Source organism: Pseudobdellovibrionaceae bacterium, assembly GCA_023954155.1.
Lineage (GTDB): Bacteria > Bdellovibrionota > Bdellovibrionia > Bdellovibrionales > UBA1609 > JAMLIO01.
In genome coordinates this window covers 57,672-288,357 of sequence record JAMLIO010000003.1, presented here as the reverse complement: position 1 = coordinate 288,357, position 230,686 = coordinate 57,672, and the positions used below count along the sequence as shown (strand labels likewise).

Below are 230,686 nucleotides of genomic sequence, written 5' to 3'. Positions count from 1 at the left end.
TAAAAGTTTTTCGTCGTGATGATAGTTTACACCTTGATAATCTAAAAGGTTTAAGAAAGTACTGGAATGTCCTATTTTTCTAAAGGTGAAGTCATAAGCAGGGAGTTCTTCAGAGAGCATAGCGCGAGCATCAACATTTGGGTTAAATCGTCCTTGCTGACATGTGTTTTTTAAGGACCCTAATGCCATATTGATCAATTTTACGCTCGACTGTCTTTGTCTTTCGTGTTCTGAAACAATCCAAGCCATATCTATCTGTTTTGTATAAAATGATAAGTACTTATCTAAGGTGTCTTCAATAGATTTTCGAGTAGTGACATATTCTACTTGGGGTTCAAGTAAAAATTTGTCGTACTGTGCTTCCATTTCTATAGATTTAGTAATGAAAGACTCTAAAGCATAGCCATATTGTGATGTTTTTATGGATTCTTCTGCTGCGAACTGAATAGCGTTAATCACATCAACTAATATTAGATTATCCACAATCAAATGGGCGCGGTCTTCAAGTGCTTGAACGGTTTTTTTTGCGCCTCCCATATAAGTTTCAGCAAATAAAGGTGTGGGTAGGATCAAGCAAAAACATAAAAATATTTTTAAAGATTTGGTTATAATATGGATCATTTCTTTGCTCCCAAACATACCAGAAGCTGTTCCCTAGTTTGTTTAAGTTCTTCACTATTAAAAAAGTTCTTTCTAAATAATTCAAATTCAGTTTCAAAAGGTTTTTCAAATAGAGAAATATAGTTCACTCCTAAAGTGATGATCATCTCATTCATTTTATTCAATCCAGAGGAAGAGATAGAGAAAATCTCTCCGCTAGAGTCAATGGCATCGATAGCCTTACTAATTTGCATTTCTAAATTTTGGATTTTCTCCGCCAATGCTGTAAGGTTTATTTGTTCATTGTTATTAGATTGAAACAGTCGTATTTCAGAAACTAATTCTTTTATTAAGCCTACTTCTAATATAGAAATCTGTTCTAATGTATTTAAGATTTGTTGGGTTTGGCTCATTTTTATAGCTTGAGGGTCAAAATTTTCAAATAGATATAAGATCTCCTCATAAGACTGTTTGAGTGGCGAAGACCTTAGGTCCATGGTACTAGAAATGATATTATAGGCTTGCAGAATTTTCTCATATTCTACTAGATCATTCCTAATTTGAGCGTATGTGAGTCCTAAATTTTGGTATTCATATAATATAGAAACCAAATTGGATAGTGCAGAAACATTATAGTTCTTAATTCTATGTGCTGCTTTATTTACTAGGTAGTGTGTTGTTGCCAACCAATTTAAATCTAAATCTATATTTTTGTAAGGAAGCTTGAGTTTGGAAGGTTCGCAATAAGGTAACAGACCTGAAATATAGGTTTGAGCGATCCTGTAAGATAAAATAGTAGATGCAATACGTAGATGAGATTGATCGGGCGAAAAATTAACATGGTCACGTCCTTGTGTTAGAGATTCCATGATATTTTCCAAATCATATATGGATATTGTGGAAACCATATCTTGTAATAAGGATTCATTATTGATCAAAGATATATGATCCAGAATAAATTTATAAAATTTTAAGTTTTCTCCCAATGAATTATGGGTATTTGAGGTTGAGGCGTTATCTTTAAGTGCAGATTGATAATCTGCAAACCAAACCTTTGCCTGTGCGAGATTTGTAATTGAGTCACTAACCACGGGTCTGATGTTTATTGAAAACTCACCACGAATAGGAAGATGATGGTTGGCATAAGTTTCTGAATAAATAAAATCCTGTGTAATGGTAGATCCTGGTTTGACCCACAAATACACAATATCCTCAGTTGAGGCGAGGTCAATAAAAGGATTTAAGCTCCCTTTGAAGCTACGATGTCCTTCAGAGGCATCAATATTTGAAAATTCAAATAAACCAGTGGCTCTAGTTCTTTCAATGGTCAAAAGCCATACGTTTTGAGGAACAGTATAGGAAACTTGAATTTTTCCTCTAACAAGTGGCTTTGATATTGCGGATTTCCAACGCCTAAATCGGCATTTACTTTTCCCATTAACACTAATAATTCCACTGTCTTTATCAAAATGGCGTACATCTTTAAGATCAATATACAAACTTACTGGGTCGTATTCATTTCCTTTGTTAATTTGAATATCAGCGTAAACAGTGCGTATTTTTTTGACTAACTTATCTTTTGAGAGCTTCTGTTCGCCGCTACTGATATTTACAAATAAGTCGCTAAATAAATTCTGAGAAGCTTCAATATTTCCAGAAAGTACAGATTTGGGCTTGAAAGGCCCTTGTGAAAAGGGACCTTTGGTTGACCCAACCACTCTGCCACAAATAGCCCTAGGTCGCTTTGTGTACGAGTAGAGTGTTTCAACATCCATTTCTGCAGTAAGATCAAGGTTGATATTTATTTTTGCGAAACTGAATGTAACTAAAACTAAGCTACCACAAAGTAATCCTGTAATTCTAAAAAAGAGATTCACAAGAACCTCCTCTATATATCTGGTTATCCATAAAATTATCTGTAAAAAATAAATCGGGTAAATCTGATTCCAAAAGATCAAGACGAGTAATAGGTTCGTTGTAAGAATATGTATTTAACTTCCAATCGTTGTATGGAATTTGTAAGATTTGAACTAGCTTTTCAGAAAGGTCTTTTTCCCATAGTGGATTCATGTCTAATGTGGTTTTGGGCATCAAATTGTTACGAGATTCTTTTAAAGCTTTTTCCTTGTAAAGTTGTTCACACTTTCCTGCAATATATCTTAAATTTGTAGAGTATTGCGGGGTAACAGAGTTAAATTCTACGATATCTGAAGGTAATAAGACGTTTGTACTACTTAGGTAGGTATTAAAACCTTTGCCAAACCCATGTAGAAGCTTTGGAAACAGAGTGGTCTCAAGAAAGGTGGCCAAACTCACTATTTGGTCGGATTCAAGATCATATTGCACAGATGTGATGAGACCAGTTGTGGCCATACTGGCTAATATGTCCATAGAACTATTGGTGATATTCATATTACCATCTGTTAGTGGACACAGAGCTTTAAAATTTTGTACCAAGTAGCTTTGTGTGCATCGGCTTGTCTGTAAGTGATGTTGAGCGGCTTTAACGGATTTGTACCTTTGGACATCAAAATTTTCTTGAAGTTCTAGTTTTATAGCATTGTCGGAAAGTTGTTTTAAATTTTGGTAAAAAAGACGTTCATATTCAGTAAAATCTTCGTTACTTATTTGCCAATTTTTTATTACAATAATTTTAGGGCTTACTTCTTGTAACTGTGTTTTAAAGTCAAAATCTGCGGGAAACTTTCTGTTTGCAAAAATTTTTCGGTCTTTATACTGAACCAACGTGAAATCTTCAAATTCACATTGTGTAAGACCTGTGCAAGATCCAAAGCTAGTTACAGATAAATGGTGTTGACCAATTTTCAAGTCCCATTGACTGTATTTTTCAGTCTTTCTTATGGGTTGAATACCTTCATCATTTTTTAAATCTTCAGGTTGAGTGTTAGTCGGTTTATTAAGTGTGGGTTTATTATTGTCTTCTTTGCAAGATGCCGCAAATATTAACAAAAGTATAAACACTGTTTTTTTAAACATCAGTGCATCTCCTCTATGAGGTCATTATATTTTTTTTCAAAATAAGAAAGCGTTTCTGTGGCTTCGGTTTCAACAGATAAAAAATAATTTTTGGAATCAGAGTTCAAAGTAATACGAGTAGGTATTAAGTGCCCTTCATGTTGAAGGCGATCACATAATTTGGAGATTCTTAGAATTTCTGAAATATAGTAAGTTTTCTTTGTTTCTTGATAAAATTCATTGTTGCTAGTTTCGATACTGGCAACGTTTATAATTTCTGAAATCAAATCACTATCTGGTATTACAAAGACTTCTCCGTTGGCAAATTCATCTAGAAGAGCTTTGGTGATTAAAAGCTCAGTTTGAGTTTTTAAATTTATGGCTGTGAAAATCTCAAAAGCGTTTTGTGGCGCAAGAGGTGATTTGATTGCAAAGGCTTCGTATATGGTCTTTGCTCTATGTTGATATTTTTTTGCGATCTGACAACTTTGGTATAAGAACTCTTGAATGTTGGATTCGCAGGTTGGGTCTTCACCACATATCAAATATGATTCAGATATAAGCCAAGTTTGTTTGAATAATGAGTCAGTCTCAAGTTGAGTGCGCAAAAGCGCTAGCCCAAGATTGCGTTTTGGATTTTCAATCGTTAATAAAATATGAGCTGGTTTGGCTGTATCAATCCACAAGAGTGCGGAAAGTTTTTTACGTAAAAATCCCCACTTAATAATTTTCTCGACTATACTTTTCGCTTGAGCATAATCGTGCGAAGGAAAGTTGATCGAGTAACTCCACATGATAGATTGCAGGTAAAAGTCATCCCAGTTTTTTATAAGATAGATATCTGGTAGCGCCAAAAGATTTTGTGGATTGTGGCTTAGTAATGCTTGATTTGTGAGCCATTCTCCAATGGCATTCATTTCATGATAGGCTTCTACAAATTTACAAGAATTGGGGAGAGAAGAGCTAGGTCCATGGCTTATGCTCTTGTGTATATCGCAGGATCTTTGATGTAAGGAATTGGCTTTTTGAAGGTCTAGCTCTAAAGGTTTTTGAACATTAAATTGTGAGTAGGGAAAGGGGACTGTCTGGGCAGCGTAAAGGGTAGTACTTATGGAAAATCCCATAGAAATCACAAAGATAAGTGAAATTGCTTGCTTCCAAATACTCATTTTAATGTCCCACAACAAAGGTTGAGACGCAGTGTATCTAAAGCCCTAGTAAAACCAATATTTTTTTACTTAGTTATAATTTTTTTAACTTCATAATGGGCCTAGCTTGAAGGTGTGTATATTAGGTATGAAAGAACTACATTACTCTTGCATAAAAATTGGCTAAATTTATTTTTCTAGCGTTTTGTAGGTTTATTACATTCGTCTTGATCTTGTACCGTCCTGACAAGAAAGTGGAAGGTTTTGTTTAAAGTGTCCTTATTGTTAAGTACATTTTGCGCCCAGAGGGCCAAAGGGTGGCTTTTGGTATGTGCAATTTTTTGAACTTTATCTATCATTTCAGAGGAAGGCTCTCGAAGATTTGCATAGAATAATAATCCTAACATATTTGAATATTCAGATTCATTCTCTAGGAGAAGATGTTGTGTAAGTTCATTTTTTCTCGCGTCATCAGATTCATTAAAAATTTTAGATGATATCCAGCGATGATCTTGAATACAAGAATTGCACTCTATTACGGTCATATCCAGTCTTTTTTGCGGGGGGCAAAACTGCTCTAGAAGTATAAAGGACTGAGCAAATTCATGAGGTTTTAAAGAATTCTGTTTCGTCCAGATGAACCACGTTTTTAAATCATGAACTTGGTCTTGGGAGGTGACCTTTATGGCTCTTAGTTTCTGATTTTCCCAAAGCCGTTGTCCTGCTGTAGAAAAAATATAATTCTTATTCCCTTTATAGAGTTCATAAGAAGTGAAGAAAAGCAAAACTATACTAGAAATCGTTATCGTAAAAATAAAAAATTTAATTCTATAAGATTTATTTAAAAAAGTTTTTGTAAAGAGATTATTAATTATTAAAGACAACAGGAAAAAAGTGATTAAAAGACAGCCAACGGAGAAGCTAATCATAATAATAAATACCAATAGCCCCCCTAATGAGCCTGTTGCAATAGAGTAAAAAAGAGCTTTAATGCCTATGTTTTCGGCAGAAGATAAGGTGCCCTTTATGTGGGCAGATGTCATGATTGTGAGATTGAGAAATAATAAATAAATCATGAAAAAAATTGGAAAAATATAACTAAAACCAAGCGACAAAAAACTTTCTTTAAAGAATATAGGTATGAAATATAAGGCACCTAAGATTGAGGTAATCAGAAAAATTACCCAAAATATAAAAATATTTCTCAGAAGATCATAAATAAAATCTTTTGTGCTTACCCTGTGAAAATATAAAGAAGTTACGGAGGATGTAAGAGGAATGGAGGAGTGAAAGGCAAAAATTAATGGGAAAATTAACATACCAGCAAAGTAAGGTGGGTCAATATCTCCAGAAAAAAAATGGATTAAAAAAAATCCCAACATATATAGAAATGCTGTTGCATACAAATACTTTGAGATCATTGAAAACAACAGAACATTTCGATAATTTAAATTTTTGAACACTTTAAATATTCTCCCCAGATGTATAATAAGTCATAACATCAACAATGCTTACGGTTCTTTTGTCTTCTTCAAATGTTCCAGATGTATTTTTCAGATCTTCGATTTTAATAATAAAGGAGTTAGAATTATTGCCATTAAAGTGTAAAAACTTGCCACCAAGTTTTATGATCTCACTCTCTTCTGCTGCGTTATGAACAAGAACTTTTTTAAAGGTATTAGACAAATCTGAATCTTCACAGTCTAACCATAGCTGTCCTTCTTTAAGTAGATATATATGCGTATTAGATGAAGGAAGTTCGGTGGCAATATTACTAGACATGATCACAGTGCAATTTCTGTCTTTGATTTCACGTTCTAAAAATCGAATAATATTGAGTCTTGAGCCAATATCTAAAACAGCTGTGATTTCATCGAGAAGGTAAACTTCGGGTTGTCTGGCTGCGCCTAACGCAAAATGTGCTTTGGCTTTTTGTCCACGTGAGAGGCTCATAAGAGTTTTGGAGGGGTCTATATTTAGCATTTTACAAAGATCATCAAATATCTTTACATTATAATTAGCATAAGTGTTACTATAAACCTGAGCCCACTCTTCGGAACTGCGGTTTAAAGTAAAGGGTGAGCTTTCATCCAGATAAAAACTGTCTGCACCAATTCTATTGTCTAAGTGTTCGATAGACTGCCCTTTATATAACACATCGCCACTGGTGATGGATTCGTTTTGAAAAAGTATGCGCATCAACGTGGACTTTCCTACTCCATTTTCACCCAAAAGAGCATAAAACTTACCCTTTTTAAAGTGCAGGTTCAGGTCATTTAACACGGGTGGATTTTTGCCAAAGCTTTTACTTAAGTTTTTAACTTCTATTATGTTTTCTGTCATAAGTGTATTTCAAAGTGTGTGAATGTAAAAAGCAAATTGTTTATGTAAAAATAGACTTTTAAAGAGTCTTTGATTAGTATCGTGTACTGCGAAGAGGTTTTATGACAATATTTTTATTATCAGTGATACTGGGTTTGATTGTTCTGGTGTGGAGTGCAGATAAGTTTGTGGATGGAGCTTCAGATGTTGCTCGTCACTATGGTGTTTCTCCTTTAATCATAGGTATGGTGATCATCGGTTTTGGGACTTCGGCTCCAGAGATGGTAGTGTCAGCGCTATCTGCCCTTCAGGGTAATCCAGGAATTGCCTTGGGGAATGCTTACGGCTCAAATATTACTAACATCGCCCTCATCTTGGGGTTAACGGCACTACTGATGCCTATAACTGTTCATTCACAGATACTGACTAAGGAGTTGCCTATTTTGGTTGGTGTCACCCTTCTGACTATCGCTTTAATTTTTGATCTTAATGTTTCAAGACTAGATGCCATAATCTTTCTTAGCGTTTTTGCTGGCTTGATGGTGTGGACACTGATGGAAAGTGTAAAAAATAAAAAGGACTCTTTGGCTGTAGAAGTGAACAATGAGTTGGCAGGAAAGGACATTGTCCTTAAAAGATCATTATTATTTTTAATTGTAGGACTTGTTTTATTGATCATCAGTTCAAGGTTTTTGGTTTTTGGCGCTGTTGGAATTGCAAAGAGCTTAGGGGTTTCCGATATTGTTGTGGGCTTAACCGTGGTGGCAATTGGAACTTCGCTCCCTGAATTAGCGTCTTCGATCATCGCGGCCCGCAAAGGAGAGCCAGATATTGCTTTGGGAAATATTTTGGGATCGAACTTATTTAATACATTAGCTGTTGTCGGTATAGCGGGTATGATTTGTCCGTTGACTTTTGAAGTGGAAATTTTAAATCGCGATATCACTGCCATGACTCTTCTGACAGTGTCGCTTTTTATTTTTGGTTGGGGATTTAAAGGTAAGTTGGGGAAAATCAATCGCCTAGAAGGAGGTGTTCTTCTAGCTTCATTTGTGGCTTACACAACTTATTTGGTCACAACAGCAATTTAGCGTGTTGAAACAAAACTACTTCACGTAAACAAATTCGACCATAGGATCATAAACGCGGTACCATTCGGTCTGTACAAGGCCAAATACTCCAGAGTTTTCGTACATCACGTCTCCGCTTCGATCTACAGACAGTTCAGTCAAACGGTTTTGTGAGAACCAAAACTTATCTGCTTTTTGATTGTAGTTTAGGAATCTTTCTGTGGGTGCACCTTCTCGACATACTACAACAGACAGTTCGATACCGCCTTCAGTCTGGCTACGAACGCAGTTGTAAACGCGAGGCTGTTTGGTCTTGGCGTCCATCACGATGGAACGATATTTTTTGTTTTGCTTATGGTCCTGGGTGAGCCATTGGCCAAAGATGGGGTGACGTCTAGGAACCTCAGCTTTTGCAGCAACAGAAGTCAAAAAACAAAGTATAAAAATTGAAAATAATGGTTTCAAGGTACACTCCTTATAAACTAAAGATTTTTGAATCGTACTTAAGTAGCTAAAATGGTGCCAAAAAAAGAAGACTGGGAGGTTCTAAAGCCCAGCTTTTGTGACTAAATTTGATGCCAGAGCCAAAAAGTGTCATCAACAGATAGTGGTAGTTGCTGGTGCTTACTCTGGCAGGGTTTCAGTGGGGGTGGCTTTGTGTTCGTGCATCCTTGGGGCATCGTTTTGTTGGTGTCTAGGGTGGTCTAAAGTTCTAAAGTAGACGTATGGAATTCCCGACCAAAGTTCGTCGAACATCAAGTCGATAAAACCGAAAAGCTCTTATGAGCATTCAATATAAATTCAGCGGCGTTTTGGTGTGTTTATTCTTCTTGGCAGGTTGTGCGAATTCAAATATTTCGGCAGGGCAATCCAACAATGATGCGGGAACAGATGTAGAAGAGCCTACAACTCCCGACAATCCCTCCCCACCTGAACCTCCCCAAAACCATGTATGGAAGGTCGCTGTCATTTCAGATATGAATGGCTCTTATGGAAGCACAACATACTCTTCGGCTGTGAAATCTGCCATTAACTATATTGCTCAAGATGCAGAGGTCTCTTTGGTGCTATCAACGGGCGATATGGTGGCGGGGCAAAAGACAGGTCTTGATTACGCTAAGATGTGGTCGGCATTTCGTGGTGCAGTCACAAGCCCTTTGAGTGCGGTAGGTTTACCCTTGTTACCATCACCAGGAAACCATGATGCTTCAGTGGGGAGTTCATTTAAAAAAGAGCGCGACATGTATGTGAAAGAATGGAATGGTTTTCCTATTGCGCGTTTTAACTCAAGCAGGCCCTCTCACGAACAAGTTCATTTTTTACCCCACGTCGAGCAAAACTATCCCTTAAATTTTGCGGTCACAATGGGTGAGGCTCTATTTGTAAGTCTTGATGCCACAGCCGTAGGCCCGCTGGTGAATGATCAGTTAGGGTGGCTAGAAGAGGTGCTTGAGGCGGGCAAGAATTATAAAATCAAAGTGGTGTTTGGTCATGTCCCTCTTTATCCTGTGGCCTTTGGTAAAGCCTCTGAATACATCGCTTTAGGAACAGCAAAAAATGGTTACAGTAAAAGAATGGAAGACATTCTTGAGGCCTATGGTGTGACTTATTATTTAAGTGGACATAGCCATGTGTTTTACCCAGGCCATAGAAATGGTTCGGTCAAATACATTTCGGTTCCTTTATTGGGATCTGGAGCACGCAAGGTCCTCACTAAAGATCGTACGGGTTCAACTTCTAAGACGGGCTTTTTGTATCTGACTTTTAACAGCCAAGGTGAGCATCACCTAGAAGCTGTGGAAAGTCCTTCGTTTAAGGCTATCCCTTTTTCTTCGGTCCCTTCGGCTGTCTCTGTCCCTAGTGCTACGGCTTCAGACTGTCAGGGGTGTGGGACCTTCCCAAGTGAGTTTTTTTTAAGCAAAAGTTTAAGAACGCTTTTTTTAAGATTAACTCAGTAGCATAAGGAATCTGTTAGACTCATAGAGTCATAAAAAAATCACGAAATCTAAATACATTAAGCCTTGACGCATGTCCTCTGCGTCGTGGTATGTGCTTTTTTATAAGGCATTTTATTAGTGCGTATAAAACAGAATCAAACCATTAAAATTTAAGTATTTTAAAGAACTAAAGGGGGCAGAATGAAGTCATTGGTAATTTTAATTTCAACACTATTTATAGGGGTGGCAGCAAATGCCCAGACGGTGACCTACGTCTCTCCAAATGGAATCACAGAGGTGTGCCGAGCCTTACCAAAGCTTCCTAATGCGAAGTACTCCAAAGGTGACATTGAAGATGAAACTGCCTTATGTGCTATTGATTTTTACAATGACCCTACAGTAGCTCTTTGTCCTAAAACTTGGAGCACAAGCCCAGCCACAATGCTTTATGACATTTCAAAATCAGGCTTAACGCAAGAAAAGTATGAAGCTCAAAGATCTTGTGGTGGTTCTAAAGCAGGACATGACAAGATCACAAAGTATAAACAAACTTTAAATATGAAAGGCACAAGTGGAACCTATGCGCCTTCCTCATTTGTTTACTACCATTTGTCTCGATACTTTGACACATCTGTTAAGGTGCCCGTTGCAGTATATCGTTCGATGGATCGTAAGGCCCACTTAGACCGAGTGACAAAAAAAGCTTATCAAAAAAGAATGGGTAAAGGTGATAAGATTCGTGAAGGTTGGAAGTGGCTTTATGATTTTGAAACTCGTCCTGCGCAAAACTTATCCAAACGCGCGGACTTCTTTGCTGATGAACGTGCCGACCTTATCTATGGAATGTTAGGTGATGGAGGCGGTGAACGTTATGGTGAACAGATCAATGGAATACGCACATCATGGGGTGATAAACAAAATTATGAGTTCCAAGAAACACCTGCATTTGTAGCTTTAAAAAGTGAAAAACCATTGTTAGAAGCTATCGCAGACGGTTTGGCCTCAGCGCAAAAAAATGCTGTGATAAAAAAAGCAATGGGTGGCGGAGCTTCTGATTTCCAAATGGCATTATGGATGAAAGAACTTACAGAAATTGTAATTTTAGATCATATTCTGAACCAACAAGATCGTATTGGTAACATTGACTTCCGTTGGTACTACTATTGGGTGGATGCAGAAGGTAAAGTGCAATCGCAAAAACTTGAAGATGCAAACGGTGATAATGTGGATACACTTCGATCTTTAATGAGTAAGATCGTTTACCCACAAGAAGTTGATGGAGCAAAGACCGTTCTTGTGCAAAGAACACGTATCAATGATAACGATGCGGGTGTGTACCGTGGATATACGAACTTCACAAAAAGAACAAAAATGTTACAGAACATTCGTCATATCGACCAAGACACTTACGACCGTCTATTAGCTTTGAACGAAGACTTTCAAAACCAAGGTCCTATCTATCAGCTCTTAAAAACAGAATTTCATATTACAGATCAAGATCTAGCCCTAATGGTAACAAACACTTTAGAGGCTACTGAGATTTTAAAATCTACAAACGCTGCAGGAAAGCTTCTTTTCGATTTAAGTTCAGCTAAAAAACTATTTCAACAGCTAGTAAATTAGTCCCATAATTGACCCTAAAATGGCCTAGAATTAAAATAAAGTTCTAGGCCCACAAAGCCTAAAAAGCATTTTTTTTCATCTTTACAAGATAAGCTTTTAAATTTTTTGACCTCTATAAAGGCACAAAAGTGTTTTAAGGGTTAGGGTTTTATGTACTCAGAGCAAAGGGTTCTTCAGTTTTCAATTGTGATGACATTTTTGATGTCATGTTTTGGAATTTTCTTTGGTCTACTGGCGGGTTCATCTGCGATTGTGTTTGATGGTATTTATGAACTGACAGATGCAATGATGACCATCTTAGCTCTTTTGGTTGCCAATCTGATTAGAATTTCCACTTTAGGAAGTGTGAGCCATATTAAATTAGTTGAAAGGTTCACGATGGGCTTCTGGCATCTTGAGCCCATGGTGTTGGGGCTAAATGGGATCATGCTGATTGGTGCTGCGACCTATGCGTTTATCAATGCCGTAGACAGTTTTTTGTCAGGCGGGAGAGAAATTGAATTTGGTTATGCTGTGACGTATGCCTCCATCTCTTTGGTGCTTGAGATCGGCATGGCGGGATTTACTTTAAGGGCTAACCATAAGATACGCTCTGACTTTTTGGCATTAGATGCTAAAGCATGGGTCATCGCGGCCGCCCTATCTTTGGCGTGGCTTGCGGCCTTTGTAATGGGGTTGATGATTCAAGACACGCATTGGGCATGGGTCACTCCCTATATTGATCCTTTAGTTTTAGCTTTAGTGTGTATAGCGGTGATTCCTATGCCTATTGGAACTGTTAAAAAAGCCTTGCAAGACATTTTACTGGTCACACCTGTGGATCTTAAAGAGCAAGTGGACAAAGTGGCGCGTGAAGCAGTGAAAACATACGGCTTTGCTTCTTATCGTGCGTATGTCGCACGAGTCGGAAGAGGGCGTCAGGTGGAATTGTACTTTATTGTGCCAGCGGACTGGCCTGCGAAGCGCTTAGAAGAATGGGATCACATTCGCAACGAAATAGAAAAGATGTTAGGGGCAGAGGGTCCTAACTATTGGCTTACCATCGTGTTTACGGCTGATCCTGAGTGGGCAGACTAAAAAAGAAATATTGTATCTTCAATTTTGATCTTTTCTAAAAATACGGTGTCGTGAGAGATGATGAGGAGTGCCCCTTTATATTCTTGTAAGCAAGATTCAAGAATTTCCAAACTGGCAAGGTCTAAGTTATTGGTAGGTTCATCTAAAATTAAAAATTCAGGACTTGGGGTGGCAAAAAATATTTTGGCCAGACTGACTTTTAACTTTTCGCCACCACTTAAAGACTCAATGCTTTGAAATACTTTGTCGTCTTCAAATTGTAAAAGGGCAAGTTTATTACGAACCATATCGGGGTCCATAGTTGTGCTGGTTAAAATGTTTTGCAAAACATCAAGTCTGGGATCAAGTAGCGAGTAGGTTTGATCCAATAGCGCTGTATTTACCGAACCCATGGTCCATTGTCCTAAGAGTTGGGTTTGTAATTCTTGAGTTGCTCCTTTGGCCTTAACCGCCCCCAAGATGTTTTGCTCTAAAATCTCTTCATGAGATTTTTTTTGCAGCCTTTCATGCCGCTTTATTGATGATAGTTCTTGCGCTATTCCTAGTCCTAGTTTTTGGGTGAGAAGGGCTCTCACCAGCGTGCTTTTTCCTATCCCATTGCTTCCTTGGATTGCAATACGACAAGGACCAGTGGCGATGTGGTTGAGATTATTTTTCCACAAAGGTTTCTTTCCAGAAAAAATAATATTGCCATTTTGAATTTCAAAAATCTTTTTGCACTTAGGAATGGAAATATTTGGGATATCAATGCGCATAGCTTGATCTAATTTAAGTTTATCTAGAGCATTTTCCACAGTCTGCTGTGATTTTTGAAGCCGTACATTTTCTTGTCGTTGAATTTTGCTCAGCGTATTTTCTGCATTTCGTTTTTTTAATCCCGCTGATAGGCGTGAAAGTCCCATATTGGAAATGTTCTTTTTGGCATTTCGCATACGCTTTTCCTGTTTTGTATTTTTTTGAATCCAATCTTGTTCTACTTTCTTTTTTTGATGTTTTAAAAACTCCAGCTCTCTTTTTTGATTTTGTCGTTCTTTAAGTTTTTCCTCTTGATAGAAATCAAAGGGACCACCAAAGACAGATATACCTTGGTTTGTGAGTTCTAAAGTTGTATCCACTAAATTCAAAAGCTCTCTGTCGTGACTGATGATCAATAAAGGTGAGTCCTTATAAGATCGCACAAAAGCAAAAATTTTCGCTTTGCCTTCGGCATCCAGATTATTTGTCGGTTCATCTAAAATAAGAAGCGAACACGTTAAAGACAGAGTTTTGGCTAAACGTAACCGCATCCATTGGCCACCACTTAAATATTTTAGTGGTAAAGCTAAATCTATGCCTTCAATGAGAGAGGACCACATTTCAGGATCTGCGGTGGGACTGTCCCATAAGTCTGCTAAATACATATCACCCGTGATCTCATACTGAGATGGGGATATGTCTGAGTGTGAGTTCAAGTTGTTGAGTGGGGAGATATTCAAATGTGATTTCAAGCTATTGTGTTGGGATGGATACGTGGGATTATCAGTGGGACTGTATTTGACGGCCTTCACCTGCCAAGGTGTGAGGTTTTGCTCTAGGAGGACCACTTGTGAGGCAAAGTGAGGGTCGCTACTGAGGATTTGGCCTGAAGTGGGTGGCAGTAAGCCCGCGAGTAGGCGTGCTAAGGTGCTCTTGCCAATTCCGTTGTCGCCCACAAGCCCATAGCGTGTGGGTCCCAGCATAAAATTGAGATTCTCAAAAATCACAACGCCAGATGGAAGTTCGTAAGATAAGGACTGTGCCTTTATATAAAATAAACTTGTTTTCATAAACTAACCCTAAAAGGAATGAAATCATATTCAAATCAAAACCTGTCCACCGAATCGGGACAATTCCAACCTGTTGAAATGAAGTTGGAATTCAACGCGCCATAAAATCTAAGCTAAAATGAAAAAGGTCTTTTAAAAATGATTTGCAAAATTACAGAAACAAACACGCAGCTTAAGCAGCATGAAGTTTTGATCACAAAAAGAATAGAGTTAAGGTTAGTTTCTCATAAGACATCAAGCTTTAGGAGCCTGACAAAAAAAGTATAACAGAGGCTGCTTGCCACTTCAACTTTACGTCTAGGTTTGAGACACAAGAACAAATCTAAAAGAGGCAAGCCAAAAAATAAAAATATAAATTTTATAGAAAGGGCTTTATCTGCAAATAAAGAGGGTTTCGCAGGAATTGACTCGCTGTGTTTCTGCGAAAATCACTAGAGAAACAGCCAGACTTTTTTTATATCTGTGGTTCCTACCCTTGAGATGTGAATTGGGCATAAAGCAGTAATTCTCGATGTAGAACCACCTAAGACGTGGTGAGCCTCAAAGTGTAGAATTTCAAAATGAGGGGTTTTTATGACAAAAATTTGGATGGTTATTTTAAGTCAGGCATTTGCAGTCAATGTGTTTGCTGCGGTTTTAAATTCAGGTGCTATCCCTGTACAGTCTGAAATTGTGTATTACGAATTTGAAGTAAAAGCCAAATGCCAAGGCCCTAAATTTGAAGATGATGCTCATAGAGTTTATTTTGATTCCCAAAGTTACACTGAAATTCAATCCTATATGGATAAAGGGTACACTATGGTGCTCTTAGATCGTTCTTGCGGTTATCGAGGTAAAGGCGCGGCTTTGTCTGAAGATTCTTATGAAACAGTAAGAATCTTAATGTACAACGCTCATGATGCCAGTAAAGCCATTGATATGAATGTGAAAGCTTTATTGCAAGCCTACGGTGTGATTGAGCCTTAGCTTAAAATCTACCTTGTTTTAAGTGTAAATCTACGGAAATGTATTCCGTGTATTCCGTGTATTCCGTGTATTCCGTGTATTCCGTGTATTCCGTGTATTCCGTGTATTCCGTGTATTCCGTGTATTCCGTGTATTCCGTAAAAGAATAGATTGAAAATACAAATTGCTTTTTAAAATGAGACTTCTAAACTACTAGCTTATGCTACAGAAAATTTTAAAAGCACTCGATAAAGTCTTAAGAAGGTACACGCCTGATCCTTTTGTCATTGCCATTGGCTTAACGCTTTTGGTGATCTTGCTGTCTTCTTTATTTACGGCGTCGACACCTTTAGACAACGTACGCTATTGGGGAGATGGGTTTTGGTCTTTGATCACCTTTACTTTACAAATGGTGATGATCCTTTTTACGGGTTATATTGTAGCTGCATCCCCGCCAGTTAAGAGACTATTACAGTTTTTGGCGAAGTTAGCAAAAACTCCAGGACAGGCCATAGTGTTAGTTTCTTTGGTCTCTGCGTTTGGAGCTTATATCAACTGGGGTTTAGGCTTGGTGGTCGGGGCCTTCTTTGCTCTCGAGACAGCAAGAGTCCATAAGAACATAAACTTTAGAGTGCTAGTCGCCTCTGCTTACAGTGGATTTTTATTTTGGCATGGAGGACTTTCGGGTTCCATTCCTCTGGTGGTCAACACCCCAGGAAATTTTTCGCAAGAGTGGGTGGGCGGGATCCTTCCTGTTGGGCAGACTTTATTTTCTGGGTTTAACCTTACAACTTTATTTGTATTGGCCGTCACCATTCCTGCTTTGAATTGGTACATGCACAAGCTCAATGCGCATGAGGGCCATTGGACACCAGCATTACAGCCTAAGGGGAGAGAGGCAACAGGAGAACCTTCTGAATACTCTGAGGTGGTTGATCGCACCCTGTTAGGTGCAAAATCCACAGAGAGTGTGCCGTCATCTCGAGCCTTTTCGGAATGGTTAGAAAATCATCGTGGTGTATCTTTGATCTTATTTGTTTTGGGATTGATCTATGTGGTGCAGATCTTGTGGAGTCAGAAATTCACACTAGACTTGAACTCTATCAATTTTATATTTTTATTCTTAGGTCTGATCTTACATAAAACTCCAAGGTCCTTTTTAAAGGCGGTTGAAGAGGCAGCGGGCAAGTTAGGTCCCTTATTGGTGCAATACCCGCTATACGCAGGCATTATGGGGATTATGGTGCATTCGGGTTTGGCCGAGGTGCTCTCTGTATTTTTTGTCGAAATTTCTAATAAAGCGACTCTTCCTTTGATGACCTTTTGGAGTGCGGGGCTTGTGAATCTATTTATCCCGTCAGGGGGAGGACAGTGGGCGGTGCAGGCTCCTGTGATGCTTCCAGCGGCTCAAGAGTTGGGTGCGGACATTCCTCTCACGGTTATGGCTGTAGCATGGGGTGATGCCTGGACAAATATGCTTCAACCCTTTTGGGCTTTGCCCTTACTGGCTATTGCTAATATTCAAGTGAAAGAGATTTTAGGCTTTTGTTTTATGGTTCTCGTTGCATCGGGTGTAGTTATTTCAGGGCTACTCTTGGCCTTTGCTTGGGGCTGAAAAAGCCCTTGCATTTATAGCCCAACTTTCATAGAACACGACCATCAATGACAAATAAAAAAAGGTGGTCTCGTGTTTAAAACTTTAATTCTTTTTACCGTTTTTGGCCTGTCTTTAGGCGCTAACGCCAGTGTTGGAAATTTACAAAGATTTTATGAAGTGATGCCAGGTGCGCTTTACCGTGGTGGTACAACAGAAGGCGTGGGCAGAGCTGCTATGAAAGAAAGTTCACTCAAAGCATTATGTGAGAGTGGATTTAACCAAGCTTATTTTCTATATGGTAAACCTTCCAAGCCCACGGTGAGATGTAATGCGGGTGAAATTCGTTATTCGCAAAAAAACTGGAAGAAACCCCAACCTATTCTTGAAGACATTTATAACAATATCCAAAGAAACTCAGGTCCAGTATATGTGCACTGCTGGTATGGCGTTCATGCTTCAGGATATGTTTCTGCAGTCGCATTAAGACAGTTTTGTGATTATTCAGGCGAGCGAGCTGTAGAGTATTGGAAATCCTACATCGCACCTTCTCTTCAATATAAAGACGTTCAGACCTTGATCAGAAACTTTAAGCCAGACTCAAGACTGTCTTTGTCTGAATCCCAAAAGAGCAAATACTGTCCTTAAGTGCAGTACATCAGATCTTTGTTGTAAACTACATGCAATCAAAAAGCCCATCGTTGATGGGCTTTTTAGTTTGTAAAACTTCTGTCTAGTATTCCTTTTATCCAGTTAGGATTTTTGTCTAGAGACATGTTAAATATTTATTTATATTTTCTTGTCTAAAGGCAAGAAAAGCCTTGAAGCGCCCCCTCTCATTGACATTGCTGGGTGTGAATCCAAAATAATATATGAGATAGAGGGAATTGCTATGCGTATATTATTATGGGTGGGGGTTTTGCTTTGTGCGTGCGTTGCCAAAGCAGAAACGGTGGATATTACTTTGCGTACACAGTTTGTATTTGGCAAAGCTGAGGTGACAAAACGAAGTCAGCAAGTTTTGGATCAGCTCTATCAGGTGATGGTAGATTTTCCGACAGCACAAGCATTGATTACAGGACATTCCGACAATATTGGTAAAGACTATAGCAATAAATTTTTATCACAAAAACGTGCCTTATTTATTTCTGACTATTTGATCAAGCGAGGAATTGCTCCAGAGCGTCTGATCAGTAAAGGGGTGGGCTCTGTAATGCCCATTGCCAGTAATACTACTGAAGCAGGTAGGGAAAAAAATCGCAGAGTTGATATAGAGTTCTCCAATCTTACTCCTAACATGGCGAGTGCTTTAAAAGAAACAGTGAGCGTGCTGCCCACAATGGCAAAATTAAAAAAACCTAGCCTTCATAGTAATACGTGGCAGGCCGAGAGCAAAGTGCATTATCGTCAACCCACAAACACGCCTTCTCCAGCAACTGCGCCAAAGACAAATAATGTAGACGCCCCTCAAGATCAGTCGTTTAATAACAAGTATCTGCCGAAAAGTCTGACTCTGGAAATGCAATCACAATTGGAAGTGGACCCTTTGCAGAATATAGGTGTGGCCTCCAATACAACACTACCAGATAGAGAAGTTTCAGCGCCAGTAGTGCAAGCGCAAACAGAAGTTGCTTCATCTCCAGCGCGTGTGTCTTCTGACGAAGATCGCCCCTTTGCAAAGGCAGGAAATTTTATCCGTTACAAATTAGGGATTGGTGGATACTACAACTCGCTTCATGTAGAAAATCAAGTGGGACCAGGCACTGCGGATTGGATTTCAAAGATCAACTACAATGCAGAAGCCGCCATCCAATGGAGTTTAACCAGCTCTCAAAGCACTTGGATGGGAATACGTGTTTCTGGTCACAAGCAAGACTATGAACATAACAATGCGCCATCTTTATACTCTTGGGATGGAGAAGCTCCAGATCTATTTAGAGCCGCTTTGATGTTTGATTTTGAAAGCACTAGGTTTGGTTTTGGTTTGGACTTTGAAGTCAACGAAGAGGCGTTTCTTTATGAAAACGCATTCCTAGTCACCATTGAAAAGAACAAAGTTTTTGGCTTAGCTACAAGGCTTAAATATAAAATTCTTGCTGAAGATTCTCATTCAGCACGCTTAGGCTTGGATGTGAGCTATGCGGTTGGTGGGGTTGAAGATGCCGTGAAAGACATCATCAAAGAGACCAAGGCCAAAGATCGTCTCAGCTACGTTGGATATTTGGATTTTAGAACCAAAGATATTTTTAAAGAACATGAGTTAGGTGTGAAGTTCTATTATGGACTGCGGTCTTTTGCCAATGAACATAATCTGCAAGAAGAAGAGATTGTGGGACTTTTATTCACATTGTATTCACCAGCGTGGCTGTAAGGTAGGGAGAGTAAAATGAAAAAGATCAATTTAGTTTTAGCATGCCTTATCAGTGTCTTAGTTTTAAGCGGATGTAAAAATCCTCTTTCTGAAAGTAACCATTCACGTATAAATGATGATTTTGATAATGACGAAACCTTTCCTGTATCTACTTTTGGAGTCATCCTGCCTTTGGACAATGTGAATCTGGCAAATGCTAGTGGTTACACTATTGGTGGCGTTTGCAATCCTCATGCTGGGAATGTAGTGGTCAGTGTAGGAACACCTACTGTAGTGGCCAGTTTTCCGTGTTATCAGCACGGTCAAAATAATGGATATTTTTCTGGAACTCTTAATCTTTTGGGAATCACTTCAAGCACGTTGGACATAAGTATCTCTCAAGGTTCGATGGTGGCCGTAGTACTGCCTGCTGACTCTCCGTCTGTTGATCTTACACCAATCGCTTCAGCGCCCACTTTAGCAGATCAAAGTTTTGTTGCAGGGACAGTATGGGACGCCCACATCACTTGTAGTGAAGTAGGTGAGATTGTAGTTTTTAATGGGACGGGTTTAGTTGCAGGAATTCAAACACACACTTGTCATTCTGCGGGTGTTTCAGAGCCTGTAACGCTTCGGTTTTCACCTGGAACAAGCACTTCTGATCCTAATCCCATTGTGATCAGCAGTGTAGATGCCAATGGTAACCCTTCTTTGGCAACAACAAGTTTTAGTTTACCCATAGATAACGTAGCGCCTCTGATTTCCATCACTAATGGGGGGACGGTTTACGAAAGCGAAGCGGCGACATTTACCATTTCTATTTTAGAGGATCACTTTACGGGGTCTTACGAGGTCACATCCACCAGTGGCGTGATCAATGTGGTCAATGGAGGTACAGGGACGACATGCAATGCTAAAATCTGTGATGTAGAAGTCACTTCTCCAGATGTGGGTCTGCTGATTTTAAGTGTCGAGGCGGGGGAAGTTGAAGACTTGGCGGGAAACACGAATACAGGTCGAGTGAACAGTAGACTTAATATTTTAGATGACTTAGATCCTGTGGCCTTATCCTTGAGTTTAAGTTCCACAGATGGAGATTCTGACGGTTGGTACGAAGTGGGTGATACGGTGTCATTGTCCTTGCTGTTTGACGAACCTGTGTTTGTCAACACTGCGGGAGGAACGCCCTATCTGCCGTTGGCTCTGAATTCAGGGACTAAGCAGGCCAGTTACGTTTCGGGTTCGGGCACAGACACTTTAGTTTTTGAGTTTACAATAGTTGCTTCAGACACAGACTGTGACGGCGCGATTACGGTGGCCTCTATCATTCATAATGGGGGAATGATCGTGGACAGTTATAATCAAAGCCCTGATTATTCTATCTTACCTACCACAGTATTCTCTGTGTATGTGGACACCGTGGCGCCACAAGCTCCTACGGTATTGACTTTATCGGGCACGGCTATGAATGGCCGTACGCCTAACCTCAGTTGGACTCCTGCACATGACTCTTGTGGTATTGCTCAAGTGATGTGGGCTGTGGGAACAACTTTTGGAGATGATGACGTTCAGGCCTTTATGGGAATAGGTAACGTGAACTCCTATCAAGGACATGATGGTGTGGGGGGAGCAAGCTTTAATCTTCAGCCCGCAACAGATTACTATATTTCCTTAAAGGTTGTGGACTTTGCAGGTCATGAATCTATTGTCGCCACAAGTTCGGCGTGGAATTTTTCTTGTATCAGTCCCATGACAAGCCTTAGTCGTTTGATGGATTTGGACAGTTCGGATGAGTCTACGATTGTAGATGAAAATGGTATTTCTGCGGACAATGTGGGATTTACGGGTGCTGTGCGAATATGGCTGGATGATACTGTAAATATGTATGACATGTTAGCCCTAGATACAAACTTGATCTATAGCCCAGATACTCATGCGGGAGCTTTTGTGACGAAAGACTCTTATGTTTATGGCGATGGCACTGGAGCGATGGGCGTAGATATTGTTCCTTACAGTGGGGACTTTGTTTTTGCTTTTGTGGCTCAAGCTACAGACGCTGGTGCGCCAGAGTACAGCTCTTTATTTAGTTCTTCTGATAATGAAAATACGGTAGGGTCTTGGCAATTAGATAAAGGTGGGCCTATTTCGGGTTGTGAGGATCGTTTTAGAATTTATGCGAACGATCAGAATGTGCAACACGTGCTGTGTGGACCATTATTCAATACGGCTCCTCATCTGTTTATAGTGAAATACAGTGCTGCCAATAAGACTATGAGCTTTATTGTGGACAATGTGGAATATGAATCCAAACTTTGGGTGGATGCGCCTACCTTTGAAAGCCTGCGTCTGTTAGAAAATAGGACTAGCAATGGTCGTCAGCCTGCGAGAGTGCACCAAGCGGCCTTGTTAGATGAATATTTAAATCCTTCACAAGAAGAAAGTTTATCCGAATTTTTATCTTGTAAATGGAATTTAGGCTTATAGTTGAGATTCAAGGGAGATTTTCATGCGTACCGATCCGATTTGCCCACAGTGCAATTCACAGCATGTGTATATGGATGGCACATTATGGGTGTGTCCAGAATGTGCTTTTGAGTGGAGCCAACTCGATGCAGGTGAAGCAGACGTGGCTCCTTCCGCAGAGGACTCACTTGTAAGGGATGCCCATGGACAGACCTTAAATGAAGGTGACACGGTCATTGTATTAAAAGACCTCAAAATCAAAGGGGCCTCCTCTAGTGTAAAAGGGGGAACCAAAGTAAAGGGCATTCGCATCACAGATGGTGGGGATGGTCATAATATCAGTGCAAAGATTCCTGGGCTGGGAACGATAAATTTAAAATCAGAATTTGTGAAAAAAGCTTAATTCAGACTCAAAGTAATATATAATACCAGACTATGTATGAACTTCGCCCATACCAGCGTGAAGCGGTAGAAAATACGATCAATTATTTCAAAAAAAAACGCGATCCTGCGGTGATCGTGCTGCCCACAGGTGCGGGGAAAAGTCTGGTGATTGCAGAACTAGCAAGAATTGCCAGAGGCCGAGTGTTGGTTTTGGCCCATGTCAAAGAACTCGTTGAGCAAAATCACTTGAAATACGAAAGTTATGGTTTAGAAGCTGGCGTTTATTCAGCTGGTTTACATAAAAAAGATAAGGATCAAAAAGTCATTTTTGGTAGCATCCAGTCGGTAGCTAACGCACAGGATGGTTTTTTTGAAAACTTCACTCTTCTGGTCATTGATGAATGTCATCGTGTGGGTTTGGAGTCAGAATCACAATACTCCCAAGTGATTAAAAAATTACGTGAACGCAACAGAGGCCTTTGTGTTTTAGGATTAACTGCCACGCCTTATCGTTTGGGCACGGGGTGGATTTACAATTACAGTCACAAGGGTGTGATGAACACGGCGGAGCCTAGGTTTTTTAAACAGTGTGTGTTTGAGTTACCGTTGAAATATATGATTCAAAATAAATACCTCACACAACCCGTTAAAGTAGATATACCTGTGACGAGTTATGATTTTTCTGAGTTATTTGAAAGCGAGAAAGCTTATACTCAGGCGGATATAGAAGAAGTCTTAAGAAAACAACGACGACTCACGCCTTTAATTGTGAAGAACATTGTGGATATCACAGAGAGCTATCATAGACAGGGAGTGATGATCTTTAGTAGCACAGTGAAACATGCACAAGAAATTTTAGAGAGTCTTCCCAAAGGACAAGCTAGAATTGTAATCGGCGAGACGGAAAGCTCTGAACGTGATCAGATCATTGAGGATTTTAAAAATAAAAAATTTAAATATTTAGTGAATGTATCAGTTTTAACGACAGGGTTTGATGCCCCTCATGTCGATGTGATCGCAATCTTACGACCCACAGAATCCATAAGTTTGTATCAACAGATTATTGGACGGGGACTGCGTTTAGATCAATCTAAAAAAGACTGCTTTATTTTAGACTACACAGGCATGCAAATGGACATCTTTGCACCAGAGATCAATGACAAAAAGACCACAAAAGATTCTGTACCCGTGCAAGTGATGTGTCCTCAATGTGGCTTTGCAAACGACTTTTGGGGGAAAACAGACAATCAAGGACAGGTGTTAGAACATTATGGACGCAAATGTCGTGGGGGAGTTTTTGATCAGGACACCTACGAATTTAAACCCTGCGGGTATCGGTTTCGCTCAAAGATCTGCTACAACTGCGGAGAAGAGAACGACATCACGGCCCGTGCCTGTCATAAATGTAAGGCCGAGTTGGTGGACGCTGAAGCCAAATTAAAACAAGCTAGGCTTTCCAAATATGCTCATATTTTACAACCTGATTCTGTTGAGATGCTCGAAAGAACGGATAAAAATGGAAACCCCTATCTGGAAGTGCGTTACTATGATTTTGATGCCAAATATTTATCAGAAGTTCATTTTATTCATGGGCAAAATAATCTAAAAAAATTTAATATCAATTTTTTGCGTTCTCATATGAAACGCCCAGAACTGCGCCTTGACATACATTCTGTGGATGAGGTGATTGCAGCACAAAAGCACTTTAGGATGCCAGTGTATGTGATCGCTAGAAAGCAAGATAAATTTTGGAAGATCACTGAAAAGATTTTTGCTGAAGAGTTAAAGACTTAATGATGGGTCCAGTGGCTTTAAATTTAAAATATGATATAACTTCAATAGAGTAATGCACGCATTTTCATGTGTGGTCATCGTGAGGAACTAGATGTTGTTGGTGAGTCGAGTTTGGAGTTCTTGGGCCACTCCGCTTATTAGTGGTTTTACGGCTTTTGTGACCTACGCCTTTGCAATACAATTGGGACTTGCTTATCCTCTATGGGCTCCGATGACGGTTCTAATTATCTTACAACCGACCAAAGGAGCCTCTTATCATTTAGCTCTGCAAAGGCTTGCGGGAACCTTAGTGGGAGGAGTCTTTGCTGCGGCATTGACCAATTTAGGTATAGACGATTCTCCTGAAATCATCATTGTGCTGTTTACCACTATTATGGCTTTTTTCACTTTGTTTGCATGTATTGGGCGTGTGATCAATGGATATGCCTTTCAAGTGGCAGGGTTCACCACCATTGTCATTTATATGATCAGTTATAGGTACGACTTTGCAGAGGCTTCATCTGTTTCCACGATGAGAGTCCTAGAGACATTTATTGGTGTCTGTATTGGTTTGCTGAGTTTATTTTTAGTCAAAAGCCAAAGTGAACGCAAAACTTTACAAGAAGAATCGCAAAAGGCCATTGAAAGCGTTAGAGTTTGGGTGCGTAAAGTTTTACAAGAGGGAATATCCTTAGAGTCACGACGTCTAAATGCAGAAGCCATTTCCCAATTGAACTCGCTGAATGATTTAAGTTCTTATGCTTCATCTGAAAGATTTTTTATTGGTCGTATTCGCAAAAAGACACTGTATTTAATGGGGAATCTTTATACGATATTGTCTTTAACCCGTGCTTTGATCAATAAAGGAGATCTTACTTTTCCTGCACCCGATAGAACAGAAGAAGATTTTCCTGAATTAAAAAATATATTTCAAAAATTAGATCAACCCGCGCCGCATTTTGCTCTGAGTGAATCGCCCAATTGGAAAGGGGGAGGAATTGCCTTTCTGCGTGTGATCATCGCGGGTTTTCTAGCGGGTGTGATGTGGCAGCTTTCAGGTGTAGAGGCTGGGGCTACTTTCTTTTTGATTGCTTTAATCCATGTGGGAATGTTAGCCACTTCTCACCAGCCTATTGCGACTTATCGAGATGTGATTGCAGCTGAAATTTTATCTTTTTTTATTGTAGCTCCATTTATGTATTTTTATGGTGCACATGTCACTGTAGAGATTTGGGCTTTTTTCTTGCTGATCCTTCCAGGAATGTTATTCGTTTTTGTTCCTAAATTTGGGTATTTAAATATCAGGATTATGATTTACTCCATTGTGATGTATGCCATCTGTTCTAGACAAACAGGTTTTACAATGGAAGTGATCTTTTATGAATATTTTGCTTTCTTATTGGCACTTGTATTTGCTGTCATAATCACCATGATTTTTATGCCTCAAATGGCAAAAGAGCGTTATTCATTAGCGCGTAGGTATTTATTTTATGAACTGAGAAAAGTGACCTTGATTCAAACACCTTTAGATCCCAAATGGATGATGACCATGTACACTGATATTGAACGCATGTTGTTTTATGCTCAAGAGATAGGTAAGGACATTCCTACAATTTTAAATGAAGGACTTACCGTCATTGATATCAGTGTGGAAATATTGGAGTTAAGAAGTTTAGTCTCAAGGCTTCCTGTAGAAATGCGTAAACCCATTGCTATGGCTTTATCACAAGTGACAGACTTATCTTTAAGTATGGAAATACGAACAGAAGGCTTATTAAGTCTCATTCAAAAATATGATTCTGAATTTGATGCAAGGATAGCCAAGACTCTTCACAGTATTGTGAAAAAAATAAACGAGAACAGATCCTTTTTCACACAATCCTAAAAAACCCTATATATAATTTCTTTGTGATCATATATTTTGAAATCGCCTTTATTGTGAAGGTTATAGTCTATAAAATCCGACTTCCACTCTCTTTAATTTTGTGCAGGCTGCTTAAAAATAACGAGATGAATACTCCTGGCACTTTGTGTCTGCGTACGGAATTTGCACTAAATAATTTTAATGAAATCTGACATGAACATTGGCCGTTTGCAGTTCGTGCGGGTCACCTTCGACATCATTTCGAGCAAGACATACACTGGCGTTGATATAAGTGTTGTGAGCACTTGATGGAAAGACAAAGTACATTTTATAAATGTTATTCACAATAGGTTGAGGAGTCCCCCCAACAGTATTGACCACGGTAATGATACGATAATTTCCTAGATCGGCAAGAGAGCAAGGTAAGGATTCTGGTGGTTCGCCCACTTCATATCCAAAGGCATCAAAGGTTCCAGATTCCAGAGTTAAAGTGGCATTTGTAATAAATAGACGGGCCACGCCTGGAGGATTCCATTCTCCCCACCTCAATTGCCAGGACTCTCCAAAACCAATATCGGTGGTTCCCGTAATGCTTTTAACTCTTACGTCCTCTCCGATGGAATCTCCATCATTACTCGCTGTCATCTTTGAACAACCTGTGCAAAGTAAAAAGAAAGAAAGTAGGGTAGTATAAACTATAATCTTCATATCACTTATTTCTTCATCGAAGTTAATCGATCCAATTCATTTAACAGACCTAGAGCTCTTCCTGTATTGGCATAATCTTCTTTGCAGATAATCGCTTTAGCTGTGGTATTTTTTAAAGTGACATAGGTTGTACATTTGGCAATGGAGCTGGGTTTTCTGAATTGCCCGTCCCAAGCAATAGAGTTGACATAACTCTGTAGGCTTTTAGCCTGCATGGCGCTGAGTTTATTAAAGTGAGTCTTCTTGTTTTGTACAGATTTTAAAATATAGTGTTGTTTTGCAGGATTAAAAAGTAAATCGTATTTATGGTTGATATTTTTTTGATTAAACCTAACCTCAAATAAAGATGTGTTTTTAGCCCAGCAAGGAAGGCTCAGGCTTAAGGTAACAAGAGTCAGAATGATTTTAATCAATATGCACCTCCTGCATCGTCAGTTGTTTCTGTTCTAGGTGTTGGCGTTTCTGAAGGTGTCGTTGCTGAGTCTCCAGAAAGACTTAAATCTTTGATACCACATTGTTTGAAGTTAGTTTGGGAAGTACCACATCCCATGACCTGTGCGATCTTAGGATTACTGGCAAGGATACCGTTTACTCTGAACACCCCTTCAGGATGCTCTGCTTTGCAGTCTATGCCTTGGTGTGGTTCGTCACAGAAGGTACTGGCCATAGCCATCACAGCGGATCGTTGTTGGGCTTTTGGTAATTTTGAAATTTGGTGAGCCATAACTTCACTTGAAACAAAGTCTGCAATCACTTCATCCTCTTGATTTTTTTGCATACGGATGGAATCACGTCCTTTGTAACAGGCCAGAAGCTCACTAAATTCAGGTTTCATATCGTGGGCGTTGATTTGACTGATTTCGGGACCGATCTTGTGTCCAAGTTCATGGGCAAGAATTCCACTAAAAGCATAAGGATTACTATCCAGCAAACTTAAAAAGCCTGGAAAGATATTAACCTGTTCTGGCGAGCTTTTAGCACCTTGAGTGGATGAAGGATTATAGTAAGCATTTTTATGGGTGAAAAAACTTAAAGAAGGATCAGAAAAAAGTGAGGACGCATCGCTAGGGTCGGGTTCTCCTCCTCTGTGCGCCGTTGGGCTTAAAGAGTCTACCCCTTGTGCATTTCTACTATAAGCACTGGCGTTCGGGTTTTTAAGCCAGAAGAGTTCTAATTTATTGTACTGTTCAATGATTTTCGATTGTTTGGCTCTGTCATTGGTCAGTTGAGGAACGAGAGACTGAATATCAGCACGCAATAGGTTGAGAGACTCGTCAGCCACTTTTTTTCTGCGTTCACTGTACACAGAAGAAATTGTGGATTCAACATGGGTTCGTGTTCTTTGAACGTCACTGGCATAATTGGTGGCTATCTTTTTGGCTGAAGTAGCAATTGCTGTGTTGTAACTTTGACATTGCATTGTGAGAGTGAGTTCTTGTGATATGGTTTCTAAGCCTAGTGAACCGCCGCTGGACGTAGCTTCCTCATCTGTTGGGAGGTGGGTATAGAAAGGAGTTGTTGGGAAGTTTTTGGTGACAAAGGCTAAGGCTTTTTCTTCGTATCCTGGTGTGCCCTCGGTTCTGTAAAGCATAATGGCTTCTCGACGAATTCTTGTAAAATCGTTACATATTTTTGTCCACTCAGGATTCTTATTTGATTCCGTAGCAGAACGCATGCTGAGCATTGCACATCTGGAGGACAGTTCGTTTTCTAGAAAGTCAGGAATATTATTTTTGTAATATTGAATTAAAGTCTTTCGTTTTTGAGCATAGTCAGTTCGCACTTGTTGTCTGAGACGATTCAGCCGAGCACGAGAAGCAGGAGAATCGGGCGGGTTGGGATTGCATTCTGTGGAATCGGCAAATAAAGATCCTGCCATTTCTGCAAGCTGGGAGCCTTGTTGCCTCTCGTCGCTTACGCTACCACTAGGACTGAGAAGTAGATTTCGAGCTTCGGCCCACGCTTCTGGATCGATATTGGGATTTATTTTAATTCCAGCCTCTTGTAAACGTTTTTTAAGTCCATCATCAAAATTTTTATACCCTAATGTCTGTGCTGCTTTGTCTCGGTTTTGGTTTATGGTTTCCGAGGATTGGTCTTCTTGCTTTTCAGCTGCCTTGAGGTAAGGGTTATCTGGGGTACAGATAGAGCCATATAGGTCAGTACAAGCTTTTTGATTATTAGCATCTGAGAATTTGGCAGGTGGAAACTGACATAAAAAACAATAATTACCGCTGCTAGCAATGTCCCTTATGGGTTTTAAAGAGGTAGAGGTGGTTTCAGATGAATTGGTGTTTGAAAGCGAAGGCCAATAGGGTTTGCTCAAGTATAAACTTATCCCGCAAATACATAAAATGAGGGTGCTTAAAATAAAGTGTTTCATAATGATTTATTATCGGCTTAAATATTTGCAATATTAAGCCTTTACGGCAAAAAAACGAGATGAAAGTCGGGGGCTCAAACCCTCTCAAACTTAGATAGGGGATTATTTTTAATCCGTTGGCGGGTTCCATCGTTTGTTGTTACACCAGGTGCAAATCCATTTATCGAGCCCAGAGACTCGTCCTGCCCATGTGATGTCTGTATAAGGCCATGGACAGTTTGGCTTTTGGGGGTTACCTGGTAGTGCCACAGCAGGTGTGGTGTACACTTGCGGCCCTGGCCAACATAAATCGTTAGCTGGGTGGCACCTTAGTTCGGGCCAAGTGTTCATAAATGCGCTGGCATCATAAGCACCACCGCGAACTTCGCAGGCTTCAGCAACACTTTCAAGGCCATGGCAGGTGAAAATACGAAAGTTTGAATCTATATTTACAATCAATTCAATCCAGTGTTCAGGGTGAGAATTGCTCATGGTATTTAAGTAAAAAGAACTGAGTGTATTACGAAGTCTGGCGTTAAACTGAATGCGTACTTTATAAGTCCAGAAGTCACTGGAATATAGGAATGTACTTCCTGTAGGGCCATGGCTCACAGAGTGCTGGCGATCATATTGCAAAATTCTTAAAGGATGATCTACAGTGCTTCCGTCGTGACGTATGATATCGTTTTGGTATACAGAAAGCACAACCTCGGTGAGTTCAAAAAGATTGGAAACCTTTGTGCTTCCTGCTCGAACTTCTTCTCTTCCAGGCATAAGTTCTGGCACGCCCAAACCTATAACGAAGTTACGGTTTTGACTGTTGCGATTTACGCCACCAGTAGTGGAGATTCTTTGACCTCTTAATAAGGTTTCGCAGGTTTGAGCATCGTTAAGAAGTGCTCGCATACTGGTGACGAAGTCGATATAGGCCACCTTAGCCGCAGCCTTTCTTTGGTTGGCTAGGGCATGGCTAAAGAGGTCCATATACACAAAGACCATAATGCCCATGAGGGCCATGAAGATAAGCACAAAAATAATGGCCGAGCCGCGTGCATTTAAAGACATTAAGCTGGCCTCTAATTACACTGCATACACATGAAGTACTCAATAGTATTAGTCACTGTGTAAGAACACTTTTTACCACAACTAATATTGAAGGTCTGAGAATACATTCCTGTAGAGGTTCGTGTAGACTTTGCAGGACAGGTCGTGCTGCCTGTGATGGGGTTGACAGAACTAGGCATACATCCTGCGTAAGCGGGGCTACATTTTGAAATAAAGAATGAACCTTTCACAAAGCACTGCTCTTGCGGTAGACATCTTGATGTATTGTTAGGATCAATGCCCGCTCCGATTGTATTACACACATCCATACGAGTCATATTGATTTGGCAAGTTTGAATGACGTTAGAACGAACATATACAGGAACCTCTAAGGTACGTGGAGCTTCTGCGCGGTAGGCTGCGGTCTTTTGTCCAGTCTTTTGATCTCCAGGGGCTCGAACTTCTGTGGATAAAGTGACCACAGCGATCCGACGGTCGTACTCAATTCCGTTGGCCACGATCTTTGTGGTTTGGACGTCGGGTTTTGCATGAATGGTTAAGCCTTGAATTCTCACTTTGGCCGTGTCCGCACTTTCACCTGAAACAATGGCGCCTTTTTTAAGATCAACAGTCTTTGAACCTAGACCACTAAAGTTAGCCATTGTGAATTCAGTGGGTGATGCGTTTAATCGGGTTCCTTGCAGTAACGCTGTACAGGTCTGTTGGTCACCCAATAAAGATCCTGTAAGTGCACTGACAAAAGAAAAGGAGGCATTCTTGTCTTCAAAGGTCACTTGTGACTTTTGAAGTTGTACCACCGAGGTTGCGAAAAGCCCTGCAACAACAGACATGATGCCCATTGCGACAATGATTTCAATTAAACTAAAACCAGTGGATTGTTTTAAGACTTTAAACACATTTTTTTGTAGGAAAACGTACTTCTTTGACATGTGAATTTGACCTCATTTATATATCAATATACCATTATAGAATGAAAATTGATAAAGTAAAACTAATTGCAATCATTTTTGGTGCAATAATTATTTTTTTGCTGGTTAGCCGGAATAAGGCTTATCAATTTGATACTTCCAGCCCTACAAATGTCTCAAATCAAGAAACCAAAAACAAACAAAAAAATGTTAGTGATGAGGTTGTAGACGTAGTTCTAAATGATGATGTCAAACACTTGGTGCTTCATGGAAATCCGTCAAAAAACCCTATTACTGAGTCCGCACTTGATCGGCTTCAAGAGGCTAGTTACAAGTCTTTAAAAAAGTTTGAAAGCACTTCAAGGCTTTCGGTCTCTTTTGAAGACACACGTTTTTATTTTACAGACCTAGACCTAGAAGAGGATCGAATGATAGGGACATTCGGATTAAGTGGCCCTAGCGGTGAAAGTTTAGCTATGCTGGCTACGGACATGAATGTAAATGAACGTATGGTGAAAGAGTACATTAAAGACTATGCTGATGAATTTCCCAGCCTACGTAGAAAATCTGTGCAATGGGATGCCAAACCACAAACTTTTGGTGCCATTAAGGATTCTGGTTTAGCGGATGCCACCGTTTGGCGGGGATCGTCTCCCGATGGTCTAGTTCATGTGGCTGTTTGGATTCCTAGAGAGGATAAAAAAGGTCACTATGCTTTTATTTATTCGACTCCTAATGTGCAAGATCTGGAGAACGACGGGTTTTTTGATAATTTATATGCAAAGCTCAAGGCTTTGCCAGAACAATAGAAAGCATTTTCCATGACAACCATTTTATGCATCATGACCTTGCTCTTGGCATTTTTAGGAATGATGTATGAATACATTTTGGCTCACTATATTTCTAGTATAGTTGGAGGAGCCTACGTCATCCTGTTTGTTACGTTTTGTCTTTTTGCTTCGGCACTTGGTTTGGGTTCAGTGATTTATAATTTTATTTCTGACAGATTTAAAAATTTAAAATCTTTGGGTTACATTCAAGTGTTGATCACTTTGGTGGTGGTGTGTGTACCGCTATACTTTCGTGGCCTGAATTTTCTTTTTTTAGAACAAGGGTGGTCATATTTCTGGATTCTAGGTGGGGCATCTGTGCCCGTATTGATCCTGGGTTTGATTTCTGGGTTTGAGTTGCCACTGATGTTTCGTTTGGCCTCTGTCAATATCTCTCGATTGTTAGTTTGGGACTATGTAGGGATGTTTTTGGGTGTAATTCTGTTTCCTGCGATATTTGTATTAGGTTTGCATGTGCAAACAGTCTGTTACATTTTGGCATTTTTATCGTCTGCGATAGCTCTGACATGTTTTATATTTGATACAAAAGCTCAAAAATCAGAAAACAAAGTTTTCCCATTACACACAAGTTCATTCCATCAGATGCAGGTATCACAGACAGAACCTAGTGGTTCACATTTTTATTTAGGCCTCTTTTTTGTTTTTATCATGTCATTCTGTTCGTTTGCTTATCAAGGCTTATTAGGCAAAGTGGTGATTTCTATTATTGGTGACAGCTTTGCCTCCAGATCTTACGCCATAGGTTTTTTTATTTTAGGTATGGCTCTAGGGGCGTGGCGGGTAGAAAGGAAAGAGCGTCAGTCCCAAGAGGCTTTAAAGACAATTCTTAAAGTAGAAACGGCACTATGCGGACTTGCGGCATTGTTGCCAGTTTTACTTTACTTCATTGCGGGAAGCTGGTTTTTGGCCTTCGGTTTGAGTTCTGTATCTGAAAGCCAGTTGGTTTTTTATGGATCTTTATTCTTATCTTTGTTCCCTATGCTGGTAGGATTTTTTTCTGGAATGGAATTACCTTTAGTATTTCAGTGGTTGGGTTTAAATAATGAGCAACGTGAATCTTATTATTTGATTGCCGCTAATTACGTGGCGGCAATATTTTCAGGAGTGATAGTAGGATTTATTTTACCTAATTTTATTGGCTATAGTTTTAGTTTTTTGCTTGTGATTATGGTCAATCTTTTCGTTATCTTTGGAGTGCTGTTTCGCTTTCCAAATCTTAAGCGTCAAAGTTACAAAGTGTTAGTGGCTATCTTGGTATTTTGTGCTTTAAACGTCAAATTGGTATATCCTACACGTCAATTTTTTATTGAAACCTTTTACGCCAAAATGCACTTACAAAGTTTCTCTTTAGATAGCCTTAATACCACATTAAAAGCCATCAAACTAGCGGGAGAAGTCTTTCGTATCGAATCTTTTTTTCAAGACATTGATATGGTGGATGCCCAACAAAACTCTATAGAAGGGCGGGAGAAAATATTTTATTTATATTTAAATAAGCAGCCCCAATTCAATTCAGATACTATTACAAATTATCACCAAAGCATGTTATGGGCGAGCGCTTCTTTTCTTGAGCATAAGCCACAAAGCATACTGATTTTAGGTGGTGGAGATGGTCTGTTGGCGGCTGAAATACTGAAGTATTATCCTGATACGCCAGTTACTCTTGTAGAATTAGATGCGGCTATGGTTTCTGTGGCTCGACAAAATCCCAAAATCAATATTATGAATGAGGACGCTTTGTCTTCAGAGCAAGTAACTGTTTTACTGCAGGATGCTTACCAATACGTAAGAAGAACTGATCAAAGGTATGATTTAGTTTTTATAGATTTTCCTTATCCAGTAAGTATTGATATTTCTCGCTTGTACTCTCATGAGTTTTATACAGGTGTGAGAAGGGTGCTTACAGAAGAAGGTGTGTTGATTTTGGATGCTCCCATCATTACTCGCTACTATGGGCTTAACGAAAGTCAACTCGACCCTAATACGATTAAAATTTTAAATACCATTAAGGCTTCGGGTTTTAAAAATCCTTTTGTGTTTGGTCCCTACGATCCTTTCGTGGCTGTTAGTAAGAACAATCGCGAACTTATGTTTAAGGATGTCATTCGAGATCAGGTGCCAAATTCTGTATTTGTGAACTTGCATTCCCTAGAACACAATTTAACTGATCTGACATTTGATTCTAAAGGCGTGAACTATGTGCTTAAACCCACAATTTGGGGGATGGAATGAGAATAGGGTTGGGAATAATAGCCTTACTCGTGGTGATTTACGTTTTGCCTGCGCAAGCTATGAGTGTTTATAGTGTTTATGGTGAAAAGGACAACGCGTTTATTGTATCTTACAATCAGAGACTGCTAAAAGATTTTTTAAGTTACAACGAAGACTTTAGAAAGTGCCTACCAGTCTCTTTGGAAGAAAAAATCATAAAGGACATTTTGCCAAAACATACAGGCTGGGGTTTGATTTTAGCAGAAGGTTTGGCGTTCATTCCACATTTTGAAGTTTTTTATCGTTCAGTTTCTAAAGAAGCTAATCTTGAAAAAGGGATTAGAGTCGAAATCCCTCAAGGGTATGAGATCAAAATAGGGACACATCATGTGAAGGCCGCAAGCCAAGCTTTTGGGTTTGAAATTTATCTTAACCACAAAGGTCAATGTGTGGAAAATAAAATTCAAAAATTTATGGGGCATCTTCTTTTTGGGAATAATGAGCGCTTGGATATTCAAGCCAAAGTGTTTCCTGATGTTGATAAGTATCCTTTTTATGAATTTATAAAAGCAGAAATAGGTCACAAAAAGGATGGGAGTGTTGTTTTTCTTAGATCTTTTAATTTTTTATACTTAAACAGCAAAGTTCACTCTTACGTGGATCACCATCAAAAAGAATTTCAGCAATTTCTTTTGCGTTTGACTTGGAAAAGCCCTGACGAATTTACCGTGTATTTTCCGCAATAAAGCAATGACGTTTCAGTTAAGTCAATGTCTCTAGTTATTGAATCAAGAGTAAATGTCTTGTTTCTGCAGCACATTTAAATTGGTAGGATTTAATCTCTTCACCTGGTTTAGTGTTAGCCTGTATGATCGTGACTACTAATTTTTGCGGATTAAAGTAGGCAAGATAAGCAGAGCTGTTATTTTCAGTGAAATCGACAGATTTAAATTCGTAAACATGGTCTTCTTCAAGGCGGGAATAGGTTTGATATTCTAGCGTCTGTCGGTCTCGATAAAGTTCGTAGGAGTACATCACCCCAGAGGCGAAGTCGATTTCTAGGTGCCATTTGGAGTGCTTTTCATAAACACAAATGAATTTATTTGTTTCTTGTTCCATAGAATAAGAAACGGCATAGGCTTTTTGAACCGAAGAGTATAGCAAAACAATAAGGAATCCTAAGATCACTTGCAGGTGCATATTTAAATCTCCTCCGTAAAATTAAAAGCGCAACCCCATAGCGTGCTCACGTGAAGCCTTGTGATGGTGAAGCATTACAAGGTGTGTTATGGCTTAGAAGTGAGTTGATGACAATAATTCGCCTCCCTAAAAGCCAAGTCATGAAAATAATTCATGGTTTATAGGGCAGGAAGCTCTTTATTTACTTCTGGTGTGGCATTTTTTTTGGCTTGTTTGCGAGGAGTCTTCTCGGTGACGGGGAAGACTTGAAACTGCACTTGATACACACGATCCCCATGGTCTTTCTCTCTTAAAATCAAAAGGTCTTTGAGAAGGTTCTTGCGAAATTTTCGGATTTCAAATTTTACCATTTCAAACTCTTTCTGTGTCAGTGCGATAGAAAAGCTACCCAGATCGCGTTGGCTCGGATCATCAATAAATAGAGATTCTAAACCTAAGAATAACAAATCAGATTGAATCTGTTTAATGATCTCTAACGGGATATCATTAGAGAGTGGATTTTGTCCTTCGGTCTTTTGATAAAGATGGGTTTCAGGTGAGCTGCTATGGATGATCTGTAGAGTTTTTTCTTCGACCATTTCATCCAAACAATTTTGTAAATCTTGGATCTTACAACGATTCTTTAATAACTTTTGTAGGTCATTAAGTGAGTAAGCTCCACCCATGCCATCACAAATGGAATATACAATAACCTTAAGCCAGTGCGGAGATTTGAGCTCTTGCACATGTTCAGATCTATGCAGAGAAAGTTTTTGTAAAAAGTGATAACGCTCTTTGGGGGCTGTGGCTTGGTTGTATTTGACTAAACAGGAAAAATGCTCGGAATCTTTTTTAGAAAACCCAAGAGCTTTAGAGAATTTTTCGATCCCATCGTCAGAAAGGTTACGTTTATTTTCAATGACAAGCTTTAAATACTGTGGACTTTTCAAATTGGCGGCGGCGGCAAAGTCGGAATAGCTGTATTTTCTAAGTCCGATCTTTTGCGAACGTTTGTAGTTTAGAAAATCGGCTAAAAAGTCGCGGTAGTTGACGTAATTTGCAAGATGCGGAAAAGCAAGAGGAGTTGGATTTGTGGTCATAATTGATCTTCCTTGATGGGTGAAAGGGTTAAAGTCCTTATTGCATTGGAATCGACTAAAATTGGATTTTCGAGATACAGTTCTGACTCTGCGGCCAAGAAGTCGGCGTCGTACTGCTGGTGACGTAAGCTTTTCCGACAAAGGTCATATTGAGGACAAAACCTTTCCACCAGACTCCAAAATCGCGCGCTGTGGTCCTGGTGTTTCAAATGGGCTAACTCATGAATGATGATATAGTCCATCAGCTCAGGCGCATAGGCAATCAGTCGCCAATTGAAACTGATCTTTCCCTCACTAGAACAGCTTCCCCACCGTGTTTTCTGGTTTCTAAATGATAAATGTTTGGGAAAGAGGTTCATGGCCTCGGACCATTTTCTGGTGCGAGCATGAATTTCTAAAACAGCTTTCTCTTTGTAAAATTTTAAAAGGGCCTGTCGCAAGAGCATGGACTTCTCTTGCAGGGGTTTAGTGTCCCAAGTTTCAGGATAAAAATAGTGCAGCTGATCTAAGTCAAATTGGATCAAAGGGCGGTGCCCTGTAAAGGGCTCCAACTTTAAAAAGTAAGATTCGCCTAGGTAGGGAAAGGCCTGTCCAGTTTGCCATCTTAAGGCAGGTGCTCTTTGTCTGATCTTTTCGTATTCGTGATGTTTTTTTAAAACCCAGTCTTTATACTCTGAAACCTCTTGTTCAATCATGGTCAAAGGGCGATTTTTAGGTGCTGTGATGTGGAGTACGCCATTAGGTTTAAGACAAAAACGTAAATATCGTAAATAAGGTTTACGTTCGATGATCGTGGTAAAGCCAAGTATGAGTGGGGCATCTGCTGCTTGCTCAGTTTGGTTTTGGAATGCAGTTGATGAGGTGTCTGCATCTTGTCCTACGCTGTTTGGGTTTCTCTTTGTTGGTAGTATGTGCCCGTGTTCGTTTACATGGTGGGAAGAGGATGGTGAAGGCATAGGGAGAGGTGGCGGTGAAGGTTTTAAATACTTCAAAGGCCCTTCAAGGTTCTTACCTTTAAACTTCGCTAGGGGATCACGTTTTAAAAACTCGAACAGACTGAGCTGTATGTCTTTAAAGAATTCGCCTTGAGATGATTTTTTTTTAAGTGCGGCAGAGCGAGGCATAAGAACATTTTAGTCTGCTCTGAAGAAGGGTGCAAAACCAAAGGCAGGATAATGCGCTCGGTTTAAAAATTTATGTTGAATAAATAATCAGAGATTTCATGGAGATAATGCGTAGCAAAAAACGAATTTGGTCATTCTGCCTCAGCCTTGTTCTTTCGCCTTGTATCGTCTAGATTGCTCTTGCCAGGTCCCACGCAATAAAGTCTTGGCTAACCCCGTCAGGTCCGGAAGGAAGCAGCGGTCGCCTTGAATTTATGTGACGTGGGGTGCCTGGTATTTTTTTGTGCAAATATCGGGATTTATCTTTAGTGATGCGGCTTAATATCGTGCGCACAACAGACTTTTTAGGTATAACTTTACGTCTATGTCATATCAGGTGATCGCCCTTAAATGGAGGCCGCAAAACTTCCAAAATATGATAGGGCAAAAGCATATCAGCCAGACCCTACAAAATGCTCTGAAGTCAGGGCGTTTACCGCAGGCTATTCTTTTTACGGGACCTCGCGGAACGGGCAAAACCTCGACAGCTAGGATTTTGGCGAAGTCTTTGCGATGTTCTCACCTCAAGGATTTTGTTCCTTGTGGCACGTGCAGTGACTGTGTGGACATTTCTGCGGGTCGAAGTTTGGATGTGATCGAAATTGACGGAGCCAGTAACAATGGTGTGGATTCCATTCGTGAACTGCGTGACTCAGTCAGCTTTCGCCCCTCTTCTGGGGATAAAAAAGTTTACATCATCGACGAAGTGCACATGCTGTCTATCAGTGCCTTTAATGCCTTACTTAAAACTTTAGAAGAGCCACCAGATCATGTGGTTTTTATCTTAGCGACAACAGAGGTTCACAAAATCCCAAAGACCATTCTGTCGCGCTGTCATCGTTTTGATTTTCGTAAGATCTCCATTCAAGACATGGCAGAATATTTAGAAAGAATTTGCACCGAAGAGGGAGTGAGTTTTGAAAAAGAAGCTCTTTGGTCGATTGCTCGTCAAGGACAGGGGTCTGTGCGTGACAGTCTGAGCTTTTTAGATCAGGTCATCACTTACTCCAATAAGAATCTCACCTATGACAATGTCAGAGAGTCTTTGGGGCTTACGGACCGACGTTTGTTGACTCAGATTTTAGAGAGTGTAGTGGGTGGCTCGACAGACACAGTGATGGGCGCTTTGGAGAGCATTTTCAGTTCAGGTACGGATATCAATATCGTAGCCGAAGATGTATTAGAAGAATTTAAAAACTTATTGATTGTGAAGACATCAAAGGCTGCAAAAAATTATGTGGACCTGCCCGAAGCGGAAATAGAAATTCTGACTAAGTTGGCTCAAAACATTTCAGAGGCGCACATTCATTTGTTGTTTGATATGATGTTAAAGCTGACTCAAGACTTGTACCGTACTCAAGACCAAAAGACGGTCTTAGAGGTGGGTGTACTGAAACTGTGTTTATATAGACAAGTCGTTGATGTAGATAAAATGTTTTCAAGTCCCACGGGGCAGGCTTTAGGTGCGCCATCGGTATCAGGTGTGTCGTCACCTATGTCGACAGCGGTAGCCTCTGTCACTGAGGGTGGAACAGCATCAGGCAAGGTGACTTACCGTCAAGAGGCAGCGTTGAAGCTTAAAGTTGAGACTAAAAGAATCGCTTTAGCCTCTCAACCGCAGTCATCTGCACCCTCAGGATCTCCTCACGCTTCAAAAAAGCCCGCAAGGCCCAAAACGACATCTGTATCAAGAGTATTTGCAAATACTGAAATGACGGAGATGCCCAGACAGCACGAGGCTTACGCTCCAAAAGGACACATAGGTTCGGCTGTGGAAGTGACTAAAGGTGTGCAAACCATCATGCCTCAGGCGACAGAAGAGCAGAAGAAATGGAATGGCTTTGTTGAAAAGATTCAAAGATTGAATGTCAAAGTGGGGGAAGTTCTTAAGAACTGTCACTACCTTTTGTCTGAAGATTCCATCGAAATTTCTGCACCAGAAAAATTAACATTTATTCAAGAGGATATTGCAAAGGCTGAATTTCAAAAACTAGTCAGCAATTATGTGCGCACCTTCTTGGGTCCAAGTTATCAGTTTAAAATCATCGCCGACAGTGAATTGATAGCAAAGCAACAAGGACAGGTTGTGCCAACCCAACCGAAAGAGTCATCTGTTACGGTGAGTACATTGGCTAAAGAGACCGCTGAGTTAAAGCGCAAACAGGAAGAGGCCATTCGACGTCAAGTGGAAGAGAGTGAAGTGGTCCAAAATCTAAAAAAGACATTTAAGAATGTAGAAATCATATCAGTGAAGGAGTATGAATCATGAAAGGTTTCGGTGGAATGCAGCAGCTTATGAAACAGGCTAATCAACTGCAAAATCGCATGAAGAAGCTACAAGAGGAATTTGCGACTAAAGAATTTTCGGCCACGTCAGGCGGCGGAGCTGTTGAAGTGATTGTCAGTGGCAATAGTCTGGTCAAAGAAGTTAAGATCAACAAAGATGTTTTTGAAGCAGGTGATGCAGAGATGCTTCAAGACATGATTGTCAGCGCCACGAATGAAGCCTTAAAAACCGCTAAAGATGAATATCAAAAGGCATCTGATAAACTGACTGGTGGCTTAAGCATTCCAGGAATGTAGTTCATGTCTTTAAAAGTTCCATCTTTGCAGAAACTCATTCAAGAATTGGCAAAACTTCCTGGTGTAGGCCCTAAATCTGCACAAAGGATGGCTATTAGTTTTTTAAAGTTTAACGATGAAGAGATTGGGTCTTTACGTGAGGCCTTAAAGGACATCAAAGAAAAGATCCATCTTTGCTCTCATTGTTACGCTTATACGGAAGAGGACCTGTGCTACTATTGCCAGCAGCCTGACCGCCAGAAAAATTTAATATGTGTCGTAGAAAGTCCTATGGACATTGATCGTATCGAGTCCAGTGGTGTTTTTAATGGCTCTTACCATGTTTTGCATGGAGTGATTGCTCCACTGGAAGGCATTGGACCTGAGCAAATTAAAATTGCGGAATTATTATTCAAAGTTTCTGATTTGATGGATCAGGGAGAAAAAGACCTTGAGGTGATCTTGGCTTTAGACGCCGACCTTGAGGGAGACACAACGTCTTTGTATTTATCTAAAGAGTTGGTTAAAAGAGGAGCTAAGGTTTCACGTTTAGCACAAGGGGTACCCATCGGTGGTGACTTAGACTTTGTCGACCATCGAACTTTAGGACGAGCTTTGCAAAACCGTATTCGCTACTAAGTGGAACATTAGAAAAGGGTAAAATACAACGATGTCATTTGTAAACTTGAACACAAAAGAGATTCACTGCAAGATCGTGTACTACGGTCCGTCTCTTTCTGGCAAAACCACAAATATGCAGTGGATCTATCAGGAGATTCAAGGCAAAAATAAATCGGAACTTTTTACGCTTCCTACATCCACAGAACGGACTTTGTTTTTTGACTTTCTTCCTATAGAGATCGGAACCATTCGTGGTTATAAGTTGCGCCTGCATCTTTATACGGTCCCAGGACAGGTGGTTTATGAGGCCAGTCGTCGTTTGATCCTTAAGGGCCTAGATGGAGTCATTTTTGTGGCAGACTCTCAGGCTGAGCGTATGGAAGAAAATATGGCTTCCATGCAAAGCTTACAGAAGAATTTGGCTCAACAAGGGGTGGACATTCGTAAAGTTCCCATGGTCATCCAATACAATAAGCGTGACCTTCCCACGGCAGAAGATTTACGAGAACTTAAATTGAAGTTAAATAAATATGGTTGCCCTGATTTCGAAGCACAAGCCCATATTGGGGTTGGGGTTTTTGAATCTTTAAAAACAGTTTCAAAATCTATTATCGCTTCTTTAAAAAGTGGACGGATATAGGGATGGCACTTAAAACCGAACTCGTTGCAGAAATAAATGAACTTCGGGAAAAACATAATGCGGCCATTTTATGCCACTACTATGAAGAGGGCGACATTCAAGACATTGCTGATCATATTGGGGACAGCCTTTTTCTGGCACAGATAGGAAAAAAAATAGACAATCCTGTTGTAGTTATGGCGGGTGTGACCTTTATGGCAGAAAGCGTGAAGCTGCTGTCTCCAGAAAAGGCTGTACTCGTGCCAGATATGAATGCGGGATGCTCTCTTGTAGACTCCTCCCCTTATAAAGACTATCAAAAGTGGCGTGAAGATCATCCTGAAGCCATTTGTGTGTCTTATGTGAATTGCAGTGCTGAGGTGAAAGCCCTAAGTGATGTAGTGTGCACTTCAAGTAATGCAGAAAAAATCATTGCGGCTATTCCCAAAGACCGCCAAATTTTATTTGGCCCTGACCGTAACTTAGGTGGCTACTTACAAAGAAAAACAGGGCGAGACATGGTTTTGTGGCCTGGGACTTGTCAGGTGCATGTGCTTTTTTCAGCGCAAAAACTTTTTGAACTTAAAGCTGAACATCCCGACGCTCTTGTGCTGGCACATCCAGAGTGTGATGAGCAAGTGCTGTTGCATGCAGATGTGATTGGTTCTACATCACGCATTTTACAAGAGGTAAAAAATAATCCCAACGGGAAGTTCATTATTGCCACTGAGGTGGGAATCTTTCACGAGATGCAAAAGCAAAGCCCACAGGCAGAACTGATCCAAGCCCCTTTTCAAGGCCATTGCGCGTGCAATGAATGTCCTTATATGAAACTCAACACTTTAGAAAAAATTAGAAATTGCCTGCGCGATTTAAAGCCGCAGATTGCAATCAAACCTGAACTCTACGAGTTGGCTTTGCTTTCTTTAGATCGGATGATGAAGATCACAGATGGAAAACCCGTGACCTGGCCAGAGAGATTTATATCTCCAAATTTAAGGTAAGATCATGGAAGTGTCAGAAGTCACAGAGATGTTTTGCAAATGGATCACAGAGACCCAAGACCCCAGTTTGTCCTTAAAAATTGAAAGGAAATGGAGTTCTATTTATACAGATAATCGTTTGTTATTGCGAAAAGACTTATATAAACGTTTTCAGCATCCTGCTTTATTGAACCTTGATGAAGTGCCTAAAAATTTAGGTCAAAATGTGTCCATCAGTCATTGCCCTGTGTATGGGGGCTATGTGGTGAGTGATCGCCCAATTGGGTTTGATCTCGAGCAGTGGAAACGTGTCAGTCATCCTCTAGTCAAACGCACCTGCGATGAAACAGAGCTGGCATTACTGGAAGACTATATCGAAGATCGTGCGATCTTTTGGAGTACCAAAGAGTCTGCGTACAAGGCTCTAAGAAAGACTGAAGGACAAATCACCGAAATTAAACTTAAAACCATAGAGAAGATCACGTCCTTAGAAATTTCAAATCAAGAGGTGCATCTCAGCGAAGGGGTATTTTACTATAAGGTTTTAAGCCACTATAAAAAACAGGCCATTAAAACTTTTGCCTTTATGGATCAGCAGCATGATTTAGTAGGCGCGATCAGCTACCCCACAACACTCTAAGGCCTGAGTTTCTAGCACCAGAATAAATATCTGAATAATATCCCGAGTGTAATCGAGAAGATGGAGAATACTGGTCAGAAATTTCTGAATTAGTATTGCCAATGCAAAATATGGAATATCTGAGGGAAGATGTTTAGGATTTAAGTAAGCGATGCTTAATCAAAAGTTCGTCGATGATTCCATGATTTAAACTGATTTTGGGAACGATCACTTCGCTAGCGGGCCAGTAGTGCATAAGCCGTTGGATGATCAAAAGAGCAGGAATCACCAAAGAAGAGTGTTCGTGTTTAATTTTTAAAACCTTGGCATAAGAATGAAGATGAATATCCATAAGCATGCCAATAAGCACTGGGACCTCTTCTCTTTTGATTGCGGCCTCATTGGGTTTATCTAGGAGTACGGATTTCACTCTTTGGATGCGTCTAAAATTTCCTCCAGTACCTAAAATAATACAATTGCCTTTTGGGCGAGGGGAATCAATAAAGATCTCATCAATCAAATCTAACTGTTTGAAATAATCTCGAGTTAACTGTCCAGATAGGATATCGTTAATAAACCTTAAGGTTCCTACGTTAACGCTTTTAGAAAAAGTCAGCTTACCTTCAGAGAGAATAGAAATTTCTAAACTTCCTCCGCCAATGTCCATAAGCAAAGTGGATTTGTTATTAGGGATCAGGTTTCTTCTTAAGAGACTTTGGCAGATGATGCGAGCTTCTTCGGAACCATCAATAATATCGACCTTAAGTCCAAATTCTCGTTTGATTTCTTGTGCAATGGCTTTTCCATTTTTAGCATCTCGAAAGGCGCTGGTCGCATTTATTTTGTAATCAGAGACTTTGTACTGGTAAAAGTAGTTTTTTATCTCCTTAAATACTAAAAATAGCTGCTGTTTTTTTTCGTCGCTGATGTATCCAGTTTGAAAAACATCTGTGCCCAGACGAAGGGAAAACCGTTTTTTGATGATAAGGTTCTGTTTGTCATTTGAGTCGAGCATCTTGTCTTTGACTAGAACGGCTCTAATGGCATTAGAACCTATATCAATGGCAGCTAAAATCATGCGTCTCCTTGGTTGCCGTAAAGTTCAGAGTATAAACGTTTAAGTTCCAATTGAAAATTAACAGCGCGTTTTTTGTCGCGACGAATACGAGAGTATTGTCCGTTGGGTTTCATCTCCCAGCTTTGCGTGTTGTCGGCAAAGGTCAGTTCTAAAACTTGATGGCAGATTTTTTTAAGTTCTAGAGGTTCGATGGGCGTGAGCACTTCGACTCGGCGATCAAAGTTTCGGGTCATCCAATCGGCAGAGCCAATATAATACAGTCCCTCAATGTCATGCTTTTGGCCATTACGAAAGTGGTAGATTCGAGAATGTTCCAAGAATTGGTCCACGACAGAAATAATACGAATATTTTTTTTCACGCGTTCATCTTCGGGTTTTAAAACACAGATGCTTCTTACGGCCAGGTTGATCTTCACACCTTGTGAGGCGGCAAAGTATAGAGCCTCAGAGATCTTTTTATCTTCTAGATTATTCAGTTTTACAGTGATCCCTGCGGGCAGACCTTTTTTATGGTTCGCAATTTCGTTTTGAATGAGAGCTAGAATTTGTGTACGAAGATTAAATGGAGCCACTAAAAGTTTATTAAATTTTTGTGGCTCTGTTTTACCCGTAAGATAATTAAAAACCTGAACAACATCATCTGTAATGGCAGGCCGTGAAGTCATCAGACCGATATCAGTATAAAAGGCAGAGGTGACGGCGTTGTAATTCCCACTGCCAATATGGGCGTAACATTTTAATCCTTGTGGCACTTTTCGGGTGACCAGTGCAATTTTACAATGGGTTTTAAGTCCCACCATACCATAAATGATATGAGCTCCAGCATCTTCAAGTTTATTGGCCCAACTGATGTTATTGGCCTCATCAAAACGAGCTTTAAGTTCAATCACGCACACGACTTCTTTACCGTTTTCAGTGGCATTGATCAGAGCTTTGACCAGACGACTGTCTTTGTTGGTTCGATATAAAGAAAGTTTAATTCCAATAACATCAGGGTCTTGAGCGGCTTCAATAATAAAACGCTCCACCGTATGGGTGTAGTTTTCGTAAGGGTGGTGGAGTAAAATGTCCCCTTCATCAATCAATTTAAACAGGCCACCAGAAAAACTGGGTTGATTTTTAAATTGCTGAGGTATGAGTGGAGTCCATGGAGGAAACTTCAGGTTGGCTTTTCCTTCTTCATAAATATGGTCCAGCTCTTGAAAGTTGATCAAAGGGGATTGCATATAATAAATGTCCAAATCGTTCACTTCCAATTCGGATTTCAAAACATTTAAAATCCATGGATCAGGGTGAGGTTCACATTCTAATTTGACTGTGTGTCCAAAGCGTCTTTCTTTAAGCTCTTCAGAGATCATTTCTAAAATGTCAGTGGCCTCTTCCTCTTCGCGTTCAAACTCTATATTTCGAGTGACTCGAAAAAATAATGTCGATTCAATTTTTGACATGGGAAAGAGTGCTGAGATCAACTCTCTTATGATTTCATTTACATGAATCCAATGCTGTCCATTTTTTCTAGGTACAGGAAAAAAATCTGGCAGCATGGTGGGCACCTTCACACGAGCAAAGGTATGGGTGTTGGTGCTGGGGTGATAAAGTTTAAAGGCCATAGATGTTGTAAGGCTTGAGATATGAGGGAAGGGGTGCCCTGGATCTACAGCAAGTGGAGTGAGTGCGGGTAAAATGTGAGTTTCAAAGTAACGGGTAAATCCTTCGCGTTCAGTTTGGTTGAGGTCTGACCATTTCAAAAACTCGACGCGCTCTTTTTTTAGCTCTGGAACAAGGTCTTTGGTAAAGCATGTGCTGGCTCGGTCAAAGAGTTTTTGGACCATGCTATGAATGTCTTGGTAAAGGTTGGTTTTGTCTTTATCTTTATGGTACATGGCCTCGGCTCTGGGGATAGAGATGCGTTTCATAAAGAATTCGTCGAGATTGGAATGAAAGATTCCTAAAAAGCGAAGACGCTCAAGCAGAGGAATTTTAGAGTCCTCGGCCTGTTGCAGCACGCGGTCGTTGAAGTAGAGCCAAGCCAGTTCACGATTTAAAAAAGATGGGGAGTCAAAGTTTTCCATGTTCTTATAAAGAGTTATCTTAGAGGGCATGGAAGAGCAAAGAAAAACTGAGTCCTTATAAAAAATCCAACAATATCATGACTTTACCTATAGGCTAGGGCGGGCTGGCGGCTTGTTCTTTGCCAGATTCTATGATTAAAAAGAAGGATCAAAAAGGGGTGAAGTATGCATCATTATTTCCAAGGGCGACCTACAAAACAGGCCCATAAAGCCATTCCAGAAGGGCATTTTGAAGAAGAGCAAGGATTGAAAGGTTTTTTTGGTTTGGTTTCACATTTGATTCGCAAAAAACCAAGCACGAGATGGGTCAACATCAATGGCCCCTTAAAACCGAGAATGTTTGACACTTGTGAACTCAAAGCCGCAAACAAGTGGCATCGCATGTTTTATAACCAAGCTATGACCATTTACTTCACCAAACTGGAGCCAGGATTTTTTGAAAGTGCATTTAGAAATGCCGATGGAGACACTATTTATTTTTGCCATGAAGGTGAAGGCGAAGTCTGGACTGAGTATGGTTTATTAAATTATGAAAAGGGGACTTACATTGTTGTTCCTAAATGTCTGACCCACTACTTTGTTCCTCAAAGGGCCACCCAGTTTTTAATCATTGAAAGTCGTAACAGCCACTACGAGGAGCCTGCGCGTGGGATCACAGGCCGAAATGCTCTTTATGATTCACAAGCGATCATTAAACCTGATCTAGATAAGTTGCATCACTCGTTAGAGTCTTCAAAAAGAGATGTTTTGAAAATCCAAGTGAAACACAGTGATGAACTCACGGAGTTTGAATACACCGAAGGTATTTTTGATATTGTAGGTTGGAAAGGAGATTTATTCCCTTATACCTTAAGCATGAATGACATTATGCCCTTGATGAGCCATCGTGCGCATTTGCCACCCAGTGCTCACTCTACATTTGTAGCGCGTGATTTTATTGTATGCTCTTTCTTGCCTCGTCCACTTGAGACAGATCAAGATGCTCTAAAGGTTCCTTTTTATCATCAGAACATCGACTATGATGAAATTTTATTTTATCACGATGGTGATTTTTTCAGTCGTGATAATCTACATGCAGGAATGTTAAGCTTTCACCCCGCAGGTTTTCCTCACGGACCTCATCCTAAAGCCCGTAAAAATATTGATGGCAAAACAGAGACCAATGAATATGCGGTGATGATTGATTCACGTTGGCCCCTTAAACGTGACGATCAGATGAGCGGCATTGAGGTGACGAACTACTGGAAGTCTTGGATAGAATAGGAAAGGCCTTAAAATTTGAATGCACAGGATTTGATAAAGCACCTGCAAGAGGCTGTGGACCTTTCCAAAAAAGGTTTGGGGTATGTTTCACCGAACCCTTGTGTGGGATGTGTGATCCTTGATGCTCAAGGTAAAAAGATTGCCGAAGGCTTTCACGAAAAATATGGTGAGGCCCATGCCGAGGTGAACGCCCTTAAGCAACTGCAAGACCCGATGAAGCAGTTGCAAGGGGCGTATGTGATTGTCACTCTCGAGCCGTGTGCCCATGAAGGGAAAACCCCTTCGTGTGCGAAGACATTAGCTCAGTACCCCATTGAAGCTGTTATAGCCTTAGTGAAAGATCCCAACCCCTTAGTGTGTGGACAAGGGTTTGAGATTTTACAACAGGCAGGTCAAAAGACCATTTTTATAGAAGACATTTTATCCTCTTCCCCATCGAGAGTGGGCAAGGAATGGAATCCTGAATGGGAAAAGATATTTTTAGAATGGCAAACCCACCCTCAATCACAAAAACGTGTTCAAGCTATCGTGAATGAAAGCCAAAATTTGAATAAAGAATTCTTTTTTGCCATTCAACATCAAAGACCCTTTATCACTCTTAAATGGGCCCAAAGTTTAAATGGTGTAATAGGTAGTCCTTATAAACGCCTTTTGATTTCTGGAAAAAAAGCACAAGAGCACACTCATCATCTGCGTGCCACCCATGATGTGACTTTAGTGGGATACAAAACCATCTTACAAGATAATCCATCGTTAAATGTGCGCTTGGGGCAGATCCAAAAAGACAACAAGGTGGCGATTGTGGATTCCCGTTTAAGAGTCTTGGAGCAAAGGGCGAAACATAATATTTTTAGCGTCCATTCTCCGCAGAATTTATTTTTAATCACCGACCAGGAACTCAAAGACCAGGAGAAGTGTAAGGGTTTCTCTGGAAATTTAATATTTGTAGGCCGTGACTCAAAAGGACAGCTCAACCTTGCTGAAGCCATGAAACAGTTGCGTGTAGGTCATAACATCCACTCTGTCTTTGTTGAAGGTGGAGCGGATATTTTAAAAGATATGTACGAACAAAACTTGTGGAATGAAATCTACATCTATATCGCACCCAAATTTTTAAAAGGAATAAAGATTAAACTTTCTGTGTTTAAGATTGTATTTAAGTTTTTTAAAACAGTGAAATTATTTATATTGTACCCTGATATAGGTGTACGTATTCGCCAGAGGTAAAAAATGAAGGGTTCGTGTTTATGTGGGCAGATCAAATTTGAAGTGATGGGTGAATTTGAAAGTTTCTATCTGTGCCATTGCCACTTTTGCCAAAAGGACACGGGATCGGCTCATGCCGCAAACTTATTTTCAACCGCCGCCAAATTGAAGTGGGTTCAGGGCGAAGAGCAGGTGCGCAACTATAATCTGTCTGGGACAAGACACGCTAAAGCTTTCTGTCAAAACTGCGGGTCAGCAATGCCCAGCGTACAAATGCAAGGAAATCTCTTGGTAGTTCCTGCTGGCAGCCTAGACTCAGAGGTGACTCTCAAACCGAAGTCGCACATCTTTTATTCCAGCAGAGCCAGTTGGGATAATGAACTTGAGAAAATAGAGAAAGCTGACACTACTCCGTAGATTGACAGCCGCGCACTTCCTAATGTTAAAGACCAAAATCATACCCTATTGGGTATAATTTAATTAAAAAGTCTAGTTATTATACCCGATAGGGTACGAAAAATTCCTAAAACAAAAAATTATACCTGATCAGGTATAATTTTGTTAAAAAAGTTCAATCTATACAAAGCTTCCTTACTGCGGCGATTCTCTCACAAAACTGTACACAGCAAATCTTTAGAGATGTCATAGCTAGAGAGCTTTTAGCTGCCCTGATCCTTCCAGTGCTCCATTTCTTGTGCCACCAATTTCGCAAAGGGTTTAATGTCACCATCAGAAGATGCAGCATCTAAGGCAGCCATGTACTTATTCCTGCTTTCCGTGCGAATAATGGTCCAGTCGTAGCCACCTGAGGTCAGCATAAGGTTCATTAAAAATCTTGCAATACGTCCGTTACCATCCATGTAAGGATGAATATAAACAAAAATAAAATGACCTAGAATAGCTTTAACACCTTCGTGCTCTTCGTCTTTAATAAGAGAAAACAGGGCTTCCATGGCATCGGTTACAGCTTCAGATCTGGGTGGCACATGTCGGGCATTTTTAATATATACGGGAGCGTTTCTGTAACCTGCCAGGTCTGCTGCTTTAATAATACCTGCTTGCACACTTGGGGAAAATAAGGCGCGATACCAATCTTGCAAATCTTCATAAAAAACTTCACTGGCAGACTTATCTTTTCTTAAGATTTTTTTAATGCTATCAAGAACTTGAATGAAGGATTCGTAGTAACCTTTGGCGGCCATAGCATTTTTATGATTCAAATCACTAGCGTTGGAGTCAGGGCTCCAATTTCCTGATTGAATCTTTTCAATCAGCTCTTCACTAACTTCATACCCTTCAATGGATAAAGAGTGATATGCATCTTGTATGTATCGTTCTTCAATGATGTGGACAAAGTTTTTGTTTTCACGTGGCACCAACCCAGGCGGCGGAGGTAAGATATCTATTATATCAAGACGCATTTTTTTCCAAAGCGCTTGAATTCTTCCAACATAAGGTGAGCGTATTCTGGTAGAGTTAGTAAACAAAGAAGTGTATCTTTCAAAAGGATTTTGGCTTTCGACGGCATAACCAGCGGCGTCCATGTCATCAATAATTTGTTTTGCGGCTTTTTGATCTCCCAAAGCTTCAAATGCTCCAGCTAACCGTGATGCACTTGTGACAAGGCCATTATCAAGAAAAATTCGTGACACTTCAGAAACTGAGCTTAAGCTTCGTAAGGCGATCTCAACGTTTAAAGGTTTTGTCTGAAAGTACGCGGGTGATAGCCTGCATAGTGCTAGTGGCAGGGGCATAACGCTTAATCCGCTAAGATCTTGAATGCTTTGTGGAAAGTTTTTTGTATCGGTATAAAGAAGAAGTGATGTTCCGAAAGGTAGATCTATAGTTTGATTAGTATTCTTTTTTGTGATCACTGTAATTTGTTTATGGATGTGCTCTTCGGCTGTATGAAGAGAGACAGAAGCCTCAGCAGACAGGCAGTAACCGTCTTTACCTAGGCGATCCTCTAAATAAGCCTTAAGAAAGGACCAAAAGCCCACATACCAAACTGTAGAAGTGCCAGTGTCTTCAGGTTTGTTAAGTAAGTACCAGCCTTTAATAATGGGGGTAAGCCATCCACCTTTTTTTAGAACTTGTATATACTTACTTTCAAGATCGGAGTGCTTGAGCACCCCTTTTTCTCCAGAGACTTGTTTTGCATGCGTCAGAGCTTCAGCTAAAATTTCATGAGGCTTTTGCTTTGGCACTTTTGTGGCTCCCTTTTCTAGAACTTATCGAGAAAATTTACTAGAACTTAACATAAAAATATACTAGAAGATAGAGTTTATTTTTTCTAGAACTTATTTGGTAAATTTACTAGATGTTGTGATTAAATTAAGTACCTAAATCAATATAAAGCATTATAAGGTTATAAATGGCCTATTTTAATAGAAGTTGGGCTCATTTTAAAGATAGTATTATAGGTTATATGTTCAATGAATTAGGTCTTAAATATAGACTTTTACTAGACTTTGATCTGGATATTTGCTGCCTATTTTATAGATTTGAGGCTGATTTTATCAACCATCAAGTATTTTTACGCTTTGCCTTTTGTATTACTTGATCTAGCTTTGACAAAAACTGCGAACGGTCAGCTTTAGTCATGGGGCTTGGGCCAGTACCTGACTGACCTAAGTTTCTTTGGTGTTCAGCTAGCTCACGACCACTTATGGCTTCACCAATATTATCTTGGGTGAATTCGTGTCCTTTGGGGTTGAGAACAAAGACCTCTTTTTCTAAACATCGCTGAGCTAAAAGAATATCTGAGGTGATCAAAACATCGCCACGCTCAATCTTTTCCACAATCCAATCATCAGCAGCATCAAATGACCCTTCCACGCATTCCATACGAATGCGAGTGCTCATAGGAACGTTAAGGTATTGGTTGGCTACAACGTAAACGACGAGTTGGTACCTTTCGGCCACTTTGTAGGTTTCGTCTTTTACGGGGCAGGCGTCGGTGACCTGCCCCCGAAGTATGAGCCAAATACTAAGAGACTATCTGCATAGCTGATCTATCCCCATCGACAAAGCCAGTATCTTTCTGAGTGACAACGCATTAACAAGCGGTCTGTTTATTCATTCTTCTCCTAGCAAATTCTCTTGGTGTCAAGTTGCCTATTGATGAATGAGGTCTCCAATTGTTATATTCTATACGCCATCTTTCCGCCTTTCTTTGGAAGTCCTCAAGGCTTGAAAAGAGATTTGCATTTAAAAACTCATCCCTAAGTCTACCGTTAAACGATTCTATGTGCCCATTTTCTGTAGGCTTTCCAGGTCTAATAAAATGTAACTTTACTTCATTTATATAAGCCCACTGATCAAGTTTTTTTGATGTAAATTCACTCCCATTGTCTACACATATAACCTCTGGAATTCCTCTGAAAATTTTTAAACGCTCTAGTGTTTCTATAACCTGTTCTGATTTAAGGCCATACCCAGAATCAATTGCTAGGCTTTCTCGACTCAACTTATCAACTATGGTTAACATCCGTATCTTACGGCCATCAATCAACTGGTCATGCACAAAATCCATTGTCCAAACTTGATTAAGATTGGTCGGGGTAGGAGGTGTAACTCTTAGCTCAGTTGTAAATTTTCTGCGACGAACTTTCTTGGTGCGTACCCATAACTGCTCTTCCTTATAAATCCTATGAACCCTTTTGTGATTAACCTTCCAGCCTTCACGCCTAAGTAAGACATGTATGCGTGGACAGCCATAACGTGGCCTTGATTGCGCTATGCTGATGATCTTTTCCCGAACTGCACGATCATCTCTAGGGTGGTTCTTATAGTCATATGTTGACCGAGCCAGACGCAATAACCTGCAAACTCTACGATGGCTCACGCGAAAATTCTTGACCAACCACTGACCAAGATCGCGTCTCTTAGCAGGTTTTAGAGCTTTTTTTGAACCACCTCTTGGAGCATTTGTTTATCCAGCATGAGGTCTGCTACTAGGTTCTTTAAACGACGAATCTCGTCTTCTTGCTGTTTTAGCTTGCGTAGCTCACTTATCCCTAACCCTGCATACTTCTTCTTCCATGTATAAAAAGTTTGCTCGGTTATTCCTAGGCTACGACAAACTTCCTTGGCTCGTTCGCCAGACTCGGCTCTGCGAAGGGCGTGCACGATCTGTTCTTCTGTGTATCTTGTTTTTTTCATTTATCCTCCTTAGGGCTTTAAGGACCACTTGTCACGACGCTTCTAAAGATACCCATGGCCTTCTTTTTGGGGAGGAGGTCATTTCTTAGCTTGATCGATTTCAAGGCCACCGTATTCTTTGCGCCATCTATAATAACTTTGTGGTGATATTTCTAACTGTTTGCAGACTAGCTCTAGCGCTGTACCTTTTGCTAACATCACTTCTGCTTGGCGAAGTTTTGATACGATTTCTTCTGCCCTTATCCTTTTTCCTCGTGGCATCTTCTTTCTCCCATTTTTAAGCCCTAGTTTATCATACTTTTTGGCTCAACTTTTGGGGAGCAGGTCAAACTGGCAATAATTAATACTGACAAAATATTATTATAAAATTGGTCGTGCGCAAAAATGCTTTGTGTCTTATATAGGATGTATTTAAATCTTAATAAATGGTTTAAGTAAACTTTTATTACAAACTGTAGTTTTGATTACAATGCTAAGATCAAGAATGCATCAGTTATAAATTATTCCACTTTTTAATTTCTGAAATTAAATTGGTCATTCTTTTGTCTAAATCCATTACGTTGCGCCATGTATCTATATCAAAGTTTTCAATAAGGGAGGTTGCAAGCTTAGTTTTTTGCCGACTGAGCTTGTCTCCCAGTTTATCTTGAGCTGTATTGAGCTTAGCAAAAAAGGGTTCAAAGTTATGGTAGTCTTGGATATCATTTAGGCAGAGTTTTCTTAACACAACCTCTTTAGGGTAGTAGTTTTCGATTTCTTTACCTTTTGTTATCCAAGTGAAGCCTTGAAAAGAGTTAAACTCATCAATGATTCTTTGCTTGGTGGAGTTGAGTGTGTCAGATTCAATTTTTTTATCACTATCAATCAAAATTGCTGCGTTTGAATTAATTCTCAGCATTTTAATTAAATCATCATTTTCTTCTGAATCTTCAGCTGATAAATGGCTAAGTAATCTTCCTCCGTAGAAAACAATTTGATAGTGCGTTCCTTCATTAAAGTTATAATCTTTCCCCCATTCGGAAATCCATTTATTAAGTAAAATCCTGTCACTTGGTCCTTCGACCCAAATAATACCGTTAGCTTGTAATAAATCAGAGGGTTTGATGTCCAAATCAATTAAAACGTTTTTGCTGTCAAAAAAAGTTTGAACTTTATTAACACAATATGCCCCCTCTTTGTTTTGTACATGAAGTATTTGCGAAACCTCTTTTGTGCTAAAAAAATCAATAGTTACATTTGAGTGAGTTGTAAGAATCACAGAAAAAGACAGTTCGTTTGCTTTTGTGTAAATATAATTCAAAACGCGTCTTAATAGTTGAGGGTGCAGGTTGTTTTCGAGCTCCTCAAATACGTACACATAATCGTTTGGATTAGAGCATTCTAAAATAGGGGTTAAATTTAATATAGATAAAACCAATAATACAGTTTTAATTCCTGTGCCAAAATTGCTCAAAGAAATTAGCTTTCCATTTTCTTCAAGAAAGATCTCGTATTTATTAGATTCGTGTTTTGTAGTAATTCTTGTAAAATGATAGTCTGGGTTGAATATTGCATTAAGACCTGAAAGGATGTATTTGCTGACTGTTTTTTCATCATAGTTTCTGTGATTCAAAAAGATTTCAATGGCATTTGTTAAACCATTGCCAGTTCCGTAAATGATAGGAGGCTCTGTTTTTTCTTCAGATATAATTTGTCTTTCAGGTATTATCCAATGAAATTTTTTGTGTCTTAATGGTGATAATAAACTACGTTCCATTGCAAGTTTATAACTGTTCCAAGTTCTTAGATCAGGCATAAAGGGTTGTGCTTGGGACTCTTGTTTTTGGATTTCTAAAAGATTACCTTTCTCATTCGATATTAGCTTATATTTATACTCACTCCCGACATATGTATCAGCATATTTGCCATGATTCATGCCAATGTCTCCGCCTGAGACGCTTGGAGGAAAGGCTTGGCTTAATGTTGGTTTGTCAAATTTTCGACTAATAAAGAATTCTGGTTCGGCTACGTTTCCATTTGAGTTTTTGTGGTGCTTTTCTGCAATCAAACGAGTGTAGTTTTTGTTTTCTACCAGTTGTTGAATTATTTCAATAATAGAAGATTTTCCAGAGTTATTCTTTCCAATTAGTACAGTGATAGGTTTCCACTCAATCCAATTAATTTGCTCTCCAAAGCATTTATAGTTTTTAAATCCAAATGAAAAATCCATCAAACACCTCTTTGTTGCGGAGTGAATACATTTCTTATTATAAAATACAATATATTTTCTGATAGATGTAGAGTTAAAATGATTATGTTTTTGTAGAAGATATAAAGACTTTGTTAATATTAGGCAGAGGTAAAGACATTAAGCAAAGCTGTCTTAAAATTAAGATCGATACTGCATGATTATGATTTTGTTAAAGAAGATTTAAAAAAAGGGAAATTAAAAGGAATGGAATATATATTTAGCTCACAAAGAACTAAAAAAATAGAACCAAGGCGTAGAGGCCATTGGCACAACTAGGCAGACTTTGCACAGAATGCTTTCGCTATTAAAATTTTTTTTAATGCTATTGAATGCATTCACGATGATGCTTTGGAAGCGTAGGTTTTGTGGCGGTTTTTCAAGCCTGTCAACGCTAGATTCTAGAGAGCGTCTGTCTTGTACTTTAATTCGATTTGGCGGATTTAACTAACATAAACTTGAGCTCTTATTACTTAATTAGAGCTCTAGAAATATGGATAAACCCCAATGTTATGATCATATATAAATGATCATAACAGATATAATAAATAATCTAAATATGATCAAATATTTGATTAATGATAATATATAAATTATTATATAAGTATGAAAACGAATAAAAAAGACTTAGAGCTAAATAGAAGCATTTTAGACCAAAGACTTAAAGCTGTGGAGCTTAAACAATTAAAAGCTCCTCCATCAGGCTGGGTGAGAGCCATTAGAAATGCGCTTGGAATGAGTTCCAGACAGCTTGCTCAGTTACTGGGGGTAAGCATGTCATCTATCATCCAGCTTGAAAAGCGAGAACCTAAAAAGAATGTGACTTTAGAAATGCTGGAACGGGTTGCGGACAAAATGGAATGTAAGTTGGTTTACGCTTTTGTACCCAAGGATGGTTATGCAAATTTGGAAGACATCATTGACCGTAAAGCGGAAGAAGTAGCTCGTGAGATACTAAATAATGTTGAGCACTCTATGCGATTAGAATTGCAAGGTACCAAAAACTCACAGAAAGAGCTTGAAAAGCTTAAGCAAGAGTTGAAACAAAAAATGGACCCAAGAATTTGGGGACTGGTAAACAATAAATAGAAAAAGAGTGATTTTGAGTAATTTTCAAATTGATGATCCAGAAGGGGCAACTCCTTTAGATCCAGATGAAGTAGATGGTTTAAAGTTAGACTTTATTGATACCCAAGCTGAGTTAAATATTTTTGAGAAGAAAAATATTGTTGCAGCCACAAAATGGGTTTTGAGCCGACGAGATCGAGACTGTTTAAATGTTTCTTTCTGTATGGGTTTGCATAAAAGAATGTTTGGTGAGGTTTGGACGTGGGCAGGACAACAAAGACAAACTAATAAAAACATTGGAGTAGATTCATCGCAAATTGCAATGCAGCTTCAAAATTTATTTCAAAATACCACCTATTGGATTGAGCATAAAACTTATAATATGGATGAAATTTGTGTCAGGTTTCATCACAAGTTAGTTTTTATTCATGCTTTTCCAAATGGTAATGGTCGACATGCACGTCTTATGACGGAAGTTTTGCAGAATAAGTATAATCAAAAGCCTTTCACATGGGGAAGTAAAGAGGGCTCTTACAAGTCAGATCAAGAGATTCGTAGCGCGTATATTGTAGCCCTTAGGGCCGCAGATGATGGAGACTGTAAGCTTTTACTAGAATTCTGTAGAAAATAGTTTTCAAAGATTATCACCATCTTTAGATGTGTATCTAAGTAAAGACTTAACTATCTTTGATAAAACCGATCTAACTGCTCTTCAGCCAAGTACTTTTTGATCTGTTCGCGAGGGATGTCTTTGATTTTGACGGTGATGAATCCGTCAAGGGTATTTCCAAAGTCAGGGTCTACAGAAAAGCATAAGTACTTAGCGCCCAGTTCTGCATACCTATAAACCAGAACAGGGATGTGTTTGTGGTCCTCTTCGATATCAGAAATGATTTTGGACAACTCGGAAACGTCTTGGATGTTATTTAAGATTAAACGGATTTCTTCATCAGTAAGGCTAGACTCGTAATCAAAAGGTATGGCAGGGTGAGCCAGTTCTTTAAGACCTTCATCATCGACAGTCTTATCATAAAAGTACCGCGCCATTAAAACCCTTGATCTCTCGCTGTACTCATCACTGATGCTTACAGAGCCAAATAGATATTTGTAGTTTGGATTATCTAAAAGAAACTTTGCAATGCCTTTCCATAAGAAGAATAAAATCCATTGGCTTTGCTCTTCTTTGCGGACAAAAGAGCGCCCAAGCTCAACAGCGTCCCCCAGTTTATTAAAAAAACTCTCTTGTAAGTTAAAGAACGGGTGACAGTAAAATCCCCGCACGCCACGTTTAGGTAAGACGTAAGGGGTCAGTCCAATTCTATACGACCCAGATATCCATTGTTTTTGATCGTTCCACACAATCAGATGATGATAGATGCTGTCATGCTCATCCAGATCACAACGTTTACCTGATCCCTCACCTGCTGCGCGAAAGGTGACTTCGCGCAGTCGTCCAATCTCCATCAGAAAACTTTCGCTGGTCTTAGATCCATCTAACAAGAAGACTTTGTATTTTTTAGAATCAATAAGTAAAGCGTCAGGATTTTCTTCTACGTACTGGGTTAAAAACTTATTTAATTTGGGAGTAGGTATGGGTTCAATGATGTCATGAACCTTTGTGCTTTTGCGCAATTTATAAGGGATGGTGCTTTTAAACTTTGCCATGGCTTTTTGTGAAGGGCCACGGGGTTGTGTTTCGTGTTTTAATAAATGAACTCGAGCACGCAAAAATTTTAAAGTCTCGTGCAGAGAAAAATTTTCGATATTACTAAAAGGAATCTTGCTTCCGATGCGTACAGAAATTTCTTTATTCTTTTTGTTTAAAAGCTCTTTGGCTAATAACAGTGTGCGAGCAGATTTAAATCTGGAAAAAAAGATACCTACACTTTGAAAGAACACACTGTTTTGTCCCTCAAAAAATACGGGAATCACGGGGGCCTTACTTTCTTGAATGATTTTTGCGGCTCCTGTTTTCCAGGGCAAGTCTTCGGCTTCACCAAAAGGGGTATGAGCCTGTGCAGGAGTACCCGCAGGGAAAATGACTAAAGCCCCTCCGTTTTTGACATAGTCAATGGCCGCACTCACTGCTTGCTGGTTTCTAGCTTTATGTTGATGACTGTCACCATAAAGTTCCACATCTAAAAAGTAGGGTTTGGCTGCTGGCAACTGTTCGGAAAGCATATTGGTGACAAATACTTTTAAATCTTTGCGACGTTGTTCCACAAGGTAGGACAACACAATTCCATCTGCCCCCCCAAAAGGATGATTGGATACGATCACCAAAGGGCCTTCGGCGGGAATATGGTTTAGCTGATCAGGATGAACGTTAATAGAAAGATTAAGCAGACGAATGCCCGTGGTCCATGGCCCATTTTCAGCAATCTCTTGCTCGTTGTCTTTATACATACGTAAAAGTTCTGAAACTCCTAAAAGCTTCATCCCCATTTTCATTCCTAGACCCTTTGTGCTCACTCTGTCTTACTCCCAACTATGGTAGTATCGTCAATGCTTCTGGTTTTAAGATCAAGACAGTTTTTTATCGTTAAAGAGAAAAGTTCAAGCTCTTTGTGAGTGGGTGTGGCTCGAAGAATCATTCGGCGTAGAATCTCATAACTGTTGCTCAAAGTTTGATCATGGGTGTGGGGAAGGACCATCTTCAGATACTCTTTAAAGGCTTGATCGGGAAATAAGGGGCTACCTTGGCTGGTGAGCTGTTCAAACTGCGGGAGTGTTCCAAGTGAGTATCCGTCTTTTTTAAAGATGAGCTGCTCTAAGTTCTGCTGGGTCACGTAATGGGCCAGCAGTACGGCCTGCGCGAGGTTGAGGGACTTAAAACTTCCGTAAGTAGGTAAAAAGCAGGTCATGTGGCAGTGATCCAGATCGTCTGTGCTTAGGCCATCCTCTTCGGGTCCAAAAACTAAATAGATATGAGCCGAGTGATGCTCGGGCACACTGAGGGCGCGATGTAGAGAGTCGGGAAGCGAGAGCGGCTTGCGCTGTTTACCACTACGGCGCGACAGCCCTAAACGAATTCCTGAGGCATGAGTGTTTAAAAAGTCTTCCCAACTTTCATAAGCCTCGTGCTGATCCAAAATGTCTTGTGCGCCTGCCGCCATCTTACGGGACTGACTGTTAAGGCTTGTTCGGGCACCGATCAGGATCAGCTTGCCATCTGTGGAGAGATTGGCTGTAGCACGTGCCGCAGAACCAATGTTAGCCGCATTTTTTGTGCGTACTAAAACACTATGGACTATGGGCTTTTTGGGGGGCACTAACAAAGAGCCTCTTTGCGAAACAGTTCAAATCCAAGTTCAATGCAGGTCTTTTCATCTTCTGATATCAGAGTTTGAGATTTAAGATTTTGGGTTAAGCGAACAATAGGGTCTTGGGATGACGGTGAATAGCGCAATAACACCTCAAGCAGTCCAAGTCCCAAGAGCCATTCTTTAGAAAGTTCGGAGTTATAGACATCATAAAGACGATGGAAAGCTTCGTCCTTCCACTGGTTTTGACTTCCTTGTTGTCGTAAGTCTCGCAAGTCTTTGTAAGAGGCAAATTTTTTCAAATCGTAGTCGCTGCGTTTTTTTGTGGGCACTCGTGATGCCACAAAGTCATCTATCATAGGAAAGTTTTTAAAGTCTCTAGGGCCACCATGCACAGAAGGCACAGGAATAGGATCATTAAATGTAACTTCATAGTAAGGAGTTTCGATCAGTTCAATAAACCCCTCATCGTTAGCGATTTGTACGGGGCCCTTAAAGCCCAGATAGCTAGCTCCTTTATCATCACCTTGATACTTTTCTAAAATCCCAGAATAGCTAAGCCCTCCCTCTAAGATCACAGTGCACACGGTGTTGGCTTGTAAAGCTTTATCTAAAGCCTTTTTGCCGCCAACCTTATAGGCCAGAGTTTCTGACATTTCATCTAGGACAGTGATGAGATTATCAAAATCAGGAGTCACAAAAAGTTGCGGTTGTTGCTCGGTGATATCATAGCTGTAGTTTAAACAGCCGACTGTCAGAGGAAGTTTTTTGGGTTTAGTTAAAGCATTACGAGATTCACCGATGGAGGATAAAAGTCCTGCGCCAAATATTTTGGGCTGATCAAGGGGACCAATAAGACCATACTCCGCGGTCCACCAATTCATACGTCCCAAAAGCTGGGCTTCAGACACAAAGCTCATCGACTGGATGACATGATTCAAATGATCATTGTGTTTTTTAATGTCTTCGTCTGTGCTGCCAGGTGCCTCTTTGATGTCACTTAAGTTTCTAATGGCCTCATAAAGGGCCAAGTCCTCGGAGCTCAAGAGTGATTTACTGGCCACTTCCGCGTAACTTTTTAAATATCTCGAAAAATCAGGATCGATAAGAATCGGAGCATGTCCCGCAGCTTCGTGAACAATATCAGGAGCGGGAGTGTAAAGAATGTGCTCCACTGTTCTCATATCACTAGCTATGGGTAGGATGCTTAGGGATTGAAACTCCATAAATGCGGCAGGGGGGATGAATCCGCTGACGGGAACGGCGCGCCAGCCAAACTTTTTAAGTTTGCTATCCATGTCCGTAATTTTAGGAATTTCTTCGGTGCTGATTCCTGTTTTACTTAGCCCTTCGACGTAAGCAGGATGGGCGTGCACAGAAAGATAAGACTTCAATTGCTGCATGATAAAGCGCCACACTTCTTGGTCTTCCCATGTGTAACGTTCATAGTTTTGTTCGACGATGTACTTATGCAAATGTAATGGAATGTCTTTAATGTGTTCGCCCATGAGCAAAAACTATCTTGTTGGTGTCGTGGGTTCAAGTCATGTTTGGTCGATCTTGTTTCAGTCCTGGCGAGAGTAAAAAACGGGTGCCATAGTGCAGTAAAAAGTCTAAGAGAATGGCTAATGACGCCGCAGGTAAGGCCCCTAAGAGGATCAGGCGGTTATTTAATGAAGTGATGCCTTGAAAGATAGGGTCACCCAACCCACCCGCACCAATAAAAGAAGCAATGGTAGCAGTACCCACAATGATGACAAGGCTGGTTCTTAAACCTGCGGAAATGGTCACTAAAGACATGGGCAGTAGAACCTTAAAAAGAATTTGACGTTTATTCATGCCAAGAATCTCACAGGTCTCTAGGATGGAAGGTTCGACTTCACACAAGCCTGTGTAGGTGTTTCTGACAATAGGTAAAAGAGAGTATAAAACTAGTGCCACTAAGCTGGGTTTAACCCCAATGCCTAAAATAGGAATCAACATTCCAAACAGCGCTAAACTGGGTATGGTTTGGCTTAAGTTGACGAAGAGGAACGCCACCTTCTGTACGGTTTCATTATAGTAAGAGACAATACCAAGGGTCACCCCAAGCAAAGTGACAATAAGAAAAGCTAAAAATGTTAGAAATAAATGCTCTTGGATTTTTTTAAATAAAAAATTCTTTTTGCTTTTTACAAACTCCCAAAAGGACTGCTGCTCAGGATCGACAACGCCGTCGGGGTTGATCCAATGCTTTTGTGCCGCAAATTCTTTAGCTACAGCTACAGAGTCCAATTTGTTGAAGTCCACCTTTGCATTTAAGATTTGCATGGTTTGATCATCAATCTCGTCATAAAGTTTATGCAGAGCTTTGCGAATCCATGGGTGCTTTTCTAAAGTCTTTTGATTCACAAGAACAGATGCCGAGTAATCTGGAAAAAAACCTAAATCATCTTGAAGAATCTTAAGGCCTGCCGTAGGGATACGGCCATCGGTGGAATATCCAATGATGGCATCCACTCGATTGTTGTTGAGTGACTGATAAAGTAACCCTGTGTTCATCATCATGTGCGATTTAAAACGAATGTCATAATGATTTAAAAATTCATTGTAGCCGTCAGGACGAGTAGAGATTTCAGGATCAGTGCCTATCATTAAGTTCTGAGCAATCGGTCGAAGATCAGAAATGGTCTTTAACTCTGAGTGGTCGGGACTGTCTTTGATCAAAAGGGCGTAGGTGTTATTAAAGCCCAGAGCGGGACTCCAAAACAATCCTTCTTCGGCAAAACGTTTTTCTAAATATCCGTGGATTTGTCTTTTAGATTTCTGAAGAGTTTGTTTATAGATGGAGTAGTAGGCCGTACCTGAGTACTCCACATACATATCCACATTTCCATTTTTGACGGATTCGTAGGTGACGGAAGTGCCGCCAAGGCTTTTCTTCTTATGGATGATAATATTGGGGCGTTCTTCTTTGAGAAGCACAGCTAGAAGGTCCACCAAAATGTCCTGTTCAGTAAAATTTTTCCCAGCAATGGTAAGAGACGCATCTGACTTTTGCGCCAGAGCTAGAGAGGTAGAAAACGTACAACACAATAAAAAGAGCAGCCCTAATTTAATCTTCATCATCAACCCGCCAGCTTTGGGATTCAATAAAGTTTTTTACATATTTTGAACTTGGGTTTTGTCGTATCTCAGCAAAAGGACCTTCTTGCGCAATTTTAGATTTGTGTAGGATCACCACCTTATCTGACATCAGCTCGGCTTCATGAAAGTCATGAGTGACGAGTAGAGTGGTTTTGTTGATATGAGCTTTGATCTGTAGGAACTGGTCGTACACTTCGTTTTTGGTGATAGAGTCTAAAGCCGAGAAAGGCTCGTCCATGATCAAAAGATCAGGGTCGTTAATCAAAGCGCGTGCAATCACCACTCGCTGCTTCTGACCCCCGCTGAGCTGAAAGGGGTATTTGTTTAAAATGTCTTTAGGGTCCATTTGCAGCATGTCCATAAGGGCAAGGGTGCGTTCCTTAAGGGCTTTTGTGTTTTTATGAATGTGAGCAGGAAGTTCAATGTTTTTTTTGACAGTCAAATGAGGGAGTAAAGTGGCGCGTTGAGTGACATAGCCAAAGTGTCTTTTAAACTCTGACATTTGTCCAAAGATGGATTTACTTTTGAAGAAGACTTCACCTTGATCGGCCTCTATCAGACCGCAGAGAATTTTCAGCAGAGTAGTTTTTCCTGAGCCACTTTCACCGATGATGGCTACTGAGCTGCCTGTTTCTATCCCAAAGCTCACATCAGAGAGAACATTAAGGCTTCCATAAGATTTCCAGATCGAATCAAATTCGATGAGGTTGGGTTTTTTCAACATTAAAACAATGTCCTAGTTTAGGGTTAGATCTGTGAGATTCAAGCACAGATTTCACTTGTCACTAATTCACATGTATTTTTGCGAAACTTTTCACTAAATCATCAATAGCTTTAACTTGATCTAAAAATTCACCAAGCAAGTTTAAGGGCAATGCCGATGGCCCGTCGCATTTTGCGTTATCGGGGTCTGGATGTGCCTCTACAAAAATCGCAGAAAGGCCAACGGCCATGCCTGCGCGTGCGAGTTCAAAAAGATGCTCTCTGCGACCACCAGTGGAGTTTTGCAATCCCCCAGGAAGTTGCAAAGAGTGGGTCACATCAAAAGTCACAGGAACATTAAATTTTTTCATTTCACTTAAACTGAGCATATCTACAATAAGCCCGCCGTAACCAAAGCTGGTCCCACGTTCACAGAGCATGATCTTGTCGTTGCCCACTTCAGCACATTTTTTAATAATGTGGCGCATTTGATTGGGGGCTAGGAACTGGGCCTTCTTAACGTGAATGGGTTTAAGAGTTTCAGCCATAGCAATCACTAGGTCGGTCTGACGCGATAAGAACGCAGGAAGTTGTAGAATATCAATCACTTCCGCACAGGGCTTGGCCTGATGAGGTTCGTGTATGTCTGTGATCACAGGAATGTTGAATTCTTTTTTAAGCTCTTCAAAAATTTTTAAGCCTTCATCCATTCCTGGGCCTCTGTAGGAATGTACAGAAGATCTATTGGCTTTATCAAAAGACGCCTTGAACACATAAGGAATATTCCTTTTACTGGTTTCTTTAAGAAAAGTTTCGGCAGCTTTAAAGGCAAGGTCGCGGGACTCTAAAACATTAAGTCCACCAATAAGGACAAAGTTTTTGTCGTTATCAAATGTAACCTGATCGTTAATTTTAAGCATATTGTGCTCCTGTACCAAAAGGACTTAAACATATTTTTTAAGCAAAAACAACTGGCGCAAAGCCCCCGCCTGATGTTTGAAAGTTAGTGATTTGTCCTTGATAGACTCGGGCAAGATAAAACTGCACCAAACCGTCATAAGTGTAAAAACGCAAATCATACTTCCATTCTTGTTGGTCTGAAGTTGTGAATTTTCCAGCGGGAAAGCTTTGTTGGAAAAGAAAATTCTCATCCCAGATGCTTTGCAAATATTTATTAGAGACACTCGCGCCTTTATAAATAGATTTGCCACCAAAGGAGGAAGGAGGTTTGAAAAACAAAGATTTTTTTTCTTGAATCAGCTCATCGTAATTTTGAAAGCGATCGCGCACAAGGCCTGATTGCAAGAAGTAGGACCTAAACTTTTCATCAGACTCAATCCAGCTTTGTAAAATATCTAAATTGGTTTTTTTGGCCAGTAGATCATAATCCAATGGATGCGGGTTAAGGGTGAGGAGGTTTTGCCTGTAAAGCTCTTGCATCTGTGGTAAGCGTTCTAAATAAAAGTCAGTATCACGGTTATAAATAGCAATCTCACTGGCATGGACTTCTTTTCCAAGAAACTTGTGTTCGAGTTCTTGGGAATCCATGATGGAAACTGTTTGGATGTGTTTCTGTAAGAACTCCTGATAAAGCATAAACTCTAAATACATTTTTTGCTGCTTGGGATTTTCATCCATAATGTAGAGATGGTTCTTACTGAGTAAATCTGAATTTTTAAAAGAGCGCAGCAGTTCGTCCCGATAGGGAATCGAAGACACGTCCCAACCTTCAAAAGCCAGACACCCAACAAGGTACCCCGAAGCGTTGGTGTTGACCTCAATCAGCTTTAAAGTTTTGGATTCAGAATCATAATGAAAGTCAAAACAGCAGAGCACAGAGGGTTTATAAGGGTGATCTAAAACATTTGCCAGTGGGGTTGAAATCACTTGCTGCTGGTATGCCGAAGTCTTGGTGATGTCGTAAAATTGCCGTACAAACTCTTGTACGCCCTGCAGAAGGGACACTGGGAATTCTAACTTAAAAGTGGAAAATAAATTTTGAGAGGCCTCAAGATCAAAACGCTCAGAGGTTGTGGGATAAAAATAAGAAAAACTCTCCTGAGTTCGTTTAAAGCAATCTGAATTTTCGTGAACGTGAAGCATGTTGAACTTAAGGGTTTAAAGTTTTAGAGCCCTTAGTCCAACCCGCTCCGCAGAGTTCCCCAGTTTGAAGGGCGTCAAGGACTCGGAGTATCTCTTCGGCGTCACGGCCTACATTAAGATTGTTTTGACTGGCGTATTGGATGCGTCCTTCGGGGTCGATGATGTATGTCGCACGCGTGGCCACACCGTCTGTTTCTAAGTAACAGTCGTAGTCTCTAGAGATGGTCTTTTTAAGGTCTGACACGAGGTAAAAGCCCAAATCTCCTAAATCGTCATCAATCCATTTTTTATGGGCATAAACAGAGTCCACGCTGCATCCGACCACTATGGCTTTTCTGTCTGCGAAGGCATTTTTAAGTTCACGAAATTGAGTGATTTCAGTGGGGCACACAAAAGTGAAATCCAGAGGGTAGAAAAACAAAACCACCCATTGGCCTTTGCAGTTATCAAAGCGGAATTCTCCGATCTGATTATCAGGTGTTACGGCTGGGGCTTTGAATGGTGGGGCCATAGTTCCGATTAGACTCATTTTTCCTCCAAAATGACGCGGATGTTCTTCACACTGGTTGTTAGATAACTATAGTTCTTTGCTATGTCAAAGTCACTGAAGATCATATCTTGGAACGTCAACGGAATCAGAGCTCTCCACAAAAAAGGACTGCGTAATTTTTTAGAGCGTCAGCAGCCCGATGTCTTTTGTGTGCAAGAGACCAAAAGCAAACTCAACCAACTGGATGAAGAGCGCTATCAGGATCTGTATCCTCATGGGTATTGGTCTGAGGCGGTGAAGGCAGGCTATTCAGGCACATGCACGCTCAGTAAGGAAGAGCCTCAGTGGGTGCAGCATGGAATTGAAATAGAGAAATACGATTCTGAAGGCCGTTTTGTGGTGACCAAATTCCCAGAATTTTTGCTTTACAATGTCTATTTTCCCAATGGGGGAATGGGGGATGAGAGGCAAAGTTTTAAGATGGACTTCTTAGAAGACTTTACGGATCATCTGGCAGGCATGATCGCTGCGGGCGAGCAGATCATTCTTGTTGGGGACTATAACGTGGCTCACAAAGAAGTCGATGTTTATGACCCCGTTCGTTTATCCAAAGTCAGTGGGTTCTTGCCTGAAGAAAGAGAGTGGTTTGATTCCTTTTTAGAAGTGGGCTTTGTAGATGCGTTCAGACATTTTAATCCTCAAGCAAGAGACAAGTACACGTGGTGGTCTTACCGTGAACGCGCTCGTGACAACAACAGAGGGTGGAGAATTGATTATATGTGTGTCACCCCAGGGCTTTTGCCTTTTATAAAGTCCTTTAAGCACTTAGATCATCAAGTGGGTTCAGATCATTGCCCTTTAGAAATGGTTTTAAAATTTTAAGGTGTACACATGACATTGATATTATTTTTATTGTTACCTGTCTTAGAGATTTATCTTTTTGTAAAAGCCTTTCAGGCTTATGGCTTTTGGGTTCTGCTGATAGAAGTGCTTTTCACGGCGTGGTTAGGGTTCACCATCTTGCGTTTTCGCTCTTTGATCATGATCGGAGCCTTAAATAAAACGTTAAAAGAAAAGTCGAGCCCTGAAAAAGAAATGCTCAAAGGACTGTTGATCTTCTTAGGGGCACTTCTTTTGATTGTTCCAGGCTTGCTCACAGATGTGCTTGGACTGCTCTGTTTATTTGGTCCTACGCGTGGCTTGATCGGTTTACTGATGAGTAGAAATTTAAAACGTATGGCCAAAGATGGCCGCTTTCGTATGGTGTATAACAGTACCCCCTTTGGCCGAGACCCTTCCTCAAACATATATGATTTTGATGACATCGGGGGAGAAATCAGAGATGTGGGGCCAGGCACAGAGGTCGAGGTAGTGACTGAAACTGTGTTTCTAGAAAGCGAACGAAGACCCTCTCCAACAGACCGCGAAGAGTAAAAGAGTGTCTTGTAAGTCACATTCTGTGATGTGCAAAGCTGCGGCCGCATCGGCATGGTTTATATATTTGGCCGCATGAAATGAGTTTTGAAAGGTAGAAAAAGGTCTAAGAATCAACTCGACCTCGGTCTAGTATTGAGACGGTAATGAAAATATGACGGTGCAAAAGTGAATGAAATTTCAAAAAATGCCTTCTATTTCAGCTATTTGGGCCCATAAGAATTTGTTATTGTTAAGATATAAATAATTTTCGCAAAATGTTGTTTTTTAGCTTGCGTTTGATAACGGTTAGCATGTAAATTTTCTCCAGTTCCAATTCGGCACCAATTTGGAGGGGGCTGACGAACAAACAGGGGGAAAAAATGGAGTTAATCTCTAAAGAACTCATTAACGAATGTAAAGAAAAACTAATCGCAGCGAAGAGCGACCTGCTTAACCGCGTAAAGGACACTCGTCAAAATCTGTATTCAGAAGAAAAGGGTGGCGATGAAGGTGACCAAACTGTGAGAGCACTTGCTGAGAGAGAAATGCTTCATATGGCTGATCGTATTCGCAGACAGTTGCTAGAAATTGAATCTGCATTAGCAAGAATCGAAAATGGTACATTTGGAATCTGCGAAGAGACCGACGAAGCCATTGAGCCACAAAGACTCAGAGCTATCCCTTGGACTCGCTTAAGCATCGAAGGTGCTGAAATGCGCGAGAGCATAGGCAAGCGTTACGCTAGATAGTGATCTGTCCTCGATACGCTAAATAAAATCATAGGATATTCTTTAAGGATATCAGAATAAAAGTCCTGCTCTTAAAGGCAGGATTTTTTTATTTTGATGTTAGACCCAAAGAGTGAAGTTCCACGCGCCCCATACTGTGTTGTAATAGGGTCGAGTGTGCGAAAGCGGGTGGCTTTCGCATCAAGATTTTCAGATTTTAATTTTATGTCGTTATTTTCAGATTTTAATTTTATTTCGTTGTGGAAAGTGTGGCGAGGCACAATTCAAACAAGAGCCGAGCGCCCACGTTGCAGTTCCAGTCTTCGGGGTCTTGCTCTGGCGAGGCCACTTCGACCAGATCAAAGCCAACGATATTGGTGCGCTTAGCCAGTGTTTCGATCAAGCGACAGGCGTTGCCATAAGTTAAGCCTCCAGGCACTGGAGTTCCTGTTCCTGGGCATAGATTAGGGTCTAAGCCATCAATATCAAAACTGACATACACATTCTTATTTAAGGGCTGCAAAATTTGATCAATGATTTGATCCCAGCTTTGATTTTCAAATTCTAAAGTTTTTAAACGTCGATCTGTCCATATCTTATGCCCATTACTTTGTGCATAAGTGTATTCGCTTTGTGAAAAATCTCGAACTCCCACATGCACTAAATTTTTCGGAGCATTGGGTAACTTTGAAGCGTTATACATGATGGACGCGTGGGAATGATTAAATCCTTGGTAGGCTACGCGCAAGTCTAAGTGGGCATCAATATGTAGGATAGACCACTCGTCGTACTTTTCACTTAATGCTTTTAAGACTCCAAATGGAGTGGAATGATCACCACCAAATAGCGCAGGGGTTTTGTTTTGTTCAAGGACACCTTTAGCTTGAGTGTAAATGATGTGATTGAACTGATCACTGAGTCCATTCATCTCGGCCTGCTCTTTACTGACATCAGCGTCTACATTTTCAGCCAGAGTACTTTGAACATAGTCGCAGAGTTTCAGGGCTCGCTCATGGAGGGGCTCAATTTTAGGGTCCACGTCTTGATAGAAGATCCCTTTAGCATAAGGTTCATAACCATAGACTTCGTGGAAGTAGTCCATTTGATGACTGGCCACGCGAATCAGCCCAGGCGAAGCCGAAGTTCCACCCTTAAAAGATGTGGTGGGCTCCCAAGGAGCGGGGATGATGACCAGTTCACTTTCGGCTTGGGAGCGTTCCCAACCAAAAAGAGGACTGTCAGCTGCCAAAGTGTCTTCAGATAGATTTAATTTTTCTAAAATTGAGGTCTTATTTTTTTCCATAATCTCTTTTCAGAGATTTAGATTAAAAAGTAAAGGGCAGTTAATAAAATAATCAGTGCAGAAACGGCCCAGACCACTTTATCAAAATGAGCTTCAATCCAAACTTTGATGGTTTCCCCAAAGAAATAGAACAAAATACCTATTAAACCAAATCTTAGACTTCGACCTACTAAAGCCCCGAGTACAAAAGGGATGAACGATCCACCCAGTAGACCAGCGGCAATAGTAAATACTTTAAATGGGATGGGGGTGAAGGCTCCGATGATGGTAAAGGCAAAGCTTCCCGCCGCAAAGAATCCTACCAGTTTGTCCCAATCTTTAGGGGTGATGAAGTATTTGAGTAAAAGCTCGCGTGCAAAGTCTGAGAAGTAATGGCCGATAAAAAACCCAACACATCCACCAAGGACACTAAAAATAATGGCCCATGCCGCGGCTTTTAACGAACGCTTAGGGCGCGCCGCACAAACTGCAATGAGAATAGGATCGGTGGGAATAGGAAAAAAGATGGATTCAATAAAAGAGAAGGCTCCCAAAATGGGAAGAGCGCTGGGTTTTTGCGCTAATTCTGTGCATTTTTCGTAAAACTGTCTTAACCACTTCACGGGATGTCCTTATTTTAATTTCTGAAAATTCACTGCTACGAGTTAGATTCTACCTTAAGCCTGATTAAGATCATAGCGTCTATGACATGATTGTATAACTTGATTCTTAGCGCAAAAAAGTTAAATATCATGTCTCAACAGATTTGGAGGTTTCTTCTATGAATGGATGGACACGAGCTATAATTGTATCTGCTACGTTAACTGTGATGACTGTTCTTTCTGTGGGCTGCAATAAACAAAGCTCGAATCATTCTTCTGGAAACACCTATTACTTTTCCTTTAAATCTGAACCGACGACTTTAAATCCTATTAACAGCTCGGATTATTATGCCACTAAGGTTCAAGACTATGTGGTGGACCGTTTATTAAATAAGGATCCTGACACCAACGAGTACCTTCCTGGTATTGCTGAAAGTTGGGAAGTGTCCGCTGACGGTAAGAAGTACACTTTTAAGATTAGAAAAGATGCGAAGTTCACCAATGGAGAGCCCGTTACAGTAGAAGATGTGAAGTTCAGTTTTGATGCCATCAAAGACCCTAAATATGAGGCTGCCCATAAGTTGGCTTATGTTCAAGGAATTGGCACACCAGAGATCCTTTCCGAAGACACGATCATGTTTCCTGTGGAAAGAAAGTACTTTGGAAACTTAGACACCTTAGCTCGTTTGATCAAAGTCGTGCCCAAATCTATTTATGAAAAGCAAAGTAAAGATAATAAACTGTCTAAAACTCTTGTGGGTTCAGGCCCGTACATGATTGATAAGTACAACAAAGCTAAAAGTATTGTACTTAAGAAAAATACAGACTGGTGGGGTTACAAAAGCCCATCGGAAGCGATCAGCAAGTCTCATCAGTTTGATAGAATTGTGATTCGTTTTATTAAAGAGGACGCGATTTCTTTAGAGATGCTTAAAAAAGGCCAGCTGTCTTACCGCGCTCTATCTGGTGAAGATTTTGAAAAAAAGATTGATACCACAAAGCCAGAATGGTCTCACATTACTAAACTGGATTTAGAAAATAGCACTTATAAGTCTTACAGCTTTGTGGCTTGGAATCTGAATAATCCAATCTTTGCTGGCAAAGACACGAGAAGAGCTCTAACCCATCTTATGAATCGCCAATTGATCATTGAGCGTTTCATGTACGGGAAAGGTTACTTAGCCAATGGCCCTTGGTATCGTCAAAGTCAGTATGCAGACCCCAATGTCAAAGACCTTAACTATGATCCTGATGCGGCAAAAGCTTTACTCGCTAAAGATGGATGGAAAGACAGCGATGGGGATGGAATCTTAGATAAAACGGTGGCTGGAAAAAAAGTGGACTTTAGATTTACACTGCTTAATCCTAACCGCGATGTCGAGAAGTACTTCACTCTTTACAAAGAGGACCTTAAAAAAGCAGGGATCGACTTAGATATTCGTAATGCGGATTGGAATAGCTTTATCAAAGCTTTAGATGAGAGAAAGTTTGATGCCGTGACCTTAGCGTGGTCTGGTGATGAAGACGACATCGAGATTGATCCAAAACAAATTTGGCATAGCCAAAGTGCCGACGCCAACGGCTCTAACTTTATCAATTACAAAAACAAGAGAGTGGATGAGTTGATTGATAAAGCGCAAGCTGAGTTAGATGCTAAAAAGCGTATCCCTTTACTCAGAGAAGTTTATAAAATCATTGCGGACGATGCGCCTTATTTGTTTTTATTTATTCCCAAATCTATGCACGGAGTAGATAAAAAAGTGCAAAGACCAAAAGACACATATAAGTACACTGTGGGTATAAAATATTGGTCTATGCCGTCTGCTAACGGCGGCGCAGAAATATAGCGCAGGTTTTACGACGTGTTTAAGTATATACTCAAAAGAATTTTACTGATGATCCCCACTTTGTTTGGGATCAGTCTATTTTGCTTTGTCATTATCAATATGGCTCCAGGTGGACCTATTGAACGTATCATCCAACAGATGAAGTTTGCAGGCGCTGCAGGTGGTGGTGGCGGCGGAGGCTCACAAGTGGGAGTCTCTGAAGAGGTGATCGAAGCTCTTAAGAAACAGTACGGTTTTGATAAACCTATCCTTGTTCGTTATGGCATTTGGGTGAAGAACATGGTCACTCTGGATTTCGGAGACAGCTTCACCTATCAGGAACCAGTAGTAGATGTGATCATGCAGAGGTTTCCAGTCTCTTTGCAGTTTGGCTTGATCTCGCTGCTCTTAGTGTATTTGATATGTATACCCTTGGGGATATTTAAAGCCGTCAGAGATGGCAGCCCGTTTGATAATGCCACCAGTATGGTCCTCTTTGTCATGTACTCTATTCCCACGGTGATGATGGCGATCTTGTTGATTGTGTTCTTTGCGGGTTCCAGCTTTTTGGATTGGTTTCCTATTGGGGAACTTTATTCTGATGGATATGAGTATAAAAGTTTTTTTGGAAAAGTGGTGGATCGTGCTCATCATTTTATTTTGCCTTTGATCTGCTACATGCTGCATAGTTTTTCAGCCCTTACATTTTTAATGAAGAACTCTTTTTTAGATCAAGTGAAGTTGGATTATGTCAGAACCGCGAGAGCCAAGGGTCTAGATGAGCACACGGTATTGTATAAGCATACCCTTCGTAACGCTTTGATCCCTATTGTGACAGGTTTAAATTCCTTTTTGTTGGTGATGTTTAATGGTTCGATCATCATCGAGCAGATTTTTCAATTGGATGGAATTGGACTTTTAACTTTTAGAGCGGTGTTAGATGGGGATTACAACGTGCTTATGGCACTGATCTTTATCCCTGCGGTGTTATTACTTATTGGTCGTTTATTAACAGATATTGCCTACACATTTGTAGATCCAAGAATTGATTTTAAATAGGAATTGAGATGTTCGATAAATTATTTAAAGACGATAATGCAAAAAAAAGATGGGCAAGATTTAAAAATCGCCGAGGCGCACTGTCATCGGTGTATGTGTTCTTGTTCTTAGTGCTTATCAGTCTGACTGCAGAACTGTGGGCCAACAATAAACCTATTTTTATGCTTTATAACGGCAAGCTACATGTTCCAGTGTACTTTGATTATCATCCAACTGAGTTTGGTCGCACTGATATCATGCAAATGGATTATCGCAGTTTAAAAGAAGATCCTAAAAATAAATTCGATATATGGCCCCTGATTGAGTGGAGTCCCTTTGAATTTAACAATGATCTGTCTTCCTATCCTAGTGCACCTTCCAAGCAAAATCTTATGGGAACGGATGATCGTGGAAGGGATGTTTTAACTCGTTTGATCTATGGATTCCGCTATAGTATTGGGTTTGCGGTTCTAGCTTGGATCATCTCTTATGCAATTGGTGTGGTGATTGGAGCCTTTATGGGCTTTTCTGGTGGCATTGTGGATCTGATAGGAATGCGAGTGCAAGAGGTATGGGAGTCCTTGCCTACGCTGACCGTGCTGATCACCTTGATTGCAATGCTATCACCGAGTTTCACTCTGTTGGTTTTATTCCAGGCTCTCTTTGCGTGGACCTTAATTAGTATTTATATTCGTGCAGAGTTCTTGAAACTTCGTCAAAGAGAATTTGTCGAAGCTGCCCGAGCCGTAGGTGTGTCTCGTCCCATCATCATGTTTAAACACATTTTACCCAATGCACTGGCACCTATTGTGACATTTTCGCCTTTTGCTATTGCGGGAGGGATCACGGCCTTAACTGCTTTAGACTATTTGGGATTTGGTTTAAAACCTCCAACACCCAGTTGGGGTGAGCTGTTACAGCAAGCCAAAAACTATTTTACTATTGCGTGGTGGCTAGCGGTGTTTCCATCTATTGCCATTTTTATTACTGTATTTTCATTAAATATGATTGGTGAAGGCGTTAGGGACGCTTTTGATCCCCGCAAAGAAGCTAAATAAAAAATAATTTACCCGTAACTTCTTTCTGGGAGAGTCCCTTGAGTAAAGGTAACTGTGGATGGAAAGGGCCTTCCGATTAAATCATTTAAGTTACAAGCAGAGACCGATAACTTCAGAAGTATTACTGCAAATCTAACTCTTGAATCAAAACGTAAGGTTGGGCGATAAAAAGTAAAAAGGGTTTGCTGACATTATTGTTCCACTCTTCGAGCTGTTCAGGTGTGGGTTTTCCAATCAGTTGGGATTCAATCCAACTGTTGACGGTTTCTGTGTTGTTCTCAACAACTGCTTTGGCTGCCACTTCAAGTGAAAGTTGATTAGACACAAGAATGACGCCATCGCGTAGGGAATGCTCCTTGATGTCTGACCAAGGAGATTTAAAAATTTGTTTTTGATAAGTTTCATTCATGTTTACATCCAAGTTTTGAAATTTAATTTAAGCTTTTAGAGCCAAAGATGATCAATAGATTTTGGTCGGAGTAACGACCCACAATACTGTAAGTCATCATGGTGCTATCATTAGGCGAATAGGAGTTATCTGTAGAACCAGAAGGGTTAGATTCTGGCTGAGTTGTTGTTAAAGGAGTATTGGCCACCATATCCACGTTTTGATTTAATGTGGGAATAAGAATGATAAGATCATGGGGCAAAGTGTTCTGAATCATAAACGGAAACCATGTGCGTCCAGATGGGTAACTAATCAGAGTTTTTGAAACATTCAACTCATAGGTTTTAAACATATTTTTAAGATCATTCAAATTATCTTGAGCCACCATCACTTGCATAGAGACTCCAAGCTGCTTGGCAATAACTTCTGCGTTTTTTGCCGCTTGAACCAGTGGAATGGTCATAGATTTAAAAGGAGCAAAAACAAGGTTAATGCGTCGAGAGCCACTTAAAGAATAAGCAAGTTTAGAAATGATAAGGTTAGCCCCTCCGTCTGTGACTAGGGCATCAATAACAGAGCCAAACTGTGCTCCTTTTTCGCTGGGGCGAGCATCCCAACTCATCACAACTTTTGAGGCTCCTACCTCTTTACGAATTTTAATAAGGGCTTGAGCAGGTTCGCTGTCGACACGATGAATGGCTTCTGTGGGGCAATTTGCAGCACTGAGGTCATGCAGGGCTTTGTTTAACAATTTTTTTCCAGCCGCCATATTGTCATTTAAGTTTTCGTTATCGGCAGTGATATGAGTGGGGTAGATGGCGGCTTTAGTTTTAGGGTTGCGTAAGAGTAAAGACAGTTCAAGTAGCGCAGGTATATTTTGCTCTGGTGCTACAGGGATGATTATAGAGTCATTACTGGTTTCAGCAGAGTGATCCTCTGATTTTTTTGTGGAGGAGCTGGCAAATGCCGTGGCATACTTGTCGACCACATAAGGACCTAAAATACAGGTGACAAGAATAGTGATGATGGCGGCATTCACTACGGCATCGTCAAACATTCCAATTCTGTGACCGACCATCACAGTGGCTAGGGTGGCAGCTGCTTGCACCACACTTAAACCAAACATGATTTGAGTCTCTTCATTTTTGTATCTGAAAATAAAACCAGAAACTTTGGCCGCCGCCCATTTGGTACCGATTACAATCAGAGTGATGACAATTGAAAGCCACCAAATGCGAAAACTCTTAAAGAGAACGGTCACATCCAGAATCATTCCCACGGACAATAAGAAGAAAGGAATAAAGATGGCATCCCCTGTAAAATTAAGGCGATTCATCAAGGTGCTATTGTGGGGGATCAATTTGTTTAAGGCTAAGCCAGATAAAAAGGCGCCGACAATGGGTTCCAGTCCTGCAAAGTGAGCCAGTGCCGCGCACATAAAAACAGAAGACAGCACAAACACAAATTGGGCACTGTCGTCATTGGGAAATTTTTTAAAAAACCAACGTCCTAAATGAGGAACCAAAAAGAACACACCTGCCACAAAGGTAGAGATAAAAAACCCAAGTCGCCACCATAGCGCTTCGCCACCATCGCCTTGAGCATAAGATGCCACCACAGCCAAAACCAAAAGAGCGAGCGTGTCGGTGATGATGGTTCCGCCTACGGTAGCGGTTACCGCGCGATTTGTAGAAAGACCGTGTTTACTTGCAATAGGATAAGCAAGCAGAGTATGTGAGGCCAACATACTTGCAAGTAAGATAGCAGGTAAAAGATCAAAGCCTAAAATGTAATAGGCTATTAAGGTTCCTAAGCCTTGAGGAAAGGCAAAGGTCAACATTCCAAAAACAAAACCACTCACTCCGTATTTTTTAAAGACAGTAAGATCAATCTCTAAGGCTGCGGTGAACATGATGTAGGTGAGTCCCACAGCACCCAGTAAGATAAAGGAAGAGTCACGCGCTAAAATACCTAAAGCGTGAGGACCTAAGATGGCTCCCGCAAGAAGAAGTCCAATCATCCCAGGTAAGTTAAAGCGTTTCATCACCATGGGTGCGGTTAAAAAAAGCACCAACACAATGGCAAAGATTAAAACAGGATCATTTAATGGAAATACCGAGGGGAAAAACTTAGCAAACATACCCATAAGAATACCATCAGTATCAGAGCCTCATCAAGCTGAGGAATTCAACTTCAAAAGGTCCTAGGCTAAAAGCTCTAGGAACAGTATTACTTGTTGATGATAGAAAACAGGACTAGGAACCTAAATAGGTCGAGCTGAACAATGAAGTTTTAAATCGTTTCATAAGTAAAGCCGCCTGGTCTTCCGTAAGTGTCCCTTTGGAAATTCCATTCATACAGTCTTCGTTAAGGCTGACCACAAACTCTTCAGGATTATATTCCACATATGACAAGACATCGCTCATGCTGTCACCTTGCACAATATGGTCAATGGTATAGCCCCCATTTTCAGAAATATGAATGTGTACGGCGTTGGTGTCACCAAATAGGTTGTGCAAGTCTCCAAGAATCTCTTGGTAAGCCCCAGCTAAAAAAGCACCAATGTAATAAGGCTCATTAGGTTTAAGGCTGTGAACTTCTAATGTGCTTTTGACTTCGTAGGTTTCACTATCGATAAAACGATTGACCTTGCCATCAGAATCACAAGTGAGGTCCACAATGATGGCTCTGCGATCGGGATGCTCTTTGTGGCGCATGATAGGCAGAATAGGGAATATCTGATCTACGGCCCATGAGTCGGGAAGAGATTGAAAGACAGAGAAGTTACAAAAATAAGAGTCACATAAAAATGAATCGAGTTCATATAAAATGTCTGCAAAGTCTTCTTCGTTTCGAATCAGTTTACGCATACGACTGCTGATATTAAAGATCAGACGTTCTGCAATGGCCCGTTGCTCAAGATTTAAAACCCCATAGGTGAAAAGTTGAAGTATGTCTGCGCGAATCTGTTTTAAATCGTTATAGCCTTCGTTTAACGTTTTTAAACTTAAACCTTCAGAAATATCGTAAAGGTCACGTAAAATTTGGTGATCGGTAGGTTGAGGTTTGAAATCGTGCGACTCTACGCTATCAAAGTTATTACAACCTAAAACATCAAAGACCAGAACCGAACTGTGAGCCACTAAGGACCGACCAGACTCGGTGATGATGTCAGGATGAGGAACCTTCTTTTCGTCACAGATAGATTTAATGGTGTACACTACATCGTTGGCGTACTCTTGCTCTGAATAGTTTGTAGAGCTTTCAGTACTTCCCGAGCCATCATAGTCCACACCTAGTCCGCCGCCAACATCAATATACTTAGGAGTTACACCTAAGTTGTAAAGCTCAGTAAAAAAACGAGTACCTTCTTTTAAAGAGGCTTTAATGGAAAGAATTGATGGAATTTGAGATCCTAGGTGAAAGTGAATCAGCTGAAGGCTATCTTGCATGTCTTCGGCTTTTAAACGTTCCACGCATTCTACCATTTCAAAAGGAGTAAGACCAAATTTGGATTTGTGTCCTGTGCTTTCCACCCAGCGACCTGCGCTTCGTGTGCTCAACTTGGCTCGTAAGCCAATAGTGGGTTTAATCTCAAGCTCTTTAGCTACCTGAAGGATGATGTCGAGTTCTGATTTTCTATCCACGACAATGATCACATCACGTCCTAGTTTCGTCGCAAGGAGTGCCGTTTCAATATAGTCCCTATCTTTAAAGCCATTACATAAGATGAGCCCATCTGTGTACTTCATTTTTGTAATAGCAATGATCAACTCAGGTTTGCTTCCACACTCTAAACCCAAACCTGTTTGTTCGCCAAATTTCACAAGGTCTTCGACAAGATGCTTTTGTTGGTTCACTTTAACAGGAAAAACACCGCGGTACTTTCCTGTGTATCCATAATCTGTCATGGCTCTTTGAAAACAGCGATTTAATAATTTAATTCTTGAAGATAAAATATCTGGAAAGCGCATTAACACAGGGGTTTGAATGCCATTGGCCTTAAGATCATCAATGATCTCTTTAAGATCAACAGGGTTTCCTTTTTCAGGAACATCAACGGTCACGTTACCCTTAGAGTTGATGTTAAAATAGGGAGCGCCCCAATTAGAAATTCCATAAAGCGTTTTACTGTCTTCAACTGTCCAATCCGTCATCTTAAGCCCCCTATGATATTAAAAATTATTTAGCGATAATATTTAATATGCGACCTGGTTTATAAATCACTTTTACTATGTTTTTTCCTTCAAGTTGAGCCTGAACAGTTTTAAGGTTGTGCGCCAACTTTAAGGCTTCATCTTCAGACGTATTTGCTTCAACATCAATAGTGCCGCGAGTCTTACCGTTGACCTGCACAGCGGTGACCAAAAGGTTATCGACGCACAAATTTTCATCATATTGTGGCCAAGGCGTCACACAAACAAAACCAGTTTGACCTAGGCGCTGCCAAAGCTCTTCGCAAAAGTGAGGGGCAAAGGGAGCTAGGATTTGGATCAAAGGCAAAACCATCTCTTTGCTGACTTTGGGCAGTTTATAAAGCTCGTTGGTGTAGATCATCATTGCACTGACAGCCGTATTGAAATTAAGGCTCTCGATATCCTGAGCCACTTTCTTAATGGTTTTATGCAGGACTTTTTGCGCGTCTTCAGGAAACTCGGCTCCATCTTGCAATTGCACGTTTTGGTCTTCGTCTAAACATAAACGCCAAATACGATCTAAAAAGCGTCGAACTCCATAGATGCCATCAGTGCTCCACGGTTTGTCTCGGTCATAGGGGCCCATAAAGCAGATGTAGACACGGATGGCATCGGCTCCGAAATCTGCTTTGACGTCATCGGGGTTGATCACGTTGCCTCGGGATTTAGACATCTTTTCCCCATCAGGTCCCAAAATCATCCCTTGGTGAGCCAGCTTGGCATAAGGTTCTGGGGTGGTTGCGTGTCCCTGCTCGTATAAGAATCTTTGCCAAAAGCGTGAGTACAGTAAATGTCCTACGGTGTGCTCAGGGCCGCCTAAATAAAGATCGACAGGCATCCAATACTTTTGAGCCTCTGGGCTTGCAAGTTCGTTTTCGTTATGAGGGTCGGTGTATCTTAGAAAATACCATGACGATCCCGCAGAACCAGGCATGGTGTCGACTTCACGAGTGTAATCTTCAGAGTAGTTCACCCACGCTGTGTTTCTGGCTAGTGGGGCTTCACCTGACTCAGAGGGTTCATAGTTGGCCACCTCAGGAAGTTCTACGGGAAGTTCCGCAAGGCTCAAGGGTTTGATCGAGCCGTCTTTTATATTTTTAACCACAGGGATAGGTTCACCCCAATATCTTTGACGAGAAAACAGCCAGTCGCGCAATTTGTACTGAACTTGGCCGTGCCCAAGGTTTTGGTTTTCTAGATGGGAGACCATCTTTTTGATGGCGTCTTCTTTGCTTAAGCCATTTAAGAAATCAGAGTTGACCATTTGACCATCGCCACTGTAAGGCAGCTCATCACCGCCTTCTACTACACGTACAATTTCAAGACCGTACTTTTGGGCAAATTCAAAATCTCTTTCGTCGTGCCCAGGGACGGCCATGATGGCCCCTGAGCCATAGTCGATCAGAACATAATCGGCGATCCAGATGGGCAGCTCTTTTTTTGTGATAGGGTGGATGGCAAAGGCTCCTGTAAAACAGCCCGATTTTTCTTTAGCCGCTTTGCGATCCACTTCGCTTTTTCTAGAGGTGGAGTCTATATAGGCCTTCACCTCTGGTAATTTTTCTGTGGGAGTGATTTCTAAAACAGCAGGGTGTTCTGGAGCCAGCACCATAAACGTGGCCCCGAACAAAGTGTCAGGACGAGTGGTGAACACCGTCAGAGTTTCAGTCTTTTCGCCTTTAATGGCAAAACGAATTTCTGCTCCTAAGCTTTTGCCAATCCAATTTTTTTGCCCTTCTTTGGTTCTGTCGGGGAAATCCACTGTATCTAGACCCTGCAAGAGTGGCTCGGAATAATCTGTGATTTTTAGCATCCACTGCTTCATGGGCATACGAATGACGGGATGGCCACCGCGTTCACTCTTTCCGTCCACAACCTCTTCGTTGGCTAAGACGGTTTTAAGTGCAGGGCACCAGTTCACAGGAACTTCTTTTTGATAGGCGAGGCCTTTTTTATAAAGCTCTGTGAAAATAAATTGGGTCCATTTGTAAAACTTAGGGTCAGCCGTTGAGAGAGAACGATCCCAGTCAAAGCTGAACCCAAAGGCATCCATCTGTCTGCGAAAGTTATTGATGGCCTCTTCGGTGGTTAGGGCAGGATGTGTGCCTGTTTGAATGGCGAATTGTTCTGCAGGTAACCCGAAGGCATCAAATCCCATGGGATGAAGCACGTTAAAGCCTTGGGCTCTTTTATATCTAGAAACCACGTCAGTAGGAGTGTAAGAGGCCAAGTGACCTACGTGCAGACCTTTGGCGGAAGGGTAGGGAAACATATCCAGGGCATAGTATTTGGGTTTAGTGGAAGGAAATTCAGCTTTATAGATTTGGTTTTTGGTCCATAAATCCTGCCATTTCGAGTCAATTTCTTGATGAGAATACGCCATGTTTTACTCCTTCTGGCTTCTTGTACTGAACAAGACCCCAACTTACAAGCTTGGAGGGGATTCTAGCCCGTTTTTATGCGAATGTAAAAAGGTCTAGAAAGTAAAAAAGAGTATAAAAGTTCTGCATTTTCTTGGAAAAAGGGCCGAAGAGAGGGCATGAGTTTTAAACACATTGTAGGTTCTAATAAAGACAAGAAAGTTTTGATCGTAGATGATGATCAAGATTTACAGGCGTTTGTAAGTATCACTTTGAAGGCCAGTGGTTATGAGGTCAAGAGCGCGTACTCTGGTGAAGAAGCTTTAAGCCTCATTCATAAATGGCATCCTGATCTTGTGATCTTAGATATGAACATGCCTGGCATTAACGGTCTTGAAACCTTAAAGGTGTTAAAAAAACAAAAACAATATGTGGCGGTGATCTTTTTAACAGCCGACTCAAGTACGGAACAGGTGATTCAAGGGCTAGACGCTGGGGCGGATGATTATATGCCTAAGCCTTTTAGTCCCAGCGAACTTATGGCCAGAGTCCGTGCCCAACTTCGTATTAAAGATCTTACAGATCGTTTAAGTGTAGCCAATAAAAAGTTACAAGCCCTTGTGGATATTGATGACCTTACGGGTTTATACAATATGCGCAACCTTTACGAGAAATTGGAATTTGAAATGAAGCGTGCCCGTCGTTACAAACGTCAAGTGGGCGTTGTGATGATGGACATGGACAAATTTAAAAGTGTGAATGACAGTAACGACCACTTATTTGGAAGTTTTGTTTTAAAGCATGTGGGAGCCATTATTAAAACCAATGTGCGTGATACAGATATCGCAGCCAGATATGGTGGTGATGAGTTCATCATGATCTTAACGGAAACCAATATTGATGGGGCTACGATCTTTGCAGAACGACTGCGCGAATCTATTGAAGCCTTTAATTTTGACAATGGTGAGTTTGCTATGCGACTGACATGCAGTATTGGACTAGCACTGTCAGATCCTCATGATATGGAACTATCAGGGCGTCAACTTGTGAAGTGGGCAGATAAAGCGCTTTATGACTCTAAGAGATCAGGCCGTAACCGTGTCACAATTTATAATTTAGAAGACATGGCTAAGGAAGTCGCACGTAAAGGTGCATAATGCTTGCCGAACATTTAATTCCATTTCATCTTGAGAACTACAAAATCCACACTTTAGTGATAGACAGTAAGGCCTTAAGTGGAAATATCTTGGGCGATCCTACTCTCAGATATATTCCTGTTCTGGTTCCCAAAGCAGAAGGGGAATTTCCTTTAGTGTTGTTTCTATCGGGCTACGCAGGAGATGGGGTTAAGAATTTCGCCTTTAAGGGATTTGAAAATAATCTAGTGCAAGATATAGATGTGTGGACCTCACAGGGTGAGGCACCTAAAGCCATTTATGCTTTTGCTAATGCGTGGACAGCATGGGGCGGCTCGCAGTTCATCAACTCAAAGGGTTGTGGGCAGTACGAAGATTATCTGGTCTCTGAGGTGTGTGCTCAGCTCAAACGAAACTTACCGATTTCATCAGATCCTTCAGACTGGTGTGTTCATGGTGGGTCCAGTGGGGGTTACGGGGTTTTAAGTTTGATGTCCCGACATGGAGATGTTTTTAAAAAGGGAGTGGCCATTGCTCCTGATAGTTTCTTTGAAGCCAGTCTGTTGCCAGAAATTTATAAAGTGGTGCCTGTTATTGAAGAACTTGGGGGCACACAAAAAATATTAAGCAGTTATCGCTCTGGGGATCTTAAGCTTTCGGGTGGTTTATTCTTTCAAGTGTTTAATGTGATTGCGATGGCCCATTGTTATGCCTCCATGAATGAAACCTCAGAGCCTGTATTTCCTATTGATCATCAGGGGAAGTTACTCGCAGAAGTATGGCAACACTGGAAGTCCCATGATCCCATCGAGTTTTTACCTAAGTCCAAATCCAATTTGCAATCCATCGAAGCTTTGTATTTAAGCGTAGGAACCAAAGACGAGTATGGCTTGCAGTATGGCGCAAGACAGATCAAAGACCTTTGCCAAGATCAAATTAAAAACTTTTATTACAAAGAGTTTCAAGGAACCCACCGTGATCTATCTAAAGACAGATTGGACTCCTTGAAGTGGCTTAAAGGTCTTCTTGTTTAAAATTAATAACCACCTACAGCACCTTCGCCACGGAAGTCAGAGTACGCTTCTAAAAATCCTTTTTTATTGATTCTCACGGCAGACACCTTGGCCACTCCACGTGTGGCTTTTAGTGTATGCTTGCGCATCTTTAAAAGGCGAAGAGTTTCAGGGGTGAAGTTCTGTTGTTCATAAAAAAGAATATTAGGTTCAAACTGATGATGCAGTCTTGGGGTCATGATGGCCTTTTCTACATCTAATTCGTTCACTAAGACGCGATACAAGGTTTGAAATACACCATTGATAATACGTGGGCCACCAGGTGCACCCAAAGCCATAACAGTGCTGTTGTCTTTTAAAACTAGAGTCGGAGACATGGAACTTAAAGGGCGTTTGCCCGCATGCACGTAGTTGGTTTTGCTATGAAGAAGGCCATAAATATTAGCCTGCCCAGGAATGGCTTGAAAGTCATCCATTTCGTTATTCAGGGCGATCCCATATTTATTACTCGATACACCTGAACCGTAATTTCCATTGAGAGTGATCGTCATAGAGACGGCTTCACCTTTTTTATTCATCACTACAAAGTGTGTGGTTTCAGTGCTCTCTGGACCTAAAAAGGACTCATCCAGAGGTTTCATTTTTTTTGAATATTTAGGTTTAATATTTTTAGCAAGTTCGTTGATGTAGTCTTCGGATAAAAGTTTATCTAAAGGCAGTGGTGTATAATCGGGATCGCCCAGTAAGGCTCTTCCTCTAAAAGATTTGGACATCACTTCAGCTAACATGTGATATTCATCGGCACTCATGTAGCCGTATTTTTTTAAATCCAATTTTTCAACCAAGGCCAAAGCGGTTTTGATCACCACGCCGCCACTAGATGGGGGAGGCATAAGATAAATGTCATGGCCTTGAAATTTGGTTTGCATGGGTTCACGCCATTTGACCTTATAATTTTTAAGGTCTTCCACAGAAAGAACGCCACCTTCTTTTTGCACAGTTTGAGCAATGTCTGCGGCCACGGCACCAGAATAAAAACCTTCTAGCTTTTTATCACGAAATAATTTTAAGGCGTGATAAAGATCAGGTTGTTTGATGGTCTCACCAGGCACATAGGGTGTTCCATTCTTTTTAAGAAAGACCTGTTTGCCTTTAGCATTAAAGCGATCTTTTTGTGAAAGAGTGTAATTGTACCACTCGCCAGAAACAGGAAAACCTTGAATGGCTTGTTGCAGTGGACGAGTGAAAAGTTGCTCCCACTTTAATTTTCCATAAGTTTTATGGATTTCAAAAAGTCCTGCAGGAATTCCAGGTACACCGACCGCAGCACCACCGTTCCAAGAGCTGCCTTCGGCAAGTGAAGAGTAATAGTTTTCATGGGTTTTTGCGGGTGCAGTCTCTCTAAAGTCTAAAGCTTTAACGGCTTCGCCCTCTTTTTTAACTAGAGCAAAACCGCCACCGCCTAAAGAAGCAAAGTAGGGCGAGGTGACAGATAGGCTTAGGGCTACAGCCACGGCCACATCAAAGACGTTTCCACCGAGTTTATGAATCTCTTTTCCCGTTTCTACGGCAATGGGGGAGGGGGCCGCGATCAACATGTCTTGACCTTCAAAAGGCATCGACCATGAGGTGGAGGGGGCAATAAGGGTACACAATACAAAGCTCAGCCAAAGATTTTTTAAGGATAGGGGCTTTAAAACTTTTGTAAAAAATAGGGTATGGGTATTGTATTTCATAAAAACTCCTTAGAGTGAAGTCATATACCAAATGCCCTGTTTTTTAAACTGTAAAAAAAGTTCTAATGTGTTGTACCTTAAGGGCTTTTTTGATACTTGAGCTGGTATGAATGGATGTCAGGCCACACTTGTTCCCTCTAGAGACCTCAATACTGGAAACAACCCTTACGTGAAGTTGTTACTAGAGGACTACTCTCATCGTGCCTTCGATGAAGTTAAGGTTTTGGATTATAAAGGAAAATGGTCGCAGGCGATACCTGATAGAACCTTTGAAAAGATAGATTTGGAAATAGGAACAGGCAACGGCTATCATTTTGCTCATCGTGCCAGCGAAAATCAAGATCGGCTGTTAGTAGGTATTGAAGTGCGCTTTAAACCTTTGATTCAAGCGATCCGCCGCGCCCTCAAGGCGGGGGCTACAGATAATGCCATCATGGTGAGATACAATGCTTATAAGCTTGAGGATTTGTTTTCGTCCCAAGAATTAAATGATGTTTACATTCATCATCCTGATCCGTGGCCAAAAGAACGACATTGGAAGCACCGTCTGATTCAGTCTGAATTTATGGATAAGCTTTATGAAATGCAAAAACCCGATAGTATTTTGGAGTTTAAAACTGACTCTCGTGATTATTTTTTATGGTCTGTAGAGATATTTAAAAACAGCAAATATAAAATGATCGCTTACACTGAAGATTTACATCAATCTGAATACGCTTCTACCAACTTTGTCACTCACTTTGAAAAGATTTTTCTTAAACAAGGTCTCCCCATTCATTATTGCAAGCTTGTAAGAGCCTAACTTTAATCCCTGCGCATAATAAACGAAGATAAAAAATTGATCCTGTATTCGTACGGGTCTACAATATAAGCAGAAGGTCTTTGTTGTGCAAAGACCTTGGCAAGTTATCAAACCGAGCTGACATTTTACACCGAAGAGTATTGGACACTTATGCTTACACATTATGAAATGATCTTACGTATTATTCTGGCCGCAGTTCTTGGCGGATTTATCGGTCTAGAAAGAGACATGCACGGACGCCCTGTTGGACTAAGAACCCATCTGCTTGTGGCCATGGCAGCGGGCACATTTATGATTCTTTCATCTCATTTTTTTTATTTTCAAAATTACGATGACAAAATCATGATGGGCACAGACCCTTCACGAATTGCGTCCACTGTGGTTTCGGGCATTGGCTTCTTGGCTGGAGGTGCCATTTTAAAAACAGGCTTTAGCATTCAGGGTTTAACCACTGCGGCGGGTTTGTGGTTGGTGACCGCCATTGGTATGTGCGCGGGCGCAGGGATGTATATAGAAAGTGTTGCAGTCACTGTAATGGGACTGATTGCGTTGACTGTTTTTCGTCGCTTCGAAGACAAAAATGATAAACTTTTACATAGAAAAGTATTTTTAGAATTTGCAGAAACTGAAAATACTGTGGATCTCCTTATGAAAGCCATTTCTGAAATCGGTGCTACGGTGGAACATTTTGATTACAAAAAAAAGATGAACGAACAGGTTCTGGTGATCCAATTTGACGCCTTTTACCCTAAAGAAGTGGGCCACCAAAACTTCATCCTAGCCCTTGAAAACCAAAAAGGCCTCAAAAGCATCCACGTCGGAAGCGTGCAAAGCGTCTAATAGATATTAGTAGTAGGTGTGGCTCGACTATTCTATCTTTTCTATAACTAAGAGTCGCTTGCTCGATGAGCAAACGACTCCGTTTCAAATACATATCAGTTGGATACAGAAGAATCAGACGGGTAAGTCCGACAGAATTTACTGTGAGAAAATGATGGAAATAAAAAAGAGTAGTATTGGTTCATGCTGCCTAGGTATTCATTTTTAATAATACCTCTATGTACTTTTCTTCTGTAGACGGTATCGTGATCTTCTGCATCTTTAAAAGATGTAGAGTTCAATCTAGGTAACAATAAACTATCAAAGACATATTTTGAGCTTTGAATCATATTCAAAGAGGATGGCACCATAGCTTCACTAATATAGTAAGGCATAGGAAACTTTTCAAGTTTATTATTTATTACGACATAAACCTCAATTTTGTCTTCTTCTGAATATGGAGTAATGGCTTTGAGTAATAGGCCCATTTCTTCTTTGTTATAAATAGAGCAGGAAAAGTTTTTTTCGAGTTGTAAAAATACAGTTGAAGTTTCTTCCCCAGATAGGCTGATAAGGCCTTTGCTGTCTTGGTGCTCGGGAACAAATTTTAATTTGGTAGAAAGTGTTCCTTTCAAAATGGCATCAGGAAGGCTTTCTTTTATAATCCCATTGGTTTTTGGCAACATATTCCTGTTAAGCGTATAAGGGTTAATACGACCGTCAAATACTACAGCAACTTGGGCATCAATAGGATTTCTAAGCTTAATTAATGCAGAGATAAAACTATTGTTTCTCAAAGTTAATTTGGCAAAATTAAAAGAATAACTTTGATTGTTGTCGGCAAAGTAATCGTTAGTCGTATTGATAAACTCTGCAGTTATGGAAAGCTCAGGTTTATTCACAATAACATCAAAGTAAGGGCTCCAAAGTCTTTCGTAATCGTTTTCTAAGATAGACTCGTTAAAAATATCCACAAGTTGTGTAGTCGAGCTAATAACACGACATTTTTTATAAAAGTAACGACTATTGATTTTAGGTCTATGAAAAAACTCGTTAATTGAAAACTTTCTAATGCTAATGTGTTCTTGATCTTCTTTTATGAAGATATTGTTTTCACAGATTACGTTGGTATTATAAAAACTCCTAGCGTCATCCATGAGGATGGCTGTAGTGTGTTTATCGTTAGTCTCAGTAGTGTCAATAAATCCATTTTTAATGTAGATGCCGCGTGAGGCGTCTGCCGCGTCACTCAAAGATTTTCCAATCAATATTCCATTGGGCTGTATTGTATTGAAAGTCAAATCAGGTAAATCGTATTTGATTTTAGAATTGATAGAATTTTTTGCAATAATATGAATATCACATTTGAACTCTTGGTTTTCTGTATTTCTATCTGTTGCTATTGTTTGAAGTGGAATAAAATTATAGAAAAATAATTTTTGATAAATCTTTTGTTGAGTGTAGTTAGAGGTGAAAGTTTTATTATTTAACAAACATTTTGTGCTGATATCAAAGGTCACATCTTTGTTGATGTCAGAAAAGCTTAAGTGGGAACCATAATTGAGCGTGGTGTTCTTTAAATGCAATGATTTTGGATTATGAAAAATTTGTGAGAGACCTGTCTCATCAACAACCACCAACGATGGATCTCTCATCTTCCAATAGTCATCAGTGCTGTTGCTACACCCAGCCCATGCTAAGATGGTGGAAAGTAAAATAAAATATAAAATTTTTTGATTCTTCATAAAACCCTCATTGTAATAAAACCTTTGATGGATGAAGCAAAACTTATGAAGACGTAAATAAGGGTTTTATTGCAAAGAGGGCAGTTTAGTCCGAATCTAGGATACTTTAAATCTTGTAGGCACTTTTTGAAAAAAATATAGAATCCCTTAGTAATCTGTAAAGACCAGAGCGTTTAGGCTAGGGTCCACTATTCTGTTGACGCCTGATCAAGCTTGGCCTATCCCATTGAAATCACTAAGGAGTTTGGTCTTGAAATGGATGGTGTTTGGTTCTCATAAAGGCTTGGGCGCCGCAATAGTAAAGGGGCTTTTGGAAGACCCCCATCAAGACTCCTTGGCCCTGAGTGTGGTGGGTGTCTCTCGTAAAGATGAGGGGCTGTGGAATGAAGACCCTCGTTATACTTTTCTTAGCTACGACTTTGCCGATGAGGGCTTTTATGAAGGGCTTCTGACTCAAATTCAAATATTTGCGCCCGATCATATCATCTATTGTGCTGGAGGCGGACCCTTTGGGCCTTATGGGGGGCAAAAGTGGAATGCTCACCAGTGGACTTATAAGGTGAACTTCATGTGGCCAGCCCAGTTGTGTTGGTATTTGGCCCACAACTTCACCAAAACTAAGTTCACCTTTATTGGGTCTTCCATTGCTGAAGCTCAGGTGGGTGATCCCGCAGGCGCGTCTTACGCTGCGTCCAAATGGGCAATGAGAGGGCTGATCAGTTCTTTGCAGGAGCATTATCCACAAAGATTTTATTTGTACAGTCCAGGCTATATGGACACTGACATGCTGCCGCCTAAATCCTATCCTCGTGTGAATGGGGACAGGATTTTAAATCCTGCAGAGGTGGCGGAGGACCTTGTGCAATGGCTGACTGACTCTAGCAAAAATGATTTTCATAAAACTGTGTGACTTGAACATCTTCTAAATATCAGTACATTCATTTCTGAGTCTGCTCATTGTCAAAGGGGATGAAACAACCCAAAATATTGAAAAGAGCAAAAAACTGCAAACGCAGACCAGACAGAACAACGGACCAAAAAATAGAGAGGCAACCATGGAATTTAAATCCCACGAAAAAGTCATTATTATTGGATCAGGCCCTGCAGGATTAACCGCAGCCATCTATTCGGCACGCGCTAATTTAAATCCCCTGATGATTCAAGGTGAAGAAGTGGGTGGACAATTGATGACAACCACTGATGTTGAAAACTATCCAGGTTTCCCAGAAGGTGTGCAAGGGCCAGAGCTGATGGAGCTATTAAAAAAACAAGCTGAGCGTTTCGGCACAAGAATGGTTGCCAGAAATGTTACAGAGGTAGAGATCTCACAAAAACCTTATAAGGTGACAGTAGGAAAAGAGTATTGGACTGCGGATGCGCTGATCATCAGCACAGGAGCCAGTGCCAAATACTTAGGACTTGAAGACGAAAAAACATATTTGGGTAGAGGTGTTTCTGCTTGTGCTACATGTGATGGGGCATTTTTTAGAGATGTGCCTGTGGCCATTGTGGGTGGTGGAGACACGGCGATGGAAGAGGCTCTGTTTTTGACTCGTTTTGCAAGCAAAGTGTATGTGATTCACCGACGGGATTCTTTCCGTGCTTCCAAAATTATGGCTGATCGTGTACTTGCTCATCCCAAGATCGAAGTGCTGTGGAACTCTGAAGTGAAATCCATCAATGGCACAGGTAAAGCCGTGGACAGTGTTACGATTTTCAATACACAAACTAAAGAAGATCAAAAGATTGAGCTAGAAGGAGTTTTCATCGCTATTGGACATAAGCCCAATACTGACATCTTTAAAGGCAAACTTGAGATGGACACTAATGGGTATCTGATCACCAAACCAGACTCTACATATACATCTGTAGATGGCGTTTTTGCTTGTGGTGATGTTCAGGACCATATCTACAGACAGGCGATCACTGCTGCAGGTACAGGCTGTATGGCTGCCATTGATACTGAAAGATGGTTGGAAAACCAAGGTTTGTAATCTGGACTCTGAGGTCAGTCTAGAACAAGACCTGTAAGCGGTGACCAATAGGATCTTGGCTTGTAATCTTTAGGTAATGAAAAAAAAGATAAATGTTGAAAGCCTTGTAGACCAAATTGAAAAAATCACGCGTGAAAAGATCGCTAAAGAGTCCGTGGTTTCTTTAGAAGAATATCGAAAGCTTAAACGCAAATCTAATGACATGTACTCGGTACTTGTGATTGAGGATGATCCTACCATGCGTGCTGCTCTTGTCAGATTGATGGAAGACGAGGGTTATTTGGTAGCCAGTGCCGCAGATGGCACACAGTTAGAAAAAGTTTTTGATAAAAACAGTTTTGATCTTATTTTGTTAGATGTGGGTTTGCCTTGGGTGAATGGATTTGAACTTACAGAGGTGATAAAGTCTCATGAAGATCTCAAACACATTCCTATTATTCTCATCTCAGGAATGGGCAATGAAGAGGACTTCCAAAAGGGGTTAGCCTTAGGTGCTGAATCCTATATTAAAAAGCCCTTCGATATAGACGCCTTAAAAAATATGGTCAGTCACTTAATCAAAAAATAAATCAACGCCCAAATTTCATTTAAAATATTACAATGTCATCTGTGAGCCAGTTGATCAGTGATAGCCGAGGTTTGTATTCAAAAAATAAAATTAGAACTAGGGCTTAAATCAAAGTTTTATTCAAAAATTTTGTCTAAAGTCATCATCAGTGCAAAGCCGATCATTAAACCCCAGCTGGCGTGCTTTTCAAAACCACGACGATGAGATTCGGGGATCACTTCATGGCTGACCACATAAATCATGGCTCCCGCTGAAAAAGCTAAGAAGAAAGGAACATAAAGTCCAATACCATGAGTGGCAGCAAGACCAATAATTCCTCCTGCAAATTCGATAAGACCTGTCAGAGCGGCAACGCCAAAGGAAAAAAGCCTTGAGTACCCCACAGCGACAAGTGCAATAGCGGCGACAAGTCCTTCGGGGAAATTTTGTAGGGCAATCCCTGTGGTGATGGCGTAAGCATTTTCTACGTTAGCTCCGCCAAAACTTACACCCACAGCAAGCCCTTCGGGAAAGTTGTGAATGGCAATGGCGATCACAAATAGCCAAGAGCGTTTGATAGAAATAGCAGAAGGACCCTCTTTACCTTTATAAAAGTGTTCGTGAGGTAAAAGTGCTTCTGCAATGTAAATGAAAAGCGCACCCACAAAGAGCCCCGCACTGATGACAGCCCCTTTTTCAATCCAATTTCCACTCATCATATCGTACGCAGGAATGATCAAAGAAAAAGAACTTGCGGCGAGCATAACGCCTGCGCCAAAGCCCATAGAAGAGGAGACGATGGCGTCATTGAGTTTGATTTTGATCAATACGGTCAGTGCGCCAAGTGCTGTGGAAAGACCTGCAATTGTTGAGGCAATAATTCCAATAATCCAAATATTTGTAGTATCCATAAACACTATTATATAAGGAGTTTAATGAGTCACAATCATTATTTTAACGTAATTTTTGTGACTCTTCGATGAGTTCATTGAGCACACCAGGGTCGGCTAAGGTGCTCGTGTCGCCCAATTCAGTGGTGATACCTTCTGCAATCTTACGCAAAATTCTTCGCATAATTTTACCAGAACGTGTTTTGGGTAAATTGGGTGCCCACTGAATGACATCGGGTTTGGCAATAGGCCCCACTTTTTCCACTAGGGTGGCGACAATAGCTTGTTTGATCTCATCACTAGGTGGGGTCTTTTCATCTAGGGTGATGTAAGCATAGATGCCTTGTCCCTTAATGTCATGGGGAAAGCCCACAACAGCAGCCTCTGAAACGCAATCTGTGGCAACAATAGCAGATTCTAATTCCGCAGTCCCCATTCTATGTCCTGATACGTTGATCACATCATCAACCCGCCCTGTGATCCAATAATAACCGTCTTCATCTCGACGGCATCCATCACCAGAAAAATAGTAGTTGGGGTAGGCTGCAAAATAAGTTTCGTTAAACCGTTTGCTATCATTATAAATGTCACGGGCTTGTCCTGGCCATGAATCTTTAATGGCCAGCATGCCTTCTCCCACGCCCTCAATCACTTGGCCTTCTGCAGTAAGAAGTTCAAGCTCAATGCCAGGAAGAGGCAATGTGGCAGATCCTGGCTTAAGAGGTGTTTTTCCTGGGATTGGAGAGATAATAATGCCTCCAGTTTCTGTTTGCCACCAAGTGTCTACAATGTCGCATCGGCTGTCGCCCACCACTCGGTGGTACCACTTCCAGACTTCAGGGTTAATGGGTTCGCCAACACTGCCAAGAAGTCTTAATGAACTTCTGTCAGTCTTAGTCACCCATTCTTCGCCTGCTCTCATCAACGAGCGAATAGCCGTAGGTGCAGTGTAAAATATAGATGCTTTATATTTATCAATAACATTCCAAAATCGTGAATTATCAGGGTAAGAGGGAATGCCTTCAAAGATGACTGAAGTGGCACAGTTACTTAAAGGGCCATAGACCACATAACTGTGCCCAGTCACCCAACCGATATCGGCTGTGCACCAGAAAATATCTTCGGGTTTATAATCAAAAACAGTTTTAAATGTATAGGCTGTATAGACTAAGTATCCGCCTGATGTATGCAAAATGCCTTTAGGTTTATTGGTCGAACCTGAGGTGTAAAGAATAAAAAGAGGGTCTTCAGCATTTACAGGTACAGGAGGACAGTGGGTGTCAACGTGTGTGCGCTCTTCGGTATAGATAAAATCATTTTTGCTTCTTAACTTAATGTCAGCACCTGTGTGTTGAATGATAAGAACTTTAATTTCAGGAAATGCTTCAATGGCTTTATCTACGTTTACTTTTAGAGGAACTCTTTTCCCACCTCTAAGGCCTTCGTCTGCAGTGATTACAAAATGAGACTGGCAGTCTTCGATTCGGTTCTTTAATGACTCTGGAGAAAATCCTCCAAAAACAGCTGTGTGTACGGCCCCGATTCTTGCACATGCCAGCATAGCAAATGCAGTTTGTGGAATCATAGGCATATAGATGGTGACGCGATCTCCTTTTTGTACGCCTAATTTTTTCAGGACGTTGGCCATGCGGCAGACCTCATCAAAGACCTCTTGGTAAGTGAAGGTCTGTGTGGGAGCATTAGGATCATCAGGTTCAAAATAATATGCGATACGATTTGCGTTTTGAGGGAGATGTCGATCAAGGCAATTGTAAGTGACATTCAGCTCACCATCTTCAAACCATTTGATAGACACAGGCTGTTGGAATGAGGTGTTTTTCACTTGAGTGAAAGGTGTGCTCCATGTGATGGTCTTGGCTTCCTCTGCCCAAAATGCTTCGGTGTTCATAGTGTTCCCTCCAGTACTTAAGAAGACCTCAATGCGGTGTGGTCTCTGTCATTGCATCATTTATCAGCGTTTTTTAACGACTCAGTAAACAATGCAGATCATGGGGGTCATTATATTCCGAGAAAAGCAGTAGAAACAAGAAATGTCGAGCCAAAGCTTCTACGAGTGAAGCTTTGGCCCTCAGTTTTGAAACTAAAGATCAACTTTGACACCCGCAAGTCCTGTGAGTGTTTCGTAATCTGTGTTTTTGGCCTTATCAAATGGGCTAGAATATCTGGCTTCGATAAAGATTCCTGTTTTATCGCTGACAGCAAAATTAAATGTTGCAGCAATATCGTAACCAAATTCGACAGAGTCATCAGCTTTTGTTTCTACAGAACCGATGGGTGTACTTCCAAACTCTAAGCTGTCTTTAACGTTACCAACTTTAATAGAGGCAAAAGGTCCTGCGCCCACAGAGAAATAGTCGCCTAGCCAAACTCTGGCTAAAATAGGGATGTGTAAACGATTAACTTCTTGAACTAATCTAAAGCCTGCAGCTTCATAGTCGTATTGTCTTTTGATAAAGATGGCTCCAGTTTCAATGCCAAGTACGCCATTGATATTGGCTTCCACAAGCGCACCTACGCCAAAGTGGTATTGGTCATCTTCGCTGCCGCTTCCATTGTCTTCAACACCACGGTTGATCACACCAAATCCAGAAAAGATCAATGATCCCGCATCTCGTTCTTTAAAAACGCCAGCCCAAGTGGGTGCCACAAAACCAGTTCCAAAAATAGCTATCACAGTAAGTGTTTTGAGTATTAAATTTTTCATTTTATTGTCCTTTAATATATTGCAGAATTTTTATTTCATCTTTTTAATCAGTAACCCGCTCTTGTGTCTGGTTTCGCCTGAAGCAGAGCACAAGTGAGTGGGCAGCACTGATGTGCTGGTATAATGGATTATGACTAAGGTTTAATGCTTTGTAACATTCTGTTGATGGAGTCGGTCACTTCTTCTTTTTGTAGGCCGTACTTTTCTTGGATCATACCTACAGTCTTATCGTAGTCACCTTCTGCCTTTTTGATTTCGTCATCGGTGAGATCACCCCACATCTTTTTGATTTCGCCTTTAACCTGTTTCCATTGTCCTTTAAATGTATCTTTATTCATTTGTCTCTCCTTTTGTACGGTATTGATTTTATTTTTAATGTTGGAAAAGATAAAATCCAACATGCTGTCGTGTTTATAAATATAAAATACATCGACGCATTTAGATTCCTGTTGCTGTAGCTTTCTTAAGAAGAAATCTACACATTAAGTTTGCAAGATGTGAAGAAAGCTGCACAAAAAATAAAAGTGTGCGGAAGGTAATATCTTCAATCAAGTAATATGATTTAACGTATAGACAGCCTTTTGGATTTAAAAACCAAATGCAAACTAAAAACAAACAGGGAGATTTACAAATGATGAGTAGAATAATTGCGTCAGCAGCTCTAATTTTAACAGTTACTGCTTGTGGAACATCAAGTAAACAAGAGTATTGCAGCACTACAGATTGGCAAGAAGAAGGAAAGAAGATCGGTCTTCGTGGTGATGCAGAAGATTCAGTGATGAAAGAACAAAAACTCTGTGCAGAACTTGGTATTCAGCTTCCTTTAACTGAATATAAAATAGGATGGGATGAAGGGATTCAGCAATACTGTTCCGAAGAGAACGCTTTTACTTTAGGACAGAAATCTGAAAAGCATAAAGCTGAAAACTGTCCTATAGTCTATCGTCCGCAATTTTTGACATCTTACGAAAAAGGTAAAAAAGTTCAAAACGTAAATCAAAAAATTGAAAAAGTAGAAAAGAAAATAGACAGCACAGATGCTGAAAAAGAAAAGTTACAAGCTGAAATTTCTAAGAAAAGAAAACAGATTGAGAAGCTTGAGGGCAAAGAAAGCTCCTTAAGAAGTCAAAAAGAAGATTTGATCGAAACCAAAACCCAAAACTAACACAAAGGAGCTCACATGTTACGATGGTCCATTACATTTTTTATTATCGCAATAATTGCGGCACTATTCGGATTTAGTGAGATTGCGGGGACGGCAACGGGGATAGCAAAAGTTTTATTTTTTGTATTTCTGTTACTCTTTGTTTTTTCACTCTTGTTCTCTGGTATCAAAAAACCAAGGGAATGAGGTTTGAACTTTAAAGAGGATTTTCCTTTGGGTTGAACTTAAGACATAGGTACTCTTGAAAGTCGCCCAGAGGAGAAGCTCTTATAGAAGTTGAGAATAATTGAAAAATTATAAACCAAACGGTTGCATTAACCATTAAATAGGAGGTCAAAATGGCAACATCTACAAAAGAAGAAATCAAAAGCACAATGAACGGAGCCCATAGAAAGGCAGAAGAAGTGTATGATAAAGCAGAAGAAAAATTTTCTGCTGTGGCAGAGAACTTAAATCAGATTTCGGATAAAGTAAAAAGAGCTTCTTCAGATTTAGCTGATAAGTCTATTGAAATGGCTCAAAAATATCCTGTTCATACAGCTCTTGGTGCCGTTGCAGTGGGTTTTGTGTTGGGTGCTTTTATAGCTCGTAGACGCTAGATCTATAAAAATGTGAAGTAAAAGGTAAGAACGATAAGTTCTGCGTAAGCAAAGAAGGCGCTTGACACCGTAAGGGTGTGTAAGGACTAGCGCAGTAAGAATGATATGTTCAGTGTAAGCCAAGAAAAAGAAGGAAAGTAAAATCTGATGAAAACGCCAATTTATAAGTTTGATTCAAAATATGATGAGATCATAGATCGGTTAAAGGTCTTTGCCCTTGATACTTTGACCTATGATCTCAGAAGGTTTGTGTATAGATTAACCTTTAAAGAGGTATTCCGTTACATCGTAGCTGGAATGTTCTTGGTTTTGATACCAACCTTAGTTGTTTTGGCCATCTTATCCTCTGTTTACACGGGCTATTTGTTTATGAACGCTACTGGGGATTATGTGTTGTGGTTGAGCCTGTCAGTGACGGGTTTTTTAACTGCTTATTTATTTTACTATTTCTCGGGTCGGTTTCTATTTAATAGATCGTCAAGACTGACTAAACTGCCCGATGTGACGAATCCCGCAGAAGTGTTCATCTCAAGAGTGCTGGCACAGCTCAGGGAAGAACAAAGGCAAATGGTTGAGGAGTATCATCGTCACTAAAACTTTTGGTTGAGAACTACCATCGTCACTCAAACTTTTACTCACAAGCAACGGATGAACGCTCAGCCCTAAAGGGGTTGGGCGTTGTTTTTAATAAGCTCAAGAATTTCGTTACTGATAAACTGGCCATGAGAGTACATGACAGTTCCTTCCTTTTCATCTTTGTCATCACAGGTTTTAAGGTCTGGGGTGCATTTATTGGGACGCGAGCACTGATCTTTTTCTGAATAGATATAGTCTAAAGAAGGAAACGCTCTCACAATGACACCAATGGCTTCGTTCTTTGAATTTAAAATAGGACTACCACTATTTCCTCCAAAGACATCTAAGTTCATGGTGAAATAGTACGGATGAGTGGTTGTATCTAATACGCGACCATTAAGAGTGGCTTTTTGTGGTAAGCCTGTGGGATGTCCAACAGTCGCAATAGTTTCATTTTGCTTCACTAAAGTTTGAACCTTGAGTGCTGGGCGATGAATATGACGATCCAGTCGGATCAGCGCAATGTCTTCGCCATGAATGGTTTTAGATGAATCACTAGGATCATTCATTTCGTACATAAAGTTGGCATAGATGACCTCTTTACAGTTTGCGATGTTTTCTGTTGAGATCAATGCCGATAAAGGTTTTGCTGCATTTTCATATTTATAATCAAAGGCCCATTTGAAATCAGAACACTGAGGAGTCATGCCATTGGTGATGGTGGTGTTATAGTGGGTCATACAATGACCTGCTGTGATCAATAGGTCACTAGCCACTAAAAAACCTGTGCAGCTGACACTTGCAGTGGGCTGGCCATAAAAACGCTCGCCTTTACACAAAGCCACTTCACTACTGTCTGAAATTTTGGGGAAGTCCATTAAGAATCCTAAGGGATCAGATATTAGAAAAACAGGTGAAACCAAAAGAGCAATAGCGGGTGAAACTTCTCGATTCAGTGTGGGGCTATTGTAGATTTCTGTGCGGTCATCCATTCCAAAAACCACGGCATGAGCTGTGGGGACATGAAAGCTTGTAAGAGCCACTATTGCACTTAGAATGAGCAATAGTGCAAAGCCACGTTTACGGTCTGTGGAGGGCCAGAAAAGTCGGCTTAAAAGGTGAAACGTGTGTGGTGCCTTGAAGCGAAAACTCGAGCAAATTGTATCTTTTCCAAAAAAACCCATAAAACCCCCGCCAAAATGCTACTTCGAGGGGCATAAATTGCAAAATGTTTAATGGATTATGGAAAGGCACGTTAAAGACTATAACGGAACCTTGATACAAAAAGGCTCAAAGATGAAAACTAAGAGACAAAGCAGGTGGCTATTTTATCGTTTTTTGCCACGGAAACGCTTAGATCCCTTGTTTGAAGGACGTTTTGTGGATTTAGACTTCTTGCCTTTAAAGCCAGATTTACCTGCTGATGCAGCCGATTTAGCGTTACGCTGAGAAGACTTTTTCTTGCTCCGTGAGCCTGATGTTTTACCTTCAGATCGGCCCTCTTGTTGTCCTCGGCGGTCGGCTCTTCTTTCTGATGAGTCACCTTGTCTCTTGGCGTGTGTGCGTACACTTTTTCTATTTCTAGAGGGGCGAGAATTTCTAGAGCGAGAATCATATCCTGAAGATTGGTCTTCCTGGCTTTGTGCAAAATGCTCTTCAGTTTCGACTTCGCTCAGTTTATATCTTTTAGCGATCTTTCTCCACTGAGACACTTCAGCTGGAGTCACAAAGCTCAGAGCATCTCCGCTGGCTCCATTCCTGCCAGTTCTTCCTACTCTATGAACGAAGTCTTCGTCCATCATGGGGAGGTCAAAGTTAATGACGTGTCGGACTTGTGGAATATCTAAGCCTCTGGCCACCACATCGGTAGCGCAAAGAATGCGTGATTTATTATTTTTAAAGTTTTCAATGGCGCGATTTCTCTGGCCTTGAGTTCGGTCTCCATGAATTTTAAGGGCGTTAAATCCATATTCATTGAGTTGATCTGCAAGTTTGTCAGTTTTAACTTTAGTTTTAGAAAAGATAATGACAGAACCTTCGCGACGATTCAGCTCGTCCATAAGTAAGGACTCTTTATTTTGTTTTTTTGCAAAGATCACTTTTTGTTTAATCTGAGAAACAGGCTGAGAGCGTGGCCCAATGATGATCTCTTTGGGTTGGTACAAATAATCTTTGATTAAAGCTTTAACCTTACTTGGCAAAGTGGCTGTGAACAGCATGGTGTATCTTTTTTCTGGTAGATATTTAAAGATCTCTTCAAGTTGAGGTGCAAATCCCATGTCTAACATGCGGTCACCTTCGTCTAAGATCAGATATTCAAAGTTTTTAAGGTTTACAGTCCTGCGGCGCAAATGATCATTAAGACGTCCAGGTGTAGCGACAATGATGTGTGGGTTGCGTTTTAAAGAACGAACTTGTCTGATCATGTCTGTGCCACCGACAATGACAGACATTTTTAAATTTCTGGTGTTTTCGACAAAAGGTCGAATGACGCCAGCAATCTGTTGGGCAAGTTCTCTGCTTGGGGCAAGGATCAACCCGCCTTTTTCTGGGGATTCAAAAAGTTTAGTCAATAAGGGAAGACTGTAAGCTAAGGTTTTTCCTGAGCCTGTTTGAGCGCAAGCGACTAAGTCTTGTTCACCAAAGGCGTAGGGAAGTGCTTCGTTTTGAATTTCGGTTGTTGTAGTAAAGTTTAATTTTTGTAATGTCTGTTGAACAGGCATAGGGAATTGAAAATCAGAAAAAGATTTCATGACAAAAGATCCTCGTTTAAGTTGTTTATAATCAACGTTAAAGAGGGTTTTGTAAGGGACAAAGCTCTTGCGGCGCTAATTAGTGGTGATTTACTGTTGAAAACCACCAGAAGTCAAATTATACCTTTTATAACGGTATAATTTATAAATCATTCACAGGAACCTGTATTTTATGGCACGAAAATCTCGCAAAGAAAAAGCTATTGAGGCCATCAATAGACAAGGGATCTTATTGGTTTTTCCTGTAAAAAATCAAATTGAACCCCTTTCTTTGTGGAGTGAACTTTTTCCTAAAAAAGAAATGCGATGGGAATGGACTGATGATGGGGATAACAGTGTGTTCATGCTCTGGGCGCTGATGAAAGAGTTATCTGCAGAGGGTGAAGTGGTGTATTCTAAGTGGTATCAAAACCGTGCCACATTTTTTTCCCGTGAGCTGTTTAAGAACTTACTTGTATGGGGGAGATATAACCTCAACCCCACTCTATCCCAATCAGCGCAACAGATTTTAGATGAATTGGAATCGAATTCTCCGTTATCGACTAAGGAGATCAAAGACATCACAGGTCTGAAAGGTAAGCTTTTAGAGCCTGAGTATTCACGTGCCATCAAAGACCTGTTTCAAAGGTTTTTAATTGTGGGTTTTGGTGAGGTCGAGGATGGAGCATTCCCTTCGGCGGCACTGGGTGCCACAAGGTTGATTTTTGAGGACTTATGGTTAGAGTCTCAGGATATAAGCCAAAAAAATGCAGAAGCGTATGTGCAAAAGGTTTTAGGTAAGCACAAAAAGTGTCATGATTTTTTGATACGGAATCAGAAGAAGATGAAAATTTAGAAGTGGTAGCAGGTAAAAGTGAGTATGGAAAAAACAGACAAATCGCAATTTAAAACCTTGATGGAGCTTTACTCTTATGCGGGTGAGTATAAATTGACGGTCATCTGGGCTGTCATCTTTTCAATTTTAAATAAAATTTTCGATTTGTTCCCTCCTGTACTGATTGGTCTAGCAGTGGATACTGTGGTCAAAGAAGAGCAATCTTTTATGGGCCAACTTATGGGCTACACGCAATTTGAGCAGTTGATGGCACTTGCGGTTTTAACGGTTGTGATTTGGGTGTTTGAATCTTTGTTTGAATATTTGTTTTCAGTCAAATGGAAGTATCTGGCACAAGTCATTCAACATAAAGTGCGCATGGAAAGTTATGCTCACGTCTTAAAGATGGATCAAAGATTTTTTGAAAAGCAACAGTCAGGAAATATCATTTCGATCATTAACGATGATGTGAACCAACTGGAAAGATTTTTGGATGTGGGGATCAATGATCTTATTCAAATCACAGTGACAGTACTTGCTATTGGAACACTTTACTTTGTAAAGAGCCCTTATATGGCCTTGCTCAGTTTTATCACTATGCCGTTGATTGTGTATGGTGGGATTTGGTTTCAAAGATTCCTTACCCCGCTTTATAGAACAGTCAGGGACCGCGTAGGGCTTTTAACCAGTGAGTTGAATAACAATTTGCAAGGGATGAGTACGATTAAAAGTTTTGCCAAAGAAAATGAAAGTTATGAGAAACTTAACGCACTTTCTATGGAATACTACAAGGCTAATGAAAAAGCGATTTATATCAGTTCTTTATTTACTCCATTGATCCGCATGTTAGTGATGGTGGGATTTTTAATGACTTTGCTGGTGGGTGGACACTTAGCCTTGCAGGGAAAAATAGATGTGGGAACCTATTCGGTGATGATCTTTATGATTCAAAGACTTCTTTGGCCACTGACTCGTTTAGGTCAAACTTTAGATTTGTTCCAAAGAGCGATGGCTAGTGTCAGTCGAATTTTTGAACTGTTGTCCCAGCCCATTGATATGAAAAACGGGTTTTATATGGCCCACGGTTCAAATGTAAAAGGTGAAATCGAGTTTAAAAACGTAAATTTTGCGTATAACGCCAGCGAACCTATCCTTTCCGATTTTAATCTTAAGATTCACCATGGAGAGTCTATAGGTATTGTGGGGGCAACGGGTTCTGGCAAAAGCTCGTTGGTTAAACTTTTACAAAGATTCTATGACCCAGATTTAGGAGAGATCACCTTAGATAAAAAACCACTCAGAGATTATGACTTACAATCGTTAAGGTCAGTGATTTCAGTGGTGGGACAAGATGTTTATTTGTTTCATGGTTCTATTTTAGAAAACTTAATGTTTGTTAAACCCTCAGCAACCCCTGATGAAGTGTACGAAGTATGTAAGACGGCGTGCATTCATGATTTTATTCTTACTCTTTCTGAGGGTTATAATACAATTGTAGGTGAAAGAGGGCAGCGGCTTTCTGGGGGGCAGAAGCAAAGACTATCTATTGCGCGTGCGTTGTTAGCAGATAGCCCCATTTTAGTTTTAGATGAAGCCACCAGTGCTGTGGACAATGTGACAGAGGCCAATTTGCAATTGAATCTCCAAGGGATATTAAAAAATAAAACCACACTGATCATTGCCCATCGTTTATCTACTGTGATCAATTGTGATAGAATTTTGGTCTTAGAAGAAGGTCAGATTTTGGAAGAGGGTGGGCATACCAAGCTTTTAAAAGCCGAAGGAATCTATCATTCTTTGTGGAATGTACAAACTGGTGCGAAACTTTAACTGATTGTACCCGTTCTTAAAAATTGAATGATCTTGGTGATCACCCAAGTATTTTTTAAAATTTTATAGTGGCCTAAATTTTCTGTAATTAAAAATTGTATAGAAGGTTTGAGGCTCATAAATCGTTCTATCCCTTTAAAATCTACATCCTCGTCATTTTTATCATGAATAAGTAACCACTTGGCTTTCACCTGAGGGTAAAAATGAATGGGACTGAGTTCTAATGGAGTAATGCCAAAGGTGTTCTCGACCCTATCTATAAAGTGCTTTTGAGCTTGGAGTGGGAGCTGGATTCTTTTCCAAAAATTAAAAATCACTTTTCTGATGTCAGGCACACCACCAATGGTGATCAGTTTGGTGACCTGATCATGTCTTGAAGCCACATAAGCGCATGCTCCTGCGCCAAAGGAATGTCCAATAAGAGTCACTTCAGGCTTTCCCACAATAGAGAGGTCTTTTTGTAGCAATGTGGCGACTTGCAACATATTGGTGGTGCGTTGTGGGTTTCTGCCATGCGCGGGAGCATCCCATGCGATCACGTAATAGTTTTGAATGACTAAGGCTTCGATGATATTGCGCAAAACAGAGCTGCGTGAACCCCAACCATGCACCACCCACACTTCGGGGTCTTGAGGACTACCAAAGCTTCTAGCATCAAGACCACTGGGGAGTGGCACTCGATCAGCACTATCCCAAAAGTGCGTTTCTGTGGGGCCGCGCTGGGTTTTAGGTGGAGTCATAAAACGTCGAAGAGCCTGTTGAGCCGCCACTTCGGGTAATATTTGGCCTGCAATGGTAAAGTAATAAACATTGAGTTTTGCCAGAAGTTGTTGTGCGAAGTCACTTTTTAGAATCGACATTAAGCCATTTTAGCACTTTTATAAGAGTGGGGCACCCATTTTATATATAGAATATGAGTTTACTCTTGCTCATCTTAAAAAGGACATAGATACTTGAAATGAAGAATTTAATAATCACAAGATGTGAGGAGAAAAGAGCATGAGTGTGAAGTCTTATTTTAAAGTGAAGTCTTACCATACGGCACCGTCTGCAGTGCTTTTGATTTTAAGAGTGGTGGCAGGATTAGCTATGATGTTGCATGGATGGGGTAAAATTCAATCTCCCTTTAATTGGATGGGAGCGGATTCAAGTATTCCTGGTGTCTTTCAATTTTTAGCTGCATTTTCAGAATTTGGCGGAGGTTTAGCTTGGATTTTAGGGTTACTCTTTCCTTTGGCTTCGTTAGGAATTTTAGCCACTATGATCGTGGCTGCGGGATTTCACATTTTGGTCAATGGTGATCCCTTCGTAGGTGCGGGATCTTCTTATGAATTAGCCGCTCTTTACTTTTGTTTATCTTTAGTCTTCTTGGCATTTGGCCCAGGAAACTACTCTGCCGATAAAAAAATATTCTAAAAAATTTTGGTCTAAAGATAGGGGAGGAACTCTTTAAGAGTTTTGCTCCCCAACACAAATCTGGCGTTCCGTTTATGAACGAACAGATCCTTAAACAGAGCTATTGGATAAATTTTAATCTCGAAACACCAGCACAAAAGAGTGCTGGTGTCTTTTAACAAAAGGACTGCGGCAATAAAAAGCCTGTTAAGAAGAAGCCGCTTAGGCCTCTTGAACCGATAAGCTGTGATCTTGAGTGTAGCTTTTGATTTCGTACTTTTTAGCTACAAAGACATAGCGAATGGCTACAACGGTGATCATGCCAGCAAAAAATAAATAATAAGATGGACCTGATAAGATCACACTTCCATCAGGACGTTGGATAAAGTAATTGATGGCAGCCGTAATCAGATTTCCTAACGAGATGGAAAGCATAAACACACCCATAATTAAAGACTTCATACTGTTTGGAGCTTGGGTGTAAGAAAACTCTAATGCGGTCAGATATAGAATCACTTCTGCAGAAGTCAGGATGATGTAAGCAAAAACCTGCCAAAGAACACTAGGAGTTTGCCCAGCCACAATCAAAGACTCCGCATAGGCCACAATTACAAAAGAGACCGCAGCAATAAAAAATCCTGTTCCAATTTTACGGAGAGGATTGAGGTCAATTCGTTTTTGTACGAAGGGATAAATGATATTTGTGAATAAAGGAATAAAGAGCATCACTAAGATAGGATTGATAGCTTGCATTTGAGCGGGGTCCATCTCAAAAGGTTCTATAAACTTTAAATCCACCCAGCGGTTCATCTTTTTAGCTTGATCCACCCAAGTAGAACCTGTCTGTTCATAGAGGGCCCAAAAGAAGGCGATGAAAAGATAAAGGCGACTGAGTTTTAAAATGGCTTTAATGCCTTCAGGACTTAAAACATCTTGTTTATATTTCTTCCAACCCACAGCAGGCATGGCCACAAACTCTTTGCGTCCTAAGTAAAAGACGTAGGTTGCAAGGAACATTAAGGCTCCAGGCAAACCAAAAGCTACAGCAGGACCAACGTGCTTTAAAAGTACAGGAGTCAAAAGCGTAGAGAAAAAAGCTCCAAAGTTAATGGCAAAGTAAAAATATCCAAAGACTTTGTTAAAGAGACTGGCTTGTGAAGCATTAAACTGATCTCCCACATGGGCGGAAACGCAGGGCTTAATCCCGCCAGAGCCTATAGCAATTAAACCTAAACCCAAAGCCAACCAAGTACGAGGCTCAAAAATTTGAGTCATAAAATGGATGTCCATAAAAGCTAAGCAGAGGTGGCCCAGACAGTAAACCAAAGAGAGATTTAAAATAGTTTTGTATTTCCCCCAAAAGGCATCCGCAACGATGGCCCCTAAGAAAGGGAAAAAGTAATTGGAAAGCATAAAAACATGGTACCAAGTTGTGGCTTGTTCTTTGGACATGGCATCTGACATGCCTGAACTATTAAGCAAATAGTCGGTCATAAAGATGAATAGGATGGTGCGCATTCCGTAATAGCTAAAACGTTCAGCCGCTTCGTTCCCTATAATATAGGCAATGCCTTTAGGCATTTTGGGCTGGTTTTCTGTGGTGACAGACATAAAATTCCCCCGATTTTAGTTGCTTAAGTAGAGGACACAGTAGTAGTGATGAACTCCAGAATCAAGATTTAGTTCTCACAACGCTGCTCCGTAATAGGGCCAAATAGGCAGGGGCAGGGTGTTGGAGGCTGTGGGTTAAAGTGAGCTATAAACGTTTTAAGAAAGTTTATTTAGAGATCAGCAACATCTGCAATCTTAAGTGTTCGTTTTGCCCAGCCGTAGAGCGTGGTGAACAGCAAGTGGCTGAGGACACCTTTAAGGCGCGGCTTTTAGAAGTGAGCCCTTGGGCAGAAAGAGTGTGTCTGCATGTGATGGGCGAGCCCTTGGCTCATCCTTTACTTCCCAGATTTATTGAAATCGCTGGGGACCATCAAGTGGATTTAGAAATCACTACGAATGGAACTCTATTGTCTGCTTCAGTGCAAGCGTCTTTACTTCACAAAACAGTCAAGCAAGTGAACTTTTCTTTGCAGAGTTTCACGGACAATTTTCCTACAGCTAACCCTCTGACGTATTTAAATAAAATATTTGGGTTTATTGATCAGGCCTTTATTGAGCGTCCAGATTTATATATAAATCTCAGGCTGTGGAATATTGGCGATCACAAAGCGGGGCAAGACACAGAGTTTTTTTTAAAGCAAATTGAAAGTAAATTTGATGTTCAAATCAACAGAAGTGTGGACGTGGGTTTTAAAAAATCTAAAAATGTAAAATCCAGACTCTACATTCATTTTGATTCACGTTTTATTTGGCCCGATTTAAAGCATAATAAAATTTCAGATGCAGGTTCGTGTTACGGTACAAGATCGCAAGTGGCTGTCTTAGCTGATGGAGTAGTGGTTCCCTGCTGCTTAGACAAAGAAGCGGCCATCAATTTAGGTGTGATGGGACAGACCAGCTTTGCAGACATTGTGGATGGCACAAAGGCAACGCGAATAAGACAGGGCTTTGAGCAGGGGCGTATGTTAGAAGATCTGTGTCAAAGATGTGATTATGCACAAAGGTTTAAGAAAAAAGCGCAGACAGTATCTGCGCTTTAAGATTCGGTAAAGATAGATTTAGGTTTTATAGATATTTCACCGAGCAGCCGTAAGGTTTTGTAGAGGCGTTTGTAATCGGCTTATTGTCTAAAACACTTGTAACGGCTTCCACGACATAGTTTTGTGCGCCCGCTAAACTGCTGACGTTCGCAGAAGGTTTGTTATCCATTCCGCCCATGTATTTTAAAATACCTTTTTGGTCTATCACATACATGTGTGGAGTGGTTTTGGCCTCATAGGCTTTTCCTACTGTTCCCTCGGGATCAAATAAAAAGGCTGTCATGTTGCCCTGAAGTTTAGATTTCAAAGCGGTGGCTTCTTCAGCCGTGATGTGACCTTGTTTACCTGGAGCAGAAGAAATGATGCTCAACCAGATCAGCTCCTGACCTTGGGCAGAGACAAGTTTCATCATATTGGACTGGGTGTTTTGCATATTTTTTGCTTTTTGATCGTAGTGCTTTACGACGTAAGGACACTCATGGTTGAACCACTCAAGGACTACAATTTTTCCTTTGAGGTCGCTCAGTTTGTAGGTCTTGCCATCGTGTCCTGGAAGTTCAAAGTCTGGTGCCATTTGATCTAGGGTGGCAGTCGTGGGTCTGTCTGACGCATTGATGGTTGGACTGTCTTGGGTTGAAGCTTTTTCTGCGGCATGATTTTGTTTCGTGCAGCCTTGAAGCATAAAGCTTAAAATTAAAATAGATAAAACATATTTCATAACTCTCTCCTTAAGTGTGTTTTTAAATGTTGAATCAGTATTTGTGGTGTTAAAACTTCTGGTAAAAGAACAGGCTCAGAGGACTCGGGTGTAAAGAACAAATACATGGGAACTCCAGCCCGTCCATAAGATTGTAATATTTTGGCTATTTCGGGACTTTTTTGCGTCCAGTCCGCTTTAAACATTTTGATTTTATGATCTTCGATAAATTTTTGTACTTCAGCATCTTGAAAGGCGACTTTTTCGTTCACCTTACAACTGATGCACCAAGCGGCTGTGAAGTTGACAAAAACAGGCTGAGACTTTCTTTGCTCAGCGACGCGTTCTTTAGAATAAGGAGTCCAAAATCCATCCTCTTGAGCGCTCTGAGGTAACAACTGTTGCATTAAAACCCAAGCCAGCCAAAGTGCTGTGAGTAAAAGGGGTATGGCCATGGCTTTTTTAAAGTAAATCATCCAAGTGCCTGGGCGGGGCAACCATGATAGAGAGTGGGGGAATAAAGATAAAAGTAAAAACGGCAATCCCAAACCAAGCCCAAGACTTGTAAAAATTGCGAGCACCTCGAATGTGGATCGAGACAGCGCATATCCCATTGCCGCTCCCATAAAGGGGGCCGTGCAAGGAGAGGCCACGATCACTGCCAGCACCCCAGTAAAAAAGGCACTAACATTATCCTGTCTTTACTTAAGTCTTGCCCTATATTTAAAAAACGAAATTGGGGCAGTGAAAAGAAGTCCAGAAAGTAAAAGGCCATCAGTACAAAAAGCAAAATTAAAAAACCAGTGAAGATAGGAGACTGCAATTGAAATCCCCAGCCAACAAAGTGTCCCGCAGATTGTAAGATTAAAATAGTAATAGATAAAACCCAAAAAGATACAAGAATACCTAGAACATAAAACAGTAGGGATGTGCGAATGTTCTTTTCTTGGTGAGACTGTACGACCTGAAACACTTTAAGCATCAGAATAGGAAACACACAGGGCATAAGGTTAAGAATCAGGCCTCCAAGTAGACCAAACAGCATCATCAGTAAAATGGCAGAACCTCCGCCCGATGATTTTGCCTTTGAGGATAAAATGTAAGACTTAAGAATGCCGTCTTGATCTTTGAAGCTGGCAAGAAACTGCCACGACGCATTTTCTATAGAGTGGTTTTCGTTTTTAAATTGATATCTCGTCTGTTGAGGTGATTCAGAATCCAGTGGTTCTGGAGGTGTGCTACTTATGTTCAGGCCAGGGTATGGAAAGATGTCGACAAGATGGGGGAAGGTGGGGAAAGTTAAAGTGGTATGAGTATCAGTGCGGTCGACAGTGGCGGTTAATGTTTTGATGGGCCAAGACTTACGTGTGGTTTCAAATAGAGTTCTATACTCTTCGTTGAGCGTGCTGTCTTTGATGTGCTGCTTTTCTGTTTCACTGTAAATGTCCATAGGAGGAGGAGCAGGGAGGGTGAGTTTAAAATCATAAATTCCTGGGATACATTCTTCCTGACAGACCAACCATTCTGCCGAAAGTTCAAACGTCAGTTGTCTTTGTGAAAGTTTGGGTGAAATTTCGATGGGAAACTGGATTAAAACTCGGTCCTCATATCCAAACGAATAAAGAGGCCCCACCTGATATCGTTGAGGTGTGGGATAGAGAGGTTCACCAATATGGACACCTTTGATAGGTTTAAAATTAAAAATCGAAGCGGATGCCGAGTCCCCAGGGTTGATCCAATAGGTGTGCCATTTTGGGTCCAGCTTTATGTCTAGTCCAAGATAATATTTTTCTCCAGCGTACATCACTTGATGTTCAGAAACAAATTTGACTGTAGAGTGGGCCTGTTCAGTAAAGTCGCTTTGGGCAAAAGCGACAACAGCATTAAGGCCAATACAACAGAAGCAAGTCGCTCGTATTATGAGCTTGAAAAGACTCATCATATTCATGAAAGAGATTATACATATTTTGCCACACGAAGTGAAATAGTTTATATTCTATATTTAGATTGAATTGCGATAGAGGTGAACAGGTGTCTTCAAGTTACAAACAAAGGCCTAAACACGGAAAGTTCGTTGCCATAATGGCACTAGTGACATGGATTCAAATTATTTTTTTGCACGTTTCAATGGCCCATGTGCACGGACAAGGAAACTTAAATTTGGTCATTGAGGACAATAAGTTGGTGCTCTCTGTGACCTTACCCGCAGAAGATGTGATTGGTTTTGAGAGAGCGCCCAAGTCAAAAGAAGAAAAGTTGGTTGTGGACAGGGCCATCGCGAGACTCAAAGATGTTCACAGTATGTTTGAGTTTCAGAAAGAAGCACGCTGTAAACTTTTAGATCAAGCTTTTGTTTCAGCTGAAGCCATTTTAAATTCAGAAAGTAAAACACCAAAACAAAAGCGTCATAAACATAAAGGAAAGTCCAAAAAAAATTCAAAGTCTGCCCACCAAGAAAGTGCGCATGTGCACAAGCCTTCTTCATCAGGTCATTCAGACATTCAAGTCAGTTATATGTTGGAGTGCTCGAGTGTATCAGATCTTAAACAGATTAAAGTTTTACTGTTTGAACTATTTCCTAATATACAAAAATTAAAAACACAACTTGTGAGTGAAGAGGTGCAGAGTGCCTCGGTTGTGAATGCTAAAAAACCATTTTTTATTTTAGGAAAATGATGGCAGACATTCAGCTATTAGAGTTGCACAATTTGAAATTTTCATGGAACCCCAAGGGCCCTTATCTTATTGATGTGGACTCTTTTGTTGTAAACCAAGGAGAGAAAGTCTTTATCTATGGACCCAGCGGAGTAGGGAAGTCTACCTTTTTAAATTTATTGAGTGGTGTTTTGTCTCCTCAAGCAGGTCAGATTAAAGTTTTGGGGCAAAATTTGGTTTCTATGCCTGAAAGTCAAAAAGACGGGTGGCGTGGTGATCATATGGGCTTTATCTTTCAAATGTTCAACCTGCTTCCGTATTTATCGGCTTATGAGAATATCATCTTGCCCCTAAGTTTTTCTGAACATAAAAGACAAAGACTTTTAAAGAATAGAAATATCAATGACGAGGTCGATAGGTTGATCTCAGCCCTCGATTTGACCTCTGACATTTTAAATCAAAAAGTGAATCATTTAAGCGTAGGACAGCAACAAAGAGTGGCTGCGTGCAGAGCCTTGGTAGGAAGTCCTGAGTTGATCATTGCTGACGAACCTACATCGGCTCTAGATGCAAACGCACGTCAAGGATTTCTTGATTTGTTATTTTCTGAATGCTCTCGGAATAATTTAGGACTCATCTTTGTAAGCCATGATATGGCTTTAGGAGAAAAATTTGACAGAGTCATAGCACTTGCAGATATCAATAAGGCGCAAACTCGTGCAGGAGATCAATAAATGTTTGTAAAGACGTTATTTTCAATTGCACTGCAAAGTTTGTGGAACAGAAAAATACCAGCATTGCTGTCTATTCTATCTATATCACTGAGTGTGGTGCTTCTATTGGGGATTGAGCGCATTCGTCAAAGTGCACGTTCAAGCTTTGAATCTACGGTGTCTGGAGTGGATTTAATTGTGGGCGCCAGAAGTGGTTCGGTGAATCTTTTATTGTATTCGGTTTTTAGAATTGGAAATGCCACTAACAATATTTCTAATAGAACGTACAACGATCTTATAGAAAATGAACATGTAGAGTGGATGATTCCGATCTCTCTGGGAGACTCACATAAAGGTTATAAAGTTATTGGAACCAGCAACGGCTACATCCAGCATTATAGGTATGCTGGGGATAAAACTTTAACTCTAGAATCTGATGGGACATGGATAAAAGATTTATACGATGTAGTCCTAGGTGCTAAGGTGGCCCAAACTTTATCTTACAAGGTGGGTGATCAGATTATTTTATCTCACGGAGCCGATGCCGTGTCTTTTCAAGACCACGAAGATCATCCTTTTACTGTGAAAGGAATTTTAAAACCTACAGGAACGCCAGTAGACAGTTCGCTGCATATCTCACTCAAAGCTATGACAGCTTTGCATAAAGATTGGCAAGAAGGTGCGCCAAGCGCAGAAGATCACATGCACGCACTCACTGATGCAGATGTGGAAGAAGCAGATATTACGGCTGCTTTTGTAAAATTGACTTCAAAAATGCAAATCTTTAACTTTCAAAGACACATCAACGATTATAAGGCCGAACCTTTAATGGCGATTCTTCCAGGAGTGAGCCTTAGTGAACTTTGGCAAACCTTAGGCTGGGCAGAGCAGGTGTTGATCTTTATAAGTTTTTTAGTTTTGCTTGTCAGTCTGTTGTCGATGCTGATTGCTCTTTTATCTACGTTAAATGAACGACGACGAGAAATGGCCATTCTACGAGCTTCGGGGGCCAGCAAAAAGTTTATTTTTACATTGCTAGTGGCTGAAAGCATTCTTTTGGTTATATTGGGTAGTGTATTGGGGATAGGTTTTCTTTATGCAGGATTGGGGATAAGCAAGGGAATTCTAGAATCACAATTAGGATTATCTTTAAATTTATTTAAGCCCACTGTGATTGAAGGATGGTATCTTCTGGCTATTTTTGGATGTGCTCTTGTTGCAAGTTTATTTCCTGCATGGCGTGCGTATAGGAATTCTTTGGCAGACGGCCTAACGATTAAGGTTTAACTCATGACAAAAAAACGAAGAGTTCTGAGTCTTACGGGTGTCCTACTGCTTATAGCCGTAGGTTTTTTTGCAATGAACCTGTGGAATGAGGGTGCAAGCGATAAACCTGTAGAGATAGATTGGTATCTGTTAAGTAAATTGGATTATAAAACAGGAGATGCTCCGAGAGAGTTAAAGCGTTTACATAATAAAATGGTCAAAATGCCAGGGTTTGTGGTGCCACTGACTGATAATTACAGCGTGCTCAATGAATTTTTATTAGTGCCTAACGCTCAAGCCTGCATACATGTCCCGCCACCGCCACCGAACTTGATTGTGCATGTGCATCTTAAAAGTACTTTGCCAATGCGACAGGTGCATAATCCTTCATGGGTGACAGGCATCTTAAAGATTGAAACTTCAACCAGCATCCACGGTCAGTCCTCTTTTAAAATGGTGGATGCTGAGATGGAAAAGTATGTGCCTCCAAGACGAAGGCGTTAGTTTTACTTTACACTTAAAATTTTGAAATTTTTGATATTCCCATTGGGCATAGGCCACTTGTATTCCTGCCCCACGGCCAGTCCAATCACAGCCATACCCATAGGAGTCAGAATGGACACCATGCCTTCATCTGCATTGGCATCTTTGGGAAGAACCAACTGAAATGAGCTTTTGGTGTCTTTATCTAAATCTAAAATTTCTACAGTTGTATTTAACCCGACGCGATTTTCGGGCGAAGCATCGCCTTCGATGACTTGTGCGTCACTGATCTCTTCTTCTAAAAGCTCCATAGCTTCTGTGGCATTGACAGACATAAGGGACATGATCTGATCAAAGTCCTTTTGGCATAAGACGAGTTTTGGTTTTTCTGTTTTCATTTGAACCTCTCTGTTAGGGGGTTGGGTGTGCTTTGTGTTGTCGGTGAAATTTTGTAGTGAGATTTTGTAAACTTTGGCTTATCGCGAGTGCAATGGACTCGTTAAGGCGTTGCGGATAGAGATGCTCTTAGGAGTCTCTGCAACATATTTAAAAAGGGCCAGATCAATCTTATACATAAACGCAGTATAAGGCCTGCGAAAAAAATAAACAACCCCATACACGTTGTGATATGGGGGTTGAGTGCTCTTTTGGTCTGTGAAGTGTAAAGCACCCCACATTTTTTGTGTTCAAAAAGCTAGGTAAGGGTTTGACAGATTATTTACAAGTCGCTGTGACAACGTACCAGTCATTTTTTTTGACTGTGGTTTCTATACATCTGCGGTCAGCATCGTAACAGTCAAATTCTGTATAAGCTTGGCCATCTTCATCACGTGTTTTGATCGCGTCACCCTCACACCAAGACACGTAGTCAATTTTGATTCCAGGAGGAACCTCGTCATCAATAGCAAAAGCGGCTGGAGTAAAAACTCCTGCTGAAAAAACAGACAAAATTAAAGTTAACAATAAAGACTTCATGGATACCCCCGTACTTTCTGCCTAGCAGTTACCATAAAGCAGCATCTTCGAGCAATATCATTTAGATATTATGGTTACAGATACAACACTGTGCATTGTTTGTGAGCGTGAGCCTCTGGCTATTCGTAATTCTTGAGCGTATTATCTCTTCGTTTGCAATATTGATAGCCTTTAGCATTATTACTTAAGACTTAATGATTTTGAGGTTCTTTAGTACAAATGCCAAGGTCAGTGATTTTATAAATTATTTCAGGTGGTCAAGCATGAAATTTAAAATTCGTAAGGGTTTGGATTTACCTATCATGGGTGGGTTAAGCTCTCAGAAGATCGAAGGAACCAAGACAACAAAGCAAGTAGCCATAGTGGGCTTGGACTATATTGGGATGAAGCCGACTATGCTGGTCAAAGAAGGCGACACTGTAAAGATAGGCCAACCTCTTTTTGAATGTAAAAAGAATGTGGGCGTGGTTTACACTTCGCCTGCCGCAGGTGTCGTCAAAGAGATTCGTAGAGGCGAGAGGCGTGCTTTTCAAGCCATCATTGTGGATGTTGCTGCCACTGAAGAACAAGTTCAATTTAAAAACTATTTGGGAAAATCAGTTGCAGAACTCACAGCAGAGCAAATCAGAGCCTTGCTAGTAGAGTCAGGGGAATGGACAGCCTTAAGACAACGCCCTTATGAAAAGATTCCCGCGATAGATTCAACTCCTCGTTCTATTTTTATCACAGCTATTGATACGAACCCCTTGGCATTAGATCCAACGGATATTGTGAATGCACGCAAAGAAGACTTTGAAGCAGGAGCGTTGGCTCTAAGCAAACTGACTTCAGGAAAAGTGTATCTATGTGTGAAGGACCAATCTCAAATTGCGGTTCCTTCTGTGAAGTCTCTTGAGAAGGTAGAGTTTGCGGGTCCACACCCTGCAGGAAATCCAGGGACTCATATTCACTTTGTCGATCCAGTAAATCCTAACAAAGCCGTGTGGCACATCAACTATCAGGATGTGATCTCTATTGGAGCTTTATTTAAAACAGGAAAGCTAGATTTAGAAAAAGTGATTTCGCTTGCGGGTCCCATGGTTCAATCTCCAAAGGTTGTTAAAATCAGACGAGGCTCTCATCTTGATGACATTATCAGTGGAGAACTAAAAGAAGGACCAGTGCGTGTGATTGCGGGTTCTGTATTTAATGGCAGAAAATCTACACCAGAAGTGTGCTATATGGGCAGGTACTACAACCAAGTGTCTGCGATTGCAGAAGATGCCACCCGCGAACTTTTAGGATGGCAATCTCCTGGTTTTAATAAGTTTTCTGTGAAAAGAATCTATGTTTCTAAATTATTGCCACTTAAGAAATTTGCGTTCACTTCAAATCAAAACGGTTCACACCGTGCCATCGTTCCCATTGGTTCTTACGAGCGTGTGATGCCTTTAAATATTCTTGCCACACAGCTAGTGCGTTCATTGGTGTCTAAAGATACAGATATGTCACAAGACTTGGGTTGCCTAGAGCTGGCAGAAGAAGACTTGGCACTATTAACATTTGTGGATGTGGGCAAGACAGATTTTGGACCCGTATTAAGAGAAAATTTGAATATCATTGAGAAGGATGGCTAGATGAAATTTGTAAGAAACTTTCTTGATAATCAGCACAAGCACTTCGTAAAGGGAGGAAAACTAGAAAAGTTTTACCCCATGTACGAAATGATAGATACTTTTTTGTACACTCCACCAGATGTGAGTTCTGGTGAAGTTCATGTTCGCGATGGCATTGATCTAAAAAGGACAATGATCACTGTGGCGATGGCCTTAACACCCATCATGTTTTGGGCCATGTACAATACAGGGTACCAATCTCAGTTGGCCTTAGAAGGTATGAGTAAAGATACAATTTTAGGGTGGAGAGGAGATATCTTTCACGCCCTTGGATTTATGGTCAGCTCATCTTCTGTTTTAGGTTCCATAGTTTTGGGTGCCCTTTACTTCCTGCCCGTCTTTCTGGTAACCAACTTAGTTGGGGGTTTTTGGGAAGCTATATTTGCCACTGTACGTAAGCATGAAATCAATGAAGGATTTTTAGTGACGGGGATGTTATTTCCGCTGATTCTACCACCTACGATTCCTCTTTGGCAGGTCGCTATTGGTATCAGCTTTGGAGTGGTTTTGGGAAAAGAAGTTTTTGGTGGAACAGGAAAGAACTTCTTAAACCCTGCTTTAACGGCTCGTGCGTTTTTATTCTTTGCTTACCCTGCACAAATCTCTGGGGATTTGGTTTGGACAGCTGCTGACGGATTTTCTGGGGCAACACCCTTAGGTGCAATTGCGTTAGAGGGAATGTCAGCGGTGACTTACTCTTGGACTGAAGCCTTTATGGGTTTGATGCCTGGGTCTATGGGCGAGACTTCGACATTGCTGTGTTTATTTGGAGCCTTAGTGTTGATTGCAACAGGCATTGGTTCTTGGAGAATCATGCTCAGTATGACTTTAATGGCAGCGGCGACAGTACTCTTATTCAACTTCATCGGTAGCGATACGAACCCGCTCTTTGCGGTGCCTCCAGTATGGCATTTTGTTTTGGGTGGTTTTGCTTTTGGGTGTGTCTTTATGGCTACCGATCCAGTGAGTGCGTCTATGACTCAGGTAGGGCAGTATTTCTATGGTGCACTGATTGGGTTTGTGGCGATCATCATTCGTGTGGTGAATCCTGCTTTCCCTGAGGGTGTGATGCTTGCCATTCTGTTTGGTAACGTGTTTGCCCCATTGATTGATTATTTTGTTATAAATGCCAACATTAGAAGACGGAAGTTAAAGTATGGACAATGAAGCAATAAAAACCTTAGTAGTCGCAACGATACTATGTGTAGTGTGTTCGGTTTTGGTGTCAGGTGCTGCGGTACTTTTAAAACCTATGCAAGATATCAATAAAGAACTAGATGTGAAGAAGAATTTGCTTTTGGCATCAGGTTTAATTCATGAACCCGTTACTAAGGCAGAGATTGAAGAGGCTTACACGCAAATCAAAGCTGAAGTGATAGACTTAGCTACGGGTGAGGTGACGGACATCAACCCAGAGACCTTTGATCAGGCTAAAGCCACCAAAGATCCTGAAATGGGTATGTTCATCCCTGCAGAGAAAGATGTATCTGGGATTAAGACACGTTCTAAGTTTGCTCCAGTCTATAAATATATCAAAGACGATCAAGTAGAAATGGTTGTGCTTCCTGTATATGGAAAAGGTTTGTGGTCAACGATGTATGGTTTCTTGGCTTTATCTTCGGATGCACAAACAATTAAAGGCTTGGGCTTTTATTCTCATGGAGAAACGCCTGGGTTGGGTGGTGAAATCGACAATCCAAAATGGAAAGAGTTATGGATTGGAAAAAAAGTCTTTGATAACAACTTCAATGTGGAAGTGAAGGTTGTTAAAGGAGCAGTGTCAGAGTCCACTCCTCAAGCGGATTACAAGGTAGATGGCCTGTCTGGCGCGACGATCACCAGTAATGGGGTAACCAATATGCTTCGTTATTGGTTGGGACCAGATGGCTTTGGTCCATTTCTTAAGAAATTATCTACGGGTGCGGATCATTCAGAGCATAAAGAAGAGTCAGCAAGCATGGAGGAAGGTGCATAATGGAAAAAATTAAAAAGGTTTTATTTGAACCTCTATTTGCAAATAACCCAATTGCATTACAAATCTTAGGAATCTGTTCGGCACTTGCTGTGACCACAAAAATGGATAAGGCACTGGTCATGAGTGTTGCTGTGACCTTAGTGACAGCCTTTTCTAGTTTTTTTGTGAGTTTAATCAGAAATTATATTCCTTCTAGTATTCGTATTATTGTTCAGATGGCCATCATTGCCTCTTTAGTGATTGTGACAGATCAAATTTTAAAAGCCTATGCTTACAGTTTAGCAAAAGAGATGTCAGTCTTTGTCGGCTTGATCATCACAAACTGTATTGTGATGGGAAGAGCAGAAGGGTATGCAATGAAGAATCCGCCTATCATGAGCTTTCTAGATGGGTTTGGAAACGGGCTGGGATACAGCTTGATCCTTATCATTGTGGCTTTTTTCCGTGAAATTTTTGGTAGTGGAAAATTATTAGGATACACAGTGCTTAAGCTTGCTAAAGATGGTGGTTGGTATGAGCCCAATGGTATGTTGCTGCTTGCTCCAAGTGCGTTTTTTATCATTGGACTTTTGATTTGGGCTTTAAGAACTTGGAAGACCGATCAAATTGAAGAGGCATAGAGGTAAGACATGTTAGAGCATTATTTATCATTATTTATAAAATCAGTTTTTATCGAGAACATGGCATTAGCCTTCTTTTTGGGAATGTGTACTTTTCTTGCTGTTTCTAAAAAAGTTAAAACGGCTATGGGGCTAGGTATCGCTGTTATTGTAGTTCAAGCTTTAACGGTGCCGTTGAACAATCTTATGTATAATTATCTTTTACGTGAGGATGCTTTGAAGTGGGCTGGCGTTGAAGGAGTTGATTTAAGCTTTCTGGGATTCATATGTTATATTGGGTTGATTGCAGCTGTGGTACAAATCCTAGAGATGACTTTAGATAAATACTTTCCTGCTCTCTATAATGCCTTAGGCATCTTCTTGCCTTTAATTACAGTGAACTGTGCTATTATGGGGGGCTCTCTTTTCATGGTGGAAAGAGATTACACTTTTGCTGAATCTGTAGTGTATGGTGTAGGATCGGGCTTTGGCTGGGCGCTTGCTATTGTGGCTTTGGCCGGTATTCGTGAAAAATTAAAATACTCGGATATCCCTCCTGGTTTAAGAGGTTTGGGAATTACGTTTATTATTGTGGGTTTGATGGCACTTGGATTTTTATCATTCTCAGGAATTCAACTTTAATTTGAGACGAGCATTTAAGGATAAAACATGGAATTGATCATTTTAGGTGTAGCAATGTTTACGGTCGTGATTCTCGCTTTGGTGGGGATCATTCTAGCTGCCAAATCAAGATTGGTGGCCTCAGGTCCCGTCACGATTAACGTTAATGGAGAAAAAGATCTGGTTGTAAAATCAGGATCAAAGCTTCTAAATACATTGGCGGATAACAAGCTGTACGTTTCAAGTGCGTGTGGTGGTGGTGGAACTTGCGCTCAATGTAAAGTTAAAGTTTTTGAAGGTGGCGGTGACATCTTAGAAACTGAAACGTCACACATCAATAAGCGTGAAGCTCGTGAAGGCACTCGTCTTTCCTGCCAAGTGACAGTAAAACAAAATATGAAAATCGAAGTTCCTGAAGAGGTCTTTGGTGTGAAAAAGTGGAACTGTAAAGTTCGCTCTAACCACAACGTGGCCACTTTTATTAAAGAACTTGTGCTTGATCTGCCTGCTGGTGAATCTGTACCTTTCCGTGCAGGCGGATTTATTCAAATCGAAAGACCTGCAGGATTAAACATCGACTTTAAGAGTTTTGATGTGGAAGAGGAATACCGTGGTGACTGGGACAGATTTAATTTATGGCAGTATAAATCAAATGTGTCTGAAGAAACAGTAAGAGCCTATTCTATGGCCAACTATCCAGAAGAAAAAGGCATTATCATGCTTAACGTGCGTATTGCCACTCCTCCACCAAATAAACCCAATGTTCCTCCTGGAATTATGTCGTCTTATATTTTTGATTTAAAGCCAGGTGATGATGTGATCATTTCTGGGCCATTTGGTGAGTTCTTTGCTCGTGATACGGATAAAGAGATGGTCTTTATCGGTGGTGGCGCGGGTATGGCTCCTATGCGTTCTCATATTTTTGATCAGTTCCGTCGTATTAAAACTAAACGTAAAGCGACATTCTGGTATGGGGCTCGTTCAAAAAGAGAAATGTTTTATGTGGAAGATTTTGATGCCATTCAAGCAGAGAACGAAAACTTCAAATGGTATGTGGCACTGTCTGATGCTCAGCCTGAAGACAACTGGACGGGCTACAAAGGGTTTATTCATAATGTGCTCTTCGAGCAATATTTGAAAAATCATCCTAACCCAGAAGATTGTGAGTACTACTTGTGTGGTCCCCCAATCATGAACCAAAGTGTGATCAATATGTTATTAGACCTAGGAGTTGAACGCGAAGACATCATGCTAGACGATTTCGGTGGCTAATGAAAAAGTCAGTAAGTGCTTTTTTGAATTACAGGGACCTCTTAACCAGAGTCCCTGTTTTTGTTTTGATCTTGTTAGTACTGCAAGCTTGTAAAGATAAGCCTATCCATTTGGAAGGCCCAACAATGGGCACACATTACTCTATTAAGGCTGAACCTGATATCAAAGTAGACCATGCTTTATTACAACAAGAAGTGGATGATTTGCTCAAAGAGATCAACAGACAGATGTCGACCTACCTTTCAAGTTCTGAAATTGGCCGAGTCAATCACACTTATGAAGATAAACCGATGTATATCAGTTCATGGTTTGCGCAAGTCTTAAATTATTCTTTAGAACTAGCTCAAGACACTCAAGGTTTTTTTGATCCAACAGTAGGACCACTGGTGAACTTGTGGGGTTTTGGACCTGGAGTCAGAAAAGCAAAAGCCCCCAGCCAAAGTGAAATCAATGCGGTTTTGAAGTATGTAGGGTATGGCCGAGTTCGTCTAAAGCCTGCTGACAATGAGAAGTGGTTGCTGGAAAAGACAGACAGAAGAGTTCGCTTGGATCTTTCAGCAACTGCGAAGGGTTTTGCTGTAGATAAAGTTTCGGAACTTTTAACTTTAAAAGGTTTAGTGAATCACTTGGTAGAAATTGGTGGTGAGATTAAAGTTCGAGGAGCTAAAGCCAGTGGCGAACCTTGGGTGGTGGCCATTGAAAAACCTGTGCAGGGTCAAAGAGGGGGAATACAGTTGAAGTTTCCCCTTAAAGACTATTCGATTGCAACATCAGGCTCTTACCGCAACTTTTTTGAAGAGGGTGATAAATTTTATTCACACACTATCAATACCAGAACGGGACGTCCTGTTCCCCATGGTTTGCTTTCGGTGACGGTTTTAGATTCGTCTTGTATGAAAGCAGATGGATTAGCTACGGCACTTATGGCGATGGGGCCTAAACTTGGTCTACAATATGCCGAAAAGAGTAATATAGCTGCCTACTTCATCATTGCTCCACCCGCAGCGAAGAAGCCTACCACAAAAGATGATGCAGGCGAGGAAGCAGAGGTTGCGGCTGATGTGAAGTTGCTTACAAAAGCCACAAAACGCTTTACAGAACTGAGTGGTGGTGTTTTAAATAAGGCAGATCAAAACCCATAAAGGGAGGTAACAATGCTTACATATTTTCTAGTCACTTTATTAGTGTTTTCTTTAGGAGTGTTTGCCTTGGCTTTAGGAGTGATCTTTAGCAATAAACCTATAAAAGGTTCTTGTGGCGGTTTAAATACAGTTATGGGTGAGAAGGCTAAGCCTTGTGCTTGCGGTGCCCCTGTGTCTTGTCAAGATATCAGCGCTTTAGAGAAGAAACAAAAAGTATAAAAAAAGGGACTTGCGCCGAGCAAATCCCTGATCAAATCAATAATTAAATTTTAGCCTTTGGCTTCAGCATCGTATTGAGCGACTTGTTTCCAGTTCACTACTTTCCAAAAGTTTTTCAAATAGTCTGCGCGTTTGTTTTGATATTTGAGATAGTAAGCGTGCTCCCAAACGTCTACGCCTAAAATAGGTGTGCCTTTCACTGCGGCGACATCCATTAGAGGATTATCTTGGTTAGGAGTAGAAGTGACTTCTAGTTTTCCGCTGCTATTACGAATCAACCAAGCCCAGCCTGATCCAAATTGTGTGGCTCCTGCTTTTTCAAAAGCCTCTTGGAATTTTTCAAAAGAACCAAAAGTACTTTCAATTTCTTTTTTTAAATCTGCTGGAATCTGCTTGTTGTCGTCTTTGTTGGTCATCACAGTCCAAAAGAAGCTATGATTCCAGTGACCACCGCCATTGTTTCTTACTGCATTACCACGTGAAGAGATGTTCTTTAGCAGGCTCATCATATCAATGTCTTCATTGTCGATAGCGGCGTTAAGGTTATTCACATAAGCTTGGTGGTGTAAACTATGGTGAATTTTCATTGTGGCTTCGTCTACACATGCTTCAAGAGCGTTTGTGGCATAAGGCAGCTCAGGTAATTTAAAGGGAGAACGCATAGTATTTAATTTTTCTAAAGTTTCAGACATCTTTGACCTCCTGTTACGAATGATTAACGGTATCCCCAAGTGGGATAAGGGCGCTTGTTTCAATAAAGAAGCTGCACGGGCATCATACCAGACTTTCCATAAAGGTGGTAACGCTGGAGGTTGCTTTTGGATTTCTGCTTCTATAGAATGGCCCCCATGCCAAGTGAAGTCTTGTTTCCTCTTGTTGATTATTGGTGGGCCTATATTGGCTTTATTATCTTTGTCTGTCTCATGTTAGCTTTAGATTTGGGAGTGTTTCACCGTAAAGCTCACGCTGTGAGTATTAAAGAAGCGGCGGTATGGACTGTCGTGTGGATATCTTTAGCCTTAGTCTTTAATGTGTTATTTTATCTCTACAGTCTGAATAAATTCTCTGCGGATCCAAATTTTTTAAGCACGTGGGGAATGCCAGCTGCTGACAAAGCCAAACAGGTGGCTCTTGAGTTTTTGACAGGGCTTGTGATCGAGAAGAGTTTGGCTATGGACAATATCTTTGTCTTTGTGTTGATCTTTTCTTATTTTGATATCTCTTTAAAATATCAACACCGAGTGTTATTTTTTGGGATACTAGGGGCTCTTGTGTTCCGCGCTATTTTTATCGCCTTAGGCTCTATTCTGATGCAGTTTCATTGGGTGTTGTGGGTGTTCGGTGGCTTCTTGATCTTTACGGGTTTGAAATTGGTCTTTGGGGGAGAGAGTAAAGTCGATCCTGAGAAGAACTTTCTCATCAAATGGATACGTAAGATTTATCCTGTGACCTCAGAACTACATGGACAGAGTTTCTTTGTGGTGCTGAATGGGGTGAAGCATGTCACTCCTTTATTTTTAGCACTCGTATTCTTAGAACTTTCAGATGTCATTTTTGCAATTGACTCTGTACCTGCCATCTTTGCTGTGACCAAAGAGCCTTTTATTGTGTTCACGTCTAATATTTTTGCCATTTTGGGCTTGCGAGCGATGTATTTCTTTTTAGCTGGGATTGTGGATCGTTTTGAGTACCTTAAATATGGCTTGTCTCTGGTGCTCATTTTTGTGGGTTTAAAAATGACGATCCTCAATGAGCTATTTGGTGGGAAGTTTCCAGTGGTGTGGTCCTTGGCCATTATCCTTACACTCATCTTGGGTTCAGGTTTGTTTTCTTGGATCAAAACCAAAAATTCTGGCACTCACTGATGTGTTGATAAAATAAGCAGATGTGAGCCAAACGCCTGCGTCATAGCTCTATCCTCTTGGCCCTTAAGTAATGATTTGTTAATTCTAAATAGCTCAAAAATTTTACTCGGGGGTCGAGATGAAGCGTGCCTTACTGCTGGTTATGATGTGTTCCATGGCATTAACAATGGGATGTACTCGCCGTGAACGTGGCGAAATTGGATCGGCAACTAATCCCATCAAATTATTTTTCGTCCCTTCAGTAGATGTGAAGGTCATCGAAGACACCTCTTCAGTTTTAGAAAAGTACTTAGAAGAGCACACGCCTTACAAATTTAAAGTCAGTATCCCTACAAGTTTTATTGCCGTGGTGGAAGCTTTCGGCACCAAGCGGGCGGATGTGGCTTCGATCAATACTTTTGGGTATCTCTTAGCTCATGAAAAGTATGGAGCCCAAGCCAGACTGACAGTCATTCGTTATGGTGAGAGTTCTTACAAAGCGCAATTCTTGGCAAGAGCCGATGGCCCGATCAAAAAATTAGAAGACTTAAATAACAAAACCATTGCCTATGTAGATCCATCCTCTACCAGTGGATACTTAATGCCCCTCAAGGTTCTTAAAGACAGACAGATTAAACCTAAAGATAATATGTTTGCTATGAGGCACGACAATGTGGTGTCGATGATTTATCAGGGGCAGGTGGATGCGGGGGCCACGTTTTATTCTCCAAAGGCTGATGGGGAAATCCAAGATGCCAGACGCTTAGTGAAAACTCAGTACCCTGATGTGGAAGAGAAGGTCAAAATTTTAGAGCTTACAGAGTCTATTCCCAATGACCCCGTTGTCTTCCGTAAAGATCTTCCAGAAGAAGTAAAAAATAATATTGTAAAAGCCCTAGAGGACTTTGTGCAAACAGAAGAAGGCAGAGATACCTTTCTAAAGCTGTCTTCAGTTACAGGCTTTATTCGTGCTACGGATGAGGACTATGCTCCTGTGGTGAAAATGTTAAAAGATCTAGGTAAGTCAGCAACAGAAATGGTGAATCAATGAGTAGTGAGCAAAATGCAAAGCCGATTTTATCGGTCAAAAATCTGACTAAGACCTATGATAATGGCGTGCAAGCTTTAAAGGGTGTGAGCTTTGATGTGTACCCAGGTGAGTTTTTGGTCATCATTGGGCTGAGTGGTTCAGGAAAGTCCACTCTACTTAGATGTCTGAATCGTTTGCATGACCCTACATCGGGTGAGATCAGCTTCAATAATCAAAGAATTGATAATATTAAGGGGCGTGAGATTTTAAATCTTCGTCGTCGCATTGCTATGATCTTCCAGCACTTTAACCTGATTCCCAGACATTCTGTGATGAGCAATGTTCTTATGGGACGCTTAGGTGGTATGGGTACGTTTAAAAGTGTCTTTAAAATGTTTTCTAAGCAAGATCGTGAAAAGGCTTTAGAATATCTAAAACTTGTGGGTATTGAGAACAAAGCTCGCGTTCGTGCGGACCAATTATCAGGAGGACAACAGCAACGCGTGGCTATTGCTAGAGCTTTGACACAAGTTCCTGAAGTTCTGTTGGCTGATGAACCCGTTGCCAGCTTAGACCCAGCGACATGTCATGTGGTGATGGACTATCTTAGAAAGGTAAATCAAGAATTGGGAATCACCATGATCTGTAATTTGCACTTTTTATCTTTAGTCAGACAGTACGCCACACGTGTGATCGCTCTTAAGGGTGGGGAAATCGTATTTGAAGGTAGTCCAAGCCATATTGATGAAGCATGGTTTGCAAAGATTTATGGTGAAGGCGCTAAGGAGGTCCATGTCAACTAGTAGTAACAGCATAGGAGCGGTTTACTCTCCTAAGAAGATTTTTTTTGACGCCTTATTTTTCAGTTATTCGGTTTTAGTGTTTTTCTTTTTAGGGATTCAGATCATCTCTTTATTCAGTGATAGCTTTTTGTATATGGACCAAAAATGGGCTGTAGCTAACATGTCGATGATGGCTAGTGTTTATGCCGTGTTGCTTGTGGTCTGCGCGGGTGTGGCCGTGCTTTTTTATAAGTTGGGATTTTCAACTTTAGGAGATTATTTATTTTCTAATGCCAATCGTAAGCAAGACATTATCGAGCAAGGTTTTTTCACAAGCGTTTATGGTGTGCATTTAACGCTTACATTTCTGGCGACTTTAATTTTAAGTATTTCAGTAACAGAAGCCAGTTGGTATGAGCTGACAGACCCTGATGGTTTTGAAGGAGCGACCAAGTTATTTCAAGGACTATTGAATGCCAATCTGGGTCTATTGCCGATGGCTATTGTGGAGGTGGTTGAAACCATCTTTATCGCTTTCTTGGCTACAGTGATCGCGGTACCTATAGCTTTTGTGCTTTCGTTTTTGTGTTCTAAAAACATTATGGTGCATCCTGTGGCTTTTGCTTTTTATGCCCTGTTAAGAACTTTATTAAACATCACTCGCTCAGTGGAACCTTTAATTTGGGCTATTATTTTTACGGTCTGGGTAGGTATTGGTCCTTTTGCAGGGATGCTTGCTTTATTGATTCACTCGGTGGCCTCTTTAGCTAAGCAGTATTCAGAAATCGTAGAAGGCGTTAGTGATGGACCTATAGAAGGTATTAAATCTACTGGGGCCAACGCCGTTCAGACAGTGTGGTTTGCGATTGTGCCGCAAGTGGTTCTGCCTTACATCGCGTTTACTATTTATCGTTGGGACATCAACGTGAGAATGGCCACCATCATTGGTCTTGTCGGTGGGGGCGGTATTGGTACAATGTTGATCAAATATCAAGGTCAAGCTATGTGGCCCGAAGTGGGTTGTATTATTTTAGTGATTGCAGTTGTCGTGTGGGTGATGGATGCAGCATCGGCGTACATACGTGAAGCATTGAAGTAGCTATGAAAACTTTGATAAGAAATTTATTTTTTGTAAGTCTTGTGCTCAGTAGCACCAGTGCTTTTGCTTTTCCTATTTTCTTTTGGCAGCAGCTAGGCTTTACAAAAAATCGCCCAGAAAAAGTAACAGAGGCTCAAGAGCAGGCCACCAGAATGGCTGTGACAAAGGCTTATGAAGGAATCATCACTGAATCTGACATTTGGGGTTTAGAACATTACGAAAATAACACAGCCAACTGTGCCCATATTATTCGAGGGTATGTGCAGATCACTCATACAAATGACTCTAACACCTATTGGTTTTTGGTGTGCTTGGAAGGGACTTCAGAAAAATTTCAAGGCACACTCATCTATAACGGTATTGTTATGGATTCAGAGTCTTCTTGGTGGCGGTAAAGTTCAAGTGACAAAAGTTTTGATTATAGGTGGCGGCTTTGCAGGTTTAAATGCCGCCAAATATTTCGAAAACAAAAAAAACATTCAAGTGACATTATTAGATCGAAAGAATCACCACCTTTTCCAACCTTTGTTGTATCAAGTGGCCACAGCGGGTCTTAATCCTGCGGATATTGCAGCTCCAATACGTGCGCAATTTGTGAAAGCTCCAAACATTAAAGTAGTATGGGGAACAGCAAAAGAAATTTGTTTGCAAGAAAAAAAGGTCGTTGTTCGTGAACGTCATGGTCACGGGCTAGGGTATTCAGATTCCGTCATTGAATATGACTATCTGATTGTAGCTTGTGGAGCTAACCATAGTTACTTTGGCAAGCCCGAGTGGGAAGAGTTTGCTCCAGGTTTAAAATCCGTAGAACAGGCAACAGAGATACGCCGTCGTATTTTAGCGGCATTTGAACGGGCCGAAAATGAAGACTCAGCTGAAATTCAGCAAGCGCTTTTGACCTTTGTGGTTGTGGGCGGAGGGCCCACAGGTGTGGAAATGGCGGGAGCTATTGCCGATATCAGCAGAACTGTTTTGGTGAAAGACTTTCGCAGAATAGATCCCAGTAGTGCGCGTGTGATTTTGGTAGAGGCAGGATCAAGAGTGCTTGCTGCTTTTGACGAAAGTCTTTCTGTCAAAGCGCAAAAGGCTTTAGAAAAGTTAGGCGTTGAAGTTTACACGCAAATTCGAGTCACTGAGATCAATCATAATGGTGTGCAAATGTGCACAGATCAATTTATTCCTGCAAGAACTGTTATATGGGCAGCTGGAGTGGAAGCGGTTAGACTCAAATGGACTCCAGAAGTTGAGACTGATCGGGCAGGACGAGTCATGGTAGGACCAGATTTGGCTGTATCACAGTTTTCAAATGTATTTGTTATTGGTGATATGGCTCATATCATCAGTGAAGGAATACAAGTTCCTGGTTTAGCTCCCGCAGCGATCCAAGCAGGCAAGTATGCGGCAAAGACAATCTTAAGTGAAGTCTCAGGCCAGGCTCAACGTAAGCCCTTTAAATATATAAACAAAGGGATCATGGCCACTATCGGGAAAAAAAGTGCCATTGTTCAATCGGGCAAGCTTAAATTTTCAGGATTGTGGGCATGGTACACATGGCTGTTCATTCATATTTTTTATCTGATCGGGTTTAAGAATAGAATTTCAGTTATGGCTCAGTGGGCATGGAGCTACATTTTTTCTAAACGTGGTTCACGATTGATCACAGATAAAAATTGGCGTTTAGGCAAACGCACCGATCACACATAGGGAAATATCAATAAATTTTTATTTACAACACGGAACTTCAGGGTTGTAGTTTTTGTTAGGAACTAAAATCACCTGACCATTGATCACTTGTGATTCTTTGTTGTGGTTCAAAAAAAACTTAAAAGCAATGTTGGCATCAGGGCGACCTGCAAGTCTGCCTTTGCCACATTTATCGAGCTGATTAAAAAAAGATTTTTGCTGTGGAGCAGGGGATGTGGCAAAGCGTTTGTAATCCTCTTTGGTCAGAATCAGGTAAGAGGCATCTGTTTTTTTGTTTTTGCCAGCCCCCACATCGGAAAGAACTTCGTGCTGAACCTTAAGCCACTTGTCTTTGGATTTCACTTTGACCTTTTTGTAGACCTTATTTTTCACGAGTCGGTACACTTTTTTATCTTGGTACACCAGATACAAGGATTTATCTGTGCTGTTTTGCAATTTTACTAGCTCACCGTCGTTTTCAATAGTGATAAACTGAGCAAGATCTTCGGGAGCATCAAGCACCACTTCGGGTTTCCACCACTTTGACTGTGTGCAATCTAAGAAACTAGCTTGAGCACTTGTAACAAGACATAGAGCAAGACTTGTGATCCAAAGCTTTAGCGCCATAGTATTTGATCCCCTTTTGTGTGAGTGGATAAAAACAGTCTATCTTAGTAAACAACTAACTGCCTAAGAGTTTTTTGTTTTCATGGCGATCTCTCAACAAAAGTCCTTGCTTAAAAAATAAGCAATACGGTGAGGGCTTTTTGCTCAGCACGTAAATTTCACTTTATTCGCTTTGTCATTTTTTTGATCTGTGCTAGTTCATTATAGTTAAACCTTTATTCAAATTATCTTTTTAGGAGATTAAGCATGATCGAGAATTATCTAATGGCTCCAGCTTTGGCGGGTGGTTTAGGTCTAGTCTTTGCTCTGGTTTTATACTTCAGAGTGAAGTCCCAAGAAACAGGCAATGAGGACATGAATCGAATTTCACAATATGTTCGTGAAGGGGCGATGGCCTTTTTATCTCGCGAGTATAAGGTTCTTGCTATTTATGCCCTAGTGGTTTCAGTTGCTTTAGGTGTGTCACCTTTAGGTTGGTTGGCGTCAGCCTGTTTTGCTTTAGGTGCGTTCTTAAGTTTGCTTGCTGGTTTTTTTGGAATGAAAGCTGCGACCTATGCCAACGTTCGTACGGCTCAAGCCGCAAGAACGGGTTCAAAGTCAAAGGCACTTCTTGTTGCCCTAGACGGTGGTGCAGTCATGGGTCTATGTGTGGCGGGCTTAGGACTGTTAGGAATTGGTGTGCTGTCTCAAATGTATTGGGGCACGGATTCTTTAGGAACTGTGATTCACTCTTTTGCTGTGGGAGCTTCATCTATTGCTCTGTTTGCTAGAATTGGTGGCGGTATTTATACCAAAGCCGCAGACGTGGGTGCAGACATCGCAGGTAAAGTCATTGAAGGCATTCCCGAAGATGATCCAAGAAATCCTGGAGTGATTGCAGATAACGTTGGTGACAATGTGGGTGACGTTGCAGGTATGGGTGCAGATATTTATGAATCTATGATTGCGGCCATCGTTGCCGCAATGGCGATTGCACTGACCGTAAACACAGACGCACTTTCAAATTTAGTGACAGGAGATGCAGACATTAGAACAACAGCTTTGTTCTTACCGTTACTGCTTTCAGCATTAGGGATTGGAATTTCCATGCTCACGATTTTTGTGACACGACTTCTTTCTAATTCTTCACCAGCCATGGTTTTACGTTTGGCTTTATTGATTCCACCTATTCTTTTAACTATCGCCTCTGCGATCTTGATGCCCATTTGGGGAATCAGCCAGGCCGTGACTCAAGCTCTTGCGGCAGGTGCCATTGGTGGAGCTTTGATTGGTCTGATCACAGACTATTACACCAGTGCTCGTCCCATTAAGTTAGTGGCGGAAGCCTCTATCACTGGACCAGCGACCAACTTAATTCGTGGTTTAGCTGTAGGTATGGAATCTGTAGCTGTGTCATTAGCTGTGGTGATTGCTTCGGCGTATGTGGCAGACATTGCTTTGGGCTTATACGGAATAGCTATTGCTGCCGTAGGTATGCTTGCAGGTACTGCTGTAGTGATGACTGTGGACGCTTATGGTCCTATCGCTGACAACGCGGGTGGAATTTCTGAAATGTCTGGTTTGGGACCAGAAACAAGAGCAATCACTGATGAACTAGATTCTGTGGGTAACACCACTGCGGCCATCGGGAAAGGTTTTGCGATTGGTTCTGCTGTACTTACTGTGGTGGCATTATTTAGTGCTTTCAATATGGAAGTCAACCATGTGCGTGTGCTTAACAACTTAGATGAGATTGCTCTGAACCTGACTTCTTCTGGTGTTTTGATTGGGCTTTTAATTGGTTCAGTTTTGCCATTCTTAGTGGCGGCAACAACTATGACCGCAGTGGGTAGAGCGGCCCAAAGTATTGTGGTTGAAATTGGAAGACAATTTAAAGAAATCACAGGTCTTCTTGAGGGCAAAGCTGATCCTGACTCAGCAAAGATTGTAGACATCACAACTAAAGCGGCTCTGTTTGAAATGATTGTTCCTGGTTTGATTGCTGTACTTGCTCCAGTTGCAGTGGGTTTTGTGTTAGGTCCTATTGCGTTAGCGGGGATGCTTGCTGGTGCTTTAGCTGTTGGAGCCACCATGGCTTTATTTATGGCTAACGCAGGCGGAGCTTGGGACAATGCGAAGAAGTACATTGAAAAAGGAAACTTAGCGGGTCACGCTAAAGGTTCTGAGGCTCATAAAGGAGCTGTTGTGGGAGACACAGTGGGTGATCCGTTCAAAGACACTTCTGGTCCAGGTGTGGCCATTCTGATTAAGGTGATGAGCGTGGTCTCTTTAGCCATTGCTCCTTTGATTGCAACAATTGGTGGTTAGGAACACTTAAAATTTAAAACTTTTTAAGAAAAGTGCCTATGGCTCTACTTAAAAAGAAACGAATATAAGAGCCTTGGTCGTGATGACTAGGGCTTTTTTTGTATCTGGACCTTTTTATGAGGATTTCATTGAGCGGGACGATAAAGATAGATTGTTCATCACTTTCTGTTATTCTTGTAGCAGTTCATTAAGGGGGAGGTAACAACCATGAAACCCAATTATAAATTATCTAATCTAGATATATTGCCCACTTTATTTTTAACTCTGACACCTGTTACTGCTGTGGTTTTGACCGTTTGGTATATCATGAGCGGAAATTTCAGCTGGTGGTCTATAGTTCTGTTTGGTGTTTTTTATACAATCACAGCCATGTCGATCACGGGCGGATACCACAGACTGTTTTCGCACAAGTCTTACGAGGCCAGCACATTTGTGCGCTTGATGTATGCTTTGTTTGGTGCGGCAGCATTTCAAAACTCAATTTTAAAGTGGGCCACTGACCATAGAATTCATCATAGATTTGTGGATTCTGACAAGGACCCCTACTCTATTAAAAAAGGTTTTTTGTATGCCCATATAGGCTGGATGCTTTTTAAAGAAGAGCAACACCCTCACTACAAGGCTTATCAAAGAGACCTAGTGAATGACAAGATCGTGATGTGGCAGGATAAGTACTACGTGCCCATTGCTATTTTTATGGGATTGATTTTGCCAGGACTGTTAGGGTTGTGGATATTTAATTCCTTCTTAGGTGGTTTGGCCTTGGGTGGATTTATGAGACTGGTGTGCGTGCACCATGGCACATTCTTGATCAATTCGTTAAGTCACTGGTGGGGAAAGCAGACCTATACAGATCAAAATTCTGCTAAAGATAATCTATTTGCTGCTTTTTTAACTTTTGGTGAGGGTTATCATAACTTCCATCATTTATTTGCTAACGACTACAGAAATGGAATCAGATGGTATCACTGGGATCCCACAAAATGGTTGATCAAGTTCAAAGCAAAGTTAGGTTTGGTTTATAGCTTAAGAAAGGCTCCTGAAGAAGAGATCTTAAAAGCCAAATTGTTAATGGATGAAAAGCGTTTAGCGCAAAAGACTTCGGTAGATCATTATGCTCATTGGCAGATTCATCTTGAGGATTTAAAAGCTAGGTTGCTTGAGGCGCAAACCAAAATCAACGCTTTAAAGAAAGAGTATGTGAAGCTTAAAGCCGAAAAGACACAAGACTATAAGCGAAGAATGGATGAGATTAAACGTCAGTGGCAAAAAGAAAAGTCTGAGTGGTTGATCAGTTATAAAATCTGGCGACTGACTTTAAAGCGCGCCATGCTGTCCTTTGCATAAAAAGGCACTGCATATTTAGGGTCACTCGGAAAGTCATTTGGTGAGCCCTAATAAATATAAGACATACATGTAGAACATAAGATATAAAATATGCGTATATGAATACAAAAAAAAGCCTAGGTAAACCCTAGGCTTTTTTTGTGAACTTCACTCTCTCTTATGTAAGGAGAGGCTGGGGCAGGCGATAAAGACCTCTAGTTGGTTTTTCTTACTGGGTCGTTGGCTTTATCTTTTGCACTGTCATAAGTATTTTGTATCTTATGTTTTGCTTTTTTGGCTTTGCATTCCATTTTGCCATTAACGAGTTCACAAGTTTCATCTTTGGCTTTGCGATAAGCTTTTTTGGTTCCGTCTCTGACATCTTCATAGGCTTCTTTGGTGACGTCTTTGGTTTTTTCATATCCAGCTTCTACTTTTGCTCCCACAGTCTTTTGTTGATCTGCTGCTGAGGCATAAAAGACGGGAGCTGACAAAGACATAGCAAGTACGATGGACGCTAATACGGATTTAGACATTTAAGACCTCCTATAATTGGTTCTTGCTTTTAATTATATGTGTCCAAATTGTCTTTTTCTTGAAGGAGTTACGCGATCTTTGTTTAGAAAAGTACATGAATTACATAAAAATTGTGTTAATTTATTAGCAATCAGTTCAATATGGTCATGTGAACCTAAGGAAATGGGCAGATTATGATTCGAAATAAAGCATTAAGAGTCATGGTTTTTTTATTGGGCTGCTTATTTCTCTTGATAGGGGTCGTTGGTGCCTTTGTGCCCTTACTACCTACTACAATCTTTATTATTCTAGCGGCATGGTGTTTTATCAAAAGTTCACCCAAAACCCATCAACGTCTTCGAGAGAATAGAGTGGTAGGCCCGTCGTTGATTCGGTGGGAAGAACGAGGAGCTATTTCTACACAAGCAAAGTGTCTGGCGATTTCCATGATAGCCTGTTCCTTGGGAATCATTTGGATTACAGTTGAAATTCTATGGGTTAAAGTTTTAGTGACTGTGATTTTATTTTGCTGTTCCATTTATATTGCAACTCGACCTAAATCCTAAAATCAGAAATCAATTTGAGTGTTAAGAAACTGGCAAAAAGTTTATTTCTTTTTGAGACTATAATGTATAAATTTAAGTATAAAGCTTTAAAACTGAAACGAGAGGTGAATGTGCAACACGCTTTGAAGATGATAGCTGTGATATTTATGTTTGTGTTCTGTGCGGGTTGTGGAAGTGCAAGTCGAAATAAACCTTCCGATGTCTTGTGGAATATTGTCAGTAAACAGTGTCTTGCTCAAGGCGAATATAAAAACCAAAAGGTCAACCCATGTATCCATGTTGACACTAAAGAGGGGATAGATGCGGGACATGTTGTTTTTAAAGACCGTGTCGGTGTCTTACAATATCTTCTGATGCCCACGGCAGACATTTCAGGAATGGAGAGTCCTAAGCTTTTAAAAGAAGATATTCCCAATTATTTTTATCTATCTTGGGAGGCTCGTCTTTATATGCAAAGAAAAATGCGTGACAAACTCAATCCAGAGCATGCGTCTCTGGCGATCAACTCACAATTTGGTCGCACGCAGAATCACCTGCATGTGCATATTTCATGTATCAAGCCTGATTTAAAAAAACAATTTGATGAACATGCCTCAGAGTTCAAACCCACATGGTCTGCTTTGCCTTTTGAGATCAGAGGACATTCCTATTTAGCTAAAAAAGTGACAGAAAAAGAACTTTCGGAAATGAATGTTTTTAAAAGTATGGCAGATGAAATTGAAGGGGCGGCAAAAAATATGGGTGAGTATGGTTTAGCCATGGTTGCTGTGGCTGATAAAAAAACTCCAGAAGGGTACGCTTTGGTTTTATTAGCCAGTAAAAGAGATGCGGCAACAAAAAACAGAGGCTCTGTAGAAGAAATTCAAGACCACGAATGTCGTATTATTTTCCCTTTATAAATTTTTGGTGTCGATGTGTTCAATATTAAGAAGTTTAATCTTTTTGTCTAGGCCCCCAGTGTACCCACCGAGTGTAGCATTGGAGGTGATCACGCGATGACAGGGGATAATAATGCAAATGGGATTTTTGCTATTGGCTGTCCCCACTGCACGACTGGCGTTGGCGTCTTTAATGCCTTTAGCAATATCTTTATAAGATTGGGTTTGGCCATAAGGAATTTTTAAAAGTTGTTTCCAAACCTTTTTTTGAAATTCTGTTCCATCAGGATCAAGAGGAAGGTCAAAAGAAGTTCTGTCTCCAGCAAAGTACTCTTGCAGTTGCTGTTCTAAAAGATCTAACAGACGTTGGGTGGAAGTGTCGTCTGTGTGTGTGGGAAGATTTTGTTTGTCAAAATAGATTCCCTTAATGGCTTTAGGTGAAGCCACAAGAAAAAGAGGACCTAAGGGTGATTTTATTTTTCGTTGTGCTAGTGTCATACAGTATCCTTTTAAAATTTTTTACAGTATTCAAAGTTCGTTAAATATTTACATTTTTAAGTTTCGAAAGTAAATAACTCAGTCTTTCTGGTAACTCCCACCAACAATCAAATTACCCCTTTTGATGTTCAATCACCAAACAATGGTTAGAGACCACTTGTAGACCTGCATCTTCTGCTTTTTGTTCTGCTTCGGCGTTGGAAATGCCAAGTTGGAGCCAAAGCACCTCAGTTCCTCCAAGAGATAAAACTTCATCTACGACAGAAGGAACTTTGTCTGAAGCACGAAAGACATCAACAAACTTGCGATAGTCCGCAGGCACATCACTGAGACTGGTGTAGATTTTAAAGCCACCAGCATTATGCTCCTTGGGATAAACACCAACGATGTCCCAGCCGTGTGATCTTAAATATTCAGGAACATGAAAACTGGCTTTAGTGCTGTCTGGACTCAGTCCATACACGCAGATCTTTTTATACTTTTCCATTAAGCTTTTGAGTTCAGATGTGTCGACATTCATGGGACCCCCTCGAAAGTGACTGTATTTTAGAATCTGCAACCACTTTCTTTGAACTTGTCTAAAAACTCAAGGCTTGACCTCGTGTGCACAGATTTAAGGACGAGACCTTTTGCGTTATCTAGTTAAAAACACACAGTATTCCTTTGTAAACGTTTTTTTTGAGACATTAGGCTTTAATTTTCTTTACAAATGTCGATTAGTATATTAGTTTATAAATATATGAACTAATAATTGGTGTAGGAAGGGCATATTATGGCAAAAACAAAGGGATATAAAAGAGCAACCAAAGAGATTTATGAGCTTCAAGCGGGAATATGTTCGGCACTGGCTCATCCAGTTCGCCTAGAGATTTTGGATATTTTAGGCGAAAGCGAAAAAAATGCGTCAGAACTTCTAGATACCCTTAAAATTCCCAAAGCGAATCTGTCTCAACATCTTTCGGTTTTAAAAGAGGCAGGTGTAGTTCAAGCCAGAAAAGAAGGACTGTATCAGTATTACAGTTTGGGCCTTCCTGGCATCAAAGAAGCTTGTGGAATGCTTAGAGTGCTTTTGATGACGCGAGTGACTCAGGAAGAAAAACAAAACTCTGAAATCGTTAAGGCTTTAAAATCTACAAAGGTTTAGTCTATGAAACATATCTATTCTTTTTTAATCTTATTAGCACTCACTACATCCACCACTTTGGGAGCACAAGAGTTTTCAGAGGTGTGGGTACAGATTGAGGCCCATTCTCCAGCTCATAAAGCCACAGCTTTGGAATATGAGTCAGCACAAATTTCTTATGAAATGTCAAAGCAACACTGGCTTCCGCAAGTGTATTTAAATGCTAATGCGTACCATACCAATGATCCTGGTGCTTCGTTTTTTGGTGTGATCCAACAAAGAGACCTACAAGCGTCTGATTTCAACCCTTCATTGATCAATGAGCCAGATGCCAGTTTATATGCACAAGGAGCTTTAGGGGTGAATATCAATCTGTATGAGGGAGGAATGAGCACCTCTAAACAAAAAATGATGGAGCATCTAAAAAATGCAAAAGAACATCATAGGAACCAAACTCGAGCCAGTCTGTATTTGGCTGTAGCTAAATCTTATATCGAAGTAGGTGTTTTAAATTATAAAGTAAAAGAGCTTAAAAATTTGCGTGATCAGGTAGATGGCTTATTAAAAAGATATCAGTTTGGTTCCCGTGAAAATCCAGTCGGGTATTCGGGACTGCTGGGGCTTAAATCTTTGCGTTTGCGCTTAGTAGGTCAGATCAGCCAATATTCTACCCACAGTCGGGCTTTACAGGAAACGCTACAAACCATGGGGTCACAGGTAGACATTTCGTCTTTGATGATTGCTGATCCTAGAGTTTTTGTGAAAAGAAATATATTTACAAAATCAAATCAAAATTCAAGTCAGGAGTCTTTTGAGCTTGAGGTGAAACTAGAACAGTCAAAGGCTTCGACGATGATGGCCGAGATGGAAAAAGCAAGATATCGACCTCGCATCGGAGCATTTGCAGAAACATACTTGTTTAATGGCAAGCGCGATACAGCCACAGGGTATACAGCAGGTGTGTATTTGCAATGGAGCCTATTTAATCCCTCAGATCGAGGGGTTTACAAAAAATCAAGGCTTCAAGCAGAAGCTTATGGTCAGTATGCTCAAGCACTAAGAGTGCAACAAGAGGCTCAGAAGAACGCATTTCAAAAACAGCTTACTGCTATTGATGAAAACTTGGATCTTTTGAATCAATCTGCCAAAGCTATGGACGAACAGCTTAAGACAATGGAAAGGCTTTTTAAAAATGGCTCTATCAATGCCTTACAGCTTGCCGAAGTGTTTAATCGCCGAGCGGATGTCATCGCTCAGACCTTTGAGGCGGCACAAAGCTATGTTGAATCCGCAGAAAAATCATCCCAACAGACTAAATTCGATCCGAATCAAATATTGAAAGTGAAATAGGTGGATTCTATGAATAACAATAAATTAGGTTTTGCAGGGCAAATCGGAAAGGCTTTCGTACATTCTAAACTGACTCCCGTGATTGCGGTGGTGAGCATTCTTTTGGGACTGTTTGCTGTATATCTAACCCCGAAAGAAGAAGAACCACAAATTTCTGTTCCTATGATTGATATACGAACGGGCGCGCCTGGATTTACAGCCGAAGAGATTGAAAGAAAAGTCACAGAACCCATAGAGCGCGCAGTGTGGGGGCTTGATGGTGTTGAGTATGTCTACTCCAGCAGCCAACCCCATGGAAGTTTGGTGACGGTGCGGTTTAAAGTGGGTGAGCCTATGGAACCTAGCTTGGTTAAAATTCACCATAAGCTTATGTTAATTAAAAGTGAACTTCCTGCCAATGCAATGGCTCCGCAAGTTCAGGCATTTTCTATTGATGATGTTCCTTTTCTTGTACTGTCTTTCACCTCAGACCAATTAAGTGAGTATGAGTTGCGTTCAGTAGTGGCCCCGTTAGCCAGAGAGCTGTCTAGCACTCCCGATCTCTCGCGGGTGGAATTATTAGGAGGACAAAAACGAGCGCTACGAGTGATTGTGGACCCCACTAAGATGAATCAAAGAGGCGTTTCACTACTTTCTGTGGCCCAGGCCCTAAAGAAAAATGATGCTTTGGCACCTTCAGGAAAAAACTGGAACAACGAAAAAACTTTAGATGTAGAAGTCGGTGGTCGTCTTAAGAATCTTGAAGATGTCAAAAACGTGGTCATTGGCCAACGAGGTGGCCAAGTTGTTTATATTAAGGATATTGCAGAAGTCACGGATGGCCCTGAGCAAGTGGTTAGAGGTTCGGTTCTTGTAGAAGAAGGGAAAGCTCCACAAAAAGCGGTTTCGATTGTCTTTTCAAAACGTAAAGGCACAAACGTTGTCACCCTTGCAGAACAGATTTTAAAACGAGTGAATGTCTTTGTGGAAGAGACGAAGTCGAAGCCTGAAAATTCAGACTTGAAAATGAGTGTGGTCAGAGATTATGGCTCCACCGCTTCAGATAAATCCCATGAACTGATTGAACATTTGCTGATTGCCACTTTTTCTGTAGCGTTTTTAATTGCTCTTTTTATGGGTTTGCGTGCAGCTCTTGTAGTGGCCATTGCTATTCCAGTCACGTTGGCTCTGACTTTGGCGATCTATTATTTTATGGGATACACCCTGAATCGAGTCACTCTATTTGCATTGATTTTTTCTATAGGAATTTTAGTGGATGACGCCATTGTGGTGGTGGAAAACATAGAAAGACACTTACGTGCAGGAGCAAAGGGTGGACTTGTGAAAGCCACTATCCGCGCTGTAAGTGAGGTAGGCAACCCTACAATTTTAGCGACCTTTACCGTGATTGCTGCGATTTTGCCGATGGCTTTTGTCAGAGGATTGATGGGTCCTTATATGAAACCTATCCCTGTGGGTGCTAGTCTTGCCATGATTCTTTCGCTGTTTGTCGCGTTTATTATCACTCCATGGGCTTCGGTTAAACTTCTTAAAGAAGAATCGCATGACGAGTCAGAAGAAGGGCAAAAATCCAGTCGACTGGATCAAATTTATGAGCGTGTGATGGAGTTATTATTAGGATCAAAGAAATCATCTCTAGTTTTTGGTTCGTTCATTATGGTTTTACTTTTGCTCGCCTCAAGCTTAATTGCCTTTAAATCTGTAAAGGTCAAAATGCTTCCCTTTGATAATAAAGAAGAGTTCCAAGTTCTTGTGGATTATCCTGCGGAAACGCCAAGAGAAATAGCCAAAGAGCATTCTGTAGAACTGGCTCAAGAAATTTTAAAAAATAAAGACGTTAAAATGGTGCAAGTGTTTTCAGGCGAAGCGGCACCATTTTCATTTTCTGGAATGGTGAAGCACACTTTTCTAAGGGGGACTGACTATCAAAATGATCTTCATGTTCTACTTACACCCAAACATGATCGAGACCAGTCCAGTCACGAAGTGATCGAAAAGCTGCGACCAGTGATTTCTGATTTTGGTCAAAAAATGAAAGCCATCACCAAAGTTCTTGAAATCCCACCAGGTCCTCCTGTCTTGGCCACCATGATTGCTGAAGTGTATGGACCGAACCAACAAGTGCGTGATCAGGTCGCTGAAGAGCTGGCCCAGATTTTTGCCAACGAACCTAGTGTGGTCGACTTAGATACGACCATGCGAGAAGGGCGTACACGCTTGTTGTATGAATATGATCAAAAAAAAGGCGGACTATTAGGAACGAGTGCAGAAGACCTTATGCACTTGGGGCATTTGTTATTTTCAGAAACCTCCATCACTACCTTATCGGATACTCTGTCGCCAGAAGATGTTTCTGTAGATTTATCTGTGGCTCAAGATCATCGCTCCAGTGTCAGACCCTTTGCGCGTTTACAGATTCCCTCTTTTGAATCAGGTTCCGTGGAGGCCAGTGATGTTTTAAAGGAGCCTCGTGAATTTAAACAGACCACCCTTCATAGAAAAAACTTAAAACCAGTGTCCTATGTGATGAGCGAATTGGCTGGGGCAGAAGAAGCGCCCGTTTATGGAATTCTTAAATTGGCACCACAAATAAAATATCCCATCCAAACCGCAGAAGTACCTTGGGATACTCTGGCTCCTGTAGTGAAGTGGGATGGAGAGTGGTTTATCACCTATGAAGTCTTTCGTGATTTGGGTGGGGCCTTTGGTATGGTTATGATTTTGATTTATGTTCTAGTTTTAGGATGGTTTCGAAGCTTTACGGTTCCCCTGATTATTATGACTCCGATTCCCATCAGTTTAATTGGGATTCTGCCAGGACATGCCCTTGTAGGATCGTATTTTACGGCAACCTCAATGATTGGATTTATTGCGGGTGCGGGAATCATTGTCAGGAACTCCATCATTCTGGTCGACTTCATTGAACATCAAATTGCGCAAGGGATGGCTTTAAAAGAGGCAGTGGTCAGTGCGGGTGTACTTAGGTTTCGCCCTATGCTTTTAACTGCCGCCGCAGTGGTTGTGGGCAGTTCAGTGATGTTAGCAGACCCCATTTTTCAAGGTTTAGCTGTGAGCCTAATCTTTGGCGAGATCGCCGCCACAATCTTAAGTCGCTTTGCTGTACCCGTGCTTTACTACTGGTTTGTGGGACATCAAAGACAAATTCAAATTCAACACGAACTTAAAATGGAGGATTAAAATGACAATCGAAAATCAAATCAGAGCCTTTGCGGGCACCATGGTTTTATCAAGTGTAGCGTTGACCTACTATCACTCACCACTTTGGGTGTGGTTCACTGTTTTTGTAGGCGTTAATTTATTACAATCTAGTGTCACTAAATTTTGTCTAGTAGAAAAAGTTTTCAGGAAATTACAAAATAAATAAAATCTTTCTGAAAAATCCTACACGGTTGAATAATGTTATAAACGCATTAAAAAAGGGGCTTAATCGGCCCCTTTTACGATAGGACCACACCTGCGGTCCCATAGATTCTTATTTGAAAGCTTAGCACTGATTACTGAATACCTTGGTCTAAGTAGGCACCATTTCCATTTGATGGGCGTGGTGTATTGGCTTGGGCCTTTTGAATTTTTAAATCATTTTTGCACTCTTTTTGTTTATCTTCTAAATTAAACGCAAAAACATCGTCTCTTTTTGAAACAATATATTCTCCAAAGTCTCGATGGCAATTAAGACGAGCTTGAGGATCAGCTTTTTTGGCACGTAAGTCCTTCTCAATTAAATCTCCTGCTTTGCGACCGCAGACTGAAAAGACGGCTTTTTTTAACTTGCTTAGGCTTTGCTTCTGATTTTCTAATGGAGCACAATCCACTGTTTGGATGGTCTTATAAATGCAGGCATTATAAGACCCTACATAGACGTGATGCTCATTAAAATCAGAGTAATGACAGGCTTGTGCATTTGCAGAGTGAGCGGCAAAGCCCAAACATAAGAAACCACTTAAACGAAGTGCGTTTTTGATAAAATTTTTCATAAATTTTTCCCCTTTCTCTGAAAGGGTGCACGTCTTATACCAAGTCTAGACCTATTAAAAGCAGTAAAGACACTTTTATCCTCTTGGCACATATAACGTCCGTCTAAAAGTTAAACATATCGCAAGGTGTACCTTTGCTGAAAGCAATTTGACTTTAATATCAATGACCATGAAACTTAAAAATAAGTTTACGATTTAAATTTACAGCAAGGACAATTCATGGACATAGCAAATATGGAAGATAGACTTAACTCTATCGAAAAGCGTTTAAGTCAAATTGAAACCTCAATTTCTAAATTAGAATTTAAACCCCAAACGCAATCACAGGCTCATGCTGCACCTAGGTCCCAAGTGCAACCTCAAGCTGAAGTGCAAAACCCAGCTCAAAAAAATACACCAGTAACACCAACATATAATATAAAAAGTAAGCCTGTTAATTACTCTCCACGCCCTTCAGGATCAAAAAAGTCTGAGCCTGCTTATTTTAGAGAAGCAAACTGGTTGGGTGTGGTTGCTGCGATCTGTTTTGTTTTAGCTGGATGCTTTATTATTAAGCTTTCTTTAGACTCAGGCTGGTTGACTCCTGAAAGACAAATGGGCTTGGCCGCTCTTTTAGGTTTCAGTCTTATTGGGATGGGCCTGTATTTAAAAAAATTTGATTGGGGTTACTCCAGTCTGTTGCCAGCTGCAGGAATCATTGTCCTTTTTCTTACGATCTATGCGGGTTATGGTTTTTACTCCTTATTTAATTTTAATCTGTCTTTAATTTTAACAAGTGCTATTTCTGGAGCCTGTATTTGGCTTTACACTCAAATTAGACATGATATTTATGCTGTCGTTTCAGCCATTGGGGCTTATGCGTCTCCCTTAATTTTAGATGCAGATATCAGCCCTCTCGCAGAAAGTAATTTTTATTTACTATCTTACTACTATATTTGTTGTTCTTTGGTTTACTCTGTAATTTCAATTTCTATTCAATCACGCTTACTGACTTTGGTGGCGTCATATCTTGCTATTGTTTTAACTAGTATTGCTGGGGGTGTGGGCACGCAATATTATGCCCTTTCGGCTTCATTATTAGGATTACATTTTTGTATCTTTGCTGTCGGAACCTTTTTTCATAGCAAGAAAACCAAGCTGCCTTTGTCAGAAGTTGAAGCCTGGTGTTTCTTTCCCGTACTCCTAATATTTTATGCCGTAGAATATAATTTCATTTATCAAATTCAACCTGCTATTGCCCCATGGGTCACTTTAGGTTTTGCAGGATTATTGATGGGACTATATTTGTTGGCAAAAAAGTGGATGGTTCAAAAAGAACTGCACAGCGATGGTGTTGTCTTTGCTTTTATTTCGATTGTCGCATTTCATTCTGGTTATTTGGTACTGATGCCAGAGAGTTTTCGTCCGTGGTTATTGACTTTACTTCTGGTAGGATTTCTATTTTATCCTCTAAAAAAGATGACTTCTACGCTATCAAACAATGCTTTGCTGGCTTTACAGATTTGTCTCGGGGCTGTTGGCATTATCGAATATTTTAAGATTGTTTCGCATCTATTAAATGGAAGTGATCTCAATGTCTCTCTTGCTGCTGTTGCCGCTTTTATCACTATATGGATCATGTTTGCCACAAATCCTAAATTGATAGCAAGTGAATCTACAAAGGCATTAGGAGTCGCACTTCTGACAGCAACCCATATTCTTGCAATTGCGGGTTTTTATAATTTTGTTCGAGAATATGGTTCTCTGGCGGTTTCAATGTGTTGGTTGCTTTATGCCCTAGCAGTCATTCTTTTTTCTTATAACAGAAAGGATGAGATTATGGCTAAGTCTGCCTTATTGGTTCTGGGTTTGGCCGCAGGCAAGGCATTGCTTTATGACGCCGCTTCAGCTCCCACAATCATACGAATTTTATGTCTGCTATTTACGGGAGTAGTCCTATATAGCTCAGGATTCTTTTTGAAAAAAATTTCGGAGTGGAAGTAGAAAGCAGGTCTTACCCATAAAGAGAGTTGAACAGAAGATCCTTTTAAAGGGATCATCACTTACGTCGTAATGCTTCTGAAACTATATTGAACAACATGCGTAAAATTTTTTAAAGCTTTACCGAAGAAGGCAGCCTAGTTCGGTATCTGGGGCTCAATCCCCCACAAAATTTCTTTGTGCAGGGTCCGCATTGGATAAAGAGGATGTTTCTGTTAAATGCGTGAGCATCACATACTAAGAAACAGTAAGGCCTTTTAATATGAAATTTTAATTATATTTTTATTTATCTAGAAAATTCAGACAATGCCCGATCAAAATCACTCACATACTTTTGAGATGTGCAGCCATGCTTAAACGGCACCAAACGCCCAGAATCGCCACTCAGAGACTTAAATTGATCTATGACATGACAAATTTTGGCTCTTTCACATTGATGATAGCTCCTAAGTGCCGTTCCCGCAGGTTTCCAAAAAAGCTGGCGGCCTTTCGATTGAAAAACCCTCTTTCGCTATACTTCGCTTCGGCGGTTTTCCTGACTCGTTTACGGCAGTGTAATGGGGGACTGGACGCACATGCAGCTAAAGAGATACAAAGTAAGAATAAAAAAGTTTTCATATTTATACTTATCGGTGAAATCTCACCAGCCATTAAGGCAGACTAAGAGCTGTAACCTAAATTTTGAAGTCCACTCTGCATTCATGATCGGACTGATTTTTGAAGCGCGCCGTCCGCAGTGCAAGAGCCTCCCGTCCGCAGAAGGTCAAATTTGGGGATGAAGGAGTGGTTTTACGCTTTGTTGTTAAAATTGGTCGGGCAACCGCAACGCTAAACGAACCGCTTCCCAATCTTAGTTATATCTCTGTTTTTATTACACATTTTTTCAATACGCCAGCGGAAAATTACGGAATACTCAAGAAGCTTTACCTCGATTTAGGTCTCTCTATGAGGCAGATTGTAGTCGTAACTGACTCAGCTTGGCCCAAAACCTCTGTCTTGGATGCCATCAAACTTCACGGCTTGAATAAGGATCAAGGCACCCAAATGCTTCGAGTGAAGTATGGGGAAATGTTGGTAAAGGGCCAGATCGTTTCAAGCCCAAAGGAGCAGCAAGTCATAAAGCTGATCATGAAGCTTCATGAAGAGGACCAATCATTTCGTCAAATCGCTAAGCACTTAAACGATAAAAAAATTAAAAGTAAAAAAGGTGGGCAATGGGACAAGTCCGTAGTGACTACCATTGTTCGCCGCCAACAGGAGGAAGAAAAATGAAAGCAGTAGCAGAAATAGTAGCAGCCATTATTTTACTGGTTTCAGGCAGCTATATGGCCCCAAGTCTGATCAAAGAATTCAAGGTTGAAACCATTAAGAAGTTGGATCGGGGGTTGCCGGCGCTTCAGCAGTTTAGTTCTGCCTTGATAAAAAATAACTCAAATAAAATTAAAGAGAAATTTCCTGCTTATTATTTGATCCAATTTTCATTAAAGAGACGGAAATGAATATCCAAAAAATGGTTCGAATGGACATTGCTCCAATGGTTCTCGTCTCATAGGGATTTCCTAAAAAAATATGTATTCCAAAAGCCAAAAATACTAGCAGTGTCAAAGCTGCCAGAATGATGGATGATTTTAGGGCCCATTTGGTCTTTAGAATAATGCCAATCCCTGATATGACATAGAAAAAACCAGCAATGAAATTAAACCAAAGTACAAATGGAACATACCTTCCAGCAAAATCCTTTCCTTCAACTCCACCAAAGAGAGCAAATCCTCCAGATTTTATCGTCATTACTCCAAAGCCAATTGCGAGCAAGCCCAAAGTAAAGGCAATGACTTTCTTATTTCTATCGCTCATTTTAAAAACTCCACATGAAACTCAACATCCCCCAATGGTTCTACATGATGTGGAACTTGTGGCTCCACAACTCCAATTTTCCCGGGCATTAGTTCTATTGTCTCCTGTGGTTCTTTCTCGATTGTGTATAGTAATTTCCCATTGGAGACACAAATTTTTCCCCAAGTTCCTTCTTTTGTTGTATGGGCCTTCAATAATCCAGCAGGGATGGTTTCTTGATTAAAATCAGGAGTGCGTTTATATACATTTACATTTTCTGGTAATTCTTTCATTTTTTTACTCCATATATGACCGTAAATATTCATCCGTCTTTCCAACCGTAAAATATAAATTAAGAGCGGTTATTTCATTTGAAAAGTTAAGTGCTATAACTTGCAATGAGCTTCTATCATAAGCCTCTTGTAGTTTTACAAAGTCTAATGTTGTAATTCTACCATTTTCAAACCTCTTCTTTTCAGCTTTCAAAATATTGAACTGTTGCTCTTTCATCTTTTCAAGAAATACAATCTGCTCTTTATTAGATTTTACTTTTTCTTTTAGCGACTCTACGCTCTTTATAAGTTGAAGCTTGGTCTTATTTCTCCTGTAGTCTGCTTGTCTTTTTCGACTCATCGCTGCTGCTATAGCAGAATCATTTTTCTTAGTTCCTACGTCAAGATCCCAAGTCACACCAGCAAATACCTCGTATTTATCTTGAGTGTTTTCACTAATTGAGTTGCTTAAATTATCACCACGTCCAAAACTCTTTAAAGATACAAAAAAATCAACATTTGATTTTGTTTTTTCGTTTTCAATTGAAACCAATTCATCAAAAAGCTCACTATTACTTTGCATTTGTTTATAGGTAAGACCAGACTCTACTAAATTTAGAGCAGAACTACTTTTGCTGCTTAGAATTGAACTAGAAGCATTCATTTTGTCATGCTCAATCACAACAGAAGATTTCAGTTCTAAAGCACTTTCTAGAGTTAATTTCTCAATTCTTATCCTAGACTCTAAATCTTTTAAGATTTTCTCTCGACTTGTAATTTCAACTTCAGAAGTTAAGAACTCGGACTTACTGATAATTCCAGACTTTATTTTTGTTATGTTCAATTTATGTAGTTCTTTAAAACGTGTCAGTGAATTTTGAGCAATTTCTCTCTCTTCTTCTAACTTAACTATCGACCAATAATGAGTGACAGCATCGATAATTAGTTTGTCCTTTAAAGATTTACCTTGAAGGGTTTGGCCACTCTTTTTGGTAAGGGCAGCACTTCTGTTTAAGTGATATTCCTTACTGCCAAAGTTTCTCCAGAGCGGAGCGGCAATACTTGCTTTATAAACAGTATCCATCGCATTAAGATTAAATTGATTATTGGCCGGAATTGTTCCAAGCTTTTTATCCTCAAATCCAACCCCCAAACCAAGTTTTACTCCAAATGAAGTCATTTTTTCGTAATCAAAACTAAGTCCGAATCCTTCTTTCTCAGAATCAAGAGAGATCGGTGGGTTGGGATAATTTACCGAGGAATACTTAAAAAACTTTGAACTCAGTTTTGAATCGAGGAGTCCATCAACTGCATCAATGCCAAATTCAGACTGACTTACTGACTCATTTTGAATCTTAAATTCATTGGTATCTTCGACAAGTTCTACAATTCTTTTAATGTTTATTCTTGCTTCGGCCTTAACTTCTTTTGTGTGTAAACCAATTATGAGTGGGATTAATAAAACTGATAAATGTGCTGCCTTTTTGTTACCTTTAACCTTTTTCATATAGTTTCCTAGATCATTGCCAATTACGTATAGATTGGGCATTAAAATAAGAACGACCGTAGTTCCAAATAAAAGTCCATAAAGTATTGCCAATGACAGTGGAGACAACAAGGAGTCATAACCACCAATAGCATATCCAGTGGGAGCCACGGCGAGCATTGTACTTACGGTAGTTAAAGAGATTGGACGAAGCCTCTCTTTGGCCCCTTGGATGAGAACATCTATAGAGAATTTCGCATTTTCTTTAAGTCGTTGACTTAAATGATCTACAAGAACGATGGAGTCATTAACAACGATGCCAGAAAGACCAATTAGACCGATTCCTGCAAACATCGAAATTGGTAATCCATGCGCAAAAAAGGATAGAAATATTCCTACAACTCCAAAAGGGATTACTGTTAATATTAAAAAAGGTTTTGCATAAGAATCAAACATTAAACTTAGGATAAAATATATTCCAATAATCGCCAGTGCCGCAGCAATTTTTAAGCCAGCAAAAATTTTTTCTTCCTCTACTGGACGTCCACTAATTGTGTATTTAACATTTTTATCTTTGACAAAAGTTTCGTTAAATTTCTTGAGCATTTCAACTGCTGTAATCTTTTCTGTATTTATATTTCCTGTAATAGATGTTGATCGCTGACCGTTAAAATGCTTAATCTCTGCAAAAGATGGTCTTTCTTCATACTCAATCATCGTGTTTAACTTAATAAGCTGACCACGCTTATTTGCTATCGGGAGATTGGAAACAAAATCTAAATCTCCTCTCGTTTTTTTGTTCAATCTCAAGCGAAAATCATAAGTTTCATTTATTGACGAATAATCTGTGACAACCTGACCATCAAAAGCAATTCTTAAAGTCCTGATAATGTCTGCCGGTGTTAAACCTGCTTGGGCAACTTTTTTATAATTTAGCCTAAGATTAATCTCATCTTTTCCTTCAATTTGATCGTCTTTCACATCAGAGAGACCATCAATCATCTTTAAAAAATTGGCTACTTTTAGTGAGGAGTTCGCCCGGTTTTCATTGTTGTTTGAAGAGATAATTATTTCAAATGGCTCGCCAAGTGGGGGACCGATCCGCATCAGGTCAAATTCTAAACCGTATCCTTTTTCTGTATAAAATCTGTAATGTTTTGCGCGAATATCATCTACAATATCTTGAGCAGTTCTATTTCTGTCACTATAGGGAGTTAAATAAACCATAAAAGCAACTAAGTTTTCTTCGGTTCCTAAATTTGTAAGGGAGCTTAAGCTATGTGTACCGATTCTCGTGGTATATCCTACAAGCTCTTTCTTTTTTAGACTTTGAATACTCTTTTCTAATTCACTGATTATTTCTTCGACTTTTTCGGGAGCATATCCTTTTGTAAGGGTTGCTTTAATCGTGAATCCTTCAGAGGCCTCTTGCGGAAAAGAATCTTTTCTTACTTTTGTTGCACCAATAAAGACACTAAAACCAAGTATCCCTAAGAATCCAAGTGTCACAAAATAACGGTGATCAATTAACTTGCGAAGTAGTTTTTCATATAAATTCTCACCAAAAACGACAATTTTATTTTTTTGATATTGCCCCTTTTTATTTGACCCATGAGCAAGGTGAGCTGGTAATAATAAATAGCAGTCAATAAGTGAAACAAACAACGCCATCATGACAACTGTAGGCATCTGCCAAATAAATTTACCTGATAGGCCACCTAATGCTAATAATGGTAAAAATGCTACTATCGTTGTTAAAGATGATGCTAACACTGGTTTCCAGAGCCTTCCCACAGCATTACTGGCCGCTTCCTCTGGTGATTGGCCATCTTCGATATTGACATCGAAACGTTCACTTATCACCATAGCATCATCAACAATCATCCCAAGAACGATTACAAATGCCCCCATTGAAACTGAGTTAAGTGTCATCCCCATAGGAACAAACATAATCATGCTTCCAAAAATGGAAAAGGGAATACCAAATGCCGTCCAAAAAGCTGGTTTACCACCAAGGAAGTAAAAGAGTAGAATAAGAACAAGAATAAAACCAATGAGACCATTATTCTTGAGAAGAGAGAACTTACTTCTTGCATTATCAGATACGTCATTATTTAGCTTGTAAGTTACACCATCTGGGAGTGCTAGATTTGCTAAAAACTCTTTGATTTGATCAGATACTTTTAACTGATCTACACCACTTCTAATCGCCACTAGGATTGAAGCTCCACGGTTTCCATTATTACGAACAATAAGTTTTTCATCTTTAGGTCGGTAATTTAATTCAGCGACATCACTTAAGTAAACTCCTTGACCATCAGGTGACATTCTAATTACCGTATTTAGAACATCTTCTGCTTTGTCGTATTTATTAAATGAAACAATCTTTTTTTGAGATAAAAAAGATTCAAGCGTTCCACCTGTTCCGACTTGATTTCTAGTATTGATCGCAAAGTAAATCGAATTAAGATCAATTTCTTTTTCCTGAGCTTTATTAGCGTCTACTTCGATGTGAATTTCTTCATCAGGGAGACCCACCAAAGTTACATTTGAAACACCTGAAACTTTACGAAGATCATTTTCTATTTCATGTAAGGTATTTTTTAAGTGCGCATAATCGCCAGTAAAGGCAATCTCCATAATTGGACGATCTTCCGTTGTAACACTGGTAATAATGGGTTGACCTTCAATATCTGATGGGAAATCATCAATTTTATCCACTTCAGTCTGCACATCTAATAGAAGATCTTTAAATTGGAGTTCATTTAAGTTATCGTCTGCAAAGATTGTAACCCTTGATACACTTTCAATGGAACTTGAACGATATTCTTTGATATTTCCAATTTCAGCGATCTTCTCTTCCAGCTTCACAGTGACATTCAACTCAACATCTTTGGCCGATGCTCCAGGGTACTTAGTCACAATAACGATCTGATTCATTGAAACGCCAGGGAAGGCTTCCTTGGGAACCTTATAAATGAAATAGCCACCAATAATAAAATTGAGCGCCAAAATAAAATTTACCAGAATTGGTCTTTTTATAAAATAGAGGGTTACATTTTTCATTTATCCACCTTTTCTTGGTTCCTTTGATCTCAAGAATCTAAATCACTACCTTTTTGGATTTCATTAAAAAGTAACCCAACAAAAAAACACTGGCAGTCATACATACTGCTCCAATAAGTACAAAAATTGGAGATGCAGACAAAAGTAGCTCTAACAAAATGCCAATCGGCATTAATAGACCTAGAATACCTAACCAAGACACAATTTTTCTTTGAGTTGAATTGATGTCGAGTTTGAAAAGTAGATAACCAATGACAATATTTAAAAAAGCGAAAAGATTACCATGGACATGAGCTAGTCTAGCCTCGAAATGCTTACCACTGCCATAAGCAGCAGCCCACTCCGCCGCATTGGGTGCAAAGTCTCTTAAATATATTAATAAAAAGCCATAGAGCATGAACGCAGCCATTGAAAAGAGACCAATGACAATGTTTTTCTTACCTTCTAATTGAGTTTCCATTTTAAACCTTTCATTTTTAGTCTGTTCTAAACTTTGATTTATTAAATTAAATTTCTAATGATTCCATCCTTCATGCTTAAATAACTTCTCATAATCTAAAAGGGCCTCGTGAATTTTTTTGTGACCACTATCATATTGACCCTTTTTAAATTCTTGAGCCCCATCAAGAATTAATCCTAGTGATGGGTGAATGGCCTCATCTGCTTCTGGATCAAGCTTGCAAGTTTTGAATATATCGTTAACGGTGAGAGTGAGTTTATCTCCGTATTCTTTAATGCTCTTTACATCATCTTTTTTTACTTTTAATTCCTTCATCAGACTTAAGACCTTTTCCATTCGAACTTTAAGATCATCTGTAGGCTTAAACTGTTTTTTTATTTCTAAATGGTGATCACTTTTTTTAGAATGACTTTGATGATGATCATGACTTTGCGCACTGGCTGCATTTGCCACCAAAATTAGTGATACGATTATAATGGTTTTCATTTTTTTCTCCCTTTGCTTTTTTCGATTATTTTTAATTTTACTTTGTCTACTATCAAGTTGGCTGATTGTTTTATTATTTTCACTCTTTCGATACTTAGGTTGTTCATAAAGTGCTCGCCATCTGGTGAAAGAGATAAAATTTTAACTCTTCTGTTTTTGGGATCTTCTTTTCTTTCAACAAATTCTTTTTTCACAAGTTCATCAATCATTCTGCTAGACGCAGACACAGAGAGATTGAGTTTGTTTGAAATGTCATTAATGTTAATGAACCCCTCTCGATCAATAATGTGAAGAGCGGCGACCTGAGAGAAACTTAAGCTCTCTTTGCTAATGACAACGGCCAGGCGTTCAATAACGATACTGAATAGTTTTCTAGTGGTACGTTCAATTGGTGAATTTATTATTTTGCTGCTCATGACATATGAGTATATACAATATTTGCAAGGTTGCAACTATTGTATTAAGAGACGGTTCGATACCCCATCTGTACCATCAAGTGAAATATCATACGAACCAAATTAAAAGTGGTGTAATATTAAGTAATTAGGTGATTTGGGTGGTCGAGGGCTCGTGAAATTTAAATGGTCGGGAAGACAGGATTCGAACCTGCGACCCTCTGGTCCCAAACCAGATGCGCTACCAGACTGCGCTACTTCCCGAGTCGAATTGTCCATGACTGAACTTGAAGATATTGGTTTATACTATTCTTGGCTTAGAAGCACTACTTTTTTCAAAAAAACTCGTTTAACATGGGTTTATGACGAATACGAAAGCTCTTACGCATCTTATTTTGCTAATGATTTGTGCAGGTCTTATGGAAGCCCTGTTCTTGGCAGAGGCCTTTGCGCAGCAATCTAACCCCACCTACATTCAGTGGATGGGGAATTATCGTTCGCGTTTTGAATCCCTGCATCGTCCTGCGGGGGTTTCTGGGGGAAAGACCAACCGTTTGGCTCACCAAATTATTCTCTCCGCTAACTTTAAGGCGCAGGAAAATCTAAAATTTAAAGCCTCTCTTTTGGGATTTGAAACCTGGGGGAGCGACTACTTGGGTTACGCTGGGTACCCCTATTTCAGTGGTCAAGATCAAGAGATGCTTCAACTGTATGAGGCCAATGCAGAGTGGAATTTTGCTTCGGGACTTTCTGTATTTGTGGGTCGAACGCCTTTTGAAATTGGCAATGGGGCCGTGTTTTCCAAAAACCTAGATGACGATTACCCCACACGCTTTGACGGTGGATATTTTCAATACCAAACCGATGTGGCAAGGTTTCAGCTTGGGGGCTTTGCGATCTCTAGCTGGTCCTCTGGGGCTGCCGCCTATGATGATCAAGACTATAAAATTTATTTCTTGAACGCAGACCTAAAAGCTCTTGAGCCTTATGTAAAGAATATCAGCTTTACGTTTATGATGCTTGATCGTGATGAGATGGCCCTCACAGTGCCTCTACCAGTGAATTTTCCTAAAGAAGAAAAGGACATTTACGCTATCTCTTTAACGGGCGAGACAGGACGTTTTTTTTACAGCTTTGATGGAGTGATCCAAGAAGGCGTAAACAGAACCTCTGGACAAGATATTCGTGCTCACATGTTACATGGGCGCACAGGTTTTATAGCTTATGAGCCGTGGCAGTTGGGAGTTTATATCCAATACCATACAGACACAGGAGATAACGCAAGCACAGCGGGCGTAGATGAAAGCTATGACCCCCTTTACTACAACCATTTCCAAAATGCAGGAAAGATGAACTTATTGGGCTGGAGCAATTTGACCTATTACAGTGCGGGTTTGACATGGGTTTTGGGAAGCAACTCGAGATTCTTTTTAGAATATAATCGTTTTTATCGTACTTCGGCCTCTTCTGGTATTCGTGGCCTTGGGGCCTTGGGAGGAAACTCACTGGTGTGGGATTCTGGGGCGTCTTTAGATGGACCCTATAACAATAATTTGAACTCCACTGAAAAATTTATTGGACACGAGATGGACTTGACCTATGAACTGCAAACCGAATCTGGGCTTAGGTTTCAGTCTATCACGGGGCTACTTTTACCTGGGGATTATCTGAAAGCTTATGGCAAAGATGCTCAGATTTTCTTTCAAAGACTAGGTGTGGAAATTTCTTTCTAAAATTCAGGCCAAGGTCTGGTTGAGGGGGCAACAATAAAATCCCTAAATTGGCAACCAAAAACTAGACCTGTAAAAAAATAAAAAATCTAATATGCTTAAGACATGAAAGTGTGTTCAGTTTTTTTACTGGTAGTTTTAATAGGACAAGTGGCCACGGCAAGTGTTTGGGCTTCTAAACGGATGAAAATGGACGAGAGACTGACTCAAGAGATTGAAGTCGTGCTGAGTCTTACAGCAGAATTTCATAAAGAACGGGTGAATAAGGCCGAAGAAGAAGCGCAAAAAACAGCTCTTAACCTGGCAAAAAAATTGGTAGAGGTAAAAAGTTTATCCGAAAAGATTCATGATGTGCAAAGTGTACATATCACTAAAATTCTAGATTCTGCATACTCTTCGTTAAAGAACTACAACGATAACCCAAAAGCCGCAGATGCCATTGGGGGACTAAAAGATTTTTTTAAAGAGATCGTGCAGATCACACAAGTCTTTGATGTTAAAAAATATAAGATCTTCTTTTGCCCTTTAGATCGTGCCTTGTGGTTACAAAAGGACTCGAAAGCTCAGAACCCGATCAATTTAAAATTTATGAATTGTGGTAAGCCCGTGTAATGGAACGTTTTCTGTCGCAAATATTCAGATATATTCCTGAATGGATGTTTGTGGCCATCATTCTCGTAGGTGCTCTAGCCTATTTTATGTATGATAAACCTCTTTATAAACTGTGTGATGCTCAGATCAATGAGTTCTCTCGGAGTCAGAAAGGCAAGCTTTTGGGGCGACTTTCACCAGCCAGAAAAAAGTGTATCAATTCTATTCGTGGTTCAGGATGTGTAGAGTACTTTCAAATTTTTGAGTCTGTAGTTGGCGACATGCCCAAGCTGCAAGAAAAATGTTTAATGGAACTAGCAGAAACTCCCATGATCAGTTTGTCTTTTGGACAATACTTAAGAACTATGGTGCAACTGGCTTGGGGAGATCGTCCACCTGGAACCCAATTTGAGAAGGTGGGCTGGCTTAAGTCTTCAGATTTAAAAACTTTTTGTCGGGTTCGCGAATTTTACAATATGTTTTATCCTCAAGAACAGTGGAATGCTCTTGTGAGTTCCACCTTGGGTTTACTGGTAGAAGACCCTGCCACAATACCCAAAACCAGAGTACAGCGCCGTCTGAGTGAGATTGATGCCAATGAAGCCAAGGATAAAGAAGAGGACGATAAGTATTATTTCCGCAAGGCCAAAATGAAGCCCGATCGTGCGTTCACATTAAGCTTATTTTCTTTGGACTGCTTGCCCTATCAATAAAATAAAATAAAAAATCCCCATGAAAGGGGATTTTATTGCGTTGAGTTAATCTGTAATAAATACAGGATCTAGTATTCAAAAGGCTTTGGAGAGATCGGCGCAGGTCTTTTGAAATCGTCATAAGCGATAGAGCCGTTAGGCAATAAAGCAAGATGACGAGCGCGTTTGATCGCCTTATTAAGGGCCTTTTGCTGTTTAAAGCTCAATTTGCTTACGCGAGCAGGAACAATCTTACCGCCTTCAAATAGGAAACGAGCTAGCGAAGAAGGGTCCTTATAGTCAAATTTAAAAGAAATAGGGTAGTCAGGGCGAAATTTGGTTCTTGTAGATTTTTTCTCTGATCTGTCGCCTGAATCTGCGTTTTTATCGAATTTTTCGTTATCCATGTTATGATCCTCCACATTGGACATCAGGAGAGGGGTCCTTAAGTGGCCCTTCTCTGTGGTTTCAAGGTTTATATAATAATTTTTAGTTGCCAACAAGCCCTAAAATTCACTATAAGTCTTATTTTACCACTGCCGCATAATTTTTTTGGAGGAAGTATGTCTCGTTGTGAATTGACTGGAAAAGGCCCTGTTGTGAAGAACTTAGTGAGCCACTCAAATATTAAAACTAAATCTACAGCTCTGCCCAATATTCAAAAGAAGAAACTTTTGAGCCAGGCTTTGGATTCTCAAGTGACTTTAAACGTAGCTGTGAGCACTCTAAAAAGTATCGAGCACACAGGTGGATTTGATAAATTCATCCTTAGCCAAAAAGACGAAGTGCTGTCTAAACGTGCTTTGGTGATCAAAAACAAAATTCAAAAGAAATTAAGAGCTAAAAAAGGAAACTAGTCATGAAGTTAAAGATTAAAAAAGGCCAAAAAGTAAAAGTGATTTCTGGTAGCCATAAAGGTATGACTGGTGAAGTTCTTGATATTGATAAAACAAATCTTAAGATCAAAGTTTCAGGCGTAGCCATTAAGACTCATTTTTCTAAAGAAGATGGTCTACAAAAGAAAGAAGCCTATATTGATTACTCTAAAGTGGCTGCTGTAAAATAGTGATGAACTAAAACCCGCTAGAGTGTTTTAGTTTAGATATAAGAACCCTCGCCAAAACGAGGGTTTTTTTATTTCAAATCACAACACTACTCGCGCACTTTAGCTTATGGTATTTTAAAAGAGGACACAGCAAGGAGTGGATTGTGACTCAATCACAGGTGCGTATTGCGGTCATGCAAATGACTTCAAGTAACGACGTCAAAAGAAATCAAGAATGGATTTTACATCAGCTTGAAGCGATGCCTAATGACATACGCTTAGTCTTTTTTCCAGAGAATGCCCTAAGTATCACAATTGCACCCGACGACAAGCCTAAGGCCTTTACGTTTGAAGATGATTTTTTTCAGCAACTGCAAAAGCGCTGTCTTGTCGGTGGCTATCAGATTCATTTTTGCACCCCCATTCAAAAGCCAGACGGAGTTTACAGCTCGTCTTTCTGGGTAACGTCAGAGGGAATCCAAGATGTTTATGATAAGAACCACCTCTTTAAGGTTAAGCTCCCGCAGCTAGACATTGATGAAGGCCGCCAGTTCAAAGCGGGCGAGCAAAGTGTGATTCACGCCTACAAAGATTGGAAGATCGGGTCTTCGATCTGTTACGATATACGTTTCAGTTATCACTTTCTTAACTATGCTTTACAAAACGTAGACATCATTACCGTGCCAGCGGCTTTTACAGTGCGCACAGGCAGAGACCATTGGGAGACTTTACTTAGAGCCCGTGCCATCGAAAATCAGTGTTATATCATTGCCGCAGCACAGACAGGTACACATGTTTGCCCTAAGACAGGCGCAGAACGCCAGAGTCACGGCCAGTCACTTGTCATAGATGCTTGGGGAAATATTTTATTAGATGCAGGTAAACCTTCAGGTGCCTTTTACTGTTATCTTGATAAAGATATCATTCAAAAGACCAAACAGGTGCTGCCTCTAGCAAGGCGGGAACGTGCCTAGTTTTTTAGCTGTAACATCTCGTGGTCTGCACAAAGCTTTGTTAGATGAAATGACAGAGCGAGATTTTCAATCCTTAAATAAAACCGCTTCAGGGGTAGAGTTTTCTGGTTCATGGAAAGAGTGTTATCGTGCAAATTTACTTTTAAAATGTACACCACGAATTTTAAAACCCATCTTGGACTTTTCTGCTTATAACAAAGAAGACTTTTATAATAATGCCAAAAAGCATGACTTCACGAAATATATTGAGCCCCATCAAACCTTAGCGGTGCAAAGCAGTGTGCAAGGCAGCATCTTTACAGATCAAAGATACCCAAGCATGCTGTTAAAAGATGTGGTTGTGGATCAGTTTCAGGCAAAATTTAACAAGCGACCAAATGTGAATAAAGACCAGCCTGACTTAAGTTTATTTGTAAAAATTTATAATAGCCAAGTCTCTATTGCTTTAGACACTACGGGTTTTTCTTTAACCCAAAGAGGCTACCGAGAGCAGACAGCTACAGCCCCCATCAAAGAACATCTTGCTGCGGCTGTGTTGATGCTTAGTAAATGGCAAGTGGGTGAACCTCTTTACGATCCTATGTGTGGTACGGGGACCTTTTTGATCGAGGCCGCAAAATGGAACGATCTGCGTGATGATCGCTTTGGATTTAAACGCTGGAAGGCCTTTCAAGTAGAGCCCTACAACGAACTGGTTAAAGAATTACAAAAACAAAAACCTTCGACTCCCACCTTTATCATGGGGTCTGATATTTCTGATCAAAACATTGAAAGCACGGCGGGTAATCTTAGACGTGCGAAGTTGATTGATAAAATCAATTTATTTTCAATGAACTACTTTAACTTAAATGCTGAAAAATTAAAAATGCGTTTAAAACAAGACTTACCAGAAAAGGGACTTGTGGTCCTTAACCCCCCTTATGACAAAAGGCTTCAGGTCAAAGGCAATTTAGAAAATTTTTATGATCAAGTGGTTCTAAAAACCGCAGAAGTATTCCCTAACTGGAGACTGTCGTTACTTGCTCCAGGGGATTTTGATGAACGTAAGATGAAGTGCACTGTGGATTCGCTGGCTCGCTTCGAATCTGGTGGAATGAAGATTAAACTTTTAAGATTTCCAAACTTAAAAAGGTTTGTATAAAGCCATATAGACCATTACAAGAGCAATAAATCCATACATCAATAGAAGTTGAATGGGAGTAAGTTTCTTGGCAAAAGATGGGCCCATACCCACTAACAGCCATCCTACCATTTTCACCCAAACCCAGATGGGCAGAGGCCATGAGATATTGGCTTTAGCCAGCCATCCAAACCCAGCAATAAAAGCAACGAGTAAACAAATACCATTAAGGGCCACATACACTTTGCGGGATTTTGCCTGTTCAGCAAGGGCCACCAGACCACCTAAAGTGATAAAGGTTAAAAGAATGGCGGCGACATGCAAAAATTTATAAAAAGTAGGACTCATGGCGGTCTCCTTAGGCTTTTAAATATAGAAGGCACTCTATCCTAAAATAAAGGGCATTTAAAGGGTTTTTGCCTAGGTGCAACTTTTCATAGCAGGTGTGTAGGGGCATATTTTCCATATTATCTCTGAGGGGGGGATTTGGACATGGTTGGGGTGAGATTTTTGGTGTCAGCCAAAATAATGGTAATGAGTGTTCTTTTTATTTTTACGTCTCAGGTTTGGGGAGCCGAGTTTTCAGTGGCCACTTGGAACATTCAAAAAGGCGGAACCTCAGGTTGGGCTGAACTTTTACACGTCCATCAGCCTGACATTGCTTTGATTCAAGAGGTCACTACAGACCCTTTGCAAGTGCTGTCCCCTCTGGAAACCGCACTGGGTGAGTCTTATCGTTGGTTACTTAATCCTGCATGGATCATGAGTGATGGATATGCCACGGGAACATTAAACATGTCCCACTATGAAGTTACAAATCATGAGTTGTTATTAAGCCAAGATGTAGAACCCTTTGCAGCGACTCCAAAGTCGATGATCATGACGGACTACCTGATTCCCATGTGTGGAGAGGTTCGAGTGATCAATCTGCACATGTTAAATTTTAATTTAGGATCAGCCTATGGTCGGCAGTTAGAACAGTTGAGCGACGCTATTAAAAATCATCAAGGGCCTTTAGTGGTGGCTGGAGATTTTAACAGCTGGAATATTTTTAGAGAGAACACTCTGTTTTGGTGGGCTGAAGGTTTGGGACTATCCCATGTTGAAACCGCAAGACACACTTGGGTTTTTGTTTTAGATCATATCTTTTACAAAAATTTAACATTGAAAGAAGCTGAAGAAGTCCCCACCTCTTTATCGGATCATCATTTACTTAAAGCTAAGTTTAACTGTCCTTAAAGACAAAGTGACAGGATTTGAAAATATAATTTAACGATCTGCAACTCTCGGCGACATAGCTGTGTCAGAGACGGTAATATATTTTTAAAGCTTGAACATTCCCTAAGAAAAATTATTGAATCCTAGGGAATAGTGGTTCTGCTTTAGTGATCGGTTGATCAGACTTCAGTACATACCACTGAGTGACATCCTGCTCGACTGTGTTCCAATCAAACTTGTAATTCAGCGCCGTAAGAAGCTGATCCATTTTGTCTTGTAAAATAGGACGTAGCAGACAGGCTGAGATTCTTAGGGCCTCTGTGGTATCACGTAAAACAATTCCTGCTTTCACGGTGTCTTCTTTGACCATCTTCCAAGGCGCGTTCTCTTCGACAAACTGATTGATTTGTTTTAAATATTGAATCACTTCAAAGCAGACCAAATGGGGTTCGTTAGCTAACACATGAGTTTTGACTTTGGCAAATAAACCTAAGCCCGCATCTTTAATGGGATGAGCTTGCGCGCTGCCTTCTGGTAAAGCTTGTGAATAAAACTTATCAATCAAATTAGTGGATCGGCTTAAAAGGTTTCCAAGAGTATTGGCTAAATCAGAATTGACCTTTTGAATCACAAGCTCTTCAGAAAAGGGCGCATCATTACCAAAACGAATTTCGCTAGATAAATAGTATTTAAAGCTTTCAAGCCCCACTTTGTCTACAACGGCAAGGGGGTCTAAGACATCGCCTTGGGATTTACTCATCTTTGCGCTGTCTTTATTAAGAATCCAACCGTGGGCAAAGATCTCATCGGGTAGTTTGACCCCTAAAGAAAAAAGAATTGTGGTCCAATACACAGCGTGAGTAGTTAAGATGTCTTTGCCGATGATGTGTTGAACTTTGGCATCGGTCCACCATGTTTTGAATTGTTCTTCGTCAGAACCATACCCTACGGCGGCAATATAATTACTTAAAGCGTCCACCCAAACATAAGTCACGTGGGAATCATCAAATGGAAGCGGGATGCCCCAGTGTATGCGTGATTTGGGACGACTGATACTTAAGTCCTCTAAGGGTTGGGCCAAAAATCCCAAAACTTCATTGCGCTTGCTTTCGGGTTGAATGAAGTGCGGATTTTTTTGGATGTGATCAATCAACTGCTGTTGATATTTGGACATCTTAAAAAAGTAATTTTTTTCTGAAACTTTTTCTACGGGTTTACCTGTGGGGGATTTGCCATCGACAAGATCGTCTTCGGGATAAAATGTTTCATCACTGACGCAATACCAACCCTCATAGTTCTGGCTATAGATATCACCTTTATCAAACAATTGTTGTAAAACGTACTGCACGGTTTTGATATGTGAGGGAGCCGTGGTTCTATAAAAAATATCATAATCAATTTTGAGTCGCGCCCAAGTATTGAGAAAATTTTGTGCGAATTCATCGCAGTGCTGTTGAGGGGTGACGCCACGTTTTTCTGCGGTCTGTTGAATCTTTTGTCCATGTTCATCGACACCTGTAAGAAACTTAGTTTCAAACCCTACAAGTTTTCTAAAGCGGTTCATGGTGTCAACCATGACTGTGGCGTAAGCCGTACCTAGATGCGGTTTATCGTTCACGTAGTAAATCGGAGTTGTCGTGTAAAACTTTGGTTTCATATTGAAGTGGTCCTTTATCTTAGCCCTGTCTTTTTCAGTATAGTGTCGATGTCTTTTCTAAGAGTAGTGATTTTTCCTAAGCTGGCTAAGTTTTTAAGATGTTCTTTTAAGGGGACAAGAGGGTATCCTCCGTAGCTCCCTGATTTATCCACACTCTTATGAACAACGGACTTGCCAGCAACTTGCACGTTGCTAGTCACCTTGATATGTCCAGTTACAAATGTGCCACCACCTGCAACAAAAAAGTCTCCCAGTTCTGAGGAGCCCGCCATCATAAATCCTGCCGTGAGCAAACAAGATCGACCTATTTTACAGTTGTGAGCGATATGAACCAAATTATCAATTTTAGTTTGATCCCCAATGATAGTGTCACCGTAAGTGCCTCTATCAATCTGAGTTCCAGCCCCGATATGCACATGGTGGCCCAGAATCACTCGGCCTTGGTGAGGAATGCCATGGTGTTGACCCTTTTCGTCTGTGGCGTAACCAAAACCATCAGACCCAATGGTGCAGCCTGATTGCACCACACAAAACTGTCCCAAACGTGATCGCCAACCGATTGTGGTGTGAGAGAAGATGACACAGCCTTCACCTAGTTCGCAGTCTTTTTCAATGACAGCGTGAGCAGCGATTTTACTATTGTTGCCGATTTTAGAATCAGCACCGATGACGGCAAAGGGACCGACATGGACATTCTGACCCAACTCGGCCGTGGGGTGAATCTGCGCAGTGGGATGAATAGGGGATTCAGAAAAATCAAAGTGGCCATCTATGCGCGAATAAGAAAAATACTCTTTATTGATCAGGGCCATGGCAAGTTTGGGATTGGGGCTAAGAAGTATGATGATGTCTGATGGAATGCCGCTGAGTACATCTTCAGGGGTCTTTTGGGGAAGTACAATCACTTGGGGTTGGACTTGAATCACTTCGGCTAGTGCCTGAAGCTCGTTTAAAAAAATAATGGAGTTGGGTTTAGGTTGATCCAAAGCTGAAGCACAGGTCAGAAGCACATCTGAGTTTGAAGTGCTCTTGCGTGTGGGGGCTTCAGTAATGAGGCCTGAGTACTTTTCTAAAAGTTCAGAAAGTGTGGGGTTGGATTTTTGGACTACGTTCACGTTCACCTCAATATTTTAAACAGGACCTTGTCTGTTTAGGACTTTACAGCAAAACCCCCCTTTTTCGCAAAAAATACAGCCACATAGCTCTGCGCCTCTAGTCAAGAGGGAATCTTTCAGTTAGACTCACTGGTGAATAATAACGCCCTGTTTAATCAGGGTTTAAAAAAATATGTTGGAATCGGGTCCTAAACTTCGAGTTTGGTTGTGGAAGAGGGCTCTAAGGACGAAAAATGCTCATGATGAGCGCATCGCTAGAAGCAAAGTGGAATGAGAGGCTCTAGCAGTATAAGTAAAGGGGAAGTGAGAATGGCCACAAAAAAAGCAGCAAAAAAGGCGACCGCAAAGAAGACATCAACGAAAAAGACTACGAAAACAACGGCCGCCAAAAAAGAGACCACAAAAAGCACTTCAAAAAAGAAGGCGGCAGCTAAAGCCACTGAAAAAGTCGTAAACGCGAAAGCAGCACCTGCGCCCGCAGTAGAAGAGCAAGAGACACCCACAACTTTGAAAAAAGCGGCGGAGAAAAAACCTGCTAAAGCTAAAAAACCCACGAAAAAAGAACAAGCTGCTGCAAAAGAAATGAACGAGTTGATGGAAAAGTGGGTGAAGCTAAAGGAATTAGATCATGAAATTCCTACAAAAAAATATAAAATGACAGAAGTGTATTCGCCAAGCACGCCACTAGAGCACCCTTCATTAGGTTGGGGTTTTATTTTATCAGTACAAAACAATAGACTTGAAGTTTTGTTTGAAAGTGGCATAAAAATGTTAATTTCAAATTACAAAGGGTAATAATGGCAAAAGACGATTTAGCTCAATTCGAAGGTAAAGTGCTCGATGCAGCGGCAGGCGGGCTCTACAAAATCATGCTTGATAATGGTGTGGAAATTAAAGCCAAGCTTTGCGGCAAAATGCGCCGTTTTAATATTCGTGTGGTTGTGGGGGATAAAGTCACAGTGGGTGTTTCACCTTATGACCCTACACATGGCCTCATCATGTACCGCCATAAATAAAACTCATCAATGATCACCTCAAATAGATATTTAATTTAAAATAGTAATGTGGAGAGACCTCCTATGGATCTTTTAACTCACTTTATTGAACGTCGTACAAAAATGAGCCTTTCGCAGGCACAAAAAGAAGCGATCAAACGTATTCAAGGGCAAGAGAGCTTAGAGGTTTTGCACTTTTATGCTCCTGAACTTAAAGAAGTGCCCTACTGGCAACTGGATTTATTTGCAAGTTTGATTGACGAATACTCTAAGCTTGATGCCAAGAAACAAAAGATTCTTGTCGACCTAGAACATCAAAAAGTGGAAAACCCCGCTTTGATTGAAAGCATCCAAAAGAGCATCGACGCTTTTGAATTGGAAGATTTATACCGCCCATTTAAAAGACGCAAAAAAACCAAAGCTACAGTCGCCAGAGAGGCTGGTCTGACTGAATTTGCAGACTGGGTATGGGATGTGGCATTTGGCAAACAAGAAATGGGACCTGTAAGTTTAGAAGTCAAAGCTAAAGATTACATCAAACCTCAGTTAGGGTTTGTGACTTATGATTTAGTTTTAAAAGGGGCTCAAGACATTATTGTTGAGAGACTTCTTAAGAGATCAGAGATCCGACAGGCACTAAGTGAAAGATACTACGCAGAGGGTGTGGTCTCTGTAGCAAAAACAGAGAAATTTAAAGAAGGAAAGTATTCTGCCACAGCTCAATTCAGAGAGAAGGTGTCTGAGCTTTTAAATTCTAAAAACTATTATAAATTCCCTGTTGTGAAGAAGGCATGGGAAGAAGGTTTTTTCAAAGTTCTGATCGAAGCTAAAAACGGAGACGTGTTAGAAAAGATCAAACAAGACATTTTTAATTTTGCTGCCGAAAATGACTGTACTCAATTTATTGATCAGGCTTTCCAGAAGGCGATAGAGATTCATATTCTTCCTTCCATCACGCAAGAGATCGTAGAAGAGTTATTAAAAATTTCTGAAACTGAAGCCATCAAGAGACTCAAACAGGACTACAACCGAATTTTAATGGTTCCCGCTTTGGGACCAGTACCTGTTCTGTCTTTTATTCAGAATGAAGTCAGCACCATTGAAGTGGCCTTAGTGACAAATCAAGGTGAACTTGTATCAGCCACTCAGATCAACACTCAAGATGAAAATTCAAAGTCTGTGTTTGCAGATGTGTTCAAAGACATCTCTTCTAAAATTCAATTAGGGGCTTTGGCTGTGGGGTTGAATGAACACGTAAGAACTCTTGTGGGCTTTGTTGAAGAGACACTTAAAGTTCAAGGTGTCACAATTCCTGTTGCCATTGTAGATATGAGAGGCATGACGGCTTACGTGGGATCTGAGTCTGCTAAAAAAGAATTTGGGGTTAAACCTAAAGTGGAAAGATCCCTAGTGTCTTTAGCCAGACGCCTTCAAGACCCCTTAAAAGAACTTGCGAAGTACCCACCAAAGTCATTAGTGGATGTTCCTGCGTATGTGACAGATGAAAAACTGTTGCCTGAACTTTTAAAGGTTCTTAAGTTTTGTGTTGCCAGTGTAGGCGTAGACCTTAATGAATCTTCAGAAGACAGCTTGAAGCTTGTAAATGGTCTTACAGACGAGCATGTCACTAAAATTTTAGGGTACCGTCAAACCAAAGGTCGCTTTGTTGAGAAAGCGCAACTCAGTACAGAGTTAGGATTTAATGATGACACCTTACGTGCATGCACAGGATTTGTGCGTGTGGCCTTATCCAAATCTATTTTAGATAAAACCAACTTAAGAACTTTTAGATTTGCAGCCATCAAGGATATGGCTAAGGATTTAGACATTTCTTTGGCAGAACCCTTAAGTGAAGCGAATGCCGAAAAAATCCTATCTTCAAAGTATAAAGATATTTTTGAAGCCAGTGAGTTACAAGACATCATCAAACAGCTTAAGACCCCAGGTAAAGACCCAAGACGAGTTTATAGATTTTTTGGATTTAGTGATAAAATCAAAACTCTAGCTGATGTGCAAGTCGGCGCCATTTATCCAGGTTTAGTGACTAGATTTTCCAGCTTTGGTGCTTTTGTGGATCTTGGAATTGGTCAGGATGGTTTAGTGCACTTGTCAGAACTGTCTGCACAGTTTGTCTCTGATCCACGTAAAGCCGTGGGCATTGGTGAGTGGATTTATGTTAAAGTGATCGATCTTAATTTAGACAAAAAACTTCTCTCCCTTTCAAAGATCAAAGCAGAAAGAAACGCAAAAACCTCTAAGGATAGAGCGGGTTCTACACGCGCAGAGCGTTCAGAAGGACAAGCTGAAGGGCGTGGCCGTTTTGAAAACAAACGACCTTACAAGGGTGACAGAAAAGATCAAAAGCAAGCTAAGGGCCATAAGGGCAAGGGACCACGATCAGGTGGTGGCAAACCCAAAACCAATAGGGATCGTGGTGATAAAAAACCGCAGTCTCCATTTAATAACCCATTTGCAGCTCTCGGCGATTTGAATCTTAAAGATTAGAATTGAGTCCTTAGAGCATTGACAAGGTTGGAGACACCTTCGATTGCAGTTGTGTCTGTGAGGCAGAACTGCTCTTGGTATTAGGAAGAGGTCTTTAAGAATCTTAAAGATTAGAATTGGTCATTAAGGTTTCATGCTTTATACTTAAGACATGTCAAAAAACTTTTATAAAAAAGGCTTACACTTTGAATGCCAAGGATCAGGCAAATGCTGTCTGTCCCGTGGTGAATACGGCTATGTGTATTTGACGAAGTCTGATGCCAAACGCATGGCCAAGGTTCTAGAACTCACAGTGGCTGAATTTAAAAAGCAGTACTGCCGAGTCACAGGTGGAGTGTTGCACTTGATTCAGCCAGAAGATTCGATCAACTGCGTTTTTTTACAAGACAATCGGTGCAGTGTGTACGAAGGACGCCCGACTCAGTGTCGAACATGGCCCTTTTGGCCAGAAAATATGAATCCTAAAGCATGGAAAAGAGATGTGATCAATTTTTGTCCTGGAGCCAGTGTGAAAACTAAAAAGTCTCTGAAGTCCCCAGAGGTCATTGCAGAACAACTTAAAGAACAAGCTGCTTCAGAAAAGGAACTTTTCGGCGAGTAAAACTTATTTTTTTAAAAGATGCTTAGCAAACTCGACAAAACCCGCTCCACCTTCTTGTGAGCAGATGTATTGTGGCAAAGACTTCAGCTCATCCAGAAAGGGTGCGACGTTTTGAACTCCCACAGAATTTTTAAAATATTTAAACATGGGTTCATCATTAGGAGAGTCACCAATAAAGACCGTTTTATTTTGTAAATCGTGAGAGTCGCTCAGTCCTAGGCGTTCTTTGGCGTAAACCAGAAAGGTGCTGAGCTTGTCGTGGTTACCATACCAACCATTGACATGGATAGAGCTGACCTTGGCCGTTGCTCCATGTTTTTCAAAAATAGAAACGATCTTTTGTATGTCGGCTTTGGGTAATGCAGGCACATCTTCGCAAAAGTCGATAGCTAGGTCTATGGCTCGGCAGAATTGGTCTGAAGCCAAAGCACTACCTGGGACATCTTTTAAAACTTCGTTTTGAATCACAGAAAGTTTTTTCTGGTTTTGAATACGGGTGAGCTCATCTTGCAAATAGTGACGCTGCATTTTTTTATCAAAATAAAAATAGAATCCACCATTTTCTCCGATCACACCATGCACAGGCCAGAAGCGTGCGATCATTTCGCACCAGCCTGCTGGTCGACCCGTCACAGGAATGACCTTAAAATTAGCATCGGACAAATTCCATAGGGCTTGATAAGCTTCGCCATGAAGTTGACCGTGGGTGGTTAAGGTGTCGTCAATATCGCACAAGACAAATTCAAGAGAAGTTGTGGGAAGTTCGCTTAGGGCTAAGATATTTTTGCTACGAGTCATTGCGCCTCACTGGTTTGTATCACATCTTTAAGTTTAAGGAAGAAATAGCTTGTCTATATATATGTTAGCAAACATATATGGAATGAGAAAAACCTTTTGGAGAAAAAACATGGCAGCAAAGTCCACCCAAGGCAAAAAATTAGTCGTAGTGGAGTCTCCGACAAAAGCAAAAACCATCCGTAAGTTTTTAGGTAAGGACTATGTGGTGGAATCTTGCATGGGACACATCAGAGATTTACCTCAATCCGCCAAGGACATTCCCGAAAAGTATAAAAAAGAAGAATGGTCTAGGTTGGGGGTCAATGTAGATAAAAACTTTGAGCCTATCTATTGTATTCCTAAAAACAAAACCAAAGTGGTTTCGACCCTAAAGTCATTAGTCAAAGAGGCTGATGAACTGATACTGGCAACGGACGAAGATAGAGAAGGGGAGAGTATCAGTTGGCATCTGCTTGAAGTGCTCAATCCCAAAATTCCAGCCAAAAGAATGGTGTTCCACGAGATCACTAAAGAGGCCATTCAAAAGAGTTTAAAAGAGTTCCGTGAAATTGATTTTGATATGGTCAAAGCTCAAGAAGCACGTCGTATTTTAGATCGACTTGTGGGATACACGATTTCCCCTCTTCTTTGGAAAAAGATTGCCTATGGTCTTTCTGCGGGCCGTGTGCAGTCCGTCGCTGTCAGGCTCATTTCAGAAAGGGAAGAAGAGCGCATTCGTTTTGTAAAATCCCAATATGGGAGCTTAACGGGGAATGCCGCTAAAGGAGCTTCTGACTTTCAAATCAGATTATCAAGTTATCAAGATAAGAAGTTAGCTATTGGTAAGGACTTTGATGAGACTAATGGCAAACTAAGAGAAGAGCGCAAAGACAAAGTGGTGGTCTTAAATTCTGATATGGCTGACAAAATCAAATCTCAACTTCAAGGACAAGACTTAGCCGTGTCTGAAGTGGAAGAAAAACCCGTCAGCCGTAAGCCCGCACCTCCTTTTATCACATCTACTTTGCAACAAGAGGCCAACAGAAAGTTGGGCTACTCTTCAAGAGAGACCATGCAGGTCGCACAGAAGCTTTATGAACAGGGTTTGATCACTTATATGAGAACAGACTCTACGTTTTTATCAAACCAAGCGATTGATGCTGCTCGTTCCTGTATTAAGTCTTTGTATGGCAAAGAGTATCTGCCTGATGCCCCTCGGGACTATGCAAGTAAAAAAGCGAAAGGAGCCCAAGAGGCTCACGAAGCGATCCGCCCTGCAGGAACGTCTTTTGTAAAACCCGAAGATTCAGGTTTATCGGCGCAACAGTATAAATTGTATGACTTGATTTGGAAAAGAACGGTGGCTTCACAAATGGTGAACGCGGAACAAAAACAAGTCAGTATTAAGTTTGTCAAAGGGGATACAGAGTGGGCCGCTTCAGGTATGACCATCACCTTTCCAGGTTTTTTAAAAGCCTATGTCGAAGGTCATGATGATCCCGAGCAGTCTTTATCTGATCGTGAAGTTCATCTGCCTCAACTTAAAGTAGGAGAGCAGATCAAGGTTAAAAATTATGAATACAACGATCACGAAACCAAACCTCCCGCAAGATACACCGAAGCTTCTTTGGTGCAAAAGTTAGAAAAAGAAGGCGTGGGACGTCCTTCGACCTACGCTTCTATTATCGGTACGATTCAAGATCGTGGTTATGTTAAGAAGACTGGAAATCAGCTCCAACCTACGTTCACGGCTCTGGCTGTGTCCAACTTATTGAGAAAGCACTTCCCTGATTATGTGGATCTCAATTTCACTTCCGAGATGGAAAACTCTTTAGATGAAATTGCTGCAGGTGATGTGGATTGGAATGACTATTTAAAAAAGATTTATTTCGGTGATGAAGGTTTAAAGAACCAAGTCGAAAATAAAGAAGACCGCATCAACCCTGACGAGTCCCGAGCCATTCATATTGATGGTTTGGAAAAGTACAGCTTCAGAGTTGGTAAGTATGGAGCTTATGTGTGCCGTAAAGATGAAGGCGGCGGAGAAGTCTGTGCTTCTTTGCCTGAGGACAAAGCTCCTGCGGACATCTCTGCCGAAGAGGCGGAGAGTCTTATTGCTCAAAAGATCAATGGGGCGGACTCTTTAGGTAAAGATCCGAAAACAGGTTTACCTGTGTATGTTTTAAATGGACGTTATGGTCCTTATGTTCAGCTTGGTGATATGGAGGGTGAGGACAGCAAACCCAAACGAGTTTCTGTTCCTCCACAAATGGATCATGAAAATCTCAGTTTTGAACAGGCTTTAAAGTTATTAAGCTTGCCCATCAGTTTAGGACATCACCCTGAATCAGGAAAAGAGATCAAAGCCAGTTTGGGACGTTTTGGCCCTTATGTAGTTTGCGATGGAGATTTTAGATCTATTCCTAAGGATAAAGATTTGTTCTCTATTGATTTAAAGCAGGCCCTTGAGCTTTTGTCTCAACCCAAAAAAGGTCGAGGACGAGCCACGTCTCTTAAAACTTTGGGCACTTATCCTGCCACAAAAGAAAGTGTAGATGTTTTTAATGGAAAGTACGGACCATATATCAAATGTGGTAAGACGAATGTCTCAATTCCAGAAGATATTGGTATAGATGGCATCACTCTTGAGAAGGCCATTGAACTGCTAGCGTCTCGAATGGATGATAAGGCGGGAGCTAAAAAATCATCTAAAAAGGCAGGCAAAAAGAAGGCGACTTCCAAGAAAACAACTACGTCTAGTGCCAAGAAGACCTCAAAGAAATCTACATCTGCGAAGTCAGCTGCTAGTGCTGGATCAAAGTCCAAGACGCCTGCGTCAACGAAGAAGAAAGTCGTTGTGCGTAGAAAGAAATCTTAAAATCTATAAAAAAATGGAGTGGTCTCTGCTCCATTTTAATTTGATTTTTTAATTCAAAATGAAACACATAAGGGTCTTACATCAAAGACTAGTCTTCGTGATTTGTGTAGATTTGGTCTAACATTCTTACTTTATGCCCCGATATAATATAGGATAAGAGTTTAGAGAGATGGACTCGCGTGTTGGCCCGTGTTTTTTATTCTCATATTTTTGATGACGTTCTATTCGAAGGAGATAATTGCCAATGATCAAAATACTACTTCCATTGCTACTGACATTTGGAATGACCAGTTATGCACAAGCTCAACAGGGACTGGCTTGTAAACATGTTCCTATCATCCAAAAGGGATTTTTGAGTCAGCATATTAACTACAACGATTATAATGAAACGTTGGAAAAAAGACTGGTGGATCAATACATTAAGCGTTTGGACCCATCAAAATTATATCTGACTGCGGGCGATGCCAAAGAGATTTCCACTTTGATGAAGGGAATTTTAAAACGCACTCAAACTAACGACTGTTCACCGATTATGAAGTCCTATGAAATTTACAGCAAAAGGGTGCTTCAACGAGCAGACTTTGTGAAATCCTTTTTGGGTGACAAGTATAAGTTCAATAAAAACGTAAAGATCAACTTAGATTCTGACAAGCGTAAACGCTTTTCTTCGGTGGATAAGATCAACAATTTCCATAAAGACTATATCCACTTTCAAGTCTCTAACTATTTAGCTTCAGATATGACACTAGATGAAGCCAAATCAAAGGTGCTTAAGAGTTACGAAAGAGTCACTAAGAAACTTTCTGGTTTAAGCGAAGAAGATAAATTGAGTGATTATCTGGATTCTTTTGCAAGAAGTTTGGATCCTCATTCCAGCTACTTCTCTCGCGATGCGATGGACAACTTTAGAATTTCTATGGAACTGTCTTTAGAGGGCATTGGTGCCACTTTAAAAAGTGAAGATGGGTTCACAGTTGTAGAAAGTCTGATTGAAGGTGGAGCGGCCGCTAAGAGTGGTGAAGTTCAACCTAAAGACAAGATCATTGCGGTCAGCCAAGGTGAAGGTAAACCTATGGAAGACGTGATTGATATGGATTTAAGTGATGTGGTCAAAAAGATCAGAGGTAAAAAAGACACTCCTGTGCATCTGACGATCTTAAGAAAAGATGGAGATGCGGCAAAAAGAGTTGTGGTTAAACTAAAAAGATCAAAGATCAATCTAGAAGACGAAGCTGCTTCGATCACTTATCACAAGAGAACCATTGGCAACGAAGAAAAACTGATTGGTTTGATCAATTTACCTTCATTTTATTCTGATGGAAAACGTAATGGTGTTTCTGCAGCAGCCGATGTGGCTAAACTTTTAGATGAAGCCAATGCCAAAGGTGTGGAAGGGATTGTGTTAGACCTTTCTAGTAATGGTGGTGGAAGTTTAGACGATGCCGTTAAAATTTCAGGTTTATTTTTTAAAGAAGGAAATGTGGTGAAGCAGTCTACAAGTGATCCTGCTCGTCCACCGACCGTGTTAGCTGATATCAACCCTAAGGTGAACTATTCTGGTCCACTAGTTGTGCTTGTGAGTCGTGTGAGCGCCTCTGCTTCTGAGATTGTTTCAGGTGTCTTACAAGACTATAAGAGAGCTGTAGTTGTGGGTGGCGATCATACTTTTGGTAAAGGGACTATCCAATCTGTAGTTCCACTCGCTTCTATTGGTGCACTTAAGGTGACTGTGGGAATGTTCTTCACGGCGGGTGGATACTCTACCCAACATCGTGGTGTGATCTCTGACATTGCTTTCCCTAGTGTGCTAGCTACTGATGACATTGGTGAGAAGACCTACGATTATTCTTTACCGCCAAAGCGTATTGACTCATTTGTATCGTCTTCTGCTTTTGTGAACAAAGGGTCATCACAATGGACTATTTTGGATAAAAAGACGATTGCGCAGTTAAAGACAGCATCAGACAAGCGTATTGCGGCTAATGATAAGTTTGCTGAAGTTCTTAAAGACTTAGAAAAGAATCAAAAGCGTGGCAAAGTGATTGATCTGGCTGAAGTGATGAAAGAAAAAGAAGAGGACAAAAAAGACGACAAAAATAAAGATAAGGTCCTCACGAAAGAAGAGAAGCTTAAAAAGTATACAGAGCGTGCTGAGGTTCAAGAAGCCATCAATGTGGCCACGGACCTTGCGGCTTTACAAAAAAAGATCCCCTTAACTATGGTACCCAGTAGTGCTCCCCAAGCCAGTGCCACAAGTACGGATGCAAAGGCTGTGAAAAACTAGCCCAAACAGACCTAAATGGTTGGGGGCAATGGGTTTGCTCCTATAAAGACAAAAAGGCCCCAAGCTGTTGAAGTTTGGGGTTTTTTTATACTATCTTTTTCTTTTGACGCGTCAAGATGGGGTGATTTTTTCCCTAAGAATAGATAATCTCATGGCACTTAAGTGAGCATGACTAGGGAGGATCTATGGCTGTTTCAGTCTCAGTAAATTCTTCTAAAAAGAAGAAAGGGCAAATGCAACCTACTGCAAAAAGGCCCACGAACGGAAAGGTCAAAGGCAAAAACACATCGCCTTTTGGAGGCTTAGCCGAGGATACGGTTAAGAACATCTTTACGTTAATGCTAAAATCTCGAGCTTTAGAAGAGCGTTTAATCAAAATTTATAAAGCGGGTGAAGCTTTCTTTTGGATTGGAGCACCTGGTGAAGAGGCCTTTGGTGTGCCACTGGGTCTACTTACAGAAAAGGGCCAGGGCGTAAACTATGATTATTTGCATCTGCACTATCGTGGAACTCCCACATTAGTGGCTATGGGCATGCCCATGATTGATTCGATTCGTCTGATCATGAACAAAGTGACTGATCCTAATACAGGCGGCAGAAACTTTAGTAACCACTATTGCATTCCTGAATGGAACGTTGTGCCTGTGACTTCGCCCATTGAGGTGCAATACGGGTTTGCGATAGGCACAGCCATCGCACAGAAAAGAGCAAAAGGTAAAAAAGGTATCAGTATCGTCACAGGTGGTGACGCAGGCACTGCAGAAGGGGATTTTGCCAGTTGTTTGATCTGGGCTAGTCGTCCTCAAGCCGAACTTCCTATTTTGATTACAGTTCAAAATAACAAATGGGGTATATCCACCTCTTATGACACTCAACATGGTGAACAGACGATTGCCGATCGTGGTAAGGCCTTTGGCATTCGTACACGAGTGATCAACGGCAATGACCCTATTGAAACTTATTTAGCTCTGCAAGAAGAGATGGAGTACATCCGTAAGGAAAGAAAACCCGTTCTTCTTGAGGCCTATGTGTCTCGACTTTATGGTCACTCCTCGGCTTCTGGAGCCAATTTTATTGAGGGCGAAGAGGACTGCCTTATTTCTTTTGCTGACAAGTTAGTGGCTGAAGGTCTTTACACTCGCAAAGAGATTGAAGATATGAAAAAAGGTTTTGATGAAGAGGCCCGTATGGCGATGGAACAGGTCAGAAAAGAGCCAGCACCTACGGCGGATTCCATTTGGGATCACACCTATGCTCAAGGTGAGAATGCAGATTGGAGGAACTTCTAATGGCAAACATGGCACAAGCAATTCGTATGGCACTGCACTTTGCAGAAGAGAATTTAGAGCTGAAAGATATTTTTGGACAAGATGCGGGTCCACCTCTTGGCGGAGTCTTCACTTGCACACAAGGTTTAAAAACCACGTGGAACACGCCACTGGATGAGAGGGGGATTGTGTCTGCGGCTATTGGTTTAGGGCTTGCGGGACAAAAGTGTGTGGCTGAGATTCAGTTCTGTGATTATATTTTTAATACCATTGATCTGTTAAAAATGGCGGGCAACACCGCGTGGTCAACAAGCGGTAAGTATCATTTGCCGATTGTTCTTAGAACTCCTGTAGGTGCAGGAATTCGTGGCTCTATTTACCACAGCCATAGTTTTGATGCGTGGGCGAGTCGTCTTGCAGGATGGAAAGTGGTTGTACCTTCCAATCCTCTAGATGCCTATGGTCTATTGCTTTCTGCAATTAAAGATCCTAATCCTGTGATGTTCTTAGAACCCAAAGCTTTATTAAGAGTGAAAGGGGAAGATCTGATTCCTGGTGAACCTCACGACGAAAAGACGTTAAAGCAGATGATTGATGCTCCCCTTGGAGACCGTTCTAAGTGGAAACCCAATTGGCCAAAGATTGAAGAGTATCTGGTTCCGATTGGTAAAGCTAAAATTGTGAAAGAAGGAGAAGCCGCCACCATTGTAAGTTATGGTCGTACACTGCCTATCTGTGTGAAAGTGGCAAAGGACCTTGAGGCTCAAACAGGACAAAGAGTGGAAGTGATAGATTTACGCTCCATTTATCCTTATGATTGGGACTGTATAAAAACATCCATTCGTAAAACAGGACGAGTGCTTTTTGTGAATGAAGACACAGAAGTGACCAACTTCGGAGAACATTTGGCTTACCGTGCGACTCAGGATTTGTTCTATGAGTTGATGGCAAGACCTAGGGTGCTTGCGGGTAAAAACCTTCCTGGTATTGGTTTACATCCTGACCTTGAAGAGGCTTCGGTCCCTTATGAACATCAAATTAAAGAAGAACTTAACGAGCTATTAAAGGAAATTCCATAAGACATGTCTGAGATTTTTGATAAATACTACTATTATTCTAGATCGGTTCAATCTGCTGAAAATGACGTGGATTTTTTTAATCAATTCTATAAAGGATTTCGAAAAACGGAAGCCCTGACTTTTCGTGAAGACTTCTGTGGTGGATTCATGATCTGTTGTGAATGGGTGAAATTAGGAAATAAAAAAAAGGCGATCGGATTGGATTTAGATCAAGAGCCTATCGAGTACGGATTTAAAAACTATTTAGAAAAATTAAATCAAGATCAAAAGAAAAGAGTTTCTATTTTTGAGAAGAACGTTTTAAGTCCAGATTTACCTAAGGCAGACATCGCAGCAGCTCTTAACTTTTCGTATTTTATTTTTAAAGAAAGAGAAGTGTTAAAGTCCTACTTTAAAAATACCTATGACAGCTTAAACAAAGATGGCTTATTTTTCTTAGACTGCTTTGGGGGACCTGCGACTCAAGAGCGCAACGAAGAAGAGGTCGAGCACGAAGGTTTTAGTTACTACTGGGATCAAGACTATTTTAACCCTATCAACAATAACGCTAAATTTTATATTCACTTCAAATTGGATCACGAGAAGCGCAAAAGAGAACGTGTTTTCAGTTACGATTGGCGCATGTGGAGCTTACCTGAACTTAGAGATCTTTTATTAGAAGTCGGATTCTCAGATGTAAAAATCCTATGGGAAGGCACAGACAAAGACGGTGATGGTGACGGCATTTTCACAGAAACCCAAGAGGGCGAAGAGTGCGAATCCTGGATCGCCTATGTTGTGGGATGTAAATAAATATGAGTGTAAATGAATACATATCACAACTTTCATGGCGAGACGTCGGGCTATTTGTGAGTTATTTAATTGGTATATGTATTGGTATTTACTTCAAAGATCGCGAAAAAATTAAAGCTGAAGGCGGCTTCCTCAAGGTCGCACAGAAGCGCAAAGCAGCCATTGGATTTTGGTTTATCGTATCAGCACTGCTATTTGTGGTGGGTGGCTATATCTTTCAAAGCCTCAAGTCTTAATGCCACTGTTATTGAATTTACGTTTACTTTTTCAGTTCAGGGGCAAACCATTCGTCGAATTGCTTTTTGTCTAGTAACCACTGCACATTCAACCCGAGGGATTCTAGTTTAGGTTCTTTGCCTTCGTTTTGCCCGCGATAGATCACACACAAGACATCATCTACTTTTGCACCCAGTTTGCGTAAGTCTTCGGTGCTTTCAGCGACTTGTCCCCCAGTGGTGATCACATCTTCGATCAAACATAATTTTTTGCCTTCAATGCTTGGGCCTTCGGCAAGTTTGGCTGTGCCGTACTCTTTAGCCTCTTTGCGTACCAACACTGTAGGAAGACCAGTTTCAAAAGAAAGAGCCGTGGCTAAAGGAATTCCACCCATTTCAAGACCTGCTAAAATTTCAGTGCCTTCAGGAATCATCTTTTTCATGGCTTTAGCAATTTTTTTTAAAATCTCAGGACGACATTCAAATTGATACTTATCAAAATACTCATTAGAAACTTGCCCTGAGCGCAACGTAAATTCACCCGTAAGGTGAGAGACTTCATAAATCTTCTTAGCCAATTTTTTCAATTTCATAGTTCATGTCTATAGTCTGTTTTTCTCAATTTTTCTAGGAAAAATTTGTTATAAACTTAATCTAAGCATATTGACGACTCTCTGCAAAGACGACATTCTCTAAAGCCTATGACCACAATGGAGTTGTGACAGTGGAGATCTAAGCTCTTAACTCTTACTCACAAAATTTTTGCTTTCATATACTTACTAAGCCCTCTTTGGGTGATCTTAAGTTCTTCTTAGATTTTATATGATATGGTCGAAATGCGAGTTCGGCTTGGCGCACTTTTGCGACGCAAAAGTGTGCCAAACGTCACTGTCTGAGCATTTTGAGTATATCATATAAAATCTAAGAAGAACTTAAGATCACCCAAAGAGGGCTTCTTGGAGCCAGTTCAAATAAGCCCCATGGATATCCTGCGGCCTAAATGTCATAAGACAAGGAATCTCATAGGGATGATGTTCTAATATCCATTTTTGCAAAGCTTCTGACTTAGCTAGTGAAGTCTTAAACAGAACTACAGTTTCGTAAGTGCTTTCCACTTGTTCATTCCAAATATAAAAACTTTGAATTTGAGGAAGTATATTGGCACAGGCTGCAAGCTTATTGCTGACAGCCTCCTTGGAAATGTGTTGTGCGGTTTCTAAATCAGGAAAAACACAATAGACAACAAGCATAGAATCTTAAGCCTGTTGTAAATTAAGTCTACTTTTTGCTAAGGCTTGCCTGCCTTTTTTGCGAGCCTCCCAAAGTTCACGGGCATATTTACGCATGTCTTCGACAGAGTCTAATTCATCCACAATTTCAACACCCAGTAAAGTTTCAACGACGTCTTCGAGGGTTACGATACCTTCGGTGACTCCGTACTCATCAATAACAATAAATAGATGTTCTTTGCGTTTAATGAACTGATCTAAGCAAGCCGCCACGCTGATGTCATCGGGGACACTGTGCACGGGCTTCATAAACTTATCTAAAGTGTAATCGTCTTCGTCTTTAGAATAGGCCTCCATCAGTTTATATCTTAAAACAATCCCTTCGATATTATCGGAAGTGTCTTTATAAACAGGGATACGCGAAAAGTGGATGGTCTTGTGCTCTTTAAAAACATCGCCAATGGTTGAATCCAGTTCAAGGGCAAAGATCACAGACTTAGGTGTCATGATGTCCGTCACTTTAACCTTATCTAGCATAAGCAAGTTACGGATCACTAAACTTTCTTTATGGTTGATCTCGCCTTCGTCAGCACCTAGTTCAGCAGTAACAATCATCTCTTCACGAGTGACTGACTTGATTTCTTGTCCACCAAAAAGATCGCGAATAACTTCTGACAGTAAAACAATAGGATAGGTGATACGCATAAAAAAGATAATGACTGTTGAACCAATGGGAGCCAGCTTTTTCCAATAGGTGGCGCCTAGCGTTTTAGGAATAATTTCTGAAAAAAATAAGATCGCTAAGGTCATCGCTCCTGAAGCTGCCGCGATAAAACCATCCCCATAGATGTTGTGTACCTGCACGCCCACACCAATAGAACCCATAGTGTTAGCTAACGTATTGATGGTCAATATTGCAGCTAAAGGTCTATCAATTTGATCTTTTAATTTATAAAGCCTGTTCCCAAGTTTTGGATTCTCTTTAGTCACTAAAGCGATGTGAGCTGGACTTATAGACAGCAGCATGGCTTCAAGCATGGAACATATAAAAGAGGCTACTAAAGTGATCGTAATATAAGTGATTAGCAAAGCCATGGATGCCTACTTAAGGTTAAGAGTCCAAGCTTTTTGCTATTGTCCGTATTCGTTCTTTGGAAAGATTGAAAGGGAAGAGAGACTTCATCGTTGGCAGAGGGAGGCAGAAGCCTCTTCATCTGCGGAATCGTATCGTCGTCCATATAATATTCATACTCCTTATATGACTTATCGTCATAACTCGTATCTTATTTTAATAAGCTGATCAAAATGATACGTCAATACAGCGACGAAACATAATATTTTGTTTTTTTAGCAAAAACGCCAGTTTTTTAAGCTAAAATATGATGTATGTTTGAAAATTATATAGAAATATCAAGCAGTTAAGGCACTAGATCTTGTGAGGGTGCTTGTCGTTTTAGAGCTTATGAATATTAGGCTAGGTTATAAAAAAGTCTGGCTTTGCGGAGCGGGGATGGGTGCCCCTAGAAGATAAAAAAACGGGGAAACTTATAAAGCTTCCCCGTCCATTTAGAGTTTTAAAATCCTATTCAAGAGACACCAATGATAGGCCTCTCAAAAACCTTACTTGTTCTCTTCCTCACGTCTCTTTTGATATTCTTTTACAAGCTCTTCCTGGATGTTTCTTGGAGCGGGAGCATACTTAGCAAATTCCATTGTAAATTCCCCTTTACCTTGAGTGGCAGAACGTAGCTCTGTGGAGTAACCAAACATTTCAGAAAGTGGCACATCAGCTTCGATGGTCACCATAGCTTCTTGAGTTTGAGTTCCTGCAATCATACCACGACGTTGGTTGATCTGACCCATCACCGCACCTTGGAATTCTTCAGGAGCAGTCACTTCCACTTTCATGATAGGCTCTAAAGCTTGAGGCTTGGCTTTCATGTATGCTTCGCGGAAGGCGGCCATGGCACAAATTCTAAAGGCCATTTCACTAGAGTCCACATCATGGTAAGCACCGTCGTTAAGATTGACTTTTACACCTACGATAGGGAATCCGATTAAAGCTCCTTTAGTCATTTGCTCTTGGAAACCTTTGTCACAGGCAGGGATATATTCTTTAGGGATACGACCACCTGTTACGTTGTTGCTAAATTCATAAATCTGTTCAGAGTTGGGGTCCATAGGCTCAATGCTACCCACAACTTTTGCGTATTGACCAGAACCCCCAGTTTGCTTTTTATGAGTGTAATCATATTCAGCAGGCATAGAGATAGATTCGCGGTAAGCCACTTGCGGAGCGCCTGTAACCACTTCACACTTAAATTCTCTGGCCATTCTTTCTACGTAAACTTCTAAGTGAAGTTCACCCATTCCAGAAATGATCGTCTCGTTAGACTCTTCATCACGGCTTACGCGGAAAGTAGGGTCTTCTTTTGTGAACTTATTAAGAGCTTTCGCAAAGTTAGCTGTCTGTGTTTTATCTTTAGGTTTAATAGAAAGAGAAATTACAGAGTTAGGTACAAACATAGAAGTCATAGTGATGTTGGCTCGACCATCGGTGAAGGTGTCACCTGAAGCGCAGTCTACACCAAATAAAGCTACGATGTCTCCAGCGCTGGCTTCTTCGATATCAATCATCTCATCAGAGTTCATGCGTACAACACGTGGAACTTTTACTTTTTTGTTGCCATTCATATTGTAAATGAATTCGCCTTTTTTAAGTGTACCTTGATAAATACGCATGTAAGTCAATTGACCGTAGCGACCTTCTTCAAGTTTAAACGCAAGAGCTACAAGTGGAGCTTCTGCATCTGGTTGAAGCACGATGGACGCTTCGTTGTTATCTTGGTCAAGACCAGTGTTTACAACTTCTGTAGGGTTAGGAAGATAGTAAGTGATGGCATCTAATAGACGTTGAACACCTACGTTTTTGTACGCAGAACCGCAGAATACAGGTGTTAATTTAAGTGCAAGAACACCTTTTTTAATAGCAGCGCGCAATTCCGCTTCTGTAGGCTCCTCTTCCATTAAGGCCTTTTCCATAAGGTCATCATCAAAATCTGCGGCAGCTTCAATAAGGATTTTTCTATACTTTTGAGCATCATCGACCATATCCGCTGGAATTTCTGCTTCACGAATATCAAGGCCATTATCGCCTTCAAAGTAATAGGCTTTCATAGTGACAAGATCAACATGACCTACGTGTTTGTCTTCAAGTCCAATAGGAAGGACGTGCATCACAGAGTTGTGACCTAGTTTTTCGCGTAGGGCTTGGCAAACTCTGTAAGGGTTAGCGCCCTGTCTGTCGAGTTTGTTCACGAAAGCCATTCTGGGAACATTGTAACGTCTCATCTGACGGTCCACAGTGAAAGACTGAGATTGCACACCAGCAACACCGCAAAGTACAAGGATCGCGCCGTCTAATACGCGAAGAGATCTTTCCACTTCCACAGTAAAGTCCACGTGTCCTGGAGTATCAATCAGATTCATCTCATGATCTTTCCATTGCACGTTGGTCGCTGCAGATTGAATAGTGATCCCACGCTCTCTTTCAAGTTCCATGTGATCCATTTTTGCACCGACGCCGTCTTTACCACGAACGTCATGGATGGCGTGAATTTTACCAGTGTAGAACAAAATACGTTCAGATAGTGTTGTTTTTCCCGAGTCAATATGTGCAGAGATCCCAAAATTTCGGACCTTTGTAATATCCCATTTTTTAGCCATCAGGCGTGCTCCTTGTTAATAACTATATATGTTGCTTTTTGCTGAACTATTTTAATTAGCATCAAAAAAAAAGTAAGGCAATGCAAAGAAAATCAGGTTTAGACTAAGATTTGATGTGTTATGGTTAGGGCATGGACCTAATCCAGATTCTGCAAGCAAAGTTCAATAAGCCCTCCTTCCGCCCTGGCCAAGAAGAGACTCTCAGAGCTGCTCTGGCAGGTGAGAACACGCTGACGATCATGCCAACGGGGGGTGGTAAGAGCCTGATTTATCAATTTCTGGCCTCCACACTGGAGACAGGATGCGTTCTGGTGATTTCCCCTCTAGTGGCTTTGATTGATGACCAGTATGAGCAGGCCAAGGCATTGGGTTTAAAGGTCGGGAAAATTCATTCAGCTATGCCTACCCAGAAGCGCACAGAGTTTTGGCGGCACATGGCCGACTTCCGTCTGATCCTCATGACCCCAGAAAGACTGCTTCAGGAGCAGGCATGGGAGGCCTTATCCCAGACGCGGGTGCAGTATCTGGTCATCGATGAGGCCCACTGTCTGTCCCAGTGGGGGCATGATTTCCGTCCTGACTATACAAGGATTCCCGAGTTTCACACTAAGATGGGCGCTCCTCCTGTGCTGGCATTGACAGCCACGGCCACTGCTCGGGTGAAAACAGAGATTCGCGAGGTTTTGGGGCGGACCACAACGCCAAAGTGGTTTGAGTATCAAGCTCCTGTGGATCGCCCGAACCTGAATTTGAATGTGTATCAGGCCTACGGAGAGGCGGATAAACTGAGGCGACTGTCGTATTGGGCCACAAATCTTGAGGGGCCAAAGATTGTTTACTTTTCTTTGGTACAAACTTTAGAAAGAGTTTCAGAACAGGTGCAAGCTTTAGGGTTTTCTCACACCAAATATCATGGACAGCTGCCCTCCCATATCAAATTAAAAAATCAGAAGAAGTTTTTTAGTGAAGAAGAGTCTCTGATACTAGCCACTCCTGCTTTTGGTTTGGGGGTGAACAAACCCAACATTCGTGCAGTTTTGCATTACGAGATTCCCCAATCTATCGAGGCTTATTTTCAAGAGGTGGGGCGTGCAGGACGTGATGGTTTGGAGTCTTGGGCTGAAGCTTTTTATGATTCCGATGATGTTAGCATTCACATGGACTTTTTGAAGTGGAACCATCCAGAACCTGACTTTATTTATAGTCTGTACCAACATATTCAAGATTACCCTCAACGATTTGTGCAAGAAGGGGCTGATTTTTTACGTGAGAAACTGAATTTTTATAATAAAAGAGACTATCGCGTCGAAACCACTTTGAATCTGTTAAAGCGTTGGGACCTTTTGCAGGTGGACACATTGGGGAATGTCACGACTCAAAATATTTCTGAGTTACGAAAAATTCCAGATATGGATAAGGCTTTGCACGAAAAAAGAAAAAAATCGGCACAACTCAGATTGCTTGATCTGGTTCAGCTGTTTGAAAAGTATAAATCCGAGTTGGACCCTCCTCTGGGAAGTGTGGAAATGCGCAAAGACATCGTAGATTATTTTTTGGAGAGACCCTGATGGGCTCCTATTTTGAGCATTACGAACCTATTGATGAGTCAGGGATTGTCACATGGACGCCTTATATTCACCCCGAACAGGTGGTGGAGGCGTATCATCATGGTGTGTTTCCTTGGCCTGAGTCTGAACAGTCCATCTTTTGGTTTAGTCCACCAGAAAGGGGCGTGTTAAAATTTGATGATTTTACTTTAAGTCGTTCCACGCATAAGGCTTTTCGTAAACACAACTTTGAACTTAAAATCAACCATGACTTTCGTGCCTTTATAGAACTCTGTGCTGAGGTAAAAAAAAAGATGGAACGAGACACTTGGATCACCAAAGACCTGATAGACACCTATGTGGAATTGCAAAAGCAGGGTTGGGTGCACAGTTTTGAAACCCATCTTGATGGCCAACTTGTGGGAGGAGTGTACGGGGTTAAAGTGAATCACTACTTCAGTGCGGAAAGCATGTTTTATACTGTCAGTGAGGCGTCGAAGTTTGCACTGTCACAGATGGTGAACGTGCTCTCTCAAGAGGGCATGTCTTGGATTGATACACAAATGGTGACCCCATTTACAAAGCAACTGGGAGCCAGATATATTTCCAGAAATCGGTTTTTATCTCTGCTAGGAAAAGGTACACTTAAATAAGGACTGCAAGGCTAGGAGGACAACATGAAAGTCGAAAAGAATAAAGTGGTGTCGTTGGCCTATTCTATTTTTAATAAAGACGGGAGACTTTTAGAAGTCAGGTCTCCTGAAGATCCTGTTGAGTTTTTGGTAGGACATGGGCAAATCCTGCAAGTTTTAGAAGACAAAATTTTAGGCGAGACCGAGGGCTTTATGGGGCAATTTATTTTTGCCCCTGAAGAGGCCCATGGAGAGTATCGTACAGAACTTGTCATCCAAATGGATAGAGAACAGTTTCCTAAAGACGTTTCCATTGAAAAGGGAATGAAGTTTGAATCCCGTGGTCCAAAGGGCGAGCATCTAGCACTGCATGTTTTAGACATTCAAGGTGACCATGTTTTAGTTGATGGAAATCATCCCTTAGCTGGTGAAACCCTACAGTTTGAAGTTAAAATCCTAGACGTCAGAGAGGCCGCCCAAGAAGAAATCATTAGAGGCAAAGTTCTTACCAACATGACCCCCACCAACGTTACTCGCCACTAAGTTAGTGGGTAGTGGAAGGAAACTTTTTGAGCATGGCCTCGAGGTCGGTGATGCGTTTGTTGAGGCGGGTTTGTTCTTCTTGAAGTCTTAAGAGTTCTGACCTGTAGGATTCAAGCACGTCGTAGGCTTCACGAGCAGCGGTGGGGTTGCTGTTAGCCTCCAGTTCGTATTCGTTTTGTTTACGCCAGACACGTCCTTCGGACTCCTGAATTTCAGAGTTCAGCTGTTGGCGTAGTTTTTTTAAATATTCTAATCTTCCTAGGCGGTAAGATTTTAAAAAAGCGTCCTCATCTCGTTCTGGACACGTACCAAAATACTCTTTGCCGTTGATGCCAAACTCAAAACCTTGTTCTCGAGTGCACAGTTTAACTAAACCTAAATCATAACCCTCTTTGTAGATCTCGTTTTGGATTTCGATATCAAAACGCTTTTGGCATTGCTCTTGTATTTGTTTGAAGTTTTTAAGGGGAATGCCGTTTAGGGCATCCATGTAGGCTTGTTGTCGCCAGTTTTTTTCTTCGCAATCTTTTTTGGCGGAATTTTGACAGCCGATAAGTCCTAGCAGAACAAGTGGGAATGTAAAAAAAAGAGCTTTGATTTGCAGGTCTTTCATAAAAATTTCAATTTCCTTAGCTTAAGAGACTTGTTCTTACATAAACAAAAAACTAAAATACCCAGAAAGATATCGCTTGGGGAGGAAAGTTATGTCAAATCTGAAAAAAATAATCTCAGTTTCTGTGGTTTATTTTTTGTTGATGACTCTCCTTGGGTGCTCCATATTGATGGAGAAGAAGAGCACAAATCCCTCGCCTGTGCGCAAGGCGCCTACGCCCCAAAGCTCTACAGGTATTAAAGAAAAGACTCCCAGTGGCCCAACTGAAAGCAACGCTCCGACTTCGGTCAACATAGACAGTCTGGCCAGTAAACGCTTAGATCAGCAGGCTCAGGAGCTTGCTGCGCATGCTAGCACACGACGGACTGAACATGGGATCATTGCGGAATTGCAAGGGGATTATTTATTCGAATCTGCCGCTGTTAATTTTAGACCACAAGCGTCTAAGCGCATTGAAAGTATCGCACAGATTATTAAGAAGTACCCCGAAAGCCGTTTGAGAATTGTGAGCCACACCGATACAGAAGGGAATGCTCAAGAGAATGCAGAGCTGTCGCGTAAACGTTCTGAGGCTGTAAAGCGTAAACTGGCGGAAATCGGAGTGCCCGCCGACGTCATCACCACATACGGAATGGGGGAAACTCAACCCATTGCGGCCAACAATACTGACGAAGGGCGTAAAAAGAATAGAAGAGTTGAGATTGAAATCACCATTGATGAATCCAGTTTGCCCAAAAAGAGCGCAGAACTATAGAAGTATGTGGCTTTTTGAGTTCTAAAGTCCTCACATTATCCCCACCCCATTAAGAAAAGTTTGAAGTTTTTGTGTAGATCCATATTGTACGGATTTTGCCTATTGTGTGTTTCTAAATCAAATGCTGTAATTCTTACCTATCAAGCTTAGGGGGGGAATTATGGCTAAGCTGTTTGTCAGAGCTACATGGGTGGGAGTGTTATCGGCGGTCTTGAGTGTCACCACAGTCTGGGCCTCTATTGATCGCAGCATTGGAAAAACTCAAGTCGAAACTTACAACGGAGAAACCACAGAAGTCAGTGTGATCTCTTATGCCTTTATGCAAGAGCTGTTTGACCAGCTGGCGAACCACCCGCGTATCCCTTTTAAGTTTCCTGATGATGGCTGCTATGCCAGAGCACACAAAATGTCTTTACTACTGGAGCAAAGAGGGATCTTCACCATTAAAAGTTTTGTGATTGGTGACCTTAGGGTAGAAACTCCTAACCACCCTCGTGGTTGGGTGGAGTGGTGGTACCACGTGGCACCAGCTCTATATGTGAAAGATATAAAACCCACGCCACTGCCTTTGGCTGAGGGGTCTAAATCCTCGGCATCGTCCACAGAGTCAGAGGAGGACATGACCTTAATGATTTTTGACCCTTCTCTTTTTGATGATCCAGCAAGTTATATAGATTGGGTGGGAGCCATGGTGGGGCACCGCACAGGACGTGTCAGCGAATCTTATAACACCTTAAGATTTGTTTACACTCCTGGTGACATTTCAAATTCTGAAGAGCTAAGAGACTATTTGATTCAGGATTTGGTCGACATGGAGACCACTTTGGAATTATATAAAGAATTAGAACGTGCTCGGCTAGAGGGGGTCACAAGTGAAGATTATATTTTATAGTAGCATGATCCTGCCCATCCTTTGGGGTACTGTGTGTTACAGTATGATTGGTCGAAGCATTACAAAACAAGATCACATTATGAATCAAGCCATGAAGTCTATAAATTTTAAAGATGTAGTTCGCAGCGTGGACATGTTAGATGACGGCAGTTTAAGAATCACATTTCAGAAGCACGCCGCCATTTACACCTTAGATGCAGGTAAAGCAGATGGATTTTTAAAAAAGCTAGAGCAAAGTAAACAAACTCAAAAGCCTCTTAGCATTTCTGTGATGCCTGATAAGAACAAGGTCATTCACATAGATTAAATTTCTATTTTCACAGAGCCATAGACGCCGCTATTTTGTAATAGCGGTTGTGGTATAAGTACGTCAAAATTCATAATAGAATTATTACGAGATATTGTGGTCTCTATTGGGCAGACATGGATAAGAATTTGACGCATCTTAAAGAGCGTTTGATCTTTCTGGTGTTCCAATACGTGTGCGTGGGAGCTTTGCCTCTTAAAAGTCGAAGTGCATTTTCTGGTAAGTTGACCAAATACTCCATGTTGCGGTTGAGATATTGAAACCACAAAGTGTGTTCGACTTTATTCAAAAATGGAATCCCATATTTATTGGCTAAGATGCCAAGAGTTCCAGTGGCCAAAAGCATATACTCAGACCAGTTTAAGGAATAACCGTATAAATAGTGTTCTGTAACTCCAGTTCCATTCATAGCAGCAAAGCCAATCCCCAAGATGGTGGCGGTTCGGATTGTTGTTGCCCATACGTCTGTCATATTAGTTTTGGTCCGCAGGTTATAAGCAAAGACACTCCAGGGAGTGCTGGCGGCTCCTATCATCAGGGAGTTTCTCAGCAACACAGATTGAAATTCTGGATAGGAGAGAGCATCGAACCCTAAGGCTAAACCATGAGTAAGGGTGTTGATGGCGACGGGTGCGAGAATCCCACCAAAAACAGCAGTGGTGATCATTTGGCCTTTAGGGCTAGGATTGGGCAGGCTAAAGTCTTTAGAAATTAAGCTAGGTATAATGTAACGGCCTGAGCGGATGTATTCGTAGCTGAGTTTATAAAAATTATGAATGGACTCGGATTTTCTAGGCATCCAATACAGCAATACAGTACTCACAAAGGCAGAGGTGATTTGGTAGCTGATGGGTGAGTCTGCGGCTAAGACCCAAGAAGGTCCAATGACGCTGGCCCCATACTGAGCCCCAGCTCCAGTGATCAGTGTGGCGGTGATTAAGCCCTTCCACTGCATGTTCTTAAAGTCACGAGCTACTGAACCTAAAGTTGCGCGTGTGGTGACGATGGTATTACGTTCATTAAGTTCGCGTGTACTGAGTTCTTCTACCATTTCAATCTGAGCGATGGGAGCTGCAATGTCTGAGCGAATGGCACCTTCTGCAATGTTCACATCAAAAGGCATAACATTGACACGAACTCCACGTTTGTCTGCATCTTGGATGCCTTTATGTAGGCGTCTAGTGATCTCGTTTTCATTTTCTTGAGTTCCAAGCACTAGGTTGATTTCAGCAGCTCGGGGTAAACTGTTAAGTAATTCCGTAAGATTTTTTGCAGATAAAGACAGGTCGCTTTCATGAATTGTAAAAACAAGTTTTGTTTTTGCGCGTGGATCTACATCGACCACAAACGTATTGATGTTATCGGCAGAAGGTTGATTTTGTGCGAAGGCCACAAGGGACTGGCAAAGCATAGCGCAGGCAACGAGTAAAGGGGCAAGTATGCGTTTCAAAATAAACTCCTTAAAGCCTCTAACATGTTAAAAAATAGACTCTTTTAGCTTGCAAGCTTAGTACCAAGATGTGGTGCAAATGTGAACTCCCTAAAGGGGTTTTGTAATAACAACTTAATGGAATGCTGACACAATCAAGGCCTATAAGTTTTTCACAACTTGCCATCAAAATTGACAAAAAACGTCTCTTTCCTTTAAAACAAGCCCACAACAAGCAAATACGAAGCAAATGACCATTTAAACTAAAGCTGGCAATAGCCATAAAATAAATGAGGAGAAAACATGAAGTTATTCGGTAAAGCAATGATTGCGACTGTAGCGTTTTTTGCGGTCCAAAACTCTTGGGCCAATGTGAGTACAGTTTGGGATAGACCCGATTTGATTCCTGCTGTGATTAAAACTGTACAGGTGGACGTTTTTGATTTGAAACGTGAGACTCCATCCCTTTGTAAAGACTCAGAATGCTTCCGTGCAGATATTTATTTGAATGATATTCATATTGCTAGATGGAGAGTATCACCAGGTCGTCCACATTATGGTACTGAGTTTGTGGGTGGTTACACACCTGCTTTTGAAGCGCGCTCTTACCATCCCAGTCATTTACACCAACACTATAAAAACAGATTCGGGGACTCTATGCCTTGGGCGGCTTTTATCAAAAATAGCAGTGGTGGAAAATCTGGTTACGCGACTCACTGTGGACACGTAACAGGACGTAGAGAGTCTCATGGTTGCATCCGCATGGTGTGTACAGGTGGCAGAAACGACGCTAAAACTTTAAACCTTTGGATTCGTGAAGCCTTTAAGAATGGCGGTTCAGCTAAGATTTGGACACGTCACACACGTCTGTAATCATTTAAAATATTTTATTTTTTCAAAACAAAAGTAGTTGTGGTCAAACGAGTCCCGTTGACCACAATTTCTATTTTATGGGTCCCTGGATAGTGTTGACGGGTGGTCATGGGTTTTAGGGGGTGCCGTCTTTGTAAGGAGTGAGTGCCACTAGGAAAAGTCTTTTCTGCAAGTTTAAAGACTTTAGCCGACTGGCCGCCTGATTTTTTGACATAGTGGATGACATACTCAATGCGCAGGTCTTTAGAGGCCTGACTGCTATTTTTAAGTTCAAAAGAAAACTCCACATGCTCGCCAATTTTAAACTGTTTTTTAGTGGTTTTAAATTTATGAACTGAAATGTGATTGGCATTATGAACTCCAAAAAGTTTTAAAGCCTCAGGGTTTCGGGCCTTGAGTAAAGTTCTTAGGCCATGTTTGACAATCCACCTTGTGTGATCGTTTTTATTTTTCAACCATCGTGTTGCAAGTTTTAAAGCCAGTTCAGGATGGTCTTTGGAAATATCATTCAGATGATTGGCTACACTTTTTCTTACATACAAGGACCCATCTTCGATGAGGTTTTCAAGAATTTGAACAGAACGACTGGGGTCTGCGATCAGCTCGGGCAGTTTAAAGGACCAAGGCAGTCGCGGACGGCAGCCCTCTGAGGATAGGCGTCGTATATGTTCGTTTTTATCTTTAGACCACTCCTGCATGTGCTTCATAGTGCTTGGGGTGTTCTGGCGAATGAAATGACGGATGGCAAATTCAGATGTAGAAAAGTGTGTGAAGAACTTAAGAGCCTTTAAAGAGGTTTTTTCGTTTTGTAAACCAAAGAGACTCACAAACTCTGGGAAGACCAAGCCTTGCAATCCCTGAAACTGCGGTGCGACTTTCATCAACACGTCAATCTGTTGGGGATAAGTCAGTGACAGATGTGCATGAATATTTCTGGCCACAGTTTCAATACGTTGTTTAAGTTCAAGTTGTGACCACTGTTTATGAAGAGTGGTCTTTTTAAAAGCTGTGCCATCAAACAAAGAGCAGTGTTTGCGAAGTTCTTGAGAAAGTTGTCCCACAAAATGAGGGTCAATACTGTTTTTAAGCTGATAAGAGGATTCTGACATACTCGCCAGCATACAGCACTTGGGCCTACGGTATCAATAAGTGTGCCTACAAATTTCAAAATGAGTCACTTAAAACTTAAGGACACGTCTATAAATACCGAAGGTAAAACTACGTCGTTGTTGTGAAAAAATTGGGATAGGATATGGGAATGACATACAGAACTAGCTTGTGCGTAATATTATCTTTGGTTTGTGGGGTTTTCCTATGTGCTACTGATGCTCAGGCACAAACCGATCAAAAAGAACATGATTTAAAATGTCTGGCTCATATCCATAAAGAGATGGCCCCCTATCATGGGGTTCCTGGGTTGCGGGGTCACATGGAAGGTTATTCGCTGCAAAAGCATCCAACCCAAGATGTCTTTTTTTGGGATTCACTTAATAAAGATGGGAAAACCACAACCAGAGTGATCGCGTCTAAAGAGGGTTATATTGCTTGTAAAATTGGCGAAGGCATAGACCTGAACAATGTGACCTTTAACGATAGGGCTTTACGCAATAGTTCTGTGGATGTTTTAAAAGAAAATCGTATGCTTGCTGTTTTTGGATCAGATATCAGTTGCAAAAAAATCAGTGATGATGATGGAGGCTTGCGCGTGCAAGGAGTGATGTCGAAATATTTGGCTTTGATTCCAGAGTTTTACCAAGAAAAGGTGGATGACCTTGCGATCACTATAAAAGATCAAGAGCAGAGGTATAAAGCTTTGGACTCCATTTCTTATATTTCGGATTTAGAAAAAGCATGCACAGGTGGAATTTTGCGAACCATAAATGCCAGTAAAATTGTCAGACAAGGAATGCGTGTGAGCCAGATATATCGTGCAGAATTTGGGATTGGAAATGAAGTTATGAGAGCACCTCCTATGATTAAATCTAGTAGTGGATCGCTGGTGGCTCCTGCAGCTCGTGGTGGAAGTGCTGTAGGTGCAGAGTAAACCTTAGGGTGTTTTATAACAGCACTTCTTATGAATTTTGACTTCTTTTACTTTTTCAAGTTTTTCATCGGGTATAAAAACAAGATGCCAGTTCTCTTTATTTTTGCCAGGAAAAGCCATGATTTTATAGGCGTAGATGGTGTCGCTAAAAAAGTAACTATCGGGTGTGCCGAGTTCTTTGCGTACTTGTAGCATATCCTCCCCAACATATAGCTGGCGTTTGATTATATCTACAGCCATAGATGCTCTTTGAGAGGAATCTATTGTTCGAAAAAGTATTTTATCAAGTTTTTTAACTCCCCATTTTTTTTCAGCTTTCGAGGCGTTAATAAAATCTGCGGCATAATATTGGGCCCAATAGAAATACACAATGGCAAGCGCGTGTTTAAGCATGAATTAAATAGCCTCAGCTAAATCATGACGCTTCCTTTTAAGAAAGTATTCACGAATTTTATCAATGTCCCAGTCAGGATCAATAAATGGAAAGGTGTTATTCACAAGTTGTTCAAACTCATCTATTTTACTTTCTGGGCATAATCCAAATGCGACTTCGTTCCAATTAAATTCAAAATGACCTACGACTCTCCATTGATTATTTAATCGACTTGCTCTAGCTCCGTGCCATTCTCCATACAGGTCGGTATTCGGGGTACGGTTAATGGTATTCTGGGTGCTGTATTTTAAGATGGCGTTCCCTACGGGAGTCGAACCCGTGTCTCATCCGTGAAAGGGACGTGTCCTAGGCCTCTAGACGAAGGGAACTTGGACAACTTGATACTCTCGAAATCAACTTTTATTTCGACAGCCCAGCAAGTAGAACTGGTGATCCGTCATGGACTCGAACCATGGACCCTCTCCTTAAAAGGGAGATGCTCTACCAACTGAGCTAACGGATCAAAGAAAATCTAAATTGTGATTTTGAGCGAAAATAGTCAACCCTTTTCGCATCTTTTTTCAAAAATTTCCTAAGAAAGTTTTGAAATGATTAAACTTATAGCTAAAACAGAGGACTAAGCCATAAAGTCTGCTGACGGCTTGGTCCCACAGAAACTACACCCACTGGGGTGTCTGTTTTTTCGGCAATAAACTTAACATAATCTTTTGCAGTTTGAGGCAAGTCCTCAAAGTTTTCAATCTGGTCGATGTGGTCACTCCAGCCCTTCAGGGTTTCGTAAACAGGTTCCACTTCAGTGATTCCCCAAGAAGACATAGGAAACTCTTCTACGATGCCTGAGGGCGTTTTATAACCTGTGCACACCTTGATCTCATCAAGACCACTGAGCACATCCATTTTCATCAACGCTAATGAAGTTAAACCATTCGTGCGAATCGCGTACTTTAAGGCGACAAGGTCTAACCATCCACAACGACGAGGACGTCCTGTGGTGGCGCCAAACTCGGCTCCTTTTCTTTGAATTTCAGCACCTAATTCGTCATGCAGTTCGGTGGGAAAAGGACCTGAGCCAACACGTGTAGTGTAAGCTTTGGTGATCCCAATGACCTTTTGAATAAAGGTAGGACCAATGCCCACTCCTGAGCAGGCTGAACCTGCAAGGGTCGAAGAGCTTGTGACAAAGGGATAAGTTCCATGAGTCAGATCAAGAAGAGTACCTTGAGCTCCTTCAAATAAGACCTTTTTGCCGTCCTTAAGGGCTTTGTAAACCACCCAAGAGGTGTCTTTGCAGCGATAGGAAGCAAGTTCTTCGGCAAAAGTTTGCGCCTCTTTCAGCGCTTCTTCCACAGAAATGGGCTCTTCGCCGTAGAAGTTTTCTAAGAGAAAGTTCTTCTCTTTTAGTGAGCGCTCAATCTTTTCGCGTAACATTTCGGTGGGTAAAAATAAGTGTCCAAATAAAAGGGCTCTGCGAGAAGCGCGGTCTTCGTAAGCAGGGCCAATGCCTTTACCTGTGGTTCCAATCTTTTCATTTTTAAGAGCTTTCTCTCTGGCCATGTCTAAGCGGCGATGAAAACTTAAAAGCACAGTGGCTCCGTCAGAAATTCCAAGTTGGGTGTGATCCTCAAGCAAACCTGCTTTTTTTAAAGCCGAGATCTCTTTGGTCATCTGTTCCACATCAAGGACAACACCTGCTGCGATTAAACATTTTGTATTTTTATGCAAAACACCTGAAGGCACAAGATGCAAAACTGTCTTTTTGCCATCGACCACAAGCGTGTGACCTGCGTTAGCCCCACCTTGATAGCGAACCACGTAGTCTGATTCGGCAGAAAAAACATCGACAACTTTACCTTTTCCTTCGTCGCCCCATTGTGAGCCTACAACGATAATACCTGGCATAGTGTGTTACCCCTTATGTGTGAAATTCGGCGCCCTCATTTTTAAACGAATCTTGAGCCTTGGCCACTAATAAAATGGAATAACACAACCAGCAAAGTGGGCCCCTTTCTTGGCGTCCGAGTCTGAATAGGATCGAAAATAGGAAGATTTTTTGGATAGAGTTATTCAAAATCCTCAGACAGTGACGTTTGGCACAGCATTGCCGTTGCAAAGCTGCGCCAAGCCGAACTCGAATTTTGATCAACTCTATCCAAAAAATCTTCCTATTTTCGATCCTATTCAGACTCGGACGCCAAGAAAGAGGTCTCGGGAGGGGGAGAGTGGTGAGGCTCATCAGAGAAAGTTAAAGCTCTTCAGCCCATAAGGTGGTTGGGGGTAATGTGGAGGGTGGGATTTGGTTTGATTTTAGAAATTTGCTGAGAAGCTCCACCGCCTCTTGGCAAGAACGGTTAAAGGACTGTTCGGTGTAGGCACCGATATGGGGGGTCCATTGGACTTGGGGGTGTTCTCGCAGTGGAGACAGGGCTTCAAGGGGTTCGACTTCAAACGTATCAAGGGCGGCGTGGGTAAGAACTCCTGTATCAAGGGCTTTTAATAGGGCAGAAGTTTGAATCAGTTCTCCGCGAGCGCAATTGACAAGAATTTTATCATTTCCAAAATGCTCGAGAGTCTTTTCGTTGATAATATGACGAGTTTTTCCAGTCAGTGGTAAATGCAAGGTGATCACATCACAATGAGTGAAGAGCTCTAAAAGTCCTAGAGGTTCAGCTGCCGCAAGATTCCATGTCGCAGACCCCAGTTCTTCGTGTTCAATATAAGGGTCATGGTAAAAAATAGACATGCCAAAGGCCTGTGCACGTTGGGCCACACGTCTTCCAATACGCCCCATACCGAGCACACCCAAACTTAAAGAGTGAAGGTTTTTTCCTCGAGGCAGGTTCGAGCGCCACTGTGCTTTTTTAAGTTGCGAAGTGTTTAGAAAACGAGAGACGGAAAGAATATGCCAAAGAGTCAGGTCCGCAGTAGAGTCGGCGTTGGCGTCTGGTGTATGAAAAGCCACAATGTTTTTTTCTTTTAAAGCCTTAAGGTCTAAGTGATCAAAACCACTTGTGGCTGTCCCCACAGCTTTCAATTGAGGGGTGAAGTTTAAAAGTTTATGGTCTACTGTGCTAGTGCTGCGAACCAGTAGCGCCTCTACACAAGAGCATAACTCTTGATTATCAAACAGTGTTACAAGAGAACCTTGCACCACATTGTAGTTAGGCAATTCTGTACGCAATAGAGTTAAGGCCCATTGCGGATAATCTTCGGTGACAAAGATACAGGGAGCTTGCGCCTTCATTGCGGGTAGCACTCATCAATCAGAGTTTGGGTTTGCAAGCGGGAGGCATGTTGATCTACAAGCTCTAAGCTTTGAGACGGGGTCATGGAGAGTAAAGGTGCAATATGAGTGGCAAAGATTTTATAGGCTTTGATTTGTTCTTGGATCAAAATGTCGCCCATGTGCCCCCACCGTAAAACGTGTCCTTTCAGATGATCCTGACCTCCAGCCAGATAAAGTCCATCAGCCTTAAGATGTTTTTGAAAGGCCTCAGTAGGTGAGCCCTGCGGTAGACCAAATGCGGTCAAGGAAGGACTCGGGGACTGGCTATAAATGCTGCATCCAAAGTCTTTTAAAAAATGAAGGGTGCTTTCTTGTAAAGCTTGAGTTTTTAAAAAGTACTTTTGCAGTCCTTGGGTGAAAAGAAATTCCAGTTTAAATTTCAAAGCAAGGATCTGGGCTACGGGAGTACTGAAGTTCGTGGTGTCTTGATCGTTGGCCTTTTTTTCTGCACGAAGATCAAAATAAAATCGTGGTTGTGTAACCGAAAGCATTTTAGTCAAAGCTCTAGGGGAGGCCCCTAAAAAAGCTAATCCTGTTGGGAGTCCCAAAGCTTTTTGAGAGCCTGAAACTAAAATATCAATACCAAGTTGGTCCATAGGTAGGTCATAAGCACCTACAGCTGTAATCCCATCCACAACCAAAAGACAGTCGGGTTGATACTTTTTCAGTAAAACCGAAATTTCTGCAAGAGGCTGGTAAGTGGCCGTAGAAGTTTCACAAGCTTGCAAGAAGAAGGCGGAGAACTTTTCTGTTTTTAAGAGTTGCTCGAAGGATTCTAAAGGGAAAGTTTGTCCCCACTCTTGTTTCAGCTCATGGGTCTCAAGACCGTAGCAGCGTGCCAGTTGTCCCCATCTTTCTCCGAATTTACCCGCGTTGTAATACAAAACTTTTTCTGAAGCGTTTAAGAAATTGATGACACTGGCTTCCATCGCTCCCGTTCCTGTGCTGGTCAGACAGAAAACATGGCCTTCTTGGGTTTGATAAAGTTTTTTTAATAAATCTAAAACTTGTCGAAATTGAGCCTGAAACTCAGCGGTGCGGTGATGCCCAGTGGGCTGGCTTAAAATCTGAAGCGTTCGAGGTGAAACTAGCGTGGGCCCTGGGCTAAAAAGTAAATTTGGTTTGCTTTGCGACATGTTTTTTGTTCTAACCTTAGTTGGTAGGATTATAAAGTTTTATCTATGAAATATATATGTTTTTTTATCTTTTTAATGGGAGTGTCAGGCTGTGGCTACCAGTTGGGATTTGGTCATAGAGCCTTACCTGAAGGGGTAAAGAGCATTTATATTCCTATATTTATCAACGATACTTTTGAAACGGGCTCAGAAGTGTACTTCGCCAATGCTTTAAGGGAAGAGATTGTGCGTTCAAAGATTGCCAGAGTGGTGAACCCCGATCATGCTGAGGCCCAACTGCAAGGGCGTATTGTTCGAGTGGACTACATCCAAACCATTCAAGATGCCAGAGAAAGAGACCAGCTCAGTAAAGACTCTGGGGTCAGGTTTATGCCTCGAGGAACGGTTTTGACCACAGAGTATCTGGTGCGTGTGACCGTTGAAGTGCAAATGCTTAAAGATAATAAAGTGGTGTGGAAACAGTGGCTCAGAGATGAGCGACTGTATGATGCTCCACAAATAGGTCTTGAAGCGGTCAATACGGCCAATACTAACTATAACCATAGTGCGCGCCAAACTGTGCTTAAAAACTTAGCGCAAGTGATGATGCACGAACTGTATGGACGCTTAACAGAAAGCTTTTAAAATCTCAGAATTCAGATACAATCCAAGTGTAGTCATTTTTATGTCATAAATTTTTGGTGATTTTGGGGAGAGGCACTTTTGACTTTGGACTTAAGAACATTACAGCAGAGTCTTGCACAGAATAAAATTAGCAGCGCCTACACCATCATGGGTGATGACTCCTACTTGATTCAAGAGGCTTCTGAAGCCATCAAGAACCATTTTTTTGCCGAAGGGCAGGGTTCGGATTTCAATTATGACTGCTGTTATGCCAGTGAAACTAAAGCCATTAACATTGCGGATATCATTGAAACATTACCGATGATGGCCCCCCACCGTTTAGTGGTGGTGAAAGAAGCTCATCTTTTAAAGGATGGGGACTGGCAAATCTTTGAAGAGACTTTTGCTAAGGGGCTGCTTAAAACTGTTGTGGTTTTTATTTTTGAATCCAAAGCCGACAAGAGAAAAAAGTTTTTCAAATGGCTGTCTTCAAGCACAAGTATTGTGGAGCTTAAAACTCCCTATGATAATCAGATCCCTGCTTGGATTCACTATATGGCGGCTCAACAGAGTTTAAAATTAGATCAAAGCGCAGCCTTGCAGCTGCTGCATTTGGTAGGGGCCAACCTTTCTGAACTGAATAATGAAATTGTAAAGCTTAAGACTTACTATGCCTCAGAAGACCGCGCGCTGTTTATAGATGACATTTTAAAAGTGGTTTCTAAAAAGCGAATTGAAAATGTTTTTGACCTGACCAATGCGGTGGGGGCTGGGGACAAGGCGCAGTCGCTGTACTATCTTGAGCAATTGATTGAGCAAGGACAAAATGAGATTGGAGTTTTGTCCTTGATTGCGCGACACATGCGGATTCTTAAAAAATTACTTGAAGGTCAGGCGCAGAACTTGTCGCAAAAACAACTGAGCACCAAAGTGGGCGTGTCGCCTTACTTTTTAGCTGAGTATTTAAACCAAAGTAAACGATGGACAGTTTCGAAGATAGAAGAAGTGTTTAATCTGATGCTAGACACAGACAGGGCTTTGAAGAGCTCGCCTGTCTCTTCAAAGATTTGGTTGGAAAATTTTATTATTCAAACGTGTTCAATTATGAATTCAGGGAATTTACCTGAGAAGACAATCTAGACACTTTACGTGCAGCTAGATTTTTGCTGAAAACTTTTTTCTTTGCCGCTTTATAAACTAGGCTAGTGTAAGTCTTTAATAAAGAAAGAGCGTCTTCTGACTTGTTGGCTGCAATCGCTGCACGAAGTTTCTTTTCTGATGTTCTAACAATGCTTTTTCTTCTGCCGTTGACTGTGTTTTTCTTGATAGATTGTCTTGCTCTTTTTGCAGCTGACTTATGGTTTGCCATTCAAATTCCTTCCTTTTCAAAGCTCTCAATTAAAGATAATGTAGATAGCATACGTCCTTGGCATAGGCAAGATTTCCTATTTTTAGGCGTAAAAAAGCCTTAAGACCTTAAAAGATAAGGGATTTGAGGGCTCTGGTGGGGGATAAAATTGCAGGAGAATCAACAGCAGGGATTGCCAAAAACCCTTAAAAAACAATCTGTTACTAGGATGGCGGGGCTGATGTCCATGGGGACTCTTTTGAGCCGTATCTTGGGGTTTGTGCGCGACCGTCTGATGGTGCAGCTTTTCGATTCATCCATGACAGACATCTTTGTTGCGGCCTTTAGGTTGCCCAATTTCTTTCGGATTCTTTTAGGAGAAGGGGCCCTGTCTGTCGCCTTTCTTCCTGCCTACGTAGAGCTTAAAAAAAAGCAAAATAAAGAAGGTGAGCTTGCAGGCGCGATGGTCTCCTTTTTGTTCATCCTGTCTTTTGTGGTTTCAGTTTTGGGCATCATCTTTATGCCTCAATTTTTGGAGTGGTTTTTGTCGTCAGTGAATTTTCCTGTGGGGACAGAACGTTTTGAGACCACCTTGTTCTTTGCTCGTATCATGTTCTTTTATCTGTTTCTGGTCAGCCAATTTGCGTTTTTTATGTCCCTGCTAAACGCTAACGAAGAGTTTTGGTTCCCAGGGGTGGCTCCTGCCATGTTCAATGTGGGTGTGATTCTCACAATTTTATTTGGCTTTGATGTGGGAGGGGTAAAAGGAAGTGTTTTAGCCGTTGCTGTGATCGTGGGCGGGCTCTTACAATTTGCCACAGTGTTTTTTAAAGCCTATCAAATGCGAATTGTTCCGCGTCCTAATTTTTTATTTTTCAGTCCTAACTTTTTAAAGGTGTTATTGCGAACGGCACCAAGTCTTGTGGGTATTGGTGCTGTGCAATTTATTGGTATGATCAACGTCAGATTTGCCAGTTCATTGAATCAGTCTGACCTCACATTTTTATATTTAGCGGATCGCCTGCTTGAACTGCCTCAGTCTATTTTAGCGATCAGTTTGGGAGCCGCTTTATTATCGAGGCTGTCCTCTCTTTGGGCTGAAGAGGATCTTAGTGGTTTTAAAAATCAGTTGTATGAAACTGCTTCAATCTATTACTTTTTGGCGATTCCTGCGGCAATAGGACTGTTCACCTTGTCCGAAGCCTTAGTCGCTTTTTTATTCAAGACAGGTCAAAACACCTTTGCCGACATGCAGATCATAGGAAGCCTTGTTCAGGTGTATGCGGTTTTGCTTTTGATATCGGGAACATCTAAGCTGTTACTTCCTGGGTTTTATGCTGTGAAGAACACCCTGTTTCCTGCTTTAGGTTCGTGCCTCACCATTGTCATCCATATCTTTTTGGCTCCCTATTTGATGTCCCACTTGGGAGTTCAGGGTTTGGTGTTATCGACCACCATCTCTTCTTTGGCCGCCTTAATTTTTGTATTTGTGATGTTTAGGATTATTGTTACAGACATTAGCCCTTTGCAAATGTTTAGGTCTTTCCCTATGCTGGCCTTACTGAATATTCCTACCTTTGCCTTATGCTGGTATGGCTTTGAGCTTTGGAAAAGTGCGGAACGCCTAGCCTCTAAAAATTTAATTTTAGTAGCCACGATATTTACTGTGGTTGTGGTGTATTTTGCTATAGGTCTTTTATTTAAAGTTTCTTATGCGCAAAGTTTTTTACGCACCTTACGTCGAAGATAAAGAGTGAGAAGTTAAGTAATTTTGAATCTGCTGAGCTTCTATTTTTTTTGTGAAAGTCTTAGCTTTAACCCAGTATGTCTCGAGAGTGTCTAAAGTTAAAGACTCGTAGACCAATCCATCTTCTTCAGCCAATTTTTTCATAAACTCCATACGTTGATGATGCCTTTGGTTGCAAAGATCCAAAGCATCATCGGGTGGGATATCAAGGTGTCTAGCCACCTGCACGATGGTAAATAATAAATCTCCTAATTCATGGACTTGCTCTGGTCGGCCTTGTGTTAAGCTCTGTTCTAGTTCCGTCAGCTCTTCTTTGACTTTTAAAAGAACTTCCCCGACATTGGGCCAGTCGAAGTTGTGTCTGAGGGCATGGCCTATTGAAAAAGACTTTTGCATTGGATTTTGGTCTAAGTTTTTATGTTTTTTTGTCATGCTTCAACTTGGCTGATTCTGATGAAAATGTAAATCAAACGGCTGATATTTTTAGAGAAAAATGCCGATAAAATGATGTTAAGAGCTGATTTTCTTGAGTTTTTAGGTAAGAATGCCTTGGCGAAGCAACATGATGTCAACAGAAGGTGGTATGGATAATTTAACAGGCAAGAACACGTCAAAGCCTAAAACTGTAAGGCGCAAGCGATATGAATCCACGGATCAAACGCGTAATTTTGAAAAGTGGGTGCGTAAATTTAAGCTTGAGAACAATTTCTTTTTTGGTTCTTTGATTGCCTTAGATAAAAAATACTCTTTAGGTCATGTTGCCAGTTGGGCCGCGTTTTCATTGATTTATTCTTTTATCTTGTTTGCGAGCTTTGATTACCAAGCACCGATTGCAGAGGGTGAGATTGCCACGAGCAATATCAAGTCCCCCATAAGTTTCACCTTTGAGGACTTAGAAGCCACAGAGAACAAGAAGATCTCGGCAAAGAACCAAGTGCTGCCTGTTTTTCGATTTGATAAAAGAGAGTTCGATTTATCTTTAGACCGCATATATGATGCTTTTGCATCTTTTCGTCGCTTGCAATCTGAGGGGCTGGGACCTGCAGAGCTGATGCAACAAAAAGCGGACTTTGACAAAAGAATCGGCTACGAGATTCCAGAGCGACTTTTTGAGTGGTTGATTGATAATAGGTTTTCACCAGAAATCAGTTTGGCTTTGCGTACGATCATTGAAAACTGGGGAAGCAACTACCTTGCTGATCACCCTGAAAAGCATTTTATGACGGGCCAAAAAAAGGTCAGCTTACTGATCACTCATAATGGTCAACGTCGAGAAGAGATCACGGTACCTGTGAACCAGCTCAGAGACATTTATAAACGCCGTGCTTTAGAAGACGAACTGCCAGCTATGTTGGCGCGGTTTAGTAAGATTGATCAAAGCCGATTGGTGAACTGGGCTATGAATCTGGTGAAGCCCAACGTGGTGTATGATGAAGAGCTGACAGAAAGCCGCAGAGAAGCTGCTGTAAAAGGCATTCAGACGGTTACAGTTTTAGTGGAAAAAAACCAAATTATTGTGAATGAAGGAGCCATCATCAACGACATGCACGTGCGCATGTTTGATCATGTTCGTAAGGCACAAAACAACGAGCATCGAGGAGCGTTGCCTATTGGTGCTGCCATTGTCTTTTTTCTATTTATTTTTGTCTCCTCTACTCTGGTAAGTTCATTTAAAAACATTGAAAGAAACTTAACCCATAGAACGTATTTGCTTTTTACAGTCTCTTTAATGAGTCTATTGATCTGGAAGATTTTATTTTTTGTTTATGATGCCTCCTTGGTGCAAAAGTTTGGTGATGTTTTTCCTCCAGACCTGTTGCACTTGGCTTTACCCTTTGTGCTTCCTATTTTGATTGCGGGTCTTTTAACGCGTTCGCCATACTTGCTGATTGTGTATGTGATTTTCAATTCCATCAGTGTGTCGCTTTTAACAGGACAAAATTTTGCTACACTTGTATTTTCTATTATTGCAGGCCTTGCGGCATTGCGAACCATTTATTACTGTTCAAATAGAAACGATGTTTATAAGGCAGGATTTATTGCAGCACTGTGTTCGGGTGTGTGTATGATGGCCTTTAGAATTGTAAATCACCCTATCGAATTTTTTGAACTTTCGATTTGGGGGACAGTCCTTGTTGCGGCTGTCGCAGGCGGAGTGTTCAGTTCTATCTTGACCATTCTACTTGTGCCTGTTTTTGAGTATTTTTCTGGAGTGACCTCAAACTTAAAACTTTTAGACTTAGCAAGTATGAATCATCCCATTTTGCAGGAACTGATGGTCAAAGCCCCAGGGACTTACCACCACTCTATGGTTGTGGGGAGCATGTGCGAGGCAGCGGCCAGAGAGATTGGAGCTAACCCTTTATTAAATAAAGTGATGGGGTACTTTCATGATATTGGTAAAATGAAGCATCCGACATACTTTGTGGAAAACCAAAGAGCAGGAGAAAATCCTCATGATCATATTTCTCCCAACCTAAGTAAAACCATCATTGTGGCTCATGTGAAAGATGGTATCGAAATGGCATTGAAAGCCAAGTTGGGAAGAGAGATTGCCGATGGGATTCGTCAACATCATGGGACCACCACGGTCTTCTATTTTTATAACAGAGCCTTACAGAGAGCTGAGCATCCTGAATTGATTAAAGAGGCTGACTTTCAATACCCAGGCCCCAAACCTCAATTTAAAGAGTCGGCCATTTTAATGCTGGCCGATAGCATTGAGGCTGCGGCAAGGTCTTTGGAAGATCCTACAGCAGCCAAATTGGACTATTTGGTGGAAAGTTTAGTCGAGAAGAAGTTTGTGGCGCAACAGCTTGATGAGTGTGATTTGAATTTTGAAGAAGTGTCGTTGATGAAACAGGCCTTTTACCGCATTCTTTTGGGAGTGTATCACCATCGCGTTGAATATCCTGATGAGCACAAAGGTGGCGATAAAAAAACAACGTCCAGTCAGACACAAAAATCTTCTGATTCAGACGGAAATAAGCCTGATGCTGCAAAACTGGTCAATCAATAGATGGAAATTACGATCACCAATCTTCAACATCAGTATCGCGTTCCTCAGGCGTTTATTCTGACTTGGGTGCCTCAGTGTATAAAGGCCATTCAGAAAAAAAAATTACGACCTCATTTTAGTTCCATGCTTAAAAAAGATCTAAGCATTGTCTTTGTGGATGCAAAGACGATCAAAAAATTGAATAAACAATATCGTGGGAAAAATAAAGCCACTGACATTCTCAGCTTTTCAGATCTTTTTGAAGAGCAGCTCGGGGAACTGGTGTTGTGCCCTGAGGTCATTGTGGCACAGGCTCAAAAACAAAAATGGTCTCAGCGACATGAGTATGGATACATGGTGCTGCATGGGATACTGCATCTGCTGGGCTATGACCATGAGGTGGATTTAGAAGCCCAAGAGATGTTCAAACTGCAAGACTCCCTCTTTGCTGCTCTCATGCCTTGAACCTCAGAGCATTCGGTTCTAAACTGAAGGCCTATTCCCGAAGTTATGCGGAGGTTGTGCTTGAGTATAGAGACCGAGTTCTCAGAACAAAAAGGTATATTGGAAGACGTCAGTCAGAAGCTGACCGAGCTTCGGGGGTACCTTTGACATTGATAAAAAGAAAAAAACTTTAAGTGAGCTAGAAGAACGATCTCAAAGCCCCAAGGTCTGGGAGAACTCAGCCCTTTTACAAAAAATAAATCAAGAGATGGCAGAACTCAGAAAGACCATTAACGAATGGTCTGAGGCGTGGTCACGTGCAGAGGATTTAGCAGTATTATTTGAAATGGCCCAAGAAGAGGGCGATGCCAAAACATTTGATGAGGCCAAGGCGGAGTTGTCAGCACTGGATCAGCTGGTTGAAAAATTAGAACTGCAAAAACTTTTAAATGGCCCTACAGATGCGAATGCGGCCTTTGTGTCTATTAACTCTGGCGCAGGCGGAACAGAAGCTTGCGATTGGGTTTCGATGCTATACAGAATGTACACTCGCTATGCAGAAGACCAAGGTTATTCTGTAGAAGTCTTGGAGATGACCGAAGGCGAAGAGGCAGGAATTAAATCCGTGACCTTTTCTGTGACGGGACTCTATGCTTTTGGTTATCTGAAAGCGGAGTCAGGTGTGCACCGCTTAGTGCGTATCAGTCCTTTTGATTCCAATGCACGTCGCCATACCAGCTTTGCTTCGGTGTTTGTCACTCCAGAGATTGATGACGACATTGAAATTGAGATTGAAGACTCGGATTTGCGCATTGATACCTACAGAGCCAGTGGTGCGGGAGGGCAGCACGTCAACCGAACAGATTCAGCAGTTCGGATCACTCACATACCTACCAACATAGTGGTGCAGTGCCAGAAGGAACGCTCTCAGCATTCTAACAAAGATCGCGCGATGAAGATGTTAAGAGCCGCTCTTTATGATTTAGAACTTAAAAAACGTCAGGCAGAAATCGACGAGCAGAATGCACAGAAAAAGATCAATGAGTGGGGCAGTCAGATTCGCTCTTATGTTCTACATCCGTACAAAATGGTGAAAGACCACAGAACAGGTTGTGAAAGTTCCCAAGCCGAAAGAGTTTTAGATGGTGAGATTCAAGAGTTTGTAGACAGTTACCTTAAAACCTTAGGTCAGATGCAATGATAGTGTGGTATGTGCTCAGAACTATTGCGGTCAAAAAAGCGATATTTAATCTATCCACACTGTTTTCTATTTTGAGTTTAGCTTTGGGTGTGGCCACTCTTATGGCAGGAATGTCCATTGTGAACGGGTATGAACGCGCACTGAAGTCTTCGGTGTTTGATGCTTTTGGGCATTTAGTTGTAACTAATGCGTCTTTACCGATCTATGACCTTGAAAGCGAGATGCAAAAGATTCAAGAGGTTGTGACTTTACCTAAGGGCACACATCATTCTCCTTTTGTGCATAAAGAGATCCTTGCAGTGAACAAAGGGCGACTGGTGGGAGCTTTGATTGAGGGACTTGACCCAGAGTCTTATCAGAATGTTTCAGGAATAGGAAACCGAGTGACAGGTGGAGGAGGCATCCGCCTAGAGGTTGTGGATCAAGATAACAGTGCCTACATTGGTAAGGGACTTGCGCAATCACTGGGTGTGGGAATTGGTGACTCGTTTTCTATTGTCTTGCCTTTCTCGGATCAGGATGGGCAGTTAAGGCGTAAGATGAAGCGTTTAAAAGTGGCAGGGCTTTTGGACTTAGGACAGTATGATTACAACAACCGTTATATTTTAACCGACATTGTGAACGCGCGCGACTTTATTGGCTTTTCATCCCTAGCCTCTACAGGCATTAGATTTAAGTTTAAAAATCCTGAAGAGGCAGATCGCGTGCAACGAGAGCTGATGGCATCTGATTTGTCTTATCTTACACAAACCTGGAAGGCGACCAACAGTAGCCTTTTTGAAGCTCTTAAATTTGAAAGAGTGGTTTTGTTTTTAGTATTATCCATTATGACTGTTGTTGCTGCGTTCAATTTGACAACAGGTCTGTATTTAAATGTTTTTAAAAAGACGGTGGATGTCAGCATTCTAAGAACTTTGGGACTTACAGCAAAACAGATATATTTTATATTTACACTGCAAGGGCTGGGCATTGGTCTTTTGGGGTATTTTGCGGGAGTGATTTTGGGTGCCGTGTTGATTGGGACTTTAAATTTAATTTTAGCCTCAGGTTTGTTTTTACCTCCTGAAGTTTACCAACTCAATGCTCTTGTGATTCTACCGAGCGCATTGGATTTAGTATTTATTTTGATAGCGTCGCTCTTGATCTGCTTTGTGGCGACACTCAGCCCAGCGTTAAAAAGTGTGCAACTTCCGCCTGCGGAGGGTTTAAGATATGATTAGTGTTTTGAGGTGTAAAGTATGACATCGGTTCTTATGCAAGCTCATCAGATTCGTAAAAGTTTTCCGCAACAAGAGGGACCAAGTTTGACAATCCTGCATGGGCTGGATTTGCAAATTGGAAAAGCAGAAAGTGTCGCCATTGTGGGTGGATCAGGGGCGGGGAAAAGCACCTTTTTGCAGATTCTAGGCACTTTAGATAACCCCACTTCTGGAGAGATCATCTTTGAGGGACAAAATGTCACAGGTTGGTCTGATCAAGCTCTGGCAGACTTTCGAAATCAAAACTTAGGATTTGTCTTTCAGTTTCATCATCTTTTACAAGAGTTCACGGCCCTTGAGAACGTGATGATCCCATGCCGAATTCGAGGCATGTCGACCAGTGAGGCCACCGAAGAGGCCCAGAAGGTTTTAAGAGATTTAGGTTTGGGGCATAGACTGGGTCACTACCCTTCACAATTGAGTGGGGGGGAGCAGCAAAGGGTGGCTATTGCGCGCGCCTTGGTTCTTAAGCCCAAATTGATTCTTGCAGATGAGCCCACGGGCAATCTTGACGCAAGGAATACAAAGCAAATACAGCATTTATTCCAAGAATTAGTCCAAAAATATGGCACTTCTATTGTGGTCGTGACCCATGACCTTCAGTTTGCCGCTGGTTTTGACAGGGTGATTGAAATGAAAGATGGGATGTGGGAGCATTTAACCTTTGCGTAATTGTGCGTAAGAACTTATGTTATTTCACAGTTTATGAAGATTTTTTCAGGTTTGATACTGCCTCTATTTGTAATGGCCTCTGTGTCGCAAGCACAAGTGGTGAAGTCTATTGGTGTAGACGGTAATCAACGTATCGAAGACCAAGCCATTTTAACCAAGATCAAATCTAAAGCGGGTCAGACTTTGGATCGTAAACAGGTTGCCGAAGACATCCGCACCTTATTTGAGACCCAATTTTTCAATCATATCAAAGTAGATTTTAACGACGGCTATTTGACCTACATTGTGGACGAGCGAGCTGTGATCAGCGAACTTGTATTTTTGGGTAATAAGTCTTTGGACAATGATGAGCTGAGTGAAGTGATCAATGTTAAAACTTTTCAACTCTTGGATAAAAATCTTTTAGATGAAGCGGTCAGTAAGATCCAAAAGGCCTACGAAGAAAAGGGATACTATTTAACCCGCGCCACCTATGAAGTGGAAGAACTTAAAGAGCCTCCAGGTTCCGTTAAACTTAAGATCAAAATTGATGAACGCAGTAAGATTAAGATTAAAAAGGTGCGCTTTATTGGGAATGAGAATCTCAGTGACAGTTTCCTCAGCGCACGTATGCTCACAAAACCTACAGGCTGGTTTGGTATGGGTGGGGCGTTCAAAGAAGAGGCACTAGAGCGAGATGCAGAACTGGTCAGATTCTTATATTTAAACGAAGGTTATGCTCAAGTGAAGATTGATCCTCCTCGAGTCAATATCACTCCTGATAAAAAAGGCATTGAGATTGTTTTTAGACTTGAAGAGGGTCCTAAGTTTAAGATCGGTAGAATTGAATTTAGTGGAGACCTTCTAAAAACTCGAGATGAATTTTTAGAGCTGATCAAAGTGCACAAAGAGGAGTACTTCTCTCAGCAAGTAATCATGCAAGACATGGCCGCCATTCAAGCTGTTTATGGAGATGAAGGTTACGCTTACGCCAATATCATTCCTCGTCCTATTATGAATGATAAAGACGCTATTATGGATATTGTTTTTGATATTCATAAAGGCGAGAAGGTCAAGATTGGCGAGATCAAAATCACGGGCAACACCAAAACTCGTGACAAAGTCATTCGCAGACAAGTGCGTTTGATTGAAGGCGAGCTGTATAACGAAACTAAAAAAAGAGAATCTGTCGCCAACATCAATAGACTTTCTTACTTTAAAAATGTCGACATGCAACCCACTACTGCGGGCGGCGGTGCTTCAGATGTAATGGACTTAAATATTCAAGTCGAAGAGACCAGCACAGGGACTTTGAACTTTGGAGTAGGATTTGGGGGCTGGCAAGGGTTCTCAGTGCAAGGTTCTATGAACCAGATCAACTTATTTGGTCGCGGGGAAAGTCTTGGCGTGAGCATCAACTGGACTGAAAATATTGATCGTTTATTTAACCTCAATTACACCGATCCTTTTTTCTTGGACACAGACTGGTCTTTTGGATTTGATGTGTACCAAAATATTCGTTTACTACCTGACTTCAGAGAGCGTCGTGCAGGAGCCGCTGTGCGCTTAGGACGACGATACGGGGACTTCTGGCGGACTTCCATGCGCTACAAATTTGATAAGACCTTCTTAGAGTTTGGAGACAATGCTTTAAGAGATATTTATCCTATCCCCGCTGAAAAGGCTTCAGAAGGTTTTACTAGCTCTTTGACTGCCACCTTAGAGTATGACCGTCGTAACAACCGCATGTTTCCTACGGATGGATTTTACTCTAGTGCCTCTTTTGAATATGCAGGTATTGGCGGAGACCTAAACTATTCTGAGTTACTTTTGAATGCGCGCTTTTACAGACCTATTTATGGCTCTTTGATCTTTAGAAATAACATGGTTTACGGTTTGCTGTTTGCTAACGGATCAGACAATATTGTGCCCATTAACCAGCTGTACCGAATTGGGGGTCCTAACTCTGTACGTGGTTATAACTTCTTTACCGTGGCCAAAAGAAAGTATTCGCCTCAAGCCTATGTGCAGCTCACGGGTACCCCTAATGCGTGGTATTTAGCGCACCGACCCTATGGCGGAACGCAGCAATTTTACTATAATGCCGAGTTTGAGTGGGGTCTAGTCAAAGAAGCAGGCATCAAGGGCGTGGTCTTTTTTGATGTGGGTCATGCCGATGACAGCCTCAATGTCAGCCGTTTAAAGAGCAGCTACGGTGCTGGTATACGGTGGATTTCGCCTATGGGCCCACTGCGTTTTGAGTGGGGATTCCCAGTAGATCCAGATGAGAGATACGGGGAGAAAAAGATGAACTTTGACTTCTCTATCCATTCCACTTTTTAAGAGACCCTAACGAAACTTCATGATATGAAGATTGTTTAAATTAACAGATTTACATTTCTGTGAGGTGAAAATGAATCTAAAAGCATTAAATTCTAAAGTGGTAAATAAGATTATTGTCGTAGCTCTAGTATCTACATTTGGTGTGATGAGTGTAAAGGCCAATGCCGCAGAAATCAAAATTGGTTATGTGGACATGCAAGCAGCTATTCAGCAAACAAGCACAGGTAAAAAAGCCAAATCAGAATTAGAAAAAATTGCCAAAACTAAAGAAGACGATCTTAAAAAAAGAGAAGCGGCTTTAAAGAAAAAAGGCGATGACTTTAGAAAAAAAGAAACCGTTTACGACGAAAACACCAGACGCCAAAAGCAAGGTGAGCTTCAAAAAGAATTCTATGAGCTTCAACAACTGCTAGGGCAAAGCCAAAATGAATTGCGCATGAAAGAAGAAAGTTTACTTAAGCCTATCGTTGAAGGTTTAAGAAAGCAGATTGATGCTATTGCAAAAAAAGAAGGTTACACCGTCATTCTTGAAAAGGCTGATAATCTAGTTCTTTTTGCTAAAGAAGAGATCAATCTGACAAACCAAATTGTAAAAGCTTACGAAAAAAGTAAGTAGTTTTATTAACCTTTAAAATTGGATTTTAAAATGGAAAACATTGATGTTGTTGGGATCATGAACATTCTTCCCCATAGATATCCGTTTCTGCTTGTGGATCGAGTTCTCTCTATTTCTGCCAGCGCAAATGGTGGACGAGTGGGACGTAAAGTTAAAGCCATGAAAAATGTCACAATGAATGAAGATTTTTTTAATGGTCATTTTCCAAATAACCCAGTGATGCCAGGTGTACTGATCTTAGAGGCAATGGCTCAAGCGGGTGCGATTGGCCATCAGTTAGATGATGACCCAGAAATGCAATTTATGATTGCAGGGGTTGAAAAAGCAAAATTTAAAAAACCAGTCACCCCTGGCGACACCTTGGTGCTTTATTCAGAGATTATTGCTGAAAAAGGTAAGATGAAAAAGTTATCTTGTCAGGCCGAGGTGGACGGAAAGATCGCAGCAGAAGCCGTGTTATGGGCCTATGCTACTCCCAGATCGGAGTCTTAATTTTATGTCTGCACAAATTCATCCTAGCTCAGTCGTAGAAAATTCTGTGAAATTGGGGGCCCATGTTGAAGTCGGGCCTTTTTGTTATATTAGCGGCGATGTAGAAATAGGGGATCACTGTAAACTGTTAAGCCATGTGACGATTGGAAATGCGCAAGCCGAAATTAAAATCGGTCAAGATAATGTATTTTATCCAGGTTCTGTGATCGGTGGTTTACCTCAGGATTTGAAATATAAGAATGAGAAGGTCAAGCTGGAGATCGGTGACCATAACGTGTTTCGTGAATGCACGACGGTCAACTTAGGAACTCCTACAGGTATTGGCATCACTAAGATTGGCAGTCATGGTCTTTTTATGGCTTATGTTCATATTGCCCATGATTGTGTGATTGGGGACCATGTGGTCGTAGCCAATTCGACTAATTTTGCGGGCCATATTATTGTTGAAGATCATGTTAAGATTGGTGGCGCATGTAACTTTAATCAGTTTATTCGGTTAGGTGAACACAGTTATATTACAGGGATTAGTGCTGTGAATAAGGATGTATTGCCCTATACTATTGTTCGCTGTTTAGAAGGCCAACTTTACGCAGTAAGCACTGTTACTAACAAGATTGGCCTGGAGCGTTCGGGGTTCTCTCAAGAGCAGGTGTCCAATATTCACAAAGCGATAAGAATACTTTTAAAAGGCAGTGGCACGATGGAAGAGCTTTTAGAAAAGATCCAAACTGAAGTGCCTATGACCGCGGATATCGAAAAACTTCTTCAATTTATCCGTTCTTCGGAAAGAGGAATTGCCAAAGCATGAGCCATGCACCTTCAGTGTTAGTTGTCGCTGCTGAGGAATCCAGCTGCAAGTATGCTGTAAGAGTCATGCAAGGTCTGCGGCACGAATTAGGTCATGACGTGCGCTTTTGGGGTGTGGGCAATTTAGAAATGCGAAGTCAGGGCTTTGAGGCTCTGGCTCACAGTGAAGACATGGCCGTCATGGGACTGTTTGAGATATTTAAAATTCAAGCTCTGATCCGACAAGCTTTAAAAGACATTTTAGAAGAAGTAGACAAGCACCCACCAAAAGTGGCCTTACTTTTAGACTATGGTGGTTTTAATCTGCATTTGGCCCAAGCCTTAAAAGCGAGAAACATCCCTGTGGTGTATTATGTTTTACCTAAGGTCTGGGCATGGCGAAAAAAACGGGCTCTGAAGATCAAGGCCTATGTGGACCATGCTTTAGCTATTCATCCTTTTGAAGAGAAATTTTTTGCAGATCTAGGAGTCAAAGCCACGTTTGTGGGACATCCGCTTCTAGAAGAAAAGCAGGATTTTTTAAATAAAAAAATTGATGTACAAGAATTAAAAAGAAGTTTGAATATGAAAGAGGGACCAGTGCTTGGGTTGATGCCTGGTAGTCGAAACTCTGAGGTCAGTCGACATTTTAATTTAATGTTAGAAGCAGCACAGAAGATCAAAGCGGTGCATCCCCATCTTCAGGTTGTCGTTTTGCTGGCTCCTGCTTTTACGCAAGAGGTACTTAAAAATCAGGTTTCAGCTCAGTGTGATTTGCCCTTGCACTTTATTAAGCGTGATTCATGGGACATGATAAATCTATGTGATTTTCTGATCACGGCTTCGGGAACTGCGACTTTGCAGGTGGGTCTGTTGCAAAAACCACAAGTGGTAGTTTACAAAATGAACCCCTTATCGGCAAGGTTAGCACGTATAGTGGTTAAGATTCCTTTTTTCAGCTTGATCAACTTGATTTTAAATAAAAAAGCGGTGACAGAGTTATTTCAAGGTGATGCCAACCCAGAGGCGATCTCTGAAGAGGTGTTGGAGTTGATGAAAAAGACGGAGAGGTACACACGGTTACTAGAGGACTACAGTCATCTTGAAGCAGAGATGCAAAAGACCTCGGCAACAACTGAGGTGGTCAAGATCTTAAAACAATATTTCTCACAAAAGAATCAAGATGTGCAGGTGTAAGATAAGAGCATATTTTAAGTGATGAATAGGTTTAAGAAACATGGCGAAGAAAAGAATATTGTAGCTAAAAAAAGTTTTAAAACGGGTTGATAAGAATGAAATGGATAAGACATGTGGTAGGAATAGTGTTGCAATGGGTGATCTTATCGCCATTAAGCATGTTATGGGGCTTTGCTGTTGCCTTTAAAAATATCGCCTATGATTTGAAACTCATCCAAGGTAAGAGTTTGTCTAAACCCGTTCTCAGTGTAGGAAATTTAAGTGCAGGCGGCACAGGTAAAACTCCTGTGGTATTAGAACTGATGCGCATTTTTAATCAAAAACAGATTGCAGTGCTCAGCAGGGGTTACGGCTCACAAGTGGCACGCAAAAAAAGATATCCGCAGTTGGTAGATACGGACACGGAGCCACAAAAATTTGGTGATGAACCCAGTATGATCTATGGACGTTTTCCCAAACAGAAGATCATTTTAGACAGTCAAAGGCGACGCGGAGGAGATTGGGCTTTAGGACAAAATCCCAACTTGGATTTTTTCATCTTAGATGATGGATTTCAACATCGCGCCTTGCATAGAGATGTGGATATTGTGGTCTTTGATGTCCATCAATATCTACAAAGACCAGGGCTTTTGCCTTTGGGCAGGATGCGTGAGCCTTTGAGTTCTTTAAAAAGGGCGAATTATATATTTTTAACGAAGTGGCAGCACCTATCACAAAATAAAGTCAACTCTGTGAAAAACAGATTGAAGTTATTTGCACCCACAGCCAAGATATCTTTAATTCACGCCCAGATATCTAGCGTGCGAAGTGAAAAGCATGACTCCTTACCTGTCAACTATGACGGTCACTTGCAGATGATCTCTGCTATTGGAGCACCAGATACTTTTTTTAAAGATTTAAAAAAACACTTTCCCAATGTAAAAAACATTTATAGGAAAGATTATCCTGACCATTATGATTTTTCTTTAAAAGATATACAAAGGTGTTTGAGCCTAGCAAAACAAAATGAAGCTCAATTGGTGTGTACGACTAAAGATTATATTAAGATTAAAAAATTTGAAGGTGCTGATGAGTTCTTTGTGGCTCATCAAACGGTGGATATCCCTGAAGACACTCTGTTACAGATTTCAGAAGAACTTTTTGAGGAATAGCTATTATGTCACTAGAGCAAAGAGTCTTATCTCATCTTATTTTATTTCCTATTTATCTGTTGCCAAGATTTATGAAACGAGGGCTGGCGTATTTCATCTCTCTGGTTTGGTACTATATTCGGCCACACCGAAAACTAGCCATGATAGATAATATTAAAAGAGCATTTCCCGATAAAGATTTAGCTTATATCAATAAAGTCGCCTTTGATTCTTTTTATAATTGGGCTTTTTCAGCTTTAGAGTATTCGTACTTTCCATATATCTCGCAGCGGCGTCTCAATCAGATTACGGAACTTGTGGGAAAAGAACATTTAGACAATGCTTTTAAAAAAGGCAAAGGAGTTTTGATTTTAGGAACTCACACAGGCAACGGAGAGCTTTCTATATACAGACTATGTATGGAGAAATATCCTCTGTATCTCATTGGGAGAAAGGTAAAAAATCAATTCATCAACGATGTGCTATTTTCCATTCGTGAAAAATCAGGATTGCAGCATCTAGACCCAAGTAATAGTTCGTTAAAAGTGGTAAGGGCCTTAAAGAGAAATGAGGGACTATTGTTTGTGATTGATCAGTTCACGTATCCACCTATAGGCATTAAGTCTACTTTTTTTGGTCACACCACAGGAACAAATTCTTCTTTGGCCTATTTTGCTTTAAAGTTTAATGCAACGGTTGTTCCTGCTCATTCATATAGAAAAGAGGGGAAAGTTATTGTATCCTTGGATGAGGCCATTGAGACAGAGGCTCCTTTTGAGGATTTGAATGAAAACGTGTCCTATATGACACAAAAATATAATACCTGGATCGAGAAAGTGATCACTGAGCGGCCAGAGAGTTGGATGTGGATACATAGAAGATGGAAAAAATATTTTTAATACCCATAATCTCAATGAGTTTACTTTTGGTATCTTGTCAGTCTAAAAGCAAGAGAGTGGAAGAGATGCGCAAGCAAACCCGAATTGAAAGCCCTTACGAAATCACTCAGGTGGAAGGGGCACAAGAAGACTCTGGAGGCGCTGTAGAAGAGGCGGGACCTTCTGCGGTCAAGAAAGTCGAAGCTCCTGCAGAGCAGACTAAGACACCCCCCGTAGGAACTCCATCTAAAGACACTGCCAAGAAGGCATCATCAACAAAGCCCCCAGTGTCCCAAGAGACGCCTAAGACCACACCTAAAAAAGAGACCACTCCTAAGGCTGTAGAAAAACCCAAAGATCAAACCATGAGCGCTCAAGTGCCTGTGGCAGAGGGTAAGACTCCTAAGTTTCCCTTTAATGTAGGGGAAAAAGTAGTGTATTCCATTGCGTTCTTTGCTGTAGAGGCAGGCAGGATGACCATGGAGGTGAAGCCCTTTAAACAGATTCAAGGAGATCAGACCTATCACTTTTATGTGACGGCATTATCTAGTTCAGTCTTTTCTCTATTTTATTCTGTTAAAGACTATGCTGAATCTTTTTGGTCAGTAAAACATCAGAAACCCTATCTGATGAAAATCTATGGCGAAGAAAGCAAATACGTCAGAGAGATCCAGACTTCTTTTAATTGGTCCACAAAAACTGCAAGATACCAAGCTAAGATATTAAAGACAGGGAAGGACCTAAAACATGAGGACCAGTCTTGGAAATTAAATTCTGACGTGGCTCAAGATGTGCTGTCGGCACTTTATAAATTACGCACGTATGATTTAAAGGTCGACTCAACCTATAAAATGCATGTGGCAGAAAAGGGCAAAGACATTGTGGTCACGGCCAAAGTATTACGCAAAGAAGTCTTAAAGACACGTGTAGGTCGTTTTGACACGATAGTGGTGAAACCCACATTTCAAATAGACGGGGATTGGAAGCAAGACGGTGACGTTTTGATCTGGCTTACAGACGATGAAAACAAAATCCCTATTGGATTTGAAGCCAAAGTTAAGATTGGTACTATTAAAGGACGACTACACTCTTTAAAAAGGTCGTAAAAAACTTCTACAGATTTCTAGAGATATCCACCATATTGGAGACAGGTCTAAGGTTAGTGATCTTACATTATCTGACAAAGGTCTAGTTCACTACCTTTGTACCTGTGCCTGACATTTGGTCCAGCCGAAAACCTCTCTGTGAGGGGTTTTTATGAACATCCAGAAAACATTATTCATTTTGTCTTTGATGAGCTTCGTCTTTGGCTGTGATTCTTCAAAAGAATTCAGTTCGACAGTAGATCAATACTCTGTACATGTGACGACATTTGAACAGACTACAGTGAGAAAAAAAGTAGACATCCTATTTGTTGTTGATAACTCAACAAGCATGGCAAGAGATCAAGCTAATATTTCAGTGCAATTTCAAAACTTCATTTCTAGTATTGAACGAGCTGACTATAGGATTGGCTTTATCAATACAGATGCCTCAGCAGTAGGTTATGATGATCACGAAGGCTTTCATGGTAACTTAAAAGCAGTAGGTCCTGCTGGGGAAAAGTATCTTGCACCTAATATGAGTAATTTGCCACTTTTATTTAGCCGTGCGATTCTCAATCAGGTGGATTCTCCATGTACAGCCACAGGAGCGGAGTGTGACGAAGAGCCTATGCGTGCTGTAATGAAAGCCATTGAAAAGCGTAACACAGCGAACGCTGGTTTTTTCAGACCTGGAGCTAGCTTTGTTCCTATTATTTTAACTGATGAAGATGAGCTAAGTACAGGTCTTGCGGGTGCGACCCAACCTTTAGAGTTCTTAGATTATGTTAAACGTAGTTTAAATCTTCATGCTGAAGACATTACTGGATTTGTAATTGCAATTCCTCCAGGAGATTCTGCTTGTCTTACTGCTCAAAGAAAAGAAAGCAGATCTGGTACAGGAGCCAACTATGGAACTCTTGTGTGGTCCCTAGCTTCTCTATCTGGTGGTTTTGGCGTGAGCATCTGTCATCCAAACTTTGGGTCTGAACTTAAAAAGGTCAGTCAGTACTTAGAAACCCGACTTCTATATCAGTCTATTCTATTAGATCCGCCACCAGCCAAAGCCTCATCTATCAAGGTTTCAGTCCGAGATGCTAGAGGAAATCTGATCAAAACAGATTGGAAACTTTTGGGTGGGAATATGTTAAGATTGATCCCTGCGCCACCAGAAAACAGTTTTGTACAGATCAGCTACAAAAAGAAAAACGAAGCGACAACAACTACTGTGGAAGTTCAAACCAAGTAGGCGCATGATCCTAGGTCACCATCTTTTTGGTGGCCTAAAACTCTGTTCTTACCCGAACCTATGCTCTGATCTGCTTGGCAAAAAAACTATTTAATCGAATCTCTACGCTTGTAGTAATAGAAATCCATTTATTTGATAAAGATTCTTATTGTATTGAGAATTTAATTCTGTTTATCTGATTCCAGTACCTTCAACCGAAGACTCTCGTCGAGAAGTTCCAGATCGAGGGCTTCTTGCGTGAGGATCACAAGAAGGTTCTGCAGGAGTGCAACCAAACATGCTTTGTATATTGGGATTGGTTAAAAATATTTTATTGACTCGATCTATAGATGCAGGGTGTGAACTGTCACCTGAGGTTGATGCGGTTTGCTCATCTTGTGGGCCACAGAGATTTTTCATAAAAACCCCAAATGTAGCAATACGTTCGATGTCATTTTTGGGTGGGTGTTTACTGATGTAATCTCCTTGGGCGTGACTGGCCCAAATGTCACAGGCGGCTTCATTGATGGTGTTGTGAGCCGACTTTGAATTGAAGCAGTAAGGATACTCTTGCATCAGTTTTAGGTTATGGGCCTGAAGTTCTTGATCACTCAGACTTGTCTTGCCCGATTCTTTTTGAGTATCGACCAGTTGCTTGGCCAGGTCTTCTTTTTCTTTTTGACTCGGCTCTTGTAAAAATCCTTTTTGTGACAAACACATAAACTCAGGAGTCTTCTTGATATCCTCTACTGAAACGGCAGCGGCTGTTATTGTAGGTTGAGTCTGTGGATTTTGATTTCTAAATAAAATTTTATCGTTCAATGCTGTTATTCCGTATTCGCCATATTTTTTTTGCAAAGGTTGCAGCATTCGGCAGATGTCTATAGAGTGACCCATTTCATGGGCTATAGCTGCCACAAGTGCTGAATTGGGCTGCATCATTGCAGATTTGCAAAGCATAAAAGAATGGGTCTCTTGAAAGTATCCCGCATTGGGATAGGCAGAACTGCATAGGTGTTGATCGTTTAAACTGATATTTAGATCAAATTCAATAGTCTGTAGGCGTTGGATTTGACTGCGCTCTAGTGCAGAGAGGCTGCTGTTCGTGCGACCGCGCCTGATCTTATCTATTAAAGTCTGTCTGACATATTCCACTAAGTTTTTCACTTCAATTTGACGTTCTGGGCTTATGCTGGCGGGAGGGACATTGGAATGATAAATATAGGATTTCCATGATGTATCGTATTCAGGGTTTCGGAAGTAAGTTCCGTCATCTAGATAAATATATTGTGTTCCTTTTTGATCTTTTAAAGCCTTGCAGTTTTTGGTGACGTCCTCAAAGGTACATTGAGGGGCTTCCTGCGCATGAGTTAATAGGGGATAGAGAATGATGAGAAGCCAAGTCAGTCGCATCATTGAGCCACTCGCTTGCGAGTCTGAGACCATAAGCGTCCAAGTTGTCCCGAGAGTTTTGGATTTTCAACAAAACAGACTTTGTGTGTGATTTGTGATTTATGACTATCAAAAACCAAGACGTAATTTCCACAGGAGTCAATGATCACAGGCAAGGCTTCGCCCTTGCTTGTGATGCTTCTAAACTGTTTTAATATTTTTTCGTATTCAGATTTAGAAAATTTTTTTTTACCTTTAAGCTTGTCAACAAGATGATAAATCTCATGGGTGTCTTTGCGGAAGGTGAGTTGCTCCTTACCCCAACCGCCCATGGTGACAGAGTATTCAAAATTAGCTTTGGCATGAGCTAAAGAAGAAAAAAACAGAAGAGGTAAAAAAAGATAAATTTTGTCAATAAACAATTGATCACCAATTAAGCTTAATCAATCAGTTTTTTGACGTCAATTTCATACTTTTTAATCTTTCTAAGAAGCGTATTCTTGGGGATGTTAGCCTGGGCTACGGTTTTATTGATTCTGCCATTATTGGCTTTAAGAGCCTTAATGATAAATTCTTTTTCCATATCCTCTTTAAAGCGATCATAGTTCATTGGTCCAGTGTATTGACCACCTTCCATTTCAATCTTTGTAACTTGCTGATTGATAATGTTTTCAGGTAGATCAGTGACCGTAAGTGTACTGCCTTGGCTGATGACAAAGGCACGTTCAATGGCGTTTTCAAGCTCGCGGATATTTCCTGGCCAATCGTAGTTTTTTAAATTTGCAATAGCCTCAGCACTTAGTCCTTGGATATTTTTTTTATGTACTTTGTTAAACTTATTGATGAAGTGTAAGCATAGACTTTCAATGTCATCCAAACGTTCACGAAGTGGGGGAAGAAAAATCGGCATGACGTTTAAGCGGTAAAATAAATCTTCTCGAAAGCGTTTTTCTTCAATCATCTTTTCTAAGTTTTGATTGGTGGCAGCGATGATGCGGGCATTGGTTTTCACTTCACGATGACTGCCAATAGGAATAAAAGACTTTTCTTGTAAAACACGTAAGAGTTTCACCTGCATTTCAGGTTTTAGTTCTGCAATTTCATCCAGAAATAAAGTTCCATTATTGGCAATTTGGAACATTCCGATTTTTCTTTCATGGGCTCCTGTAAAGCTGCCCTTTTCGTGTCCAAAAAGTTCACTCTCCATCAGATTTTCAGGGATGGCACCACAGTTAATAGCAATGAACTTACCGTTTTTACGTGTAGAAAAAGAGTGAATGGCGCGTGCGACCATCTCTTTGCCTGTTCCGTTCTCGCCACGGATGAGGACAGTGGTGTCCACGTTACCGAGTTTGTGAACAAGACTAAAGATTTCGCGCATACGTGTGGTAGAGCCTACGATATTGGTTTCAGTGTCATCATCAAAAATGGGCACGTTGACTTTAAGGTCAGAAACCATACGACGAGCTTTATTGGCCTCGTTTACTAGTTTTACCAAATCACTGGGTTCCACAGGTTTTTCCAGATAATCAAAGGCGCCTTCTTTGATGGCTCTGACGGCATCGGTCAGGTTAGAATGTGCTGTCATGATCAGAACGCAGATCCCTGGGTCGTGGGCTTTGATCTTTTCTAAAGTCACAAGTCCATCCATCTCTGGCATTTTGACGTCCATAATCACAAGATCACATGGGTTTTGTTTTACAAAGTCTAAAGCCACTTTCCCATTGGGAGCTTCGTTGATGTTAAACGAAGTGTCTTCAAATGACGTGTTAAGAATAGAGTGGACGGATTTACGCAGCTCTTCTTCATCATCTACGATCAGGACGTTTAAATTTTTATCTTTATCCATGAGTTACTCCTGTGGGGATCTTCATTGTTACCTTTGTTCCCGTTTGCGGTGGGGGTGTCACAGTGTCAGTGAGGTCTTCAGTACTCTGACTTTCTATGTGAATAGACCCTTTATGCAGTTCTAGGAAGTACTTTACTAAAAAAAGTCCTAAACCAGAACCTTGGGTGTGATGATTTGGGTCAGCGCGGAAAAACTTATTATACACCTTATCTAGATGTTCTTTTTTAATTCCAGGTCCGCTATCTTCGACCTCAATGACGACAAAATCGCTATTTTCATCTTCATAAGAGCGAATTTTAATGCTGGTGTCATTGTGGGTGTATTTGATGGCATTTTCGATGATGTTCACAATGATCTCACGGATGAGCATAGGATCGGCCTCAATAGAAAAAAGAGGTTCGAGGTCTTGCTCTAAAGTTACATTTTTGGCTCTGGCTGTGGAACGCAGTTGGTCGCAGGCCGACTCAATCAATTCGTTCACATCCAAAGGCTGTTTTTTAACTAAGAAGTCTCTGGATTCCACTTTGGAGAGTTGCAGGATGGATTTGATATAGCGATCCAAATTTTTACTTTCTTTGTAGATGCTGTGCAGGTCTTCCACCAACTCTTGATTCTCAGGAGTCTCTTTAACGCCACTCAGCGCGCGATGAGTGAAGGACTGAATCTTTGCCAGTGGAGTTTTAAGATCATGGCTAATCAAACTTACAAAATTGGTTTTGAGTTGTTCCATAGAGCTTAAGTTCTCTTGTTCTTTTTGCAGTCGCCACATGTTTTGCTCTTTATCAAAGAGCAACTGACTGAGGAACACCACATAAGTCAGAAGTATGGTGCTCACCGCTGAAAAAAGTGGAATCCAAATGTACAGGGCATCAAACAAAAAGAAGGAGAGCGTGATATACAAAAAGCTAAAACTGATCAGTAAGAGTGTAGAGATAGCTTGAGGAAAGTTTAAGATCACGATCGCCGTTAAGAGTGTAAGCAGTAAAATGATAGCCACATAAATATTTACAGGAAGATGTTTGATCCAACGGTTGTGTTTAATGTTATCAATAAGATTGGCATAATACTCTAAGCGTGACATGGTTCCAAAAGGCGTGAGTACAGAGTGTTCGCTGCCCTCTTCGGGTCCAATCAATAAGATTTTATTCTTCAAATATTTGACAGGAATATTGTTGTTCACCACATCGGTGATGGAGTAGCTATGAAAGGTGCCAGGAGCACCTCGATAGTTGATAGAATAGGGAGTGTCCAGAGTCAGAGGTGGGAGGCCTGCTTTTTTTGCGATGGCTTCTGCAAACTGTGGGATATTGAGCGGAGAGATAAAATGTCTTCGCACCACACTGTCGTTATCGGCTTGCAGTAAGCTCAGCCCCACGTTGTCATTAAAAGCGTCACTGAATTTGGGGGTGATGATACGCCCTGAAGATTCAGTCTGGGCAATCCAAACAATAGAAGATTCCGTGAAGTAGCGTTCTAACTTCCAGTTCAGCGGGATATTGCTACCAAAAAAGAAACTCACGCCAATGGCTTGGGGTTCGAGTTTTTTTAGGGCCTCTACAAACTTAAGCCAAAAAACACCGTTCCAATAGTAACTGTCTGTAACGGGTGCGCCTCTATAAATGAGAGATTTAAAAAAAGAAGGTTGCAGTAAGGCATCCCATTCACTTTGAGAGATATGTAAGATCACAATATCTTGATCGAAGTACTGTGGGCCACGGGTGATAAAGCGATGATCGTAGTTCTTGCGACCCATATCGTTGACCAGCAAAACGCAACCTAGAATCCAGCAGAAGAGCACTCTAAAAAGGAGCCCCTTATTTGATCTGATAAAAAAAATCCACTTTGGGATGGAAAGCCTCTTAAACCACGTCATACTGCAACGCATCTTTTACCAAGGCTTGTCAGACAAATCAATTACTTGCAGAGTGTCTGGCATGAAAATGCTCTATTCCATAAACGAGGTCTGCGCTTCTCTTACAGATGAGCCCCTTGCCCTGACCATAGGGAACTTTGATGGGGTCCATCTTGGGCATAAAGCGCTGTTAAAGGACTTAGAGCTTGCGGCCCAGAGCTATGGCTTAAAAAGCTTAGTCATGACCTTTAGCCCCCATCCCAGAGCCATTTTGCAACCCGATCATCCCTTTAGAAATCGACTTTTTTCAATTGAGGATCTCAAAGAACAGATGAGTCAGCTTCATGTAGATGGCTTGTGGATTGAGACTTTCAATAAAGAACTGTCAGAGTTGGCACCCGAAGAGTTCATCAGTAAATATCTGACTCCATTAAACATTAAATTTTTATTAGTGGGACACGATTTTCGTTTTGGAAAGCAGAGATCTGGAGGATTGCCTCAGCTGTTAGAATGGGCCAAAGAAAAGTCTGTTCAGATCAAAGTTTTTAATCCTTACCTAGAAAATGACCAGAGGGTTTCAACATCTTTGATTCGTGAGTTGCTGCTGCAAGGAAAAGTCGAAGAGGTAGCCCATTATCTTGGACGCAAATTCACCCTTGAAGGGGCCATCGAACATGGTCATAAAGTGGGGCAGGGAATGGGGTTTCCTACTGCGAATATCAACATATCGGCCCCCATTTTAAATGGTGTTTATATCACTGAGGTCGGGCTTGAGGGCAAGCTCTATCCTGCTGTCACCAATGTGGGGTTAAGACCCACGGTGAATACCCATTGGGACATTTTAGATCGCAATGTAGAGACCTATATTTTGGGGGAAGACCTTGATCTTTATGGGAAAAATCTTAAAGTTCACTTCCATACCTACCTTCGTCCTGAAAAAAAGTTCGACTCTTTAGAGGCTCTTCGGGCCCAAATTACTAAGGATGTTGAGCTTGCGGCCCAATACTTTGGACTTGAACCCTTCCAAATTTAAAAGTTACGTTTTTTAAATTTCCGCCGATAAAGAGTTATTCGGGAGACTAATTTGTGAAAAGTGGTGCGGAACGTGTGCTTTTAGAGAAGAACTTGATGCCTGTGGAAGAGGTCAAGAGACTTCGAAAGCTGGCAGCAGATGGTAAAAAAAGCTTCTTAAAGGTGCTTCTTGCTGAGGGCAAGATCACTGAAGAAGAGATGCAAGACTTGCTTTCTCAGCGATTTAAAGTGCCTAAACTGGATTTGGACAGGTTTGAGGTTAAAAAAGAAGCCCTTGGGTCTTTAAACCCTCAGGTGTGTCGTAAATACCAAGTGATGCCCATTGCAAAAGCAGGGGGGCGTAAGCTGATTCTGGCTATGGCCGATCCTGGTGATCCTTTTGTGATTGAAGATCTTTCGGCGGTGGCGCAAATGCGCTTAGAAGTGGTCGTGGCTACGGAGTCTGCTATTGAAAGAGCCATCAACAAATACTATGTGCCCACAGGTGATATTGATTCCTTTATGAATATGATGGGTGAAGGTGGTGAAGCCACTATTGCTGAATCAGATATCATTGACGCTGACGAAGATCCCGATAGTGAACATTCTGGTACAGACAGTGCCATTATTAAATTCGTAAATAAAATGTTAGCTGATGCGATCTACAGTGGCGCTTCAGATATTCACGTTGAGCCTTATGAAAAGCGCGTGCGCATACGTTATCGTGTGGATGGGGCTTTGGTTGAAAAGCTAGAACCACCTCAGGGAGCGGCTTCTGCGATCGTGAGTCGTATCAAAATTATGAGTCGTCTTGATATTGCGGAACGACGTCGACCTCAAGATGGGCGTTTAAAAGTTCGTATGTCCCAAGGTAAAGAAATTGACTTTAGGGTGAGTGTGATTCCTTGTCTTTTTGGTGAAAAAGTGGTGATGAGGGTGTTAGACTCTTCGGGTTTAAACGTTGATATTGCTACTCTGGGTTTCCATGAGGATGACCTAGGGGTTATTAAAGATATTATTTCTCGTCCCCAAGGGATGGTGTTGGTTACGGGTCCTACAGGAAGTGGTAAAACTACAACCTTGTATTCGTTCTTAGATGCTATGAACCGTGCGGATGTGAATATTTCTACAGCGGAAGATCCAGTGGAATACAACTTAGATGGGATCAATCAGGTTCAGGTGCATCCTGATATCGGGTTTGACTTTGCGTCCACTCTAAGAAGCTTTTTGCGTCAAGATCCAGACATCATCATGGTGGGGGAGATCAGGGACTTAGAGACAGCGCAAATTGCGTTTAAAGCCGCCTCAACAGGTCACTTGGTGCTTTCTACGCTCCATACGAATGACTCTGTGGGAACTGTGACTCGTTTAGTGGATATGGGGATTCCGTCTTATGTGGTGTCAGAAACGGTCTCTTTAGTTATCGCACAGCGTTTAATGAAGCGAATCTGTAAGTTTTGTATCGAACCCGCGCAGGTTCCAGAAAAAGATTTAAAGATGCTAGGGGTTTCTGAAGATGACCTGCATCTGTACCAGAACTTAAAACGCGGTAAAGGCTGTCACCAATGCAATAGAACAGGCTATAAAGGTCGAATTCCAGTTTTTGAGATTTTGCAAATGACAAACGAGGTGAGAAAATCCATACTTAATGGTGACTCACCTGTGGATATGAAGAAGCGAGCGGTGGCAGAGGGGACATTTCATACACTGAGGATGTCAGCACTCACAAGACTTCGCGATGGCGTATCAACGGTTGAGGAAGTACTTAACTGTTCGGTGCGTGATGATGAAGAATGATGAAAATCAGTTTTTAAAAAAATATTTAGAGCAAACTCAATTTCAAAGCTTATATGTGGCGCCCTTTTCTAGGCTAGCCCTAAAGAATGAAAAAGAGGAGCAAGAGCTTTTGGGACAAGTGCTGTCCCCAGAGGCCACGCTTCGATTTTTTCATAGTCTGTTTGGTGCGCAGCTGACCCATAAGCTTAAAAAAACAGAACGAGTGTCGGCAGAGATTCAAATTCAAGACCAAATGGTAAATGTGGATGCAGTTTTGGTAGAAGAAGGTGTTTACTTCACTTTGACCAAATTGATCAAAACCATTGCGGGTCAAGATTATATCTTTCCACAGATTTTAGATTCCTTTATTGAAGCCTCTTCGGGATTACTGATCACCACACATACACAGCGTATGGAGCTGGATAAAATTGAACGCAGTATTTATCTCAAAAAAATGGGATTAGAATCGGGATCAGGTTTGTATTTCCGATCACGTAAAGAAACGCCCGTCTTTGTGGATGGTAAATTCAATGTGAACGTCGAAGAAGAACAGCGACTCGCATTAAAAGATTTTAGATTTGATTCAGATGTGGTGCGTTTTGGCGAGATCAAAAATGCAAATGACATTCGTGCCATTGGGGACTACTTGGACGCGGGAAGTTTTGTGTTGGCCCATGTGAACAGCGTGAGTGTAGCCGAAGGTCTAGTTCAACTTATGGCTCATACCAACAGCTGGGAGTCCAAGTTCAAGCTGGGACGTTCTTTGGTGGGGCTATTGTCCTTTAAAACTTGGTTTCATGATGGACAAAAAGAATACGCTTATGAAGCCTATCCCTTTTCAAGTATTGCCAAAGAGAAGTTTTGCTCTCTGTCCACGCCAGAGTTTTTAGAGTTTTTTATAAGTGACTTTAAGACAAACGGCTTAGATATCGCTCAGTCTTTACATACTAAGGTTTTAAAAAGGTCTATAGACCTAAGAAAAGCATTTGAACTTGCTCCCGATCCAAGTCATCTTGATTATATGCTAAAAAAATCAGGGCTTTAGAATTTTCTAGCCCAGTTTTTAGTATATCTACTAAAGGGGGCTTTGTAGTATGGCCAAGGGGAAGTTCAGCTTTCAAGCAAAGGACAATGCGGGTAAATTGGTCACGGGTGTGGTAGAGGCATCAAGCATTGCTGAAGCCCGAACTTTATTACGAAGCCAAGAGCTATCTCCGATCAACGTCAGAATGAGCAATGACTTGTTTGAAACACGCCTTACTGGTGGAGTTTCTGCCAAGGAATTGCAGATTTTCAGTCGTCAGTTTGCCGTACTGATTGAATCAGGTGTACCTGTTGTGGAGAGCTTACAAAGTATTGCTGACAGTATTCGTAACAAAAAATTTAAATCTGCGGTTTTAGATATTATTAGGCAGGTGACTGCGGGACGTAAACTGTCAGAAGCTATGGAGCTGTATCCAGGGATTTTCAGTAAGCTTTATGTGAATTTGATTAAAGCGGGTGAATCCGCAGGGGTGTTAGATGAAGTCTTAAACCGACTCGCGGTTTATATTGAAAAGAGTAACGCTTTAAAAGCCAAGGTCACAGGTGCTTTGTGGTATCCTGCTATTACGGTTTTGGTGGCCTTTGCAGCTATTGCTGTAATTTTAATTTATGTGATTCCTAAAATGCAGACCATCTTTGCCGATCAAGGACAAGACCTTCCTGCTTTGACCCAAATGGTGATCGATATCAGTCAGCTTTTAAGAGATGGCTGGATGTACGGGTTGATCGTAGTTGTGGGAACACCGATTATTCTATACATCTATTACAGTACGCCCCCTGGACGCTTTACGGTTGACGGTTTATTGATTCGCATTCCTGTTCTTGGAAGTTTATTGATCAAAAGTTGTATCGCCAGAATGTCTAGAACACTAGCGACCTTGTTAAAGGCAGGTGTTCAGCTTGTGGAAGCCGTGGATATTGCCGCCGAAGTAACAGGAAACGCAGTGGTAGAAAGAGACCTAAAAAAATCTAAAGATTCTATTGTACAAGGTCGTAACTTTGTCGATCCTCTTAGAAAGTCATCGACCATTCCTTTGATGGTGACACAGATGATTGCTATCGGTGAAGAGACGGGGAACATCGACTTGATGCTCACTAAAATTGCGGACTTTTATGAAACAGAAGTGGAAGCCACGGCAGATGCTTTAACCAGTCTGATTGAACCTCTGATGATTGTATTCTTGGGTGGAACCATTGGATTTTTGGTGATTGCGATGTTCTTACCGATCTTTAATATGGCAGGAGCCGTTACAGGAGGATAACTGAGTGTGCAAAATGTGATCAACACTCCTATGCCTGCCAAAACTGCAACAAAAGGTTTGTACGGCTTATCTTTTTACTCAGAGTGTATTCGTATTGGATACTACCTTGTTGCCATAGTGATCTCTTTGGCAACACAGTACATCCATCCGTATTTTATTAACAGTAAAGTGTGGATGCCAGTGTATATGGTGATCTTTTGTGCGTTGATTTATCACCTCACTAGTCTTGTTTTCTTACAAGATAAGAACTTTAAAAAGTTAGAGAGGTTCAGTTTTTTTATTGATGCTTGTTTTTTGGCACTCGTTATTTACATCACCTATTACTCATATCCTGTATTTACATTTTTATTTTTAGTAAATATCGGACTGTGTTCAGTACTGTATGGGCGAGATACAAGTTTAGTGTTAGCGGGGTTCACTTCGGTGCTATATGCCGTGTGTTTTGCTAAAGGCAATCCCAGTTTTTCAGGTTTAGAGTCAGTTCCCTTTTTATTTAATATTGCCAGTTTTCATATTGTGGCTTTAATTTCTGGCTATCTAGGTGAACTTTACCTAGATAAAGACAAGCAGTTGATCAAAACGAAAGAAGACCTTGTGCAATTGCAGAGCTTTAGCGATGTTGTGGTCCAAAATGTGGGAACGGGTTTAATCACTTTAAACAGCGAGAATAAAATCTCTTATTATAATCAGGCAGCAGCACATATTTTGCCTTCTAAAGTTACTGTGGGTGAATCTTTACCGGTTCTTGAACGATATTTTCAAAAGGTATCTCCCAAGAGCAAAGCCACCTTTCGTGAAGAAATAGAGATCAAAGCTGATGACAAAATAAAATATTTAGAAATGATCAATACCTATTTGCCAGGAAACGATGTTTTTGAATCTGGGTGGATTGTACTGTTACAAGACTTAACAGAGGTCAAAAATTTAGAGAAAGAGTTGGCCTTGAAGGAAAAATTAGCGGCTGTGGGTCAACTTGCAGGTGGTATTGCCCATGAGATTAGAAATCCTTTGGCCAGTATCAGTGGTAGCGTGGAAATGTTACAACAAACAACAAAGGGCTTAAGTCCAGAAAACGACAAACTCTTTTCTATTATTATTAAAGAGATCGATCGTTTAAATAATCTGATCACTGAATTTTTAAGTTTTGTTCGACCAGAAGTGCGCAAAGCCGATCGAACCAAAATTCAGGATATGGTTGAGGATATCTTTACTCTCATCAAATTCAATAAAGAAATGATTGAAAATGTAAGCTTAGAATACAATTTCGAGTCTTGCGAGATTTTGTGCGATAAGGGCAAGCTTAAACAGGCTCTATTAAATATCATTGTGAATGCTTTCCAAGCTGTAAAAGACACTCCAGGGGCTTTTGTAAGGGGTTTTGGTCGAGTGGAAGGACGTTTCTATATTATTGAAGTGTCCGACAATGGTCTTGGTATCCCTAAAGAAATTTTATCTAAAGTTTTTGAACCATTTTATACGACCAAAGCCAAGGGTACGGGCTTAGGTCTGGCTATTACTCATAGAATTATCGAAGGTCATTCGGGAGAAATAAAAGTTTCATCAGAAGTGAAAAAAGGTACAACTTTTTTAATTAAGTTGCCGATAGATTAGTGAATGATTGTCTTAGAGGAGTAACATAATGTCTTTAAAGCACAGAATTTTAGTAGTTGATGATGAAGAGTCTATCAGAGAGTTTCTTGAGATCATGCTAAAAAAAGAAGGTTATTCTGTGACTTGTGCCGAAAACGGCAGAGTAGCCAAAGATATTTTAGAGAAAAAGTCTTTTGATTTAGTAATTTCAGATTTCCAAATGCCAGAAATGACAGGTATGGAACTTTTGAAATATGTAAAAGATCATTACCCTCAAACTATCTTTATGATGATCACTGCCTTTGGAACTACAGAATCTGCGGTTGAAGCTATGAAAATTGGTGCCTACGACTATATCACTAAACCCTTTAAGATTGATGAAGTTCGTATCAATATTGCAAATGCTTTAAGAAGCTTATCTTTAGAGAAAGAAAACAAAACTTTAAAGAAAGAATTAAATCGCGAATATAATTTTCAAAACCTAGTTGGGAACACGGGTGAGATGCACCACATCTTTGATATGATTAAACGTGTGGCGTCTACTCCTTCAAACGTACTGATCACAGGGGAAAGTGGTACGGGTAAAGAGATGATCGCTAAGGCGATCCACTATAATGGGGAATTCAAAAACAAACCCTTTGTTACAGTCAACTGTGGTGCCATTCCTGAAAACTTAATGGAATCAGAGATGTTTGGTCACAAGAAAGGTTCATTTACAGGGGCTGTGACAGATAAAGAAGGTCTGTTTGAAGTGGCCAATGGTGGAACTCTGTTCTTAGATGAAATCGGGGAGTTGCCATTAAGTATCCAGGTTAAACTTTTAAGAGCTTTACAAGAAAGAGTGATTCGTAGAGTGGGTGCTACTGAAGATCAAAGAATTGATGTTCGTATTATTGCGGCCACCAACAGAGACTTACAGCAAATGGTCAATGAAGGAACATTTAGACAAGACCTTTATTATCGTTTGAATGTGATCAATATTGAGTCTCCTCCATTAAGAAGTCGCGTGAGTGACATCCCTGTTTTAGCTAATCACTTTTTAAGAAAGTATAACGACAGACTAGGTAAGAGCATTCAAGGTATAAGTGCAGAAGCTATGTCGATTTTAAAGTCTTATGCTTACCCTGGTAACGTGCGTGAATTGGAAAATATCATTGAGCGCACTATTGCTTTAGAGTCAGGAACATCCATTTTACCAGAAAGCTTACCGCCCTTTGTTCAAACTTCAGAAGGCCGTAAATTGGCGTCCACACATGAAATCGAAGTGACAGAAGAGGGTATATTTTTAGATAAGATCATTGATCAGATTGAAAAAGAACTTTTAATCAAAGCCATGCACACAGCTGGTGGGGTTAAAAAACGTGCCGCTAAACTTTTAAATATCACATTTAGATCTATGCGCTACAGAGCCAAAAAGCATAACTTGAGTGATATCTTAGACGACCTAGATCATGAGGACGGAGAAGAGGAAGCAGTATAGTTTTAAGAGAGAAGCTTATAAAAGCAGAAGGAAGGGGCGAACTTGAAGTTCGCCTTTTTTAATTCCCATGAGCGTATACCAAAGCTCCGTGCATGCACTTGTGCATCAGAGACTTTTGCGCTGAGGTGAAAGTGATGCAGCCTTCACTGTAGCCAATGGACTTCTCGTCGGTGACCTCTTCGGGAACATATTTAGCGGTGTGCATAACAATATATCTTTTACGAGCATTGTTATTGGTGCAGCTGATTCCATCCAGTTTGATACCGTTTTGAGGGCCTGGGCCAAAGGTGTCTTTGTAACTGTTGTAAGGTTCTGCGGACAGGTAAAACCCTAAAGAAGTTTGCAGTGAACCAGAGGTGTTGGAAAATCTGCTGGCTGTAAGATCAATCTCGTTTCCATCAATATTTGAACCTTTGCCATGAGCTGTGTAAACGCTGTGCACTTTATTGTCTTTAAGATCTACGAGGTGCAAACGCTTTTCCATTTTACTTTTCGTGTAGTCCACAATCACAAGACAGTTCAGATTTCTGATCTTTTCGCGATTGCTTTTATTGTCAGTGGCCAAACACACTTCTTTGGGATCTAATTTTTCATGATTTTTATCTAAAAATAAAAAAACCTTATCCCACACTTGAGGATCAAGAGTGAGTTTATCACGCCAAGTGATATAGGTTTTATAAAAAGAACTTTGAGGCGTGAGAGCCAGTTTTGATCCTTCAGGCAAGGTTTTTACGGTATGATCTTTGGGAGATATGGCACTTTTTGTGGGAGTGGGTTTTTTACCCCCCAATGCGTTGGCATAGGTAAGGGGTAAAGAGAAGATCATCAGTGAAAAAAGACATAAGAGAGAAGATTTATAGAGTGTAATTTTTTTCATTCCCATAGAATATTATAAAAGTTGTTATTTTTCTAGGAAGTTTTTGGATGAGGCAGGATTGGTACAAAGCCTTGATTTGAGCTGATTTTTTACGTCTTTTTTCTATACGCATTACTAAATCTTATGCCTTAGATAGAAACACTTTGATTGTGTGGGCCCATATTGTTTTTGTAAAAGCAGACTTGGGTAAGTATGAAGACCAAAACGTGTTTTGCTCTTGTCATTCAAACGATGATTTTCCTAGGATGGATAATTCCTAACGCATGGGCTTTGCCTCTTGCGCCGACACACATCTTGTACCCCATGGATTACGAATATTTACTTTTAGAAAATATCGAGTCCCTACCTTCTAAATCCCAAGCCCAAAGAATGATTCCGCAGTGTTTAGATTCCGACCGTGGTGTGACCACTACGTCTGTATCTTACGAACAGGCCAAAAGAGACTTTGTCTGTAGTACGCTTGAGGCGCAGGCTTCGGACTGGGCTAAGGTCAAGAGGCAGAGATTTTGGAATGAAGACACACAAGTTCTTTATTTTGGTGAAAGACACATAGATATACCTGTGCAAAAAGAATTGGCTGGGATGTTAGACCTATTAGCCTCTGAAGGTTTTCGTATTTTAGCCATGGAGATGTTTCCCTTTTCAGCGCAGAAAGATTTAGATGACTTTTTTAATGATAAGATCAGCCTAGAAGAGATTTTATCTGTGCTGAATGCCCATTGGACTTATAGCCAAGATGGATATGCTGAAATACTAAAATCTGCGAAGAAAAATAAAATAAAAATTATAGGCATTGATCAAAGAGAAGGAGTACAAAACTCTGACCTTCTACAAAATATTGTTGTACGTGATGATACAATGGCCAGTCAGATCGCTTTGCATTTAGAACGCAATCCCAATGATAAAGTGATTGTGTATGCAGGCGCTTTGCACGTGGCCCTGCAGTTGAGTAAGGAAGGACTTCTTAAGTCTCAAGTTCAAAAATTGCAAGACCTCTATCAAAACCAATATGATAAAAAATTAAATGTAGAGAGTTACGTTATAAAACTGGCACAAAAAAATCGACTTTTGGACATATTCAATTTGGGGTATGAGCTTCCCAGTGATACAGATGTTTTTGTCTCTGATTTTAAAAGTTTAAACTATATTAGCGGCATTATTTTTATACAATAAAAGACGAATAAGATTAAAATTTCCCTGTAAGACCCAAATAAAAAGCTTGAGGGGAGGTCTTATAGCCTGCGATATTTTGATACTTCTCATCCCATAAATTTTCAATTCGACCTTTAAGGCGCCAATCAGACTTAAAATCATAAGTGGCCATCACATCTCCTAGCACATACGAGGCCAGTGCTACTCTTGACCACGAGACAGGATCAAGATCGGGGCGTTGATCTACATATCTTAATCCTAAATGAAAATTGAACTTGGATATCTGATACTTAAGTTGGGCGCTCAGCGTATGATCAGGTCGGCGTACTAGTTTTTGGTTTTGCGCCTTATCTTTTGCGTTTAAAAATTTATAGTGCGTTTGCAATTCAAAATTTGCCCCTAAGGCATGAAAGGTGGAAAGCTCTGCACCATAAATCTCTACATCGGAAATGTTGTTATAGGTAGAAAGAGTGGTATCAAAGTCGATAAGTTGGGTGTAGTGCTGTCCAAAAATCGAAACAATAAAATGATGGGTGTCATTAAAGACTTTCTCAATAGCCACATCCCAAGTCCACGCCTTTTCAGATCGTAAATTAGAATTTCCAAAGGAAGAGTGCAGTTGAAACAGCGATGGAGTTTTCACTGCCGTCCCTATATTGGAATTGATTTTAAGACTAGGGCTTAAGGTGTACTCGGCAGAAAGAGAATGCGACCATAAAGATTCAGTGCGAGTGTATTCGGCCTGATCGTGGCGAGTCCCCACCTGCAGTGTAAGGTTTTTGATCGTGTGCTCTAAGATCAAAGCTTGGCCAAAAAAACTTTGCGAAAGATCAGCAAGTGAACTGAGTGTGCCGTCCAGATTTTGTTCTGAAGAGGCTTGTTCCTCTCGATATTGCAAAATGGTATCTAGACGTGTCCTTGTGGACAGTTGCCATGAGTTTAAATTTTCAAACTTTAAATTTTGGCTTTTAAAAAGTTCTTTATATAAAGTGGCGTGTAAGGGGTCAGGGGCGTTGTCATAATCTCTATCGTGAGCGGTGTAGGAGAATCCAAGTTGAGTTTGGAAGAGATCAAAAAAACTATGCCGATATTTAAGCCCCATCAGATATTGAGTGGACTTTGTTTCATAGTTAGGATCATCCCCGTTAAGCCCACCTTCAAAGTCTAAGTCTGTTTGTGTGTGACTAAAGCGTACCAAAGTCTCAAGATGTGCATCCGTGTTTAAGTTCCACTTTATCTTTTGATTAAAAGAAAAGCGTTCAAAACTATCAGCTTCAGAATTTGTACCAGAGTCAGCAGCAGAGAACCCATCAAGTCGAGAGTAATTTACCCCTGTCAGCCAGTGCACGGGTCCCTTGTGATTAAGATGTTCAAGGCTCACTCCCAAAGTGCCAAACGACCCTGCTTCAATATGTACAAGGCTTTGAGGCTGTGAACCATCAGACTTGGTGATGATGTTGATCACTCCTCCTAAAGCATCGGGGCCAAAGCGTACGGTCTGGGCACCTCGGTACACTTCAATGCGCTTTATGCTTTCGGTGGTCATATTAGAAAAATCAAACAGTCGTGTCGGAGTGGAAGGATCATTGACTTCAATGCCGTCAATTAACACTAAGGTGTGTTCGGATTTGGCCCCACGAATGAAAACAGAGGTGGTTTGTCCTACGCCACCTGCTGAAACCACATCCAGTCCTGCTTCGTTTCTGAGTAAGTCTAAAACTTGGGTATAGGATTTGTCTTCTAAATCTTGAGTGTGAATGACCGTGACTGTAGGACCGTAAGTCGCAGAGCTTTTAAAAATCACAGGGTCAAGCTGGGCATAAAAATCACTTTGTGCTGATGCCACAGTCCAAGTTGCTTCTTTGGTATCTTCCGTCAAAGGCACAAAAGCTTGGGCCTGAGTGAGTGTCAATGTTTGAGCCTTAGCCATCACCTCTGAGCTGACTTGATCAGCATTGTCCGTTGTTGTTGTCCCAGAAGCTTGAGCTTCTAAGCAGAAAATGAAAGAACAAACAAGAAACATCGTATAGATCATAGTTCTTCACAAAGGGCTTTGATCTCTGCGTGTCTAGGGTCTTCGCTTAAGGCGGCCATTGCAATGGGGCACACGGGTTGAATCGTCTCTTTGGCTTCGGCTTTTTTGTCAGAACGAAGCTGTACAAGAGCTAAAGTGCTGCGAATCTCATATTCAAAACGCTCTTGAAACATTTTAGATTGAGATTCAGTTAAAATTTGCAAAGCCTCCTGCGCTTGGTCTTCGGCAAGTTGCAATTCGTTTTGATCCAAAGAGATCATAGCCAGAAGATAAGGCACGCGAGGGTCTTTAGGAAATTCAATTTTCCACTGTTGAAGCTGAGCTACAAGGCTTGCTTCGGGCTCGCTCATGAACTTTTGCAATTCCGATGAAGGAATGAGTCCTGATTCCAGTCGTAGCTCTTTTTGAATTTTGCTGTAATTAAAACCTGCCCAAATCAATGTAACAAGGGTGATTAAACTTGTGAGAACCAGTAAAGGTGTTCCAAATTTGATCCACTTTGGGGCATGTTGGTTTTTCCAAGATAAATAAAATCCGTAAGCGAATATGGCACCTGTAATGGCTCCACCAAAGTGAGCAGCAAAATCTATTTTCATCTGTCCAATGGTAAAGATAGGTAAAAGAGCAGGGACAAGCATGTAAAGTAATTGAATTTGTGTACGCTTTCTGTCTTTGCCTTTAGGGAAACGATAGGAGAGGACAAAAAGAGCTGCGATCAGTCCCATAATACCGCCAGAAGCCCCTACAGATAAAGTGCTGCTGGAGTTAATGACAAGGCTAAACAGCCCACCGCCTAATGCGCTTAAGATAAAAAGCCCCCACA

211 protein-coding genes, 3 tRNA genes, 1 other RNA gene and 3 pseudogenes (2 of these 218 only partly in view) are annotated in these 230,686 nt (G+C 40.9%); 125 read left to right on the top strand and 93 right to left on the bottom strand.

Annotated elements, in window-relative coordinates:
• The 6 genes from M9899_05705 to M9899_05680 form a co-directional block, all read right to left on the bottom strand.
• Positions 1 to 621, bottom strand: the 5' end (the start) of a protein-coding gene (locus M9899_05705; GenBank protein ID MCO5113651.1) for a hypothetical protein. Its footprint begins 1,185 nt before the window's first position; 621 of the gene's 1,806 nt are visible here — the first part of the coding sequence; its start codon is at positions 619 to 621; the stop codon falls past the left edge of the window.
• A complete protein-coding gene (locus tag M9899_05700; protein MCO5113650.1) occupies positions 618 to 2,477 on the bottom strand; it encodes a hypothetical protein in 1,860 nt (619 codons plus the stop codon). Before M9899_05700 ends, M9899_05705 begins: the two co-directional genes overlap by 4 nt.
• Complete coding sequence (locus M9899_05695; protein ID MCO5113649.1) at positions 2,461 to 3,597, bottom strand: hypothetical protein; 1,137 nt, start codon at positions 3,595 to 3,597, stop codon at positions 2,461 to 2,463. Before M9899_05695 ends, M9899_05700 begins: the two co-directional genes overlap by 17 nt.
• A complete protein-coding gene (locus M9899_05690; protein MCO5113648.1) occupies positions 3,597 to 4,745 on the bottom strand; it encodes a hypothetical protein in 1,149 nt (382 codons plus the stop codon). The genes M9899_05695 and M9899_05690 overlap by 1 nt, the downstream gene beginning before the upstream one ends.
• 176 nt (positions 4,746 to 4,921) lie before the next feature.
• Positions 4,922 to 6,106, bottom strand: a complete 1,185-nt coding sequence (locus M9899_05685; GenBank protein MCO5113647.1) for a hypothetical protein — start codon at positions 6,104 to 6,106, stop codon at positions 4,922 to 4,924.
• 82 nt (positions 6,107 to 6,188) lie between these two features.
• Positions 6,189 to 7,067 (bottom strand): ABC transporter ATP-binding protein, encoded by an 879-nt coding sequence (locus M9899_05680; protein ID MCO5113646.1) that lies wholly within the window; start codon positions 7,065 to 7,067, stop codon positions 6,189 to 6,191.
• Positions 7,068 to 7,168: 101 nt separating this feature from the next.
• On the opposite strand from M9899_05680, the gene M9899_05675 reads away from it, so the two are divergent.
• On the top strand, positions 7,169 to 8,137 hold the full coding sequence (locus M9899_05675; protein ID MCO5113645.1) for a calcium/sodium antiporter: 969 nt from the start codon (positions 7,169 to 7,171) through the stop codon (positions 8,135 to 8,137).
• A 15-nt stretch (positions 8,138 to 8,152) separates the two neighbouring features.
• Here the strand turns inward: M9899_05675 and M9899_05670 are convergent, their stop codons facing one another.
• Positions 8,153 to 8,581, bottom strand: coding sequence for a hypothetical protein (locus tag M9899_05670; protein MCO5113644.1), 429 nt, complete (start codon positions 8,579 to 8,581; stop codon positions 8,153 to 8,155).
• A 317-nt stretch (positions 8,582 to 8,898) separates the two neighbouring features.
• On the opposite strand from M9899_05670, the gene M9899_05665 reads away from it, so the two are divergent.
• From M9899_05665 to M9899_05655, 3 genes are all read left to right on the top strand, one after another.
• Positions 8,899 to 10,074, top strand: coding sequence for a metallophosphoesterase (locus M9899_05665; GenBank protein MCO5113643.1), 1,176 nt, complete (start codon positions 8,899 to 8,901; stop codon positions 10,072 to 10,074).
• A 180-nt stretch (positions 10,075 to 10,254) separates the two neighbouring features.
• A complete protein-coding gene (locus M9899_05660; protein MCO5113642.1) occupies positions 10,255 to 11,676 on the top strand; it encodes a hypothetical protein in 1,422 nt (473 codons plus the stop codon).
• Between the two features lie 150 nt (positions 11,677 to 11,826).
• A complete protein-coding gene (locus M9899_05655) occupies positions 11,827 to 12,753 on the top strand; it encodes a cation transporter (GenBank protein ID MCO5113641.1) in 927 nt (308 codons plus the stop codon).
• On the opposite strand, the gene M9899_05650 is transcribed toward M9899_05655, so the two are convergent.
• Positions 12,750 to 14,558: an ATP-binding cassette domain-containing protein gene (locus tag M9899_05650; protein MCO5113640.1), complete on the bottom strand. Its 1,809-nt coding sequence runs from the start codon at positions 14,556 to 14,558 to the stop codon at positions 12,750 to 12,752. The genes M9899_05655 and M9899_05650 overlap by 4 nt on opposite strands.
• Positions 14,559 to 15,131: 573 nt before the next feature.
• Here M9899_05650 and M9899_05645 point away from each other — a divergent pair.
• The 8 genes from M9899_05645 to M9899_05610 all read left to right on the top strand — a co-directional run bounded on the left by M9899_05645 (position 15,132) and on the right by M9899_05610 (position 25,952).
• Entirely contained in the window at positions 15,132 to 15,524 is a 393-nt protein-coding gene (locus M9899_05645; GenBank protein ID MCO5113639.1) for a hypothetical protein, read from the top strand.
• A 199-nt stretch (positions 15,525 to 15,723) separates the two neighbouring features.
• A complete protein-coding gene (locus M9899_05640) occupies positions 15,724 to 17,118 on the top strand; it encodes a TIGR00366 family protein (GenBank protein MCO5113638.1) in 1,395 nt (464 codons plus the stop codon).
• Between the two features lie 72 nt (positions 17,119 to 17,190).
• Complete coding sequence (locus M9899_05635; GenBank protein ID MCO5113637.1) at positions 17,191 to 17,745, top strand: hypothetical protein; 555 nt, start codon at positions 17,191 to 17,193, stop codon at positions 17,743 to 17,745.
• Between the two features lie 244 nt (positions 17,746 to 17,989).
• Positions 17,990 to 19,468, top strand: coding sequence for an OmpA family protein (locus M9899_05630; GenBank protein MCO5113636.1), 1,479 nt, complete (start codon positions 17,990 to 17,992; stop codon positions 19,466 to 19,468).
• A gap of 15 nt (positions 19,469 to 19,483) precedes the next feature.
• Positions 19,484 to 21,931, top strand: a complete 2,448-nt coding sequence (locus M9899_05625; GenBank protein MCO5113635.1) for a hypothetical protein — start codon at positions 19,484 to 19,486, stop codon at positions 21,929 to 21,931.
• Positions 21,932 to 21,953: 22 nt separating this feature from the next.
• Complete coding sequence (locus tag M9899_05620) at positions 21,954 to 22,313, top strand: zinc ribbon domain-containing protein YjdM (GenBank protein ID MCO5113634.1); 360 nt, start codon at positions 21,954 to 21,956, stop codon at positions 22,311 to 22,313.
• Positions 22,314 to 22,345: 32 nt separating this feature from the next.
• A complete protein-coding gene (locus tag M9899_05615; GenBank protein ID MCO5113633.1) occupies positions 22,346 to 24,088 on the top strand; it encodes a DEAD/DEAH box helicase in 1,743 nt (580 codons plus the stop codon).
• A 91-nt stretch (positions 24,089 to 24,179) separates the two neighbouring features.
• The gene (locus M9899_05610; protein MCO5113632.1) at positions 24,180 to 25,952 is read left to right on the top strand and encodes an FUSC family protein; all 1,773 of its coding nucleotides are present in this window, start codon (positions 24,180 to 24,182) and stop codon (positions 25,950 to 25,952) included.
• A 177-nt stretch (positions 25,953 to 26,129) separates the two neighbouring features.
• Here the strand turns inward: M9899_05610 and M9899_05605 are convergent, their stop codons facing one another.
• The 5 genes from M9899_05605 to M9899_05585 all read right to left on the bottom strand — a co-directional run bounded on the left by M9899_05605 (position 26,130) and on the right by M9899_05585 (position 30,995).
• Positions 26,130 to 26,576, bottom strand: coding sequence for a hypothetical protein (locus tag M9899_05605; protein MCO5113631.1), 447 nt, complete (start codon positions 26,574 to 26,576; stop codon positions 26,130 to 26,132).
• A 68-nt stretch (positions 26,577 to 26,644) separates the two neighbouring features.
• Positions 26,645 to 27,052 carry a hypothetical protein gene (locus M9899_05600; GenBank protein ID MCO5113630.1) on the bottom strand — a complete coding sequence of 136 codons (408 nt, stop codon included), beginning with the start codon at positions 27,050 to 27,052 and terminating at the stop codon, positions 26,645 to 26,647.
• Positions 27,049 to 28,965, bottom strand: a complete 1,917-nt coding sequence (locus M9899_05595; GenBank protein MCO5113629.1) for a hypothetical protein — start codon at positions 28,963 to 28,965, stop codon at positions 27,049 to 27,051. Before M9899_05595 ends, M9899_05600 begins: the two co-directional genes overlap by 4 nt.
• A gap of 165 nt (positions 28,966 to 29,130) precedes the next feature.
• Complete coding sequence (locus M9899_05590; GenBank protein MCO5113628.1) at positions 29,131 to 30,066, bottom strand: hypothetical protein; 936 nt, start codon at positions 30,064 to 30,066, stop codon at positions 29,131 to 29,133.
• An 11-nt stretch (positions 30,067 to 30,077) separates the two neighbouring features.
• On the bottom strand, positions 30,078 to 30,995 hold the full coding sequence (locus M9899_05585) for a type II secretion system GspH family protein (GenBank protein ID MCO5113627.1): 918 nt from the start codon (positions 30,993 to 30,995) through the stop codon (positions 30,078 to 30,080).
• A 98-nt stretch (positions 30,996 to 31,093) separates the two neighbouring features.
• Here M9899_05585 and M9899_05580 point away from each other — a divergent pair, with 98 nt between their 5' ends.
• From M9899_05580 to M9899_05570, 3 genes are read left to right on the top strand one after another with little or no spacing between them, the layout of a single operon-like run.
• Entirely contained in the window at positions 31,094 to 31,783 is a 690-nt protein-coding gene (locus tag M9899_05580) for a hypothetical protein (protein ID MCO5113626.1), read from the top strand.
• Between the two features lie 12 nt (positions 31,784 to 31,795).
• Positions 31,796 to 34,057 carry a methyltransferase gene (locus tag M9899_05575; protein ID MCO5113625.1) on the top strand — a complete coding sequence of 754 codons (2,262 nt, stop codon included), beginning with the start codon at positions 31,796 to 31,798 and terminating at the stop codon, positions 34,055 to 34,057.
• On the top strand, positions 34,054 to 34,782 hold the full coding sequence (locus tag M9899_05570) for a hypothetical protein (GenBank protein ID MCO5113624.1): 729 nt from the start codon (positions 34,054 to 34,056) through the stop codon (positions 34,780 to 34,782). Before M9899_05575 ends, M9899_05570 begins: the two co-directional genes overlap by 4 nt.
• Before the next feature lie 34 nt (positions 34,783 to 34,816).
• On the opposite strand, the gene M9899_05565 is transcribed toward M9899_05570, so the two are convergent.
• The 3 genes from M9899_05565 to M9899_05555 form a co-directional block, all read right to left on the bottom strand.
• Complete coding sequence (locus M9899_05565) at positions 34,817 to 35,236, bottom strand: hypothetical protein (GenBank protein MCO5113623.1); 420 nt, start codon at positions 35,234 to 35,236, stop codon at positions 34,817 to 34,819.
• Between the two features lie 158 nt (positions 35,237 to 35,394).
• Positions 35,395 to 36,315, bottom strand: coding sequence for a TIGR02147 family protein (locus tag M9899_05560; protein MCO5113622.1), 921 nt, complete (start codon positions 36,313 to 36,315; stop codon positions 35,395 to 35,397).
• A complete protein-coding gene (locus tag M9899_05555; protein ID MCO5113621.1) occupies positions 36,312 to 37,439 on the bottom strand; it encodes a M48 family metallopeptidase in 1,128 nt (375 codons plus the stop codon). Before M9899_05555 ends, M9899_05560 begins: the two co-directional genes overlap by 4 nt.
• 181 nt (positions 37,440 to 37,620) lie before the next feature.
• Between M9899_05555 and ffs the strand changes: the two genes are divergently transcribed.
• From ffs to M9899_05520, 7 genes are all read left to right on the top strand, one after another.
• Positions 37,621 to 37,718: signal recognition particle sRNA small type (gene ffs / locus M9899_05550), an RNA gene on the top strand.
• An 85-nt stretch (positions 37,719 to 37,803) separates the two neighbouring features.
• Positions 37,804 to 39,747, top strand: coding sequence for a DNA polymerase III subunit gamma/tau (dnaX, locus tag M9899_05545; GenBank protein MCO5113620.1), 1,944 nt, complete (start codon positions 37,804 to 37,806; stop codon positions 39,745 to 39,747).
• The gene (locus M9899_05540; protein ID MCO5113619.1) at positions 39,744 to 40,061 is read left to right on the top strand and encodes a YbaB/EbfC family nucleoid-associated protein; all 318 of its coding nucleotides are present in this window, start codon (positions 39,744 to 39,746) and stop codon (positions 40,059 to 40,061) included. Before dnaX ends, M9899_05540 begins: the two co-directional genes overlap by 4 nt.
• 3 nt (positions 40,062 to 40,064) lie before the next feature.
• Positions 40,065 to 40,679 (top strand): recombination mediator RecR, encoded by a 615-nt coding sequence (recR, locus tag M9899_05535; protein ID MCO5113618.1) that lies wholly within the window; start codon positions 40,065 to 40,067, stop codon positions 40,677 to 40,679.
• Positions 40,680 to 40,710: 31 nt separating this feature from the next.
• Positions 40,711 to 41,301 (top strand): ADP-ribosylation factor-like protein, encoded by a 591-nt coding sequence (locus M9899_05530; GenBank protein ID MCO5113617.1) that lies wholly within the window; start codon positions 40,711 to 40,713, stop codon positions 41,299 to 41,301.
• A gap of 2 nt (positions 41,302 to 41,303) precedes the next feature.
• Positions 41,304 to 42,284, top strand: a complete 981-nt coding sequence (nadA, locus tag M9899_05525; GenBank protein MCO5113616.1) for a quinolinate synthase NadA — start codon at positions 41,304 to 41,306, stop codon at positions 42,282 to 42,284.
• Positions 42,285 to 42,288: 4 nt separating this feature from the next.
• Complete coding sequence (locus tag M9899_05520) at positions 42,289 to 42,903, top strand: 4'-phosphopantetheinyl transferase superfamily protein (GenBank protein MCO5113615.1); 615 nt, start codon at positions 42,289 to 42,291, stop codon at positions 42,901 to 42,903.
• 133 nt (positions 42,904 to 43,036) lie between these two features.
• On the opposite strand, the gene M9899_05515 is transcribed toward M9899_05520, so the two are convergent.
• Entirely contained in the window at positions 43,037 to 43,960 is a 924-nt protein-coding gene (locus M9899_05515; GenBank protein ID MCO5113614.1) for a rod shape-determining protein, read from the bottom strand.
• A complete protein-coding gene (gene ppk1, locus M9899_05510) occupies positions 43,957 to 46,032 on the bottom strand; it encodes a polyphosphate kinase 1 (GenBank protein ID MCO5113613.1) in 2,076 nt (691 codons plus the stop codon). The genes M9899_05515 and ppk1 overlap by 4 nt, the downstream gene beginning before the upstream one ends.
• Before the next feature lie 165 nt (positions 46,033 to 46,197).
• On the opposite strand from ppk1, the gene M9899_05505 reads away from it, so the two are divergent.
• Genes M9899_05505 through M9899_05495 form a run of 3 tightly spaced genes read left to right on the top strand, consistent with a single transcriptional unit; the run spans position 46,198 to position 48,918 of the window.
• Positions 46,198 to 47,295, top strand: coding sequence for a homogentisate 1,2-dioxygenase (locus M9899_05505; GenBank protein ID MCO5113612.1), 1,098 nt, complete (start codon positions 46,198 to 46,200; stop codon positions 47,293 to 47,295).
• Positions 47,296 to 47,310: 15 nt separating this feature from the next.
• Positions 47,311 to 48,522, top strand: a complete 1,212-nt coding sequence (locus M9899_05500; protein MCO5113611.1) for a dihydrofolate reductase family protein — start codon at positions 47,311 to 47,313, stop codon at positions 48,520 to 48,522.
• Positions 48,523 to 48,525: 3 nt separating this feature from the next.
• Positions 48,526 to 48,918, top strand: coding sequence for a GFA family protein (locus tag M9899_05495; GenBank protein MCO5113610.1), 393 nt, complete (start codon positions 48,526 to 48,528; stop codon positions 48,916 to 48,918).
• A 242-nt stretch (positions 48,919 to 49,160) separates the two neighbouring features.
• Here the strand turns inward: M9899_05495 and M9899_05490 are convergent, their stop codons facing one another.
• The 5 genes and pseudogenes from M9899_05490 to M9899_05470 form a co-directional block, all read right to left on the bottom strand.
• Positions 49,161 to 50,708 (bottom strand): Fic family protein, encoded by a 1,548-nt coding sequence (locus M9899_05490; GenBank protein MCO5113609.1) that lies wholly within the window; start codon positions 50,706 to 50,708, stop codon positions 49,161 to 49,163.
• A 319-nt stretch (positions 50,709 to 51,027) separates the two neighbouring features.
• Positions 51,028 to 51,426: a DUF188 domain-containing protein gene (locus M9899_05485; protein MCO5113608.1), complete on the bottom strand. Its 399-nt coding sequence runs from the start codon at positions 51,424 to 51,426 to the stop codon at positions 51,028 to 51,030.
• 133 nt (positions 51,427 to 51,559) lie between these two features.
• Positions 51,560 to 52,665 (bottom strand): IS3 family transposase gene (locus M9899_05480; protein MCO5113607.1). Its coding sequence is split into 2 segments (ribosomal slippage): positions 51,560 to 52,404 and positions 52,404 to 52,665, totalling 1,107 coding nucleotides; the frame shifts between segments, so codons are not numbered across the junction.
• An 81-nt stretch (positions 52,666 to 52,746) separates the two neighbouring features.
• Positions 52,747 to 52,926 (bottom strand): annotated as a pseudogene (locus tag M9899_05475) (transposase).
• A 232-nt stretch (positions 52,927 to 53,158) separates the two neighbouring features.
• The gene (locus tag M9899_05470) at positions 53,159 to 54,874 is read right to left on the bottom strand and encodes an ATP-binding protein (GenBank protein ID MCO5113606.1); all 1,716 of its coding nucleotides are present in this window, start codon (positions 54,872 to 54,874) and stop codon (positions 53,159 to 53,161) included.
• A 624-nt stretch (positions 54,875 to 55,498) separates the two neighbouring features.
• Between M9899_05470 and M9899_05465 the strand changes: the two genes are divergently transcribed.
• Both M9899_05465 and M9899_05460 read left to right on the top strand, forming a co-directional pair.
• A complete protein-coding gene (locus tag M9899_05465) occupies positions 55,499 to 55,981 on the top strand; it encodes a mobile mystery protein A (protein ID MCO5113605.1) in 483 nt (160 codons plus the stop codon).
• 13 nt (positions 55,982 to 55,994) lie between these two features.
• On the top strand, positions 55,995 to 56,591 hold the full coding sequence (locus M9899_05460) for a mobile mystery protein B (protein ID MCO5113604.1): 597 nt from the start codon (positions 55,995 to 55,997) through the stop codon (positions 56,589 to 56,591).
• Positions 56,592 to 56,641: 50 nt separating this feature from the next.
• Here the strand turns inward: M9899_05460 and M9899_05455 are convergent, their stop codons facing one another.
• From M9899_05455 to M9899_05420, 8 genes are all read right to left on the bottom strand, one after another.
• Positions 56,642 to 58,411 (bottom strand): lysophospholipid acyltransferase family protein, encoded by a 1,770-nt coding sequence (locus M9899_05455; protein MCO5113603.1) that lies wholly within the window; start codon positions 58,409 to 58,411, stop codon positions 56,642 to 56,644.
• A gap of 17 nt (positions 58,412 to 58,428) precedes the next feature.
• The gene (locus M9899_05450; protein ID MCO5113602.1) at positions 58,429 to 59,232 is read right to left on the bottom strand and encodes an RNA methyltransferase; all 804 of its coding nucleotides are present in this window, start codon (positions 59,230 to 59,232) and stop codon (positions 58,429 to 58,431) included.
• Positions 59,232 to 60,731: an aromatic amino acid hydroxylase gene (locus M9899_05445; protein MCO5113601.1), complete on the bottom strand. Its 1,500-nt coding sequence runs from the start codon at positions 60,729 to 60,731 to the stop codon at positions 59,232 to 59,234. The genes M9899_05450 and M9899_05445 overlap by 1 nt, the downstream gene beginning before the upstream one ends.
• 31 nt (positions 60,732 to 60,762) lie before the next feature.
• Entirely contained in the window at positions 60,763 to 62,331 is a 1,569-nt protein-coding gene (locus M9899_05440; GenBank protein ID MCO5113600.1) for an ABC transporter permease subunit, read from the bottom strand.
• Positions 62,318 to 63,073, bottom strand: coding sequence for an ABC transporter ATP-binding protein (locus M9899_05435; GenBank protein ID MCO5113599.1), 756 nt, complete (start codon positions 63,071 to 63,073; stop codon positions 62,318 to 62,320). The genes M9899_05440 and M9899_05435 overlap by 14 nt, the downstream gene beginning before the upstream one ends.
• 61 nt (positions 63,074 to 63,134) lie before the next feature.
• Complete coding sequence (gene kdsA, locus M9899_05430; protein ID MCO5113598.1) at positions 63,135 to 63,971, bottom strand: 3-deoxy-8-phosphooctulonate synthase; 837 nt, start codon at positions 63,969 to 63,971, stop codon at positions 63,135 to 63,137.
• 37 nt (positions 63,972 to 64,008) lie between these two features.
• Complete coding sequence (locus tag M9899_05425) at positions 64,009 to 65,154, bottom strand: hypothetical protein (protein MCO5113597.1); 1,146 nt, start codon at positions 65,152 to 65,154, stop codon at positions 64,009 to 64,011.
• 7 nt (positions 65,155 to 65,161) lie between these two features.
• On the bottom strand, positions 65,162 to 65,683 hold the full coding sequence (locus M9899_05420) for a peroxiredoxin (GenBank protein ID MCO5113596.1): 522 nt from the start codon (positions 65,681 to 65,683) through the stop codon (positions 65,162 to 65,164).
• A gap of 63 nt (positions 65,684 to 65,746) precedes the next feature.
• Between M9899_05420 and M9899_05415 the strand changes: the two genes are divergently transcribed.
• The 3 genes from M9899_05415 (at position 65,747) to M9899_05405 (ending at position 67,809) form a co-directional block, all read left to right on the top strand.
• A complete protein-coding gene (locus M9899_05415; GenBank protein ID MCO5113595.1) occupies positions 65,747 to 66,526 on the top strand; it encodes an exodeoxyribonuclease III in 780 nt (259 codons plus the stop codon).
• Positions 66,527 to 66,535: 9 nt separating this feature from the next.
• A complete protein-coding gene (locus M9899_05410) occupies positions 66,536 to 67,078 on the top strand; it encodes an FxsA family protein (protein MCO5113594.1) in 543 nt (180 codons plus the stop codon).
• A gap of 362 nt (positions 67,079 to 67,440) precedes the next feature.
• Positions 67,441 to 67,809: a TraR/DksA family transcriptional regulator gene (locus tag M9899_05405; protein MCO5113593.1), complete on the top strand. Its 369-nt coding sequence runs from the start codon at positions 67,441 to 67,443 to the stop codon at positions 67,807 to 67,809.
• Between the two features lie 229 nt (positions 67,810 to 68,038).
• Here M9899_05405 and M9899_05400 read toward each other — a convergent pair whose 3' ends face one another.
• A complete protein-coding gene (locus M9899_05400) occupies positions 68,039 to 69,091 on the bottom strand; it encodes an agmatinase family protein (protein ID MCO5113592.1) in 1,053 nt (350 codons plus the stop codon).
• Positions 69,092 to 69,108: 17 nt separating this feature from the next.
• A complete protein-coding gene (locus tag M9899_05395) occupies positions 69,109 to 69,693 on the bottom strand; it encodes a VTT domain-containing protein (GenBank protein ID MCO5113591.1) in 585 nt (194 codons plus the stop codon).
• Positions 69,694 to 69,851: 158 nt separating this feature from the next.
• On the opposite strand from M9899_05395, the gene M9899_05390 reads away from it, so the two are divergent.
• The 3 genes from M9899_05390 to M9899_05380 are packed head-to-tail and all read left to right on the top strand — an operon-like array spanning position 69,852 to position 73,594.
• The gene (locus M9899_05390; protein ID MCO5113590.1) at positions 69,852 to 71,519 is read left to right on the top strand and encodes an ABC transporter substrate-binding protein; all 1,668 of its coding nucleotides are present in this window, start codon (positions 69,852 to 69,854) and stop codon (positions 71,517 to 71,519) included.
• 15 nt (positions 71,520 to 71,534) lie between these two features.
• The gene (locus M9899_05385) at positions 71,535 to 72,557 is read left to right on the top strand and encodes an ABC transporter permease subunit (GenBank protein MCO5113589.1); all 1,023 of its coding nucleotides are present in this window, start codon (positions 71,535 to 71,537) and stop codon (positions 72,555 to 72,557) included.
• An 8-nt stretch (positions 72,558 to 72,565) separates the two neighbouring features.
• The gene (locus M9899_05380; protein ID MCO5113588.1) at positions 72,566 to 73,594 is read left to right on the top strand and encodes an ABC transporter permease subunit; all 1,029 of its coding nucleotides are present in this window, start codon (positions 72,566 to 72,568) and stop codon (positions 73,592 to 73,594) included.
• A 121-nt stretch (positions 73,595 to 73,715) separates the two neighbouring features.
• Here M9899_05380 and M9899_05375 read toward each other — a convergent pair whose 3' ends face one another.
• From M9899_05375 to leuS, 4 genes are all read right to left on the bottom strand, one after another.
• A complete protein-coding gene (locus tag M9899_05375) occupies positions 73,716 to 74,003 on the bottom strand; it encodes a DUF2288 domain-containing protein (GenBank protein ID MCO5113587.1) in 288 nt (95 codons plus the stop codon).
• 22 nt (positions 74,004 to 74,025) lie between these two features.
• Positions 74,026 to 76,122, bottom strand: coding sequence for a cation:proton antiporter (locus tag M9899_05370; GenBank protein ID MCO5113586.1), 2,097 nt, complete (start codon positions 76,120 to 76,122; stop codon positions 74,026 to 74,028).
• Between the two features lie 115 nt (positions 76,123 to 76,237).
• Positions 76,238 to 78,139, bottom strand: coding sequence for a biosynthetic arginine decarboxylase (speA, locus tag M9899_05365; GenBank protein MCO5113585.1), 1,902 nt, complete (start codon positions 78,137 to 78,139; stop codon positions 76,238 to 76,240).
• Between the two features lie 25 nt (positions 78,140 to 78,164).
• Positions 78,165 to 80,561, bottom strand: a complete 2,397-nt coding sequence (leuS, locus tag M9899_05360; protein MCO5113584.1) for a leucine--tRNA ligase — start codon at positions 80,559 to 80,561, stop codon at positions 78,165 to 78,167.
• A gap of 156 nt (positions 80,562 to 80,717) precedes the next feature.
• On the opposite strand from leuS, the gene M9899_05355 reads away from it, so the two are divergent.
• Together M9899_05355 and M9899_05350 are read left to right on the top strand one after the other, a co-directional pair.
• Positions 80,718 to 81,695, top strand: a complete 978-nt coding sequence (locus tag M9899_05355; protein MCO5113583.1) for a diguanylate cyclase — start codon at positions 80,718 to 80,720, stop codon at positions 81,693 to 81,695.
• On the top strand, positions 81,695 to 82,708 hold the full coding sequence (locus M9899_05350) for a S9 family peptidase (GenBank protein MCO5113582.1): 1,014 nt from the start codon (positions 81,695 to 81,697) through the stop codon (positions 82,706 to 82,708). The genes M9899_05355 and M9899_05350 overlap by 1 nt, the downstream gene beginning before the upstream one ends.
• Positions 82,709 to 82,710: 2 nt before the next feature.
• Here the strand turns inward: M9899_05350 and ggt are convergent, their stop codons facing one another.
• A complete protein-coding gene (gene ggt / locus M9899_05345) occupies positions 82,711 to 84,423 on the bottom strand; it encodes a gamma-glutamyltransferase (GenBank protein MCO5113581.1) in 1,713 nt (570 codons plus the stop codon).
• Between the two features lie 106 nt (positions 84,424 to 84,529).
• Here ggt and trmB point away from each other — a divergent pair, with 106 nt between their 5' ends.
• Positions 84,530 to 85,225, top strand: a complete 696-nt coding sequence (gene trmB, locus M9899_05340) for a tRNA (guanosine(46)-N7)-methyltransferase TrmB (protein ID MCO5113580.1) — start codon at positions 84,530 to 84,532, stop codon at positions 85,223 to 85,225.
• Between the two features lie 96 nt (positions 85,226 to 85,321).
• Positions 85,322 to 86,065 carry an MgtC/SapB family protein gene (locus tag M9899_05335; protein MCO5113579.1) on the top strand — a complete coding sequence of 248 codons (744 nt, stop codon included), beginning with the start codon at positions 85,322 to 85,324 and terminating at the stop codon, positions 86,063 to 86,065.
• Between the two features lie 95 nt (positions 86,066 to 86,160).
• Here M9899_05335 and M9899_05330 read toward each other — a convergent pair whose 3' ends face one another.
• Complete coding sequence (locus tag M9899_05330; protein MCO5113578.1) at positions 86,161 to 87,789, bottom strand: hypothetical protein; 1,629 nt, start codon at positions 87,787 to 87,789, stop codon at positions 86,161 to 86,163.
• A 259-nt stretch (positions 87,790 to 88,048) separates the two neighbouring features.
• On the opposite strand from M9899_05330, the gene M9899_05325 reads away from it, so the two are divergent.
• From M9899_05325 to M9899_05315, 3 genes are all read left to right on the top strand, one after another.
• Positions 88,049 to 88,699: an SDR family oxidoreductase gene (locus tag M9899_05325; protein ID MCO5113577.1), complete on the top strand. Its 651-nt coding sequence runs from the start codon at positions 88,049 to 88,051 to the stop codon at positions 88,697 to 88,699.
• A gap of 145 nt (positions 88,700 to 88,844) precedes the next feature.
• Complete coding sequence (gene trxB, locus M9899_05320; protein ID MCO5113576.1) at positions 88,845 to 89,783, top strand: thioredoxin-disulfide reductase; 939 nt, start codon at positions 88,845 to 88,847, stop codon at positions 89,781 to 89,783.
• Positions 89,784 to 89,859: 76 nt separating this feature from the next.
• A complete protein-coding gene (locus M9899_05315; protein ID MCO5113575.1) occupies positions 89,860 to 90,351 on the top strand; it encodes a response regulator in 492 nt (163 codons plus the stop codon).
• Positions 90,352 to 90,467: 116 nt separating this feature from the next.
• Here M9899_05315 and M9899_05310 read toward each other — a convergent pair whose 3' ends face one another.
• The 4 genes and pseudogenes from M9899_05310 to M9899_05295 form a co-directional block, all read right to left on the bottom strand.
• A complete protein-coding gene (locus tag M9899_05310; GenBank protein ID MCO5113574.1) occupies positions 90,468 to 91,241 on the bottom strand; it encodes a ZIP family metal transporter in 774 nt (257 codons plus the stop codon).
• Between the two features lie 43 nt (positions 91,242 to 91,284).
• Positions 91,285 to 93,126, bottom strand: a pseudogene (gene acs / locus M9899_05305) (acetate--CoA ligase).
• 195 nt (positions 93,127 to 93,321) lie between these two features.
• Entirely contained in the window at positions 93,322 to 93,945 is a 624-nt protein-coding gene (locus M9899_05300; GenBank protein ID MCO5113573.1) for a PorT family protein, read from the bottom strand.
• 134 nt (positions 93,946 to 94,079) lie between these two features.
• On the bottom strand, positions 94,080 to 94,283 hold the full coding sequence (locus M9899_05295) for a CsbD family protein (GenBank protein ID MCO5113572.1): 204 nt from the start codon (positions 94,281 to 94,283) through the stop codon (positions 94,080 to 94,082).
• 260 nt (positions 94,284 to 94,543) lie between these two features.
• On the opposite strand from M9899_05295, the gene M9899_05290 reads away from it, so the two are divergent.
• The 4 genes from M9899_05290 (at position 94,544) to M9899_05275 (ending at position 96,303) form a co-directional block, all read left to right on the top strand.
• Positions 94,544 to 95,110, top strand: a complete 567-nt coding sequence (locus M9899_05290) for a DUF2799 domain-containing protein (GenBank protein ID MCO5113571.1) — start codon at positions 94,544 to 94,546, stop codon at positions 95,108 to 95,110.
• A gap of 15 nt (positions 95,111 to 95,125) precedes the next feature.
• Positions 95,126 to 95,296, top strand: coding sequence for a DUF1328 domain-containing protein (locus M9899_05285; GenBank protein ID MCO5113570.1), 171 nt, complete (start codon positions 95,126 to 95,128; stop codon positions 95,294 to 95,296).
• 152 nt (positions 95,297 to 95,448) lie between these two features.
• Positions 95,449 to 95,709: a hypothetical protein gene (locus M9899_05280; GenBank protein MCO5113569.1), complete on the top strand. Its 261-nt coding sequence runs from the start codon at positions 95,449 to 95,451 to the stop codon at positions 95,707 to 95,709.
• A gap of 147 nt (positions 95,710 to 95,856) precedes the next feature.
• Positions 95,857 to 96,303, top strand: a complete 447-nt coding sequence (locus tag M9899_05275) for a hypothetical protein (protein MCO5113568.1) — start codon at positions 95,857 to 95,859, stop codon at positions 96,301 to 96,303.
• A 68-nt stretch (positions 96,304 to 96,371) separates the two neighbouring features.
• On the opposite strand, the gene M9899_05270 is transcribed toward M9899_05275, so the two are convergent.
• Entirely contained in the window at positions 96,372 to 97,328 is a 957-nt protein-coding gene (locus tag M9899_05270; protein ID MCO5113567.1) for a serine protease, read from the bottom strand.
• A 285-nt stretch (positions 97,329 to 97,613) separates the two neighbouring features.
• Complete coding sequence (locus tag M9899_05265; protein MCO5113566.1) at positions 97,614 to 99,038, bottom strand: DEAD/DEAH box helicase; 1,425 nt, start codon at positions 99,036 to 99,038, stop codon at positions 97,614 to 97,616.
• 172 nt (positions 99,039 to 99,210) lie between these two features.
• On the opposite strand from M9899_05265, the gene M9899_05260 reads away from it, so the two are divergent.
• Both M9899_05260 and M9899_05255 read left to right on the top strand, forming a co-directional pair.
• Positions 99,211 to 99,873, top strand: coding sequence for a hypothetical protein (locus M9899_05260; GenBank protein MCO5113565.1), 663 nt, complete (start codon positions 99,211 to 99,213; stop codon positions 99,871 to 99,873).
• Between the two features lie 24 nt (positions 99,874 to 99,897).
• Positions 99,898 to 101,682 carry an ABC transporter ATP-binding protein/permease gene (locus tag M9899_05255; protein MCO5113564.1) on the top strand — a complete coding sequence of 595 codons (1,785 nt, stop codon included), beginning with the start codon at positions 99,898 to 99,900 and terminating at the stop codon, positions 101,680 to 101,682.
• Here the strand turns inward: M9899_05255 and M9899_05250 are convergent.
• Complete coding sequence (locus M9899_05250) at positions 101,679 to 102,542, bottom strand: alpha/beta hydrolase (protein ID MCO5113563.1); 864 nt, start codon at positions 102,540 to 102,542, stop codon at positions 101,679 to 101,681. The two genes, M9899_05255 and M9899_05250, sit on opposite strands and share 4 nt — an antisense overlap.
• A gap of 139 nt (positions 102,543 to 102,681) precedes the next feature.
• On the opposite strand from M9899_05250, the gene M9899_05245 reads away from it, so the two are divergent.
• Entirely contained in the window at positions 102,682 to 103,098 is a 417-nt protein-coding gene (locus tag M9899_05245) for a DoxX family protein (GenBank protein ID MCO5113562.1), read from the top strand.
• Between the two features lie 201 nt (positions 103,099 to 103,299).
• On the opposite strand, the gene M9899_05240 is transcribed toward M9899_05245, so the two are convergent.
• Positions 103,300 to 104,688, bottom strand: coding sequence for a POT family MFS transporter (locus M9899_05240; GenBank protein ID MCO5113561.1), 1,389 nt, complete (start codon positions 104,686 to 104,688; stop codon positions 103,300 to 103,302).
• A gap of 140 nt (positions 104,689 to 104,828) precedes the next feature.
• Here M9899_05240 and M9899_05235 point away from each other — a divergent pair, with 140 nt between their 5' ends.
• A complete protein-coding gene (locus M9899_05235; protein MCO5113560.1) occupies positions 104,829 to 105,728 on the top strand; it encodes a radical SAM protein in 900 nt (299 codons plus the stop codon).
• Positions 105,729 to 105,753: 25 nt separating this feature from the next.
• Here the strand turns inward: M9899_05235 and M9899_05230 are convergent, their stop codons facing one another.
• From M9899_05230 to M9899_05220, 3 genes are read right to left on the bottom strand one after another with little or no spacing between them, the layout of a single operon-like run.
• Positions 105,754 to 106,446: a redoxin domain-containing protein gene (locus tag M9899_05230; GenBank protein ID MCO5113559.1), complete on the bottom strand. Its 693-nt coding sequence runs from the start codon at positions 106,444 to 106,446 to the stop codon at positions 105,754 to 105,756.
• The gene (locus M9899_05225; protein ID MCO5113558.1) at positions 106,443 to 107,084 is read right to left on the bottom strand and encodes a thioredoxin family protein; all 642 of its coding nucleotides are present in this window, start codon (positions 107,082 to 107,084) and stop codon (positions 106,443 to 106,445) included. The genes M9899_05230 and M9899_05225 overlap by 4 nt, the downstream gene beginning before the upstream one ends.
• A complete protein-coding gene (locus tag M9899_05220; GenBank protein ID MCO5113557.1) occupies positions 107,081 to 108,367 on the bottom strand; it encodes a hypothetical protein in 1,287 nt (428 codons plus the stop codon). Before M9899_05220 ends, M9899_05225 begins: the two co-directional genes overlap by 4 nt.
• Positions 108,368 to 108,507: 140 nt before the next feature.
• On the opposite strand from M9899_05220, the gene M9899_05215 reads away from it, so the two are divergent.
• From M9899_05215 to M9899_05200, 4 genes are read left to right on the top strand one after another with little or no spacing between them, the layout of a single operon-like run.
• The gene (locus tag M9899_05215) at positions 108,508 to 109,101 is read left to right on the top strand and encodes a DUF2796 domain-containing protein (protein ID MCO5113556.1); all 594 of its coding nucleotides are present in this window, start codon (positions 108,508 to 108,510) and stop codon (positions 109,099 to 109,101) included.
• Entirely contained in the window at positions 109,098 to 109,814 is a 717-nt protein-coding gene (locus M9899_05210; protein ID MCO5113555.1) for an ABC transporter ATP-binding protein, read from the top strand. The genes M9899_05215 and M9899_05210 overlap by 4 nt, the downstream gene beginning before the upstream one ends.
• Positions 109,815 to 111,080, top strand: coding sequence for an ABC transporter permease (locus M9899_05205; GenBank protein MCO5113554.1), 1,266 nt, complete (start codon positions 109,815 to 109,817; stop codon positions 111,078 to 111,080).
• Positions 111,081 to 111,083: 3 nt separating this feature from the next.
• Positions 111,084 to 111,563: a DUF3299 domain-containing protein gene (locus M9899_05200; protein MCO5113553.1), complete on the top strand. Its 480-nt coding sequence runs from the start codon at positions 111,084 to 111,086 to the stop codon at positions 111,561 to 111,563.
• 2 nt (positions 111,564 to 111,565) lie between these two features.
• Here the strand turns inward: M9899_05200 and M9899_05195 are convergent, their stop codons facing one another.
• Both M9899_05195 and M9899_05190 read right to left on the bottom strand, forming a co-directional pair.
• Positions 111,566 to 111,940 carry a GreA/GreB family elongation factor gene (locus M9899_05195; GenBank protein ID MCO5113552.1) on the bottom strand — a complete coding sequence of 125 codons (375 nt, stop codon included), beginning with the start codon at positions 111,938 to 111,940 and terminating at the stop codon, positions 111,566 to 111,568.
• 316 nt (positions 111,941 to 112,256) lie between these two features.
• Entirely contained in the window at positions 112,257 to 112,517 is a 261-nt protein-coding gene (locus M9899_05190) for a hypothetical protein (GenBank protein ID MCO5113551.1), read from the bottom strand.
• A 263-nt stretch (positions 112,518 to 112,780) separates the two neighbouring features.
• Here M9899_05190 and M9899_05185 point away from each other — a divergent pair, with 263 nt between their 5' ends.
• Genes M9899_05185 through nqrM form a run of 8 tightly spaced genes read left to right on the top strand, consistent with a single transcriptional unit; the run spans position 112,781 to position 120,000 of the window.
• Entirely contained in the window at positions 112,781 to 114,133 is a 1,353-nt protein-coding gene (locus tag M9899_05185) for a Na(+)-translocating NADH-quinone reductase subunit A (GenBank protein MCO5113550.1), read from the top strand.
• Complete coding sequence (locus tag M9899_05180) at positions 114,134 to 115,339, top strand: NADH:ubiquinone reductase (Na(+)-transporting) subunit B (protein ID MCO5113549.1); 1,206 nt, start codon at positions 114,134 to 114,136, stop codon at positions 115,337 to 115,339.
• Positions 115,329 to 116,147: a Na(+)-translocating NADH-quinone reductase subunit C gene (locus M9899_05175; GenBank protein MCO5113548.1), complete on the top strand. Its 819-nt coding sequence runs from the start codon at positions 115,329 to 115,331 to the stop codon at positions 116,145 to 116,147. Before M9899_05180 ends, M9899_05175 begins: the two co-directional genes overlap by 11 nt.
• Positions 116,147 to 116,767 (top strand): NADH:ubiquinone reductase (Na(+)-transporting) subunit D, encoded by a 621-nt coding sequence (locus M9899_05170; GenBank protein MCO5113547.1) that lies wholly within the window; start codon positions 116,147 to 116,149, stop codon positions 116,765 to 116,767. The genes M9899_05175 and M9899_05170 overlap by 1 nt, the downstream gene beginning before the upstream one ends.
• 9 nt (positions 116,768 to 116,776) lie before the next feature.
• Complete coding sequence (gene nqrE, locus M9899_05165; protein MCO5113546.1) at positions 116,777 to 117,388, top strand: NADH:ubiquinone reductase (Na(+)-transporting) subunit E; 612 nt, start codon at positions 116,777 to 116,779, stop codon at positions 117,386 to 117,388.
• Positions 117,389 to 117,415: 27 nt separating this feature from the next.
• Entirely contained in the window at positions 117,416 to 118,639 is a 1,224-nt protein-coding gene (nqrF, locus tag M9899_05160; protein ID MCO5113545.1) for an NADH:ubiquinone reductase (Na(+)-transporting) subunit F, read from the top strand.
• Positions 118,639 to 119,781, top strand: coding sequence for an FAD:protein FMN transferase (locus tag M9899_05155; protein ID MCO5113544.1), 1,143 nt, complete (start codon positions 118,639 to 118,641; stop codon positions 119,779 to 119,781). The genes nqrF and M9899_05155 overlap by 1 nt, the downstream gene beginning before the upstream one ends.
• A 12-nt stretch (positions 119,782 to 119,793) precedes the next feature.
• Positions 119,794 to 120,000 carry a (Na+)-NQR maturation NqrM gene (gene nqrM / locus M9899_05150; protein MCO5113543.1) on the top strand — a complete coding sequence of 69 codons (207 nt, stop codon included), beginning with the start codon at positions 119,794 to 119,796 and terminating at the stop codon, positions 119,998 to 120,000.
• A gap of 50 nt (positions 120,001 to 120,050) precedes the next feature.
• On the opposite strand, the gene M9899_05145 is transcribed toward nqrM, so the two are convergent.
• On the bottom strand, positions 120,051 to 120,662 hold the full coding sequence (locus tag M9899_05145) for a superoxide dismutase (protein ID MCO5113542.1): 612 nt from the start codon (positions 120,660 to 120,662) through the stop codon (positions 120,051 to 120,053).
• A 186-nt stretch (positions 120,663 to 120,848) separates the two neighbouring features.
• On the opposite strand from M9899_05145, the gene M9899_05140 reads away from it, so the two are divergent.
• From M9899_05140 to M9899_05115, 6 genes are all read left to right on the top strand, one after another.
• Positions 120,849 to 121,865: a TerC family protein gene (locus M9899_05140; GenBank protein MCO5113541.1), complete on the top strand. Its 1,017-nt coding sequence runs from the start codon at positions 120,849 to 120,851 to the stop codon at positions 121,863 to 121,865.
• A 118-nt stretch (positions 121,866 to 121,983) separates the two neighbouring features.
• Positions 121,984 to 122,895 carry a phosphate/phosphite/phosphonate ABC transporter substrate-binding protein gene (locus M9899_05135; protein MCO5113540.1) on the top strand — a complete coding sequence of 304 codons (912 nt, stop codon included), beginning with the start codon at positions 121,984 to 121,986 and terminating at the stop codon, positions 122,893 to 122,895.
• Positions 122,892 to 123,677, top strand: coding sequence for a phosphonate ABC transporter ATP-binding protein (phnC, locus tag M9899_05130; protein ID MCO5113539.1), 786 nt, complete (start codon positions 122,892 to 122,894; stop codon positions 123,675 to 123,677). The genes M9899_05135 and phnC overlap by 4 nt, the downstream gene beginning before the upstream one ends.
• Positions 123,667 to 124,755: a phosphonate ABC transporter, permease protein PhnE gene (gene phnE / locus M9899_05125; GenBank protein ID MCO5113538.1), complete on the top strand. Its 1,089-nt coding sequence runs from the start codon at positions 123,667 to 123,669 to the stop codon at positions 124,753 to 124,755. The genes phnC and phnE overlap by 11 nt, the downstream gene beginning before the upstream one ends.
• A 2-nt stretch (positions 124,756 to 124,757) precedes the next feature.
• Positions 124,758 to 125,150: a hypothetical protein gene (locus M9899_05120; protein ID MCO5113537.1), complete on the top strand. Its 393-nt coding sequence runs from the start codon at positions 124,758 to 124,760 to the stop codon at positions 125,148 to 125,150.
• A gap of 7 nt (positions 125,151 to 125,157) precedes the next feature.
• Positions 125,158 to 126,459: an NAD(P)/FAD-dependent oxidoreductase gene (locus tag M9899_05115; protein MCO5113536.1), complete on the top strand. Its 1,302-nt coding sequence runs from the start codon at positions 125,158 to 125,160 to the stop codon at positions 126,457 to 126,459.
• A gap of 18 nt (positions 126,460 to 126,477) precedes the next feature.
• Here the strand turns inward: M9899_05115 and M9899_05110 are convergent, their stop codons facing one another.
• On the bottom strand, positions 126,478 to 127,065 hold the full coding sequence (locus M9899_05110; protein ID MCO5113535.1) for a hypothetical protein: 588 nt from the start codon (positions 127,063 to 127,065) through the stop codon (positions 126,478 to 126,480).
• A 246-nt stretch (positions 127,066 to 127,311) separates the two neighbouring features.
• Between M9899_05110 and M9899_05105 the strand changes: the two genes are divergently transcribed.
• Together M9899_05105 and M9899_05100 are read left to right on the top strand one after the other, a co-directional pair.
• The gene (locus M9899_05105; protein ID MCO5113534.1) at positions 127,312 to 129,372 is read left to right on the top strand and encodes a sodium-translocating pyrophosphatase; all 2,061 of its coding nucleotides are present in this window, start codon (positions 127,312 to 127,314) and stop codon (positions 129,370 to 129,372) included.
• Positions 129,373 to 129,579: 207 nt separating this feature from the next.
• Positions 129,580 to 130,719 (top strand): acyl-CoA desaturase, encoded by a 1,140-nt coding sequence (locus tag M9899_05100; protein MCO5113533.1) that lies wholly within the window; start codon positions 129,580 to 129,582, stop codon positions 130,717 to 130,719.
• A gap of 194 nt (positions 130,720 to 130,913) precedes the next feature.
• On the opposite strand, the gene M9899_05095 is transcribed toward M9899_05100, so the two are convergent.
• Positions 130,914 to 131,234 carry a hypothetical protein gene (locus M9899_05095; GenBank protein MCO5113532.1) on the bottom strand — a complete coding sequence of 107 codons (321 nt, stop codon included), beginning with the start codon at positions 131,232 to 131,234 and terminating at the stop codon, positions 130,914 to 130,916.
• A gap of 329 nt (positions 131,235 to 131,563) precedes the next feature.
• On the bottom strand, positions 131,564 to 131,752 hold the full coding sequence (locus M9899_05090; protein MCO5113531.1) for a hypothetical protein: 189 nt from the start codon (positions 131,750 to 131,752) through the stop codon (positions 131,564 to 131,566).
• A gap of 90 nt (positions 131,753 to 131,842) precedes the next feature.
• Here M9899_05090 and M9899_05085 point away from each other — a divergent pair, with 90 nt between their 5' ends.
• Positions 131,843 to 132,679 carry a CDP-diacylglycerol diphosphatase gene (locus M9899_05085; GenBank protein MCO5113530.1) on the top strand — a complete coding sequence of 279 codons (837 nt, stop codon included), beginning with the start codon at positions 131,843 to 131,845 and terminating at the stop codon, positions 132,677 to 132,679.
• Here M9899_05085 and M9899_05080 read toward each other — a convergent pair.
• Positions 132,674 to 133,156, bottom strand: coding sequence for a methylated-DNA--[protein]-cysteine S-methyltransferase (locus M9899_05080; protein ID MCO5113529.1), 483 nt, complete (start codon positions 133,154 to 133,156; stop codon positions 132,674 to 132,676). The two genes, M9899_05085 and M9899_05080, sit on opposite strands and share 6 nt — an antisense overlap.
• 112 nt (positions 133,157 to 133,268) lie before the next feature.
• Positions 133,269 to 133,676: a CoA-binding protein gene (locus tag M9899_05075; protein MCO5113528.1), complete on the bottom strand. Its 408-nt coding sequence runs from the start codon at positions 133,674 to 133,676 to the stop codon at positions 133,269 to 133,271.
• Positions 133,677 to 133,928: 252 nt separating this feature from the next.
• Between M9899_05075 and M9899_05070 the strand changes: the two genes are divergently transcribed.
• Genes M9899_05070 through M9899_05055 form a run of 4 tightly spaced genes read left to right on the top strand, consistent with a single transcriptional unit; the run spans position 133,929 to position 139,014 of the window.
• On the top strand, positions 133,929 to 134,300 hold the full coding sequence (locus M9899_05070) for a metalloregulator ArsR/SmtB family transcription factor (GenBank protein MCO5113527.1): 372 nt from the start codon (positions 133,929 to 133,931) through the stop codon (positions 134,298 to 134,300).
• A gap of 3 nt (positions 134,301 to 134,303) precedes the next feature.
• Complete coding sequence (locus tag M9899_05065; protein MCO5113526.1) at positions 134,304 to 135,629, top strand: TolC family protein; 1,326 nt, start codon at positions 134,304 to 134,306, stop codon at positions 135,627 to 135,629.
• Between the two features lie 9 nt (positions 135,630 to 135,638).
• The gene (locus M9899_05060) at positions 135,639 to 138,827 is read left to right on the top strand and encodes an efflux RND transporter permease subunit (GenBank protein MCO5113525.1); all 3,189 of its coding nucleotides are present in this window, start codon (positions 135,639 to 135,641) and stop codon (positions 138,825 to 138,827) included.
• Position 138,828: 1 nt separating this feature from the next.
• A complete protein-coding gene (locus tag M9899_05055) occupies positions 138,829 to 139,014 on the top strand; it encodes a DUF2892 domain-containing protein (GenBank protein MCO5113524.1) in 186 nt (61 codons plus the stop codon).
• Between the two features lie 130 nt (positions 139,015 to 139,144).
• Here the strand turns inward: M9899_05055 and M9899_05050 are convergent, their stop codons facing one another.
• Positions 139,145 to 139,624 carry a hypothetical protein gene (locus M9899_05050; GenBank protein ID MCO5113523.1) on the bottom strand — a complete coding sequence of 160 codons (480 nt, stop codon included), beginning with the start codon at positions 139,622 to 139,624 and terminating at the stop codon, positions 139,145 to 139,147.
• A 219-nt stretch (positions 139,625 to 139,843) separates the two neighbouring features.
• Between M9899_05050 and M9899_05045 the strand changes: the two genes are divergently transcribed.
• Both M9899_05045 and M9899_05040 read left to right on the top strand, forming a co-directional pair.
• Positions 139,844 to 141,607: a DUF2339 domain-containing protein gene (locus M9899_05045; protein ID MCO5113522.1), complete on the top strand. Its 1,764-nt coding sequence runs from the start codon at positions 139,844 to 139,846 to the stop codon at positions 141,605 to 141,607.
• A 714-nt stretch (positions 141,608 to 142,321) separates the two neighbouring features.
• Positions 142,322 to 142,876: a recombinase family protein gene (locus tag M9899_05040; GenBank protein ID MCO5113521.1), complete on the top strand. Its 555-nt coding sequence runs from the start codon at positions 142,322 to 142,324 to the stop codon at positions 142,874 to 142,876.
• 168 nt (positions 142,877 to 143,044) lie between these two features.
• On the opposite strand, the gene M9899_05035 is transcribed toward M9899_05040, so the two are convergent.
• The 7 genes from M9899_05035 to M9899_05005 form a co-directional block, all read right to left on the bottom strand.
• A complete protein-coding gene (locus M9899_05035; GenBank protein ID MCO5113520.1) occupies positions 143,045 to 143,458 on the bottom strand; it encodes a hypothetical protein in 414 nt (137 codons plus the stop codon).
• The gene (locus M9899_05030) at positions 143,455 to 143,730 is read right to left on the bottom strand and encodes a DUF1971 domain-containing protein (protein MCO5113519.1); all 276 of its coding nucleotides are present in this window, start codon (positions 143,728 to 143,730) and stop codon (positions 143,455 to 143,457) included. Before M9899_05030 ends, M9899_05035 begins: the two co-directional genes overlap by 4 nt.
• 4 nt (positions 143,731 to 143,734) lie before the next feature.
• On the bottom strand, positions 143,735 to 148,261 hold the full coding sequence (locus M9899_05025) for an efflux RND transporter permease subunit (GenBank protein ID MCO5113518.1): 4,527 nt from the start codon (positions 148,259 to 148,261) through the stop codon (positions 143,735 to 143,737).
• 37 nt (positions 148,262 to 148,298) lie between these two features.
• The gene (locus M9899_05020; protein MCO5113517.1) at positions 148,299 to 148,721 is read right to left on the bottom strand and encodes a hypothetical protein; all 423 of its coding nucleotides are present in this window, start codon (positions 148,719 to 148,721) and stop codon (positions 148,299 to 148,301) included.
• 54 nt (positions 148,722 to 148,775) lie between these two features.
• Positions 148,776 to 149,207 carry a hypothetical protein gene (locus M9899_05015; protein MCO5113516.1) on the bottom strand — a complete coding sequence of 144 codons (432 nt, stop codon included), beginning with the start codon at positions 149,205 to 149,207 and terminating at the stop codon, positions 148,776 to 148,778.
• Positions 149,204 to 149,623 carry a MarR family transcriptional regulator gene (locus M9899_05010; protein MCO5113515.1) on the bottom strand — a complete coding sequence of 140 codons (420 nt, stop codon included), beginning with the start codon at positions 149,621 to 149,623 and terminating at the stop codon, positions 149,204 to 149,206. The genes M9899_05015 and M9899_05010 overlap by 4 nt, the downstream gene beginning before the upstream one ends.
• A gap of 166 nt (positions 149,624 to 149,789) precedes the next feature.
• A tRNA-Pro gene (locus tag M9899_05005) sits at positions 149,790 to 149,866 on the bottom strand.
• Between the two features lie 98 nt (positions 149,867 to 149,964).
• Between M9899_05005 and M9899_05000 the strand changes: the two genes are divergently transcribed.
• The 3 genes from M9899_05000 (at position 149,965) to M9899_04990 (ending at position 152,636) form a co-directional block, all read left to right on the top strand.
• On the top strand, positions 149,965 to 151,335 hold the full coding sequence (locus tag M9899_05000; GenBank protein MCO5113514.1) for an alginate export family protein: 1,371 nt from the start codon (positions 149,965 to 149,967) through the stop codon (positions 151,333 to 151,335).
• 108 nt (positions 151,336 to 151,443) lie between these two features.
• On the top strand, positions 151,444 to 151,944 hold the full coding sequence (locus M9899_04995; GenBank protein ID MCO5113513.1) for a hypothetical protein: 501 nt from the start codon (positions 151,444 to 151,446) through the stop codon (positions 151,942 to 151,944).
• Positions 151,944 to 152,636 (top strand): hypothetical protein, encoded by a 693-nt coding sequence (locus M9899_04990; protein ID MCO5113512.1) that lies wholly within the window; start codon positions 151,944 to 151,946, stop codon positions 152,634 to 152,636. Before M9899_04995 ends, M9899_04990 begins: the two co-directional genes overlap by 1 nt.
• A gap of 68 nt (positions 152,637 to 152,704) precedes the next feature.
• On the opposite strand, the gene rpsR is transcribed toward M9899_04990, so the two are convergent.
• Positions 152,705 to 153,022: a 30S ribosomal protein S18 gene (rpsR, locus tag M9899_04985; protein MCO5113511.1), complete on the bottom strand. Its 318-nt coding sequence runs from the start codon at positions 153,020 to 153,022 to the stop codon at positions 152,705 to 152,707.
• Positions 153,023 to 153,178: 156 nt separating this feature from the next.
• Here rpsR and rpmB point away from each other — a divergent pair, with 156 nt between their 5' ends.
• From rpmB to M9899_04965, 4 genes are all read left to right on the top strand, one after another.
• Positions 153,179 to 153,472 (top strand): 50S ribosomal protein L28, encoded by a 294-nt coding sequence (rpmB, locus tag M9899_04980; protein ID MCO5113510.1) that lies wholly within the window; start codon positions 153,179 to 153,181, stop codon positions 153,470 to 153,472.
• 2 nt (positions 153,473 to 153,474) lie between these two features.
• Positions 153,475 to 153,681, top strand: coding sequence for a KOW motif-containing protein (locus M9899_04975; protein ID MCO5113509.1), 207 nt, complete (start codon positions 153,475 to 153,477; stop codon positions 153,679 to 153,681).
• A 143-nt stretch (positions 153,682 to 153,824) separates the two neighbouring features.
• Positions 153,825 to 154,634 (top strand): hypothetical protein, encoded by an 810-nt coding sequence (locus M9899_04970; protein MCO5113508.1) that lies wholly within the window; start codon positions 153,825 to 153,827, stop codon positions 154,632 to 154,634.
• Complete coding sequence (locus M9899_04965; GenBank protein MCO5113507.1) at positions 154,627 to 155,775, top strand: THUMP domain-containing protein; 1,149 nt, start codon at positions 154,627 to 154,629, stop codon at positions 155,773 to 155,775. Before M9899_04970 ends, M9899_04965 begins: the two co-directional genes overlap by 8 nt.
• Here the strand turns inward: M9899_04965 and M9899_04960 are convergent.
• Entirely contained in the window at positions 155,758 to 156,102 is a 345-nt protein-coding gene (locus M9899_04960) for a hypothetical protein (protein MCO5113506.1), read from the bottom strand. The two genes, M9899_04965 and M9899_04960, sit on opposite strands and share 18 nt — an antisense overlap.
• Before the next feature lie 186 nt (positions 156,103 to 156,288).
• Between M9899_04960 and M9899_04955 the strand changes: the two genes are divergently transcribed.
• Positions 156,289 to 156,993 (top strand): endonuclease/exonuclease/phosphatase family protein, encoded by a 705-nt coding sequence (locus M9899_04955; GenBank protein MCO5113505.1) that lies wholly within the window; start codon positions 156,289 to 156,291, stop codon positions 156,991 to 156,993.
• Positions 156,994 to 157,105: 112 nt separating this feature from the next.
• Here the strand turns inward: M9899_04955 and metG are convergent, their stop codons facing one another.
• The gene (metG, locus tag M9899_04950; GenBank protein ID MCO5113504.1) at positions 157,106 to 158,629 is read right to left on the bottom strand and encodes a methionine--tRNA ligase; all 1,524 of its coding nucleotides are present in this window, start codon (positions 158,627 to 158,629) and stop codon (positions 157,106 to 157,108) included.
• Positions 158,630 to 158,643: 14 nt separating this feature from the next.
• On the bottom strand, positions 158,644 to 159,744 hold the full coding sequence (gene lpxD, locus M9899_04945) for a UDP-3-O-(3-hydroxymyristoyl)glucosamine N-acyltransferase (protein MCO5113503.1): 1,101 nt from the start codon (positions 159,742 to 159,744) through the stop codon (positions 158,644 to 158,646).
• Between the two features lie 309 nt (positions 159,745 to 160,053).
• On the opposite strand from lpxD, the gene M9899_04940 reads away from it, so the two are divergent.
• From M9899_04940 to M9899_04925, 4 genes are all read left to right on the top strand, one after another.
• Positions 160,054 to 160,539 (top strand): hypothetical protein, encoded by a 486-nt coding sequence (locus tag M9899_04940; protein MCO5113502.1) that lies wholly within the window; start codon positions 160,054 to 160,056, stop codon positions 160,537 to 160,539.
• Positions 160,540 to 160,541: 2 nt separating this feature from the next.
• Positions 160,542 to 160,760, top strand: a complete 219-nt coding sequence (infA, locus tag M9899_04935; protein MCO5113501.1) for a translation initiation factor IF-1 — start codon at positions 160,542 to 160,544, stop codon at positions 160,758 to 160,760.
• A 63-nt stretch (positions 160,761 to 160,823) separates the two neighbouring features.
• Positions 160,824 to 163,244, top strand: a complete 2,421-nt coding sequence (locus tag M9899_04930) for a S1 RNA-binding domain-containing protein (GenBank protein MCO5113500.1) — start codon at positions 160,824 to 160,826, stop codon at positions 163,242 to 163,244.
• Between the two features lie 151 nt (positions 163,245 to 163,395).
• Positions 163,396 to 163,845 carry a YkgJ family cysteine cluster protein gene (locus M9899_04925; GenBank protein ID MCO5113499.1) on the top strand — a complete coding sequence of 150 codons (450 nt, stop codon included), beginning with the start codon at positions 163,396 to 163,398 and terminating at the stop codon, positions 163,843 to 163,845.
• 3 nt (positions 163,846 to 163,848) lie between these two features.
• Here the strand turns inward: M9899_04925 and M9899_04920 are convergent, their stop codons facing one another.
• Positions 163,849 to 164,643, bottom strand: coding sequence for an HAD-IIB family hydrolase (locus tag M9899_04920; GenBank protein ID MCO5113498.1), 795 nt, complete (start codon positions 164,641 to 164,643; stop codon positions 163,849 to 163,851).
• Between the two features lie 109 nt (positions 164,644 to 164,752).
• Here M9899_04920 and topA point away from each other — a divergent pair, with 109 nt between their 5' ends.
• From topA to M9899_04890, 6 genes are all read left to right on the top strand, one after another.
• Complete coding sequence (gene topA / locus M9899_04915) at positions 164,753 to 167,500, top strand: type I DNA topoisomerase (GenBank protein MCO5113497.1); 2,748 nt, start codon at positions 164,753 to 164,755, stop codon at positions 167,498 to 167,500.
• A gap of 244 nt (positions 167,501 to 167,744) precedes the next feature.
• Positions 167,745 to 169,784: a S41 family peptidase gene (locus tag M9899_04910; GenBank protein MCO5113496.1), complete on the top strand. Its 2,040-nt coding sequence runs from the start codon at positions 167,745 to 167,747 to the stop codon at positions 169,782 to 169,784.
• 185 nt (positions 169,785 to 169,969) lie between these two features.
• Positions 169,970 to 171,073: a thiamine pyrophosphate-dependent dehydrogenase E1 component subunit alpha gene (locus tag M9899_04905; GenBank protein ID MCO5113495.1), complete on the top strand. Its 1,104-nt coding sequence runs from the start codon at positions 169,970 to 169,972 to the stop codon at positions 171,071 to 171,073.
• Positions 171,073 to 172,131, top strand: coding sequence for an alpha-ketoacid dehydrogenase subunit beta (locus tag M9899_04900; GenBank protein MCO5113494.1), 1,059 nt, complete (start codon positions 171,073 to 171,075; stop codon positions 172,129 to 172,131). The genes M9899_04905 and M9899_04900 overlap by 1 nt, the downstream gene beginning before the upstream one ends.
• A gap of 3 nt (positions 172,132 to 172,134) precedes the next feature.
• Complete coding sequence (locus M9899_04895) at positions 172,135 to 172,923, top strand: class I SAM-dependent methyltransferase (protein ID MCO5113493.1); 789 nt, start codon at positions 172,135 to 172,137, stop codon at positions 172,921 to 172,923.
• Between the two features lie 2 nt (positions 172,924 to 172,925).
• Positions 172,926 to 173,159: a hypothetical protein gene (locus M9899_04890; GenBank protein MCO5113492.1), complete on the top strand. Its 234-nt coding sequence runs from the start codon at positions 172,926 to 172,928 to the stop codon at positions 173,157 to 173,159.
• 23 nt (positions 173,160 to 173,182) lie between these two features.
• Here M9899_04890 and pyrE read toward each other — a convergent pair whose 3' ends face one another.
• From pyrE to fusA, 4 genes are all read right to left on the bottom strand, one after another.
• Positions 173,183 to 173,731, bottom strand: a complete 549-nt coding sequence (gene pyrE, locus M9899_04885; GenBank protein MCO5113491.1) for an orotate phosphoribosyltransferase — start codon at positions 173,729 to 173,731, stop codon at positions 173,183 to 173,185.
• A gap of 345 nt (positions 173,732 to 174,076) precedes the next feature.
• A complete protein-coding gene (locus M9899_04880; protein MCO5113490.1) occupies positions 174,077 to 174,388 on the bottom strand; it encodes a divalent-cation tolerance protein CutA in 312 nt (103 codons plus the stop codon).
• Between the two features lie 6 nt (positions 174,389 to 174,394).
• Positions 174,395 to 175,462, bottom strand: a complete 1,068-nt coding sequence (locus M9899_04875) for a hemolysin family protein (GenBank protein MCO5113489.1) — start codon at positions 175,460 to 175,462, stop codon at positions 174,395 to 174,397.
• A gap of 525 nt (positions 175,463 to 175,987) precedes the next feature.
• Positions 175,988 to 178,093: an elongation factor G gene (gene fusA, locus M9899_04870; protein ID MCO5113488.1), complete on the bottom strand. Its 2,106-nt coding sequence runs from the start codon at positions 178,091 to 178,093 to the stop codon at positions 175,988 to 175,990.
• Positions 178,094 to 178,224: 131 nt separating this feature from the next.
• Between fusA and M9899_04865 the strand changes: the two genes are divergently transcribed.
• From M9899_04865 to M9899_04855, 3 genes are read left to right on the top strand one after another with little or no spacing between them, the layout of a single operon-like run.
• Positions 178,225 to 179,661 carry a RecQ family ATP-dependent DNA helicase gene (locus tag M9899_04865; protein MCO5113487.1) on the top strand — a complete coding sequence of 479 codons (1,437 nt, stop codon included), beginning with the start codon at positions 178,225 to 178,227 and terminating at the stop codon, positions 179,659 to 179,661.
• Positions 179,661 to 180,293, top strand: a complete 633-nt coding sequence (aat, locus tag M9899_04860; protein MCO5113486.1) for a leucyl/phenylalanyl-tRNA--protein transferase — start codon at positions 179,661 to 179,663, stop codon at positions 180,291 to 180,293. Before M9899_04865 ends, aat begins: the two co-directional genes overlap by 1 nt.
• Positions 180,294 to 180,317: 24 nt before the next feature.
• Positions 180,318 to 180,815, top strand: coding sequence for a peptidylprolyl isomerase (locus M9899_04855; GenBank protein ID MCO5113485.1), 498 nt, complete (start codon positions 180,318 to 180,320; stop codon positions 180,813 to 180,815).
• A gap of 1 nt (position 180,816) precedes the next feature.
• On the opposite strand, the gene M9899_04850 is transcribed toward M9899_04855, so the two are convergent.
• Complete coding sequence (locus tag M9899_04850; GenBank protein MCO5113484.1) at positions 180,817 to 181,428, bottom strand: DUF2799 domain-containing protein; 612 nt, start codon at positions 181,426 to 181,428, stop codon at positions 180,817 to 180,819.
• 169 nt (positions 181,429 to 181,597) lie between these two features.
• On the opposite strand from M9899_04850, the gene M9899_04845 reads away from it, so the two are divergent.
• The 3 genes from M9899_04845 (at position 181,598) to M9899_04835 (ending at position 183,381) form a co-directional block, all read left to right on the top strand.
• Entirely contained in the window at positions 181,598 to 182,182 is a 585-nt protein-coding gene (locus tag M9899_04845) for an OmpA family protein (GenBank protein ID MCO5113483.1), read from the top strand.
• A gap of 160 nt (positions 182,183 to 182,342) precedes the next feature.
• A complete protein-coding gene (locus M9899_04840; protein MCO5113482.1) occupies positions 182,343 to 183,074 on the top strand; it encodes a protein-glutamine glutaminase family protein in 732 nt (243 codons plus the stop codon).
• Complete coding sequence (locus M9899_04835; protein MCO5113481.1) at positions 183,055 to 183,381, top strand: hypothetical protein; 327 nt, start codon at positions 183,055 to 183,057, stop codon at positions 183,379 to 183,381. Before M9899_04840 ends, M9899_04835 begins: the two co-directional genes overlap by 20 nt.
• A gap of 103 nt (positions 183,382 to 183,484) precedes the next feature.
• Here the strand turns inward: M9899_04835 and M9899_04830 are convergent, their stop codons facing one another.
• On the bottom strand, positions 183,485 to 184,831 hold the full coding sequence (locus tag M9899_04830; GenBank protein ID MCO5113480.1) for a hypothetical protein: 1,347 nt from the start codon (positions 184,829 to 184,831) through the stop codon (positions 183,485 to 183,487).
• 282 nt (positions 184,832 to 185,113) lie between these two features.
• Here M9899_04830 and M9899_04825 point away from each other — a divergent pair, with 282 nt between their 5' ends.
• Positions 185,114 to 185,683, top strand: a complete 570-nt coding sequence (locus tag M9899_04825) for a L,D-transpeptidase (GenBank protein MCO5113479.1) — start codon at positions 185,114 to 185,116, stop codon at positions 185,681 to 185,683.
• Between the two features lie 14 nt (positions 185,684 to 185,697).
• Here M9899_04825 and M9899_04820 read toward each other — a convergent pair whose 3' ends face one another.
• Complete coding sequence (locus M9899_04820) at positions 185,698 to 186,792, bottom strand: DNA alkylation repair protein (protein MCO5113478.1); 1,095 nt, start codon at positions 186,790 to 186,792, stop codon at positions 185,698 to 185,700.
• Positions 186,793 to 186,941: 149 nt separating this feature from the next.
• Here M9899_04820 and M9899_04815 point away from each other — a divergent pair, with 149 nt between their 5' ends.
• A complete protein-coding gene (locus M9899_04815; protein MCO5113477.1) occupies positions 186,942 to 187,727 on the top strand; it encodes a hypothetical protein in 786 nt (261 codons plus the stop codon).
• 3 nt (positions 187,728 to 187,730) lie between these two features.
• On the opposite strand, the gene M9899_04810 is transcribed toward M9899_04815, so the two are convergent.
• The 6 genes from M9899_04810 to M9899_04785 form a co-directional block, all read right to left on the bottom strand.
• The gene (locus tag M9899_04810) at positions 187,731 to 187,967 is read right to left on the bottom strand and encodes a hypothetical protein (protein MCO5113476.1); all 237 of its coding nucleotides are present in this window, start codon (positions 187,965 to 187,967) and stop codon (positions 187,731 to 187,733) included.
• A gap of 446 nt (positions 187,968 to 188,413) precedes the next feature.
• Positions 188,414 to 188,489 (bottom strand) — tRNA-Glu (locus M9899_04805).
• Positions 188,490 to 188,547: 58 nt separating this feature from the next.
• Positions 188,548 to 188,623, bottom strand: a tRNA-Lys gene (locus M9899_04800).
• 101 nt (positions 188,624 to 188,724) lie between these two features.
• A complete protein-coding gene (locus M9899_04795; GenBank protein MCO5113475.1) occupies positions 188,725 to 190,020 on the bottom strand; it encodes an adenylosuccinate synthase in 1,296 nt (431 codons plus the stop codon).
• 343 nt (positions 190,021 to 190,363) lie between these two features.
• Positions 190,364 to 191,362 carry a hypothetical protein gene (locus M9899_04790; GenBank protein ID MCO5113474.1) on the bottom strand — a complete coding sequence of 333 codons (999 nt, stop codon included), beginning with the start codon at positions 191,360 to 191,362 and terminating at the stop codon, positions 190,364 to 190,366.
• Positions 191,359 to 192,540, bottom strand: a complete 1,182-nt coding sequence (locus M9899_04785) for an alanine--glyoxylate aminotransferase family protein (GenBank protein MCO5113473.1) — start codon at positions 192,538 to 192,540, stop codon at positions 191,359 to 191,361. Before M9899_04785 ends, M9899_04790 begins: the two co-directional genes overlap by 4 nt.
• Positions 192,541 to 192,585: 45 nt before the next feature.
• Between M9899_04785 and lptE the strand changes: the two genes are divergently transcribed.
• Positions 192,586 to 193,164, top strand: coding sequence for an LPS assembly lipoprotein LptE (lptE, locus tag M9899_04780; GenBank protein ID MCO5113472.1), 579 nt, complete (start codon positions 192,586 to 192,588; stop codon positions 193,162 to 193,164).
• Between the two features lie 84 nt (positions 193,165 to 193,248).
• Entirely contained in the window at positions 193,249 to 194,283 is a 1,035-nt protein-coding gene (gene holA / locus M9899_04775; protein ID MCO5113471.1) for a DNA polymerase III subunit delta, read from the top strand.
• On the opposite strand, the gene rpsT is transcribed toward holA, so the two are convergent.
• Complete coding sequence (rpsT, locus tag M9899_04770) at positions 194,246 to 194,512, bottom strand: 30S ribosomal protein S20 (GenBank protein MCO5113470.1); 267 nt, start codon at positions 194,510 to 194,512, stop codon at positions 194,246 to 194,248. The two genes, holA and rpsT, sit on opposite strands and share 38 nt — an antisense overlap.
• Before the next feature lie 238 nt (positions 194,513 to 194,750).
• Here rpsT and murJ point away from each other — a divergent pair, with 238 nt between their 5' ends.
• Complete coding sequence (gene murJ, locus M9899_04765) at positions 194,751 to 196,241, top strand: murein biosynthesis integral membrane protein MurJ (GenBank protein ID MCO5113469.1); 1,491 nt, start codon at positions 194,751 to 194,753, stop codon at positions 196,239 to 196,241.
• On the opposite strand, the gene M9899_04760 is transcribed toward murJ, so the two are convergent.
• A complete protein-coding gene (locus M9899_04760) occupies positions 196,227 to 196,670 on the bottom strand; it encodes a hypothetical protein (protein ID MCO5113468.1) in 444 nt (147 codons plus the stop codon). The two genes, murJ and M9899_04760, sit on opposite strands and share 15 nt — an antisense overlap.
• A 151-nt stretch (positions 196,671 to 196,821) precedes the next feature.
• Here M9899_04760 and M9899_04755 point away from each other — a divergent pair, with 151 nt between their 5' ends.
• The 14 genes and pseudogenes from M9899_04755 (at position 196,822) to M9899_04690 (ending at position 212,564) form a co-directional block, all read left to right on the top strand.
• Positions 196,822 to 199,257 (top strand): HDIG domain-containing protein, encoded by a 2,436-nt coding sequence (locus M9899_04755; protein ID MCO5113467.1) that lies wholly within the window; start codon positions 196,822 to 196,824, stop codon positions 199,255 to 199,257.
• A complete protein-coding gene (gene ybeY / locus M9899_04750) occupies positions 199,258 to 199,701 on the top strand; it encodes an rRNA maturation RNase YbeY (GenBank protein MCO5113466.1) in 444 nt (147 codons plus the stop codon).
• Between the two features lie 126 nt (positions 199,702 to 199,827).
• Positions 199,828 to 200,881: pseudogene (gene prfB, locus M9899_04745) on the top strand (peptide chain release factor 2).
• Positions 200,878 to 202,101 (top strand): ABC transporter permease, encoded by a 1,224-nt coding sequence (locus M9899_04740; GenBank protein MCO5113465.1) that lies wholly within the window; start codon positions 200,878 to 200,880, stop codon positions 202,099 to 202,101. The pseudogene prfB and the gene M9899_04740 overlap by 4 nt, the downstream one beginning before the upstream one ends.
• An 18-nt stretch (positions 202,102 to 202,119) precedes the next feature.
• On the top strand, positions 202,120 to 202,812 hold the full coding sequence (locus M9899_04735) for an ABC transporter ATP-binding protein (GenBank protein MCO5113464.1): 693 nt from the start codon (positions 202,120 to 202,122) through the stop codon (positions 202,810 to 202,812).
• A gap of 33 nt (positions 202,813 to 202,845) precedes the next feature.
• Positions 202,846 to 205,134, top strand: coding sequence for an outer membrane protein assembly factor BamA (bamA, locus tag M9899_04730; GenBank protein ID MCO5113463.1), 2,289 nt, complete (start codon positions 202,846 to 202,848; stop codon positions 205,132 to 205,134).
• Positions 205,135 to 205,204: 70 nt separating this feature from the next.
• Positions 205,205 to 205,750 carry an OmpH family outer membrane protein gene (locus tag M9899_04725; protein MCO5113462.1) on the top strand — a complete coding sequence of 182 codons (546 nt, stop codon included), beginning with the start codon at positions 205,205 to 205,207 and terminating at the stop codon, positions 205,748 to 205,750.
• A gap of 30 nt (positions 205,751 to 205,780) precedes the next feature.
• Positions 205,781 to 206,242, top strand: coding sequence for a 3-hydroxyacyl-ACP dehydratase FabZ (gene fabZ / locus M9899_04720; protein ID MCO5113461.1), 462 nt, complete (start codon positions 205,781 to 205,783; stop codon positions 206,240 to 206,242).
• Between the two features lie 4 nt (positions 206,243 to 206,246).
• Positions 206,247 to 207,050, top strand: coding sequence for an acyl-ACP--UDP-N-acetylglucosamine O-acyltransferase (gene lpxA / locus M9899_04715; GenBank protein ID MCO5113460.1), 804 nt, complete (start codon positions 206,247 to 206,249; stop codon positions 207,048 to 207,050).
• The gene (gene lpxB, locus M9899_04710; protein MCO5113459.1) at positions 207,047 to 208,225 is read left to right on the top strand and encodes a lipid-A-disaccharide synthase; all 1,179 of its coding nucleotides are present in this window, start codon (positions 207,047 to 207,049) and stop codon (positions 208,223 to 208,225) included. Before lpxA ends, lpxB begins: the two co-directional genes overlap by 4 nt.
• 95 nt (positions 208,226 to 208,320) lie before the next feature.
• On the top strand, positions 208,321 to 209,376 hold the full coding sequence (gene lpxK, locus M9899_04705) for a tetraacyldisaccharide 4'-kinase (GenBank protein MCO5113458.1): 1,056 nt from the start codon (positions 208,321 to 208,323) through the stop codon (positions 209,374 to 209,376).
• 5 nt (positions 209,377 to 209,381) lie between these two features.
• Entirely contained in the window at positions 209,382 to 210,254 is an 873-nt protein-coding gene (locus tag M9899_04700; GenBank protein MCO5113457.1) for a hypothetical protein, read from the top strand.
• A gap of 65 nt (positions 210,255 to 210,319) precedes the next feature.
• A complete protein-coding gene (locus tag M9899_04695; GenBank protein MCO5113456.1) occupies positions 210,320 to 211,339 on the top strand; it encodes a DUF3108 domain-containing protein in 1,020 nt (339 codons plus the stop codon).
• 151 nt (positions 211,340 to 211,490) lie between these two features.
• Positions 211,491 to 212,564 (top strand): hypothetical protein, encoded by a 1,074-nt coding sequence (locus M9899_04690; protein ID MCO5113455.1) that lies wholly within the window; start codon positions 211,491 to 211,493, stop codon positions 212,562 to 212,564.
• Positions 212,565 to 212,735: 171 nt separating this feature from the next.
• Here M9899_04690 and M9899_04685 read toward each other — a convergent pair whose 3' ends face one another.
• Genes M9899_04685 through M9899_04670 form a run of 4 tightly spaced genes read right to left on the bottom strand, consistent with a single transcriptional unit; the run spans position 212,736 to position 217,552 of the window.
• Positions 212,736 to 213,959 carry a hypothetical protein gene (locus tag M9899_04685; GenBank protein ID MCO5113454.1) on the bottom strand — a complete coding sequence of 408 codons (1,224 nt, stop codon included), beginning with the start codon at positions 213,957 to 213,959 and terminating at the stop codon, positions 212,736 to 212,738.
• Entirely contained in the window at positions 213,956 to 214,357 is a 402-nt protein-coding gene (locus M9899_04680; GenBank protein ID MCO5113453.1) for a hypothetical protein, read from the bottom strand. Before M9899_04680 ends, M9899_04685 begins: the two co-directional genes overlap by 4 nt.
• 17 nt (positions 214,358 to 214,374) lie before the next feature.
• Positions 214,375 to 215,784 carry a sigma-54 dependent transcriptional regulator gene (locus M9899_04675; GenBank protein MCO5113452.1) on the bottom strand — a complete coding sequence of 470 codons (1,410 nt, stop codon included), beginning with the start codon at positions 215,782 to 215,784 and terminating at the stop codon, positions 214,375 to 214,377.
• Entirely contained in the window at positions 215,777 to 217,552 is a 1,776-nt protein-coding gene (locus tag M9899_04670; GenBank protein MCO5113451.1) for a CHASE2 domain-containing protein, read from the bottom strand. Before M9899_04670 ends, M9899_04675 begins: the two co-directional genes overlap by 8 nt.
• Positions 217,553 to 217,718: 166 nt before the next feature.
• Here M9899_04670 and M9899_04665 point away from each other — a divergent pair, with 166 nt between their 5' ends.
• Genes M9899_04665 through M9899_04640 form a run of 6 tightly spaced genes read left to right on the top strand, consistent with a single transcriptional unit; the run spans position 217,719 to position 225,799 of the window.
• A complete protein-coding gene (locus M9899_04665) occupies positions 217,719 to 218,669 on the top strand; it encodes a bifunctional riboflavin kinase/FAD synthetase (protein ID MCO5113450.1) in 951 nt (316 codons plus the stop codon).
• A 53-nt stretch (positions 218,670 to 218,722) separates the two neighbouring features.
• Positions 218,723 to 220,444, top strand: coding sequence for a type IV-A pilus assembly ATPase PilB (pilB, locus tag M9899_04660; protein MCO5113449.1), 1,722 nt, complete (start codon positions 218,723 to 218,725; stop codon positions 220,442 to 220,444).
• Positions 220,431 to 221,468, top strand: a complete 1,038-nt coding sequence (locus tag M9899_04655; GenBank protein MCO5113448.1) for a hypothetical protein — start codon at positions 220,431 to 220,433, stop codon at positions 221,466 to 221,468. The genes pilB and M9899_04655 overlap by 14 nt, the downstream gene beginning before the upstream one ends.
• A gap of 49 nt (positions 221,469 to 221,517) precedes the next feature.
• The gene (locus tag M9899_04650) at positions 221,518 to 222,729 is read left to right on the top strand and encodes a type II secretion system F family protein (GenBank protein ID MCO5113447.1); all 1,212 of its coding nucleotides are present in this window, start codon (positions 221,518 to 221,520) and stop codon (positions 222,727 to 222,729) included.
• A gap of 6 nt (positions 222,730 to 222,735) precedes the next feature.
• Positions 222,736 to 224,340 carry an ATP-binding protein gene (locus M9899_04645; GenBank protein ID MCO5113446.1) on the top strand — a complete coding sequence of 535 codons (1,605 nt, stop codon included), beginning with the start codon at positions 222,736 to 222,738 and terminating at the stop codon, positions 224,338 to 224,340.
• Positions 224,341 to 224,368: 28 nt separating this feature from the next.
• Entirely contained in the window at positions 224,369 to 225,799 is a 1,431-nt protein-coding gene (locus M9899_04640) for a sigma-54 dependent transcriptional regulator (GenBank protein ID MCO5113445.1), read from the top strand.
• Positions 225,800 to 225,857: 58 nt separating this feature from the next.
• Here the strand turns inward: M9899_04640 and M9899_04635 are convergent, their stop codons facing one another.
• On the bottom strand, positions 225,858 to 226,676 hold the full coding sequence (locus M9899_04635; protein ID MCO5113444.1) for a murein L,D-transpeptidase catalytic domain family protein: 819 nt from the start codon (positions 226,674 to 226,676) through the stop codon (positions 225,858 to 225,860).
• Positions 226,677 to 226,868: 192 nt separating this feature from the next.
• Here M9899_04635 and M9899_04630 point away from each other — a divergent pair, with 192 nt between their 5' ends.
• Positions 226,869 to 227,849 (top strand): ChaN family lipoprotein, encoded by a 981-nt coding sequence (locus M9899_04630; protein MCO5113443.1) that lies wholly within the window; start codon positions 226,869 to 226,871, stop codon positions 227,847 to 227,849.
• A gap of 13 nt (positions 227,850 to 227,862) precedes the next feature.
• On the opposite strand, the gene M9899_04625 is transcribed toward M9899_04630, so the two are convergent.
• A complete protein-coding gene (locus M9899_04625) occupies positions 227,863 to 229,863 on the bottom strand; it encodes a TonB-dependent receptor (GenBank protein ID MCO5113442.1) in 2,001 nt (666 codons plus the stop codon).
• A protein-coding gene (locus M9899_04620) for a rhomboid family intramembrane serine protease (GenBank protein MCO5113441.1) crosses the window boundary here: on the bottom strand, positions 229,860 to 230,686 show its 3' portion. It continues 340 nt past the right edge of the window; 827 of the gene's 1,167 nt are visible here — the last part of the coding sequence; the start codon falls outside the window, past its right edge; it ends in the stop codon at positions 229,860 to 229,862. Before M9899_04620 ends, M9899_04625 begins: the two co-directional genes overlap by 4 nt.

Coding starts and splice junctions, on each gene's coding strand:
- M9899_05695 (MCO5113649.1), bottom strand. CDS start 3,597: ATGTTTAAAAAAACAGTGTTTATACTTTTGTTAATATTTGCGGCATCT.
- M9899_05690 (MCO5113648.1), bottom strand. CDS start 4,745: ATGAGTATTTGGAAGCAAGCAATTTCACTTATCTTTGTGATTTCTATG.
- M9899_05685 (MCO5113647.1), bottom strand. CDS start 6,106: ATGTTGGGATTTTTTTTAATCCATTTTTTTTCTGGAGATATTGACCCA.
- M9899_05680 (MCO5113646.1), bottom strand. CDS start 7,067: ATGACAGAAAACATAATAGAAGTTAAAAACTTAAGTAAAAGCTTTGGC.
- M9899_05675 (MCO5113645.1), top strand. CDS start 7,169: ATGACAATATTTTTATTATCAGTGATACTGGGTTTGATTGTTCTGGTG.
- M9899_05665 (MCO5113643.1), top strand. CDS start 8,899: ATGAGCATTCAATATAAATTCAGCGGCGTTTTGGTGTGTTTATTCTTC.
- M9899_05660 (MCO5113642.1), top strand. CDS start 10,255: ATGAAGTCATTGGTAATTTTAATTTCAACACTATTTATAGGGGTGGCA.
- M9899_05655 (MCO5113641.1), top strand. CDS start 11,827: ATGTACTCAGAGCAAAGGGTTCTTCAGTTTTCAATTGTGATGACATTT.
- M9899_05650 (MCO5113640.1), bottom strand. CDS start 14,558: ATGAAAACAAGTTTATTTTATATAAAGGCACAGTCCTTATCTTACGAA.
- M9899_05645 (MCO5113639.1), top strand. CDS start 15,132: ATGACAAAAATTTGGATGGTTATTTTAAGTCAGGCATTTGCAGTCAAT.
- M9899_05640 (MCO5113638.1), top strand. CDS start 15,724: ATGCTACAGAAAATTTTAAAAGCACTCGATAAAGTCTTAAGAAGGTAC.
- M9899_05630 (MCO5113636.1), top strand. CDS start 17,990: ATGCGTATATTATTATGGGTGGGGGTTTTGCTTTGTGCGTGCGTTGCC.
- M9899_05625 (MCO5113635.1), top strand. CDS start 19,484: ATGAAAAAGATCAATTTAGTTTTAGCATGCCTTATCAGTGTCTTAGTT.
- M9899_05620 (MCO5113634.1), top strand. CDS start 21,954: ATGCGTACCGATCCGATTTGCCCACAGTGCAATTCACAGCATGTGTAT.
- M9899_05615 (MCO5113633.1), top strand. CDS start 22,346: ATGTATGAACTTCGCCCATACCAGCGTGAAGCGGTAGAAAATACGATC.
- M9899_05610 (MCO5113632.1), top strand. CDS start 24,180: ATGTTGTTGGTGAGTCGAGTTTGGAGTTCTTGGGCCACTCCGCTTATT.
- M9899_05605 (MCO5113631.1), bottom strand. CDS start 26,576: ATGACAGCGAGTAATGATGGAGATTCCATCGGAGAGGACGTAAGAGTT.
- M9899_05590 (MCO5113628.1), bottom strand. CDS start 30,066: ATGTCTTTAAATGCACGCGGCTCGGCCATTATTTTTGTGCTTATCTTC.
- M9899_05585 (MCO5113627.1), bottom strand. CDS start 30,995: ATGTCAAAGAAGTACGTTTTCCTACAAAAAAATGTGTTTAAAGTCTTA.
- M9899_05575 (MCO5113625.1), top strand. CDS start 31,796: ATGACAACCATTTTATGCATCATGACCTTGCTCTTGGCATTTTTAGGA.
- M9899_05570 (MCO5113624.1), top strand. CDS start 34,054: ATGAGAATAGGGTTGGGAATAATAGCCTTACTCGTGGTGATTTACGTT.
- M9899_05565 (MCO5113623.1), bottom strand. CDS start 35,236: ATGCACCTGCAAGTGATCTTAGGATTCCTTATTGTTTTGCTATACTCT.
- M9899_05560 (MCO5113622.1), bottom strand. CDS start 36,315: ATGACCACAAATCCAACTCCTCTTGCTTTTCCGCATCTTGCAAATTAC.
- M9899_05555 (MCO5113621.1), bottom strand. CDS start 37,439: ATGCCTCGCTCTGCCGCACTTAAAAAAAAATCATCTCAAGGCGAATTC.
- dnaX (MCO5113620.1), top strand. CDS start 37,804: ATGTCATATCAGGTGATCGCCCTTAAATGGAGGCCGCAAAACTTCCAA.
- M9899_05540 (MCO5113619.1), top strand. CDS start 39,744: ATGAAAGGTTTCGGTGGAATGCAGCAGCTTATGAAACAGGCTAATCAA.
- recR (MCO5113618.1), top strand. CDS start 40,065: ATGTCTTTAAAAGTTCCATCTTTGCAGAAACTCATTCAAGAATTGGCA.
- M9899_05530 (MCO5113617.1), top strand. CDS start 40,711: ATGTCATTTGTAAACTTGAACACAAAAGAGATTCACTGCAAGATCGTG.
- nadA (MCO5113616.1), top strand. CDS start 41,304: ATGGCACTTAAAACCGAACTCGTTGCAGAAATAAATGAACTTCGGGAA.
- M9899_05520 (MCO5113615.1), top strand. CDS start 42,289: ATGGAAGTGTCAGAAGTCACAGAGATGTTTTGCAAATGGATCACAGAG.
- M9899_05515 (MCO5113614.1), bottom strand. CDS start 43,960: ATGATTTTAGCTGCCATTGATATAGGTTCTAATGCCATTAGAGCCGTT.
- ppk1 (MCO5113613.1), bottom strand. CDS start 46,032: ATGGAAAACTTTGACTCCCCATCTTTTTTAAATCGTGAACTGGCTTGG.
- M9899_05505 (MCO5113612.1), top strand. CDS start 46,198: ATGCATCATTATTTCCAAGGGCGACCTACAAAACAGGCCCATAAAGCC.
- M9899_05495 (MCO5113610.1), top strand. CDS start 48,526: ATGAAGGGTTCGTGTTTATGTGGGCAGATCAAATTTGAAGTGATGGGT.
- M9899_05470 (MCO5113606.1), bottom strand. CDS start 54,874: ATGGATTTTTCATTTGGATTTAAAAACTATAAATGCTTTGGAGAGCAA.
- M9899_05465 (MCO5113605.1), top strand. CDS start 55,499: ATGAAAACGAATAAAAAAGACTTAGAGCTAAATAGAAGCATTTTAGAC.
- M9899_05455 (MCO5113603.1), bottom strand. CDS start 58,411: ATGAAAATGGGGATGAAGCTTTTAGGAGTTTCAGAACTTTTACGTATG.
- M9899_05445 (MCO5113601.1), bottom strand. CDS start 60,731: ATGGGCGAACACATTAAAGACATTCCATTACATTTGCATAAGTACATC.
- M9899_05440 (MCO5113600.1), bottom strand. CDS start 62,331: ATGATGAAGATTAAATTAGGGCTGCTCTTTTTATTGTGTTGTACGTTT.
- M9899_05435 (MCO5113599.1), bottom strand. CDS start 63,073: ATGTTGAAAAAACCCAACCTCATCGAATTTGATTCGATCTGGAAATCT.
- kdsA (MCO5113598.1), bottom strand. CDS start 63,971: ATGCTTAAAATTAACGATCAGGTTACATTTGATAACGACAAAAACTTT.
- M9899_05425 (MCO5113597.1), bottom strand. CDS start 65,154: ATGCTTCACGTTCACGAAAATTCAGATTGCTTTAAACGAACTCAGGAG.
- M9899_05420 (MCO5113596.1), bottom strand. CDS start 65,683: ATGAGTCTAATCGGAACTATGGCCCCACCATTCAAAGCCCCAGCCGTA.
- M9899_05415 (MCO5113595.1), top strand. CDS start 65,747: ATGTCAAAGTCACTGAAGATCATATCTTGGAACGTCAACGGAATCAGA.
- M9899_05410 (MCO5113594.1), top strand. CDS start 66,536: ATGACATTGATATTATTTTTATTGTTACCTGTCTTAGAGATTTATCTT.
- M9899_05405 (MCO5113593.1), top strand. CDS start 67,441: ATGGAGTTAATCTCTAAAGAACTCATTAACGAATGTAAAGAAAAACTA.
- M9899_05400 (MCO5113592.1), bottom strand. CDS start 69,091: ATGGAAAAAAATAAGACCTCAATTTTAGAAAAATTAAATCTATCTGAA.
- M9899_05390 (MCO5113590.1), top strand. CDS start 69,852: ATGAATGGATGGACACGAGCTATAATTGTATCTGCTACGTTAACTGTG.
- M9899_05380 (MCO5113588.1), top strand. CDS start 72,566: ATGTTCGATAAATTATTTAAAGACGATAATGCAAAAAAAAGATGGGCA.
- M9899_05375 (MCO5113587.1), bottom strand. CDS start 74,003: ATGAATGAAACTTATCAAAAACAAATTTTTAAATCTCCTTGGTCAGAC.
- M9899_05370 (MCO5113586.1), bottom strand. CDS start 76,122: ATGTTTGCTAAGTTTTTCCCCTCGGTATTTCCATTAAATGATCCTGTT.
- speA (MCO5113585.1), bottom strand. CDS start 78,139: ATGACGGATTGGACAGTTGAAGACAGTAAAACGCTTTATGGAATTTCT.
- leuS (MCO5113584.1), bottom strand. CDS start 80,561: ATGGCGTATTCTCATCAAGAAATTGACTCGAAATGGCAGGATTTATGG.
- M9899_05355 (MCO5113583.1), top strand. CDS start 80,718: ATGAGTTTTAAACACATTGTAGGTTCTAATAAAGACAAGAAAGTTTTG.
- M9899_05350 (MCO5113582.1), top strand. CDS start 81,695: ATGCTTGCCGAACATTTAATTCCATTTCATCTTGAGAACTACAAAATC.
- ggt (MCO5113581.1), bottom strand. CDS start 84,423: ATGAAATACAATACCCATACCCTATTTTTTACAAAAGTTTTAAAGCCC.
- trmB (MCO5113580.1), top strand. CDS start 84,530: ATGAATGGATGTCAGGCCACACTTGTTCCCTCTAGAGACCTCAATACT.
- M9899_05330 (MCO5113578.1), bottom strand. CDS start 87,789: ATGAAGAATCAAAAAATTTTATATTTTATTTTACTTTCCACCATCTTA.
- M9899_05325 (MCO5113577.1), top strand. CDS start 88,049: ATGGTGTTTGGTTCTCATAAAGGCTTGGGCGCCGCAATAGTAAAGGGG.
- trxB (MCO5113576.1), top strand. CDS start 88,845: ATGGAATTTAAATCCCACGAAAAAGTCATTATTATTGGATCAGGCCCT.
- M9899_05315 (MCO5113575.1), top strand. CDS start 89,860: ATGAAAAAAAAGATAAATGTTGAAAGCCTTGTAGACCAAATTGAAAAA.
- M9899_05310 (MCO5113574.1), bottom strand. CDS start 91,241: ATGGATACTACAAATATTTGGATTATTGGAATTATTGCCTCAACAATT.
- M9899_05300 (MCO5113573.1), bottom strand. CDS start 93,945: ATGAAAAATTTAATACTCAAAACACTTACTGTGATAGCTATTTTTGGA.
- M9899_05295 (MCO5113572.1), bottom strand. CDS start 94,283: ATGAATAAAGATACATTTAAAGGACAATGGAAACAGGTTAAAGGCGAA.
- M9899_05290 (MCO5113571.1), top strand. CDS start 94,544: ATGCAAACTAAAAACAAACAGGGAGATTTACAAATGATGAGTAGAATA.
- M9899_05285 (MCO5113570.1), top strand. CDS start 95,126: ATGTTACGATGGTCCATTACATTTTTTATTATCGCAATAATTGCGGCA.
- M9899_05280 (MCO5113569.1), top strand. CDS start 95,449: ATGGCAACATCTACAAAAGAAGAAATCAAAAGCACAATGAACGGAGCC.
- M9899_05275 (MCO5113568.1), top strand. CDS start 95,857: ATGAAAACGCCAATTTATAAGTTTGATTCAAAATATGATGAGATCATA.
- M9899_05265 (MCO5113566.1), bottom strand. CDS start 99,038: ATGAAATCTTTTTCTGATTTTCAATTCCCTATGCCTGTTCAACAGACA.
- M9899_05260 (MCO5113565.1), top strand. CDS start 99,211: ATGGCACGAAAATCTCGCAAAGAAAAAGCTATTGAGGCCATCAATAGA.
- M9899_05255 (MCO5113564.1), top strand. CDS start 99,898: ATGGAAAAAACAGACAAATCGCAATTTAAAACCTTGATGGAGCTTTAC.
- M9899_05250 (MCO5113563.1), bottom strand. CDS start 102,542: ATGTCGATTCTAAAAAGTGACTTCGCACAACAACTTCTGGCAAAACTC.
- M9899_05245 (MCO5113562.1), top strand. CDS start 102,682: ATGAGTGTGAAGTCTTATTTTAAAGTGAAGTCTTACCATACGGCACCG.
- M9899_05240 (MCO5113561.1), bottom strand. CDS start 104,688: ATGTCTGTCACCACAGAAAACCAGCCCAAAATGCCTAAAGGCATTGCC.
- M9899_05230 (MCO5113559.1), bottom strand. CDS start 106,446: ATGAAATATGTTTTATCTATTTTAATTTTAAGCTTTATGCTTCAAGGC.
- M9899_05220 (MCO5113557.1), bottom strand. CDS start 108,367: ATGATGAGTCTTTTCAAGCTCATAATACGAGCGACTTGCTTCTGTTGT.
- M9899_05215 (MCO5113556.1), top strand. CDS start 108,508: ATGGCACTAGTGACATGGATTCAAATTATTTTTTTGCACGTTTCAATG.
- M9899_05210 (MCO5113555.1), top strand. CDS start 109,098: ATGATGGCAGACATTCAGCTATTAGAGTTGCACAATTTGAAATTTTCA.
- M9899_05205 (MCO5113554.1), top strand. CDS start 109,815: ATGTTTGTAAAGACGTTATTTTCAATTGCACTGCAAAGTTTGTGGAAC.
- M9899_05200 (MCO5113553.1), top strand. CDS start 111,084: ATGACAAAAAAACGAAGAGTTCTGAGTCTTACGGGTGTCCTACTGCTT.
- M9899_05195 (MCO5113552.1), bottom strand. CDS start 111,940: ATGAAAACAGAAAAACCAAAACTCGTCTTATGCCAAAAGGACTTTGAT.
- M9899_05190 (MCO5113551.1), bottom strand. CDS start 112,517: ATGAAGTCTTTATTGTTAACTTTAATTTTGTCTGTTTTTTCAGCAGGA.
- M9899_05185 (MCO5113550.1), top strand. CDS start 112,781: ATGAAATTTAAAATTCGTAAGGGTTTGGATTTACCTATCATGGGTGGG.
- M9899_05180 (MCO5113549.1), top strand. CDS start 114,134: ATGAAATTTGTAAGAAACTTTCTTGATAATCAGCACAAGCACTTCGTA.
- M9899_05175 (MCO5113548.1), top strand. CDS start 115,329: ATGGACAATGAAGCAATAAAAACCTTAGTAGTCGCAACGATACTATGT.
- M9899_05170 (MCO5113547.1), top strand. CDS start 116,147: ATGGAAAAAATTAAAAAGGTTTTATTTGAACCTCTATTTGCAAATAAC.
- nqrE (MCO5113546.1), top strand. CDS start 116,777: ATGTTAGAGCATTATTTATCATTATTTATAAAATCAGTTTTTATCGAG.
- nqrF (MCO5113545.1), top strand. CDS start 117,416: ATGGAATTGATCATTTTAGGTGTAGCAATGTTTACGGTCGTGATTCTC.
- M9899_05155 (MCO5113544.1), top strand. CDS start 118,639: ATGAAAAAGTCAGTAAGTGCTTTTTTGAATTACAGGGACCTCTTAACC.
- nqrM (MCO5113543.1), top strand. CDS start 119,794: ATGCTTACATATTTTCTAGTCACTTTATTAGTGTTTTCTTTAGGAGTG.
- M9899_05145 (MCO5113542.1), bottom strand. CDS start 120,662: ATGCGTTCTCCCTTTAAATTACCTGAGCTGCCTTATGCCACAAACGCT.
- M9899_05140 (MCO5113541.1), top strand. CDS start 120,849: ATGCCAAGTGAAGTCTTGTTTCCTCTTGTTGATTATTGGTGGGCCTAT.
- M9899_05135 (MCO5113540.1), top strand. CDS start 121,984: ATGAAGCGTGCCTTACTGCTGGTTATGATGTGTTCCATGGCATTAACA.
- phnC (MCO5113539.1), top strand. CDS start 122,892: ATGAGTAGTGAGCAAAATGCAAAGCCGATTTTATCGGTCAAAAATCTG.
- phnE (MCO5113538.1), top strand. CDS start 123,667: ATGTCAACTAGTAGTAACAGCATAGGAGCGGTTTACTCTCCTAAGAAG.
- M9899_05120 (MCO5113537.1), top strand. CDS start 124,758: ATGAAAACTTTGATAAGAAATTTATTTTTTGTAAGTCTTGTGCTCAGT.
- M9899_05110 (MCO5113535.1), bottom strand. CDS start 127,065: ATGGCGCTAAAGCTTTGGATCACAAGTCTTGCTCTATGTCTTGTTACA.
- M9899_05105 (MCO5113534.1), top strand. CDS start 127,312: ATGATCGAGAATTATCTAATGGCTCCAGCTTTGGCGGGTGGTTTAGGT.
- M9899_05100 (MCO5113533.1), top strand. CDS start 129,580: ATGAAACCCAATTATAAATTATCTAATCTAGATATATTGCCCACTTTA.
- M9899_05095 (MCO5113532.1), bottom strand. CDS start 131,234: ATGTCTAAATCCGTATTAGCGTCCATCGTACTTGCTATGTCTTTGTCA.
- M9899_05090 (MCO5113531.1), bottom strand. CDS start 131,752: ATGGAACAGCAAAATAAAATCACAGTCACTAAAACTTTAACCCATAGA.
- M9899_05085 (MCO5113530.1), top strand. CDS start 131,843: ATGTATAAATTTAAGTATAAAGCTTTAAAACTGAAACGAGAGGTGAAT.
- M9899_05080 (MCO5113529.1), bottom strand. CDS start 133,156: ATGACACTAGCACAACGAAAAATAAAATCACCCTTAGGTCCTCTTTTT.
- M9899_05075 (MCO5113528.1), bottom strand. CDS start 133,676: ATGAATGTCGACACATCTGAACTCAAAAGCTTAATGGAAAAGTATAAA.
- M9899_05070 (MCO5113527.1), top strand. CDS start 133,929: ATGGCAAAAACAAAGGGATATAAAAGAGCAACCAAAGAGATTTATGAG.
- M9899_05065 (MCO5113526.1), top strand. CDS start 134,304: ATGAAACATATCTATTCTTTTTTAATCTTATTAGCACTCACTACATCC.
- M9899_05060 (MCO5113525.1), top strand. CDS start 135,639: ATGAATAACAATAAATTAGGTTTTGCAGGGCAAATCGGAAAGGCTTTC.
- M9899_05055 (MCO5113524.1), top strand. CDS start 138,829: ATGACAATCGAAAATCAAATCAGAGCCTTTGCGGGCACCATGGTTTTA.
- M9899_05050 (MCO5113523.1), bottom strand. CDS start 139,624: ATGAAAAATTTTATCAAAAACGCACTTCGTTTAAGTGGTTTCTTATGT.
- M9899_05045 (MCO5113522.1), top strand. CDS start 139,844: ATGGACATAGCAAATATGGAAGATAGACTTAACTCTATCGAAAAGCGT.
- M9899_05035 (MCO5113520.1), bottom strand. CDS start 143,458: ATGAGCGATAGAAATAAGAAAGTCATTGCCTTTACTTTGGGCTTGCTC.
- M9899_05030 (MCO5113519.1), bottom strand. CDS start 143,730: ATGAAAGAATTACCAGAAAATGTAAATGTATATAAACGCACTCCTGAT.
- M9899_05025 (MCO5113518.1), bottom strand. CDS start 148,261: ATGAAAAATGTAACCCTCTATTTTATAAAAAGACCAATTCTGGTAAAT.
- M9899_05020 (MCO5113517.1), bottom strand. CDS start 148,721: ATGGAAACTCAATTAGAAGGTAAGAAAAACATTGTCATTGGTCTCTTT.
- M9899_05015 (MCO5113516.1), bottom strand. CDS start 149,207: ATGAAAACCATTATAATCGTATCACTAATTTTGGTGGCAAATGCAGCC.
- M9899_05010 (MCO5113515.1), bottom strand. CDS start 149,623: ATGAGCAGCAAAATAATAAATTCACCAATTGAACGTACCACTAGAAAA.
- M9899_05000 (MCO5113514.1), top strand. CDS start 149,965: ATGACGAATACGAAAGCTCTTACGCATCTTATTTTGCTAATGATTTGT.
- M9899_04990 (MCO5113512.1), top strand. CDS start 151,944: ATGGAACGTTTTCTGTCGCAAATATTCAGATATATTCCTGAATGGATG.
- rpsR (MCO5113511.1), bottom strand. CDS start 153,022: ATGGATAACGAAAAATTCGATAAAAACGCAGATTCAGGCGACAGATCA.
- rpmB (MCO5113510.1), top strand. CDS start 153,179: ATGTCTCGTTGTGAATTGACTGGAAAAGGCCCTGTTGTGAAGAACTTA.
- M9899_04975 (MCO5113509.1), top strand. CDS start 153,475: ATGAAGTTAAAGATTAAAAAAGGCCAAAAAGTAAAAGTGATTTCTGGT.
- M9899_04960 (MCO5113506.1), bottom strand. CDS start 156,102: ATGAGTCCTACTTTTTATAAATTTTTGCATGTCGCCGCCATTCTTTTA.
- M9899_04955 (MCO5113505.1), top strand. CDS start 156,289: ATGAGTGTTCTTTTTATTTTTACGTCTCAGGTTTGGGGAGCCGAGTTT.
- metG (MCO5113504.1), bottom strand. CDS start 158,629: ATGAAACCAAAGTTTTACACGACAACTCCGATTTACTACGTGAACGAT.
- M9899_04940 (MCO5113502.1), top strand. CDS start 160,054: ATGGCCACAAAAAAAGCAGCAAAAAAGGCGACCGCAAAGAAGACATCA.
- infA (MCO5113501.1), top strand. CDS start 160,542: ATGGCAAAAGACGATTTAGCTCAATTCGAAGGTAAAGTGCTCGATGCA.
- M9899_04930 (MCO5113500.1), top strand. CDS start 160,824: ATGGATCTTTTAACTCACTTTATTGAACGTCGTACAAAAATGAGCCTT.
- M9899_04925 (MCO5113499.1), top strand. CDS start 163,396: ATGTCAAAAAACTTTTATAAAAAAGGCTTACACTTTGAATGCCAAGGA.
- M9899_04920 (MCO5113498.1), bottom strand. CDS start 164,643: ATGACTCGTAGCAAAAATATCTTAGCCCTAAGCGAACTTCCCACAACT.
- topA (MCO5113497.1), top strand. CDS start 164,753: ATGGCAGCAAAGTCCACCCAAGGCAAAAAATTAGTCGTAGTGGAGTCT.
- M9899_04910 (MCO5113496.1), top strand. CDS start 167,745: ATGATCAAAATACTACTTCCATTGCTACTGACATTTGGAATGACCAGT.
- M9899_04905 (MCO5113495.1), top strand. CDS start 169,970: ATGGCTGTTTCAGTCTCAGTAAATTCTTCTAAAAAGAAGAAAGGGCAA.
- M9899_04900 (MCO5113494.1), top strand. CDS start 171,073: ATGGCAAACATGGCACAAGCAATTCGTATGGCACTGCACTTTGCAGAA.
- M9899_04895 (MCO5113493.1), top strand. CDS start 172,135: ATGTCTGAGATTTTTGATAAATACTACTATTATTCTAGATCGGTTCAA.
- M9899_04890 (MCO5113492.1), top strand. CDS start 172,926: ATGAGTGTAAATGAATACATATCACAACTTTCATGGCGAGACGTCGGG.
- pyrE (MCO5113491.1), bottom strand. CDS start 173,731: ATGAAATTGAAAAAATTGGCTAAGAAGATTTATGAAGTCTCTCACCTT.
- M9899_04880 (MCO5113490.1), bottom strand. CDS start 174,388: ATGCTTGTTGTCTATTGTGTTTTTCCTGATTTAGAAACCGCACAACAC.
- M9899_04875 (MCO5113489.1), bottom strand. CDS start 175,462: ATGGCTTTGCTAATCACTTATATTACGATCACTTTAGTAGCCTCTTTT.
- fusA (MCO5113488.1), bottom strand. CDS start 178,093: ATGGCTAAAAAATGGGATATTACAAAGGTCCGAAATTTTGGGATCTCT.
- M9899_04865 (MCO5113487.1), top strand. CDS start 178,225: ATGGACCTAATCCAGATTCTGCAAGCAAAGTTCAATAAGCCCTCCTTC.
- aat (MCO5113486.1), top strand. CDS start 179,661: ATGGGCTCCTATTTTGAGCATTACGAACCTATTGATGAGTCAGGGATT.
- M9899_04855 (MCO5113485.1), top strand. CDS start 180,318: ATGAAAGTCGAAAAGAATAAAGTGGTGTCGTTGGCCTATTCTATTTTT.
- M9899_04850 (MCO5113484.1), bottom strand. CDS start 181,428: ATGAAAGACCTGCAAATCAAAGCTCTTTTTTTTACATTCCCACTTGTT.
- M9899_04845 (MCO5113483.1), top strand. CDS start 181,598: ATGGAGAAGAAGAGCACAAATCCCTCGCCTGTGCGCAAGGCGCCTACG.
- M9899_04840 (MCO5113482.1), top strand. CDS start 182,343: ATGGCTAAGCTGTTTGTCAGAGCTACATGGGTGGGAGTGTTATCGGCG.
- M9899_04825 (MCO5113479.1), top strand. CDS start 185,114: ATGAAGTTATTCGGTAAAGCAATGATTGCGACTGTAGCGTTTTTTGCG.
- M9899_04820 (MCO5113478.1), bottom strand. CDS start 186,792: ATGTCAGAATCCTCTTATCAGCTTAAAAACAGTATTGACCCTCATTTT.
- M9899_04815 (MCO5113477.1), top strand. CDS start 186,942: ATGACATACAGAACTAGCTTGTGCGTAATATTATCTTTGGTTTGTGGG.
- M9899_04810 (MCO5113476.1), bottom strand. CDS start 187,967: ATGGCTGTAGATATAATCAAACGCCAGCTATATGTTGGGGAGGATATG.
- M9899_04795 (MCO5113475.1), bottom strand. CDS start 190,020: ATGCCAGGTATTATCGTTGTAGGCTCACAATGGGGCGACGAAGGAAAA.
- M9899_04790 (MCO5113474.1), bottom strand. CDS start 191,362: ATGAAGGCGCAAGCTCCCTGTATCTTTGTCACCGAAGATTATCCGCAA.
- M9899_04785 (MCO5113473.1), bottom strand. CDS start 192,540: ATGTCGCAAAGCAAACCAAATTTACTTTTTAGCCCAGGGCCCACGCTA.
- lptE (MCO5113472.1), top strand. CDS start 192,586: ATGAAATATATATGTTTTTTTATCTTTTTAATGGGAGTGTCAGGCTGT.
- rpsT (MCO5113470.1), bottom strand. CDS start 194,512: ATGGCAAACCATAAGTCAGCTGCAAAAAGAGCAAGACAATCTATCAAG.
- M9899_04760 (MCO5113468.1), bottom strand. CDS start 196,670: ATGACAAAAAAACATAAAAACTTAGACCAAAATCCAATGCAAAAGTCT.
- M9899_04755 (MCO5113467.1), top strand. CDS start 196,822: ATGGATAATTTAACAGGCAAGAACACGTCAAAGCCTAAAACTGTAAGG.
- ybeY (MCO5113466.1), top strand. CDS start 199,258: ATGGAAATTACGATCACCAATCTTCAACATCAGTATCGCGTTCCTCAG.
- M9899_04740 (MCO5113465.1), top strand. CDS start 200,878: ATGATAGTGTGGTATGTGCTCAGAACTATTGCGGTCAAAAAAGCGATA.
- M9899_04735 (MCO5113464.1), top strand. CDS start 202,120: ATGACATCGGTTCTTATGCAAGCTCATCAGATTCGTAAAAGTTTTCCG.
- bamA (MCO5113463.1), top strand. CDS start 202,846: ATGAAGATTTTTTCAGGTTTGATACTGCCTCTATTTGTAATGGCCTCT.
- M9899_04725 (MCO5113462.1), top strand. CDS start 205,205: ATGAATCTAAAAGCATTAAATTCTAAAGTGGTAAATAAGATTATTGTC.
- fabZ (MCO5113461.1), top strand. CDS start 205,781: ATGGAAAACATTGATGTTGTTGGGATCATGAACATTCTTCCCCATAGA.
- lpxA (MCO5113460.1), top strand. CDS start 206,247: ATGTCTGCACAAATTCATCCTAGCTCAGTCGTAGAAAATTCTGTGAAA.
- lpxB (MCO5113459.1), top strand. CDS start 207,047: ATGAGCCATGCACCTTCAGTGTTAGTTGTCGCTGCTGAGGAATCCAGC.
- lpxK (MCO5113458.1), top strand. CDS start 208,321: ATGAAATGGATAAGACATGTGGTAGGAATAGTGTTGCAATGGGTGATC.
- M9899_04700 (MCO5113457.1), top strand. CDS start 209,382: ATGTCACTAGAGCAAAGAGTCTTATCTCATCTTATTTTATTTCCTATT.
- M9899_04695 (MCO5113456.1), top strand. CDS start 210,320: ATGCGCAAGCAAACCCGAATTGAAAGCCCTTACGAAATCACTCAGGTG.
- M9899_04690 (MCO5113455.1), top strand. CDS start 211,491: ATGAACATCCAGAAAACATTATTCATTTTGTCTTTGATGAGCTTCGTC.
- M9899_04685 (MCO5113454.1), bottom strand. CDS start 213,959: ATGATGCGACTGACTTGGCTTCTCATCATTCTCTATCCCCTATTAACT.
- M9899_04675 (MCO5113452.1), bottom strand. CDS start 215,784: ATGGATAAAGATAAAAATTTAAACGTCCTGATCGTAGATGATGAAGAA.
- M9899_04665 (MCO5113450.1), top strand. CDS start 217,719: ATGAAAATGCTCTATTCCATAAACGAGGTCTGCGCTTCTCTTACAGAT.
- M9899_04655 (MCO5113448.1), top strand. CDS start 220,431: ATGATGAAGAATGATGAAAATCAGTTTTTAAAAAAATATTTAGAGCAA.
- M9899_04650 (MCO5113447.1), top strand. CDS start 221,518: ATGGCCAAGGGGAAGTTCAGCTTTCAAGCAAAGGACAATGCGGGTAAA.
- M9899_04640 (MCO5113445.1), top strand. CDS start 224,369: ATGTCTTTAAAGCACAGAATTTTAGTAGTTGATGATGAAGAGTCTATC.
- M9899_04635 (MCO5113444.1), bottom strand. CDS start 226,676: ATGAAAAAAATTACACTCTATAAATCTTCTCTCTTATGTCTTTTTTCA.
- M9899_04630 (MCO5113443.1), top strand. CDS start 226,869: ATGAAGACCAAAACGTGTTTTGCTCTTGTCATTCAAACGATGATTTTC.
- M9899_04625 (MCO5113442.1), bottom strand. CDS start 229,863: ATGATCTATACGATGTTTCTTGTTTGTTCTTTCATTTTCTGCTTAGAA.